Here is a 192,193-nt window from a genome sequence, read left to right as displayed (position 1 = left end):
GACCGGTGCCTTGTGCGGCATCGACATGGGCGTAGCCCACTTCCTCACCACCTCCCAGGGCGAGCACCAGCCGAACCCGAGGCACGGCAAACGCAACGCCGATGCCCTCGCCGGTGCGCAGCGCGCGCTGAGTGCGTTCCCGCGGCGCAAGCGTGAGAACCGCACCGCCAGGCACCGGCGGGCGGTGGAGAAGGTTGCCGAGCTGCACCGCAAGGTCAGGCGGCAGCGCACCGACCACGCGCACAAGACCGCGCTGGCGATGGTCCGCGCCTACGACGTGATTGCGCATGAGCAGCTTCGCATCGCGCACATGGTCCGCGTGCCCAAGCCCAAGCCCGACCCCGACAACGCGGGGGCGTTCCTGCCCAACGGTGCTGGCGCGAAGGCCGGGTTGAACAAGAGCATTCACGATGCGGCTTGGGGGGTGTTCCTGGGCATCCTCGCGCACAAGGCTGAAAGCGCCGGTCGCAAGCTGATCCCAGTGGACCCCCGCAACACTTCCCGCACCTGCCCCAAGTGTGGGCACGTGTCCGGCGAGAACCGCACCACCCAAGAGAAGTTCGAGTGCACCCGGTGCGGGCATATCGCCAACGCCGATCAGGTCGGTGCACTCAACGTTGCGATCAGGGCCGGGCTGGTCCTTCCTGCCGTGGCCTAGCCACTGACGGGAGAAGCCCTCCGGATTTATCCGGAGGGAGGAGTCACGAAGGGCAAGGCGATGACCGCGGTTGCAACTGACCAGCCGGCGCCCTCGGATGACGGCTGGAAGTGGATCGCCCTGGACGGGGCGTCGATCGCCTTCGACAGCGGCAACTCCACCAGCGGCGTCATGGACAAGTACAACAACGCCGGCGACGTCCAGCCGGGCACCTACCAGTGGCGCAGCCAGGACTTCGACTTGGCGCCGGCGCAGGCGCAGGACGGCACGCTGCTCTACGCGGAGGGCAACGGCGTCGCCTTGCGATGGAAGATGTCGGCGGCGGACTGGACTTCCACTCCCCGAAGGGGAGGCTTCCGGCACGATCGCAGCGTCACGGTTACGCAGCGCGAGGTCGGCCGGCGCGCCCCGTCTGGGGCTTCCTGGCGACCTTCCACGAGGCAGGCGGCCCGCTTCGGCGATGCTCGGGCAGACGATCAGGCTGCTCTTGTCGCCGCCGTCGGCGCCGTACACGCTGACTGAGCTGTAGGCCGTCTGGCCGAACGCCCCTGCAGACTGTGGTGGGGGCGTTTTAGCGTGGTCTCCCCGACTGGAGGAGCGAGCATGCCGGAGGAGTCGACGTCTGGCCGGCTGGGCATGGAGGCGCGGAGCGTGAAGTTCCCGGACGGCAGCCGCGGGATCATCCTCGTGAAGGCAGGGACGCCGCAGGATGAAGCTGATCTGATCGCGGCGCAGGTGTGGACGGAACTGCTGGAGTCGAGTGCTCCGGACGCGTAGTCGTGCAGCTGCCGGAGCCGTGCGAGCTGACAGGTTCGCGCCCCGTCTCGCGCGTCGCGCTGGGCCTGACCTGCCCGCGCGTCCCGTCTGGCTCGTACGGTGCGGCCTGCGGTTTCTGTCCGCAGGCTCGGCGCACGGGGGCTGTTGAGGCGGGGCCGCACCGTTTCGGTGGTGGGTAGTTCACGTGCCCGTTCTGCGAGCTGCCGCAGGGAGGGAGCCTGCTTTGGAGCACGACTGGGTGCCGCTGGAGCCAGGTCACCGCAGGCCGACTCATGAGGCGATCATGTTCACGCTGGCATGCCGTTATCAGGAGCAAGTCACACGTGTGCTCGTGCTCGGCGCCTTCCTCACTTCCTTCAGCACTGAACCAAGTGGAGGGGTGCGCATCACTGACGGAATCCAAAGAGCCCCACCAACCGTGGTGCTGGGATCCAGGGCGGCCGCCTCGACAGGCGAGGGACCGTGAGCCCCCTTTCAACGCCCTGACGTGGGAGCCGTCAATCGCCGTTTCATCGTTGTCGTCGCGAACAAGGTCAGCAGTCACGTCGCAGAGTCTGCCCAGACGCGTCGTCAGGCGTCAGGCGAGATGCCGATGTCGGTGGGACCGACGATCGGGGACCCGTCCGGTTCAGCGCCAGCCGCCGTGGCGAGGCTCCGAGTACGCGCCGAACGGTGGGTCATATGTCTGCCCGTCCTCGGTGGCCAACACGTAGTGAGGCTCGGTCCTTGAGGCGGCATCCCGCAATCGGATGACGAGGTCGCCGACGGGAACGACACGCAGCGACAGGGCCGCGGCCACGCGGGCACGTTCCTCGGCGATCTCGGGATTGTCCCTGGCCAAGTACCGTTCGAGGTGCTGGGCAGAGACCTGCATGACCTCCATGTTGCCCCCGGCGGAGAACCTGGGGCAGTCCTGCCATTGCAGCCCGATGATGATCTCCAGTGCGCCCGCCAGGTCGTCGGCGATCAGGCCGCCTTCCCCTTCGGAACTCGCGAACACCACCGGCCGGCGGCCGTCCTCTTCAGCGCACAGGAAATACGTCCCACCGGCGGACTCCCCGGCGATTGCCTCCAGGGGCGCACCCGAAGCAAGCCTCAAGCCCTCGCCGGACCGCTTCCGCCCGATGTCGAAACTGAAGGATGACCGCAGCAGCCCGTGGATGTCCGGGGTGTGCTGGATCAGGTCGAGCAGATGATCACTTGCGGTCATGGCATGGACGATAGCGAGTGCCATTGACACGCAAGGCCCAGGACGAACAGCGGGCCCGTGACCCGACCCTGGCGCGACTGCGATGGATGACGTACTCCGTATTCCGCTACGGGTGTCGGGCCGGGTGATCGAGGGGGTTCGCAGTCACGTACGGGCACGTATCCGGTATCGAGGAGTCGGCCCGGCCTGTTCGGTATCGAGGAGTCGGCCCGGCCCGGTCGACCGGCGACGGACCGGTCTGGTGCCCCAATTGGAGGGTGAGGGCGGAACCATCCGAGGCGCAAGAGGTACCTCAGCCAGGCCGCCCGGCGAGGTTCCGCGACTGCGGTTCTCCGTGGCTTCGGCGGTATTCGCCTGGGGGCATTCCGTAGCGAGCCTTGAAGGTCCGGCTGAAGGCGGCGGCATCGGAGAAACCGGCGCGGACCGCGATCGCGGCGACACTCCGGCCGGCCAGACGGGGGTCAGCAAGGTCGGCCCGGCAGCGCTCCAGCCGTTGCTCCCGGATGAATTCACCGATCGTCCTGCCGTCCTCCCGGAAGAGGTAGTGCAAGGCGCGCAGCGAGATGTGGTGGGCCGCGGCGACGGCCGTGGGGGTGAGCTCCGGCTCGCCGAGCCGGGACCGGATGAAGGACTTGATCTGGTGCAGCTGCGCCACCCGTCGTGCGGCTATGGTCTGCGGCCCGTCAGTGTCGATCAGACTCGCCAGGAACGCGGTGGTCAGGTCGACCACGGCAGATGTCAGCCGGTTGGTCTGACCGGCCTCCAGCTTCGGCCCCTGCTCGACGAGCCCACCGAGCAACTGGCTGAGCAGGGCACCGATGCCCGTGCGGGACGGCAGCGCAGTAGCCACCATCCGACGCAACGCCTGCTCCGGAACGGGCACCGCGCGCCGGGGCAGATGCAGCACGATGGACTGGGCCACGTCGTCGGTGGCGATCGATGCCCAGTACGGCTGAGAGGTGTCGTAGAGGACCAGGTCACCGGGGCTCGGATTTACCTGGTTACGGCCCTGCTCCCTCTGCATGGCCCCTTTGACGACCAGGGCCAGTACCCACAGTTCGGGGTCGGAACGCTGGATGAGGCGTCGCGAACGTATCGACTGCATAGCAGGGAACACGACGCTGGAGACACCGATCCCGTCGCCCAGCGACAACAGCGTCGCCGAGGCTGAGAAGTCCGCGACGTGCTCGGTGACGATGTCGTGCGGTGCCATGTCGCGTGCCACCAGCTCGCAGAACCAGCTGAACCGCTCGGCTGCCGGCAGGTCCCGGCTACACAGCGTCAACACCCTATAGTCACACCCCGTCTTGGCAGCCGCCCCAGACAGACGCAGGGCGCCGCTTCCACCCCACATGCATAGTCTTGCATCGCAAACGGCCTGGGGAAGCGCGTTATGCGTCAACTACAGCCGTGACGAGTCCGACGGCCGTTGCGTTCAACGCCTCCCTCCGCCCCGTACCGCTGAGGACGGACATCTGGTCGGCCACTGTGCGCACGAACCCGCGCAGCAGCACGCTGACCATCGAAGCGCTCGTCAGGCGGCACGCCACACAGGTCGACTTCGATCGCGAACACCCCCGTATGTGGTGCGCTGAACATCAACAGTTCCTGCGCTGGCCATCAATGACCTGCAGAGTCCCGGGCGGCGAGGATAAGCCCGTCGACCACACCAGACGGACCGTGGTACGGGGCGGCCACGGCCGCCGGGCGGAGCCCGGGGATTTGAGGGGGAAGTTCCCCGGGCTCCGCCTGGCCCAGACCCTGCCGGGCCACACCCGGGCCCGATACCGGCCGTTCCGGCGGTGTGCCGTCAAACATCGAGCCACCAGGGCCTTCTGGCGCTCACGGCCTTCAGCGCCTCGTGCGGCAATCGAGGCCCGCCTCGCCCGCCCGCTGGACGCCGCGGCGGACACGTGGGCCGGGCTGACGCGCGGCTACGGCTCACGAGCGGAGTGGCACGCCAAGTGCCGCCGCCTGCACGCGCTCAAGGACCGATTTTGGCAACACCGTGGTCCGTGGGAGTTGACGTGTTTGAGGCCCTCGGCACGCAGGATGGCAGGCTGTGGCGGCGTCTTCGCCTACCGGACGATGAGCTGCTGGACGTCTGGTGGCGGGCCGGTGAGCGGGTCCCACGGGGTGGCTGCGCATACGACCGTGCGCCGGGGTCAGCCTGGGGACGAGGGCCGTTAGCCCATCCGCTGTCCGCCGGCGAATCCTCCACTGCGTCGGCCTCTGCTGCAGCGACCTGCGTAAATGCTCATGCGAGAGCAGTCATTACGCCTGCCCGAGTGACACATGTGCCGATGCGTCATGTTGCGGAGCTGACGGAGTGTCGGTTGCCTCGTCGGTGGAGCACAACAGGGGCACCGCGCAGACAGGCCGGTCACTGCTCCATTGGAGGATTCCCTTGCGAAACACACACGTTGGCGCTGGTATCGGCATGGTTATCGGTGTCCTGGCTCTGCAGAGTCCGTCCGCTGTCGGCGCCGGTGACTCAGATCTCCACATCCGCCCGGGGAATGCCTCCCCGGGCTCTACGGTCACCGTCAGCACCACGGCCTGCGGCCCGGACGTCACCTACGGCAAGGGCGAGTCGGAGGCGGGAGGACCGTTCCACCTCTTCGAAGGCGACCACGAGGGCGAGCTCACCGGCGAGTTCCAGATCCCGGAGGACAGAAGTCCCGACACGGACACCGACACCGTCACCGTCAAGTGCCCGCCACGGACCAAGATCATTGACACATACCAGATCACCGGCCGCCAGCCGAACGGCGCCGTCGAAGCGGGCTTCGCAGATACCAGGGACACCGATACACCCATCGCTGTGGGCGGTGTGCTGCTCGCCGCGGCCGCCGCCGGGTGTCTGCTCAGGATGCGCCGCCGCTCACACGGCAACCGAACCTGACCGCCCACTCCCCCGCGCCTGCCCCCGGCACCGCACACACCCCCGAGGGGCCGCACGAATGAACCCCACCCGGCTGCAGGCAAGAGGCCCAACCGCGATGGAACCCGCACTCAAGACCAGCGCGCCCCTACACACCTTCGTCCGCACGGTCACGCACCTGGCACTGGCACTGGCACTGGTGACAGGTACCGTGCTGATGATCGGCGCGATGCACGACAGGCAGCCACCGCAGCCTTCGGCCGGCCAGGCCTTCTCCACCCCCTCGGCCGGCCCCACGCCCGGCCGCACCGCCGCCCAGCCGCTGCCCCCCGCACAGCCCGTCCGACTTCGCATCCCCGCCATCAACGTGAACGCCCCCATGACAAAGCTGGACCTCGACAGCGCGGGGGCGCTACGGCCCCCGCCCGCCGACAACCCCAACCTCGCCGGCTGGTACGGCCAGGGCACCGCACCAGGCTCGGCGGGCACAGCCCTCACCGCCGGGCATGTGGACCTGCCCGGCGGCAGCCCCGGCGTTTTCTACCAGCTCGGCGCCCTGGCCAAGGGCGACACGATCGAGATCAGCCGGGCAGACGGGCGCACAGCCGTATTCACCGTCGACGCCGTGGAGGTCTACGACAAGAAGAAATTCCCCAACAAAAAGGTCTACGGCAGCTCCGACCTGCCCGAACTACGGGTCATCACCTGCGGCGGCTACGTCGCGAACACCGGATACCAGGCCAATGTCGTCGTCTACGCGACGCTCACCGCAGTGAAACAGGCCGATGTTCGCCGCGCCGGTCCGGTCCCTCTGGCGCAGCACGATGCGGCAGAGGTTGTCCCGGCCGACCAGGGCCAGGCCGCGGCCGGAGTTACCGACGCCCCCTCCCCTGCTCCGGAAGGGGCGTGATCAGCGTGGCCCGGAACCGCCGTCTGATCCTGAGCTCGCCGTCCGAGTGTGGTGCCTGCTGGGCGACGGCCACCGCTACGGGGAGTGAGCAACCCGGCGACGGCCTGGACGATGTCGGTCATGTGCTCGCGGCGGTACAGATGCCCAAAGTCGGCCCCCTGACCGACGAGGAGTACCTCGCACCCGGCCATCGCCCCCGCAACGGCCTCACAGCGCCAGCAGTACCTGCGGTTTCGCTGGCGCATCCTGCCCGCCGAGGCCGAACTGCTCACCCACACCGCGCGCACGATCCTCGACGAGCACGGCATCGGCGAACCCGTCCAGTGGGCCCCTCGACTCGACGCCGCCAGTCTGCGCCGCCTCCACCTGCCGGGGCCTGATCCGGACAGCATCACCGTTGCCCGGCTCCACCAGGCCGTGCCCGTGGGCGACTTCGCCGTCGCCCAGGTCGCGCAAGATCTGAACACCACCACGGCCGACGTCATCTATCTGTTGTCCCGGCACCCGGTCGACTGGAGCCCGCCCCGGTTTCGCCGCACTCAGCACACAGCCACCCGCATCGAACAATGGCGCACCTGGTACGAGCAAGACCACCTGTCGCTCCAGGACATCGCGGACCGGGAAGGAACGAGCCTCGCCACCGTGCGCCTGGCACTGCTCAAGAACGACGTTCCGCTCCGCCCGGCCGGGTCCTGTCCGGGACGCCCGAGGAGGAGATGAGCTGGCCTGGGTCCGCTGGGTTTGCTGGGTTCAGGAGGCGATGAGGCTGATGCGCTGCAGCCAGGCGTGGATGTCGCTGTCGGCTTGGTCGGCTTCTTCGCCCTGCACTGCCAGTCCGTCGGCGAAGGTCGCGCCAGGGCAGGAAGCTGCGTAGTCGCGCGCGGTGGTGCCCAGGCCGCTCATGACGTGGGTGGTGAAAGGAACGACGGTCTTGCCGGTGAAGTCGAGCTTCTCCGTAAACGTCGTCATGATCATGGGTGCGCGGACGTTCCAGATGGGGCTGCCCAGCAGCACGGTGTCGTAGCTGTCCAGGTCAGGAAGCGAGCCCTTGATGGCGGGGCGGGCGTCGGCGTCCTGTTCGCGGACGTTGCGCTTCACGGTCGCGCCGTAGCTCTCCGGGTAGGGGGCGGTGGGCTCGATCCGGTACAGGTCGCAGTCGATGAGATCTTGGATTTTGCGGGCCATGACTTCGGTGTTGCCGACCTTCAGCGTGGTGCGATCGCCGTAGTAGTAGTTCTCGCCGGGGCGGGAGAAGTACGCGAGCAGCACCTTGCCGCGCGCTGTGCCGGTCGGCGGTGCACTGGGCGACGTCTGGCGCCCCTGGTCGGATCCCTGCTGGTCGTCGGCGGGTGTACAGCTGGTGAGGTGGGGTCCGGTCATGACGGTGATTCCTGTCAGCAACGCGGCGCGGAGGATCGTACGTCGCCGAACTGTGGTGGGGTCCTGCTGGTTCACAGATGTGCCCTTCGCGGAGGGATCTGGCAGCGGGAGGGGCGGCGAGCGACAGCTCGAGCATGGTGCTGCCGCTCGTCCCGTTGTGCGTGCGGGTTCAGGCGTCCAGGCGACGCTTGGCGAGCCAGGTGACGATCTCGGGATCATGATGGTCGAAGAACAGAGAGCTGCCGGTGTCGAGGGTGGCGATCTGGGCCAGCTGCTCGTCGGTGAGCTGGAAGTCGAAGACGTCCATGTTCTCCGCCATGCGCTCGGCGCGAACCGACTTGGGGATCGCGATGACACCGCGCTGGGTCAGCCAGCGCAGCACGACCTGCGCCACGGACTTGCCGTACTCCTTGCCGACACCGGCCAGCAGCGGGTTACTGAACAGGTCGTTCTTGCCTTCGGCGAACCCGCCCCAGGACTGGATCTGCACGCCGTGCTCCCGCATCAGGTCCTGGTAGTCGGCGCGCTGGAAGAAGGGGTGGGTCTCGATCTGATTGACCGCGGGGGTGATCTCGTTGTTGACGATCAGGTCGATCAGCCGGTCGGGGTAGAAGTTGGCGACCCCGATCGCCTTGGCGCGGCCCTCACGGTTGAGGGCTTCCATGGCGCGCCACTGGCCGTAGACGTCGCCGAAGGGCTGGTGCATCAGGTACAGGTCGAGGTAGTCCAAGCCCAGCTTGTTCAGGGACGTCTCGAAGGCACGTCGGGTGTTGGCCTCGGCGGGGGCGTCCTGCACCCACAGCTTGGTGGTGACGAACAGGTCCTCGCGCGGGATGCCGCTGGACTTGATGGCGCGGCCGACGGCTTCCTCGTTGCCGTAAGCGGCGGCGGTGTCCAGCAGGCAGTAGCCGGCGGCCAGCGCGTCGGCGACGGCGCGCTCGGTGTCTTCGGCGGGGATCTGGTAGACGCCAAAGCCGAGGAGCGGCATCTCGACGCCGTTGTTCAAGGTCACGTACTGCATGAGCGGGGTCCTTCGCGGTGTGCGGGTGACGGAAAAGGTGGGGGTTCAGGGGCGGATGAGGGCCTTGAGGACCCTGCGGTCGGCCATGGCCCTGTAGGCGTCCGGCGTCCGGGCGAGGGTGAATTCCTGGTCGAAGACGCGGCCGGGGGCGATGGCGCCGTCGAGGACGTCGGGCAGCAGTTGCTCGATGTAGGCGCGGGCGGGGCTGGCGCCGCCGGTCAGGGTGATGTTGCGCATGAACTCGGCGGGGCCGATCGGCCCCTGCTCGTACTGCGGGACGCCGAGCCGGCTGATGGTGCCGCCGTCCAGGACCGCGCCCAGGGCGGTGTCGAGGGCCTGGCGGGTGCCGACGGCCTCGATCACCTTGTCCACACCACCGGTCAGCTCGCGGATACGGGCGATGCCTTCTTCTCCACGCTCGGCGACGACGTCGGTGGCGCCGAAGTGGTGGCCCAGGTCGGTGCGCGCCTGGTGGCGGCCCGCGAGGACGATCCGCTCGGCTCCGAGTCGCTTGGCAGCGATGACCGCGCACAGGCCGACCGCGCCGTCACCGACGACGAGCACGGCGTCGCCGCGGGTGACGCCGGCGGTGACCGCGCCGTGGTGGCCGGTGGTCATCACGTCCGACAGGGCCAGCAGCGACGGCAGCAGTGCGGAGTCGGCGGCCACCGGCAGCTTCACGAGGGTGCCGTCAGCGTAGGGGACGCGGATGGCTTCGCCCTGCCCGCCGTCGACGCCGTCGAATCCGTATCGGCCGCCGTTGCGGCACGAGATGTGCAGGCCCGTGGCGCAATAGTCGCAGGTGTTGTCGCTGTAGGTGAACGGCGCCACGACCAGGTCGCCTGTCTTCAGGCCGGTTACGTCCGCACCGGTCTCTTCGACGATGCCGAGGAACTCGTGGCCCATGGGTCGGCCGGTGTCGGTCGCGGGCATCGATCGGTACGGCCACAGGTCACTGCCGCACACGCACGCGGCGAGCGTGCGCACGACAGCGTCGGTGGGATTCACGATCTCCGGATCGGGCCGGTCCTCGACGCGGACGTCTCCGGCGCCGTACAACACTGCTGCACGCATGAAAGGGGGTACTCCAAACGGGGGAACGGGGTGCCGAACCGAGCGGTGGGGGCGCAGGGTCAGCGTTCGAGCATCTGCGCCTGCGCCTCGGTGTGCGTGTCGCCGGCGGCGGGCGGCAGGCTGCTGAGCTTGTCGAGCTGCTCGCCGGTCAGCGTCACGGCATCGGCGGCCGTGTTCTCCTCGACGCGGCTGACCCGCTTGGTGCCGGGGATCGGGGCGATGTCGTCACCCTGGGCGAGCAGCCACGCCAGGGCCACCTGCGCGGGCGTGGCGCCGACGTCGGCGGCCAGGGCCTGCACCTCGTCGGCGATCGCGAGATTGCGCTGGAAGTTCTCGCCGGTGAAGCGCGGATTGTCGCGACGGAAGTCGGAGGCGTCGAACTGGTCCGTGGAGCGGATGGTGCCGGTCAGGAAGCCGCGGCCGAGCGGCGAGAACGGCACCAGGCCGATGTTCAACTCCCGCAGCACGGGCAGGACGCGCTCCTCGATCCCCCGTGTCCACAGGGAGTACTCCGACTGGACCGCGGTGACCGGCTGGACGGCGTGGGCGCGGCGGATCGTGTCCGGGCCGGCCTCCGAGAGGCCGAACGCGCGCACCTTGCCCTCGGCGATCAGCTCGGCGACGGCGCCGGCGGTCTCCTCGATCGGCGTGTTCGGATCCACCCGGTGCTGGTAGTACAAGTCGATGTAATCGGTGCCCAGCCGCTTCAGGGAGCCCTCGACGGCGGCGCGGACGTTGGCCGGTCCGGAGTCCAGATTCCAGGCCCCCTCTCCACCGTGGGCGACCAGGCCGAACTTCGTGGCCAGCACCACCTGGTCCCGGCGCCCCTTCAGCGCCCGGCCCAGCAGCTCTTCGTTGGTGTAGGGGCCGTAGATCTCAGCGGTGTCGATGAGTGTGACGCCCAGCTCCAGCGCCCGGTGCACGGCCCTGATCGACTCCGCCTCGTCGGTGCCGGAGCCGGTGTAGCCGTGGGACATGCCCATCGCACCCAGCCCGATCCGGGAAACCTCCAGGTCACGCAGATTGATGTACCGCATTTCGCCCTCTCCGGTTCGTGGTGCTGCCCGGCACCCTCCCTCTCGCCCTGCCTGGCAGGTCGTGCCTGCGGTGGCTGGGCGGGGCCGGGGTACCGGCGTCTTGCTCCTTCACCTTCGCCCGGATTGAGCCGGTGTGGCAGGGCGGGCTCTTCAGGGGTAATGACAGGGCCCCCCTCCCGCCTGCACGGCGGGTGCCCAACGGGTGAGACTGGAGTCATGGCATCCGAGAGCGCGCACAGCGAGGGCGCCGAGCTGGGCCGCTACCTGCGCGCCCGCCGCACCCAAACCAGCCCCGAACGCGTCGGCCTCACTATCGGTGCCGGCATCCGCCGCACCCCCGGCCTGCGCCGCGAGGAGCTGGCCACCCTCGCCGGCATCAGCATCGACTACTACGTGCGCCTGGAACGCGGCAAGGAGACTCGCCCCAGCCCCGCCGTCCTCGACTCGCTCGCCCGCGCTCTGCACATGGACGACCAGGAACACCAGCACCTGCGCGAGCTCGCCGCCCGCGCCGCCCGCTACGTCTCCGAACCACCGCCCGCACCCAGCCGCACCGTGCGCCCCCACCTCAAGCTGCTGCTCGAATCACTGCGCCCGAACCCGGCCTACGTCATCAGCCGCAGCATGGACATGCTCGCCTGGAACCCCGGCGGCCTCGCCCTCTACGCGGGCCTGGACGACTGGCCCGTCAAACAGCGCAACCTGGCCCGCTACCTCTTCCTGCACCCTGCAGCCCGCGACCTCTTCCCCGACTGGGACCGGCAGATCACCGCATGCGTCGCCCGTCTGCGTGCCATCGCCGGCACCGCCCCCGACGCCCCCGACCTCACCAACCTCGTCGGCGAACTCCTCCTCAAGAGCCCCGACTTCGCGGGGCTGTGGGAACGCTACGAGGTGACCGGACGCAAGCCCGCGCACAAGACGTTCCAGCACCCCCAAGTCGGGACGGTCACCCTGACCTCACAGTCATTGCACGTGGAAGGCACCCCCGGTCAGCGCATCGGCGTCTACACCGCCGAACCCGGCAGCCCGGACCACGACGCCCTGCTCCTGCTCGACATGACCGCACCGCGGCCAACAGAACGTCCCGCTCCCGCCCCGAAAGCCACCGGGCAGCAGCCGTAAGCCACCGCGGCACGCGACCTACGGCCGTTGCCCTCACAGGCCCGTGAGGGAAATGCCACGTCCCTGAGACAACGCCGCTGAGCCACGACGTGAGACAACGGCGGCCATGACGTGGGGCAGGGGAGGTTCGCGTGTCAACTCCACCGTGACAGTCAGTCTCCGTCCAGGCGGAGGCGAAGCCGCAGCGCGTCGCCATCGCCAGCGGGCGGGCGAATCGTCTGTGGCCAGAGAGAAACATCATGAGTCTTGAGACATCCAACTCGTTGTGCGAAGCGGCATTTCATGACCTCTTCCAGTGGCCGATACGGTCGGATTCATGGAGTGGAATTTTCCGACGGCCGAAAACCTCGCGGCTGCCTTGCGTTCCGGTGAAGTGACCTCGGCGGAACTGACCGACGAGGCGATCACCCGTATCGAGCGGGACGACAAGGCGATCAACGCGATCTGTGTGCCGGACTTCGGCCGGGCACGGGCCGCCGCGCGCGGTGCCGACCAGGCGCGCGCCCGCGGTGAGGACCGGCCGCTGCTCGGCATTCCGGTGACGGTCAAAGAGTCCTACAACATCGCCGGACTGCCCACGACCTGGGGCATGCCGCTGCACCGGAACTACATGCCGGCCGAGGACGCGGTGCAGGTGTCGCGGCTCAAGGCCGCGGGCGCGGTGGTGCTCGGCAAGACCAATGTGCCTTTGGGGCTGCAGGACGTGCAGAGCTTCAACGAGATCTACGGCACCACCAACAACCCGTGGGACCACCGTCGTACGTCGGGCGGATCCTCCGGCGGCTCGGCGGCGGCCCTGGCGTCCGGATTCGGCGCGCTGTCCATCGGCTCCGACCTCGCCGGCTCGTTGCGCACCCCCGCGCATTTCTGCGGCATTTACGCGCACAAGCCGACACTCGGGCTGGCGGCGAGCCGCGGCATGGTCCCGCCGCCCGGGCCGGCCCTGCCGGTCGAGCACGACCTCGCCGTCGTCGGTCCGATGGCGCGCACCGCTCGCGACCTCACGCTCCTGCTCGACGTCATGGCCGGACCGGACCCGCTGACGCTCGGTGTGGCGTACCACCTGACGCTGCCGCCCGCGCGCCACGAACGGCTCCGCGACTTCCGGGTCCTGGTCCTCGACGAGCATCCGCTCATTCCGACCGGGTCCGCCGTGCGGGCGGGCGTGGGCCGGGTGGCCGACGCGCTTGTCGACGGCGGTGCCCGCGTCGAGCGGGACAGTCCGCTGCTGCCCGATCTGACCGAAGCCGCGGTGCTCTATACGCAGTTCCTGTTTTCGGGCTCCGTTGCACGTTTTCCCGTCGAAGCGTACGAGCAGCTGCAGGCCCGCGCCGCCGGACTGAGCGCAGACGACCAGAGTCTCGATGCGGCGCGGCTGCGCGGCATGGTGTTCAGCCACCGCGACTGGATCGAGGCGAACAGCTTTCGCGAGCTCCACCGCCATGGCTGGCGGCAGTTCTTCGCCGAGTTCGACGCCGTGGTGTGTCCCATCACGCCCACTCCCGCGTTCCCGCACGACCACAACCCCGACCTGATGAAACGTCGGATCGACATCGACGGCGTCGAGTATCCGTACTTCGACCAGCTCGTCTGGGCCGGTCTGGCCACCATGCCCGGTCTACCCGCCACCGCTATACCAGCGGGCCGGTCGCCCGAGGGTCTGCCGGTGGGAGTGCAGCTCATCGGTCCGATGTTCGAGGACCGCACCCCGCTGCGGCTGGCCGAATTGCTTGAGCAGAAGATCGGCGGCCTCCAGGCACCGAAGTAGGGCGTACTACCTGGGTGTCCGTCGAGGGCGAGGTGCGGATCACGACGAGATCCTCCGAATGCGCGCAGTCGCTGCCCGGCACGCGAATGTCACCCGCCTCCCGCAACACGACAGGAGGTCGTCGCCGCAGGTCAGCGGCGTGCACTCTCATCGGTGGCCTGGCGAACCACGGGGAAGTGCAGTGGAGTTGAGACGGTCCACCGATGGCCGCCGCGACGCGTCGCGACAGCAGCCGGTGGCCGCTCTCCTCGATCGCGACGCTGTGGTGATGGGTCTTGCCTGCGTCGATGCCGGCCCAGATCGCGGCCATAGTGCCTCCGTGCGGTGCGGTGTGCAGATGCCTCCCGACGGACGACCTCGTGTCGATTCCCTACGGAGCGATCATTCGCAATTCCTAATTGGCAGCCGAGTCGTCGTGGGGCGTCGGGCGGCCAATCAGTGGAAGCCACAAGCGGCAGAAGGTTGAAAGCCACACCCGACGCCCCTGGGTGGGCCAACCATACGAACGGCTCGCCCGGTGCCGGAACAGAACGTAGGGAAGCTTGATGACCGTGAGGTTCGTGCCGTCGAAGATTGACCGCGTCAGTCAACCCAGCAGGTCGGCTACCTCAATGCCGAGCACAACCTCCGGCCGGCGGGCCCGCCCGCTGGGGCCCGCCAGATCGCCGTGCTGCGGGAGTTCATCGCACGTGTGAAGCTGGATGCTGGACTTCATTGATCGCGGAGGTCATCCGCCACCACGAGACGACAACTCGTGCTGAGCCCTGACGGGGAAGGCTCCAGCGGCCCGGGTGTGCTCCTCGGATCCGCCCCCGAACCAACAGGCCCGGTCATCGTGGCGCCCTCCCCAGAGGTGAGTCGAGGCGTGGACATCGAGCTGACGTACGGCAAAGGGCTTTTGCGTGGAATCGGCGGCGTGGAGATCGCCTATGGCCAACGGGAGTGGCTGGACAGCACACCCCGCGCCCTGGGTTCATGGACGCTGGAGTACCAGCGGTTCAGTTCAACCTTGTGCGCCGTGGGCGGCATCGAGATCACCTACCGCCGGTGGTCCAGCCTGCCGCTCGCCGTCGGTCAGTGGAGCTGTGAGCACAGCAGGTTCGGCGGCCGCCTGCTGCGCATCGGCCCTTATGAACTGAGGTACGACCGACGCGGCGGCCGTGTGTGTGCCGTCGGCCCGCTCGAGATCTCCTACGACCAACGCGGAAGCCGTCCCATACGCGTGCGACTGCATGACGAGGGCGAGTCGCTGTCCGACGACCTCCTCCTCGCGCTCTTCCTCGTGCTGTTTTGGCTCAGCAGAGCTGGGATGCGTACTACCAAGCCAAGAACTGATCAACGAAGGAACTGGCCGGCCGCGGGCCTTGCCGGCCCGAGGGCTGCATTCGCATCGCCCGCAGGAGGGTTCACTACCTCGCAACCCCGGGGCCTGGTGATCGTGGGACGTTGCCGAGCACGAGGGAGTGCACAGGTCAGTCCTACGGCGGTCAAACATCGGTGGCACGCAAGCAGCCTTCGCTGTCACGGGACACGTGGCGGGAGAGCCCAGCGCAGGAACGTCTGCTAAGCCTTGGCGTGCGCCAGGCGATAGGAGTCGGTGCCATGGGGAATCCTGTGCCCAACCGGTGATCCGGGTGGCGCACAGGGCGGCCAGGCGGGCCACGGCCTAGACCGGTCCCTCGTTCCGGGCAGGGCCTCGGCCATGTCGAGGTTGGTCATTTCTCGTCCCGTCGGGGCGTAGGCCGCGGACGGATATCCTGACAGGGTGATCGAGAATCTTCCTCCCTGTCCGAAGTGCTCATGTGAGTACACCTACGAGATGAACGCCCTCGTGGTGTGCCCGGAGTGCGGCCACGAATGGGTTCCCGCCGAGAGCGCCGCGGGCGGCGGGGATGCCGCCGGTGAGCGGGTGGTCAGGGACTCTGTCGGCAATGTGCTGCAGGACGGCGACTCCGTGGTCGTCGTCAAGGCGCTCAAGGTCAAGGGGAGCCCCTCGGGGATCAAGGCCGGTACCAAGGTGCGCGGCATCCGGCTGGTCGACGGGGTCGACGGCCATGACATCGACTGCAAGATCGACGGTTTCGGAGCGATGCAGCTCAAGTCCAGCGTGGTCAAGAAAGCCTGACCTTCGGCTGGTGGTGGGAGACCGGCTGTCTGTCACCGTTTCCGCCTCGGCTGGTCTTCCCGTTCGTGGAGGATTCTTCCGGGCGGCAGCAGGATGCTGAATTGCAAAATTTTGCAATTGGTTAGATGCTGTGTTGGCAGTGCCCGCAGGTAGCCACGGGCACAGCCTTCGCTTGCCCCGGGTGGGGCGCTGTCGGGGAAGCCGAGGGGTTGTGTCCGTTCCGCTGTACCAGGCCAAGGCCGAGTTCTTCCGGATGCTGGGGCATCCCGTACGGATACGGGTGCTGGAGCTGCTGCAGGACGGGCCGATGCCGGTACGTGATCTGCTGGCCGAGATCGAGGTGGAGCCCTCCAGCCTGTCGCAGCAGCTGGCGGTATTGCGCCGCTCGGGCATCGTCAGCTCCCAGCGCGAGGGCTCGACCGTGGTGTACGCGCTCGCCAGCGGGGACGTCGCCGACCTGATGGGGGCCGCTCGCCGGATCCTGACCGAGATGCTGGCAGGGAAGAACGAGCTGCTGGCCGAGTTGCGGGAAGCCGAGGTCGCCGCGCAATGAGAGTCTCGCTTGGCCGGGTCGGGCCCCGGCTCACCGCGCTGCTGCCCGGCCGTACGGATGTGGCGGAGATTCGCCGCGCCCCGCGCCGGGACCTGCTGGCAGGCCTCACGGTGGCGATCGTCGCGCTGCCGCTCGCGCTCGGTTTCGGCGTCTCCTCCGGCCTCGGCGCCGAGGCGGGGCTGGCGACCGCGGTCATCGCCGGCGCGCTCGCCGCGGTGTTCGGCGGTTCGAATCTTCAGGTGTCGGGGCCGACGGGCGCGATGACGGTGGTGCTGGTGCCGATCGTCGCGGAATACGGACCGTCCGGAGTGCTCACGGTCGGGCTGATGGCAGGCGTGATGCTTGTCGCGCTCGCCCTGCTGAGATCCGGGAAGTACATGCAGTACGTGCCTGCCCCGGTCGTCGAGGGCTTCACTCTCGGCATCGCCTGCGTGATCGGTCTCCAGCAGATCCCGAACGCCCTGGGGGTGCCCAAGCCCGAGGGGGACCGTGTTCTCGTGGTGACCTGGCGCGCCCTGGAGGAGTTCGCGAAGACCCCGAACTGGACCGCCGTGTCCTTCGCCGTGGCGGTCGCCGCCGTGATGCTCGTCGGCGCCCGTTGGCGGCCCATGATCCCCTTCTCCATCCTCGCGGTGATCGCGGCCACCGTGGTGGCGCAGGTCGCCGGCCTGGACGCGGCGAAGCCGATCGGGGACCTGCCGTCCGGCCTGCCCGCGCCGTCCCTCGCCTTCCTCGACCCGGGCGCGCTCGGTTCGCTGCTCGCCCCGGCCGTCGCGGTGGCGGCGCTGGCCGCTCTGGAGTCCCTGCTGTCGGCCTCGGTCGCCGACGGCATGACGGTGGGCCAGAAGCACGACCCGGACCGCGAGTTGTTCGGGCAAGGCCTGGCCAACATCGCGGCCCCGCTGTTCGGTGGGGTGCCCGCGACCGGCGCGATCGCGCGGACCGCGGTCAACGTCCGTACCGGCGCCGGGTCCCGGCTGGCGGCCCTCACCCACGCTGTGATCCTCGCGGTGATCGTGTTCGCGGCCGCGCCCCTCGTCTCCAGGATCCCGCTCGCCGCGCTCGCGGGCGTGCTGCTGGCCACCGCGATCCGCATGGTGGAGGTCGGCTCGCTGCGGGCCATGGCCAGGGCCACCCGCTCCGACGCGCTGATCCTCGTCCTCACCGCCGTCGCGACCCTCGCGCTCGACCTCGTCTACGCCGTGATCATCGGCCTGGTGGTCGCGGGTGCGCTCGCCCTGCGTGCGGTGGCCAAGCAGGCCCGGCTGGACCATGTCCCGCTTGACCGCGGTGACCACAGTGCCGAGGAGCACGCGCTGCTCGCCGAGCACATCGTGGCGTACCGCATCGACGGTCCGCTGTTCTTCGCCGGCGCCCACCGCTTCCTCCTGGAACTGGCCGAGGTCGCCGACGTGCGCGTCGTCATCCTGCGCATGTCCCGGGTCACCACCATCGACGCCACCGGCGCGCTCGTCCTGAAGGACGCGGTGGAGAAGCTCGGCCGGCGCGGCATCGTCGTCATGACGTCCGGGATACGCCCCGGCCAGCGCCAGGTCCTGGACTCGGTCGGCGCACTGGAGCTGCTGCGCCGGGAGGGACGCGAGTACGCCACCACGCCCGAGGCGATCCGGGGCGCCCGCACCTACCTGGAGTGCGCCGGTGTCATGCCGCCGCTGCCCGCCCAGACCTCCCGGCCCATCAGCGAGGAAACAGAGGAAACCGTCGGATGAGCACTGAGCCCGCATCGCTGCGCATGGTCGAGGTCTCCGGTGCCGAGGCACTGTGGCTGCTGGAGGGCAGCGCACTGGGCCGGCTGGTGTACACGCAGCGGGACCTGACCGTCATCCGGCCCGGCCGGCACACGTGGGAGTACGGGCGTCTGGTGGTGCGCACGCCCGCCCCGGCCGCCGCGGTTCCCCGGACAGCGACGTACCACGTGGACGAGGTCCGCGCGGCGACCGGCGCCGGCTGGAGCGTCACCGTCGCGGGGTCGGTCGATGTGATCACCGATCCCGACGAGGCCGCCCACTACCAGCGCACCCTCGCCGGCTGGTCCCATGGGCCCCACGACACCCTGCTGCGCCTGCACCCCCAGACCGTGAGCGGATTCCGCCTCGCCCGCGCGGAGGCGTGATGAGCACCCGGCTCGAAGCCCTGCCCTACCGACATGTGCTCACGTTGCCTGCGATGCCGTCCGCCGTCCGGATGGCCCGGGAGACCGCCGAGCAGGCCCTGGTCGAGTGGGGCATGAACCCGCGCCATCCCACCGTCGGCCCGGCCCTGCTGATCCTCAGCGAGCTGGTCACCAACAGCGTCCGGCACGCGGCGGTGCTCTCCCCGCAGGTGACCGTCATCTATGCGGCAGGCGAGGACTGTCTGGCCTTCGCTGTCCATGACCGCCACCCCTACCAGCCGCCTCTGTACGGCGCGGTCACCGGCACCGGAACGGGTGGTCTGGCCACGGTCATGGAACTCACCCTCGGCCTGGGCGGCACCGCGGTGGTCCGGGGCGACGCCGACGGCAAGGGGAAGAGCATCTGGATCACCCTCCCACTCTGACCGAACGGGCCGACCGCGCAAGGAAGTTGACGACCATGACCATCGAGTGGCGCTATACCGTCGAGCAGGACCTCGGCATCCTGTCCGTCTCCGGATACCTGGGCCCGGATGCCGTTCACCGTTTCGCTGGTGCCGTCGGCTGGGTGGTGGGACGCGGGAGCGGTCCGGTCGTCGTCGACCTGACCGAGCTGCGCAGTTGGTCGGCCGAGGGGCAACTGGCGATCATCGAGGCCGCACGGCGTCTCGGCGAAGCGGGCCGCAGCCTGGAACTGGCCGCGATCCCCGCCGACGGGTCCCTCGTCCCCGGTGGGGACTGCCCGCCCATCCCCGTGCACGCCGACCTGGCCGGCGCGCTCGCAGCGCACAGCACACGGCCCGGCGAGCCGCCGGAGGGCCGCCACGAGTGGCGGACCACAGGGTGGCCGGCCGGAGACGACGCGGGAGAGTGAGCCCGGCGGGATCAGCCTGGCGCGAAGGCGCCGTCGGGATCCCGTACGGGTACGACGGTGCTGATGTCCTCCTCCGTGGCGATGGCCACGTCCTCGGCGAAGCCCGTCGCGGTCAGCTCCCGGCCGGAGACGCTCGCGGCGACCGCGCGGGGGAGGTCGGCGGTGCCCTCGTAGGCCGCTTTCGCGGCGGCCGCCTCGGCGGACAGCTGTCCCGCGCCCTGGGCGTGCAGGTCGCAGATCAGGCCACCGGCGCCGAGCAGGTCCTCAAGCGCGGGGCGCAGGCTGCCGTCCGGCCATCGCTCGCCCGCGGCGATCACGGCTACCGGATGCTCGGGAGTTCCGTAGCCGCGGGCCGTGAGCCAGCTGCCGACCGCGGTGATGTTGCGCAGGCTGGCGGCGACCACCCGCGTACGCGGCGGTGCGGCCGCCGCGATCGCCGCACCGTTCGGGGACGGCAGCACCAGACGGGCAACGAACGGGGCGCGGCGCAGGTGGGCCGGGGAGAGGGACCAGGGACTGTCGGGCGTGACGGCGTGGCGGGCGACGGCCAGCCGCGCACCCGACTGCCGGGCGTAGACGGCGGCGGCCTTCTCCGCCGCAGTCCGCTCGGCTCTGGTGGCGGGACTGCCGGGCAGCCAGAACGGGAGGACCCGGATGCCCTGCTGGACGGCGACGCTCACCGCCGTGGTGAAGGACAGCACATCGACGATGACCAGACAGGCGGCTTCCGCAGCGAGGCGGCCCGCACCGGCAGGCCCCCACTCGAAGCGGATCCCGCTGCCGCCCTGGACGGCCCAGTCACCCATGGCCCACTCCCTGCGTGCGTGCCGTGTGCGGGTCAGCTTCGGTCGCCGTCCGACGAGGGCGCGGCTGTCCGGCCGCCGAAGGACAGTTTCAGCATGCGGGCCTCGCCGCAGCGCGGGCACTGTCCGTCCGGGCCGACGGCGGTGGGCCGGCACTTGAGGCGGCACGCGGGGCACTTGAACCAGGCGACGCCCGCGCCGTGCAGCGGAATGATTCTCACGCCAGCCTCCCTCACACCACGTATGGAGTTGCTAATCTTAGCAATTGTTGAGGTCGTCACCGCTGATTTCGGGCGGCTCAGTTCTCGTGCGCGGATTCGGCGTGGCCGCTGCCGCACGCCAGGATGGGCCGCATGTGTTTGACGAGTGGGTGGATGCCATGCGCCGAGGACCGGCCGGTACGGCCGTACTGCTCTGCCAGGGAGGGGACGGCACGATGAGCACGCCGCTGTACCAACTGAAGGCCGAGTTCTTCAAGACGCTCGGCCACCCGGCGCGCATCCGGGTCCTGGAGCTGCTGAGCGAGCGCGAGCACGCGGTGGCGGAGATGCTGCCCGAGGTGGGAATCGAACCGGCCCACCTGTCCCAGCAGCTGGCGGTGCTGCGCCGGGCGAACCTGGTGGTGACCCGCAAGGAGGGGTCCACCGTGTACTACTCGCTGACCAGCCCGCACATCGCCGAACTGCTCAGGGTCGCCCGCACCATCCTGTCCGGCGTGCTCGCCGGACAGGCCGAACTGCTCGCCGATCTGCAGGCTGCCCAGACGCAGGCGAAACCGCCGTCGTAGCGGCGGCCCTCAAACGGCGGCCGCCTCCACAGAGTTGACAGCGCTCTGAGGTACCGGGAGGCGGCCGCTTCACCCCGAGTGATGTAACTCCGGTCGCAGGTGGCCTGTTGGACACCCGCGGACAGGACCTCACCGAGCCAGGAGGGTTCATGGGCCTGCTGCGCAAGATCCGGGACACCGGCCGGGTGGCCGAGCCTGCCCCGCCCAGGCCGGAGGGCGAACAGCCGCTCGCAGCCAAGGAGTTCGGTGGCTCGGTGCAGGTGCGCTGCGTGGATGCGGGCTCCTGCAACGGCTGCGAGATCGAGATCGCCGCAGCCTTCAACCCAGTCTATGACGCCGAGCGGTACGGCGCCCGGCTGGTGGCCTCGCCCCGGCACGCGGACGTGGCGCTGGTGACCGGGCCGGTGACGCGCAACATGGCCGAGCCGTTGCGGCGCACGGTCGCCGCGATGCCCGAACCGCGCCTGGTGGTCGGGGTCGGCGACTGCGCGATCAACTGCGGGGAGTTCGCGGGCGGGTACGGCGTCGAGGGCGCCGTCTCCGACATCGTGCCGGTGGATCTGGCGGTGCCCGGGTGCCCGCCGGAGCCGGGTGACATCGTCGCGGCGCTGAGGAGAGTGACCGGACGGTGAGCCTGATTCCGGCCGCCCTCGCGACGGCCACCGCGCTGGGCGTGGCGGGCGCACCGGCCGGGCTGGTCCTGCCGCAGCGGGTGCGCGGCTGGGCAGTGGGCGTGCTGACGGCAGGTGTGGGGGTGGCCGGTGGCACGGCGGGTGTGGCTGCACTGGGAGGAAGCCGCTGGGCGGCCCGGATTCCCGGGCTGCTCCCGCTGGCCGGGACGCATCTGGCCGTGGACGCGTTGTCCGGACTGTTCATGGCGGTGGCCGGCGCCGTGGTGGCGGCGGTGGCGGTCTACGGCGTCGGCTACGTGACCGGGCACGGCCCGCACGGCCTCGGCTCGCGCGGCGCTCAGGCGGTCCTGCCGCTGTTCGCGCTGACCCTGCTGCTGGTGCCCGCGGCGGCCTCGGTGTCGACGTTCCTGCTGCTGTGGGAGCTGATGGCGCTCACCTCGCTGCTCCTCGTCCTGGCCGAGCACCGCGCCCGGCCCGCCGTACGGGAGGCGGCCGTCTGGTACGCGGTGATGACCCACCTCGGACTCGTCCTGCTCCTTGCGGGTTTGATGGTGTACGCCGCTCAGGCCGCAGGAGAGACCTTCGCCGCCCTGCGCGTCGGCACCGCGGGGATGTCGCCGACGGTGCGCGGGCTCGTCTTCGTGCTGACGGCGGTGGCGTTCACGTCCAAGGCGGGCCTGGTGCCGCTGCACGCCTGGCTGCCGCGCGCGCATCCCGAAGCGCCCAGCGCGGTCTCGGCGTTGATGAGCGCGGCCATGGTCAATCTCGGTGTCTACGGCCTCGTACGCGTCGGGTTCGATCTGCTGGGCGGGGGACCTGCCTGGTGGTGGCTGCTGGTGATGGCCATGGGCGGGCTCTCGGCGGTGTACGGGATCCTGCAGGCCGCGATGGCCTCGGACCTCAAGCGGCTGCTGGCCTACTCGACATCCGAGAACATGGGGCTCATCGTGCTCGGCGTGGGCGCGGCCGGGCTGTTCGCCCACGCCGGGAACGACGCGCTGGCCGGCCTGGCGCTGGCGGCCGCGCTGCTGCACGTGGTCAACCACGCGGCGTTCAAGGCCCTGCTGTTCGGTGCGGCGGGCTCGGTACTGCGGGCCACCGGGGTGCGGAACCTGGATCTGCTGGGCGGTCTGCGGGCCCGGATGCCGGTCACGGCCGGGCTGTTCACGGTCGGCGCGCTGGGCGCAGTGGCGCTGCCGCCCGGCAACGGGTTCATCAGCGAGTGGCTGCTGCTGCAGTCGATGATCCACGGGCTGGCCGTGCCCGGGGTGACCACGGCGATCGTGCTGCCGCTCGCGGTCGCGGTGATCGCGCTGTCGGCGGGGCTTGCGGCGGCGGTGTTCGTCAAGGCGCTCGGCGTGGGCTTCTTCGCCCGACCGCGCGGTGAACCGGCCGCGGCGGCCAAGGAGTCGCCCCCGCTGATGCTGGCCGGGATGGGGCTGCTCGTGGCCCTGTGCGCGGCGCTGGCCCTGGTGCCGGGGCTGCTGGGCGACGGCCTGGAGCGCGCGGTGGCAGCGGCCGGGTTCGCCGGGACGCGCCCGGTATCGGGCGGCGGGCTGCGGGTGCGCCTGGCCGAGGTTTCCGCCTCGCTGTCCCCGCTGTGGGTGGTCGCGGCGCTGACGGTGGCGCTGGCCGTGGTCACGGCGACGGCGAGCTGGGCTGCGCGTCGCCGACAGCGGCGTACGCAGGCGAGGCTGTGGGACTGCGGGGGCGGGGCGCCGACCCCGCGCATGGCCTATACGGCCACCTCGTTCGCCGAACCGCTGCAGCGGGTCTTCGACGACGTGCTCGCCCCTGAGCAGGACGTGGACGTCACGCCGGTGCGCGAGTCGGCATATCTGGTCGAGCGGGTGAAGTTCCGCAACCGGGTGCCCGACCGTATCGAGCACCGCTTGTACCGGCCTGTGCTCGACATCCTGGCCGCCGCCGGGCAGTCGGCGCGGCGGCTGGCGGGCGGCAGCGTGCACGCCTATCTCGGCTACGGCTTCTTCGGGTTGGTCACTCTGCTGGTCGTGCTGGTGGTGGGCTGGTGAACACGGTCGGATACACGGCAATCGTCCTCCAGGTGGGCGCGGTGGTGGCCGGCGCGCCCCTGCTGACCGGTCTGATGCGGCAGACCCGGGCCCGCCTGGAGGGCCGGGCCGGCGCCGGGGTGCTCCAGCCCTGGCGAGACGTACGCAAGCTGCTGCGCAAGGAACCGATCACCCCCATCGGCACGGGGCCCGCCTTCCGGTGGGCGCCGCCGCTGCTGGTCGCCACCTCGCTGGTGCTGGCCGTGCTGGTGCCGTTGATCTCCACGGACACGCCGGTGCGTGGGCGGGCCGATCTCATTGTGGTGGTGGCCCTGCTGGCACTGGGCACGCTGGCGCTGGCGCTCGCGGGCCTGGACACCGGCACCGCGTTCGGAGGCATGGGCGCCTCCCGGGAGATGACGATTGCCGCGCTGGTGGAGCCGACCATCCTGATGGCGGTGTTCGCGCTGTCGATACCGGCCGGGTCGACCAACCTGCCCGTCATCGTCGTGGGAGCGGCGGACCAGCCGGCCCGGCTGACCTCCCCTGCGGGACTGCTGGCGATTGCCGCGCTCGCGGTCGCGGTACTGGCCGAGAGCGGGCGGCTGCCCGTGGACAACCCCTCCACCCACCTGGAGCTGACCATGGTCCACGAGGCCATGGTGCTCGAATACGCCGGACCGGACCTGGCCCTGGTCGAGTTCGGCGCGCAGCTGCGGCTGACCGTGCTGCTGGGGCTGCTGGCCTCGCTGTTCGCCCCATGGGGGATCGCCACCGGCGCCTCGCTCACCGCCGTACTGCTCGCCCTGCTCCTGGTGGTGCTGAAAGTGGCGGCCCTGGGCATGGCACTCGCGGCGGCCGAGGTGTTCTGGGCCAAGCTGCGGCTGTTCCGCGTGCCCGAACTCCTCGCGGGATCCTTCCTGTTGGCGCTGCTCGCGGTGGCCGCTTCGTACTTCCTGGGCGGTGAGTGATGAGTGACAGCCTGTTCATCCAGCTTCTCGATCTGGCCTGCGGGGCGTTCCTGCTGGCCGCCGTGGTCGTGCTGTGGAGGCGCGAACTTGCCGCGCTCGTACGGCTCTTCGCCCTGCAGGGACTCGCCCTCGCCGCCATCGCTCTGCTGCTCGGGCTGCACGAGGACCGCTGGGACCTGATCGTGGTGGCCGCCGGGATCGGCGCACTGCGGGCCGGCCTGCTGCCGTACCTGATCCGCCGAGCTCTGGACGCACTTGTCGCCGATCGGGCCCGGGACCAGGACGGGGCACGGGCGTACACGCACAGCGAGGAGGTGCGCGAGACAGAGCCGCTGGTGAACGTGGCCGCGTCACTGCTGACCGCCGCTGCCCTCACCCTGCTCGCCTACGCCGTCGCCCGCCCCCTGGTCGAACTGGACCCCACGCCCGCCACCCGCGCGCTGCCGGTCGGTCTCGCGGTGGTCCTGATCGGTTTCTTCGTCCTGGTGACCCGGCGCCGCGCACTGGCCCAGGTGGTCGGCTTCCTGCTGCTCGACAACGGCATCACCGCGACCGCCTTCCTGGCCGCCTCCGGGGTGCCGCTGATCGTCGAACTCGGCGTCTCCTTCGACGTGCTGCTCGCCGTCCTGGTCCTGCAACTGCTCACGGTGCGGGTGCGGGAGGCGTTCGGCACCACCGACATCGACGACCTGCGGGAGCTGCACGACTGATGAACGCCGCACCGACCGCGCTCCTGCTCACCGCGCCCGTCGCCGCTCCCCTGGCCGTGGCGGCCGGGTACACCCTCACCGGACTCGTCACACGCGGAACTCCTCGTGCGGTGCTGGCGGGCAGGCAGGAGAAGGACGGTCGTCCACCGCTTGTGGCGAAAGCTGCCGCTGGCGCCTCTCGCGGAACCGCGCGAGGGGCCGCGAGTGTGACAGACAACAGGGGGGAAGCAGGAGACTCCACCGCGCCCGGTGGGCCGGTTGTCGCTCCCGAGGCGCGTGGACGCCATCCAGCCGGCTGGGCCTCACTGACTTCTCCGGCGGTGATCCTGGCCTGCGGCGCGCTCCTGGCCGCCGACGTCGGGCGCGGATCGGTGTCCGCGTTCTCCGGCCTGTTGCGCGCAGACGCGCTGACCGCCTGGATGCTGCTGGTCGTCGGCACCGTCGCGCTGATCGCCTGCGCCTCGGCGCCCGCCTACCTGGCGAGCGAGCGGGCCGCCGGGCGGGCGACGGGCCGCACGGTGTGGCGCTACCACGCCCTCGTGCACGCCTTCTTGGCCGCGATGTGCCTGGCCGTGGTGACCGCGAACCTCGGCGTGCTGTGGGTGGCGATCGAGGCGACGACCATCGTCACCGCGTTCCTGGTCGGCCACCGCTACACCCGCGCCTCGGTGGAGGCAGCCTGGAAGTACGTGGTGATCTGCTCGGCCGGGATCGCGCTGGCCTTCCTCGGCACGGTGCTGATCTATTACGCCGCCCGGCAGGCCGGCATCTCCGAGGCGTGGGCGCTGGACTGGCCGACCCTGCTCGCCCGCGCCCACCGCCTCGACCCGGCGGTCACCCGGCTCGGCATCACCCTCATCGTCCTCGGCTACGGCGCCAAGGCGGGCCTCGTTCCGCTGCACGCCTGGCTACCCGACGCCCACAGTCAGGCCCCCGCACCGGTCTCCGCGCTGATGTCCGGCGTCCTGCTGTCCGTCGCCTTCGCCGCGATCCTGCGCTACCGGGTCATCGCGGACGCCGCCCTCGGCCCGGACTTCACCCGCGTCCTGCTAGCCGGAATCGCCCTGCTCACCCTCACCCTCGCGGCCGGCCTGCTGCTGGCCCAGCGCGACTACAAGCGGATGCTCGCCTACTCCAGCATGGAGCACATGAGCCTGATCGCCCTGGCCGCGGCCATCAACAGCCCGCTCGCCCTGGCTGCCGCGCTGCTGCACATCGCTGGACACGGGCTTGCCAAGGCCACCGCATTCTGCGCCTCCGGGCAGATCCTGCACCTGCGGGGTACGACGAAGATCGGACGGGTGCGCGGGGTGCTGGCCCAATCGCCCTGGCTGGGCGCGCTGTTCGGGCTCGCGGTCGTCGCGCTGCTGGGCTTCCCGCCGTTCAGCCTCTTCGCCTCCGAACTGGGCATCGCCCGCGCCGGATTCGCCGCCGGAGCGGGACTGGGCTGGGCAACGGCCGCAGCCCTGCTGCTCGTCCTGATCGCCTTCGCCGCGCTGGCCACCCGCACCGCGCGGATGCTGCTCGGCCCCGAGGAGCCGACCGGCGAAAGCCCCTCCGCTCTGTGGCCCCTCGCCGTGGGCCTGACGGCCTGCGCCGCCCTCGGCCTTGCCGCCGGCCCGCTGGGCGGCCTGCTCACCCAGGCCGCCGCCGTCCTCGAAAGGCCCTGACTGATGCGCACACTGCACGAGGTCCACGCCGCCGAACTCCCCGAGCGTGCCGAGGCGCTGCTGCACGACGGACACCGCCTGGCGATGGTCGCCGCCCACCACGACGCGGACGCCGTACGCCTCGTGTACCTCTTCGTCTCCGGGCCGCCCGACACTCGCATCGAGCTCCACGTACGCTTCGACCCGACCCGGCCCGAGGTGCCCAGCCTGGCACATCTCTCCTTCCCCGCCGGCCGGTTCGAACGCGAGATGCACGACCTGCACGGCATCGTGCCCCTCGACCACCCGCTGCCCCGCCGCCTGGTACGGCACTTCCACTGGCCCAAGGGCTGGTACCCGATGCACCCCGACGCCGGGGAGCCGCCCGCCTTCGGCGAGCAGGAAGGGCCCTACCCGTTCCTGGAAGTCACCGGCGACGGCGTCTACGAAATCCCCGTTGGCCCCGTCCATGCCGGGCTCATCGAACCCGGCCACTTCCGCTTCTCCGTCGTCGGCGAGACCATCCTCAAACTCAAGGCCCGCCTCTGGTTCGTCCACAAGGGCATCGAGAAGCTCTTCCAAGGCCGCAGCGTCGCAGCCGGGCTCCCGCTCGCCGAACGCATCAGCGGCGACACCGCAGTCGGCCACGGCCTCGCCTACTGCCTGGCCGTCGAGGAGGCCACCGGCACGGCCGTCCCCGAACAGGCCCAGTGCGCCCGCGCCCTGCTCCTCGAACTCGAACGCCTCCACAATCACGTCGCCGACCTCGGCATGCTCTGCAATGACGTCGGCCACGGCATCCTCAACGCCCAGGCCCAGCGCGTCCGTGAACAACTCCTGCGCCTCAACAACGCGGTGACCGGACACCGACTGCTGCGCGGTGGCGTGGTCCCCGGCGGCAGCGCGCTGCGTACTCTGCCCAGCCACGCCCAGTTGGAGGCCATCGGCGAGGACATCCGTGAGATCGTGCGGCTGGCGCTCGGCCACTCCACCGTCCACGACCGCTTCACCGGCACGGCGATCCTGCGCACCCAGGCCGCCCGCGACATCGGCTGCCTGGGCTACGTCGCCCGCGCCAGCGGCCTGTCCTCGGACGCCCGGATCGCCCACCCCTTCACCCCGCACGGGCGCCCCGCACACGTTCCCGTGCACCCCAGCGGCGACGTCCTGGCCCGCTTCCTGGTCCGCGCCGAGGAAATCGACGCCTCCCTGGCGCTGATCCGGGAGCTGAGCAAGTGCGTCACCTCTGGCGCGGTTCTGGGACCTTCGCCCGCTGCTGCGGCAAGTCCTCGGAGCGGCGTGGGCATCGTCGAGGGCTGGCGGGGCACCATCACCACCCGCGTCGAGCTCGCCGCCGACGGCACCCTGACGCGGGTCAAGCCGGTCGACCCGTCCTTCTTCAACTGGCCCGCGCTGCCGGTCGCCCTGAACGACACGATCGTCCCGGACTTCCCGCTGACCAACAAGAGCTTCAATCTCTCCTACGCGGGCAACGACCTCTGACCGGTCAGGAGCCCGTCTCGCCGCTCACCAGCCGGTACCCGGTCACGATGTCCGCCCGGATCCGCACCACGTGGTCCATCTCCGTGTCGACCCAGGGCGTGAGCATCGTCAGGTATCGGGCGAGCTCGGCGGGGTCCGATACGGGGCATGCGGCGCCCGTGACGACCAGCAACTCCCCGGCCGCCAGCCGGTCCCGCTCCCGCAGCAGCGCAGGCACCCGGTTCAGCGTGGGCACCACGGCTACCAGCGCCAGCCCGGCCTGCTTCGCGGCCCGTCCGAACGCCACCGGAACGGTGGTCCCATAGAGGTCGTTCGGCCCCAATGTGAGGCCGATCAGCCATCTTCGTGGGCACCTGGACCTGACGGCTTCCTGGTTACTTGTGGGCGTGCTCGCCCAGGTAGAAGAGCAGCCACACGAATCCGGCGAACAGATGGGTGCCGAAGATGTAGAAGCCTGCCCGGATCGCGACACCCCGCTCGATCCGCCACTCCCTGTCCTTGACCTTACGTTCGCGCCGCTCGCCCGCGGGCCCGTCGGCTGCCTGGTCTGTCACCGCGTTGTCTCCCTGCTCCATGTGATCGCCACGTTGTTCTTACGACGGCATGCCGAACCGGACGAGGACGACCTTGCCGTCGTGGTCGAGAGCCGGTTCCGCACTGACGTCGCCGTCGTACTCGGCGGCCAGCTCGGCCACCAGCTGCAGTCCCGCCCCCACCGCTCCCGGTTCGAGGTCGGGCAGACGTGACCCGGCATCGGCGACGCTGACGACCAGCTGCCCCGCGCCTCCCGCGATGCCCACGTCCGCGACCGGGGACTGCGGCGCGTGCCGCAGCACATTGGTGACCAGCTCGCTGACCACCAGCAGCACCGCGTCGGCGAAGGCGGAGCCCGGCGCGACACCGACCTCAGTGAAGCGTCCGGCCACCGCCTCACGGGCCAGCCGCACCGCATCCGGCCCGACCGGCACCGAGACGACGTGGCGCCGCACCGGCGACGGCACGTACTCCATCGCTGCCGCGGGCCGACCCCGGCGCCACGGGCGGAACGCATGTCCGCGCATCACCGCGCCGACTCCGCAGCACGCAGCTCCTCCAGCAGCTCCTGACGGCCCGCCGCCAGAACCGACAGGATTCGGCGCGCCGCGGCCAGCAGCTCGGCCACGTCCCCGCCCGCCAGCTCGTACACCACGGTGGAACCGGTCCGGGTGGCGGTGACGATCCCGGAGCGGCGCAGCACCGCCAGCTGCTGCGACAGGTTCGACGGCTCGACCTCGATAGCGGCCAGCAGGTCACGCACCGGCAGCGCCCCGTCCTGCAGCAGCTCCAGCACTCTTATCCGCACCGGATGCCCGAGCATCCGGAAGAACTCCGCCTTCGCCTCATACAGCGGAACCGGCATGCCGATCACTCCTCGTCCGCCCCTGCGGCCTCGACGTCGAGCCCGTACCCGCGGGCCAGCCGCACCGCGTCGTCCAGCTCGTCCTGCGCCACCGCCACGGCATACGCGTCCTCGTCCGCCACAGCGGCCGCCAGCCCGGCCCGGGCCGCCCGCACCCGCGCCAGCAGTGCCTCGACGGCTGCGCCCACCCCGACCTCCGCACCCTGGATCATCTATTGACCAGCGCAACTAACCAATTGAAGAACTCTTCAATTGTAGGGGCCTCGAAGCGTGAACGTCGCGCCTCTCTCGCCTGAAAAGACGTCTCTCCGGCAAGAGCCTGGTCAGCTGCCCAGCACGGCGTGGTGAACTGCCCCGGCATGACCGAGGCGGCGCCCGCGCGACGACGCTTGGGACTCTCATACGTCGGCCAGCTGCGCGCAGACGCAGAACTCGCGCAGTTCGGCCCCACAGGCGCACTGGCGGGCGAAGGCGAGGACGTCGCCCCGCCGTAGCGAATCCAGGCACAGTTCGTCGGCCAGTTCCAGCGCACGCAGCGCCACCCGGCCGAGCCCGCTGACGGGCCCCGTCTCCGCCTGACGACGCAGTCGCGCGAGTTCAAGCGTGACGGCCGGATCGGTACCGGATGCCTGCAATTCGGCCAGGAGCACGGAGGTCTCCCCGACGAGGTACTGCTGCGTCAATCCGACCACCGCCCAACCGGCAAGCAGGGCAACAACACCATTCTCCGCTCCGGCCCGTCCTCCAGCCGGCCTCGGGGAAAGAGCCCGACACCCTCCGCCGTACGTGCGGGAGCCCCGGGGCACTCAAGGGAGGACACTGAAATCGAGTGATGTCGGCGCTGGTAAGGAGGTGTCGACCGTGGCGAGGACGCAGAGCTCGAAGGTGCGGCTGTGGCGGTGGCGGCGTAATCCGCTCAGGCGGCGCAGTGACGTCCTCGAAGCCTGGGTTCTGCTCGCCGCGTGCGCTCTGGCGCTGGTCGGGGGTCTCCTGGCCGGCCTGGCGACCCAGAGGGCGGTGGAGCAAGTCCTCGACCGGCAGCGGGTGGAGCGACAGGCGGTCACCGCCGTGCTCGTCGAAGACGCGAGGGACAAGCCGTCCGCGGGCGCAGCCGACGACGACCGGGTCTGGGCCACGGCCCGCTGGGCCGCACCGGACGGCTCGAAGCACACCGGCCAGACCAAGGTACGGCCCGAGACCCCGGCCGGGACCCAGGTCACGGTGTGGACGGACAAGCACGGCGCGCTCACCTCGAAACCCGTGACGCACGAGGAGGCACGGCTCCAGTCCGCCCTGGCAGGAGTGCTGACCGCAGGGATCACCGGCGGATTGGTTGCAGTCGGCGCCCATGCCTCAAGGGCGTGGCTGGATCGGCGGCGCATGGAGCAATGGGCCGCAGACTGGGCACGGACCGACACACGGTGGGGTGGAAAGACCGGCTGACGCCCGAAGCCGGAGGAGACCCGGCCATCTACCGAGACGAGGACGACCCTCTCACCCACGTCGGCGACCAGTGGTTTCACATCACGCTCTACCGGCTGAGCCAGAAGCCTGCCTCCGAGTCCGGCGAGGGCGAGCGGCGGGCACGCGTTGACGAGTTGACCAAGCAGGGACCGTCGCCCCTTTCACTGTCACGGTGGGCAGTCCACTCCCGTACGCCAGCGAGATTGTTTTTGATCTTGGACCGGACAAGCTCCTGACCGCTCTGCGCACCGCCACCACAAGGGCCTTCGAGATCGTGCGAGGTTCCCACACCACCTCGTACGACACCGGCGTTTTGCACCTGCCTGAGTCGAACGCCACGGCCGAGGTCATCCTGGAGCACTTCCACCAGATCCACCGACGCGTCCGTCCCAGTCACGCCCCGCTGTACGTCGACAGCGTGCGCCTTGTCGACATCACCGCTGACAGCGAGGCCGGGCGTGACGCCACAATCCTGACTCCGAAGCCACTTTCTGCCTGACGCGTTCCATCAGAATGGGTCGCGGAACCGGCTATGCAGGGGGGAAGCCCATGGGCAACGCATATGGCGAACAGGGAGCTCTGCAGGCGCTGCTCGGGTCCATGCGGGCCGTCTTCTTCAGCTTTGACGGGCCAGTCGCTGATCTTTTCCGTGGCAGGTCTAGCGCACATGTCGCTGACAGCATGAAGTACGCGGCGCGGGAGGTCTGGGGAACTTTGGACCCCGATGTGGAGGACTGCGACGATTTTCACGGCCTCCTCCAACGCATCGGGGACATGTTCGACCGGCCGTCCCCGGCTCCCCGCAATCGTCGGCCGCTAGAGCTGGCAGAGGCCATAGCAACGCGCTATGAATCCGACGCTGGGAGGTCAGCGAGCTTGGCACCACATTTCGTGGAACTCGCTGACGTACTGCTCGACTTGGACATGCGCCTCGCGATTGTCAGCAACGTCTCCGTCGGACCGATCTGGACGTTCCTCAAGGGGCATGCCCTGCAGTCGAAGATCGAAATCGTCGTGGGGCGCGACCCGCACGAGCCGCGCCACATGAAGCCTGACCCCTACACGGTGGACGCTGCCGTGAGGCACATGGGCCTGGCCCCTTCCTTATGCCTTTTGGTCGGCGATCAGCTCATGGATCTCGAGGGTGCCCGCTCAGCGGGCACACAGTTTCTCGGGTACACCCAGTCTCGGGAGCGCGCGGCAGAGCTGTGGCGCCTCGGTAGCGACTGGGTCGTAACGTCGCACCAGCCGCTCATCAGCGCTGCCGTGATGCTGCGAAAGATCAACTAACGTCTTCCAGATCAATCGAACGAACTCGGACACCGGCGCATCCGGCTATGAGCCATGCCGGCAATCAGCCCAGCTGGCCGACAGGCCGCAAGCTTGACAAAGCCGATTCCACAGAACGCAGGTCTGGCACACCCTGTGGCTCGAGCGCATCGACGCCAAGATCGCAGCCCTCCGGCAGCGCCAGAGGGAAGAGGAACGCGGCCGACGCAACCGCCCGCTACCGCCGGACTGGGTCGTCGAACTCGGCATCGGCGCAGGACGGCCGCCCCTCCAGACCCACGTCGGCGACTGCCACATGACCGGCAAACGGCACCGCGCAGTCAGCCGCGACGAAGCCCGCCGCCTGATCGCCACCGGCCTGATCGCCTGCAGCCACTGCCGGCTCGAAACCCGACTGGACATCCTCGACTTAGCCGTAAGAGTCCACCGCGGCACGACTCGAACACCCGTACCCTAAAGCCCGATATCCTGCTAGATGATCGATTCCAAGGCTTGGTCGACGCCCGCTGCATGTGTTCGCGCTTCCGGGGCGAGTCGATCACCCGGTCACGGGCCAGCCGATGACCTCTTCCAGTTGGAGATCGCGGAGAACAGCTTTGTCGAGCTTGACATCGGTGGCATTCGTCAGCCCGTGGGGTGGGGCACCGGTGAGGACCCGGCCGAAACGGGCGCCGGTCAGATCCGCGGCGCGCAGGTCGGCGCCAGTCAGATCGCAGCCCGCCAGAGTGACCCCCCGCATGGAGGCGCCGCTCAGATTCGCCCCGCGAAGATCGCATAGCTTGAAGTGGCAGCCGTCGAGAGTGGCTTGGCGGAGATCCGTCTCACGAAATGTGCACCGCGTGAACCACAACGGCCGCAAGCGCACCGAAGCGAGATCCGCACCGTCAAAGGACTCCCGCTGGAGAGTCGCGTGCTGACGGCGGGATGCGAGGTTCTCCTTCAGCGTTACCAGTCGGCCCATGCTGGACATCGTGCCAGCTCTTGAATGGGGCTGTCATTGCTGGACAGCTGGCACGGGCTGCTCTGACCGGTGCCGCAGGGGCCTGTATGTGCGGGAAAGGGCCCGTGGATGTGGCGAAGGAGTCCAACGTCGGTGTGTGAAGACAGAGCTGGACTCCCTCGTCACCGCACTCTATGTGAAGACCGACGACTTGCTGAAGGATTGGCCGCAGTTGGCCCCGTGGCGGCCGGCCGTGGGCATCGCGCCCCAGCTCAGCGACGCGGAACTGGTGACCTTGGCGATGATGCAGGCGATGCTCGGCTTCACCTCCGAGGCCCGCTGGCTGCGGCATGCCCGTGTTCACCTGCGGCACCTGTTCCCGTATCTGCCCAAGCAGCCCGGCTACAACAAGCGTCTGCACAAGGCCGCCGAGCTGCTTCGCCGGGTCACCCGGGTGCTGGCCACCGACACCACCGTATGGAGCGACGACGTGTGGATCGTCGACTCCACGCCGGTCGAGTGCGGACGCTCCCGCGAGACCGTCAAGCGGTCCGACCTGGCCGGATGGGCCGAGTACGGCTACTGCGCCAGCCACAGCCGCTTCTTCTGGGGCCTTCGACTGGACCTGGTGTGCACCCTTCAGGGTCTGCCGATCGCTTTCGCCCTGACCGGTGCCAAGGCCGACGAGCGCGAGACGCTGCTGGACCTGCTCGCTGCCGAACCGGAACTGGTGGCCGCCCGGCCCGGACAGACGCTGATCGGCGACAAGAACTACTTCGGCCGCGACTTCGAGCACCAGTTGGCCGAACTGGACGTCCGGCTGCTGCGACCGGCCCGCAAAGGCGAGCCGGAGCGGGCCGGGGCACCATTGTTCAAGCCGCTGCGGCAGGTCATCGAATCGGTCAACGAGAGCTTCAAGGGGCAGCTCGACCTCGAACAGCATCGCGGCCGCACGCCAGCCGGCGTCACCGCCCGCGTCATGCAGCGCATCCTCACGCTGACCGCCTCAATCTGGCACACCGACCACACTGGACAGCCAGTACTGCGATCACTGACCGCCTTCGGCCACTAACCCCTTGGAATCGATCATCTAGCCGCCGGGCGTGGGCCTGTTGCGAAAGTCCCGTAGAGGTGGCTACCCGCAGAGGTCGATTTCGACGACACTCGGCGCTCGGGTGTCGGAGGGCGTCCTGGCAGTGCCGCGCATCCCTCGTTGGGAGACGGGACGTCTCGCCGTCAGTGCCGTCGAATAAGTTCTGTCCGTTCGGCCCGACAGGCGGGCCGCCGAACTCGAGGACTCGTCGCCGTGAGCATCCACCTACACCTTCGCGCCGTCGCGGAATCCGAGATCCGGGACGACCACACCTGGCTTGCGGCGTTCATGTGGGAGGCTTGGGAGAACCACCCCGACGAGTACGCAGCGGGCATCGCCGATTCGATCGACAAGGTCTGGGACTCCGTCAATGACCTCTACGCCGCTGCCGATGTCCTCGATGCGGATGCCGACAAGCTCTGGACGCTGCCGATTTACGGCGGGCGCCCCGTGGCGCACAGCGCGGATGCCGACCCCTCCAACCCGCCCCTGATGATTCTGGAACCGCCTGGGGTGTCACAGGCCGCAGCCTTCTTGGCGACTGTCTCTTTCGACGAGCTGTGGTACGTCGCCAGTGCCAAGCTCGTCTGGTCCGGCTGGGACGAGGCGCAGGTCAGGCAGGAGTTCCTCGACCATCACAGAGACCTTCTAGGGTTCTACAGGCGGGCGGCTTCAGCAGGCCATACCGTGGTCAAAGCGGTGTGGGCTTGAGACGTGGTCGCGTGCCGGTCACAGCCATTCGTTGATGGCGGCGATCAGCAATGTCGCTTCGTAGCGGACAGCAAGTCTGTCGATCGCGAGCCTCCTCGGCGACCCGCAGCGCCCTGCACGAGCAGGCGTGTCTCAAGGGCGGAACAGCGTCGGAGCACGGTGCGGTGAGCGGCGGCGGCCGGGTCGATGACGACGTCGTGGACACCGAGATGTCAGCAAGAACACGATCTACACGTGCGTACCGGTGCTGATGGGCGGCGGCCTGGTCCCGCTGCTCGAGTACGAGCTCGCGATCCAGCCGCACTGAACGACGGACGGCTCGGACCGGCTGCGGTCAGCCGGTCCGAGCCGTCGTCGTAACTGCTACTCGTTGCGTGCCGTTTCGGGTCCCGTGATCCGCCTGAGCAGCGGCATCGTGGACGCGATGACCCCCAGCGAGGCGACGAGCCCGGCGAGCACGATCGCGTAGTACTGGATCCCCGGCGCCCGGATCGAGTACCTGAACTGTGCCTGCACGAACAGTTGGGCAGCCAGGAAGCCCATCCCAAGCGCCACCACCGCGACCACCACGAGCGGGACCGCGCTCTCCAGCAGCACCACCCGCCGAAGCACCCCGAGTTGCATGCCGGTCAGCCGCAGCAGACTGAAGGGGCGCTTGCGGTCGCGCAGGCCGCCGGCCACGCTCACTGCCAGGCTGCAGCCGGCGATGGGGAAACTGACCAGGATGACCACGTTGGCCAGTTGCTGGTATCCGGCGAGCTGCGCGCCACTTTCGGCATGGTCCTCCCGGACGGTCCACGGAACGTCCTGGTCGGGATACGTGTTCGCGAGGATGGTGCGCGCACGTTCGATCGCCGACGTCGATCCGTTGGTGGCTACGGCGATCTGCTGGACCGGGAGGCGGGCGAGCCGCTGGGTGGAGATGGCGGCGGCGGGCCATGCCGTGGGCCAGTGCTCCCAGTTGTACGTGCCGAAGAGGGTGTAGTCCTCGCTGACCGACGCCGCTTCGGCTCCGGGGGCGCATGTGCTGTAGGCCGGCATCTTCGAGAGCTCGGCGCACGAGGCCAGGCCGGCCACCGGCGGTGTCCCGACGTCTTGGGGGCCGCGCCAGGCCGGGTCCCTGGTGCCGAGCGGGTTCGTGTGGATCATCAGCACGCCTTTGACGCCCGGTACGGAATTCAGTTCGCCGAGCGCGGCCGCCGAGAGCGGGGGCACGCTTCCGACCGGCTCCCCCGGACGGTTGAATCCCTGGATGTAGTTGGCGACCAGGGCACTGGCGACCGTCGGGCTGCCCTTCGGTATGCCGCGCTCGGCGTTCAGCGAGCCGATGATCCCGACGGCCGCGCTGGTCACGCACAGGGCGAGGACCAGCCCGCTGACCGCGCGGAAGCCGGCCTTCGGGTCGTCCGCGAGCCGCCGACCCGCCACCAGCAGCGCGGGCCGGCTGGTGAGCCGGGCCAGGACGCGGGCTCCGGCCATGGTCAGCCAGGGTCCGGCGATGACGAGTCCGGTCAGGACCAGCAGGATTCCCGGGACGAAGACCCAGATCTGGCCGTTGGTGCTCCTGGGCACCCGGCCGATGGTGTACGAGAGTTCGGCGATGCCGGCGGCCAGCGGGATCATCCGGTAGACCCGCGGCGGGCGTGGCGTGACGCGCCGGGTGACCCCGAGCGGGGAGACCTGCACGCGGCGCAGGGCGATCCGGGCCGCGATCGCGGCCCCCACGGGGACGGCGATGGCGACGAGCAGGATGTCGCCGGTCCTGAGAGTGAGGTCGCTGGCAAAGTACGGCGTACGCGTGAGGTTGACCGCCGCCAGCTGCGTACGGAACAGGGAGAAGAGGCCGAAGCCGACGGCCGTGCCGATGACCGCGGCGACCGTCGATTCGACGGCCGAGAGCATTGAGATCTGCCGCGGCGTGGCGCCCACCAGGCGCATCGCGGCGAAGCGCTGCTCACGGCGGGCGGCTGCCAGCCGGGTGGCCGTGCCGATGAGGATGAGCACCGGGAAGATCAGGGCGGTGCCCGCGACGGAGAGGATGAGCTTGATGCCTCTGTCGTCGATGCCCGCCCTGACCGTGCAGTTCGTGCCGTTGCAGGCACTGGGGGTGACGGTGGTGATCGAGGTGACCCGGGTGGCGTCGTGCTGCTTCGCAAGCTGGTCGGGGCTGTGGCCGATGACGATGACCAGGGAGCCGGGGCCCGGGAGCGCCGCCCTGCCGACCGTGCCGACCTCGTGGCCGGGGTAGCGGTCGGCGAGTTCGGCGACCGGGGTGGAGTGGAGGAGCTTGCTGAGGGCCGGTGAGGCGTAGAACTCGCCTGGTCCGGGAAGGCGTGAAAGGCCCGGTGGGACTGGGGAGTTCGGGCCGGTGGCGGCGACGTCGACGCGACCGATGATCTCGCCGTCGAAGTGGTCCGCCCTGAGCAGCCACCACAGCGGGTCCGTGTCGGCCTTCGCTGCCAACTGGCTCGACGCGCTCTTGCCGGAGCCGGTGTTGAACCAGGCGTTCCGGCTGTTCTGGGTGGCGGTGGCGTTGATAGCCGCCAGGATGCTCAGCAGCAGGCCGACGCCGAGGGCGACGGCGGCCGCGATGACGGCCAGACGGGCGGCGGCCTCCCTGCCACCGCTCAGGGTGAGGCGCAGGCCGAGGCGGATCACGAGGTGAGCCGTTCGACATACAGCGACGTCACCTTGCCGTCGCGGACAATGACTTCACGGTTCGCGTACGCGGCCACACGCGGCTCGTGGGTGACGAGGATGACAGTGGTGCCCTCCTCGCGTACGGAGGCGACCAGCAGGTCCATCACGTGCTCGCCGGTCAGCGAGTCGAGCGACCCGGTCGGCTCGTCGGCGAACAACACCTTGGGCCGGGAGACCAGGGCGCGGGCCAGGGCGACACGCTGCGCCTGTCCGCCGGAGAGCTCGCCGGACCGGCGCCCCTCCAAACCGTCCAGGCCGAGCCGCCCGAACCACGACCGGGCCTCGGCCAGCGCGCTCGCCCTGCGGGACTTGGCGAGCAGCAGCGGCAGGGCGACGTTCTCCTCGGCGGTCAGCTCGGGGACGAGCTGACCGAACTGGAAGACGAAGCCGAAGCGGTCCCGGCGCAGCACGCTGCGCTCGGGCTCGCGCCGGGTGTCGATGCGGCGGCCGTCGAACCAGATCTCGCCGGAGTCGGGTACGAGGATCCCAGCCAGGCAGTGCAGCAGCGTTGACTTGCCGGAGCCGCTCGGGCCGGTGACGGCGAGGATCTCGCCTTCGGCGGCGGAGAGGTTCGCGCCCTGCAGTGCGGGCGTCTGTCCGAACGACAGGACGGCCTCCCGCGCTTCTACAAGGAAGCCTTCGTCCGAACTCATGAGCGCACCTCCGCTGTAAGGGCGGCGAGCCGCGCCACGGTCAGGTCGATCCATCGCAGATCGGCCTCCAGGTGGAACACGCCGTGGTCGGCGAGCAGCGCGTCGATCGTGCTGCCGGTCCGGCGCAGTTCGGTCAGCTCCCGCATCCGCTCCATGTGGGCGGCGCGCTGGATGTCGAGGTACACGCGGGGGTCTCGCTCCAGCAACAGCGCCAGTACGACCTTGGTGAACAGCACAGTCTGCAGGTGCGGTTCACCCTCTTCCGGCTCGGTCAGCCAGCTCTCGACCTGCGTGACCCCCAGCTCGGTGATCACGTAACGCTTGCGGTCCGGCCCCGAGCCGGACTCGGTCTCGCCGACCTCGACCTTTCCGTCACGGGCGAGGCGGCCCAGGGTCGAGTAGACCTGCCCTGGGGGCAGCTGCTTGCCTCGGCCGAAGTACGTGTCGTAGTCGCGCTTGAGGTCATAGCCGTGGCTCGACTCCCGTTCGAGGAGTCCGAGGAGTGCCAGAGGAACAGTCATACCTCAGTATCTACACTCAGTATCTAGTTGGCGTCAACGGGCGGCTTGGCCCGATACCAGGCTGGGATTACATGAAGACAGCCACGGTCGGCCAGCGGGTGCGGGCCACCTCGTGGGAGCACATGACCACGAGGGTGGGCAGGCCGTGCGATCGCCTTTGGCCGCCTACTGAACCACTCCTGACGCCCACCGGTTCGCGATGTGCCGGCCTGGGTGAGCAGCACCGGGGCGCGGTTGGACCGCTCTCCGCAGTCCGCGCTGACCACTACCGCAGCCGCGCAGGCGGTGGGCAGGCTCGCTGTACGCGGCCGGCACCGATCCTGCGGCGGCGGTCAAGTTCCTGGTGCTGATGGGCGATGCGCTCGGGATCGCACCCGCGGCGAAGCCCGGTTCTTACAACGCCGGTATCGCGGCGGGCTACTGACCGTCAGGGCCTGCGCGGTGCCGCTCGGCGGCGGCTGCTACAAGGGGGCCGCTCCGCGCTCCTGGGGGCCAACTCTCGGTTGACCGCTGGCGTTGACGAGACAGACCTTACGTCCCTTCGCCATTCACACTGATTCCTTTCCAACCTGACTGCGGCGCCTAGCGGTTGGCGGGCATTGGCTGTACGGGTCGGCAGACCCTGCCGAGGGCGCTGCGTGAGCTCCCTCCATCCCCTGCTGGCGGCCGCCCGGGGGCCGCCCGTGTGACCTGCCCAGCTCCACGGGAAGAGGAAGGCCACGGCCCTGGCCTCCTGCTCCTATCGTGAGCAGTCAGACCTACAGCGGCGTCGAGGCGGCAAGACGTGACACATCGGGAGATCGACTACACGGCGGTGTTCCGAACCCTTCCCGGGGCGGTAGCGCTGCTGACCCCGCAGCTGGTCTACGTGGACGTCAACGAGGCGTTCTTGCGTGTGCTGGGCCGCACCCGGGAGCAGGTGGTCGGCCATCACCTGGCCGACCACTTCCCCGACCCCGCCGCGAACACCCTGCAGAGTCTTGAGGCGTCACTGCACCGGGCGGCAGAAACCGGTGTGTGCGAAACCATGCCGCTGCTCCGCTACGACCTGGAGGACCCCGCCGACCCTGGGGTACGGGAAGAGCGGTACTGGAGCCTGAGCAACATCCCCATCCTGGGGCCGGACAAGCGGGTGGCGCTGCTGCTGCACCGGGTGGAGGAGGTCACCGAACTCATCCGCGCCCGCGAAGTCGCGCTGAGCCTGCAAGAGGCGATGCTGCCCGCCCCCCGGCCGGTCGGCCGCCACCCAGCAGCCGTACGCTACCGGCCCGCCGTCGACACGCTGCACGTGTGCGGCGACTGGTACGACCTGGTCGACCTGTCCGGCGACCGCATCACTGTCTCCGTCGGCGACGTCGTCGGCCACGGCCTGCCCGCGGCCAAAGTCATGGGACAACTGCGCAGCGCGCTCAGCGCGGCCTCCCGCGCCGTCGACGACCCCGCCCAGGCCCTGGAAGTCCTTGAGCTGTACGCCCGCTCCATCGGCGGTGCTGAGAACACCACAGTGGCCACGACGTTCGTCGACTGGAACACCCACACCATCACCTACAGCAGCGCAGGCCACCCCCCACCGGCCCTCCTGCAGAGGGACGGCACCGTCGACTTCCTGGACCAGGCCACCGACCCCCCACTCGGCGCCCGCCTCGAAGACGGCCCCCGGCCTCAGGCCGACGTGCGCTTCACAGACGGCGCCGTCCTCGTGCTGTACACCGACGGCCTGATCGAACGGCGTCGCGAAGACATCGACACCGGACTCATGCGGCTCGCCACATCGCTGGCCCGCCACCAGTCAGCCGACCCCGAAACCCTCGCCGACGCGCTGCTGACCGACCTGCTCCCGCCCGCCGGCCTCACCGACGACACCGCACTGGTCATCATGCGCCTATGACCCAGCCCGCCACATCCGCACCAGCACGCGCCCCGTAGTGCGGGTCTTGCCGTGCCGGTGTTGCTTGCCCGTGCGGTTGAGTCTCGACGGCACCGTGGTCGTGGCGGGGGGCCGGGGAGGTTCTTCGGGGTCGCCGCATGGGAGGGGCCGGCGGCCGCAGCGACCGGGTGCGCACTGCGCTGAGAACGGCGACGCCCAAGCCGTTGAGGCTCCCGGCACATCTTGTTTCACCATACATCTACATGCATGATGCATTTACGCCTAAGGAGGTTATGGGCCCGCAGGACGCGGCCGCGTCACCGGAGGACCTGATCACCGCCGTCGACCAGTTGGTCCGGTACGTGCGTCGCAGCGCCATCACCGGCGGGCTGAGCACGGCGGCCTCCCCCGTACTGGCCCGGATCGGACGGGCGGGTCCGCACCGGCTGACCGATCTGGCCCGGGCCGAAGGTATCTCCCAGCCGAACATGACGCAGCTCGTCACCCGCATGGAGCAAGCGGGCCTGGTGCGCCGCGCCGCCGATCGCAGCGACGGACGCGGCGTGCTGGTGGAGGCCACCGACACCGGCATGGAGGTGATCCGGCAACGGCGCGCCGCACACGCCCAGGGCCTCCAGGAGTTGGTCGGCGACATGACCGAGTCCGAACGCCAGGCGGTACGGATCGCCCTGCTCGCGCTCGCACGCATCATCCAGCACCGGCAAGTCCGTACCTGACGCCGTCCGGCCTGCGACCTCGCGCAACTTCCCCAACCCAAGCCGAAGCGCACCATCTCCCCCAACGCACCGCTCAAAGCACTGCGGCACCGCGGGCTGCTGACGATGGGCATCATGGCGCTGCTCTACAACTGGGGCTTCTTCACCATGCTGGGCTACGCCCCGTACCCCATGGAGCTGAGTGCCCATCAACTCGGCCTGGTCTTCACCGGATGGGGCCTGCTGGTCGCCGTGACCGGCTGCTGCGCCGGGCCGAGGCCGACGCCGGCGAGGGCGAGCCGGTGGCGCCCTCGCTCGCTCCGGTCGGCGGCCCGACCCCCGTCGGCGTTGCCCGGAGGGCCGCGCGGCCGTCACCGCGCGCCTGGACCGGCCCAGCGCACCGGGCCTGACCGCAACCGGCCAGATCCTCACCAGCGTCGGCAACCATGCCGCGGCCGGCACGTTGGATGCCGGCAGCTGCACCGACGCATCCGCCGCTGCCGCGCACATCCACCGCCAACAAGCCGGTCATCGGCTTGGGAGTGATCGCGGTAGCCCGAACCATGGGAGCACGCTGTTGTCGAAGCGGGTCATGGCGCAGATCCGGTCGCCGGTGAGGGTGAGGACGTAGAGACCGGTCCCGTGGCGGTTGCCGGTTGTGGCGCGCAGGTAGGCTCCGAACGCCGGTTGGCCGTTGGCTCGCGTCGGGATGAGGTCGAACCGGCGCCCCGCCCTGAAGATGCTGGCGCAGAAGCGCGCCACGACGTCGCGGCCCTGGTATTCGAAGGGCATCGGTGGCATCGACATGAAGACGTCGTCGGTCAGCAGGGCCACCAACGCATCGAGATCGGCGGACTCCCATGCGCGGACGAATTTCGCCACGATCGCATCCTCGGAGCGTGACTCGCAGACGGGCGGCGGTTCGCGGTCGTCGGTCGTGGGCCGTCGGTGCTGCAGGCCGGCGCGCGCCCGTTTGAGAGCGCTTTTGACCGACTCGACGCTCGAATCCAGCATGTCGGCCACCTCGCCGGTGTGGAATCCGAGGACGTCGCGCAGGATGAGCACGGCGAGCTGGCGTGGCGGCAGGACTTGCAAGGCGGTCACGAAGGCCAGGGAGATGGATTCGGTCTGCTCGTAGCGGGCCGCCGGGCCGAGCGGCGCGTCGATGGCACCCTCGAGGAAGGCGTCGGGGTAGGGCTCGAGCCAGACGACTTCGCCGAGCCGGGTCGGCTCGGGTGGTTCAACATTGGGCACGTCCCACTCCCTGGCCTGGCGTCGGCCGGCCGACCGGCGCGCGTTGAGGCACCGGTTGGTGGCGATCCGGTACAGCCAGGTCCGCAGCGAGGCGCGCCCCTCGAACCTTGCGAAGCCTTGCCAGGCGGCAAGCAGCGTGTCTTGCAGGGCGTCCTCGGCGTCCTGGAACGATCCGAGCATCCGGTAGCAGTGCACGTGCAGCTCCCGGCGGTACGGCTCGATCAGCTCCCGGAATGCCTCGCCATCCCCGGCGCGTGCCTGGGACATCAGGTCGCCTTTTACCACCCTCACGCCACCTTCCTCCCACACCCTGCGGCACTTCCATCGTGTATGGACACCGGCCGAAGGGCGAAAGGGGCGGTTGGCCGGCGCCACTTTCCCGGCGCCGCGGTGTCTATCTCAGTGGTAGCTGACAACGCCGACCGAGGAGAACCGAGATGGGAAAGATCATCATCAGCGAGAACGTCTCGCTCGACGGTGTCGTCCAGGATCCGACCGGCGAGGAGGGCTTCACGCGCGGCGGCTGGTTCCTCGAGATGAGTGACAAGGACCGCGAGGCGTGGGGCAAGCTCGAACTCGACGAGGCCCGGGGCGCCGAGGCCCTCCTGCTTGGCCGGCACAGCGACGAGTGGTTCGCCGCGCGGTGGCTGTCCCGCAGCGGCGAGTGGGCGGACAGGTTGAACAGCCTGCCCAAGTACGTCGTGTCCTCCACCCTCCAAGAGCCCAAGTGGAGCAACTCGACGGCATTCAAGGGCAGGGTGCTCAAGGGCGACGTGGTGGACGAGGTCTCGAAGCTGAAGCAGGAGCTGGACGGCGACATCGTCGTCTACGCCAGCATCCAGCTCGTGCACACGCTGATGGAGCACGACCTCGTCGACGAACTGCGGCTCACCGTGTTCCCGGTCGTGCTCGGAGCCGGCGGGCACCTCTTCGGCGAGATCAGCGACAAGAAACCCATGCGCCTCATCAAGGCCCACACCCTTGGTGACGGCCTCGCCTTCCTCACCTACCAGCCCGTCCGAGACGCCTAGGTCGTGTCCGCAATGTCAGGCGAGCGAGAGTCGTAAGCAGGCGATGGTGACGAGAGCCTGGTAGTGGCGGGCTCGATTGAGGTCCTCGTCACCGAGTGAGTCCAGCTCTGTAGCAGGCGGGCCGGAGCTCCTGGGTACAGATCTGGTCGATGGTGTACACGCCTTGCTTGACGAGTGTCTGCTTGATGTTGCCGGCCGTCACCGCGGTCGGAGTGAGCAGGACGGACGGGATGTTCCTGGTGGTGGGGCTGTCGATCGTCGTCGTGGCGATGTCGCGGAGATCCTCGCCGCGACCCAGAGCGACGGCCATGGCGGCGGCGGCGACGGCTTCCGTCCCGAACGGTTTGTACACCGTCATGTACTGCTCGCCCTTGACGATGCGCTGCACAGCGTCGAGGTCGGCGTCCTGGCCGGTGACGGGAGGGAGCTTCCCGACACGGGCGCTCTTGAGAGCGGAGATGACACCTGCGGCTATGGAATCGTTGGCCGCCAGGACACCGCCGATCCGGTCGGGGCCCATGGCCGCGACGGCCGCCGACATGTTGGCATGGGCTCGCTCCGTGCTCCAGTCCACGGTGTCGTACGATCTGGCGATCTTCACCTTGCCGGCGATGACGGACAAGGCGCCCCTCCTGAACCACGCCGCGTTGGCGCTGGTCGGATCGCCGTTCATCATGACGACGTTCCCACCGTTCGCCTTGTCCCCCATGGCCTTCAGGAGCGCCTCGCCCTGGAGCCTGCCGACCTGCGCACCGTCGAAACTGACATAGCCCGAGATCGGGCCTTCGGCGAGCCGGTCATAGGCGACGACCGGAACACCCGCCTTGTGCGCCTCCTGGACCGAGGAGCGGAGCGCCCTGGTGTCGGCGGCGTCGAGGATCAGAACCCTGACCCCCTTGGTGATCATGGACATCATTTGTTGCCGCTGCCGCATCGCGTCGTTCTCGGCGTTGGCGTACTCCATGGTGCAGCGGGGACACAGCTCCTTCAGCCGCTTCTCGATCAGCGGCTTGTCGGACTGCTCCCAGCGGGGAACCGCTCGGCTCGGGAGCAGCAGACCGACGGCGAAGCTGTCCGTTTCCGCCTCGCCGTCTCCTCCGCAGGCGGCCAGGGGCATCGTCATGAGCCCGGCGACGAGTGCCGCGACGACGTGGCACGTACTGGTCCTCATCGCAGACCCCCTTGCGCCATGCGAGGCCCCGAGTCCGCAGGAGTCGGCTCGCGCTGCGGCACAACGAGTTCGCTCCACACCTGCTTGCCGCCGGCCACCGGCACCGAGCCGAAGGACGACGACATGGCTTCGACCAGAAGCAGGCCGCGGCCGCCGGTCGACTCCCAGTCCACGATCACCGGCTTGGCGGGCGCACGCGGCGAGGAATCGCTCACGCAGACGCGCACCCGGTCCCCACGGAGCGTCAGGTCGAGGCGGACCGGGCCCTGGGTGTGCACCAGGGCGTTGGTGACGAGTTCGGACACGACCAGCAGCACGGCATCGGCTACTTCTTCGACTTTCCACCGCCGCACAGTGCGCGCGGTGAAACGACGCGCGTGCATGACGGCGTCGGGCAGCCGCCACACCACCCAACCGGCCCGTATCGGCCGGGTCTTCATGCCGTCGTAGCGCAGCAGCAACAGCGCCACGTCGTCCTCGCGACGGCCGACGTCGCCGAGCAGTTCGTCGGCCATCAGCCCTGGATCCGCCGGATCCGCCGCAGCAAGAGCGGTACGCGTCCGGTGCATACCCTCGTCCAGGGGCAGGTCGGCAGCCTCGACCAGGCCGTCGGTGACCAGAGCCAGCACACTGCCAGGGGCCAGTGCGACGGCGGTCATGGGGAACTCCCCCTCCGAGGAAACGCCCAGCGGGAGCCCTCCCTCGACCTGCACCTCCTCGGTAGTGCCGTCGGGATGGCGTACCAGCGGTGACAGGTGTCCGGCCCGGACGAAAAGGATGTTGCCCTCCTCCATGTCCAGTTCTGCATAGCAGCAGGTGGCGAACAGATCGGTCTCCATACCGACGAGGAGGCGGTTGGCGTGCGAGACGACCACGTCGGGCGGGTGCCCCTCCACCGCGTACGCCCTGACTGCGGTACGCATCTGGCCCATGATCGTCGCGGCTCCGGCACTGTGTCCTTGCACGTCACCGATGACCAGCGCCACCCGATCCTCGGAGAGGGCGATGACGTCGTACCAGTCGCCGCCCACCTGCAGCCCCCGCCTGGCGGGCAGATAGCGGGCGACGGCGGTCCCCCCGGGCAGCTCGGGCAGGCTCCGGGGCAGCAGACTGCGCTGCAGCATCGTCGCGAGCTCCTGTTCGGCGTCGTGCGCGTGCGCACGCTTGAGGGCCTGCCCGACCAGCGCCGCGGTGGCAGTCAGCAGGGACCGCTCCTCAGGGACGAACTCGTGCGGCTGATCCCAGCCGACCAGGCACACGCCGGCGGCCCGGCCCTTGGCAGGAAGCGGCAGGACGGCCAGGCCTCCGGTGCCGATGCCTGCGAGTCCGGGTTCGAGGGGTGAGCCGGCGGGCCACAGATCCATGCGCCCGTCCCGCAGAGCCGTCTGAACGGTGGGCAGGGCGCTGACCGGTGCGTCGGGCCACTCCGAACGCCACTCCGAACGCCACTCGGAACGCCATGTCTCCGGCCACGCGGCGGCCTGTGGCGGGTCGAGCACGGCGATCACGAGCCGGTCGTCCTGCAACTCGGCGAGCGCCACCCGGTCGGCGCCCAGCGGCTCACGCAGCGCGGTGACCACCACTCGGCCGACGTCAGGGATTGTTGCCGCCTCATCGAGTGCGGCAGTCAGCCACTGGATCCTGGAGACGTCGTCGGCCCTCCGGTGCAGGAGCGAGGCCGCCGTCACCACGCCCAGCACCTGCTCCCGCCGGTCGTCCGTGCTCTCCACCACCCGGCAACTCAGGCTCAGCCAGCGCATTTCGCCAGTGGGACAGCGGACTCGGAATTCCAGCTCCCGTCGGCCGAACGCCTGGGTGGACGGCTCCAGGACCGACATCAGCGCGGGCATGTCCTCCGGGAGGGCATGCGCGAGCAGGGTGTCCGCCTTGCCGTCGAAGTCGTGCGGCGTGATGCCGACGAGCTCGAGCAGTGTCTCGTCCACCTCGATCAGGCCGGTGTCCGGCACCAGGACGAAAGAGCCGACGCGCAGACTCTGCAACGCGGGTCCCAGCAACGACGACGGCATGGGCGGGCCGGCCCCGGCCTGCAGTACGCCCGTGACCGCGTCGGCGTACCGCTCCAGGAAGCGCCGTTGCTCAGCCTCGAAGGCGTCCGCGGAAGCGCCGACGACGAGGCAACCCAGCCGTCTGCCCTCCGTCCCGAGTGGCAGTGCACCGAGCGACGCCTCCGCCCGCAGCGGCGTCGGCCCGCCCTCGGAGAATGAAGCGAGTGCCCCGGGATCCAGCCACAGCGGCCGGCCGGTGCGCAAGGCGTGCGCCGCGGGTGACCCACCGGACAGAGGCAGACGTTCCGGAAGCCCGCACTCGGAAGAAGCGGCGCCTCCGGACTTTTCCACCAACCGCAGCACTTCGTTCCCGACGCCGACGACATAGACCGCTGCCAGCGCCGCTCCGGCGAACATCAGAGCCCGATCACTCGCGGCGGCCTCTGACCTCGTAGGCGCTGAACCGGTGTCTGCGGCCTCGGCCTCGGATGCCCGCGGATCCGAGACCCCGGCCCGGGCACGGCCGTCATGAGGCATGTCCGCAACCAACCTCCCGTCCATGCCGCAGGTGCCGACAGGTTGAGATCGGGGCACCCACTTACCAGAGTGGCATATAAGGGCCTACCGGACAGATCCACTTGATTGCCGTCGATAGCAGGCCCGGGCGCCGGTTCCCGGGATCCTCGTACCTCGGGCCGAACAGCGAGGGTGCCCTCGGCCGAACATCGCTGGCCGGAGCCGCTGCGTTCGCAGATGACCGCAGCCGGTGCCACACTGGCGACGTGGTCGTCTTGCCACGTCCGCGCGGTCCGTTCAGGCGGACGAAGGGCGTCGGCACAGTGGCCGGCTGTCGGCTGCTGGGCTTCCGGCCGACAGCACGCGTGGCATGGTGAGGAGGCCGGGTGTCGCCATGCTCAATGAGGGATCTACCGGTGCCGGACTGGTCGGGCCAAGTCCCCACCTCGCCGGGGCGGGCGACGTCGCCCCGTGGCCGCCGGAGCCGCAACTGCCCGTGAAGGCAGGGACCGGTGTTCTCCTGGATCTCCATACCGACGCGGGTATCCGGCGCTCATCGCGGCCAGTGCCGTCGCGCCGCGTACTACGTGGCCCATATGGCCCAGGCGCCCGCACACGCACCTTGACATCAGCGATGCACGCGAGCCGCTTTCCCACGCGCAGCGTGCCGACCAGACCCGACGGCAGAGCCCGGTGCGGCCCCGCTGGTCCTCCATGACCCGGCCACCAACCACCTGGCGTACACCGACGGGGCGCGGCACCCAGACCTCGTACCCGATGGAGGCCGGTCGCGGGTGACCGTGAGCGCTCCCTGGCCACGCAGGCGAACGACAAAGGAGGTCTGTCAATGAAGGCCTTCATACGGGACGCGGCCATTGCCGTGACCGCGGTCTCGACGGCCGTTGCTCTCTCGGCCTGCGGGGCGGACACCGGGAACGACCCCGACGGGGGAGACACGCCGAAGATCGGGCTGCTGCTGCCGGACGCCACCACGGCTCGTTGGGAGACACAGGACAGGCCCTTGCTCGAGAAGAAGATCAAGGAGCTGTGCGACGACTGCACGGTCGAACACGCCAATGCCAAGAGCGATGTGGCCACTCAGCAGGAGCAGATGGACTCGATGGTCACCAAGGGTGTCGAAGCCATCGTGCTCGTGGCCGTGGACGCCAGATCGCTCGGCCCCGCGGTCAGGAAAGCCCACGAAGCAGGTATCCCGGTCATCGCCTACGACCGTCTCGCCGAGGGCCCGATCTCGGGGTATGTCTCCTTCGACGGCGAGGAGGTCGGCAGGCTCCAGGGCAGGGCGCTGCTGAAGGCCATGGGCGACATGCCCGGCGCCCAGATCGTGATGATGAACGGCGATCTCAGCGACCCGAACGCGGTGTCGTTCAAGAAGGGCGCACTGTCCGTACTCAACGGGCGAGTGAAGATCGGCAAGGCGTACGACACACTCCAGTGGAGTGCGGAAGCGGCGAACAGGAACATGTCCGGCGCCATCTCCGCCCTCGGCGCCGACAACATCCACGGGGTCTATGCCGCCAACGACGGCCTCGCCGCCGGCAGCATCTCCGCGCTCAAAGCGAACAAGGTCGACCCACTGCCCCCCGTCACCGGGCAGGACGCCGAAATCGGAGCCGTGCGGCGCATCGTCGGCGGCGATCAGTACATGACCGTCTACAAACCCTTCGAACCCGAGGCTTCCGCCGGCGGCTCCATGGCCGTGGCCGCGGCCCGCGGTCAAAGCCTTGACCGGATCGCCACGGACAAGGTGACGCCCCGCAGTGGGAAGACGGTTCCGGCCGTTCTGCTCACCCCGGTGTCCGTGACTGTCGCCAATATCGAGGACACCTTGGTGAAGGACGGCATGTACACGATCCAGCAGATCTGCACTCCCCAACTCGGGGCCGCCTGCGACAAGGCCGGGCTGACCTGACAGGCGGGTTCCGACCGGGTCCGTGTCCCGGTAAGGAGATGGTTTCCGTGCTGACTCCCCCGTTGCTGGCGCTGCACGGCGTGTGCAAGCGCTTCGGTGTCGTCGAGGTCCTCACGGACATCGAGCTGGAGATTCACGCCGGCCAAGTCGTCGCTCTTCTGGGCGACAACGGGGCCGGCAAATCCACCCTGGTCAAAGTGATCTCCGGCGTCGCTCCCGCGGACAGGGGCGTCATCGAATGGGAGGGCCGGCCAGTCCACATCAGGCGCCCCCACGACGCCCGGGACCTCGGTATCGCCACCGTCTACCAGGACCTCGCGCTGTGCGGAAACCTCGACGTTGTCGGCAATCTGTTCCTCGGGCGGGAGATGCGCAGGTTCGGGTTCCTCGACGAGGTGGAGATGGAGCGTCGCACCAGGCACCTGTTGGAACGCCTGACCAGGGGCGTTCCCGATCTGCGCGGCCCCGTTGTCTCGCTGTCCAGCGGCCAGCGGCAGACCGTCGCCATCGCTCGCTCGCTTCTCGGCGACCCGCGCCTCCTCATCCTGGACGAACCGACCGCAGCGCTGGGAATCGAGCAGACCACCGAGATCCTGGACATCGTCGACCAGCTGCGTGACCGCGGCCTGGGGGTACTGCTCATCAGCCACAACATGGGCGACGTGAAAGCGCTCGCGGACCGGGCCGCTGTGCTGCGGCTCGGTCAGAACAACGGCTTCTTCGACGTGAACACCACGTCTCACGAACAGATCATCTCCTCCATCACCGGCGCGGCGGAAAACGTGCCGCGCCGGACGGTCCACCAGGAAGCGGGGTGGTGAAAGGGGTGCGCAACATGGCGGACAACACGCGGGCCGAACCGGCCACGCCCACCGCCGAGGCCCGTCAGCCGCACCTCGCGCGGACCATCGCCCGTGCCGTGAACGGCTGCGTCGCCGTCTTCCGACGCAAGATGCGCGCCGGAGAACTGGGCGTGCTCCCCGTCGTCCTGGTCCTCGCCGCGGTCTGGATCGTCTTCCAGTCCCTCAACCAAAACTTCCTCTCGCCCCGGAACCTGTCCAATCTCAGCGTGGACATCGTGGGCACGGGTCTGATCGCGGTCGGCATCGTCTTCGTGCTGCTGCTCGGTGAGCTCGACCTGTCGGTCGGATCGATCAGCGGCCTCGCGGCGGCTGTCTTCGCCGTTCTGAACGTGAACAACGGCGTGCCGGAATGGCTTGCCCTGATCCTCGCGGTGCTCACGGGTACCGCGACGGGAGCCGTCCAGGGCTTCTCGTTCTCCAGGACCCGGGTGCCGGCGTTCGTCGTCACACTGGCGGGGCTGCTCACCTGGAACGGCCTCATGCTCTACATCCTCGGGAACAGCGGCACCGTAAACCTCGACGAGAACGGGCTCGTCGCGAAGTTGACCAGCTATTACTTCACCAACGCCGCCGCTGCCTACGCAGCGGCGGCGGTCGCCACGGGCATGGTCTTCCTCGTGTCCTACCTGGGCAGACGGCGCCGCAAGGCCGTCGGCATGCCGTACCGCTCGCTCCGGGGAATCACGGTCCGCACGGGAGCGGTCGCGGTGATAACGTTCGCCACCGCGTATGTGCTCAACCAGTTCCAGGGCCTGCCGCTCGCCCTCCTGATCTTCCTCGTGGTGGTGGCCGGCCTCGACATCGTTCTCCGCCGCACGCACTACGGGCGGCAGATCTACGCACTCGGCGGCAGTGTCGAAGCGTCCCGTCGTGCCAGCCTCAGTGTGACGAGGGTGCGGACCGCGGTGCTCGCGGTCTCGGGCACCATGGCCGCGCTCGGCGGCCTGTTCCTGGCCTCGCGCATCACCTCGGTCAGCCAGAGTTCAGGCTCGGGCGTCCTGCTGCTCAATGCCATCGCGGCAGCCGTCATCGGTGGCACCAGCCTGTTCGGAGGACGCGGTACGACGTGGTCCGCGGTGCTCGGCATGCTGGTCATCCAGTCGATCGCCTCAGGCATGGCCCTCACCGACACCCCCACTGCCCTCCAGTTCGTGATCACGGGCGGGGTGCTCTTCGCCGCGGTGGTCATCGACTCACTGTCGCGACGCTCGCAGGAGGCACATGGGCGGGCCTGAGGTGACTGTAAGGCCCATCACTCAGGCCCGACATCATCACCCCACCCGCAAGCGCGCCAGCCGGATATGACGGGCCATCACGGATGAAGGCCGGACACCCTCAAAGCCAGGCCCGACGCCGGTCATCGCGTTGCGTGCGACGGCGTCCACACGCAGCCGGGCGGCCTCCGATGGCGTCCTGCCGCCGACAACAAGCCCGGGCCTGACTGGTCGATCACGCCCGCTCGAACGGCCACGACTCGGCCGTACGGCAGTACGTTGCCTCTTATGTATGCCACGCACGTTTCACGGCGCGTGAAGGCGGCCCCCGCAGCCGTCTATCAGGCGCTCATCGACCCGGACTCGGTGGCGGCATGGCGCGTGCCCGCCGGCATGACCAGCCATGTCCACGCATTCGACCCTCGCGAAGGCGGCGCGTTCCGCATTTCGCTCACCTACAACGATGCTGCCGGCTCAGGAAAGTCGGACGCCCACACGGACACCTACCGCGGCCACTTCGCACGACTCGTTCCCAACGAACTGGTGATCGAGGTGTTCGCATTCGAGACATCCGACGATGCACTGAGCGGCACGATGACGATGACCACCTCCCTCACCCAGGTGGACGACGCGACGGAGGTCGTGATCGTGCACGAGGGCATTCCCGATGATGTGCCACGTGAGGACAACGAATTGGGTACCCGGATGGCGCTGGACAACCTCGCCCGCCTGGTCGAGAGAAGCTGATTGGTCACGGGCCCCTGTCGCCCGCCACCGGCTCCGTGCGCCTGCGTACGGGCTGATGAGGATCAGTCGCCCGAGAAACCACATGTACCGGTGCGTCAGCCACGCCGGTGCCGGCCGGGCGGCCCCCCACCTCGCAGCCTGCGCACAATGCAGGCCTCGCGGCCCTGTGGGGCCCAGTCGGTGCCACTCACCTCCTGTCTTTGGTGCGGCCATGGCCAGGATCTTGTCCGCCGAGGCGTTCAGCCTGTGCGGCAGTGGCCTCAGCGCGGCGCCGGGCCTCACGAACCTGCCGGTCAGCGGCCCGTACGCGCTCGCGCGCCTGCTGCGTGGCTGTCCGGGCCCGCCGCTGCTCGCTCTCCAGTCGCTTCAGTTCATCGGCGAGTTCGCCAACCCGCTGCTGGAGGCTGCTCTCGTGTTCGTCGGCTTCGTCGGCCGCCCGGCCCGCTGTCGCCGCCTCGTCCTCGAGGACACGGAGCTCCCTTTCGGCGTCGGCCGCTGCCTGCCGGGCCACCTCGACAAGGCGGCGGCGCTCCTCGTCGGCTGCGCGGTCCCTGCGCGCCCGGGCGGCAGGACGTGGCGCGGTTGAAGGAGTGGGGGCCGCAGGGGCGCGGCGCAGGGCCGTGTCCTCCACTGCGGGGAAGCCGAGTGTCTGACTGAAAGGCTTCACCAGCCTGCCCGCGGCCCACTCCTGTGCGGCCGATGGGTCGGCGAGGACGGTATGGAGGATGCTTTGGACCTCATGCTGGACGCCGTCGCTGAGCGGATGACCGGCCTCCTTCGCCAGTTGACCGGCCTGCCGCGACAACGCGTTGATCAGCACGTGCTGCCGGCCGCTGAGCTCGCGCAGCTGCGCCCCGTCCAGGTCGCGGTGTGCCTGGCGCAGGGCTTGGCCGAGCTGGAGCAACGGCGGGATCTCGTCGGGCTTTTCACGTACCAGCAGGTTGGCCGCCCAGGCCGACGAGCTGGGGCGACGCAGTTTGCGGATCTGCTCCGCGAGGGGGCGGTCGCCGGCGCTGCGGGCCGCGGCCGCACGGGCATCACGGGCGGCGATGAAGTCTTCCGGCGGCAGCCCGTACAGCTCGTCGGCGACAGCGTCCAGGTCCACTCGTGCCCCTCTCTGCGCCATGCTGCCTTTTCAAGTTTCACACCATATTGGGCAGGTATGTCCTGGCGTCCGGCCTAGGTCGTCAGACCTGGCTCGGTGGTGCGATAGGCCTTTCCGGCGCGGATGCGCGCGCTTCGCGATGGTCTGTTCGAGGCGCTCCATGCGCTCGCGACGAGGTGCTGCGCATACCCCGTGTTCAAAGCCGGCGACTGATGGGTCGGCGGACGTGACACGCGTGGTCAGCGATGCCCGAACGGTGCAGGCTGGAGACGTGCACTCGCGGCGGCGTCTCGCCGTACTGCGGCAGCCATGGCAGTCGAGCCACGCACTGCTGGTGATTCCACTTGCGCTCATCGTGGTGATCACGGGGGTGGACCTGCTGGTTCCGGCCGATGTCCATCTCGGTCCGCTGCTGGTCATCGCGCCCGCCATCACTGCGTCGTTTGCCGGCCCCCGCCTGACCGGGTTGATCGGGACCCTGGCGGTGCTGGCCCAGGCATTCATCGGCTGGCACTTCGGTGCGCTGTTCACCCGGAATGTGCTGGTGCAGGTCCTCGCCCTGACGGTGCTGTCGTCGCTGACCGTGTTCTTCTGCGTGGTGCGCGAGCGACGCCGCAAAGAGCTGGCGCAGGTGCGCTCGGTCGCCGAGGCCGCACAGCATGTCCTGCTGTGGCCGCTGCCGGAGGAGATCGGCCCGCTGCGGGTTGCCTGCCTCTACCTCGCCGCGGAAGACGAGGCTCAGATCGGCGGTGACCTGTACGCGGCCACCCGCATCGACGGCGGGACCCGCGTGATGATCGGCGACGTACGGGGCAAGGGCCTGGACGCCATCGGAGAAGCGGCCCTCCTGCTCGGCGCCTTCCGCGAGGCCGCGCACAAGCACACCGACCTTCCCGAACTGGCCGTCGCCCTGGAACAGAGCGTCGCCCGCTATCTGGACGACTTCGAGCCGGAGGAAGAGGCCGGGGAACGGTTCGTGACTGCCTTGCTGATGGAGATCCCCGACGAGGACCCCATCACCCGGATGACCAGCTGCGGCCATCCCCCGCCGCTGCTGCTCAGCCACGGGGACGCCGTCACCATTCCCGTCCACCCCACACCCCCGCTGGGGGTCGGCCGGACAGGACCGGCGGACCACACCGTGGATGTGTTCTCCTTCGAGGCCGGAGACACCCTCCTGCTGTACACCGACGGCGTCATCGAAGCCCGCGGTCCGCGCGGCCTCTTCTACCCGCTCGCGGAACGGGCCGCCCAGTGGACCGGCCACAGCCCAGCTACTCTCCTCCACCACATCCGGCGCGATCTCCTCGCCCACGGCGGCGGACGCCTCGGCGACGACGCCGCTCTGATCGCGGTCCGCCGCACGTCGGCCGCGCACCCGAGCCCCCCTCCGCGGAAGGGGCATCCGCGCCGACGGGTTCTGCACCACTCCGAGACCGAACCGTCCTCGCACTGATCGCACTGACCGTCCGTTCGGGGACGCCCGAGATGGTCACCCGAATGAGGCGATGCCGCAGTGGTTACGGGATCTCCTGTTCGGCCCAGATGACCTTTCCTCCAGTGGTGTACCGGGCACCCCAGCGATGGGCGAGCTGGGCTACGAGAAACAGGCCACGGCCGCCTTCGTCCATGCTCCGGGCATGCCTCAGCCGAGGAGCGGTGCTGCTGCCATCGGCGACCTCACAGGTCAAACGAGAGTCCCGAAGGAGTCGCAGCCGTACGGGCGGCGAGGCGTAGCGGATCGCGTTGGTGACCAGCTCGCTCACGATGAGCTCCGTCGTCATGGCCAATTCCTCAAGGCCCCAGGCTGCCACCTGGCGAGTCGCCCGGGCTCGGACATCAGCAACGGCGGCCGGGTCCGAGGGCACATCCCACGAGGCGACATGGTCGGCCTCCAGGGCGTGCGTGCGCGCCAGGAGAAGGGCGATGTCGTCGGGTTGAGGCACGGGCACGAGCTGCTCCACGGCGGAGGCGCACAGTGATTCAAGGTTGGAGTCGGACTGGGACAGCACGTCGCCGAGACGGGACATGCCCGGGTCCATGGCGCGGTCGGCTCCCTGGACGAGGCCGTCGGTGTAGAGACCGAGCAGGCTGTTCTCGGCGAGCTCGATCTCGGTGGCTTCGAACGCGAACCCTCCCAGCCCGAGCGGAGGCCCAGCGGGAAGCTCCAGGAAGTGGACGTGCCCGTCGGGGGCGACGACGACAGGAGGCGGATGTCCGGCCCGGGCCATCGTGCAACGTCTCGTGACCGGATCGTAGACGGCGTACAGGCAGGTTGCCCCGAGGAAGGCCGTGAGAGCCTGGTTGGCCGACTCGTTGCCGGGCTCCTCATCGCTCAGCCGAAGCACGAGGTCGTCGAGGTGGGCCAGCAACTCCTCAGGGGGCATATCCATGGCGGCCAGGGTCTGAACCGCAGTGCGCAGCCGGCCCATGCTCGCGGCAGCCGTAATGCCATGGCCGACCACATCGCCGACGACAAGGCCGACACGGGCGCCGGACAGAGGGATCACGTCGAACCAGTCGCCGCCCACCCCGCCCGTCGCGTCCGCCGGCAGATAGCAGGAGGCCACCTCCAGCGCCTCTCCACCCGTCAGGGCGTGGGGCAGCAGACTGCGCTGAAGGGTGACTGCTGCCGTGTGTTCCCGGGTGTAGCGGCGGGCGTTGTCGACGCACAACGCCGCTCGCGCCACCAACTCCCGGGCCAAGAGGACATCGTCCGGCTGGAAGGAGACGGGATTGAGCGAGCGGGCGAACGTGGTGAGGCCCAGGACGGTGTTCCGCGCCCGCATCGGCACGGAGATGAGGGAGTGCAGTCCGAACTCGCGAATGCGTGCCACCCTGGCAGGCTGCTCGGCAATCCACAGGTCGTCTGCCGGGTCGAGGACCGGGATGAAGATCGGATCGCCGTTGATGAGCAGGTTCGCGTCGTGCGGCGGGGGGACGAAGTCGACCTTGGCCCCGATCGGCGCCACGGCCTCTGGGCAGCCCTCGCGCACTGAGCTCATTCCGGCCCGGCGCATCGCGGGCTTGGCGGGGGCCGGTCCGGCATCGGACAGCCACGTGCCATGCCCCTCCGTGCTCAGGACCGGCTCCAGCAGATCGACGATGACGAAGTCCGCGAAACGCGGAACGGCGAAGTCGGCCAGCTCCTGAGCCGTCCGCATCACGTCCAGAGTCCTGCCGATGTTGGTCCCGGCCTGATTGACCAGCGACAAGAGCTGGCGGGCGTTCCACCGCTCGGTGACATCCAGGACCATGTAGCAGACCCCGGTGACGGAGTTGTCGGCGTCCATCAGGGGGAAGAAGGAAGTGGAGTACGCGTGTTGGCGGTGCGGATCGGCCCAACTCCATCCCGCGTACTCGTAGTCGGTGACCGGGATTCGGGTCACCAGCACCTTACGCATCAGGCCCTCGATGGTGTCCGCCTGCAGCCCCGGCAGCAGCTCGCTCAGACGACGGCCCAACCGCTGCTCACGGGGCACACCGCCGAAGTGTTCCAAGGTGTCGTTCAGCCAGACGTAGCGCAGCTGCAGATCCACCACCGCCATGCCGACCGGCGAGCGGGTCAGGAAGCCGTCGAGGATGGACTGACCCACCGTCCATTGCTGCTTCTGCTCCCGCGCCGAGATCAGAAAACACTCGTCTCCACCGATGCGGAAGGACGCGGACACCCGCAGGTCGACTTCGATACGGCCGCCGTCGCGGCGCCGTACAGGGATGAGACCGCTCCACCCCATGCCCGCGCGGCACCGCTCCGCGATGCGGGCCGCACGCGCGGGATCTTGGGGCAACGCCAGCAGAGGCGCGACAGAGCCGCCGACGACCTCTTGGGCGGGGTAGCCGAGAAGCGCCTCAGCGCCCCTGGTCCAGCCGACCACGACACCGTCTGCGGATACCACCGCTGCCGCGTCAACGGACGCATCGAAATAATCGCGTGGTTCTGAGGAAGTGGGCCCGTCGGAACCATTGCGCACAGATGCCATCGTTTCCATCCCTTACACCAGACCATGTTCCTGCTTGACCGTCCGATGTGCACGGTCTGGGCGGACGACGGCCGAGCCGTCCGGGCGGGCCCCGGCCGACGCCTACCGTGCTTCCGGACGCACCCACGGACCCTGGGCCCTGCCCGAGGCACTCCACGTCGTCGCGCCGGCCGTCACAACGGCATGCGGACGCGCCAGGGGCGACACGCCTTCCGCGGTGGGTGCCCTGTCGGCCGAGGGCCGGATGCAGAGGTGAAAGCCCGACAGCCGGAGGGATATCTGACGTGGCTGAATCCTCCCAGGTCAACAGCCCGCCTGCCGGACCCGCACGGCGTCGGCCGCGGACGCGGCGGCGCGGACGAGCGCCGCCGTGGCCGTCGAACGGGACTGCTGCGGCCAGGCGATGACGAGGACCGCGGGCGGGGCGTCCGCGACCGGCCGGTAGACGACACCCGGGCGCGGGTAGCGGGCGGCGACCGAGGCGGGCAGCAGGGGGACGACGTCGCCCAGTGCGACGAGCATGAGCAGCTGGGCGAGGTCGCGGCCCGCACCGCGAATCTCCTCGAGATAGCGGTGCAGGTCACCAGGGCGCAGACCGAGGTCGGCCAGGACCAGGCTGTCTCGGACGGCGAGCGGGTGGGTGGCGGCAAGGGCCGCGACGCGCGGTTCGACGATCAGCGTCTCGGTGTCGAGGCCGGTGTGGTCGAAGGGCTCGTGGACCAGAGCCGCATCCGCTTCTCCCTGGCGCAGGAGTCGCGGCTGTTCGTGCCAGCCGCACAGCCGGACGGCGACGGGTACGACCGCCTGCTCGGACGCGAAGCGTGCCAGGATCGGCTCCAGCAGTCCCCCGTCCCCGTCGGCTTTGACCGCCAGGATCAGCTTCGGCTCCGGGGCGGCCGCTCGCTGGGCCCGCCGCTCGGCGGCCTGCAGCGCGTCCAACGCGATCCTCGCCTCCGCGAGGAGCACCGCTCCGGCCGGAGTCAGCGCCACGCTGTGGGTGGTCCGCTCGAAGAGGGTGACCCCTATCTGCGACTCCAACCGGCGGATCGCGCGGGACAGGGGCGGCGGGGAGATGCCCAGCCGCTCGGCGGCCCGGGCGAAGTTGAGCTCCTCGGCGACGGCGACGAAGTAGCGCAGCGGGCGGGATTCCAACGCTCTCTCCCCTCCGTTCGGTATTGCCCTGAGGGTAACAAGCGGGAGCGGATCGATCCTTCAGTTCGGGCGCGCCACGCAGCAGGCTCGACGACATCCAGTGAAGCCTCCCGCCAGGAGTTTGTTCATGATCGTCGTCACCACCCCGACCGGCCAGATCGGCCGCCAGGTCCTCGACCGTCTCCTCGACGCCCCGGACGGCAGGGCGGGGATCCGGGTGATCGCCCGCGACCCCGCTCGCCTCTCCTCGCGGGTGCGCGAACACACCGAGGTCGTACGGGGATCGCATGCCGATCCCGCCGTTCTGAAGGAGGCGTGCGCGGGCGCCGACCGACTGTTCTGGCTGGTACCCCCGACCCCGTCGGCCGACAGCGTCGAGGGCCACTTCCGCGACTTCACCGAGCCACTGCTCGAGGTGATCGGGCGCCAGGAGGTCGAGCGGGTCGTCGGCGTCTCGACCCTGGGCCGCGGAGTGGCGAGGAACGCCGGGCAGATCTCGGCTTCGCTCGCCATGGACGAGGCGATCATGGCCACGGGCGTCCACTACCGGGCGCTGTGTCCGCCGTTCCTGATGGAGAACCTGCTGGGCCAGGCCGAATCGATCCGCGACGCGGGTGTGCTCTTCCTGGCGGTGGCGGAGAACTGCGTTCTGCGCACCTGCGCCACCCGCGACATCGCCGCCACGGCGGCCCGGCTGCTGCTCGACGGCCGCTGGACCGGGCAGGACGACGTCCCGCTGGTCGGTCCCGACGACCTGTCCGCCGAGGGCATGGCGCGGGTCGTCTCCGAGGTGCTGGACCGTCCGGTGCGCCTCCAACGGACCAGCAGCGCGGACTACCAGGCGACGGCGCTGCGCTTCGGGGCGAGCGAGGCCTGGGCGCAGGGACTGGCCGACATGACGGAGGCCCTGAAGGACCAGGGTTTCTATGGTGCCGTCGCCCCGAGCACTCCCCAGTCCGCGCCCACCGGCTTCCGCCAGTGGTGCGAGGAGGTGCTCAAGCCGGCCGTCCTGGCCCAGGGCGCTTTCGGATCAGGCCGGGTCCCAGGCGCGGCACCCGACCAATGGCGGTGAGCGGGGCTTGGTGTGTGCAGCCGCCCGGCGGAGGAGGACGTCGACGCGACGGCGTCCCCTCGTTCGGGCGAAGTCCGGAAATCGGGGGTCGGCAACCGAAGACAGCGCAGGGGTAGCTGCCTGCTCGAGCGCAGCCGGGAGCTCGGGGGCGCGCGTGCCAAGCCCCGCCGTCCCGGGATGATCCGAAGAACCCGCTCTAGCCCCTGAACCCGTCCCGGTCCTGTCGGCCTTGCCGGCGCTGAGGACGGCCGCCACGCCCACCCGAGCGACGACGCGACGGCGCAGAGGGCGTGTCGGCGCTGTTGAACCCCGGTCCGGTCGGGGCGCTGAAGCCGCCGGGTACCACTGGTGTCGTCGCCGCGGCGGCGGGCGCGGACGTCTGCGCGGCCGCAGTGGGCGCCTTGCGCGTATGAGGCAGGGCGCGGCCGACGACGCGGGTATGGGTCATCAACGGTGCGCAGGCCGCGCAGACTTCCAGCAGGGTCCAGACCTGACCCACGGCCGGATCGTGGCGCAGGACCAGGACCACGCTGCCCGCGCAGTGCACCTGAGTCCCGTCGTGGGCTGCGCACTGTGCCTGCCGGCAGGCACAGGCGGCGTCCGGGTGCACGCTGGCCGCCCGAGCGTGCGCGGCGGCGTGGGCTTCGGCGAAGCGGCGCAGTGCTCCCAGGTCGCGGGAGCGGGGCGGCATGTTGCACGGGGAGGAGCACGTCACGGAGGCGGTACGGTCGCTGTGGCCGGAGACCCGGATGGTCCACATCCGTCCCGGGCGGCGTGCGGCAGGAATTTCGGGGTGCGCGAGATCCAAGATCGACAGTCCTTCGGCAAAGGGGTGGTGTGCGCGACGGCGCTCGGCACCTTACGTACCCCGCCCTCCGGTCTGTCATCTACCGGTTGCGCCGCAGGCGCGCGCGAGGAACGACTCGTAACGCGGGGTCCGGAGTTCTGTCCGGACGTCGTGATCATCCCATGACTTCGGCCCGGCGAACATGTCCGCGGAGGCCCTCCGCTCCGTTCTCGCCCAATCGTACGGGCTGTGGTCCAGTCGTACGGGCTGTGATCCCGGGTGCGGTGCCCGGCCGATCGGCGAGTCCCCCACCATGGCTTCCCGCCACTAGGGCCTCTCCGGGTGCTCGTGGCCCTGGGTGTTGGGGAACCTCACCGCGAGGGCCGCGATGTCGTCGTCGAGCCGTCCGCCGCTGTAGTCGAGCAGGTCCCGGTGAAGCCGGTCGAGCAGTTCGCGGGGTGGCGGTTCCAGGCCCTGCCGCCTCATCCACTCCGACAGCGGAAAGAAGTCGCCGGCGCGGTCCCGCGCCTCCGATACGCCGTCGGTGTAGAACAGCAGCTGGTCGCCCGGGGTGAAGGCGACGGTGTCGACGCAGTAGTGCTCACCGATGAGCGCCGCGAGGTTGAGGGGCGGCGAGGGGGTGGTGGGCTCCAGGACGCGGATCTTCCCGCGATGCGCAAGCAGTGGCGGGGGGTGCCCACAGTTGAGAATTCTGATGTGGCCGCCGCCGCGCGGGATCTCGGCGATGAGAGCGGTGGCAAAGTGCTCCGGCCGGTCCTTGGTCGGAAACACAGCACTGTGGCGGGCGATGCTGGCCTCGAGACGATGGATGATTCCCCTCAGGTCGGGCTCGTCGTACGCGGCCTCCCTGAAGCAGTTGATCACTGCCGAGGCCGCCCCCACCGCGGACAGACCCTTGCCCCGAACGTCGCCGATGAGTAGCCGGACCCCGTACCGCGTGTCGGCGGCTTCATAGAAGTCGCCGCCGATCCGGGCCTGCTCCTGGGCCGCCAGATACAGCGACTCCATCTCGACGTTCTCGATACGGCGCGGCAGCGGGCGCAGTAGCACCTTCTGGGCTGCGTCGGCGACGAGCCGGACCTGGAGGAGTATCTCCTCCCGCTGGAGTCGGACATGGCTCGCGTATGCCGCCGCCAACGTGACCGCGATGATCGCAGCCGCCGTGTACTGCGTCCCCAGGTCGGTGTAGAAGAAGCTGAGGCTGATCATGACGAGCAGGCAGAACGTCCCCAGCAGAATCGTGGGGAGGACGGGCCACATCGCGGCGGCAAGTGCGGGTGCGGCGGGCAGTAGGCGGCTGACGGCGATCTCCCTCGGTGTGGAGAACGCCAGGCCGGTGAGGACGACGGTCAGGATCACCGGTGCCAGCTGGGCAACTCCCCATTGGCCGAGGTAGAGGGGACGACGGTGCCGCAGCCGTCCAGACATGATCACAAAATGCATCATATCGGTCAAAGTGTGCATTGGGCTCTGGCGGATCAGGCACTTCATGCGCGAGGATCGACCGATCGAACCGCGGATGCCCGGTCCGCTCGATCGAGAGATACAGCAGCGCGACGAAAACCGCCGGGTCGAAGAGGTCGCGCAACGCGGGCCCGAGCAGGCCCCCGAGGCCGAGCCGGATGGGGATCCCTCCCCGGAGGGGCCATGGCCACCCGGGATCACCAGTGCTAGAAAGGTCACATGGCGAACCGTTTCGCCGGTTTTCGACGCATCTCACTCCGGCCACTGGTCAGCAAGAGCCCGCGCAGCGTAGCCGGGCAGGTGCTGGTCTTCCAGGTGGCCCTGGTAGTGCTGCTCGTGGCCTGTGGCGTCATCGCCCTCGCCCTGCAGTCGAAACGGGACACCACCGCCGAGGCCGTGCGCCGCTCCATAGCCGTAGCGCAGACCTTCGCGCACTCTCCCGGTGTCCTGGTGGCACTGCAGAGCCCTGAGCCGAGCAAGATTCTCCAGCCGCTGACCGAGGCAGGGCGCAAGGCCGCCGGTGTCGACTTCATCGTGGTCATGGACACCAAGGGCATCCGCTACACCCACCCCCTCCCGGACCGGATCGGGAAGCGGTTCGTGGGCAACATCGGGCCGTCGCTGGCTGGGAAGGTCTACACGGAAAGTGTCCACGGCCCGCTCGGCCACGAGGTACAGGCCACCGTCCCCATCGAGAACATGCGCGGCAAGGTGGTGGGCCTCGTCTCGGCCGGACTGAAGGTCAAGAACGTGACCCAGCAGGCGTGGCGGCAACTACCGATCATCCTCGGCGCCGGCGCCGGGGCGCTCACGCTGGCCACCGCAGGCACGGCACTGGTCACCAGGCGACTACGGCGACAGACCCACAGCCTGGCCCCGGACGAGATGACCCGCATGTACGACCACCACGACGCGGTGCTGCACTCCGTGCGCGAAGGGGTGCTCATCGTCGCCGACGACGGGCGGCTGTTGCTGGCGAACGACGAGGCGCGACGGCTGCTGGAGCTGCCCCCGGACGTCGACGGACGGCGCGTGTCGGAGCTGTCGAGTCTCGACCCCGAGACGGTGGCGCTGCTCGAATCCGGCCGCGAGGCCACTGACGAGGTGCACTTCGCGGGAGAGCGGCTGCTGGCGGTCAACCAGCGACCCATGGAACGCGACGGAGGTCCCAGGGGAACGGTGGTGACACTGCGCGACTCCACCGAGCTGCAGGCGTTGACCGGCAGGGCGGAGATCGCACGGGAGCGGCTCAAGCTGCTGTACGACGCCGGACTCGCCATCGGCACCACGCTGGACGTGCTGCGCACCGCCGACGAGCTGGCGCGGGTCCCCGTCCCCCGCTTCGCCGACTTCGTCACCGTGGACCTGGCCGACACCGTGCTGCACGGCGAGGAACCGGGTCGCACGGCGACGGGCATCCGACGCACCGCCGTGTGCGGCATCCGGAACGACCATCCGCTCTACGAAAAGGGCCGGCTCATCGACTTTCTGCCGTCCACGCCCCAGGCGCGCGGCTACGGCACCGGCAGCTCCGAGTTGGTGACCGACCTGTCGACCGCCACCGGCTGGCACGCGCAGGACCCGGAGCGCACCAAGAAGATCATTGACTACGGCATCCATTCCCTCATCGCCGCCCCGATCCAAGCCCGCGGCGTCGTGCTGGGCATGGCCAACTTCTGGCGCTGCAAGGAGCACGAGCCCTTCGACGAGGAGGAGCTGTCGCTGGCGGAGGAACTGGTGGCCCGTGCGGCGGTCAGCATTGACAACGCCCGCCGCTACACCCGCGAACACGCCATGGCGGTCACCCTCCAGCGCAGCCTGCTCCCGCGGGCCCTGCCCGAGCAGAGCGCCGTCGACGTCGGCTACCGCTACCTCCCCGCGCAGTCGGGCGTGAGCGGCGACTGGTTCGATGTGATTCCCCTGCCGGGCAGCCGGGTGGCGCTGGTCGTCGGCGATGTGGTCGGCCACGGCCTCCACGCGGCCGCCACGATGGGGCGGCTGCGGACCGCGGTGCACAACTTCTCCACCCTCGATCTGCCGCCCGACGAGCTGCTGAGCCATTTGGACGACCTGGTCGGCCGCATCGACCAGGACGAGGCGGGTACCGAGAGTGCCGCGGGAATACTGGGCGCCACCTGCCTGTATGCGATCTACGACCCCGTGACGCGCCGCTGCGTCATGGCGCGCGCGGGGCACCTGGCACCCGCGCTCGTCCAACCCGACGGAACCGTCACCTTCCCGGACCTGCCGACCGGGCCTCCCCTCGGCCTCGGCGGCATGCCGTTCCAGACCGCCGAGCTGGACGTCGCCGAAGGCGCCCAGCTCGTCCTCTACACCGACGGCCTCATCGAGGACCGCAGGCGCGACCTGGACGTGGGGATGGAAATGCTGCGCACTGCACTGGCGGGCCACCCCAACCGGCCGCCCGAGGAAAGTTGCCAGGCCGTCCTGGACGAGCTGCTGCCCGGTCGTCCCAAGGACGACGTCGCCCTGCTCATCGCCCGCACCCGGGGGCTGCCGCCCGACCGGATCGCCGACTGGGACGTACCGCTCGACCCGGCCGCCGTCGCGGGGATGCGCGACGCCGTGTCCCACAAGCTCGACGAGTGGGGCCTGTCCGAACTCGGCTTCAGCATGGAACTCGTCCTGAGCGAGCTCATCACCAACGCCATCCGCTACGGCTCCGAGCCGATCCACGTACGGCTGATCTACGACCGTACGCTGATCTGCGAGGTGGCCGACGGCACCAGCACCTCCCCGCACCTGCGCTACGCCGCGACGATGGACGAGGGAGGCCGGGGCCTGTTTCTGGTGTCGCAGATAACCGAGCGTTGGGGCACCCGGTACACGCCCCAGGGCAAGGTGATCTGGGCCGAGCAGGCGCTGCCGGCCGCCGATAAGGGGCCCACCCTGTCGCTGGCCGATGCGGAGGCGCTCTTCCCGGACGAGGGGGCAGCCGGCCCGGGAACCCCGACGTGACGACGGCTCGGCCCAGGACAATGCCGTTGCTCTTGGCTCCGTTTCCCTCGGCGCCGGCGGGTCGTCGAGAACTTCGTGGCGGGGTCTGACTGAGTGAGCGCTTCACGATGCGGCTAGGTCGCGGTCTCGCTGGTAGGCGGCCAGGAGGAAGAGCCAGATCTCGCTGACGGACGGGAAGCAGGCGACAGCGTGCCTGAGCCGCTTGAGCGGGACCTCGCCGGCGACCCCCGAGCCCGCAGATACTCCAGCGGGCGATCGTCCTCGCGGGGATCGCGGCATCGAGATGCCGACGCACGGAATCCACAGCTAAATGGATGAAGGCCGCAGAGGCCGTCAGGAGTTCGCGGCATCCGCCACGCACTTCTCGGAGCGAGGATCAACTCTGCAGGGAAAGGTCGGTTCTCACATGGATCAGCGCAGGCTGCGAGACCTCCAGGTGTCAGCCATCGGCCTCGGCTGCATGGGGATGTCCGCCTTCTACGGCACGACCGACGAGGACGAGGGCATCAGGACCATCCGGCACGCCCTCGATCTGGGCATCGACTTCCTCGGCACCGCGCAGGTCTACGGGCCACTCACGAACGAGACACTCGTCGGCCGCGCCATCAAGGGACACCGCGACCAGTACGTGATCGCCACGAAGTTCAACTACCGGATGGACGACGCTGTTGCGGGTGACATGAGCACGATCGGGCGCCAGGACGGCTCCGCCGAGCACGTGCGCAGCTCGATTCACGGCTCGCTCAAGCGGCTGGGAACCGACTATGTGGACCTCTACTACCAGCATCGCGTCGACCCCGACGTGCCGATCGAGGAGACCGTCGGCGCCATGGCGGAGCTGGTCGCCGAGGGCAAGGTACGTCACATCGGTCTGAGCGAGGCCGGGCCGGAGACCATCCGCCGTGCGAACGCTGTTCATCCGATCACGGCGGTACAGACCGAGTACTCCCTGTGGACGCGTGACCCGGAGGCGGAGGTCCTGCCCACCTGCCGAGAACTCGGAATCGGGTTCGTCCCCTATTCGCCGCTGGGCCGCGGCTTCCTTGCGGGCCGGTTCTCCTCCCCCGACGAGCTCGACGAGGACGACTTTCGCCGCAGCGGCCCCCGCTTCACCGGCGACAACCTGAAGGCGAACCTCAGGCTCGCGGAGAAGGTAAAGGAAATCGCCGCGGAGAGGGACGTGACGGCGGCGCAGCTGGCGATCGCCTGGGTGCTCGCGCAAGGCGATGACGTGGTCCCGATCCCGGGCACCAAGCGCCGTACCTATCTCGATCAGAATGCCGGCGCTGTGGCCGTCGAGCTGTCGAAGACGGATCTCGCACGCATCGAGGCCGAACTCCCCGCACCGACCGGGGAGCGCTACGACGAGGCCGGCATGAAGAGCGTGAACCTCTGACACGCGCCCAACCGGACCCGGCAGCGGCCCACACGGAAGCCGTTCGATAGAGGCCCTCAATCGAGCGATAAGGAAGGGGGCTTGGACAGGCGTTCATCGCCGAGGTCAGGATGCTGGACATGATCCCCGCCTTCGCGGACGACGAGCCGCCGTGGGCCGGAAGCGGGGGCGTTTCCGAGGAGTTCGCATGCTGATTCCGTGCGCCCCGCAGGTGTGCACACCGACCGGCAGTCCAGAGATCGCGCCTCCCCTCCGCCTGACGCGGACGCACGCGGTTGGGCGGCCGGGCGGCTCTGCCGCTCTCGGCCTCCCGTCCGGACAGGAATGCCGCGTTCATGGCATGTGACGCGCCCGGGATGCCCGGAACCGTGGATGCCCCGGCGCGCCCGACGAAGCGGCCTGCGATGCGCTGGCGGAAGCCCGACGAACCGCGGCTGCCCCGGCGCACGGTCGCGTCGGCCGCCATCACCACGTCGGTCGGACTCGCCGCGTTGGTGGCCATGGGAGCGCTCGCGCACCAATCGGTGCTCATACCGCCACTCGCGGCCACCATGGCGATCGTCACCGCCACTCCGGACTCACCTCTCGCGCAGCCCCGCCATGTCATCGGCGGCCACATGCTGTCCTGCCTCGTCTGCTTCGCGGTGCTCGCCCTCGGCTGGCACGGCCCTTGGGCCGCTGCCGTGGCCTGCGGCATCGCCTGCGGACTTGTGCTCGTCCTCAAGGCGGCCCATCCGCCGGCCATGGCGACTGCCGTCATGATCATGCTCACCAGTCCGCCTGCCGATCGTTTCGTACCCCTGCTGGCCGCCGGTGCGGTGCTGCTCGTCGTGGTGCAAATGGTCTCCGCCCGTCTGCAGCGAGGGGTGTACCCCACCTCCTGGTGGTGAGCCGACAGGGCCGCGAACCGGCCAGGAGATGACGGGTGCGCCTCTGAGGCACCCCTATCGGGGTCCCGTCCATCGTGATCAGCTTCGTCTACGGGTTGGCGAATCCCCGTACAGGCGCTGCCTTCCGGTTTCCTCCGGCTCTGCTGCTGTTCCTGCCCATGTGGTTCCCGCTCTTCGGGAACTGCGCCGAAATGTTGGTCATCCCCGCGGCTGGTCAGCTCGTTTTCACGCGCTGCACTCGATGCGGGTGCGCTGTGGGGCGGCCGGCCCCGCCTCCGTCGAGTGGCAGTCTGCGCCGAGGCCCTCGCCGCCGCGATCACCGAGCACCTGTTGGCGAATGTCGGACGCAGGGAGCTTCGGCACCCGGCGCCCCAAGACGCGCAGGACGCCGCCGGCGTCGTCGTCGGCGTGACGACGACGAGGAACACGGTGGGGAGGGCCGACCCGGTCCTCGCGCGGTGCGAGGACCGGTCCCGCCATCGTCTCCCCGGGTGTCAGCCCTGGCGGGGTCTCCCCGGGTGTCAGCCCTGGCGGGCCTTGAACCGCGGGTTCTTCTTGTTGACGACGAAGACCACGCCCCGCCGACGGACCACCTGCGCCCCGGGCTTGGACTTCAACGAAGCCAAGGACTTGCGCACCTTCATAGCTCTGCTCTCCTCCTGCCGGACACCGGCCCGCGCTCAGCACCGGGCCGCGGCCGCGCGACCGTAGCGACGCTCGAAGCGCTGCGCGCGGCCGGCACTGACCACGACCCGCCACACCCCGGTGCAGAACGGCGGCTCGCCCGCGAGATCTCGACATCGTCGATCAGCGGGTAGCTGTTGCCGTACTCCCACGCGATCGTCCTGGCCGCCCGGTGACCCCGGGCTCGGTTCAGCGTTCCTCCCGGAATGCGACGTGCTCGCCGACCACCGGGTCGTACTTGCGCAACACAAGCCGGTCGGGGTCGTTCAGACGGTTCTTGCGCGTCACGTAGGTGACGCCGGTCCCAGCCGTCGACCTCAGCCTGACGACGGGACGCGCACTGCTGCGTGCCATGAGGTTCTCCTTCCGCCCACACCACGCGATATTGACTCGCGCATGTCAGCTACGTGCGTTGTAACAGCGGACCTGGTCACCGCATTCCCGTCTCCCGCCCTGCCGGGACGACCCGGCGGGTTCGTCTTTCGCCGTGTTGTACGGGCGGACGACGTTGTGCGGTCGGATGGCCGCTCCGGCGACGCTGTGCGGGCGACGACAGCAGGCAGAGGTCCGGCGTGCGCGGCGGCGTCAGGTGTGGGCCGGAGTGCGGAGTGACCTTCGCCGGGCGCTCAGTGCCACCAGCGTGGCGAGCCCGGCCGCCAGTGCCCCGGCGAACATGGCGGCCCGGTCGCCGACTGCCGGGGAGGTGTGGCCGCTTCGATCAACCGCGTCGGCCACCGCCGGAAGCAGCGCGGCGCCCAGCGCGGGCCCAACTGCCGGACTCTGTTTCGGTTGAGGGGTTGAAGAACAGGCTCAGCCTGCGGTTCGCGCTTCGCGGTTGCGGCCACACGGCGACCCGCCGCCTCTCGGGGCGATGGGCAGTCACGGTCCCCCAGGATCAGGAAGGTGTGAGCGGAAGGGTGTCCGTATAGGCGTTCACCGGTGGCGAGATCCGCTTGGTGGCGCGGACGTCGAGGGCCGGGGCCGCCGACTTCGTGCCGAGCGTGCCCGAGGGGTGCCAGGTTCCCGTGACGGAGACCCAGGTGTCGTGGGGCAGTGCGGGGCCGCCGTACATCCGGATCCTGATCGACTGCGAGTCCGCGGCGCAGCAGTTGAAGATGATCCGGGTCAAATACCAGCCGCCGCCCTGCCGCGCCGGCGTGACGAAACCCGTCATCCGCAGGCTGCGGCCCTCGATGCTCCGCTCCCGGTCCTGTTGCACCCGCTGGGTGAAGTCCGTGAGGGTGATGGGCAGCGGCGAGGTCGCCGGGAGCCGGTCGAACCGGCTCTGCTGCTTGACGGCCTTCTCGTTGGCCCGGGAAGCCGTGTACGCGCCGAGTGCGGGAGGCGCGTAGAAGAGCAGGCTGAGGGCGGGAAGGAACAGCAGCCAGGCGATCCGCGGCGTGGTCGAGTGATCGTGGTGACCACCATGACCCTGACCGCCGACACGGTCGTGGTCGTGGTCATGGCCGTGATCGTGGGCGCCTTCACCGCCGTCGTACGCGGGCTCGCGCGCGTCCGCCCGTCCGTCGAGGGCCGCCGCCAGCAGGCCCAGTACGAGGAGCAGTGCGCCGGAGGCGATGAGCGCCGGGCGCAGTCCCGCCTTCACGTAGCGCAGGTACAGGTCCGAGAACAGGGAGACGTGCAGGAGGCCGAGCCCGCAGAGGACCAGGAGCAGTACTTGTACGCGGTGTCTCACAGCAGGGCTCCTCCGATCAGCACGCTGCACGCAACCGCCACGACGACGGTCGCGGTGGAGAAGCGGAGGGCGAACGCCCGGCCGAAGGTGCCCGCCTGAAGGGCGATCAGTTTCAGGTCGACCATGGGGCCGACCACCAGGAAGGCCAGCCGCGCGGTCGGCGAGAACCCGGCGAGCGACGCGGCGACGAAGGCGTCGGCCTCGGAGCAGACCGCGAGAACGATCGCCAGCCCGGCCAGGAACAGCACGGAGAGCCACGGTGAGCCGGAAAACGTGTCGAGGACGGAGCGCGGCACGGTGACGTTGAAGGTGGCCGCCGCGGCCGCGCCGAGGACGAGATAGCCGCCCGCGTGCAGGAAGTCGTGCTGAAAGCCGAGGCGGAACTCGTTCCAGCGGCTGTGCCCCGGGTGATGACCGGTGTGGCGGGCCGCGGGCCGCAGCCACTCCTCGCGCCCCAGCCAGAGCCACAGCCAGCCCATCACGGCGGCCGTGACGAGCGAGGCGAGCAGCCGGGCGGCCACCATGGCGGGGCTGCCGGGGAAGGCGACGGCGGTGGCGGTCAGGACGACCGGGTTGATGGCGGGGGCGGAGAGCAGGAACGCGAAGGCCGCGGCCGGGGTGACGCCCCGTCGGATCAGGCTGTTCGCCACCGGCACCGACGCGCACTCGCAGCCCGGGAGGACGACACCGGCGGCGCTGGCGACCGGGACGGCGAGTGCGGGGCGACTGGGCAGGGCCCTGCTGAACACAGAGGCCGGCACGAAGGCGTTGATCGCGCCGGACAGCGCGGTGCCGAGCAGCAGAAACGGCAGCGCCTGGACCGTGATGGCGAGGCACACCGTCCGCCAGGCCCCGAAGGCCGGGGCGCCCAGCCACCCGGAGCGGGCGAGCTCGGCCGCCGCGGACGTGCAGCCCCAGCCGACCGCCACTCCCAGCCCGATGACGAGGAGACGGCGGCGGGGGACGCGGGTGCGCGATGCGCGGCTGGGGCCGCCGGGGAGAACGGCCGTGCGCGTCGCCCCCACCGACTCGTCCGTCTGATGCATCACCACTCCGCCCCGCAGACATTCCCACCGAATACAACGCGGACCGTACTAGCAGGACTTGGGTCAAGTCGGTAACCACGCCTGGTATGTCGCGGTGGCGGCCGGGGTGGGGACGCCCGGCCGAGACCGCGAGACGGGTCTCCGGTTCGCGGACGATCCGGGCTCGCCGGCCACGCAGCCAACCATCTCCCGCGGGCGCGGAGACCAGGCAACGCCGGGGCACGCGCGGGGTGTTGGGACCGCAACCCGCTACTCCCGCCAGTTCGGGTCCGTCACTTCACCATTCCCGCCGCCTCGAACCCGGACCGAGAACCCGCGACACAACGCAACGACGTTACGCGCGGGAAACCTTGACGATCGCTATGCCGGATGCCACGATTCCGGCGCCGCCATGTTTACGTAAACATCACCCTGAACCGAGCCCAGGCCAAGCTTCGCCGAAGAGTGTTTACGTAAACATGATGTCGAGGTCGGTGAAGCAGAGAGGACTTGACCTCAGAACAACCTGCCTGGCAGGAGGCCTCCGCCAGGTAGGGCCGGAGGCGCGGGCGCCAGGACCGCACCCCGTACTCCCCCGCGCCAAGCAGACCGGTACACCACCGGTCATCGCCGGGCCCACCCACGGCGAGCCGGCACCACCCGTCCGGCCCGGCACACCTTCCGACGGCCGCTCAGCCACGCGCAGGCTCCGCCATGCACTGAGTCGCCATCTCTTGAAAGGGCAAGTCGATGCGCAAAATCCCCGCCAGAACCCGCTTCACCCCGCGGCTGCGTGCCGCCTTCGTGGCGATCCTGATCGCGGGCACCAGCGGCACCACCATCGCGGGCGGCCCCGCCCACGCCGCACCGAGCGGAGACACGACCCGGTTCAAGGGAGTCAACTGGGCCGATCCCCGCGACAACTTCGCCGACGACCCCGTCGTGCTGTCCGGCCTGTCCACCTCCGACAGCTACGCCCAGACCTACGCCAAGGCGAGCCGGGTGATCTCAGCATTCCGCGCGAACCTGGGCGCCAACACCGTACGACTGCCCATCAACCCGTACACCGTCGACGGGGCCTACTGGAAGTCCTATCGCGGGGTGATCGACGCAGCGTCGGCCCGGGGCTTCAAGGTCATCGTCTCCTACTGGGAGGGCACGGGCTCGCGCAAGGACGGCTTCATCGACGACCCTGCCACCTACTGGCCCATGTGGAACACCGTGGTCAACGCGTACAAGGACGACCCGCGGGTCTACTTCGAGCCGATGAACGAGCCCCACGGATACACCGACGCCGAGTGGGCCGACATCGCCGCGCAGTGGCTGGCCACCTACCCCTCGGTGCCCCGCAACCGGGTGTTCGTCAGCGGCGCCGGCTACAACGACCACGTCACCTCCGTCTGCGCCGACCCGCGCCTGAAGGGCACCTACCTGTCGCTGCACCACTACGGTTTCTGGAAGGACTACGCCACCTACGACCAGTGGGTGGCCGACCTCGAGGAGCGCATCGGTGACTGCGCCAACCGGACCGTCGCCGACGAGTTCGGCGCCCCGATGACCACCGGCCTCGACTACAACAAGCCGGCTCCCTCCGACAACTACATCAACTACGTTCAGGCCGTCACCGACACCTTCCGCCGGCTCAGGATGGGGTCCGTCTACTGGCCCGGGCTGCGTACCGACGACACCTACTCGCTGCAGACCCTGACAGGCGATCCCGCCCGGCCGTGGCTTGCCACCACGAACCAGTCCGGCGCCGACAGGCTCGCCTGGGGCTGGGGACGCGGCAAGCCGGTCCGACCCTGACCAGGTCTTCGGCGTAACCGCCGACCGGCAACCAATTGAGGCTCCGCCCCGGCAATCGGGGCGGAGGTGGTGCCGTCGCCTCCGGTACTCGTTCGAGGAAGCGGCCGGCGTCGACATCCGCGTCCGGATGCTACGGAACGGTCCAGGCGTAACCCTTGCGGCAGAAGACGCGAGAACTGTGCGAATCGGCGGGTGGTGTCCCGGCCTGCGGCCTGACTCGCGCGAAAACGGACCATGGTGTCTTGGCTTGGATCTGTCGGCTGTGAGGCTGGGGCAGTGCTTGCTGTCACCGGACCGACGAGGTGTGTCCCGATCCGCCGTCGCGGGTTTCCGGCGACACGGCGGACTGCGGCGCAATGCGCCGCCCTTGTAGCCGGCGCTCAGGGGGTCGGGATGCCACCCGGCCGGGCCGGCCGCCCCAGCCGGACCGGGACGCCCGGCGAGTACAGGACGCTGACCGGTTCGCCCAGCGGCGTGGGCAGGCCTGCGGCCGCGAGCAGGTTCTCGTCGCAGGCGAGCAGCTCGGCGCGGTGCAGCGGCCAGCGTGGATGCTCGTTCGGCAGATATCCCGTGTCGCCGAAGAACGTGTTGTGCATGCCCCAGCGGGCGGTCAGGAAGTGCTCCAACTCGGTGGGCTCCGCTACCGGTTCGCCCCGCCGGAGGACGATACGGCTGTGCGCGCCGCGCGGCCCGGGCCAGCGCCGTGAGCTGGTGTAGGTGATGACGTCGTCGTCGGCGTGGACAGCCATACGGGACCACACGTACGGAAGCCGGAAGCCGGCCCGTCCCATCAGTACGGGAACGAGCCGGGCGGCGTCCATCGACCGGAAGACCACACCGCGCCGGCCATGCGCGTCCACCGAGTACAGGCGCACGTTCGTCTCCGGGAACGTGCCCAGATACGGCACCCCCGGTGACCCGAGCCAGCCGACCCGGTGCATACGGAAAGCGACCAGGCCGACGTAGGTGATCCCATCGAGTACGTCGGGGACGGTTCGGTCCGGCAACAGTCCGGCGATATCGGCCGGGTCGACAGGCCAGTGGACGAAGGCGAGATCGAGCCACTGCTGAGTGAGCAGCGGCCGCCGCAAGGCCAGGGGGGCGTCCGGGGTGACGGGCTCGGGTATCCGCGCGGTGGTCGACACCACGCCAGCATCCCAGACGGCCGCCCGCCGACCGCAGCCCGGGAGCTGAACCTCATGGGGGGCGGCGCCGGTCCGCGACGTTCACGAGGACCAGGGCGTGGGGGCGCTGAGCGCCCGTTCGGCTGACGTACGGTTTGCCGAGAGCGAGCCATGGTCGAAGGGGCGGGGATGGCGGATTTTCAGGGCGAGTTGGTGCGTGCGCTGCCCGGCACGTTGAGGGAGCACGCGGCTCGACTGGGAGACAAGACCGCCTATCGGGACGCCCGTCGCGCCGTCACCTACCGGGAGTTGGAGGAACGTACCGGGCGGTTGGCGGGGCACCTGGCACGGCTTGGGGTCCGGCGCGGCGACCGCGTCGCGATCCATCTGGGCAATCGGGTGGAGCTGGTGGAGGGCTGTCTCGGCGTGCTGCGGGCCGGCGCGATCGGCGTGCTGCTCAACCCCGCCGCGTCGGACGAGGAGTTGGCGTACTTTCTCGACGACAGCGGCGCGGTCCTGGTCGTCACCGAGGAGCCGTTGCTGCCGCAGGTGGCCCGACTGGCGGCCGGGCGGCCCGGGGTGCGGACGGTCGTCGTCGGCCCGGGCTCCCCGCCGGCCGATGCCCCCGCCGACGTCCTCGTCTTCGAGGAGCTGGCCGGGACGGATCCGGGCCGGACGCCCCGCGATGACCTCGGCCTCGACGATCCCGCCTGGCTCCTCTACACCTCGGGCACCACCGGGGAGAGCAAGGGCGTGGTCTCCACGCAGCGCTCCGCCCTGTGGTCGGTGGCGGCGGCCTACGTACCGGCGTACGGGCTGCGGGAGCGGGACCGGCTGCTCTGGCCGCTGCCGATGTTCCACTGCTACGCCCATTCGCTGTGCCTGCTGGGAGTGGTTTCGGTCGGTGCCAGTGCCCACCTGCTCGACCGGGGCGCGAGCGTCGCTCAAGCTCTCGCCGGGCAGCCGTTCACCATGCTCGCCGGAGTACCCGCCACCTACCGCCTGCTGCTCGACTCGCTGCGGGAGACCGGCGATCCGGTGCCCGAATCCCTGCGGGTGTGCGTCACCGCCGGCGCGCCCTGTCCTCCTGAGCTGCGGGCGGAGGTCGAGGATGTGCTGGCCGCTCCCCTCCTCGACGGCTACGGCTCCACCGAGACCTGCGGGAAGATCGCGGTCAACCGGATCGACGGGCCCCGGGACGACGTCTCCAGCGGCCCGCCGCTGCCCGGGCTCGCGGTGCGGCTGGCCGATCCGTCCACCCGTGCCGAGGTCGGCGACGGGGAGGAGGGGGAGATCTGGGTTCGCGGCCCCGGTCTGATGGCCGGCTATCACAACCGTCCCGACGCCACCGCCCAGGCCTTCACGGACGGCTGGTACCGCACCGGGGACCTCGGCCGGCGGATGGCGCACGGTCATCTCCAAGTCACCGGCCGCGTCAAGGAATTGATCATCCGCGGTGGTGAGAACATCAACCCGTCCGAGGTGGAGCGGGTGCTGCTCGCCTGCCCCGGTGTCAGCGACGCCGCCGTCGTCGGCCGCCCGCACGACGTCCTCGGCGAGGTGCCGGTCGCCTTCGTCGTCCCCGGACCGCACGGGATCGACACGGCGCGCGTGCTCGCCGACTGCCGGGCGCGGCTGTCCGGGTTCAAGGTGCCGGACGAGATCTACGAGACCGTGTCCGTCCCCCGTACCCCCTCGGGCAAGATTGTCCGGCCCGCGCTCGCCGAGGAATTGGCCGCGCGGCTGGCCGGGCAGCGGGCGAGCGCCGCGGCCGCGCTGCGCGAGCGACTGGCGGCGGTCTCCGACGCAGTGCTGGACCTGGTGCTCGAAGAGACCGCGCGGACGGCCGGGATGCCTGCGCGCGCGGTCGATCCCGACCGGCCCTTCACCGAGCTCGGGCTCACCTCGCTCGGTGGTGTGCTGCTGCGCGACCGGCTGGGCGCGGCGACCGGTCTCGACCTGCCCGCGACACTCGTCTTCGACCACCCCACGCCCGCCGCCGCGGCGGCATGGGTGCGTGACGCGCTGCGGGGCGACAGCCGGCCACAGCCCGCGCGTGCGTCCGGCGATGGACGGCGTACGGAGCCCGGGGAGCCGATCGCCATCGTCGCCATGGCCTGCCGCTACCCCGGCGGCGTCGAGTCCCCGGAGGACCTCTGGCGGCTGCTGGCGGACGGCACCGACGCGACCTCCGAGTTCCCCGCCGACCGCGGTTGGGACGTGGCCGAGTTGTACGACCCCGATCCGGACCGGCCGGGAACCTCCGTCACCCGCAGGGGCGGCTTCCTGCACCGGGCGGCGGACTTCGACGCGGCCTTCTTCGGCATGTCGCCCCGCGAGGCGATGGCCACCGATCCACAGCAGCGGCTTCTTTTGGAGACCGGCTGGGAGCTGGTGGAGCGGGCGGGCCTCGACCCGTCGGGGCTGCGGGGCAGCGACACCGGTGTCTTCGTGGGCGTGATGCACGCCGACTACGCGGGCCGCCTGCTGCACCGGGCCGGGCACGAGCTGGAGGCCCATCTCGCGCTGGGTTCGGCGGGCAGCGTGGCCTCCGGCCGGATCGCGTACACCCTGGGTCTGCGCGGGCCCGCCGTGACGGTGGACACCGCGTGTTCGTCGTCGCTGGTCGCCCTGCACGCCGCCGCGCGGTCGCTGCGCGACGGCGAGAGCTCGCTGGCCGTCGCGGGCGGGGTGACCGTCATGGCCACGCCCGCGCCGTTCATCGCGTTCAGCAGGCTGCGCGGGCTGGCTCCGGACGGCCGGTGCAAACCCTTCTCCGCGGCGGCCGACGGCACCGCCTGGGGCGAGGGCGTCGGCCTGGTCCTGCTGGAGCGGCTGTCCGACGCACGGCGCAACGGACATCCGGTGCTCGCGGTGCTGCGCGGCTCCGCCGTCAACTCCGACGGTGCCTCCAACGGGCTGACCGCGCCCAACGGGCCGGCGCAGCAGCGGGTGATCCAGGCGGCACTCGTGGATGCGGGGCTGTCACCTGCCGATGTCGACGTCGTGGAGGCGCACGGCACGGGCACCGCGCTCGGCGACCCGATCGAGGCGCAGGCGCTGCTGGCCGCGTACGGGCCGGGCCGGCTGGCCGAACGCCCGCTGTGGCTGGGCTCGTTGAAGTCCAACCTCGGACACACCCAGGCCGCGGCCGGTGTCGCCGGCGTGATCAAGACCGTACTGGCGATGCAGCACGGTCGGCTCCCCCGCACGCTGCACGCCGGCGAGCTGTCGCCCCGGGTGGACTGGTCGTCGAACGCCGTGCGGTTGTTGACCCAGGAGGAGGAGTGGCGGCCCGTGCCCGGGCGGCAGCGTCGGGCAGGCGTGTCGGCGTTCGGGATCGGCGGGACCAACGCGCACGTGATCCTGGAAGAGGCCGAGGAAGGCGCGGTCGAACCGCGCCGTCGCCGCGCGGCGGCCCCGCCGTTGCTGCTTTCCGGCGCGAGCAGCGCCGCCCTGCGGGCGCAGGCCGCGCGGACCGCGGCCGCACTGCGTGAGCGGCCCGAACTCGACCCGCTGGACGTGGCGTTCACCCACGCCACCGCCCGGGCTGTGCTCCCCCACCGGGCCGCCGTCACCGCCGACGACCGCCAGGGGCTGCTGAGCGCCCTGGACACTCTGGCGGCATCGGCCGCGCCGCACGCGGTGCAGTCGGCCGGTCGACCGGCCCTGCTGTTCACCGGTCAGGGTGCCCAACGGCCGGGTATGGGACGGGAGTTGTACGAGGCATTCCCGGTCTTCTCGGCCGCCGTCGACGCCTTGTGCGAACGCTTCGACGCGCGTCTGGAACGTCCGTTGCGCTCGGTGCTCTGGGGAGCCGACGAGAACGCGCTGCTGGATCGTACGGACTTCGCCCAGGCAGCCCTGTTCGTCTTCGAGGTGGCCCTGTTCCGGTTGCTGGAGTCCTGGGGCGTGCGGCCGGACTTCCTGGCCGGGCACTCCGTCGGTGAGCTGGCGGCGGCCCACGCCGCGGGCGTCCTGTCCGAGCGGGACGCCGTCGAACTGGTCGCGGCCCGGGGCCGGTTGATGCACCGGCTGCCGGAGGGCGGCGCCATGGTGGCACTGGACGCCACCGAGGCGGAGGTGAGCGGCGAGTTGGCCGAGGGGGTCGCGATCGCGGCCGTGAACGGTCCGCGGGCGGTCGTCATTTCCGGCCGGGAGGGGCCCGTGCTCGCGCTCGCGGAGCGGTTCGCCGTACGGGGACGCCGCAGCGCCCGGCTGCGGGTCAGCCACGCCTTCCACTCCCCGCTGATGGAGCCGGTACTCGCCGAATTCGGACGTGTCGCGGCCGGGTTGGCGTACGACGAACCCCGCATCCCTGTGGTGTCGGGACTGACCGGGCGCCCGGCCACCGGGGACGAACTGCGGTCGGCCGAGTACTGGGTACGGCACGCCCGCGAGGCCGTACGGTTCGGGGACGCCGTGCAGTGGCTGGCGCGCGAGGGGCGGGTGACGGCGTTCGCGGAGATCGGCCCGGACGCGCAGCTCACGGCCCAGGCCATGACGGGTCTGGCCGAGGCCGGTGAGCAGCCGCTGTTCACGGCCATCGCCCGCCGGAGCGCCACCGGACCCGAACACCGCACGCTGTTCACCGCGCTGGGTCAACTCCACGTCCACGGTGTGCCGGTGGACTGGCATCGGGTGTACGCGGACAGCGGCGCCCGGCGGGTCGATCTGCCGACGTACCCCTTCCAGCGGCAGCGCTACTGGCTGCCCGCCGGCACCGCCGACCCCGTGACCGCTTCCGGCCACCCGCTGCTGACGGAGACGGTCACCGTGCCGGGCACGGAGCGCCTGCTGTGCAGTGGCCGGCTGTCCTACGCCGCCCAGCCCTGGCTGCGCGACCATGTGGTGGGCGGTCATGCCCTCGTGCCCGGCGCCGCGTTCGCCGATCTGGTGCTGCACGCGGGCGACGCGTGCGGTCTCGACGTACTGGAGGATCTCGCCCTCCTGGCCCCGCTGCCCCTGCTCGCCACCGAAGGGGAGCGGATCCAACTCCAGGTGGCCGTGGGAGAACCGGACGGTACCGGGCGCCGCGCGGCGGACGTGTACTCCCGGCCCGAGCAGTCCGGCGCGCTCGGCGCCTGGACCCACCACGCGACGGGGAGGCTCGGACCGGCCGTCCCGGGCGACCGGGACCGCGCGGCCTCGCTCGCCGCGTGGCCGCCGCCGGGCGCCACACCCGTGGATATCACCGGCGCCTACGACCGGCTGGCCGCCACCGGTCACGTGTATGGGCCGGCGTTCCGGGGCGTCACCGCCCTCTGGCGGCGGGGCGAGGAACTGTTCGCCGAGGTCGGCCCGGTGCCCGGCACGGACACCCGGCGGCACGCCCTCCATCCGGCGCTGCTCGACGCCGCCCTGCACGCCGGACTGCTCGCCGAGCCGCCCGCCGGCCCGGCACGGCTGCCGTTCGCGTGGCGAGGCATGACGCTGTACGCCACGGGGGCAGCCGCGCTGCGCGCACGTATCACGACGACCGGCCCGGACACCGTTGCCCTGGACCTCGCCACCCCGACGGGCGCGCCGGTGGCCCGGCTGGAGTCGCTGACCACGCGTCCGGTCCCGCACGTGGGTGCCGGCCCGGCCGGGGAGCTGTACCGACTGCGCTGGAGTGGTGTTCCGGCCGTCGGCGACGTGCCCGCCCTGGCGGTGACGGAACCCGACGACCTGGGCGTGGCCGCGGTGCTCGCGACTGCGGACTCCGGTGCGGCGGCCGGAGTGTCCTTGCCTGCGTGCGTCCCCGAGACGGTCGTGGCGTCGTTGTCGGCCCCCTCGGCCGAGGACGCCGACCCGGCGGCTGCCGCCCACGTACTGGCCGTACGAGCCCTGGAGCTGTTGCGGACGCGACTCGCCGGTTCCGGCCGGCTGGTCGTGGTGACGCGCGGTGCCGCCTCCGCGACGCCCGACCTGCCCGCCGCCACAATCTGGGGGCTGCTGCGCTCCGCACAGGCGGAGTACCCCGGGCGCCTCACCCTCGTGGACGTGGACGGCCGACCCGAGTCGCTCCGGCTGGTGCCTGCCGCCGTCGCCACGGGTGAGCCCCAACTTTCCATCCGTGCAGGTCTGTTGAGCGTCCCCCGGCTGGTGCCCGCTCCCGGGTCGGTGGCCGCCGGCTCGCTCGGCCGGGGAACCGTCCTGATCACCGGCGGCACCGGGTCCCTGGGCGCGCTGCTGGCCCGGCATCTGATCGCCCGTCACGGGGTCCGGCGTCTCGTGCTCGCCGGTCGGCGTGGGCCGCTGGCACCCGGCGCGCAAGCGTTGCGGGCCGAGCTGGAGCGAGCGGGGGCACAGGTGGACCTGGTGGCCTGCGACACCGCCGAGCGGAGCCAACTGGCCTCCGTCATCAAGGAGTTCGGGCCCGACCTCAGCGCGGTGGTGCACACGGCCGGCGTCCTGGACGACGGCGTACTGGAGGCGATGACGCCCGAACGGCTGGCGGCGGTGCTGCGACCGAAGGCCCACGCCGCCTGGCATCTGCACGAGTTGACGAAGGAACTGCCCCTGTCGCACTTCGTGCTGTTCTCGTCGGCCGCCGGCCTGCTCGGCAACCCCGGCCAGGCCAACTACGCGGCGGCGAACTCCTTCCTGGACGCGCTCGCCCACCACCGCGCCGCCCTCGGGCTGCCCGCGCTGTCACTGGCCTGGGGGCCGTGGGCGGACGGGGAAGGGATGGCGGCCCGCACCGGCCGAGTCCACGGTGGCGCGGTGCGCGCTGTCTCCCCCGAGCACGGTCTGGCACTCTTCGACGCCGCGCTGGGCAGCCGCGAGCCGGTCCTCGCGCCGCTGCCGCTGGACCGCTCGCCGGGGGCACTGGCCGCCGGGTCACCGGTGCCGCCGCCGTTGCGTGGGCTGCTGCGTCCGGCCCGGCCGACGGCCTCGCCCGGGGCGGCGGCCGGGGGCGACGAGCCGGATGCCACCGCCGGGGCCTGGCGGGACCGGCTGGCGTCGCTGCCGGTGCCCGAGCGGGCGCCCGCCTTGCTGGAGCTGATCCGCGCCGAGGTCGCCGCGGTCCTCGGCCACACCGACGCGAGCGCCGTCGACCGGGGCTTTCCCGAGCTGGGCCTCGACTCACTGATGAGCGTGCTGCTGCGCAACCGGCTGAGCCTGTTGGCCGGCATACCGCTGGCGGCCACCGTCGCGTACGACTGGCCGAGCGCGGAGGAGCTCGCGGATTACGTGTACGGGGAGTTGAGCGGGGAGTTGTCGGAAGCGGCGGCTGCCGCGCCGGGGGAAGGTGATCGGGATCGGGCGCGCACGCATCCCGCGCGGACCGTCCTGGCCACTCTGGCGGAGACCGTCCACACCACTCCGGCGGAGACCGTCCTGCTCGCTCAAGCCGAGACGGTCCTGCCCACGCAAGCGCAGACCGTCCCGCCCGCTGAACCGCAGACCGTCCTGCCCGCTCAGACGCAGACGGCCCCGTCAACGTCGGGCCCGACCGCCAGTCCGGCGTCCTCGGCGAGCGTCGCGTCCACTCAGGCGGGGAGTGTTGCGTCCGCCCCCGCGCAAACCAACGGTCCGGAGTCCTCGAGGAACGTCCCGTCCACTCCGGCACCGACCGACCCGTCCACTCCGACCCGGACCGCCGGTGCAGCATCCTCGCCGAGCATCCCGTCCACACCGGCACCAACCGACCCGTCCACCCCCGCCCGGGCCGCCAGTCCAGCGTCCTCGGCGAACGCCCCGTCCACTCCCCCGCATGCCGCCCAGCCTGCTCCGGTGCCGGCTCTCTCGCCGGGCCCGCCAAGTCCGCGCGGCCTCCGCGCCGGCCAGTCCCTGCCGGCCCTGTACCGGCGGGTCTGCGAGACGGGCGACGTCGTCTCGGCGATGCACTTGCTGGTGACCGCGTCGCTCGGCGCGCCCTCCTTCGGCCGTGACGACAGCGACCGGCACGCAGTGTCACCGGTGCGGCTGGCCACGGGCGCGCGCGGCCCGGCGCTCGTCTGCGTGCCGGGCTTCGCCACGAATCTCGGCCGGCCCTGGCACGCGGGGCTCGCCCCCTGCTTCCAAGGGGAGCGGGACGTCTTCGAGCTGCGGCACCCCGGGGTCGACCACGGGGACGCCGTGGCGCGGGATCTGGAGACGCTGACCGAGCTGCATGCCACGACGGTGCGGCGGCACCTCGGCGACCGTCCGTACGTCGTCGTGGGCCACTCCATGGGTGGTTCGGCCGCGCACGCGGTGGCCACGCGCCTGGCGGCCGAGGGCGCTCCCCCGGCCGGGCTCGTCCTGGTGGACGCCTACCGCATCACCCCGGACCGGGAGGCCGAGCCGTCGCTGCTGGCCCTGCCCGCCCGGATCCCGCTGGCGGTGGGTGAGCGGTTCGACACGGCGGTGGACGACATGACGCTGCTGTCGCTGGGCGCGTACACCCGGATGTTCCGCGGCTGGCAGCCGGAACCGACCGAGGTTCCCACCCTGCTGGTGCGCGCCACGCAGCCGCTGCCGCACATGCCGGAGGATTGGTCGTCGTGGTCGTCCTGGCCCGGACCCCACGACACGGTGGAGGTACCCGGCAGTCATCTGAGCGTGCTCGAGGCACACGCCCCGACGACGGGCGAGGCGATCCGCGAGTGGATCGAAGCGCTCGGCCGCCCGGAGGCCGGCTGACGGCGGCCGACGCACGGCAGGCACGCGCACGGCAGGCACGCGTACGGCAGGCACGCGTACGGCAGGCACATGCACGGCAGGCACGCGCACCGCGGGCAAGTCGCCTGACGACGGATACGCGATTCCGCCTGCCGTTCCCCCCTCGCCCCCCACCACCCCGGCCACGCCATCGCGTAATGCCGGGGAGCGGTGCCCCGGGTACCCGGGGCAAAATGGGAGACGTGGGCGTCCGGCGTGTGTCAGTGGACCGCCTCGTGGAGCAGTCGTCGGGCCGCGGGCTGGTGACGATCCCGCTCGCGCTGATCGTAGTGATCACCGTGGTGGACATCCACTCCCCGACCACTGTCCATCTCGGGCCGTTGCTGGTCATCGCCCCCGCGCTCACTGCCTCCTTCGCCGGGCCGTGGCTGACCGCTGCGGTGGGGGCTCTGGCGGTGGCTGCCCAGGTATTCATCGCGGTGCTCCACGGCGGGCTGACGACGACCAACCACATCGCCCAGATCATCGCTCTGTGTGTGCTCTCGTCACTGGTGGTTTTCGTCTGCCATGTGCAGGAGCGGCGTGCTCGGGAGCTGAGCCGCGCGCGATCGGTCGCCGAGACGGCGCAGCGGGTTCTGCTGCGGCCGCCACCCCGCCGGATCGGGCCGTTGCGCGTGGCCTGGCTGTATCTGGCCGCCGAGGACGAAACCCAGATCGGAGGCGACCTCTTCGCGGTCGCCCGCGCCGAAGATGACTCCACCCGGGTGATCATCGGGGACGTCCGCGGCAAGGGCCTGGCCTCCATCGGTGAGGCATCGGTCCTGCTGGGCGCGTTCCGAGAAGGCGCCTATCGGTACGCCACGTTGCCCGAGCTCACGGCGGCGCTGGAGGTGAGCGTGTGCCGCGATCTGGAGGACGTGGCCGATACCAAGAACGACCCCGGGGAACACTTCATCACCGCGCTCGTACTCGACATCCCCGACGACGACGGCTCACAAATCGAGTTGATCAACTGCGGCCATCCGCCGCCCCTGCTACTGCACGATCACGAGGTCACGGCCCTGCAGGCCCGCCACCCCGTGCCCCCGCTGGGCATGTGCGCACTGCCGGCCTCAAGCCACCGCCCGGACTCGTTCGCCTTCGAGACCGGCGACATCCTGCTGCTGTACACCGATGGCGTCATCGAAGCCCGCTCACCGGCAGGTGCCTTCTACCCTCTCGCCGAGCGGGTCGCGTCCTTCTCCACCTCCGGGCCCGACACGCTGCTGCACCACATCCACGACGACCTGCTCGCCCACGTCGGCGACCGACCCGCCGACGACGCCGCCCTCCTGATCATCGAACGCACCGCCTCCCACCACCTCCACCGGCCGCACTTCACCCGTCCCGTCGACGGCCACCACCGGGCCCCCAGAAGCCCCTCCCAGCCCACGGAACGCTGATCCCCCGACCCACAGAACGCGCAGATCGGATGACGACCTTCGACCCGGCTGCACGACCGTGGCTCTATTCGACCGTGGCCCAGTCGAGCGTGCGCTCCACCGCCTTCTTCCAGGCCGCGTAGCCCTCCGCACGCTGGTCCTCCGACCACTGGGGCTCCCAGCGCTTGGACTCCTGCCAGTGGGTGCGCAGTTCGTCGGTGTCCTGCCAGAAGCCGGTGGCCAGGCCCGCCGCGTAGGCGGCGCCGAGCGCGGTGGTCTCGGCCACGACCGGGCGGCTGACGGGAACGCCGAGGACGTCGGCCTGGATCTGCATGCACAGGTCGTTGGCGGTCACGCCACCGTCGACCTTGAGCACGTCGAGATGGACTCCGGAGTCCTGTTCCATGGCCTCGACGACGTCGCGGCTCTGGTAGCAGATGGCTTCCAGGGTCGCCCGGGCCAGGTGGCCGCTGTCGTTGTACCGGGCGAGGCCGACGATCGCGCCGCGGGCGTCGGAGCGCCAGTACGGGGCGAACAGGCCCGAGAACGCGGGGACGAAGTACACGCCGCCGTTGTCCTCGACGGTGCGGGCCAGGGTCTCACTGTCGGCCGCATTCTTGATGATCTTCATCTGGTCGCGCAGCCACTGCACCGCGGACCCGGTGACCGCGATGGAGCCCTCCAGGGCGTAGATCGCCGGGCTGTCGCCGAACTGGTAGGCCACGGTGGTGAGCAGGCCGTGCTGCGAACGGACCAGCTCGGTGCCGGTGTTGAGCACCAGGAAGTTGCCGGTGCCGTAAGTGTTCTTGGCTTCGCCGGGCGCGTAGCAGACCTGTCCGACGGTGGCCGCCTGCTGGTCGCCGAGCACCCCGGCGATGGGGATGGCGGCCTGCAGTGGCCGGGTGGTGCGCGTCACCCCGTACGCCTCCGGGTGGGACGAGGGGTTGATGGTGGGCAGCATCTGCCGTGGGATGTTGAAGAAGCCCAGCAACTCGTCGTCCCAGTCAAGGGTTTCCAGGTCCATCAGCATGGTGCGGCTGGCGTTGGTCACATCGGTGGCGTGGATACCGCCGTGGGGGCCGCCGGTCAGGTTCCACAGGACCCAGCAGTCCGTGTTGCCGAAGAGGGCGTGTCCCTGCTCCGCCGCCTCGCGGACGCCGTCGACGTTCTCCAGGATCCACTGGATCTTGCCGCCGGAGAAGTACGTCGCCGGCGGCAGCCCCGCCTTGCGGCGGATGACGTCGCCCTGGCCCGAGCGTTCCAGGGCCGCGGCGATGGAGTCGGTGCGCGTGTCCTGCCAGACGATGGCGTTGTAGTAGGGACGGCCGTTGCGAGGATCCCAGACAACGGTGGTCTCACGCTGATTGGTGATGCCGATCGCCGCCAGGTCCTGCGGCGACAGGTTCCCGTGCCGCAGAGCGTTCTGCATCACGGAGTTGGTGCGCTCCCAGATCTCCACCGGGTCGTGCTCGACCCATCCGGAGCGCGGCAGGATCTGGGCATGCTCAAGCTGGTGCTTCGCCACCTCGTTGCCGGCGTGGTCGAAGATCATGAAACGAGAGCTGGTGGTCCCTTGGTCCACCGCGCCCACGAAGTCCGCCATGGCGTGTTGCCTCTCTGGTGGGTGTCAGCCCTCGGGGGGCGGGACACGTCCGGGGGGCTCAGGCTCTGCCGTGGGCAGGAACCGGCCGATGAAGGCCTTGTACACGCCGGCGCCGAGCACACCACCGATCAGCGGACCGACGATCGGCACCCAGTAGTAGAGGTTCCCGTACTGATCTCGCCATGCTCCGCCGTACCCCGTGATGAAACTGGCCAGCCGGGGACCGAAGTCACGTGCCGGGTTGATCGCGTAGCCCGCGAGGGTGCCCCATGCCATGCCGATCCCCACGACGACCAGACCGATGATGAACGGGGCCAAGTTGGCGCCGGGTGGCGTGTTGAGCAGGTCCGTGATCGCCAGGATCAGCAGCAGCAGAATGGCCGTGCCGATGACCTGGTCACGAAACGCGCCCCACTCGTGGACCGGCAGGTTCGTATTGCCGTTGGCAGGGAGCGTCGAGAACACGAACTGCGTCTTGAGGGTGTGTCCGGGGTCCGCCTTCGCCAGCGCCTCGGTGTAGTTCCAGCGCACGATGAGAGCCGCCACGAAGGCGCCGGCCGTCTGGGCCAGCACGTAGGGCACCACCTTGCGCCACGGGAACCCCTTGAACGTGGCCAGGGCGACGGTCACCGCGGGATTGAGATGCGCACCGCTCAGCCGTGCGGCGACGTAGACGCCCATGGTGACACCGATGCCCCACGCCCAGGCGATGCTGTCGTGGTTACCGAGGCCACCGGGCGGTGTTGTGAGCGCTCCACCGGCGACCACTTGGGCCACCACGCCGACACCGAAGAGGATGAGAATCATGGTGCCGAGGAATTCGGCTGACACCTCGCCGATGATCCCCAGCCTTTTGAGTCGCTCAGCCATGGAAGCCCGCTTTCCCGCCGGCTCAGGACCGGCCGTTGAGTGCCCGAGTCCTCCAGACATCAGGATAGGACGATCTAGAAATAACCGCATGAGAAGCGAAATATCACCCTTTAGGGCAGTTGTGGCCAATGGTCCGGAGGCGGACATCCGCCCACCCATGGGTGTGTGTTGCGCCGCGACGGCGGCGTTCCCCGACTGCCCGACCCGGTAACGCGGCGGGCGTCAGACATCGGTGGGCAGGCCACTCACTTCCGCGATGCCGCGCAGCTCCTCGTCCTGGCGGTGCCGTTCACCGATGAAATCGGCGATCTCCTGGCACCGGGCGGGATCGGCCGCGGTGCCCGAATCCGTGACGACCCTGACGGGCCCGGTCTCCTCGGTCTCGATTTCGACGATCTGGTTGTCCAGGCGCCCCGTGACGGCGACCGCGACGACGAGGGACGCCTCGTCGCGTACCTCCTGCGAGACGCTGTCCGCCTCCGCGCCTTCCAGGCTCAGCTCGATCGGCCCCGCGCGCTGCTCCTGGATCGCTTTGAGTACGGGGTCGACCATGCGGCGCAGCAACGCGAAGTCCGCGGGGGCCATACGGAGGCGGAGCAGGTCGAGGTACAGGTCCACGGGCCGGCCTTCCGGCGAAAGCTCTGATTCGCTCATGGGATTCGACTTCCCCGATGTGGGCGACGTGATCGCATCTGTGTCCAGAATGATGGGATTCCTCGCCCGCCGCCGCTCAGGGATCCCGGTAGGACCACGGGGGCGGACGCTGGAGGCTCAAGGGGACGGACCCCCGGCCCGGTCATCCATGGACATGGAACAAATCCGCCATGGACTACAAATCTGCCATGGACTATGGGACAAAGCCTCCCATAGTCACCCGAGAGCGGAGGTCCGTGATCTCTGCTGACCTCGACTCCAGGCCTGTGAGCCGCACTGACCATACTGGGACACGCACGTCGCCGCCCTCAGATGCAAAGTGACCCATGTCGAAGTCCCGCACAGTCCACACCACGGCCCCCGAAACCCTCTGGCTGGCCGGCGGCCGCCACGCCGGGCCCGCCCCGCAAGAGGCCCTGCGGGAGAACCTGCGCAAGCTCAAGGCCGACGAGACGATCCACGACTTCCTGGAGACGGAGAACTCCACAGAAGCCGACGGCCACGTCTTCGAGGCCCGGTGGCTCGTCGACGATGCCGTCACGGTGCGGGCCCGGCTCGCCACCGATGGGCGCGACCGCGTGGACGCAGAGCGGCGCTGGACTCTGGCAGCCGAGGCGGAGCGGCCCTGGAACCCCGCGTGGCCCTCCCCCGCGACCATGTTCTGGCCCGAGAAGAGCGAGATTCCCTGGGACCACGACATCGTCGCCGGCCTCCGTCTTCAGGACATCAACCCGCTGCCGAAGGACGACAAGGCCCTCCGGCGGCTGCTCAAGGACGCCGCGCTGCACAGCTGGAGCATCAACGTCGTCGTCCACGAGGCGATGACTCCCGACCAGTGTGGCCGCCTGCCGCTGGCGCGCCTGTTGCCGCCCGCGCTGCGGCACCGCGTCGTGGAACACCGCGCCGCACCTGAGCAACTCCAGGCCGTCAACTGGGCGCTGTACGACCTGGGCGTCCGGGTGCCCCGGGGCGGCGCCGTGATTCTGCCCGGCACTCCTGCCCGACCGGGGTACGAGGAGCAGGACTTCACCGTGCGCAGCGTGTTCCTCGACGGCTCGGAGCCGAGGGAACTCCTGGACAAGGTCGAACGCTACGCCGCGCTGCCCTGGCCGCTGCCGGAAGCAGCGGAAGAAGCCTTCACCGCTCTCCGGCAGAACTGGCATCTGCTGACCCTCGAGGAAGAACTCGCCCACGCACGCGCGCTCGTGAGTGCCTACGCCGAAGCGCTCGACGCCATGACCCAGTCGCGCGACCGGTATCGCGAGGCGGCCGACCTCGCCCACGCCGCGTTGGCCGAGATCAAGGAATTCCAGGGTACGGATTCCCCCGCACGCGAAGAGTCCCGTCAGCACGACGGGCACTCACCGCACCCGCTGACGAAGACGTTCCAGCGGGTCGCGGACAGCCTCAGACCACGGTCCAAGTAATCCCGAGGCACGGCTGGTTCAGCGCCTGACACTCCGTCAGGACAGGAACGGGCGGATCTCCACCCGCCTGCGAAGATGATCCCGCGTCGGGCCGGGCGGCAGGTGGTGCAAAAGCCCGTTGAGATGGGCCGTCGGGGTCTTGTGCCGTGTGAGCTCGACGATGTCCTCGTTGGCCAGGTCGCGCCATTGTCCAGCGAGAGCGCCGGCTTGAACGGGTGGCCACCCCCGACGGTCTTCGCGAGGCAGGTCGGCGCGGTCGCCACCCACGTCCGCGGGCCGGCCCCGGAACACGGGCATGATGCTGCCGGACCGGCCCCGCCCGGGTTCGGGCGGGGCCGGCCATGGGACTCGGGTCGTCCTCGGGGCTATCCGGAGGCCGTCCCGTGGGCTGCCCTGGACGGTGCCGGAGCGTAGCCGGTGGGGCGGGTCGTGAAGACTCCCCGGCCCTGAGTCCGGCTGCGCAACCGCGTGGCGTAGCCGAACAGTTCAGCCAGTGGCACGGTGGCCGTGATCACCGCCGCGCCCGCTCGCGTGAGCGAGCCCGAGATCCGGCCGTGCCGTGCCGCCAGATCGCCGAGCACTGCGCCCACGGCGTCGTCGGGCACCGTGACGGTGACCTCGACAACCGGTTCCAGGAGCTCCATCGCGCCAGCGCGCAGCGCCGCGCGGAGCCCGAGTCGGCCGGCCGTGCGGAACGCCATCTCCGAGGAGTCCTTCGGATGGGTCGCCCCATCGGTCAGCGTGACGCGCAGCCCGGTCACCGGGTGACCGCCGAGCGGTCCCTCGGCGAGCGCGTCCCGGCAACCGGCCTCCACCGCGCGGACGTACTCCTGCGGCACCCGGCCACCGACGACGCTCGAGCGGAACTCGAAGCCCGTCGCGCTCCCCTCGACACCGCTCGGGTCGGCCTCCAGCGGCTCCACATCGAGGACGACATGGGCGAACTGACCGGCGCCCCCGTCCTGCTTGACGTGCCGGTACACCAGCCCCGACACCCCTCGCGTCACCGTCTCCCGGTAGGCCACCCGCGGCCGACCGACGGCGACCTCCAGCCCCTGGGCGCGCCGGATCTTCTCGACCGCCACCTCCAAGTGCAGCTCGCCCATCCCCGACAGCACCGTCTGACCGGTCTCGGGATCCGTCCGGACCGTCAGCGAAGGATCCTCCTCTCGCAGACGTGCCAATGCCGACACCAGACGGTCGGTATCGATGCTCCTGCGGGCCTCGACGGCCACGGAGACGACCGGATCGGCGACGACCGGTGGTTCGAGCAGCAAGGGAGCCTCGGGTGCGCACAGGGTCGCCCCGGCACGGGCGGACTTCGGGCCGACCAGCGCGACGATGTCACCGGCCACCGCCCGGTCCAGCTCCGCGTACCGGTCGGCCTGGACCCGCAGAATCCGGCTGATGCGCTCCGTGCGCCGCGCGCCCACGTCCAACACCGCCTCTCCCTTGTCGATCGTTCCCGAGTACACCCGCACGTACGTCAGCCGCCCGGTAGCGGTCGCGTTCACCTTGAACACCAGCCCCGCGAACGGTGCCTCCGAGTCGGCGAGCCGTTCCTGCGCCGCGCCGCTCCCGGTGCCGCGTACGGCCGGCACGTCGAGCGGCGAGGGCAGGTAGGCCACGACAGCCTCCAGCAGCGGCTCGATCCCGCGGTTGCGGTAGGCCGAGCCACACAGCACCACCACGCCCTCACCGGTACGGGTCAGGTCGCGCAGCGCGGAGACCAGCGTCGCCGCGGAGACCGTCGACCGGGCGCAGAACTCCTCCAGTGCGACCGGGTGGAGTTCCGCCACCGCCTCCTCCAGCAGCCTGCGCCGCCGGTGCGCTTCTTCTTGCAGGGCTTCCGGCACCGGGCCCTCCTCGACCGTGTCGCTGCCGTCCGCCCAGACCGACGACCGCATACGCAGCAGATCCACCACCCCGGTGAAGCCGTCTTCGGTGCCGATCGGCAACTGGACGACCAGTGGGGCCGGATGGAGCCGCTCCCGAATCGACTCGACCGCGGTGTCGAGGTCGGCACCGGCGCGGTCCAGCTTGTTGACGAAGGCGATCCTCGGCACGCCGTGCCGGTCGGCCCGACGCCACACCGACTCGCTCTGCGGCTCGACGCCGGCCACGGCGTCGAACACCGCGATCGCACCGTCGAGGACTCGCAACGAGCGCTCCACCTCGTCGGAGAAGTCGACATGGCCCGGCGTGTCGATCAGGTTGATCCGATGGCCGTCCCAGGCGCAGCTCACGGCCGCGGCGAAGATGGTGATTCCACGATCGCGCTCCTGGGGGTCGAAGTCTGTGACGGTGGTGCCGTCGTGGACCTCACCACGCTTGTGGGTGGTCCCGGTGAGGTACAGGATCCGCTCGGTGACGGTGGTCTTGCCGGCGTCGACGTGGGCGAGGATGCCCAGGTTGCGGACGGCGGTCGGCGGACTGGTGAGGTGACGGTGCAGGTCGGTACGCACGGCCCATGGCCTTTCGGGTGATACGGAACGGGCAGCGCAATTCCGGGACGAAAAGCCTGTGTTCAGGCTGCGGTGAGACCTCTTGGGCGGCGCACGGCATCGCGAGGCGCGCATACGGCCGACGCGATACCGAGCAGGCAGAGGTCAGGAGTTCGTCACGGGCGTCCGGTTCCGGCCGCGCAGCCGGCACCGGGCGTACGAAGACACGAGGATCACCTCGTAGCGCGACGGGGGAACGACGACAGCGGTGCGGTCACGCACGGCCCGGCTCCCCTCACTCGTCATGGCGCGCGCCGCTATGTCGTTGCGGCGCGCGGTTCGTGGCGAGTGTAGGGAATCCCGCGCGGGCGCCGCATCGGATTTTCCACCCGGAGGCCGGCTGCCGCGTCGTACCTCCTTGCCGCCGCGGGCGCCCGCCGGCAAGCAGTGACCCCGCGGCAGTTGAAGCGGCGATACGCGTGTGACGTCAGGCAACCCCTCGGGCCCGGCTGCCGTCCTCGTGGGACGGGGAGTGCTCCGGGATGTCTCCGGGGCGCACGGGGAGCATGCCGACCGAAGGAGAAGAACCTTGATCCGAGTCCGGCGAATAGGTATCGCCGCCGCTGCGTTATTCGCGGTGGTCGCGGGATCGCCAGGATTGGCCCATGCCCAGCCGGTGCCAGCAGGAGCGGCACCGTCCGCGCCGGTCGCGGATTCCGGCGGAGAGCTTCCGGCGGGCTGGCAGATCACCGGAGAGGGGGCGGCGAGACAACTGGTCTGGCGTTCGGACGATCCGGTGCCCGTGACTGACTCCGGCGTCGAGTTCTACGCCGGCGACCGTTTCCTGGGCCGGCCGGCCGGCGGGCACGACGGCCGTACGTTCCGGCTCGCGCTGCGCGGCGCACGGCTCGGGGAGTTGTCCGGCCTTCGGGCCGTGACCGGTCAACGCCGTCTGGACGCGGCAGCAGCCGACAAGGACCGGCCCAGCCGACGACCGGGGGTCACGGCCCAGCCGCCAACCCCGCTGCCGGCCAACGCGGTTGACCCCGGAACACCGGGTTCGTATCGGACGGTCACCGGCGAGTACACGCTCAACTCGGTGCGGCTGCCCGGGTTTTCCGCACCCGTGGAGATGCGCGCGGTCGTGGTCGCGCCCACCGACGCCCCGGGGCACCGCCCGCTCGCACTGTTCCTGCACGGCCGTCACGCCACCTGCTTCACGGGCCACGGCGATGACGTGACAGGCGAGTGGCCCTGCCCCACGGGTTCGAAGCCGATCCCCAGTCACCGGGGCTATCTGCGCGACCAGAAACTGCTGGCCTCGCAGGGATATGTGACCGTGTCCATCTCCGCCAACGGCATCAACGGTCAGGACTACGCCGCGGAGGACGGCGGCGCACAGGCTCGATCGTCGCTGGTGCGGCAGCACTTGGCCCGCTGGGCGGACTGGGCGGCGCACCCGTCCTCGGCGCCCCGGATCGTACGGACCTCGGCTCCGGCCGATCTGTCGCGCGTCCTGCTCGTCGGCCACTCGCGGGGCGGCGAAGGCGTGAACCGGGCCGCCATGGACAGCCTGTACTCCCCTCCGGCCGACCAGGACGGCTACCGGGGTCCGGTGCGCTGGCACATCCGCGGCACCGTCCTCATCGGCCCGACCATCTTCGGGCAGAACCCGACCCCCGACGTACCGTCGGTGACGATCCTGCCCGGCTGCGACGGCGACGTGTCCGATCTGCAGGGCGAGATGTACGTGGACGGCACGCGCGGTGTGAGCCGCGGCGCCGCCCTGCACAGCGCGGTGTACGTGGTCGGTGCCAACCACAACTTCTTCAACAGCGAGTGGACTCCGGGACAGGCCCAGGCGCCGGCCGAGGACGACTTCTGGGCCGGGGACCAGCCGGACCGGGTGTGCTCGCCGGGCACTGCGACCAGACTGACGGCCCATCAGCAGCAGGCCGCCGGTGCCACGTACATCGCCGCCGCGGCGCGGCTGTTCGTCGCGGGCGACGACCGGGTGCGTCCGCTGCTGGACGGCTCGAACCGGCGCGCGCCCTCGGCCGACCCCGCCCGGGTGCTCACCCATGCGGTCGGCGCACGCCGGACGCCGGCGTTCCTGCCGGACGGCTCCGTCGCGGTGGACGGCGGCCGGCTGTGCGCGGAGGTGGACACCGACGCGGCCGCGGCCTGCCTGAGCTCCGACGCGCGAGGCACCTCGCCGCACTTCGCCCAGTGGGAGACCTCGAAGGAGCCGGGCCGGCGCGCCGTCGCGCTGCGCTGGACGGCTCCCGGCTCCGCGGTGCGCGTACGGCCGACGCGGGCCGTCTCCGTCGACGGCGCCGAGGCTCTGGCGCTGCGCGTGATCGTGCCGCCGAACAGCAAGGACACCCGGCTCGACGTGACCCTCGCCGACGCTTCCGGCCGCCGGGCCACCCTGGGGCGCGTCCACCTGGACGGTCTGCCCGGAACCGAGCGCACCGCCTCCTTCTGGGGGCAGGAGGTCCGCGTCCCGCTGGCCGCCGCCGCCCGCGCCGGACTCGACCTGCACCGCGTGACGGCCCTGGAGCTGACCCCGCACAGCCGGTCCGGACAGGCCTGGCTGATGGACGCCTGGGCCTGGCGCCCCGGCATGGCGACGGTCCGGCCCGCCGTGCTGCCCCGCGTCGACATCGGCCGGCTGACGGTCAAGGAGGGCGACTCCGGAGTCCGCACCTACCACGTGCCGGTGCGGGTCTCCGGGCACGGCAGCGGCACCGTCCGCCTGTTCGTCGCCGATCCGGCGTCGGACGAGGCCACGGCGCGTGAGGTGACGGTGCGGCCCGGGAATCAGAGCGTCGACGTACCGGTCCAGGTGCGGGGCAATACCCGTTTCGGATACGACGTCTCGCACGACGTCTTCGTGAAGGCGGTCCACGGCGCGGTGGTCGGCGCCCATCGCGGCGGCGTCACCGTGCGAAACGACGACCCGATGCCCACCATCAAGGTGACGCCGGTCGCCGACCAGGTCACCGAGGGCCGGAATCTGAGCTGGCGGGTGTCCCTCTCCGCGGTGGCCGACACGGACATCCAGGCCTCTTTCAGCGTCCTGCCGGTCACGGGCGGCGCCGAACTGTCCACCACGGATGTCGACCCCCAGTGGCTGCTGGAGAACTCCGGTGAGTCGCCGCAGCCGTCGCGGCCACTGTCCGCGGTGCAAGGACTCTCCCTCTACGCCACCGTCCCCGCCGGCCGGTCGAGCGCCGAGGTGATCATCCCCACCGTCGCGGACGCCCTGACCGAGCCGGAGGAGGCGGTGCGCCTTCAGGAGATCGTCTACGACGACTCCGGTGAACCGCACGACGGGCCGGTGCTCACCGGAAAGGTGCGCGACGCTTCGTAGGTCCGCCTCACCCTGTGCCGACCGGGCCCCGCGTGAAGGGCCCGGTCGGCGTCTTTCCGGATGGTCCACTGTGAGCCGGAGCCCGTTCCCGCGGCCGGTCGATGCGCTTCCGGACGCCGCGCGCCCCACGGGCGGTCCAGGCCGAAAATGCCGACGCCGAGGTGCTCCGGATGGCCGTGCCGGTTGCCGCGCCCCGCGGACGGGCGCACCGTGAAACAAAGACGAATCGGTCCTGGACGGGCCGCGTTCCCTGGCGTCGTCGAGAGGATGGCGATTCTGATGGCCAAGAGCAACCCGAAGGTGCAGCAGATCAGGGGCAAGATGAAGGAGACCCTCGGCAAGGCCATAGGCGACACGTCCATGCAGCGGGCCGGCCGCGGGGAGCAGCTGCGTGCCAAGGCACACAAGATGACCGACAAGGCCGCCGCCGAGCTCCGCAAGCGGACCGGGCACTGACCGCGGGCGCACGGCCGGCCCGGCGCGCCTGCTGAGGCCGGCGCCCGACGCGCCACGCCCAGCACCAAGCCCTGACCTCGGTGGCGTGGGCGATCACCTCGCCGCGGAAGGTGCGCGACGCGGTGGGCGCGTCCGCCGGCCGGCGGGCGAGCAGCTCCGCCCGGGGCAGGCCACGGCCGCTCTTCGCTGGGGCGCCCTGCCCTGCTCCGTCAGCGCCGGCACGCGGCGGTTGCGGCCGCTCTCCCGGCGCACCTGCGACAGCAGTCCCGCCTCCAGCAGACGGTCGCAGTGCGCGTACACCTGCGCATGCGGCACCGACTAAAACGGCGCCACCGTACGAGCCGCCTCCGCCTTCACGTCGTACGCGGTGGCCTCACCCAACTTGTCGATGACGCCGAGCACGAGAAACGAGGAGGTGGCCGACCGAACATCAGCCATGCGGCGACGGTCTCGCCACCGGATCGCACCGCCGTACGGTCGCCGCCCGGCCGCCGGAAGGCTGTCCCGGTGCGACGCCGGGTGATCGCCTGCGACAATTCAATCAGCGCTGGTGTTCGGCAGAACGTGCCGCGGACGACGGAGGAGCCTGTGCCACTGCCCTCGAACCCCTTGCGGAAGCTGGGATTCCTGACCATTGGGCTGTTCGACCAGGACAACCCCGGCCGTGGCCACGAATCGACACTCGAGATCATCGAGTTGGGTGAACGGCTGGGGTTCGACAGCGCGTGGGTGCGCCACCGTCATCTCCAGTACGGCATCTCGTCCCCGGTCGCCGTCCTGGCGGCGGCCTCCCAGCGCACCAGCCGTATCGAACTGGGCACCGCGGTCATACCGGTCGGCTGGGAGAACCCGCTGCGGCTCGCCGAAGACCTGGCCACCGTCGACGTCCTGTCCTCGGGCCGCCTCAATCCGGGTGTCAGCGTCGGCCCACCGATGCACTACGAGCAGGTCAAACACGCCCTGTATCCCGACACCGCCGACGCCGAGGACTTCGGCTACGACCGCGTGGAACGGCTGCTGGACTTCGTACGCGGCAAAGCCGCCACCGACTTCAGCGGGATCGAGGGCTTCGAGGTGTTCTCCGACCGCGTCCAGCCGCACTCCCCCGGTCTGGGCCGCCGCATGTGGTACGGCGGCGGAAGCCTGCGGTCGGCGCAGTGGGCCGGGGAGCACGGCATGAACTTCTTGACCAGCAGCGTCGTGAAGGCGGAGGAGTCCGAGGACTTCGCCGAGGTCCAGCTCTCCCATGTACGGACCTTCCGCGCCCACCATCCCGACGGCGATCGCGCCCGCGTTTCCCAGGGGCTCGTCGTGATCCCCACGGACAGTGCCTCGCCCGGGCAACGGGCGAAGTACGAGGACTACGCCCGCAAGCGGCTCCCGCGGACCGCTACGCCGCAGGGGCCGGCGCGCATGATGTTCGCGCCCGATCTCGTCGGAACCTCGGACCGGATCGCCGAACAGCTCTACTCCCACGTGGCGTTCCGGGAGATCGACGAGGTCGCGTTCGCCCTTCCCTTCACCTTCGACCACGCCGACTACGTCCAGATCCTCACCGACATCGCCACCCGGCTCGGCCCGGCACTCGGCTGGCGACCGGCTGCCTGAACGCTGCTGTCGCTCAAGGCCGCCGGCGGGGCGCTTCATCGTCGGGCGTGTGCGGGCTCGCGAAATGGAACGGGACCGAGAGATGGGCGGCCAGAGCTCTGCCCGTCCTTTCGGCCGCGACCGCTGACGGGTGGAGCGGGCCTGGGTCCTCGTCACCCAAGTACCGGACGGCCGCGCTCCGGTAGATGGTCGCCAGCGGTTGTTCCGCCGCGGGATCGGCGGTGACGGCCACGAGGTCCACGAACCAGTCGTGAACGGTGTCGCCGTCCCAAACGGTCTCGATCGCCACGACGCGGCCGGCGGCGTCGGCCGCACGGGCGGCCAGGGAGTCCACGTCGAGGGGGCCGTCGGGGGTGCGGGCGATCCTGTCGCCGTGGTGGAGGTATCGGTCGTGGACGACGAGTTGGGCGTCGTTGAGCCCCAGACCGCGGGAGCGGCCGGCTTCGAAGACGACGCGGACCGCTTGAAATCGGGCGTCCTGGAGGACGTAACGGTCGACCCGTTCCCGGACGCGGGCCGGCAGCAGTTCCCACCACTCGCCCGTGGTGATGTCAGTCATCCTCCGTGCCCTGTCTCGTTTCGCCGTGCGGCGGTGTGATGTGGCGTCGGCTGTGAAAGGTGCGCCGCAGGTCGTCGATCCAGGCGTCCGGGGTTTCCCATGGGATGAAGTGGCCGCCGCTGTCGTGGGCGGTGAGGTTGACGTGGTTGTACCAGTCGGCGCGGTCACTGGCGAGCCAGTTCTGCAGTCGCTGTTCGGTGGTGGTGACGCCGGGTGGGTTCTCGTAGCCGACGAAAGTGATGCCGGTGGGTGCCTCGACGACCGGGCGGCGGTCGTGGGAGGGAGTCCAGGGATAGCGGTTGGCGTTGGCGTAGTAGCGCATCGAGGTTCCGATGGCGTTGTTCACCCAGAAGATCATCGCGTGGGTGAGGAGGTCGTCCTTGGAGAAGACGTTCTCCACATCGCCGTGATCGTCGCTCCAGCTCGCCCAGCGTTCCAGGATCCAGGCGAGCAGCCCGACCGGTGAGTCGGAGAGCCCGTGGGCGAGGGTGCTCGGGGCGAGGACGTGGGCGGCCAGATGGACCGCGAAGCGCCGCTCGAAGGCCACCAGTTGCCGGCGTACGGGCTCGGGCAGGCCTTCGGGAATCGGTCGCCCGCCGCTGAGGTCCCAGGCCCGGTCGCCGTTGAAGAAGGTGAGCTTCAGTCCGGAACCGATGTGGATGCCGTGCAGTTCGTCGGCGTACTTGTGGCCGAGTTGGCCGGTGACGAGGGCGCCGACGTCGCATCCGCCGGCGGCGTATTTCTGATGGCCGAGCGTGCTGGTCATCAGGGTGTGCCAGAGGTCGGCGACCTTCCAGAAGTTCATGTCGGGGTGGTCCGGCAGCGGGGTGGAGAAGCCGAAGCCGGGCAGGGACGGGACGATGACGTCGAAGGCGTCGGCCGGGTCGCCGCCGAACGCGGCGGGGTCGGCGAGCGGGTCGACGACCTTGGACCAGTGCCAGAACGTCCAGGGCCAGCCGTGCGTGAGGATGAGCGGCGTGGGGTCGGGGCCGACGCCCGGCCTGCGCATGAAGTGGACCGGAACGCCTTGGACGTTCACCTTGTAGTGCTCGTAGGTGTTGATCGCGGCTTCGGCCTTGCGCCAGTCGTAGTGATGGAGCCAGTGGTCGGCGAGCTCCTGGAGGTAGCGACGGCTGACGCCGTAGGACCAGTCCTCGTTGCCCGCGTCGTCGGCCCACCTCGTGAGCCGCAGCCGCGTCTTGAGGTCGTCGAGGACGGCGTCGGGCACGTGGATGGGCACGGGCTCCAGCGGGAAACGCGCTGTGGCTGCCATGAGGATTCCTTCCGGGTCGGGAGAAGGCCGCGCTGCCGGTCAGCGCTCGGTGTCCATGAGCGCGGCCATTCGTGCCAGCGCGGGCAGCGCGGCGCCGATGGCGCGCCGTTCCTCGGGGGTCAGGGCTTCGAGCAGCTGCGAGAACCGGCGGACGCGGTCCTGCCAGCGGGTGCGGACGACCTGGGCACCGGCCGGGGTCACCTGCACGAGTACCGCGCGGCCGTCTTCGGGATCCGGGCGCCGCTCCACCAGCCCATCGCGTTCCAGTCGGCTGACGAGCTGGGTGATGGCGGGCTGCGTGATCTGCTCGCTCGCCTTCAGCGTGGTCAGGCGCATGCGACAGCGGCGGCCACATTCCCGGCCCCTCCTGTGCCCCGCGGCGTGGTGGTCAGTCCCTGAGACGATCGATTTGGCGGATCTTGTTGGTCGCGTCCAGGGCGGCGACCTTGTAGGACTCAGCGAGCGTCGGGTAGTTGAACACCGCGTCGACCAGGTAGTCGACCGTGCCCCCGCAGCCCATGACGGACTGGCCGATGTGGATGAGTTCGGTCGCACCGGTGCCGAAGCAGTGGACGCCGAGCAGCTTGCGGTCCTCAGGGGAGACCAGCAGCTTGAGCATGCCGTGCGAGTCGCCGATGATCTGCCCCCTGGCCAGTTCGCGATAGCGGGAGATGCCGACCTCGAACGGCACACAGTCTTCGGTGAGCTGGTCCTCGGTCCGCCCGATGAAGCTGATCTCGGGGATGGTGTAGATGCCGATCGGCTGCAGGTCGTGCATCCGGTTCACCGGCTCGCCGCAGGCGTGGTACGCCGCCGTACGACCCTGCTCCATCGACGTCGCCGCCAGTGCGGGGAAACCGATGACGTCGCCGACGGCGTAGATGTGCGGCACCTCGGTGCGGAAGTGCTCGTCGACCGTGATGCGGCCACGCCGGTCGGCGGACAGGCCCGCCTTGTCCAGGTCGAGTTCGTCGGTGAGACCCTGTCGGCCCGCCGAGTACATCACGGCGTCCGCGGGGATCTTCTTGCCGCTCTCCAGGACGGTGAGGGTGCCTCGGGGATGTCGCTCGACCGCGGCGACGGTCTCTCCGAACCGGAAGGTGACGGCCAGATCCCGCAGGTGGTACTTCAGCGACTCGATCACTTCGACGTCACAGAAGTCGAGCATCCCGGGGCGCTTCTCGACCACCGTGATCTTGCTGCCGAGGGCGGCGAACATGGAGGCGTACTCCATGCCGATCACACCGGCCCCGACGATGACCATGGAGCGCGGCACCTGCTCCAGGTTCAGTACGTTGTCCGAGTCCATGATCGTCCGCCCGTCGAACTCGACGGTCGCGGGCCTGGCCGGCCGGGTGCCGGTGGCGATGACGATGTGCTCGGCGCTCAACTGCCGTTCATCGCCGTTCACTTCGCGCAGGGCGATCGTGTGATCGTCCACGAAGCGGCCGGTGCCCGCGAAGAGGGAGACGTGATTGCGTGACAGCTGGCTGCGGATGACATCGACCTCGCGGCTGACCACGTGCTCGGTGCGCGCGGTCAGATCGGCGACGGTGATGTCCTCCTTGAGGCGGTAACTCTGGCCGTACAGATCCCGTTGGCTGAGACCCGTGAGATACAGGACCGCCTCACGCAGGGTCTTTGAAGGGATGGTCCCGGTATGGATGGAGACCCCGCCGACCATGTCGGGGCGGTCGATGACGGCGACCCGACGGCCGAGCTTGGCCGCGGCGATGGCGGCCTTCTGGCCGCCCGGGCCGGATCCGATGACGAGCATGTCGAAGTCGGGCACCTCCGGAGTCTGTCAGCCCGAGGCCTTCCCTCGAAAGGGTGAACCAGGGATCTTTCGCGATGCGTGGAAGCGGCTCCCGTTCCAAGACGTCGCCGCAGGGGGCTCGTCGAGCGGAATCGATCGAGCCGCGGTGCCTGACCCGGGTCGCCTGGCGTACGGAGTGGCAGTGGCATCATCGGGTGGGCGCGGCCTGTCGAACGGGCTCGTGGATGGGAGCGGCGTGTCGAACGTCGAACGCGGTCGTCCCTTCGACGCGAACTCGACGACACCCAAGGCGCGTTCGCCGACCGCCGTCGGACGTCCCGGAGGCTTTGATGCAGATCGCTTCGTTGCCGTACGTCGATGAGCACGCGACGGTCATCGCGGCGGGGACCGACGATGTCTGGCACAGCCTGGGCGAAACGCTGGATCGATCCTTCTCGCGCCCTGGTGCCATCGGCTACGCGAGGCTGGTCGGTGCCACCGACTGCGTGGCGTCCGGTCCGAGACCCCTTGCCGAGGGCTCCACGATTCCCGGTTTTCGGGTGGCGGCCGCGGTCCCGGGACGAGAGCTGGTCCTCAAGGGGAGCCATCGTTTCTCGTCCTACGCCCTGATCTTCCGCCTCGAACAGGTCGGTCCGGGCCGATCGCGGTTGCGGGCGGAGACCCGGGCCGCCTTTCCCGGCCTGGCCGGCGGCCTCTATCGACGGCTCGTGATCGGGACCGGCGGGCATGTGGTGGGCGTGCGGCGCCTGCTCAAAGCGGTTCGCCGGCTGTCCGAGTGATGCCCGGGCGACGGCGGCGGGCCTCAAGCCCTCTGCTTCACAGGGCAGTTGGGGCCCCCGTCCGGTGTCGCGGACATCATCAGCCGACGGATCTCCGCCCGCCGGAGGACCGAATTCGCCGACGAGCCGGCGCCGCCGTGAGCCCCGCTGATCCGGCCGGGCCGCCTGGCGAAAGCAACAGTTCGTGAAACGGAATCCGAGCGGTGGGCCAGCTGCCCGGGAATCGTGTACGGCCGTCGCCGGTGTGGGCTACATTCGGGAATCCTCGACACCGGCGGCTCTGGGTGCAGCCACGTTGAGGAGAATTCCGGAGCGGCGAATGCACCAGTCCGAACTTTCTCCACCGGCTACCGCACTGATGCAGGGGGGACTCGCCGACAGTCTTTTCGACGCCGCCCGCCACACACCCGACCTTCCGCAGATCGCGCGCCGCCCCGACGCCTCCACCATGGCTTGGACGCAGGTGACCGCCGCCGAGCTGTGGGAGGAGGTGGTCGATCTGGCGCGCGGGCTGGTCACGTCCGGCATCCGCCCCGGTGACCGGGTGGCCATCATGGCGCGTACGCGCTACGAGTGGACCGTGCTCTGCTATGCGCTCTGGTCGGTGGGCGCCGAGATCGTTCCGATCTATCCGACCTCCGCGCACGAGCAGGTCGCGTGGATTCTGAAGGACGCGCACTGCGTCGCCGTGGTCGTCGAGGACGAACAGGGCGTCATGACGGTCGGCTCCGCGTGCGCCGCGCTCCCGTTCCTGCGCCACGTCTGGCAGTTGGACACCGGAGCGCTGGCGCGCCTCGTCGAGCGGGGCCGGGCGATTCCGGCGACGACGGTCGACTCACTCCGCCGGATCGTGCTGCCCGACTCGACCGCGGTCATCGCCTACACGTCCGGCACGACGGGATCGCCCCGGGGCTGCGCCCTGACGCATCGCAGCCTGGCGAGCCCCTGCGACACGCTGCTCGCAGGCTGGAGACACATGGCGGCTCCGCCGGGAGAACAGCCGGCCATCCTCGCGTTTCTCCCTTTCTCCCACGTGTACGGCCTGATGATCCAGGGGCTCTGTCTGCGGGGCGGCATCCTGATGGGACACGAACCCGACCTGCGTGACGAGGCGCTCTCGGCGGCCATGTTGTCCTTCCGGCCGACCTACCTGTACGCCGTTCCCTTCGTCTTCGAGAAGATCTACAAGACCTTCCTGCGAACGGCCCAGCAGACGGGCCGTGGCGCGCTGTTCGAGCGCGCCGTCCGCACCGCGCAGGATTTCGCCCTGGCCGAAGAACGTCATCGGCTGGGCAGAGGCTCGGGTCCCGGCTTCGATCTGCGGCTGCAGCACTCCCTGTACGAGAAGACGGTGTACAAGAAGCTGCGTGGCGCGCTGGGCGGAAGGGTGTGCGGCGCCGTGTCGGGCGGCTCGCCGCTGAATCGTGAACTCGCCCTCTTCTACGCCGGAATCGGGATCCCCGTGCACGACGGCTACGGACTGACGGAGACCAGCGGAGGTATTACCGCGCAGCCTGTGGGACGCGAGAAGTTCGGAACGGTCGGACGCGCGCTGCCGGGTACGGACATTCATGTGGCCGACGACGGGGAGATTTTCGTGTCGGGGCCCTCGGTGTTCCAGGGATACATCAATGACGCACCGGCCACTCAGGCGTCGTTCCTGGACGGCTGGCTGGCCACGGGCGACATCGGGCGGCTGGACTCCGAGGGATATCTGACCATCACCGGCCGCAAGAAGGACATCATCATCACGAGCGGCGGAAAGAGCGTGGCTCCCGCGGCTCTTGAGGAGCGTCTGCGTGTCCACCCGCTCATCCACCAAGCCGTGGTGGTGGGTGACGACCGCCCGTGCGTAGGGGCCCTCATCACTCTGGATCCCGAATTCGTCGCGCACTGGCGCGCGGCCCGGGCCAAGGGTGAAACCCCGGTCCGGGACGCGCGCGAGGAGAACGAATTGCGGGAGGAAGTAAGACGCGCGGTCGCCGCGGCCAACAGCACCGTGTCCCGTTCGGAATCCATCCGGGTGTTCCGGGTGCTCCCGGAGCTCTTCGATCTGGCCAATGGACTGCTGACGCCCTCGATGAAGCTGCGCCGGGACGCCATCGTCCGGCGGTTCGCCGCCGAGATCGAGGCGATGTATCAGACGTCGTCGCGGGTCCCGCGGGAGCACTCGACCAGTGAGCCCTCGATCTGGGAGGACTCGGACAACGTATTCCGGTGAATCGGTCGCGTGCCGCCACGGCGCGGGACGTACGTGCCTCCCAGGAGGGCCCTCAGAGGTGTGACGCGGCTCCTGGCTTCCGGCTGCTTGGGAGTGGTGTTCATGCCTACACCTTGCGCCGAGGGAGCCGGGGCAACCAGATCCCTCCTGTGAGCAGGACCGCTGGTCCTGGTACCGGCGCCACCACGGACGGCGGGAATACGCCGGTCTCGGGTCAGTCGGCCTCGACGGCACGAGAGACGGGAGCCGTCGTGCAGGGTAGCCGCAGCGTGAAGACCGAGCCGACACCGGGTTCGCTGGTCACCGTGACGGTTCCGCCGTGGGCGGCGACCAGTTGGCGGACGATGGGCAGGCCCAGGCCGCTGCCGCCGGTGCGCCGGCTGCGGGACTTCTCGGCCCGCCAGAACCGGTCGAAGACGCTGGGCAGGTCGTCCGGGGCGATACCGGTACCGGTGTCGGCCACCTCGAAGACCACCTGAGCGTCCCGGCCGCGGACGGACAGGGTGATCGTGCCGTCGGCCGGGGTGTGGCGTATCGCGTTGGACACCAGGTTGCCGAGCGCCTGCCGCATCCGTACCGGGTCCGCGTCGAGCCACGGCGTGCCGTCCGCCGACGTGAGCAGGCGGATGCCCGCCGCCTCCGCCCCGACGCGGTGTGCCGCGGCGACCTGTTCGAGCAGTTCGTCGGCGCGGACCTCCTCGCGGTGCAGCCTGAGAGCGCCCGCGTCGGCGGCCGCGAGGTCCTGGAGGTCGTCGATGACACGCTGGAGGACGACCGCCTCCTCGTGCAGGGAGGCGAGCAGTTCCGGGTCGGGGTCGACGATGCCGTCGCGGGCCACTTCCAGCCAGCCGCGGATGTTGGTGAGCGGCGTGCGCAGTTCATGGGCGATATCGCTGACCATCGCCTTGCGCTGCGCCTCCATCCGTTCGCGGCGCTCCGTCAGCTCGTTGAACGCCACGGCCAGGATGCCGGTCTCGTCCTGCGTGGTGACGGGAACGCGGACGTGCTGCTCCAACGGTTGCTGGGCGGCCTGCGTCAGCGCGCGCAGCGGGCGTACGAGCCGGGTGGCGACCAGCGCGGTCACGGCCACGGTGAGGGCGAGGACGAGACCGGCAACGCCCACGACCTTGGCCTTGTTGGCCGTCGACATGTCGAAGCGCGGGACGGCGCTGTCCCCCGTGCCCAGGAACAGCTCGGTGGCAGGGGCGACATATGGGGCGAGCTGTTCCCGGCGTGCGCTGTCGACGCATGCGTTCGTCGTCGCGGTCGTGGCGCCCCGCTCATCGCTCGGCGTCTTTCCCAGCAGGAACCGGGGCTTCATGGTCATGGCCGTGATGTCGACCGTGACGCCCGTACGCGAGGCGAGATGTATGTCATGACGGATCAGGCACGCGTCGACGCGGTCGGTCAGTGCCGCCAGGGCCTTCTCCTCCGTCGCGGTGGCGGAATAGAGCCGCCCGTCCGCGCACTCCAGCGGCACATCGCCCGACTCGGTGCTCCCGTCCGCGTTCGTGAGGACGGAACGGCCGCTGGGCATCTGCGTGATGCCCATGTCGATTCCGTTGCGCGCGAAGCACTTCTGGCGCACCACGGCCAGCTTGGCCACCCTCAGGCGCTCGGTGGCCGTCAGCCGGTAGGGGCCCACCGCACGCGGATCGATGCCGCTGAGCTGCGCTCCGGGCTCCGTGAAGGTGTCGGTGTGCAGCGGGTCGACCGTGGCGGCAGCCCGCGGCGGCAACGCGGACTTCCGGGCCGCGGAGTCCACGATCGTCGTGCGGTCGGGGGTCGTCAGCGCGATGCGCCGGCCGGTCCTGTCCGACAGCGTGCGTACGGTCCTCCCGACGCCGGACCAGTCGGGATGGGTGGCCGCGTATCCACTGAGCTGCCGGAGGATGTCCATGTCGTCGGCGAGCACTTGGCCCTGCTCCTCCTGGATGGCCCGAGTCGTGGTCTGCACGGCGAGCCATGCGGTCGCCGCCACGGAACACAGGGCGATGAGCACGGAGGTGATCAGCAGCCGTACCAGGAGGCGCTTGCGCAAGGGGATGCGGCGGCTCACGCCCGGTCCCCCCTGAGCTTGTATCCCACGCCGAAGACCGTCAGCAGGCGGACCGGTCTGCGGGGGTCCGCCTCGATCTTCTTGCGCAGGTTCATGATGTGCACGTCGATGGCCCGCTCGGTCGACGCCCGGTCGGTCCCCCGGGTCCGGTGCAGCAACTGCCGACGGGAGAACACCCGTTCGGGCTCGGCGACCATGGCGAGCAGGATCTCGTACTCCGCGGGCGTGCACTCCACGGGCGAGCCCTCGCATCTCACCTCGTGCCGGGCCGGGTCCACCGCGATTCCGGCGGCTCGGACGACCGGATCGTCGCGCTGTTCGGAGACAGGGCGTCCGCTGCGCCGCAGGACGGTGCGGATGCGGGCCATCAGCTCGCGCGGGCTGTATGGCTTGGTCATGTAGTCGTCCGCGCCGAGCTCCAGGCCGAGCAGTATGTCGTCCTCGGTGGAGCGGGCGGTCAGCATGAGAACGGGTATGTCGTCGCTCTGCCGCAGTGCCCGGCACACGCCGAAGCCGTCGACGACGGGGAGCATCAGGTCCAGGACGACCAGGTCCGGCCGGTGGCGGCGGGCCTCGTCGAGCGCGGCCCCGCCGTCGTGGACCACGGTGGCGGTGTGTCCCTCCTTCAGCAGTGAGCGGCGTATCAGCTCCGCCTGCTTCTCGTCGTCCTCCGCGACCAGCACATATGCGCACACGCGGCCGATGCTAAGCGCCCAGGGCCGGGAGGAGTGCGGGTGAGAGGGGCTTGCCACACCCTGACACCTTCCTCACATCCGCCTGCGACGCTTGCGGTCATCACCGCTGTGCTCCGGGCCGTGCACGCGCGCATCACCCCTGTGGGTCGCCCCTTCCCCCGCGCATCACCGACGCGCGCCCGCCCCCGCCCGTCGACGTCCGCGCACCCACCACCAAAGGGCCACTGAACACACCGCCGCGAACGCGCACCACGTCGAGACGAACTCCAGCTCCCACAGCGCCCAGCAGATCAGCGCCCCCACGGCGACCAGCACACCGAGCAGCAGCAGTCCGCGATCGCCGGAGAGCAACAGCGCGCCGACGGTGGCCAGGAGATAGCCCGCCACGAGCCATTCCGCGTGGGACAGGTCGACGACGTAACCCATGGTGTGGCCGCGGATCTCGGCCGTGACGGGATGTGCGACGAGGGCATACGCGAGTGCCGTCGCGGTCGCGAGGCCGGCCACCAGAGGGAGCGCCAACCGGCGCCGGGCGTGCCGCGGCGTCGCGCACACCACGCCCACCGGTACCCACACCGCCAGCAGCGGAAGGGCGATCACGGCCCAGGCGACCGTCGCGGGGCCACTGCCGCCATTCGAGTCCCAGACCACCGACTCGACGATCTGGTGGGCTCCGAGCAGCAACGGCAGTGCGGCCAGCGGGAGATCCCCCACTCTGCGCACCTGTGCCACACAGGCCACCCCGACAGCGGCGATACCGGCACCGGCTGCCAGATCGGCCGCAGCACTCCAGCACATCGCGCCACCATGGGTCCGCCGTCACGAGATCCCGCCTTACGGTGCACAACGCTACGGCGCCGGGATGCGATGCCCGTCGTGGACACGAAAGCCTCCCGGACGCCGTTCATCATGTTCCCCACGCGCAACGGGTCACGCGGACAAGTAGTCCTCCAGGGAGCCGAGTTGCCTGCGTGCGGCCGAGCGCAGCCGGCTCAGCGGGAGGCCGAACGCGGCTTCCCCGGCGCCCGGGTTGCGTCGCCCGCACGCCCTCGCAGCAGTCCGCGCACGCGTGAGCCACCCACACGCCCTCCCAGCAGTCCGCGCGAGCGTGCGCTGTCGCGCCACCGCGGCAGGCCGAGCCCCTTGTCGCCCGTCGACAGCACGGCCCGCAGTCGCCGCTCGTCGATCTGCAGACCTGGCCCGTCCACCGGCGCGTCCGCCGTCGCGGCTCCCCCGGCCCGCGCGTACTCGCGCAGCCCGTTCACCGAGTTGTGGTTGTCCAGCGACATCACCAGTCTGCTGCCGCGCGCGAACGGATAGGACTCGCCGACCAGGCGCAGGGCGCCCGTCGCGTTGGGCGTGAAGATCACGGCGTACTCGGCGGGGTCGGCGCTGAAGTGCCGCAGGACGGCGCGGCGGGCCTCGGCGAGCAGGCGTCCCGAGGCGCGGGAGGCCGGGCTCTCGGAGTGCGGGTTGCCGAATAATCCGCCGGTGATCCGCTCGGCGCTCCCCGTGACGAGCGAGCGTGGGGTCAGTCCGGAGCCCGTGTGGTCGAGGTAGGTGTGCCCTCCCTCGTCGAGGTAGCGGAACTCGCGCGCCCGCAACTCGGCGAAGCCGCCCGCCCCGACCGTGCCGGAGGTGTCTCCGGCATCGCCTATGTGCCTCGTGGTCTGTGTCTTTCCCATCGTTCCCCCTCCACCCGGCCGGTCCCGCCCCATACTCGGTGGACCGGCTGCCGACTGGCCCTCATCATCCGCACGTACGGTCCGAGCGACAGGGCTTCCCAAGAATCGCTGAAGCCTCAACAAAGCCCTGTCTCGGGCAGGCCCCTGCCCTGTGCCGCGGCGCCGATGAGTGATTGGGTGGGCCCGGCCACGCCAATCGAACCGCAGGAGAGCGTCACAGCCATGAGCAGCCCCTACACGTACGAGTACAAGGTCGTCACCTTCCGGGAGTCGCTGATCGGCGATGCGCTGGACAGCGACAAGCTGGAGAAGGTCCTGAACAAGCACGCCGAGGACGGGTGGGCGCTGAAGGCGATCACCTCCGCCGACGTCAAGGGCCGCATAGGTCCCGGCGCGGTCGAGGGGCTGCTGCTGACGCTGGAGCGGCCGCGCCGATAGCCCACGTGTGGTGCGCGGTACGCCGAGGCGAGGGATGCTGGAGCTGATGGGACAGCGGATCCGCAGGTGCTACTGATGCCGTCGGAGGCCTTCCGGCCCGGGAGGCCTCTTACGGCTGGGCTGGTCGCGGGGGCCTGCCGAAGGCCTGGCACCCGCCCCCGACCGCTGCCGGCCAGTGACAGGACGGTACGGCAATGAAGAGCGACGGAACGCTTCGCAGCGAGGTCGTCACCAGTCACTCGGTGTTCGGCGCACCGTGCTGGGTCAGTCTGTCCACACGCGATCTGCAGGCTGCGGAGGCCTTCTACCACGCCGTGCTGGGCTGGACCTGGCACTCTGGCCGCAAGATGGGCGACCAGTACCGGATCGCGCGCGTGAACGGAGTTCCCGTCGCTGGCGTCGCCGAGGTGGACTTCGTCGCGAAGACGGCCGTCGCGTGGACTCCCTACTTCGCCGTGGCCAGCGCGGACGAGACAGTGGCCCGCAGCCAGGAACGCGGCGGTACGACCGCGGTGGGGCCGATCTCGTTCCCGCCGGGGCGGGCGGCACTGCTGGCCGACCGGGACGGAGCGGTCTTCGGTATCTGGGAGGGCGAACTCGTGGCCGGCTGGGAGACGTGGCGGCGCGCGGCACCGGCCTTCATCCGGCTGCACACCCGCGACGCCTTCGACGCCGCCTTGTTCTACGGAGAGGTCCTGGGCTGGGCGTCCTCGGAGGCCGGATGCTGCGAAGTCGACTACGAGGAGAACGAGGTCGTGCTGCGCAGCCGGGGGGACATCGTGGCCCGGATCCACTCGGGCGCGGTGGAGGCGGCGCCCGATCCCACCATCAGGCCGCACTGGCAGATTCACTTCGCGGTCTCCGACGTGGAGGCCTGCGCCCGGGCCGCGCGGGCGAACGGTGGCACGGCTCATCAACAGGGGGTCGGCTCGACGGAGGCGGTCCTCAGTGACCCCGACGGGGCGCACTTCACCGTGACCTCCAAGATCGGCGCGTAGTTCAGACTTCGACCGTCGGCGCCCTGCGCCTCCTCGTGGTCGGCACGCGGGCGTCGCGGCGCGCCGACCGGGGGCGCGCCCTGCTGACCGCAGTCGGGGTGCGGGGCACCCTTCCTGGTCGGCGGCGCGCCGACCGTCGAACCGCCGGCGGCGCCGGCGTGGCCCGTGCACACGCCGCCGGACGAAGTCGCCTCGCCCACGACGCGACGGATTCCGCGGATCGGGCTCCAATAGAGGGTGACGGGATACAACCGGTACGACAGGCGCCGCCGAACCCCGCGGTCCCCCGGCGGCGCGATGGAGGTCCGCGATGCCCACTGCTCTCCGGCTCCTGCCCGCCCTCTCCCCCGAACATCGCGAACGGCTGATGAGCGTGGCCCGCGAGGTCTCGTTCCCCGCGGACGGAAGGATCTTCGAGGCAGGAGGGATCGCGGACCGTTTCTGGGTGATCCGCTCCGGCACCGTGTCGCTGTACCAGCAGGTCATCGCGAACAGACGAATCTCCGTCGCGACGCTGGGGCCCGGTGATCTGCTCGGCTGGTCATGGCTGTTCAGGCCCCACACCTGGGACTTCGGCGCCGAGGCCTTCAGCCCCGTACGGGCCTACGAGTTCGACGCCGCTCAGGTGCGGACCCTCTTCGACGCGGATCCGACGCTGGAGCTGTCCCTGACCCGGACGATCGGCGCCATTCTGGCCCACCGGCTCGAAACGACACGGGCGGCGCTGATCGAGCACTACGCACGCCACGGCGGAAGCGCGTGAGGGCAGGCCCCCTCGGGCATGCGCTCGCGCAAGCCCGGCTGGGATAGGAATCTCCTATGGACGACACTCTGGATGCCCTGGATTCCTTCGAACTTCTGCCCGGCGCGGCCGACTCGCCCGTGATCCTGCATGTCCCGCACTCCTCGCGGCGGATGCCCGCGCCGGTGCGCGAGGGCATCCTCCTCGACGACGCGGCGTTGGAGAGCGAGTTGGACCACGTCACGGACGCGCACACCGCGGAACTCGCCGCGGCCGTGGCCGGGGAGGCCGGGGTCACGCCGTGGCGGTTCGTCAACCGGCTGTCCCGGCTGGTGGTCGATCCCGAGCGGTTCCCCGACGAACGGGAGGAGATGCTGGCCGTGGGGATGGGCGCGGTCTACACGCGGACCACGCACCGGGCGCTGCTCCGGCCCACGAAGGCCGACCCGCAGCCGCTGATCGACCGTTACTTCCACCCGTACGCACGGGCGATGACGGCGGCGGTCGCCGACCGGCTGGCCGCGGCCGGGCGGGCCGTGATCGTCGACGTCCACTCGTATCCGACGGCTCGGCTGCCGTACGAGTTGCACGGCGACGGGCCGCGGCCGCCGATCTGTGTGGGGACCGATTCCTTTCACACGCCGCCCGAGCTGGTCGCCCTCGTGGAGAAGGCGTTCGCGGGCGCGGCGGGTGTGGGGATCGACAGCCCGTTCTCCGGGGCGTACGTCCCGCTGCGGTACTACGAGAGGGAACCGCGGGTGAGCGCTCTGATGGTGGAGATCCGGCGGGACACATACATGACCGAACCGGGAGGTCCGGCGGGCCCGGGTTTCTCGCGCCTGGTCTCGGCGCTGACGGCTCTGGTCGATGCCGTGCATTGCTAGCCGGGCAACGCGGACACCCCTAGGATCCGGATAAGCAAACGCTTAGCCATGGGTTCAGGGAGGCACGGGATCATGCCGGTCGTCGACGCGTGGATGCAGCACCCCACACTCCGCCACTCCAACCACGAGATGTTCGAGTCGCTGCGCCGCTGGACGGGCATGGAACTGCTGGAGGAACCCCTGCCGGTCAAGGCCACGGTGGCCGCACTGGCGGCCGCCGACGTGCAGATCGGTCTTTCCGCGGCCTGGTACGGGCCGCAGGGGCCGCTCATCAGCAACGACGAGGTCGCCGAGTTCGTCGACCGGTCCGAAGGACGGCTGCGCGGCGTCGCCGGTGTCGATCTGGCCAAGCCGGTCGCGGCCGTGCGGGAGCTGCGGCGGGCCGTCGAGGAGCTGGGCTTCGTGGCGCTGCGGATCGTGCCGTGGCTGTGGCAGCTGCCGCCCACCGACCGGCTCTACTACCCGCTGTACGCCGCCTGCGTCGAACTCGGTGTCCCCTTCTGCACCCAGGTCGGGCACACCGGACCGCTGCGCCCGTCGGAGACCGGCCGGCCCATCCCGTACATCGACCAGGTCGCGCTCGACTTCCCCGAACTGACCATCGTCTGCGGGCACATCGGCTATCCGTGGACCACCGAGATGATCGCCGTGGCCGACAAGCACGCGAACGTCTTCATCGACACCAGCGCCTACACCGCGCGCCGCTACCCGCCCGAGCTGGTGGAGTATCTGCGCGGCAGGGGACGGCGGAAGGTTCTCTTCGGCACCAACTACCCCATGATCACGCCGACTCAGGCGCTGGAACACCTCGCCGACCTGCGCCTGGACGAGGAGACCACCGAGTTGTTCCTGTCGGGCAACGCCCGCCGCGTCTTCCGCCTCCGGGATCATTCGTAGATGCTGGAGCCGGATGTCGGTCGACCCCGAGGTCCGGACAGCGTTCGACCCTGAGGTGAGGGCAGCCCAGCCATGGCATTGCAGATCAGCGCCACCAATCCGGAGCACCCCGCGCTCCTGCTCGAACTGCCCTGGCAGCTGCCCCTGGAGGAGTGGCCCGAGCACCACCTGGTGCCGCTGCCGCGCGGCATCTCGCGGCATGTGGTGCGCTACGCGCGCGCCGGAGACGAGGTGGTGGCCGTCAAGGAGCTCGCCGAGCGGCCCGCCGTGCGCGAGTACGAGCTGCTGCGCAGCCTGGACCGGCTCGGCATCCCCGCGGTCGATCCACTCGCCGTGGTGACGGGGCGCACCGACGCGGAGGGCGCGCCGCTGGAGCCCGTACTGATCACCCGGCACCTGGGCGGCTCGATGCCGTACCGCTCGATGTTCGAGACGACGATGCGGCCGGCCACCATGCACCGGCTGATGGACGCGCTGGCCGTGCTTTTGGTGCGGCTGCATCTGGCGGGGTTCGCGTGGGGCGACTGCTCCCTGTCCAACACGCTGTTCCGACGTGACGCCGGGGCGTACGCGGCGTACCTGGTGGACGCCGAGACCGGGGATCTCCACCCCCAACTCAGCAACGGACAGCGCGAGTACGACCTCGATCTCGCGCGGGTCAACATCAGCGGCGAGCTGCTGGACCTGGAGGCGGCCGGGGCCCTGCATCCCTCGGTGGACCCGATCGAGTTCGGCACGGAGATCTGCGCGCGCTACCGGGGGCTGTGGGAGGAGCTGACCCGTACCTCCGTGTATCCGGCGGGCAAGTACCACTACATCGACCGCCGCATACGCCGTCTCAACGACCTCGGTTTCGACGTCGCCGAGATGCAGATAGCGCACTCGCCGGGCGGCGACACCGTCACCTTCGTGCCCAAGGTCGTCGACGCGGGCCACCATCAGCGCCAGCTGCTGCGGCTGACGGGGCTCGACACCGAGGAGAACCAGGCGCGCCGGCTCCTGAACGACCTGGAGAGCTGGATGGCCACCCAGGACGACTACGCGCCCGGCGACCCCCTCGCCGCCCGCCCCGAGGTATTGGCCCACCGCTGGGTGCGGGACGTGTTCCGGCCGACCGTCCGCGCCGTGCCGCCCGACCTGCGCGGCTCCATGGACCCGGCCGAGCTGTACCACGAGCTCCTCGAACACCGTTGGTTCCTGTCCGAGCACGCACAGCACGACATCGGTCTGGACACGGCCGTCGAGGACTACGTCGCGAACATCCTCCCCAAGGTCCGCGACGCACTGCCGCCACGGGCGGACGCCCCCGTGCCGCCCGCGTGAGTACCCGGTTCCTGAGCAAAGGTGACCGATCGTACATACGATTGATGCCTGTACCGGCCGAACGGCTCGCCACGGCGTCCGCGCGGCCGGGACGACACTGACCGGCTCGGGGTGGGAGACACATGGCACAGGCCGCCAATCCGGCGCGGACCGTCATTCTGACCGTCGATGACGATCCCGGGGTGTCGCGCGCCGTCGCCCGCGACCTGAGGCGCCGCTACGGCGAGGCGCACCGGATCGTGCGCGCCGAGTCCGGGGACGCCGCACTGGACGCGCTGCGGGAGCTCAAGCTGCGCGGCGACCAGGTGGCGGTGATCCTCGCCGACTACCGGATGCCTCAGATGAACGGCATCGAGTTCCTCGAGCAGGCGCTCGACGTGTATCCGGGCGCGCGGCGAGTGCTGCTCACCGCCTACGCCGACACGAACGCGGCGATCGACGCGATCAATGTGATCGATCTGGATCACTACCTGCTCAAGCCGTGGGACCCGCCGGAGGAGAAGCTCTATCCGGTCGTGGACGATCTGCTGGACGCGTGGCGGGCCAGCGACTACCGGCCCGTGGCGACCTGCAAGGTGGTCGGGCACCGGTGGTCGGCGCGCACCTCGGGCGTACGGGAGTTCCTGGCCCGTAACCAGGTGCCCTACCGCTGGTACTCGTCCGACACCCCGGAGGGTCAGCGGCTGCTGTCGGCCGCCGGGCAGGACGGGGAGCGGCTGCCGCTCGTGATCACACCGGACGGTACGCCGCTGGTGGAGCCCGAGGATCCGGATCTGGCGACCCATGTGGGGCTGGCCACGACGCCGACGGAGGAGTTCTACGACCTCGTCGTCATCGGCGGCGGTCCGGCGGGGCTCGGAGCGGCCGTGTACGGCGCGTCCGAGGGGCTGCGGACCGTGCTCGTGGAGCGGTCGGCGACCGGTGGACAGGCGGGACAGAGCTCGCGGATCGAGAACTACCTCGGCTTCCCCGACGGCGTGTCCGGGGCGCAGCTCACCGACCGTGCGCGACGGCAGGCCTCGAAGTTCGGCGCCGAGATCCTCACGGCGCGCGAGGTGACCGGGCTCGAGGTCACCGGGGCGTCGCGCACCATCCGCTTCTCCGACGGCTCCGCGATCTCCGCGCACGCGGTGATCCTGGCGACCGGCGTGTCCTACCGGCAACTGGCGGCTCCGGGGCTCGACGACCTCACCGGGTGCGGGGTCTTCTACGGTTCCGCGCTGACCGAGGCGGCCGCCTGCCAGGGCCACGACGTGTACATCGTGGGCGGGGCGAACTCGGCCGGGCAGGCCGCCATGTACCTGGCGCGGGGCGCGAAGTCCGTGACCATCCTCGTCCGCGGCTCCTCGCTGTCCGCGTCGATGTCGCACTACCTGATCCGGCAGATCGACGACGCGCCCAACATCACGGTGCGCACCGGCACGGTCGTCGAGGCCGCGCACGGCTCGGACCATCTGGAGCAGCTCACCCTGCGCGATGTGGCGAGCGGGCACACCGAACTCGTCGACGCGCAGTGGATGTTCGTGTTCATCGGTGCGGCGCCGCTCACCGACTGGCTGGAGGGGACCGTGCTGAGGGACGCGCGCGGATTCATCATGGCGGGCCCGGACATGACGCCCGACGGGCAGCCGCCCGCGGGCTGGGAGCTGGACCGGCCGCCGTACCACCTGGAGACCAACGTGCCCGGCGTGTTCGTGGCCGGGGACGCGCGCGCCGAGTCCGCGAAACGGGTCGCGTCCGCGGTCGGAGAGGGAGCCATGGCCGTCATGCTCGTCCACCGTTATCTGGAGCAGTCATGAGCGGGCAGCCGGTGCCGTGCAGCCCGGCGGAGCTCAGCACGCTGTTCCTGTTCGAGAAGCTGGACGCCGACCAGCTCGACCGGCTCTGCCGGGAAGGCCGGGTGGAACTGTTCGAGCCCGGCTATGTGTACCAGGAGGGCGAGCCCGCCACCTGCTTCTTCGTGCTCCTCGAAGGCACGATCGTGATGTCGCGCCGGGTCGGCGGCGACGACGTGGAGATCAGCCGCACCTCCCAGCGCGGGGTGTACGCGGGGGCGATGCAGGCCTATCTGGCCGGACTTGCCGAGGCCGGCTACAAGGGCTCCGCACGGGTCACCGAGCCGTCGCGGTTCTTCGTGCTGCCCGCGGAGACGTTCTCCGCGATCCTGCGGGAGTGGTTCCCCATGGCCGTCCATCTGCTGGAGGGGCTGTTCTTCGGCAGTCAGAACACCCAGCGGGCGATCGGCCAGCGCGAGCGGCTGCTCGCACTCGGCTCGCTGTCGGCCGGGCTGACGCACGAGCTCAACAACCCCGCCGCGGCGGCGGTTCGGGCCACGTCCGCGCTGCGGGAGCGGGTCGCCAAGATGCGGCAGAAGCTCGGCGCGATCGCGCACGGCCCGTACCAGCGCGAGACGCTCGAAACGCTCGTCGAGATCCAGGAGCGCACCGCCGAGCAGGTCGCCAAGGCGACGCCGCTCAGCCCGCTCGAAGCCTCCGACCGGGAGGACGCCCTCGCCGACTGGCTCGACGACCACGACATCGCGGGCGGCTGGCAGCTGGCACCGACGTTCGTGCAGGCGGGGCTCGACACGGACTGGCTGGACCAGGTCGCGGCAGCCGTGGACGAGGAGACGCTCCAAGGCGCGGTCCACTGGCTGAACTACACCGTGGAGACCGAGCTCCTCATGAACGAGATCGAGGACTCCACATCCCGTATCTCGCACCTCGTGGGCGCGGCCAAGCAGTACTCACAGCTCGACCGCGCGCCCTACCAGGTCGCCGATGTGCACGAACTGCTGGACAGCACACTGATGATGCTCTCGGGGAAGATGGGCTCGGGCATCAAAGTCGTCAAGGAGTACGACCGTACGCTGCCGCGGGTCCCCGCCTATCCGGGCGAGTTGAACCAGGTGTGGACCAACCTGATCGACAACGCCGTCTCGGCGATGGACGGCGAGGGAACCCTGACGGTGCGTACCGCGCTCGACAGGGACCAGTTGCTCGTCGAGTTCGGTGACACCGGACCCGGGGTGCCCGCGGAGATCCGCGACCGCATCTTCGACCCGTTCTTCACCACCAAGCCGGTGGGTGAGGGCACCGGGCTCGGCCTGGACATCTCCTGGCGGATCGTCGCCAACAAGCACCACGGAAGCATCCATGTGGAGTCCGCGCCCGGCGACACCCGTTTCCAGGTACGTCTTCCCCTGACCGCCACGGACACCTCCGAGGAGCCGTCATGAGCACACCCACCGGGATCGACCCCGCCGTTCCGCCGAGCGGCACCGGCTGCTCCGAGTGCGACGCCGTCGGCGGATGGTGGTTCCATCTGCGGCGCTGCGCCCAGTGCGGTCACATCGGCTGCTGCGACGACTCTCCCGCGAAGCACGCCACCGCGCACGCGCAGAGCACCGGGCATCCCATCATCCAAAGCTTCGAACCCGGCGAGAACTGGTTCTGGAACTACGAGACCTCCGAGCTGTATGAGTCGGGGCCCGACCTTGCTCCCCCGGTCAACCACCCAGCCGACCAGCCCACACCCGGACCCGCCGGCCGGGTCCCCGCGAACTGGGCCGAGACACTGCGCTGACGGCAACTACACGTCCGAGCGGTGCTGCACACGGTCTCTCACTTCGCCGCGTCCGCAGGGGGAAAGTTGGCTGTCTTGATCGGTGTCCCGGAGATCCATGCCGTGGCGGAACGGATCTCGGCACATGTCGTGCGGACGCCCACAGTGACGAGCCCGGGGCTGTCATCGCTGCTGGAGGTGCCGGTCACGGTGAAGCTGGAACTGCTGCAGCGCACCGGGTCGTTCAAGGCACGTGGCGCCACGGCGCGGCTGCTCGCGCTGAGCGAGGCCGAGCGTGCGGCGGGTGTGGTGGCGGTGAGCGGCGGCAACCACGGGAACGCGCTCGCCGTGATGGCCGCCGCGCTCGATGTGAAGGCGACCGTGGTGATGCCGCGGTCGGCGTCGCCGCGTGCCGCCGAGATCGTGGAATCGGCCGGCGTCGCACTGCGGCTGACCGATGACATGGACGGCGCGTTCGCGCTCATGGCGCGGTTGCAGGCCGAGGGGCTGACGCTCGTCCACCCGTTCGACGATCCCCTCGTGATCGCCGGTCAGGGCACCGTCGGCCTGGAGTTCGCCGAGGACGCCGGCGAACTGACCGATGTACTCGTCAGTATCGGCGGCGGTGGGCTGATCTCGGGTGTCGCCGCGGCACTGCGCGCGCTGCGGCCCGGGGTGCGGATCTGGCGTGTGGAGACGGAAGGCGCACAGGCCATGTCCCAGGCGCTGGCTGCGGGCGGTCCGGTGCCGGTGCCGCTGTCCTCGATCGTGACCACGCTCAGCGCGCCTGCCGTTTCGCAACTGACGTACGACCATGTGTCCGCCCTGGTCGACGATGTGCTCGTGGTACCGGACCGCGAGGCGGTGCGGGGCACCCTCGACCTCGCCGACCACGCCAAGGTGTGGGCCGAGCCGGCCGCGGGCTGTCTGCTGCCCGCGGCCCGGCGGGTGCTGGAGCGCGTCGGCGACGGGGCCCGGCTGGGGCTGGTGCTGTGCGGGGGCAACGCGACCACCGGGGACGTCATGACCTGGGCGGAGCGTTTCGATCTGCGCTGAGCGTTTCGACGCGTGTGGCGCGTTTCGACGTATGTGGCGCGTTTCAGGCCGTGCTGACCATGAGCCGGGCTCTCAGCGCAGCGACCTGCCGTACATCTCACCGAGCGGTTCGGCGAGCAGTTCGACGCGGGCACCGTCCGGGTCCCGGAAGTACATCGACGTGCCGCTCTCCTGCACGTACTCGACTCCGGCGGCATCCAGCCGTTCGCGCAAGCGCTGCCAGGTGATGGGGTCGACCGAGATGGCGAGGTGGTGCAGTCCGCCGAGGACCTCCGCGTACGGGCTGAGGTCCAGGCCGGGGAAGTCGAAGCAGGCCAGGAGGTTGCCGTTGCCGAGGTCGAAGAAGAAGTGGGTGGAGCCCTTGTAGTCGCGGTTCTCGATCATCTCTGTGAGGGGGAACCCCAGGACGTCCTGGTAGAACCGCACGGTCCGCTGCACGTCCGAGGAGAACAGCGCGACATGGTGCACCCCGCGGGCAGAGCTCGTCGGCCTCTCCTCGGTCAGATACACGTCCCGGATCCGCTGACGCTCCGCCTCGATCGCTGCCAGGTCCACGGGATCCATGGGGAGCTCCTCGGGTAGGGAAGCAGTCACTCTTGGTACTGAATTCAACCACTTTGTGGCCACTGTAGACCTCCCCTGATCCCAGTTCAGGTCATTGGGCGAGGTGCGCCCGCACTCGGATGCCGTGCGCGATCCCCATCACGCCGAGCACCGCGAGCCGGACTGCGGCGACCAGCGTCAGCGCGGCGATGGAGTGGAAGGGCGACACGATCAGCACGATCCCGCCGAGGGAGGTGAGGATACCGAGCACGGCCTGCCGGCCGCGGGTCGGCAGATCCTCCGCGGAGATCGCCGCCGCCGAGATCATGAATCCGTGGATCAGCCGGCCGAAGCCGATCGAGTGGCACCGGGCCAGGCCAGGGCGAGTACGCCCAGGGCGAGCGTGATCTCGTCGCCGGGCCGCCACGTGACCTCGTCGCTGGTCTCGTCCGGAGCGATGTGCGGCCGTCCGGATGCGGGTCGCGCCGCTCAGGACGATGCTGGATACATGTCCGGACGGGCTCCTTTGGTAGTACATCCCTCCCTTGGTACCGGCGGCCGCCAGGTGACCGCGCGGGGCGAGAACCTCGGTGTGGCGTTCTCGGACGAGGATCTGATCGAGTTCCTCGGCCGGGCGGGTCTGCCCGACGCGGAAGACCTCTTGGACGATCCCGCATGGGTGAAGTGGCGTGGGGGCCAGGCTCACTTCTACGGGGCCGCATAGTAGGCGGACGTCGCCCGGAAACGGCACCGGTCGGCGGTTCACGCCGAGCCCGGTGGCGGTGCATCGCGCCTCCGATCCGGGTGGTGCCTTGCGACGACGTATGCCCCTCGGGGTGCCGGCTTCGACCGCGGCGGCGCGGATGCCGGCTTCGACCGCGGCGGTGCGGATGCTGCTCTCCGTCTGTCGGACCGCCCCGGGCACCCGCGGCGCGACGACGGCCGCGGCAGCCGCCGCGGATTCGACGGCGACCGCGACCGCCGACGACGTGGCTCGGCAGGTGGACATGGGCGGTGGCCGGAAGATCGATCTGCACCGCGCTGACCTCGGGGCATGTGCCCGGCCTCTACGTACTGGTGGGCCACTCCTTCGGCGGGATGATCACACGGCTGTCCCCGGCCTCACGATCAACGCGATCAGGGTCGTCGTGGGCCGAACCGAGCACGGGTGAGCCGGTTCCGCCGTTGCTCCGAATGGGGGGCGCGGTCACCCGACCCGGTGGGTGACGGCAAGGACGCGTACCACAGGCGTGTACGCGAGCGTTGCTCCGACATGGACAGCACTCAGACAACACTGCGCCGCGTTCCGACCCGCGCGCGCGTCGGCAGCCCGCATGCCAAACTGACCAACGACCACCGGAGCAATCCGCCGATCTACGCTCAGCTCGTCGCGGAGTGGCGGGACGAGGGCCGCGTGGTTCCCGAGCGTCGCGATGTGCGCGAGGTGCTCTGGGCCTCCTTCGCCGCACCGGCTCCGGAGGCGGACGAAGCCGAACCCGTGCCCGCGGTTCCCGTACCCCGCGGTCTCCCCGGCTGGGTGAGGGTCACTCCTCGCTGAGGGGTGCCAGAATGGCGAGCGTTCCGTTGGCCTGACGCAGCGCCAGCTCCAGGGAGAGGGCGGTATGCAGGGCACCGGTCCCGTCGGGCGGGATGATCCACTCCAGGGGTCCCGCGGACCGGTACGGCGGCGGTACGGCGACCCAGGAGCCCTTGCCGAGGTGGCGGAGCCCGGACCCCACCCAGCGGCTGGCGGGATCGGGCGGTAGGAAGAAGCCGACACGGCGGGCCGCGGAGTCCACCAGCGTGGGACCCGGCACCTGAAGCGGGTCGGACCAAAGTATGTCCAGCGCGAGCAGCCCCAGTTGTTCGGGAACGCTCAGCACGTCCCAGAAGCGCCCGGCCTCCAGGAGCACGCCGCCGCTGCCCTGGTCCCACTCCCGTTTGCACGCCCGGGGATCCGTGGCGGCTGCGGCGAGCCACTCCACACTTTGCATCCACATCACGTTCGTCATGGCCCACTCCGGGGATAGTCCGCTCCGCTCGGCGCGCACGGAGAAAGACGCAGCCAGCGGGGCCGGCGACTGCCCATCAGCCCCTCGGCATATGCATGTTGGTAGATATTTCTACGTGGCGGAAGGGGTGGCGTGGCCTGGCGTTTTCCGTCGGCCGGTTACGGCAGGTGCGCCGGTGCATGAAGTTTGTGCAGGGGGCCGCCGTGCAGCGGGAAGGTGTGCCACCGTGCCGTGAACGTGCGGTCCGGGAGCGAACATTTCACCGTCATGCGGTGCGGGGTCTCCAGGAACAGCACGTCGACGCGCAGGGTCTCCGGGTCGGTCCATCCCCCACTCACGGCCGTGGGGATAGGGCCGGAGTCGACGGTCCAGCCGGTGGTACCCAGCAGCAGGTCGATGCGTCGGTCGCCCTCGGCCAGCGACACGCGCCAGCCCTTGTCCCCCGCCGCGACCGCGACTCCCGTCAGCGTCGGCTGATCCGCGCAGGCACCGCCCGCCGGGACGAATTCGGCGCCCGCCCAGGCATCGCTGCGCGCAGCAGGCTCGGGACGCGCCTCGACCGGCGGCAGGGCGAGGCGCGTGAGACGGCTGCGCAGTGTGTCGTCCTCCTCGCCCGGAAGCGGGGCGGTGCCGAACGCGGGCAGCAGGTGGCGCCACACCAGGTTCAGCAGGTCCTGCATCTGCTCGGTCGCCGCGGTTGTCGCGATCACCGCGTCGTACTCGGGCAGGACGAGACAGAACTGTCCGTACGCTCCGTCGCCGCGGTACCCGTGCCGGGACCTCCAGAACTGGAATCCGTACCCCTGCTGCCAGTCCGACAGCGCCCCCTCGGCCGTACCGTCCGCGGTGGAGATGTGCGCGCGAGTGGCCTCCGCGATCCACCCGGACGGGAGCAGCCGCCGGCCCTCCCAGACACCGTCTTGCAGATACAGCTGGCCGAGCCGGGCGATCGCGTCGGTCGCGGCGTGCAGGCCGCTGAACCCGAGGTCGCGGCCGGGCGGGCCCTGCCGCCAGGCGGCCTCCCCGATGCCCAGGGGGTCGAACAGCCGGGGCCGCAGATACGCTGTCAACGACTGGCCGGTCACGCGCTGGACGATCGCGGCGAGCGTGTACGTGGCGGACTGGTTGTACGCGAACACGGTGCCGGGGTCGCGGTCCGGCGGCATCAGCAGGAAGCCGCGTACGGTCTCCTTCCGGTCGAGCCGGAAGGCCTCGGCGTAGGTCTCGGCGAGGTGACCGCTCGCCATCGACGCGACATGCCGTACGAGCATGGCGCGGCTGCGCGGGTCCGTGATGTCGGCATCGAACTCGGGGAAGTACGAGATCACGGGGTCGTCGAGGCGCAACAGCCCTTCCGCGACGGCGAATCCCGCGGCCGTGGACGTGAAGCTCTTGCTCAGCGAGTAGAGCAGTTGACGGCGCTCGGGTGTGTACGGCGCCCACCAGCCGGAGGCCACGACGTGACCGTGGCGCAGGATCATCAGACTGTGCGGTTCGATGTCCGGGGCGGCCTCGACGGCATCGATGAACGCGTGAATGCCCGACGCGTCGACACCCTGCTCGCCGGGCGTGCTGACAGGCAGGGGACGAGCACTCATACGGGTGGCCTCCAGGCGGCTCGGGGCAGTGGCTGCGGCGCGGCAGATGCACACTGTGTAGATGCGTACGCCATCTTTCCCGTGCGGGCGCCCGCGTGTCCATGCGTTGCGCGTGGGCTTGGAGTGGTTGTGTACGCGGCGCGAGAACGGGCTATTCACACTTTATGGTGCACATCGGATACACGATGGCGAGGGAGCAGACCGGTCCACGTGGCCTCGTCGACCATGTCGTGCGGGCCGAGGAGGTCGGCTTCGACTTCTCGGTGACGGCGGACCACTGGGGGCCATGTCAACCATCGCGGGACCCGCTCCGATGTGGAGTCGGCCAAGCTGTGGGACGTGCCGGAGCCGTACGCCCCTTCGCGGAGGCGATCTGCAGCGAGATCGCGCCGGCGCAGACCGGCGGCGACACCCACGGCGACTTCCTGGACTGGCCGGCGAAGACGCTGCTGCCCGAGCCGCGTGCCGCCTTCGCGTGAGGCGCCGCCCGCCGAACCGGGCCTCGGGCCCCGCTGGGGCATCAACACGTGGGCGGATGCCCGGCGTTGACGGGTCACCGTCATAATGATCCAGTGATTTCCCCCTCCCCCACATCCGTACAGCGCGTCCCCGTCGTCATCGTCGGCGCGGGACCGGCCGGTCTCACCCTCGGCAACATCCTGCGCGCCGCGTCCGTCGACTGCGTGGTCCTGGAGAACGAGAGCCGGGAGTTCATCGAACAGCGGCCCCGGGCGGGCTTCATCGAGGAATGGGCGGTGCGCGCCCTGCGCCAACGGGGGCTGGCCGACCGGCTCGTGGAGCGGGCCCAGCCGCACAGCGAGTGCGAGTTCCGAATCGACGGCGAACGTCACCGGTTCCGTTACGCCGAGCTGACCGGGGACCGCCACTTCGTCTATCCACAGCCTCTGTTGGTGACCGACCTGGTGCGCGAGTACGCCGATGTGCGCGGCGGCGACATCCGGTTCGGCGTACAGGATGTTGCCCTGCACGCCATCGACGGCGACCGGCCCTCGGTCCTGTACACGGACCCGGTCACGGGCGAGCGCCGGCGCATCGAGTGCGAGATCATCGCGGGCTGCGACGGCGCGCGCGGAGTGACCCGCACCTACGTGCCGCCTGAGCGCGGCTCCCTGGCCCGCAACGACTACGGGGTGGGCTGGCTGGCGCTGCTCGCCGAGGCACCGCCGTCCTCCGACTGTGTCGTCTTCGGTGTGAACTCACGCGGATTCGCCGCCCACATGGCCCGGAGCCCCCAGGTCACCCGCTACTACCTGGAGGTGAGGCCCGGCGACGATCCGGAGAACTGGCCGCACGACAGGGTGTGGTCCGAGCTCCGCGCCCGGCTGTCGGTGACAGGTGCCCCACCGCTCACCGAGGGACGGCTCATCGAGAAGCGGGTACTCGACATGCACAGCTATGTCGTGGAGCCGATGACGTACGGACGGCTGTTCCTGGCGGGAGACTCCGCCCATCTCGTGGCGCCGATCGCGGCGAAGGGCATGAACCTGGCGCTGTACGACGCGCTGCTCCTGGCGGACGCGCTCGTCGCCTACTTCGGGACGGGCGACGGCAGCGGGCTGCACGACTACTCGGCGGCCTGTCTGCGGCGCGTATGGGAGTACCAGGAATTCTCGCAGTGGTTCGCGGAGTTGCTGCATGGGCCGTCGTCGGGCGATCCCTTCCGGGCGGGTTCCGCGGGTGCGCGGCTGCGCAGGCTGCTGGGCTCGCCCGCCGCGGCGGCCGCGTTCGCGGACTCCTACATCGGAAAGGACCCCGTGCGGTGAGCCGTCACGCGCCGCCGGCCTGAACCTTTCGCACGCGTGGGCGACCGTCAGGGAGTTGAGGAAAAACAGGCCTCGGGAACCGTCCGCGTTGAACACCCGACGACACACCCTCCGTACTTCCGGGAAAGGTGAGAGCCCGGTGCGCAGCGAGGGATGACATGGTCAAGGTGCAAGACCCCACGGGCGAGTTGGTCGCCGGAAGATACCGACTGCTCGAAGTCGCCCACCGGGAAGAGGGCCGCGTCGGCTGGCACGGCCAGGACGTCGACTTCGAGCGGCCGGTCGCCTTGACCTGGTCGCGGCTCCCGGAGCATCGGCGCGAGGAGGCGGAGCACCGTACCGCCGCGCGGATCCTGCGCGAGTCCGAGCGCCTGGGGCTGGTCTGTCCCGGCCGGGTGGCCACGGTCGTCGACGTGATCGAGGAACACGACTTCGTGTGGACGGTCACGGAGCCGTCCCCGGGCGTCCCGCTGACCGAACTCCTCGGGCGCGGCCCGGTGAACTACATCCGCGCGGCCCGCGTCGGGCTCGGCCTCCTCGACGTCCTCGCGGCCGCCCATAACGCGGGGGTGACACACGGCGATCTGAGCCCCGGTCAGGTGCGCGTGCACGAGAGGGGCGCCATCACGGTGAGCGGTTTCGGGCTCATGGGGTCCACCGTCTCGCCACGCGTCACCGCGCCGTCGTACGCCTCCCCGGAGCAGGCCCGTGGCGAGGGCACCGGACCGGCGGCGGACCTGTGGGCGCTGGGCGCGATGATGTACGCGATGGTCGAGGGCCGACCCCCCATCCGCGACCGCGGACGGCTCGACGCCACACTGCGCGCCGTGGACCGGCTGCCCATCCGGGCCCCGCTGAGCGCGGGACCGCTCGCACCGGCCATTCAGGGTCTCCTGCGCAGGGATCGCTTGGAGCGGGTACCCGAGCCGGTCGTACGCGAGGCCCTGACGCGCATCCTCAAGGAGGACCGCGACGAAGCGACGGCCACGGCGCCCCCGCCGCTCTTCCGGGATCCGGACACCGTCGCCCGGCGCGCGGGACGACTCCAGGGCGGACTGCCGGTCAGCCGGCCGGTCCTACTGGGCGGGGCGCTGGCCATCACCGTCGTCTGCTTCGCCGTGCTCACCGCGGCGGGCGGCCTGCCCGACGGGGACACCTCCGCATCCGGCGCGGCTCCTTCACGGACCGCCGTGGGCAGCCCCTCCGCCGCCCCCGGCACGCTCCCCGAGCGGACACCATCGGCGTCCCCCACGCCTTCCCCCTCCGTCACCGTCGGCGAGAAGGCGCCGTCCGGCTTCTCCCGCTATCAGGCACCCGAGGGCTTCTCCATCGACCTCCCCAAGGGCTGGCAACGCCTCCGGACGACGAGCTCAGCCGACCAGTCCTACCGTGTCACCTTCGGCGCGAGCGGTGACCCGCGCACGCTTGCCGTCACCTACAGCACGCGGCTGGGCCCGGATCCCGTGGCCGTCTGGAGCACGCTGGAGCCGTCCCTGCGCGCCGATTCCACCGGCTACGAGCGGGTGGGCGACATCCGTGCCGTGGACTATCGCGGCCGCAAGGGTGCCGACATGGAGTGGTACTCCGTGACCGACGGGGTCCGCGAGCGCACGTTCGGCCGGGGTTTCCTCATCGGCGATCACCGGGGCTTCTCACTGCGCTGGACGACCCCGGCGGACGACTGGGACAGCACCGCGAACCGGAAGGCGCTGGACGTGTTCCTCCAGTCCTTTCAGCCGGGTTCGAAGTGATCCCGAATACGCTCAGGTCGGCGGCTTCGGCGTGATCCCCGATCCACCCACCCCCTTCAGCCGGCCTCAAGTGATCCCGAGTCGCAGCAGCCGTCCCTGCGCATGAGCCGCCCGACCTCGAGCCAGTCGTCGCGCCTCGCCGCGCGCCGCGACGACGGCTCGAACGCTGCGACCAGGTCAGCCGTCTCGTAGGGTGTCCCTCCCCTGAGCACCGACACTGTGCGTACGAGGGTGTCGAAGTCCGTGAACGGATCGCCGTCCACCACGGTCAGATCGGCGAGCTTCCCCGGCTCCACCGTGCCCAGGTCACGGTCGACTCCGAACAGACGGGCCGGCAGCACGGTCACGGTGCGCAGGGCCCCGGCCGGGGACAGTCCGCCGCGGTGCAGCGCGCGCAGGCCTAGATGCAGGGAGAGACCGACGGGGACGAGCGGCTGGTCCGTGCCGAGGGCGACGAGACCGCCCGCGGCCAGCACACGCCGGTAGATGTCGGTCTCCCCGCGCAGCGTGGCCAGTTGGGCCGCCGTCGGCGGCAGGCCCGCCGACTGCCGTACCAGCGCGGAGTCCCAGGGCGGCATCACGACGGCGACACGAGGATCGTCGGCGAGAGCGGGATCGGCGCCGAGCAGCGGGGCGGAGGTGAACGGGGTGGCGATCAGGGCGAAGTTGACGCCCCGGGCGCTGTAGATCTCCACCACGTCGTCGTAGGCGCGCCCGGCCGCGGTGATCGCGTGCCCGAACTCGGCTCGCTGTGTGGCCTGCAGATGGGTCGTCAGATCCTGCCCCACCTGGACGCCCGGCGACAGGAGGTGGCTTCCCGAGCGGACCCCCAGCCGCTCGTGCGCGAACCGTGCCGCCTCCTCCATCACCCAACTCGGTGCCCGGACATAGGTTTTGACGAAGTCCCAGTCCAGCGCGGCCCCTCGTTCGAGCGAGCGTCGCAGCCCGTCCCTGGTGCGGTGGGCCCGCCCCATGCTGTACGCGACGCGGGAGCCGTCGAGGAGTTCGCCGCTCGTCAGCAGCCGGGGTCCGGCGAGCCGACCGCTCGCCACCGCCTCGCGAATGCGGGCCTGTTCGTACGCGAAGCCGCCGAGGGACACGGCGGTGGTAATCCCGTAGGTCAGCTGGCCGACGGTCTGGCGTCCGCCGTAGGTGCTCTGCCACGGGTGGGTGTGCGTGTCCCACAGCCCCGGGACGACGGTGCGGTTCGAGGCGTCGATCCGCCGCAGCGCGCCGCTGCGGGTGGCCCGGTGCGGTTCGACGGAGGCGATGCGCCCACCGCGCACGACGATGTCGACGTCGTCGTGCACCGTCTCACCCGTGCCGTCCCACAGCCGTCCGGCGTGCACCACGGTGTCGGCGGGGACCGGCCCCCGCCGGTCCAGCGGGACGCGCATCGTGCGGGCGTGACGTCCGTCGACGCCGATCAGTCTGAGGCGGCCGCCCGACAGATACAGCAACGTCCTGGAGTCCGCGGACCAGGAAGGGTGATCGGCCGGTTCGGTGGTGAGAGGGCGCGGTTCGCCCTGTGGTGTGCCGTCGGGGGCGACGGGCAGCAGGCACAGGGCGGATTCGACGACGACCGCCATCCAGCGCCCGTCGGGCGACCAGACCGGCCCGGAGTCGTAGCGGTCGGCGAGGGAGACATGGGGTGCGACGGCGTGCAGCCGGTCGGCCCCGGTTGTGGTGTCGACGATCCGGATGACGTTGTAGCCCTCGCGGAAGCGCAGGTTCAGACGGTTGCGGTCGCACAGCGCGAGGTGGCGGCCGTCGGGCGACCAGCTCGTGCGGCCCGGCAGCCCGCCCCCGCCGAGCGGCGTCACCAGCACGCGCTCCTCGCCCGTGCCCAGGTCACGTACGACGAGACGCCCCGTCATGTCGAGGCAGGCGAGCCGCTCGCCGTCCGGCGACAGCGCCGGATGCACGCGTCCGCCCGTCGCGAGCGCGGTCTCCGCACCGGTGGCGAGATCCCGCCGGTACACACCGAGCAGTCCGTCGCGGTCGTCGGCGTACACGAGGGACCGTCCGTCCCGCGCCCAGGCCGGTGCGAGGAGGTAGCGAGTGGCCGGGGACTGCCGGAGCCGCTCGGGCGGACGACCGCCCGAAGTGTCGGCCAGCCACAGCGAGTTGAGGGCGGCGAAGGCGATGCGCCGGCCGTCGGGGGACAGTGCGGGCAGGTGGATGCCCCGTACCGGGCGCACGCGCGCGTCGCCGAGGTCGTACTCCTTGACCTGGTACCGCGGTCGCTCCACGGGCAGCACGCCCTCGAAGGGGATCGGCTCCGCCTCCCCCGGCTTGTCGGGGCGTACGAGGGTGAAGTGGCCGTCCACGGTCAGCAGCAGCTCTCCCGCCGCGGTCCAGCGCGGGGGTACGGGCGCGATGTCCCCGGTCACGGTGACGGCCTTGCCGTCGACGACGAGGGTGCAGGAGCCGTTGGGCGATGCCGTGGTCCGCAGATGGGCAAGGCGGCGGCCGTCCGGGGCGAGAGCCGGCGTCATGACCTGCGCGATCTCGGTCTCGGTGTGTTCGACGCCGACTGGGCCCGCGCCGTCGGCCGGTACGGCGGCGACGGTGCGGGCGTCCACGCCGAGCCCGAAGGGTGTGGTGACCGCCTTGGCCCGCACGAACAGGATGCGCTTCCCGTCCGGCGACCAGGTCGGGTCGAAGTCCTCCCAGGGGCCGTCCTGGAGGGGGCCCTCCTGCCCGGCGAGCCCGGTGACGCGGGTGAGTTCGCCGCTGTGGAGGTCCAGGACGTGGATGCGGTACGGGCTGCCCTGCACCGGGTCGCCGCCGCGCTCGGAGGAGAAGGCGATCCGGGTGCCGTCGGGCGACCAGGCCGGGCCTCGGTCGTCCCAGGGTCCGTCGGTGCGCCGGCGCAGGTCCGATCCGTCGGGGCGCAGGGTCCACACGTGGAAGCCGCCGCCCCGGTACGCGCAGAACGCGATGAGCTTGCCGTCCGGCGAGTAAGCGGGCCGGTTCGGTTCCAGGTCGGCCGGAGTCAGGGGCACGGCACGGCCGCCGGTGCGCGGGAGCGACCACAGGACGTTCTGCGCCTCGGCGACCAACCGGTCGCCCGCGGGTGACAGTGTCGCCGAGCCGTTGGTGGCCTGGGTGAAGGAGAGCGAGAGACCGGCGCGGGTCCGGGCCGTCGCCGGGGCCGCACCGAGGGCGGTGGCGGCCCCGGCGACACCTGCTGCGGCGAGCAGTTGACGGCGGGAGAGGGAAAGGGCGGTACTGCTCCGGTCACGTTCCATGACAGAGCACGCTTACGCATCTCAAAGCCCGTGAGCAACAACGCCATTCGCGCCAAACGGGTACGGCCGCCTGCTGGTCCCGAGTCCGTGGTGGAGGAGTGTCAGTGCCCCTCGGGGATACGCTGCGCGGGTCTTCGCTGCGACAGCCACTCGGCGACCGCGTCGGCGATGGGCTGTCCGGTCTCCAGCTCGATGAAGCCGAACTGGCCTCCCTGGTTGCCCTCCAGGAACCACCAGACGCCGTCCTCGTCCTCGGCGAAGTCGAAGGCGGCGTACGCGAGTCCGGTGAAGGCGAGGTACTCGTGGACCGAGCGGGCGATGCGGCCGGGCACGGCGGTGGCCTCCCATGCGTGTCCGGTGTCTCCGAACCGCCCGTCGACCTGTCCGGGCACGGCGGCCTTCCTGGCGGCGAACATACGGGTGCCGATGCTGGTCAGCCGGATGTCGGCGCGCTTGGGGATGTACTGCTGCAAGAGCGCGGGGCCGGCCGCGACGCCGGAGAAGTCCGCGTCGGGTCCGATGAGCGTGGTCGGCAGGGCCACCGGCGGCTCGCCGGGAGGGGGCCCCGAGGCCGACTTCACCACCACGTCCCGGTACTCCTCGACGAACTCCTGGGCCACGCGCGGAGCGGTCGTGATGATGGTGGGCGGCACCGCGAAGCCGCTGGTGTGGGCGACCCGCAGCTGCCAGGGCTTGTGCCGGGCCTGCTCGGCGCGGCGTGGATGGTTCATCCAGCGGGTCGAGGCGGAGTAGAGCATGCCGAACAGGGCCTGCCGGGTCTCGGCGGTGAGCCAGGGCGAGGGCTCGGCGGCGTGGGCGGCCGGCTCGCCCGGCCGGCGCACCCACACGGATCGCAGGCCACCCATGCTGAGCACATGGCCGTTGACCGACAGATAGCCGTCGAAGTCACCGTGGGCGTAGTCGGCGGACAGCACCGCTTTGCCCGGCAGGTCGGCGGGGTCGAGGCGCACCATGGGCACGCCCCGCTCGTGCAGTTGGGCCACCACCATGTCGGCGGTGACGTCCTGCTCGGCCGTGAGAATGAGGACCGTCATGCGCGCGGGCGGCCGTCAGTCGTCGAAGTGCGTCTGGGAGCCGGCCGTGGACGTCGTAGTACCGGTGGCCATCAGGAGCGCGCGGTCGCTGACGGCCGGCCGGCCGTCGGGCAGCACGTTCAACTGCAGTGCCACATCGAAGTGGTACGGGGTTACTGCGGCCGACTGCCCTGTGGGCGTGGCGTAGTTGAGGGTGAACGGTCGCATGAAAAATCCTCCCCGGTTTCACGATGCTCTACGTCCACCCGTACGTGTCATGGCCGTAAGGAATTCATCACTTTCCGCCACATCGGGGTGAAGGTCATCACATCGCGTCGTTTCAAGCTTGCCTGTAGCCGTATTGCTCGTGTGTCTGCTTTGTCCCGGCCAAAAGCTTCGGCCAATGCTTCATCCTCAGTGACCTCAACGCCGCACCATCCCGGGAGAGTTCCCGGTGACTTCGACTTGCTCTCCTCGCTGAAGCAGCGAGATTCCCTCCGCGTTGACGGACGCGGGCTCGGCGGCCATGGTTGCGAAACGGCCGGCCCGGTACAGGCCATGGAGTGACGCGGCACACGCCACGCCCAGGACGAGCAGCGCGAGCCACGGCAGTGCGGACATGCCGGCCGCCTGGGCAGCGTCGAGGGCCGCTCCGGTGAGCAGGTTGCCCAGTGTGATGCCGATGCCGCAGATGGTGTTGTAGAGCCCGTAGTGGGTGGCGACGAGGCGGTCACCGGAGAGGCGGACGATCGTGTCCATCTCGAAGGGGTACGCGATCATCGTGCCCAACGCGAGGAGCAGTGCCGCCAGTGTCGGCAGCAGGGCGGCGAGCAGCCGGCGCCCGACCTGTGAGTCGGGCGCGGGCACGACCGTGCCCGCGAGCAGCGGTGCGAAGGCGAGTCCCATGCTCAACAGCCCCCAGGCCAGAGCCTGACCGGGCGCCAGCCGTGCCTTGCACCACTCGGTCACCCGAGTCTGTCCGAAGATGGTGGCCAGTCCCGACGCGGCGAAGAGCAGCGCGACGGCCGCCGTCCCGAACTCCCCTTCGCCGCCCAGGCGTCGCGCCTCCAGCGGCAGCGCGAGATAGACCTGGAAGGACAGGACGTAGGAGCCGATCATGGCCGTGGCGAAGAGGAGGAACGCGCGGTTGCTCACGACGGCTCGCCACTGCACCAGCACGCTCTCACGGCCTCCGGCCTCGGCGTCCAGGGCAGGGTCCGCTGTGCGGGCGGGGAGGGCGCGCATCTGCACGGTGCTCAGCAACGCGAAGACCGCTGCCGAGACCAGGCAGGTGAACCGGAAGTCGAAGCCGGTCAGCACCATCCCGACCAGCGGGCCGAGCAGAATGCCCGCCTGGTAGAAGACGTTGAAGAGGGCGAAGGCCTCGACGCGGCGCTCACCCGCGTCGGCGGCGAGGTAGGCGCGTACAGCCGGATTGAACAGAGCCCCCGCGAAGCCGGTGGCCGCCGAGGCGGCAAGCAGCGCCGGGACCGAGTCGACCAGCCCGAGCGCGGCGAAGCCGACCGTACGCAGCAGGCATCCGGCGACGATCAGGGGTTTGTAGCCGAACCGGTCGGCGAGCGTACCGCCGACGAGGAACATGCCTTGCTGGCTGAAGTTCCGTACGCCCAGGACGAGTCCGACCAGCCAGCCGGCCAGACCGAGAGTGCCGGACAGGTGCTGGGCGAGATACGGCATCAGCATGTAGAAGCCGAGGTTGATGGTGAACTGGTTCGCCAGGAGCAGTTGGACGCTCCGGTCGTACGAGCGGACCTGCGCGAGCGTCGTCTTCACTTCCCGCCGCCTTTCGCGCCGACCGTCTCCGCCGTCGGGGAGAGCGGGTCGAGGACCGCGGTGCAGCGCGTCCAGCGGGTGGCTTCCTTCTCGTCCGGGTGGCCCACGACCTCGGGTTCGGGCGCCGGAGACACGTTCAACAGCCTGTGCTCGGCGCAGAATCGGTCGTCGTAGATGGTCTCCAGATAGCGCTGGGGCCCGTCCGGGAAGACCGCCACGACGCGGGTGTTCCGAGGCGTCGTACGGACGAGCCAGCCGGCCACCAGCGCGACCGCGCCGACGCTCCAGCCGCCGGTGGCGTAGTGCGAGGCGGCCAGCCGCCTGCACGCCCAGACCGATTCGGCCGGGGCCACCCAATGCACCTCGGTGAAGTCCCCGTACGCGACATTGCGCGGATAGATGCTCGATCCGAGTCCTCGCATGAGTCGGGGCCGGTCGGGCTGACCGAAGATGGTCGAGCCGATGGTGTCGACGCCCACCAGGCGCATCCCCGGGCAGAGCCTGCGCAGCGCGCGCGAGATGCCCGCGGAGTGGCCTCCCGTACCGACACTGCAGACGAGTACGTCGATGTGGCCCAGCTGCGAGGCGAGTTCGAGGGCCAGCGGGGTGTACGCGGCGACGTTGTCGGGGTTGTTGTACTGATCCGGGGACCACGCTCCCCGATGCTCCGTCAGCAGCTCGGCGACCCGGTCACGGCGAGCCTGCTGCCAGCCGCCCGTGGGGTGCGGCCGCGACACCACGTCGACGGTGGCGCCGTAGGCGACGAGGAGCCTGGTCATCGAGGGTTCGAGGCCCGGGTCCGTGACGAGCGTGACGGGGTGCCCGTACACCATTCCGGCCAGGGCGAGGCCGAGGCCCAGTGTGCCGCTGGTCGACTCGATGATCGGGCGGCCCGGCCGCAACTCGCCGCGGGCACGGGCCCGTTCGACCATGTGCAGTGCGGGGCGGTCCTTGATGCCACCGGGGTTGAAGCCCTCCAGTTTCGCCCAGAAGCCGCTGTCGGACGCGGTGAAGGGCTGGGACACGTGCAGGACGGGGGTGTTGCCGACAAGGCCAGGGAGGCTGGAGCCGGCGCGGGTGAAGTCACTCGTGGTCAGGGAGTGCATGTAAGTCGCTCTCGATCGGTGGGGACGGACAGCGTGCAGGGCGGTGGTGAACGAGTCGTCGACCATCCGCGCGCCGTGCCGGCGAGCGCGATGCGCACGAGGGCAGACGCCATGAACCGGCCGCCCCAGGCAGCGCCGGACACGGCCTTGAGCCGAGTCGGTGCATCCGAGGGAACGTCGACCGATTCGAGAAGCGCTGACCTAGATACGAAGAACCGCGGAGTCCGCAGCGTGCGCTATCGGGGCCACGGCGTCCCGCGCCGAGACGAGACGGGCCCGCACCGGGCGGAGCATCTCGTTGTCGTGGCTCGCCGAGTGCAGCGGAGACAGGCAGGGCACCCCTGCATCGGGGCTCTGGGGAGGCTGCCCGAGCGCGCAGTCCTCGCCGGCGTGCTGGTGTCCGTGGCCGTCTCGGTGCCCCGTCGACTGCTGACCCTCCGACGGTGCGGACATTGCACTCGCAATGCCCTTGCTCTCAGTGGCCGCCTCAAAATGAACGCCGGATACCGACACGCCTTCGCCCACAGAAAGGTGACTCACCGTGGCCTCGGGGCTGACGGCGTGCGCGTACAGCAGCCCGAAAAGCAGCAGGCCCAGTCCCAGGACACGCCACGGAGCCGCTGATGAGCGACTCCGTGGCATGCCGTAGAACGACCAGGCGGTGATCACGCGGTGATCCTAACTCCGCGCCGGAAGCCCTGGCATTTCGAACGACGAAAGCACCGCGTGAACAAGTCACCTGCCGACAGCGCCGCCACCCGATCGGCCCAACCGCGCGCAGCGGCCGCGCACTTCGCCTCACGCAAACGGTTGGACCGGCCGTTACGCACGTGGACCCCGGCGACGTGGTCGGCGGACCCCCGAGCGCGGCTTTGATGTCCGTGTACACCAGCTTCTGCAACCCGTAGCGGTCCCGCGTTCCCGACTCATACGCGACCCGGGAGACATGGTCGGCGGCCCGGTTGCAGGCGCGCAGGGTCGCCTCCAGCGCTGCCGCCTGCTCCGGCGACGGCAACAGCTTCACCTGCACGACCAGGTTCATGGCCCCCAACCTAGGCAGCTACGTCGCACACGCGGACGGGCTTCGCACAGACACACTCAGGGGCACGACCCCATCGCACATGCGTGCGCATTTCTCGGCTCCGCCGGGCAGCGATGCGGGCACTCCGTGCCCGACCACGAAGCGGTGACACTCCGCGTCACCGGCTCGGGATGCGATTCCTCCCCGGCGTGAACGCCGGGGCATCCTCGCAAGAATCAGGTGAACTCCTTGCTGTGCCGAAGGGTGTGCGGGGATCTGCGTTCAGGGCGTGAGCAACTGGTCCTGCTCCGTCGGGGGTGTGCCGCCGTGCCAGGGCAGGGCCTTACCGAAGCGGACCAACTCGCCGTAGAGGACGGCATCGACGTGCTCGGCGAACACCAGGTCAAGGACGGCGCGGGCGGCCCGGGAGGGTGGCTGGGCCTGGCTGTAGTCGCTGAACCACGGCCGGGACGTGGCCGTGTCGACCATGCCGGGGCACACGGAGGCGACCAGCGTGTTGGTCGCGAGGTCGCGCTCGCGGCGTTCGGCTGCGACCGCGCGCACGGCGGCGACCTGGGCGACCTTCGAGGGCACATTCAGCCAGCGCGGCCAGCCCGCCTCTTCCGCGGTCTCGTTGTGGATGGCGCCGCGCCAGGACTCGACGGCGTACTCGACCTGGTCGAGGCTCGCGCCGTCGAAGAGGTGGTGCAGCTTCGGGTCGAGATGGCCGAGCGTGCCCAGGCTGCTGGCCACGACGATCAGGCGGCCGCCGGGGCGCAGGACGGGGCCGAACGCGCGCAGGATCGCATGGGTGGCGGTATTGGAGACGTCGATGAACTCGTCGGCCCGCTCGGATTGCGATTCCTCGGGCAGCAGCCGGGCGACGGCGTTGGAGATCACCACGTCGACCCCGCCGTGCCGTGCCCGGAGTTCGTCGGCGAGTCGGGCGATGGCGTCGGTGTCGGTCACGTCCAGGACCCGGCCCTGTACTTGGCTGCGGGTGCCCGGCGCCTGTGCCACCTCGCGGGCGGCGTCCGCGACCCGCTGCTGGCTGCGGCCGGTGAGCAGTACCAGGTCGTCCGGGCCCATGCGGGCCGCCAGCCCTTCGGCGAGGGCGCGGCCGAGCCCCTGGTTGGCGCCCGTCACGAGGGCGATACGAGAAGCGTTCATGCATGCCACGCTAGAAACCACGGTGCCATGAGTCCAACGACATTGAGGCACGGCTAGTATGCGCAATCGTCATGGACTTCACCGATGTGTCACTGACCGCGCTGCGCGTCTTCCGCGCGGTGGCCGAGCAGGGAACCTTCACGGCGGCCGCGACATCGCTGGGCTATACCCAGTCGGCGGTGTCCCGGCAGATCGCCTCGATCGAGCGGGCGGCGGCTGCGGAACTGCTGGAGCGCCGGCGCGACGGCGTGCGGCTGACCGCGGCCGGCCGCGTCGTACTGCGCCGCGCGAAGGTCGTGCTCGACGAGATCGACGCCACCGCGCGCGAGCTGTCCGGCCTGCCCGGGCAGGCCGGAACCGTCCGCCTGGGCTGGTTCCCCAGCGCCGGAGCCGTCCTGCTGCCCAGAGCCCTGGCCACGCTGCGCCGCACGGACCCCGCCATCCAGGTCGTCAGCCGGGAAGGGAGTACCCCGGCGCTGGTACGCGCACTGCGGGCCGGCAGTCTGGACCTGGCCCTGCTGGCGTCGGCACCTCCGTTCCGCCCACCGGACACCGAATCGCCCCCGTTGGCACTGCGGACGCTCACCGAACGCGCGCTGTGCCTTGCGGTGCCCTCGGCCCACCCTCTCGCCCGCGGCGACTTCATCGACGTGGCCGACCTGCGTGGGCAGCGCTGGATCGCCGGTTCCCCCTCCGGAGAAGACGGGCTGATGGGGGTGTGGCCGGGCCTGGACGAGCGGCCCGAGATCGCCCACACCGCCCGTGACTGGCTGGCCAAGCTCCAGCTCGTGGCCGCCGGCTGCGGATTGACCACCGTGCCTGCCGCGCTCGCTCCCGCCGCCCCACCGGGCGTACGCATCCTGCCGGTCCGCGGCGGGCCCCAGGAGCAGCGGCGCCTGCTTCTGGCCCGCCTCCCCCACGCACCCACCGAACCGGTCACCCGGGTGGCAGCCGCCCTGCGTGCCGCGGCCCTCGACGCCGACACAGGGGCCTGACCCCGGTTGGAGGAGGTCCGGCCTGCCGTGGTCGAGGACTGGCTGAGCGCGCGGCCGGCGTGCGGGGAGCATGCCGAGGTGATCGGCGAACTACGCGCGCTGGTCGTGGAACAGCCGCTGAGAGAACGGCTGTGGGCGCTGCTCATGTTCGCGCTGCACCGGACCGGGCGCCGGGCCGACGCCCTCGGCGCCTGCGACCAGGCACGGGCACGGCTCGTCGACGAGCTGGGCCTGGACCCGGGACGGGAACTGTCGGCACTGCACCAGCGGATCCTCAGCGGCGACCCGGCTCTCACCGCCGGACCGTTCGGAGTGGCCGGGTGGGAGTCGGTCGCGGGATCGACGTCGTTGGTGGGGGGATCGACGCCGCTGCTGACGCAGTCCCGGGACGGACGCAACACCGCGCCGCCAGCAGGAGTTGGCGGCTCGGGCCCGTGAAGTTTCGATCAATTCGAGCACGTTGCCTTCGGGATCGGTGACGTGCACGTACGTTGCGGCTCTTCGCGCGGCGGCTCCTCGGTGGTGAGCGGCGTCGGCGGCCTCGCGAGAACCCACCGTTCTCGCGAGGCCGCCGGGCGTCACCGCGGCAGTTGGGCCGGGTCGGTGCCCCACTGGGTGTTGGGCTGTTCGGCGAGCTCGAAGGTGAGGGTGCCGCCCTTCGTGGTCAGGTCGCCGTCCGTCCAGGAGCGTTGCGTGGCACGGCCGTTGACTCGTACGGCGTCGATGTACGGATGAGTGGCATCCGCGTCGGGCGCGTTGAGCGTGATGCCGGTCCCGCCCGGACGGTCGACGACCGCCCTCGGGAAGAGCGGGGCACCCAGCAGCATGGAGGCACTGCCAGGGGTTTGGGGATACAGGCCCAGCGCGGAAAAGACGTACCAGGCGGACATGGTGCCGAGGTCGTCGTTGCCCGGCAGGCCCGAAGGCCCGGTGCCGTACACGGTGTTGAGGATCTGACGCACCGTCGCCTGGGTCTTCCAGGGCTGACCGAGAGCGTTGTAGAGCCAGGGCGCGTGGATGCCGGGTTCGTTGGTCGGGTCATAGCGGAGCGGGTCACCGCCGCGGACCGACCAGGACCCGTCCGTCGTGTGGAAGAAGCCGTCGAGGCGGGCGGCGGCCTTCTCCCGACCGCCCATCGCGGCGGCCAGGCCCTGCACGTCCTGGGGAACCATCCAGGTGTACGTGGCGCTGGTGCCCTGCGCGAAACCGCGGTCGCTTCCCGGGCTGAAGGGGGTCACCCAGGAGCCGTCGAGGTTGCGGGCCTGGATGTAGCCGGCGCCCGCCGTGGCGTCGGGGTTGAAGACGTTGCGCCAATAGGCGGCGCGCTCGGAGAAGACAGCGGCTTCCCGGTCCCGGCCGAGCAGCTTCGCCCACTTCGCCAGCGCGGAGTCGGCGACGGCGTCCTCGAGGGTCTCGGCGGCGCCGCCCCAGCAGTGGCAGACGTCCTGGGCGGCGTAGTGCGAGCTCAAGTACTGGGCCAGATTGGGGCGTTGGCCCACGCACTGGCCGGGACAGCCCGCGTCCGAGAGTTCGTCGGGGTGGGGGACGGTGGCCTGGTGCACGAGCGAGTCGAAGGCCCCCTCGTAGTCGAAGTTGCGGACTCCCATGGCGTAGAACGTGGCCAGTGTCGCGGCCGAGGGGTCGCCCGTCATCACATGGGTGGCGCCGCTGATGTGCACCCAGCGGTCCCAGACCCCGCCGTTCTGACGTGCGAAGTTGTAGAGGGACTGGGCGAAGTCGCCCGCGATCCTCGGCTTCAGCAGGGCGAGGAGCTGTATCTGGGCGCGGTACTGGTCCCAGCCCGAGAAGTTGCTGTACTGCGCCCGCTGCCCGCGGGCCAGACGGTGCACCGCGCCGTCCATGCCGTAGTAGCGGCCGTCCCTGTCGCTGATCAGGTTGGGCTGCATGAGGGAGTGGTAGAGCGCCGTGTAGAAGGTGGTGCGCTGGGCGGCGCCGCCGCCGTCTACGCGGACGGTGCCCAGTTCGCGGTCCCAGGCACGCGCACCGGCGTCGGCCACCTCCGCGACACTCGCGTGCGGTGCGATCTCCCCGCGCAGGTTCGCCTCGGCCCCGTCGAGACTGACGTACGAGATGCCGATGCGCATGTGGACATCGTTGTCAGAGCTCGTGTCGAAGCCGACGTATCCGCCGGAGCCCCGGCCCGCGCGGTCCGCACCGGTCGCGTAGCCCTCCCCACCGGAGGCGGAGGTCGAGCCCGCGGAGAGCGTGCCGTCCTTCCAGGTGCCCACGGAGGAGAAGGCACGGTCGAAGGATGCGCTGAAGTACAGCTTGTAGTAGCTCTTGCGGTTGTTCGTCCCACCGTTGGCGCGGCGCCCGCAGAAGGCGCCGGTGAGCACCCAGCCGGTCACCTTGCGGTGCGCTGTGTCGATGTCGACGTGCGCGTCCTCGCTGCCGTTGAGGGAGTTGGAGACGCGGAAGAGCAGGTTGGCTGGTCGGTCGCTCGGGAAGCTGAAATCGGCGACGCCCGCCCGCTTGCTCACCGCCAGGTCCGCGGCGGCGCCGGACCTGAGGCCGAGCGTGTAGCGCCCGGGTACGGCCTTCTCCTCGGCATGCGTGAAGTCGGCGGCGTAGACCGCGTCCTTGGTGTCCGCCGAGGGTGAGGACGTCATGTCGCCGACGTACGGCATGATCGGTACGTCGCCGGCGGCGCCCGGGTTGCAGCCGGCGCCGTTGACGTGGGTGAGGCTCAGACCACGGATGCGGGTCGTGTCGTACTGGTAGCCGTTGGCGGCGCCCGTGCTGGTCTGGTCACCTGTAGTGCTGGTCGGGGACCAGGCGATCATCCCGTAGGGGAGGGTGGCGCCGGGGTAGGTGTTGCCGCCGTTCGCCGATCCGATGAGGGGGTCCACGAGGGAGGCCGGCCGGACCACGGCGCGGGGAGCCGAGCCGGCCGGGAACGGGACGCTCACGGCGAGCGCCGTGGTCACGACCACGACGGCGGATCTGCTGCCGAACCGTCTTGCTGTGCGCAGCCATTGGGGGCGCATGGAGGTGTCACCTTCCGACGGACGAGGGTAATCGGACGAGTCGGGCCGGGCTGTGCCGGCGACTGCCTCGGACCCCGGCCCGGGCGCGAGGATAGAAGGCGGTCAGGAGGGCGGGAAGTGTCGTACGCGTCCGGAGGGTGACGGGGTGGTGAAGCGTGCGGGTCGCTCAAGTCGCCTTTACCGACCGCGCGTTGGGGTGTTGCCTGCGCGCGGCGCACGGAATGCGGAGCACGATCGCCGATGCGCGGATTCGCCGATCGCGGAAAGCGGCGCACCGAACGCGGAACGCCCCGGGGGGGGGCGGCGCACTGCGGGGCCTCCGCCGCCCCGCAGCGGCCGAAGGCGGGCGCCCGTACGTGGCCGCTCGCCGGGGTCAGTCGGTCTCGTCGCGGTAGGCGGCCATCTGGTCGACCAGGCTCTGCGGGGCGTCCGGACTGAAGCAGATGTCGAGATTGGCCGCGGACCCGATGGCCGCCTCCTCGGCGCGCGGGAAGAGCGCCTCCTCGTAGGCGGTCAGGGCCTTTTCGATGTCGTCGGGGTGGGTGGCGATCGCGGTCGCGAGTTCGGCGCCGTCGAGCATGGCGAGGTTGGCGCCCTCGCCCGCGAACGGGGACATCAGGTGGGCGGCGTCGCCGAGCAGGGTGACGCCGGGGGTGCGGTCCCACCGGTGGTCGACGGGCAGCGCGTGGATCGGACGGGGGACGAGCGCGCCGTCCGCGTCGGCGATGAGGGACCGCAGCCGCTCGTCCCAGCCGTCGAAGTACTCCAGGAGGCTCGTCTTGGCCGCTTCGGCGGCGGAGAAGTCGATGGCACCGGAGGTGGACCAGTCGGCCGGCGTCCTCAGGGCGACGTAGACGTGCAGCGAGCCGTCGGGATTGCGGTGGCCGAGGAAGCCCTTCTCGTCGGCCAGCGCGAACAGCATGCCCCCGCCGACTACGGCGGCGCTGTCCGGGTGCCGGGTGTCGGCGTCGAGGAGGCGCACGACGACGAAGGAGATACCCGAGTAGAGAGGGGTGGCGTCCGAGACCAGGGGCCGCACCTTCGACCAGGCGCCGTCGGCCCCGATCAGCAGATCGGCGGTGAACGTCTCCCCGCCGGCGAGCGTCACCTCGTGGCGACCGTCGTCGAGTGTCCGTGTGCCGGTGACCTTGGCGCCCCAGCGGACCGTGCCCTCGGGCAGCGAGCCGAGCAGGATGCCGCGAAGGGCGCCCCTGGTGACCTCGGGGCGCTCACCGGCCTCGCCGTCGTCCTCCATCCGGACGGTGGCGTCCTTGCCGAGGATGCGCATGGCCTCGCCGCCGGCGTGGACGATCGCGCGGAACTCCTCGTAGAGTCCGGCGGCCCGCAGTGCGGCCTGACCGGAGTCCTCGTGCATGTCCAGCATCCCGCCCTGCGTGCGGGCGGTCGGTGAGGCGTCGAGGTCGAAGACGGCGGCGGCGATGCCGTTCAGGTGCAGTACGCGTGCGAGCGTGAGGCCGCCGAGACCGGCGCCGATCACGGCTATGGGGTGGTGGTGAGAGGTCGACATGGCAGGTTCTCCAGGTGAGTTGATATCGGTCGACGGTCGAGGACCGTGGGCACTGATGCCGGTCGGGTGTGCATGACCATCACGGCGTGTCGCGTGTGTCGGGCGTCTCCGGCCTGTCCGGTCTGGGCGTGTGCAGGACGCCGTTGATCAGGACGTGGAGACCCCAGCCCAGGCGCGCCCCGCCGGGGCCGGAGAGCAGCTCGGTGCCGAGCGCGGCGATGTGTGGGTGCCGGTCCTCGCAAGCGCCGCGCAGTGCCGCCGCGAGCGCCGCCCATTCGCCCTCCGCGTCCGCGGGGTCCTGCTCCCCCGCGGCGTGCTCGGCCGCCTCCCACGCGGCGTGCTCGGCCGCGGTCGCGGTGCCGAACTGCAGCAGCAGGTCGATCGCCCATGCCGCCCGCTCGTCGGGTATGCCGCCCTCGCTCAGCAGGGACAGCAACGCTTCGACCAGGTCCAGGTAGCGCTCTTCGCAGGGGCGCGCCACCAGCGCCGAGCGGGCGAGGCCCGGGTGCTCGAACAGGACGTCCGTGTAGGAGGTGAGCACCCGCACGAGACGGTCACGCCAGTCGCCACTCGCCCGGGCCGGACTCAGGTCCACGGCACCGAGCCGTTCGTCGAGCACCGCCGCGTGCAGCTCGGCGGTGTTGCGCACGTAGACGTAGAGCGAGGCCGGACCGGTGTCGAGCTGCTGCGCCAAGCGACGCATGGTGACGCGTTGGAGGCCTTCGGCCCGCATGAGCGCCACCGCTGTCTCGACGATGCCGTCCCTGGTCAGGGCCGGTTTCGCCGGGCGTTCGCGACGGCTGGGGCGAGGAATGGAAGGTACTGTCACTCCTCAAAGATAACGAACATGTTCGTCACGAACAAGTACGGCGCGAGCGTGTTCGTCGCATCCCGTACAGGGGCCTGAGTGAGTAGCCGTACTCATGTCCTGGCTCCCGCGCTCCAGCACGATGGGGCCACCTGGACCAAGGAGCCCACTCATGCCCGAGCCCGTCCTCGCCTCGCTCACCCATCAGTCGGTGCCCGAGGGGCGCATACCGCGGCGGACGTTGCCGACCGTGCTCGTCGTAGTCGTCGTCGCGGGCATGGCACTCTCCGCCTGGCACCCGCACGACCCGACGACGTGGCTGCTGGAGACCGTCTGGGTGCTGGTCGGGCTGCCGTTGGTCGTCCTGACCCGGCGGCGGTTCCCGCTCACGAATCTGCTGTGCTGTCTGCTCGCGGCGCACGCACTGGTGCTCGCCGTGGGCGGCCACTACACGTACGCGCAGGTGCCGTTGGGCGACTGGGTGCGGGACGGGCTCGGACTCGACCGCAATCCCTACGACAGGTTCGGGCATCTCATGCAGGGCTTCGTGCCCGCCGTCCTGGTGCGGGAACTGCTCAGCCGCACCTCACCGCTGCGCGGCAGTCGCTGGCTGGCGCCGCTGACCGTGTGCGCCTGTCTCGCGTTCAGCGCGGTCTTCGAGATGTTCGAGTGGGCGGCCGCGGTGATCGGAGGAAACGCGGCCGATGACTTCCTGGCCACCCAGGGCGATGTGTGGGACACCCAGTGGGACATGTTCTGCGCGCTGGTCGGGGCCACCGTGTCGGTGCTGCTGCTGAGCCGCCTGCACGACCGGCAGCTCAACGCTCTCACGGCCTCGGGCAGGCGGTAGCGACAGACCGGGCGGCCACGCCATCGGCGCGACCGCCCGTACCCACGTACGTCGCCGGCTCCTACCAGCGGCTCTCCACCTGCTCCTTGATCCGCCGCTCGTACAGATCCTCGATCGCGTCCAGCGTCTTCTGCGACAGCTCCGGCAGCTTCGCGGCCGCCGCGTTGGCGCGGGCCTGCTCGGGTGAGCGGGCGCCCGGGATCACCGAGGTCACACCGGGCTGCTGAATGATCCAGCGCAACGCCAGCTGGGCCGGGGTGTACCCCTCCGGGGCGAGTGCGGAGAACTCGGCCGCCGCCTCCACACCCGTGGCGAAGTCGACGCCGGAGAAGGTCTCGCCCTGGTCGAAGGACTCACCGTGGCGGTTGTACGTGCGGTGGTCGTTCGCCGCGAAGACCGTGTCCTTGGTGTACTTGCCGGAGAGCAGGCCGGAGGCCAGCGGTACGCGGGCGATGATGCCGACGCCCGCCTCCTGGGCCGCCGGGAGCACCTGCCGCAGGGGCTTCATGCGGAAGGCGTTGAGGATGATCTGGACGCTCGCCACGTTCGGGCGGGCGATCGCCGTCAGTGCCTCGTCGCACGTTTCGACGCTGACCCCGTACGCGGCGATCCGCTCTTCCTCGACCAGGGTGTCGAGGGCGTCGTACACCTCGCCGGAGGAGTAGACGGGCGTCGGCGGGCAGTGCAGCTGCACCAGGTCGAGGCGGTCGACGCCGAGATTGCGCCGGGAGCGGTCGTTCCAGGCGCGGAAGTTGTCGAGGACGTAGTTCTCCGGGATCTGCTCGACGCGGCGGCCCATCTTGGTCGCGACCAGCACATGCAGGTCCGGCCTGCCGCTCAGGAAGGCGGCGATGGTCTCCTCGCTCCGCCCGTCGCCGTACACGTCGGCCGTGTCGAAGAAGGTCACCCCCGACTCGGCCGCCGTCTCCAGCACGGCCAGGGCGTCCCGATCACTCACATCACCCCAGTCGGCACCCAACTGCCAGGTACCGAGACCGATCACCGAAGCATGCTGACCCGACCTGCCGAATGCGCGCTCGTCCATGCCGTCAGTCTGACACTTCGCCGCCCCCGCGCAGGACTCCACCCACCCCGTTGCGACTATGCGTCCGCAAAGAACCTCCTGTGGGGGTTTGTCACTCGTGCGAGTGAAGCGCTTCGACGACTGGTTGATTCGTGTCAACTGCCACCTGGCGTGCAGCGCATGACCGACCGTTCAAGAAGTGAAGGGCGACCTGCCTGGTCGCGCCGGGGGTTTCTGCTGAGTGGTGCCGCGCTCGTCGCCGGGCCGCCGCTCGCGGTTCGAGGGAGTGCCTCGGCGGCCGATCTGCCCGGGTTCCCCGCAGGCGCCGACGTCTACCGTTCGGCCTACCGCACCGGCCGACGGCGAGAGCCGGCTGCCGGGGCACACTAATCCGGGGGCCGTCCAAGAACACACTGCTCTACATCAGGCCCACCACTGGACGTGACCGCCAACGGCTACGCCGTGCTCACCTCACGGGCCGAAGTGCAGCGTGTCGTCTCGGAGTTCACCACCTTCCACCGAAAGCGGCTGGCCGCCTACGCCGCGCGCGAGTGCTACCCCGTCAACGGTCAGGTCGAGATCCGCGTGACCGGCCTCGACGACCCGTCCGACATCGAGTCGTCCGGCGCCCGTGCCCCACGGCTGTCCGCGCTGCGGCCGCGAGCCGACCACCCCGAATGGGACACGGCCGTCTGGCTGGACGTTCTCACGCTGCCGGGCACTCCCGACGCGCAGGCGTTCTACCGGGAGTTGGAGCGCTTCCTGCTCAAGACATTCGACGGCGGGTACGCCCTCACGCGCGTCGAGTGGCCCAAGGGCTGGGCCTATACGGACCAGGCGGCCTGGCCGATCCGGAGGTCCTCGGCGGCGCCGTGCCCGCCTCGTTCGACGGCGGCGAAGGAGCGGACTGGGACGCGACGGCCGCCGTACTGAACCGGCTCGACCCGCACCGAGTCTTCGACAACGCCCTTCTGAAGCAGCTGCTCCCCTGATTCCGGGCGGCGTCCGCAGGGGGCGCCAAGGCGGCCTTCCCGTCCACCGCATCACCGAGCCGGGGTTCTGCACCGACAGAGCCTCGGCTCTTCGGCGTCGCTACTGGGCCTCCGCGCGTTCAACTCCTTGTGAAGTCAGGCCAATTCACGGACTAGTTTGCTTCATCTCTTGACGACTTTGGTGCAGACCTTTAGGTTCCCGATCACCACGGCTCCATGAATGCACTCGTTGTTCATGAACGTGAACACTCCCCCACCATCAGCCTCCAGTGAAAGGCTGTGATCCCCTCTGATGTCCAGACAATCCCTCGCGCGCACCACCGCGTTGCGCGGCACGCTCACCACCGCCGTGCTGGCTCTCTCCGCCAGTGCCCTGAGCGTCGCGCCCGCCTCCGCCGCCACCGGCACGATCACCGGTCTCGCGGGCAAGTGCCTCGACGTGGCGGGCGCGAACTCCGCGAACGGCACGGCCGTACAGCTCTACGACTGCAATGGAACCGCCGCCCAGCAGTGGACCGTCGGCTCGGACGGGACGATACGGGCCCTCGGCAAGTGCCTTGACGTCACCGGCAATTCGACCGCGAACGGGGCCCGGCTCCAGCTGTGGGACTGCACGGGCGGCGCGAACCAGAAGTGGACGGTCTCCTCGGCGCGCGACATCGTCAATCCGCAGGCCGACAAGTGCGCCGACGTCACGGGCAACACCTCGGCGAACGGCACCCCGATACAGATCTGGAGCTGCACCGGCGGCGCGAACCAGAAGTGGACCGCGCCCGCCGCCGACGGGGGCACGACGCCGTCCGCGCCGATGGCCGTCGCCCCGTACATCTACAACGGATGGGGCAGCCCGCCGAACCCCGCCACCGTCATGAACGCCACCGGCGTCAAGTGGTTCACGCTGGCCTTCGTGCTCAGCAACGGCTACTGCAACCCGCAGTGGGACGGCAGCCGCGCGCTGACCGGTGGCGTCGACCAGCAGACCGTCAACACCGTGCGGGCGAACGGCGGTGACGTCATCCCCTCGTTCGGCGGCTACAGCGGCAACAAGCTGGAGAGTTCCTGCTCCAGCGCCGGGGAGCTGGCGGCCGCGTACCAGAAGGTCATCAACGCCTACGGGCTCAAGGCGATCGACATCGACATCGAGGCCGACGCGTACAGCAACACGACGGTCCAGCAGCGCACGGTGGACGCGCTCAAGACCATCAAGGCGAACAACCCGGGCATCAAGGTGTACGTCACCATCGGCACTGGGCAGTCCGGCCCCGACACGGGCCTCATCAACCGGGCCGCGGCGTCCGGGCTCACCGTGGACAGCTGGACGATCATGCCGTTCGACTTCGGCGGCGCCGGCCAGAACATGGGGACGCTCACCCAGCGGGCCGCGGAAGGCCTGAAGACGGCCCTCAAGAACGCGTACGGCTACAGCGACGACCAGGCCTACCGGGACATGGGCATCTCCTCCATGAACGGGATCACCGACCAGAACGAGACGGTCACCGTCGCCGACTTCCAGACCATCCTCGGCTATGCGCAGCAGCACCACCTGGCACGGCTGACCTTCTGGTCCGTCAACCGTGACCGGCCGTGCACGAGCGGCGTCGCCGACAGCTGCTCCGGAGTGAGTCAGCAGGACTGGGACTACACGCGCGTCTTCGCGAAGTACACCGGCTGACCTTCCCCACCCCCACCAGCGCAGGAGAGCCCCCGTGTCCAGATTCACAAGACAGTCCGGCCGTCACCGGATACCGAAAGTGCTGACCGTGTTCGCTCTGCTGGCGACAACGGTGTCGGCCGTGGCGATCGCCTCGCAGGACAAGGCGGCCGCGCAGGCGGCCGCGCTGCCCACCGATTGGGCCACTGTCGTCAACGCGGGCAGCGGCAAGTGTGTCGACGCGCGCGCTGCCGCCACGGCGAACGGCACCGCGGTCCAGCAGTACGCGTGCAACAGCAGCCAGGCCCAGCAGTGGCGGTTCGCGGCCACGTCCGGCGGATACTCCCAGGTCGGCAATCACGCCGACGCCACCAAGGTGTGGGACGTCACCGATGTCTCCACGGCGAACAACGCCCTGGTGCAGTTGTGGGCGTACGGCGGCGGCAACAACCAGCAGTGGCAGGCCGTGGCCGAGTCCAGTGGCGCGTACCACTTCGTGAACCGCAACAGCGGCAAGTGCCTCGACGTGCCGAGCGCGTCCACCTCGGACAGCGTGCAGCTCCAGCAGTACACCTGCAACGGCACGGCGGCCCAGTCCTTCTACGTCAATCCGGTCGACGCGACGCCGCCGCCCGGGACTCCGGACCTCGGACCGAACGTCACCGTCTTCGACCCGTCCACCCCGGCCGCCACGATCCAGAGCAGCCTCGATTCGGCCTTCTCCCAGCAGGAGACCAACCAGTTCGGCACTGCCCGAAAGGCCTTCCTCTTCAAGCCGGGTACGTACGACGCCAACGCCAACGTCGGCTTCTACACACAGGTCGCGGGCCTCGGCCTGTCCCCGGACGACGTCAACATCCGCGGCTCCGTGCACGCAGAGGCCGACTGGTTCCAGGGCAACGCCACCCAGAACTTCTGGCGGTCGGCCGAGAACCTGTCGGTGACGCCGGCCACCGGTTCCGACCGCTGGGCGGTGTCGCAGGCCGCGCCCTACCGGCGGATGCACCTGAAGGGCAACCTCGCGCTGGACGACGGCGGTTGGTCCAGTGGCGGCTACATGGCCGACACGAAGGTCGACGGGCAGGTCAACTCCGGTTCGCAGCAGCAGTGGCTGTCGCGGAACACCGAATGGGGCAGCTGGACCGGCTCCAACTGGAACATGGTCTTCGTCGGCTCCAAGAACGCTCCCGCGAACAGCTTCCCGAGCCCGCCGTACACCACGGTCGACCAGGCGCCGGTCACGCGTGAGAAGCCCTTCCTGTACGTCGACTCGGCGGGTGCCTGGAAGGTGTTCGTGCCCTCCGTGCGCACCAACACCAGCGGCACCACGTGGAGTTCCGCCACCCCCGCGGGCACGTCGCTGCCCATCGCCGACTTCTTCATCGTCAAGCCGGGCGCCACGGCCGCGCAGATGAACGACGCGCTCGCCCAGGGCAAGAACCTGCTGGTGACCCCGGGGGTCTACCACCTCGACCAGACGCTGAAGGTGACCAGGGCCGACACCGTCGTCCTGGGCCTGGGTCTCGCCACGCTCATCCCCGACAACGGAATCACCGCGATGTCCGTCGCCGACGTGAACGGCGTCCAGCTCGCCGGTCTGCTGATCGACGCCGGCACCACCAACTCCTCGCAGCTCATGGAGATGGGGCCGAGCGGCTCCGCCGCCGACCACAGCGCCGACCCCAGCTCGCTGCACGATGTGTTCTTCCGCGTCGGCGGCGCCGGCGTCGGCAAGGCCACGACGAGCCTGACGATCAACAGCGACGACGTCATCGGCGACCATCTGTGGCTGTGGCGCGCCGACCACGGCAGTGGCGTCGGCTGGACCAGCAACACCGCCGACACCGGACTCGTGGTGAACGGCGACGACGTCACGATGTACGGCCTGTTCGTCGAGCACTACCAGAAGTACCAGACCATCTGGAACGGCAACGGCGGCCGCACGTTCTTCTACCAGAACGAGATGCCGTACGACCCGCCCAACCAGTCGTCCTGGATGAACGGTTCGACGCAGGGCTACGCCGCGTACAAGGTCGCGAACTCCGTGACGAGTCATCAGGTGTACGGGTTCGGCAGCTACTGCTACTTCAACGTCAACTCCAGTGTCGCCGCCGAGCACGCCATCGAGGCGCCCAACAACGCGAACGTGAAGTTCAAGGACATGGTGACGGTCTCGCTGGGCGGCACCGGCACGATCCGGCACGTCATCAACGACAGGGGCGGCCCGTCCAACACCTCCACCAACGTCGCCAACCTCGTGAGCTACCCGTGACCCGCACAGAGAGGATCGGTCAACCGATGCACACGATCAGATCCCGTCCGGCGCGCGCGGCCCTGCGGGTTCTCCTCCTGCTGGCGACGCTGCTGGGCCTCGCGGCACCGCCCGCCGCCCAGGCGAGTACGGCGGCGACACCGTTCAAGGTGCTGGCGCTCTACAACGGCACGTGGGACGCGGCGCACATCGACTTCGTCAAGGAGGCGAACGACTGGTTCCCCAAGCAGGCCGCGGCGAACGGCTTCACCTACACGGCCAGCAACAACTGGGACCTGCTCGGCAACGGCGGCGTCAACGCGTATCAAGTCGTGCTGTTCCTCGACGACTTGCCGCAGACGTCGGCCCAGCGGACAGGCTTCGAGACATACATGCGCAACGGGGGTGCCTGGATGGGCTTCCATGTCTCGGCCTTCACGACCAACGCGGCAGCCTGGCCTTGGTACCACAACCAGTTCCTCGGCAGCGGCAACTTCCAGACGAACACCTGGGGTCCGACGACGTCGGTGCTGAAGGTCGAGGACCGTACGCACCCGTCCACCAAGAACCTGGCGGCCACCTTCACCTCGTCGGTCAGCGAGTGGTACAGCTGGTCCAACGACCTGCGGCAGAACCCGGACATCAAGATCCTGGCCTCCGTCGACCCCAGCAGTTTCCCGCTGGGCACCGATCCCAACCAGAGCTGGTACAGCGGCTACTACCCGATTCTGTGGACCAACACGAAGTACAAGATGCTGTACGCGAACTTCGGTCACAACGCGATGGACTACTCGACCAACACGCGTCTGTCGTCGACGTTCGCGAGTGAGACACAGAACCGGTTCGTGCTGGACGGGCTGAAGTGGCTGGGCGGGGCAGACACCACCACCCCGCCGGCGGACTCGATCTCCGAGACCGCCTGGTACTCGCTGACGAATGCCGGCAACGGCACCTGTGTGGACGCCCGTTCGGCCGCCACGGTGAACGGGACGCCGATCCAGCAGTACGCCTGCAACGGCACTCAGGCACAGCAGTTCCAGTTCCGCACGACCGACAGCGGCTACCGCCGAGTCGGTATCCGCGGCAACCCGCAGCAGGTCATCGACGTGACGGACGTCTCGACGGCCGACAACGCGCCGCTTCAGCTGTGGAGTTACGGGGGCGGGCAGAACCAGCAGTGGCTCCCGGTCAAGGAGAGCACCGGGCGCTACCACTTCACGGCCCGGCACAGCGGCAAGTGTCTGACCGCGGCGAGCGCCTCGACGAACAGCGTGCAGCTCACCCAGCGCACGTGCGACGACTCCGCGGCACAGAGCTTCACGCTCACCGCACAGCCCTGACCGATCGGCGCGAGGGTGCCCCCGCCGCATTCCAGCGACGGGGGTACCGGTCTGTCGTCGTCAGTGGCGTGCCAGGCGGGCGAGTTCGGTGCCGGCAAGCAGGAAGGCACCGACGCCGAAGTTCGCGGTGCTGTCGTAGGTGACGGGCTGGCTGGACTCGGGACGGTCGCCGACGTTCTGGACGTAGCCCAGGAAGCCGTCGGGGTGCACGGCGGTGGTGACGAGGCCGTTCCAGGCCCGGGCCGCCACCGGGAGGTAGGTGGGCCCGTCGACCAGGCCTCCGCAGATCGCGTACGACGTGCCGTAGAGGAAGAAGGACGTGCCGCTGGTCTCGGGGCCCGGCAGGTGCGCGGCGTCGGCGAGATTGACGTTCCAGAAGCCGTCGCCGCGCTGTACGCCGGCCACGGCCCTCACCAGGCGGGTCAGGGTGTCGCGGTATTCGGCGGTGTGCCGTTCCCCTGGGGGCAGGGCCTTGAGAGTCTTGACGTGTCCGCCGGTCACCCATCCGTTGCCGCGCGACCATACGACCGGCTTTCCGGCGGGAGATGCGATCCCTCCGGGCAGGAAACGCTTGTCGCGGTACCACAGGCCCGTGGCGGGGTCGTACAGGCCGGGGCCGCCCTCGACGCGCTTGGTGTGGTGGTAGAGGGCGTACAGCTTCTCCCAGTACTGAGGGTCCTTGCGCAAGGCGCCCATGCGGGCGAAGGGCGGCATGGCCATGTGGAGGGCGTCGTCCCACCACCAGTCGTCGTTCTTGTCGGGCTGGTCCTCGTAGACCATGCGGTGCAGGGACGTTTCGATCGCGGTGAGTTTCCGCTCCTCGGGTTCTCTCTCGTAGAGATCGAGGTAGGCCTGCCCCGCATTGTGGTTGTCGGCGTGGCGGGTGGTCACACCGCCGTTGAGGCCGTACGCGTGCTTCTCGGCCCAGCCGCGGGCGTAGGCGAGGTAGCGGGCGCTGCCCGTCAGGCGTTGCAGGGCGAGCAGCCCGCTGAAGAAGGTGGCGTTGGCCCAGCCGTTGTCACCCGGGTCCGTGTGGGCGCCGATCCACTGGTCGGCCACGCGGCGCAGGACAGCGGTGATCTCGGCCCTCGGCGGCAGCCCGGGCGAGGCGGCGCGCGGGGCGGCGTGTGCGGTGCCCGTCGAAGCGGGCAGGAGGGATGCGGAGGCCGTGAGCGCTGCCGCGCCGGAGAGCAGGCGTCGTCTATGCATGTGAACAACTCCTACGGATGGGGACTCCCATCCTCAACTCCCGCCTCACACGCTGTCCATGGCGCGTCGACAACTTGTCGCGAACGAGCGGGAGTTCAGGTCGGCGGACCTCGTTCATGCTGGAGATTCGTGGGTCCCGGGCTTTCATGTACCGGGATCCCGCACTCTCACACCCTCCGCCACCGCGCCGTCGCGCAGGAGAACGCCCGGAACAGGAAGAGCCCCGCGGCTCCCGCCGTGCACACGATCCACTGCCCTGCCGGCCACTCCAGCGCCAGGGCCGTCACATCCCGGGACTGCCGGTCGCTGGAGCCCGTGCCGCCCGCGCCCGTGGCGCAGGACAGCGACTCCTGTCGGCAGTGCGCTGTGTCATCCACGCGTTCGTCGGCCTCCGCGCAGTACTGCCGTCGCGCGCGGCCCCCGAAGGGCCGCCACAGCGCCATACCGACGAGTCCGGCGCCCCGGGCCCACAGCAGGACGGCCGCGAAGGGCTTCGTGGAGATCTCTTCGAGCGCGCCGTTCCGGTCCGCCTGGCGTCCGCCGCCGCCGAAGGCGATCCGCAGCGCCAGTGCGCCCACCAGGAGGTAGATCCCGCCTCGTGCGACCAGTCTCGCCCTGGCCGCGCCCTCCCGTACCGATCCCGTCGCCGCCCGACGGGCCCGGAGACGACAGCTCCGGGTCACCGCGTCGGCGTTCACACGGCGGAGTGGTGCACCGGGACCGCTTCCAGCCGCAGCTGGACCTGAACCTCCTGGTCTCCTGCGTCTGCACCCAGCTCGGACACGGTGAAGGCCTCACGCAGGGTCTCCCGCACGCGCTGCACCGCGTGGGGGGTGCCCTGCACTTCCGCCGTCACCGGTCCCGACAGCCGGCCTGTTGGTACGGCCGCGTCCTCGGGCGCGTCCTGCGTGTCGAAAGTGCCGGTCCACACCGTCGGGTGGTGGCCCTCGGCCTCTCGGATCTCATCCTCGGCACACCGGTCCGAGGCGAAGCGACTGCACAGTACGGCGAACAGGTGCCCGGCGTCGGCCGCCGAGCAGTCGCTGAGCACCACCTGGACCTGCGATCCGGGCAGCGGATGCGCGCTCATGGAAATCCTCTCCCCTCTCGCACGGGGATCTCGCCTTCGATCAGGCGAGTCCTTGCGTTCTCGCGGGTACCCCGCAGGCGCGAGTGAAACGGCCGCGCGCGCAGGCCACATGTGGTGAGACACCCCCAGGTCAACACGGTCAGTGAGCTATGTTGAGTGCTTGTGGGACATGAAGGAGGCGCACCGGTGCCATCGTCGCAGCAGGCACGCGCACAGGCATCCGCGATCACCTCGGGCAAGAAGGCCCCGGAGGCGAGCGTGGCTCCCACGTCCCAGCTCAGGGAACTGTTCGACGGACCGAGGCTCTCCCCGGGACAGCGGCGCATCGCGCAGTACCTGATCGAGCACATCACCGAGGCGGCGTTCCTGTCGATCACGGATCTCGCCGAGCGCGTGGGCGTCAGCCAGCCCTCGGTCACCCGTTTCGCGGCGGCGGTCGGCTTCAGCGGTTACCCCGCGCTACGGGAGAAGCTCCAGTCGATCGCGCTCAGCATCCTCGGCAGCACGCCGGGCACGCCCGCGGAGACCACGAGCAACGAGCTGCAGGCAGCGGTGGACGCCGAGATCGAGAACCTGGAGAACCTGCGGAGGGACTTCGCCGATCCGGACGAGGTGATCCGTGTCGGCCGGGCGCTGTCGAAGTCGACGCCGCTGACGGTGCTGGGACTGCGGATCTCCGTGTCGCTGGCCGAGTACTTCGCCTACGCCGCGCGGCGCATCCACCCGGACGTACGGCTGGTGACCCGGGGCGGCAGCGTCGCCTACGACTCGCTCCTCCAGTCGCGTGAGGCGGGCGGCACCTGGGTGCTGGCCTTCGGGATGCCGCGGCACGCCCAGGAGACGCTCACGGCCCTGCGGGTCGCGCGCAACGCCGGGCTCCGGGTGGCCCTGATCACCGACCTGGGGCTCGGACCGCTGGCGGACGAGGCGGACGTCACCTTCACCATCGGCACCGGGTCGCGCCTCGTCTTCGACTCCTACGCCGCGCCCGTCGTGATGTCGGCCGCGCTGCTGCAGGCCATGACCGACGCCGACCCGGAGCGGACACAGGCCCGCCTGGAGGAGTACGAGCAGGTCGCCGAGCAGCACCAGTTCTTCCTCAAGGACTGAGACCTTCCTCGTCGAGCTCCCGATCGACCTCCGTCACGCTCTCGATCGACCCGCTCTTTCGATCGACCTTCGTCGCGCTCTCGATCACCCCTTGCAGAAACCCCTTTCCCGTACCGCCTGTCACCACGGCATCACGGGATCATTCACCTCAAATCACGCATGAAAGTTTTCATGTTCTTGCGTATCCGGCGGTATATATAAATACTTCTCGCGGATCGCGACCTGGAGGCCTCCGGGTCGCGTCCGACGACCACCCGGGACCGTCCGCTCCTACCCGCATCGGGTCCCGGGTGTTCAACGGGCCCCGCCTGCGCGAGTGCCCGTGGTGGCGGCCCCGGCCATCCCCTAGACCGGGGCCGCCCCATCCCCCCCCACAACCCTTCCCGCCGACGTAACCCGGAAGCGATGAACATGGCCCTGACATACTCACCGATCACCTCGGACTGGCCGTGCCAGGTCAAGACCCCCGGCAGCTTCGACTGGGAGCGATCGGCGGTCAAATGGCTGCGCGAGCTGGTGCCGAGCCGCTACGCGAGCTACCCCGTCCTGCTCAAGCACCCCGTGCTCCTCGCCCGCCACGCCCAGATCCAGGTCCAGCACGAGATACGGGTCGCCCGCACCGCCCTGCAGACCGCGCGGGCCGAGCTGCCCGCCCTCGGACTGCACGAAGGGGTCATCGAGCACACCATCAAGCTGTACGCCGCCGAGCTCATGCAGCTCCAGCACATCGCCCGCAGCATTCGCGCGGTGACCCACGCTCTGACGGACAGCACCGTCGCGCGAAACTGAGGTCCCGGTGCCTGTGTGATGGTTCCGGGCAGGACCGTCACCGAGGAGTCGCCGTGGACACGCACAAGCCGCCGCAGGTTGTCGAAGGTGGAGCGGAGGGAGCCGGGGGATCCGCACCGGCGCGCACACTCGACGTACGGTGGATTCACGGGTCGCTGTCGGCCAAGCACAACACCGATCCCGACATCCAGGTCCACGCGTACGACGCGCACACGGTGATCCTTCGGCAGAACATGGCGATCGACTACGAAGCGCCCTTCATGTTCCTGCTGTTCGGTGAGGAACGGGCTGTTCTGATCGACACCGGCGCCACCGTGTCCGCCGAGTACTTCCCGCTGCGTCGTGTGGTCGACGAGGTGATGAAGACCTGGTTGACCGCACATCCCCGGGACGGCTACGAGCTCTTGGTGCTGCACACGCATCCGCACGGCGACCACATCGCAGGGGACGGTCAGTTCACCGACCGTCCCGGCACCCGAGTCGTGGACGCGGCCCTGGACAGCGCCTGGGAGTTCTTCGGCTTTCGCGACGATCCCGAGGGCGTCGCCCGGGTCGACCTGGGTGGCCGCGTCCTCGAATGCCTGGCGACGCCGGGGCATCACGAGGCGGCGGTGACGTTCTTCGACCCCTGGACCGGGTTCCTGCTCACCGGCGACACGGTCTATCCCGGCCGCCTGTACGTGGAGGACTGGCCGGCGTTCACCCGCACGGTCGACCGCCTGATCGACTTCTGTGCCACCCTGCCGGTCACCCACGTCCTCGGCTGCCACATCGAGATGACCCGGCAGCAGGGCCAGGACTATCCGGTGCGCACCACGTATCAGCCCGACGAGCCGCCGCTGCAGATGACGACGGATCAGCTGCGTGACATCGGAGCGGCAATCGAGACCGTCGGCGACCGGCCGGGACGTCATGTGTTCGACGACTTCGTGATCTGCCGTCGTGACACCCCGGACGGGGATTAGGAACGCGGATGCACCGCGAATGGCCCAAGCCGGCGCGATAGGAAACGGCGTGGGCGGGAAGACGGAGAGCGAACAGCCCGACGAGCGGACTGGACGGTCTCGTGAATTCCACAGCGTGGACGTTGATCTTCGTCGTCGCGATGCTGGGTGCCGCCGCGCTCGCGGTGGCGATCGCGCTCCTGGTCCGGCTCGTCCGCGCCCGCCGCGACCTGCGGCGGGCCGGACTGCCGTCCGGGCCGCGCTGGGTCTTCTGGGGCGCCGTCCTCTACCTCGTGCTCCCGGCCGACCTGCTGCCCGACCCCGTCTACCTCGACGACATCGGCGTGCTGCTGCTGGCCCTGCGGTCGCTACGCGCCCTGCCGAAGGAACCGCTGCCCACGGTGCGCGGGAACCCGCGTGCGCCGACAGGACGTTGACGTCTGTACCGAGCACCACGTCGACGGGCGGCACCATGAGCGAGCTGGTTCCCGGGGCCAATATGCCCCTGCCGGGCGGCATCCTGACTCTCAGGGTGCCGGGCCCCTTCGACGTGTCCGCGCTCATCACCGACGACAGCGGGAAGGTGCGCGGCGATGGCGACTTCGTGTTCTACAACCAGCCGACCGCGCCCGGCACCCGCCTCCAGGGCGAGCGCCTGACCATCGATCCCCTGGGGCTGCGGCCCGGAGCAAGCCGCGTCACCGTGGTCGTCAGCCCCGCCGACCCCGCGACGCCGCTGGGCCACCTGCCCGCGCCCACCCTGCACGTCATCGCACCGGACGGTCGTCCCGTCGCCCACTTCACCCCGCCACGGCCACAGCGGGAGACACTGCTGCTGCTCGCCGAGCTGTACCGGCGCGGCACCGCCTGGAGGCTCCGCGCGCTGGGCCAGGGATACGCGGACGGACTGGCGGGCATCGCCCGGGACTTCGGGGTCGATGTCACCGAGGGCGACGCGACACCGGGCACCACGCCGGGGGGCACGCCAGGTGCGAGGCCGGGAGCCGCGCGACGAGCGGCGCCGGGTGGACTGCCGGACGCGGCGCCAGTTGGACTGCCCGGCACGGACGGTTTCCTCGGCCTGGTGAACTCCGCCCGCGCCGCGGCCGGTTCCCCGCCCGTGTCCCTCGACGCGCGGCTGGCGGCCGCCGCACGGGCCCACGCCTCCGCCATGGCCGCTCGCGGACTGCTCAGCTCCGAGACTTCCGACGGCATCTCCGTCTACCAAAGGGTCACCTCGGCCGGGTACCCCTATCTCACCGTCGGTGAGCACCTGGTCTCCGGCCCGCGCACTCCGGGCGAGTTCGTGGAGTACTGCCTCTCCGCAGAGCAGTCCCGGCGCACGCTGTGCGACCCGGCGTTCCGTCAGGTGGGTCTGGCGTACATGGCCGACGGCCGCTCCGGCGACATGTACTGGACGGCGCTGTGGGCACGGCCCTTCAGTCCCGCGGAGCTCTCCCGGACAGCGAATGAGGTCATCACGCTCACCAACGCCGAACGGGCCGCGGCCGGCCTGCCGCCCCTGTCCGGCGACCACCTGCTCACCATCGCGGCCCAGGAGCACAGCGCCGACATGGTGGCCCGCGCCTTCTACTCCCACACCTCCCCCGACGGCAGCCAACCCTGGGACCGGGCCGCCGCCGCGGGCAGCACCCGCCGCACCATCGGCGAGAACATCGCCTGCGGCCAGCGCTCCCCCGCCGAGGTCGTGCGCGGCTGGATGAACAGCCCCGGCCATCGCGCCAACATCCTGAAGCCCGGCTTCACCCACATAGGCATCGGCCTCGCCGGAGGCGGCAAGGCGGGCACGTACTGGACGCAGCTCTTCGGCGGCTGACGCACGCACCCGTGCGGCCCCGCAACTGCCTTTCCGCCAAATCACCGATGCGAATTCACCGATTCTGATGCATCCCCGGGCAATGCAACCCACGCGGCCTTCCAGCGCGTAGAGATGGTGCCGACGCCCGCATCCGCGGCGCGGCTCGTGCCGGAATCACACCGGCAGAAGGAAATCGGGAGAGAAATCAGATGGTCTCAGGAACGGTGGGCACGGGTACGGCGCTCGGCGCGGTTCTGGTGTCCCTCCTGGCAGCCCCCGCGCAGGCCGCGGCACCCGCGGCCACCGGCGGCGCCGACACCGAACGGAGCGCGCCGGCCGGGGCGTTGGCGGCGCCCGACGACGCCGGGCTGCGCAAGGTGCTGCGCACGGCGCTGACCCAGGGAGCCCCTGGCGCGATGGCGCGGATCGACGACAACGGCACAGTGCACCGGCTGACCGAGGGAGTCGCCAACCGGGCCACCGGACAGGCCATCAGCACCAACGACCGGTTCCGCGTCGGCAGCGTCACCAAGACCTTCTCCGCCGTGGTGCTGCTCCAACTGGTCGACGAGGGCAAGCTGCAGCTCGACCGCTCGGTCAACAGCTATCTCCCCGGGCTGCTGCCCGACAACGGGATCACCGTGCGCCATGTCCTGAGCCACCGCAGCGGCCTGTACGACTACACCAACGACATGTTCGCCCAGACGGTCCCCGGCTTCGAGTCCGTCCGCAACAAGGTGTTCGGCTACCGGGACCTGGTGAAGCTCTCCTTGAAAAAGCCGCGCACCAATGCGCCGGGCGCGGCCTATGCGTACTCGAACACCAATTTCGTCGTCGCGGGCATGCTCATCGAGAAGCTCACAGGCCACTGCGTGGCCACGGAATACCAGAACCGCATCTTCAAGCCCCTCAAGCTCTCCGAAACCTTCTACGTCCACCCCGGTACCGCGATCCCGGGTCGCCACGCCAACGGCTACCTCACCCCCGACGCGGCCGGTGCCGCCCTGGTGGACGCGACCGAGCAGACGGTCTCCTGGGCACAGAGCGCGGGCGCGATCATTTCCACCGCGTACGACCTGGACACCTTCTACTCCGCCCTGATCCGCGGGAAGCTCATGTCCGCCGCCCAGCTGACGCAGATGCGCAAGTGGACGACGGTCAACAGCACCACGAGCTACGGCCTCGGGCTGCGCCGCCGTGACCTGTCGTGCGGCGTATCCGTGTACGGGCACACGGGCACCGTGCAGGGCTACTACACGTACGCCTTCACCTCGAAGGACGGCAAGCGCAGCCTCACCGCGCTGGCGAACACCTCCAACAACACCGCTGTGCTGAACACCATGTACGACACCCTGGAATCCGCGTTCTGCGGCAAGCCGGCGACCAAGGCCGCCCCGCGCAGTGCCGCCCCGCGCAGTGCCGCGCCCGCGGAGCGGAACGAGGACATCGCACCCGGCGTCGCCCGCTACTGACCGCTCGCGCCGCGCCTCACCCCTGACGGTTCGGCCGCCGGTGCGGCGGCTGGTCGGGCGCGGGGCGCAGCCTCGGCGCCGGGATGGGAAGGCCCCGGGGCTTGTCACCGTCGACGGTGACGGACTCGCGGTAGTGGCGGATCTCCAGGGGCTCGCCGGTCACCAGGGTGTACGTGGCGACGCCCGGCTCGATCTCCACGCGCAGACGGCGGCCGAGGAGTTCCAGGGAGAAGGCGAGCCGACTGAACCGCTCCGGCAGCCGGGGCGCGAACTCCAGGGTGTCGCCGTGGTGGCGCATGCCCCCGAACCCGGCGACCAGGGCCATCCAGGTCCCGGCGAGCGAGGCGATGTGCAGGCCGTCGCGGGTGTTGTGCTCCAGGTCCTCCAGATCCATCAGCGCGGCCTCCACCAAGTAGTCGTAGGCGAGGCCCGGATGCCCGGCCTCGACCGCGATCACAGCCTGGCAGCAGGCCGACAGGGAGGAGTCCCGGACGGTGAGGGGCTCGTAGTAGGCGAAGTTGCGGGCCTTGTGCTCCTCGTCGAAGAAGGGGCTGCACTTGTACATCGCGAGCACCAGGTCGGCCTGCTTGACGACCTGTTTGCGGTAGATGTCGAAGTAGGGGAAGTGCAGCATCAGCGGGTACTGGTCGGGCCGGGTGGCGGCGAAGTCCCAGCGCTGGTAACGGGTGAACCCGGCGTTCTGTTCGTGGACGCGGAGTTCGTCGTTGTAGGGGATGTGCATGGCGTCGGCGGCGTCGCGCCAGGCCGCGCTCTCCTCGGCATCGACGCCGAGCTCCGCAGCTCGCCGAGGGTGGCGCCCGACGACGTCCGCGGCGGCCAGGAGGTTCGTACGGGCCATGAGGTTGGTGTACGTGTTGTCGTCGGCGACGGCACTGTATTCGTCGGGTCCTGTCACCCCGTCGATGTGAAACTTCCCCTGGTGGTCGTGGTGGCCGAGCGAGCGCCACAGGCGTGCCGTCTCGACCAGCAGCTCGACCCCGGTGTCGCGTTCGAAGCGCACGTCGCCGGTGACGGCGGTGTAGCGGACCACGGCGTCGGCGATGTCGGCGTTCACATGAAAGGCGGCCGTGCCGGCGGGCCAGTACGCCGAGCCCTCCGAGCCCTCGATGGTCCGCCAGGGGAACGCGGCGCCCCGCAGGCCGAGTTGGGCCGCCCGCTCGCGTGCGGCGGGCAGGGTGTTCTGGCGCCAGCGCAGTGCCTCGGCGACGGCGCCGGGCGAGGTGTAGGTGAGCAGCGGCAGCACGAAGGTCTCGGTGTCCCAGAAGGCGTGGCCGTCGTATCCGGAACCGGTGAGCCCCTTGGCGGGTATCGCGCGCTGTTCGGCGCGGGCACCGGCCTGCAGGACGTGGAAGAGGGCGAAGCGGACAGCCTGCTGGATCTCCTCGTCGCCCTCCACCTCGACATCGGCGCGCGCCCAGAAGCCGTCGAGATAGGCCCGCTGTTCGTCGACGAGCGCCTGCCAGCCGCCGTGCTCGGCCGCCGCGAGCGCCGCGTCGACCTGATCGCGTACGGCCGGCAGTGACCGGGTGCTCGACCAGCCGTACGAGACGACCTTCTCCAGACGCAGCTTCTGGCCGGGTGCCAGGACGGAGGTGACGGTGAGCCGGGCGACGTCGTCGCCGCTCTCGCTGCTCGTGGCGGTCGGCTCGGGCCCGTTGACGACATGGTCCGCGGCCGCGGCGACCCGCAGTCCGCTGCGCCGGGTGCGATGCACGAGCCGCAGCCGCAGGCCCGCCGCGAAGCGCTCCTCCGCCTCCAGTGGCGCCTGCAGGGCGATCGCGGCGCGCGGATCACCGTTGCGGCCGGGCAACTGCTCGTTGGCCACGAGCTCCGACTGGACGACCACGCGGACCCGGGCGTCAACGGCCTCCACCTCGTATGCGACGGCGGCGATCGCCCGCTGGGTGAAGGACACCAGCCGGGTGGAGCGCACCCGGACCGTGGAGCCGGCCGGTGAGGTCCACTCGCAGGTCCGGGTGAGCAGGCCGGTGCGCAGGTCGAGTACGCGTTCGTGGGAGCGCAGCCGTCCGTAGCGCAGATCGAACGGCTCGTCGTCGACCAGCAGACGGATGATCTTGCCGTTGGTGACGTTGATGACCGTCTGGCCGGACTCCGGGTAGCCGTATCCCGCCTCGGCGTAGGGCAGCGGGTGCACCTCGTGGACGCCGTTCAGATAGGAGCCCGGAAGGCCGTGGGGTTCGCCCTCGTCGAGATTTCCGCGCCAGCCGACATGTCCGTTGGAGAGGGCGAACACGGACTCGCTCTGCGGCAGGAGGTCGAGGTGGAGGTCGTTCTCTCGCAGGGTCCAGGGCTCGACGCCGTACGACGTGTGGGTGATCACGCCCGCTCCCCCAGTTCCGCCAGATCCCGTACGACGACGTCGGCGCCGTGTGCGCGCAGGGCGGCGCCCTGTCCGACCCGGTCGACTCCGACGACGTACCCGAAGTGGCCGGAGCGGCCCGCGTCCATGCCGGCCAGCGCGTCCTCGAAGACGGCGGCTTCCCGGGCCTCGACGCCGAGGTCCCGTGCGGCGGCCAGGAAGGTGTCCGGGTGCGGCTTGCCCGGCAGCTTCCGCTCGGCGGCGACGACGCCGTCGATGCGTACGTCGAAGAGGGACTCGGCGCCGACCGAGCGCAGGATGTCACGGCAGTTGGTGCTGGACGAGACGACCGCGGTCCGCAGCCCGCTCGCGCGCACCGCCTCGACGTATCGCAGCGTGCCGTCGTACGCCTCGACGCCGTCGCTGCGGATCAGCTCCAGCAGCAGGTCGTTCTTGCGGTTGCCCAGGCCCTGTACGGTCGCGCGGTCCGGTGGGTCGTCGGGCGCCCCCTCGGGCAGTTCTATGCCGCGGGAGGCGAGGAAGGTGCGGACGCCGTCGGCGCGGGGGCGTCCGTCCACGTACTCGTCGTAGTCGGCGGTGTCGTCGAAGGGACGGAATCCGTCGCCGTCGCGCTGCCGCAGAAAGTCGTCGAACGTCCGCTTCCAGGCCGCCGCGTGGACGACGGCGGTCTTGGTGATGACCCCGTCGAGGTCGAAGAGGCAGGCCAGGATTTCTTTCGGAAGACCGAGCTCTGTCATACGACGAGTGTGCCCCGGGGACCCGCGGCCAGTGGGTGGCGAACGACACACCGCATCGCGGCGGATCAGTCGTGCGGGTACGAATGGTGCTCGTGGGCGACCCGCCAACGCCCTTGTTCCTTGCGCAGTCCGAGCGTGAGCCGCAGGCGAAGGTCGGGTTGTTCGGCGAACTCCTTCGCGGTTCCGCAGCGCAGCAGGGCGTGCGCGTACGCCACGTCAGCGCCCGCGGTGACGTCGAGGGACTCGATCTCGAACGACGCGCCCTGCGCCTGCCACTCGAAGAACGGCGGCCAGGTATCGCGGTACGCGTTGATGCCGCGAACCCCTTCGTAGGGCGGCGGCACGTCGTACATCACGATGTCGTCCGTGTGGTCCACCAGCACACCGTCGAGGTCGCGCTGGTGAACGGCGGCGGCCCAGCGCTCGATGAGGGTGCGGATCTGCTCCTGGTCATTGTTGTTCACGGTCCATGCATGCCCCATCCCGTCCGGGACTTCTCAACCGCTGCTCGGCACGGATACTGAGACAATGGAATTCACCGTCTTCATGACCCTGCCCGGCCTGGTCATCCTGCTGACGCTGGTGGCCTTCGCCGATCAGCTGCTGCTCCGGGCGGGGCGGGCGGGCCTGCTGATGCGGGACGACCCGGAGGACGGGGCGCCGCCGATCCGGACGCCGGTCGATCTGGACGGCGGGACCGCGGTCGTGCGGATGCCGCGGGCCGGTCGGTAGGAGCGGCGCCGGTGGATGCGGAACAGGAAGTCGGGGAGACCGGGGCGCACGTGACCTTCGACGATCTCCTGAAGCGCGCGGCATCGCTCGTGCGTCCCGGGCGGCGCGCCCTCCTCGGTATCGCCGGCAGCCCCGGTGCGGGCAAGACGACGCTCGCCGAGCGTCTGGTCAGTCGGCTGAACGGTGCCGGTCCTGCCTGGGTCGCTCAGGTGCCGATGGACGGGTTCCATCTCGCGGACGTCGAGTTGGACCGCCTGGGCCGCCGCGACCGCAAGGGCGCTCCCGACACGTTCGACGCGGCGGGGTACGCGGCGCTGCTGCGCCGGCTGCGCGAGGACGAGGACGACCTCGTCTACGCGCCCGGCTTCGAGCGGATCCTGGAACAACCGATCGCGGGTGCCGTCCCCGTGCCCCGCACCGCCCGCCTCGTCGTCACCGAGGGCAACTACCTGCTCCTTCGGGATGCCGCCTGGGCTCGCGCCCGTGCGCAGCTCGACGAGGTCTGGTTCTGCGAGCTCGACGAGGCCGAACGCGTGCGGCGTCTGGTCGCCCGGCACGAGGAGTTCGGCAAGGACCACGACACGGCGGTGGCGTGGGTGCTCGGCACCGACCAGCGCAACGCCGACCTGGTCGCCGCGTCACGGGAGCGCGCCGACCTGGTCGTCGATGCGGCGGTCAGCGAGGGTGGAGCTCCAGTTCGGGTTCCCCTCGCGGATCGCCCGCAGGATCGCCGATCCGTGCGGTGAACGTCTCGGTGCGGATGGTCAGTTCCGCCGAGGCGCGCTCGAAGGCGGGGGTGAAGGTGCCGCCGGGGCCATAACGCACCGCGAAGACGTGCAGGTCCTCGGGAGCGCCGGGAGCCGGGTCCGCTTCGAGGGCCGTGGAGGCGACGAGGTGCCGCCAGCCGTCGTCCGGGTTGCCGTAGCCGCGCGGGTCGGCCGCCAGAGCGAAGGCCGCCAGCTCCTGGGTCGTCTCCGAGCGGGCGTCGAAGTGGTCGGCGCCCTCCGCCGGCGGGTGCGTCAGCCTCAGGGCACCCGCGGACGTCATGTCGGACTCCGCGGTTCGGCGCACCCGGTCGCCGTCGTCCTTGGCGTACGGCAGCCCGGCGAGCAGGTAGGGGGTTCCCTCCAGCCGTTCCACGGCGACCGTCACCCACAGGCTCGTGCCGTCCGTGACGTACAGGGACCGGACGTGGCGCAGAACGTGGTCGCGGCCGACGACCGGCTTGGTGACCAGCTTGGCCGTCAGCGCGTCGGTACGGAGGTCGCGTACGCGGACCTCGCCCATGGGGCGGCACAGCAGGAAGCCGTCGACGACCGGGCCGAACCCGTGCTGGCGGTTGACCGCAGCGGGCAGGTAGTACGTGCCCGCCGCCTCCACCAGCGACGGGGTCATCCGGTCGTCGAAGGCCACCGAAACCGCGCCCGCGCGGAGTTGATGGCGCAGGGGTTCCTTCGAGGGCGGGCGGTGCCAGCGCGTGGTGTCCTGGATCTGCCAGACCAGCATGAAGGCGAAGTGGCCGTCGATGCCGCCGTCCCGTTGGACCGCGTGCCGGCCCCAGCGGGTGTCTGCCCGGTAGCGGCCGAGGTCGGCCCCGATGCGGTGGCCGAAGTAGCGCAGACCGAGCACGGACTCGAAGCCGGAGTGCTGTTCGCTGTAGCGGGGGCCGCCGTTGTCGTAGCCTCCGACGGTCAGGCGCGCGTCGATGTAGCGAGCGAGGGCGTCACCGTCCTCGGCGAAGATCTCCTCGCCGCTGATCCGGTGGGCCTGAGCGAGGAAGGACAGGGAGATCGGGCCGTAGTTGTTGTCGTACGCTCCGCCGTGCTCCGGGGGCAGGAGCGCGCCCCGGTCGCGCACCCGGCGGGCGCGGATCTCGTCGACGTACAGGCTCATCGCCCGTGCGCGGACCGGCTCCCCTACCGGCGACGGGAGATGCCGGGCGAGCATGAGGCCGCCGACGACGCACCCGATCGCCTGGTTTCCCGCCTCCTGCGGGTTGAAGAAGGTCACCTCGGTCAGCCATCGCCAGTAGCCGTGGGCCACCTCGACGAGTTCCTGGCGCAGTTCGTCGTGGACGATGCCGTCCGCCGTGTCGAGGACGTTGACCGCCTGGAGCAGTGCCCACACGGTGCTCGGCCAGTCGCCGACGGGGTGGGCGCCCGCTTCCAGAACGTAACGGGCGTACGGTTCACCGGAGTTGCGGCGCCGCAGGTTCGGATAGCCGGGGTTGTCCTCGGTGAAGACCCGCTCGCGCAGATGGAACTTCAGGCTGCGGAGCACGGCCTCGGGCAGGCGGGGATCCTGGGTGCGCTGCCAGGCGAGCGCCAGCAGCGCGGTGATGCCGAGTGAGGTGTCGCCGATGTCGTCGAGGGCGGCGGGGTGTTCGAGACTGCCTTCGGGGGTGAGGCGGGCCAGCGCCTCCTCGGCGACGGCGGTGAGGACGGCGTCGTACGCGGCCGGATCGTCCGGGAGGTCGTGCAGCGGGCCGCGCTGGTGGGGAAGATGCACCGGATGTCAGCCCTTCATGCCGGAGGTCGCCAGGCCCTCCACCAGTCTCTTCTGGAAGATGAGGAAGCAGATGAGCGTGGGCAGGAGGGCGAGTGTCGACATGGCGAACATCGCGCCGTACGACGAGCCGCTGGTCTTGTCCAGGAACAGGGTGAGGCCGAGCGGCACGGTGAAACGGGCGTTCTGCTGGAGGTAGACGAGCTGGCTGAAGAAGTCGTCGTAGGTCCAGATGAAGGTGAAGATCGTGGTGGTGACCAGTGCCGGGCGCATAAGCGGCAGGATGATCTTCAGGTAGATCTGCAGCGGGTTGGCGCCGTCCATCATGGCGGCCTGGTCGAGTTCGCGCGGAATGGAGCGGATGAACTGGACCATCAGGAAGATGAAGAAGGCGTCCACCGCGAGGAACTTCGGCACGATCAGCGGCAGGAAGGTGTTGATCCAGTTCAGGTTGTAGAACAGCGTGTACTGCGGGATCAGCGTGGCCTGCATGGGCAGCATCAGCGTGCCGAGCATCAGGCCGAACCAGATCTTCTTGCCGCGGAACTCGAAGCGCGCGAAGGCGTAGGCGGCGAGCGAGCAGGAGATCACGTTTCCGATCACCGCGCCGATCGTGACGATCAGCGAGTTGGTGATGTAGAGCGAGAAGGAGTTGCCCGAACCCTTCCAGCCCTCGGAGTAGTTCTGCGGGTGCAGCTTGTTCGGGATCAGACCGGGGTGGGTGAAGATCTCGGTGTCGGGCTTGAGCGAACTGCTCAGCATCCACAGCAGCGGGTACAGCATGACCAGCGCCACTCCGACGAGCAGCGTGTGGATCAGGATGCGGCGGGGGCCCTTGAGGGCGCGCAGCCGCTTCAGCGGCGACGCGGCCGCAGTGATGGCGGACATGGGGTACGTACTCTCCTCACCGACGCTCAGTCGTCGTAGTGGACCCAGTAGCGGCTGGCGATGAAGTTGACCGCCGTGAAGCCGGCGATGACCAGGAACAGCACCCAGGCCAGCGCCGAGGCGTACCCCATCTGCAGGTCGGTGAAGCCCTTCTTGTACAGGTAGAGCGAGTACAGCATGGTCGAATTGAGCGGTCCGCCGGTGCCGTTGCTGATCACATAGGCGGGAGTGAAGCTCTTGAACGCGTCGATGATCTGCAGGACCACATTGAAGAAGACGATAGGAGTGAGCAGCGGCAGCGTGATCCTGAAGAACCGGGTCACGGCTCCCGCGCCGTCGATCGCCGCCGCCTCGTAGACGTCCTTGGGCAGTTGCTTCAGTCCGGCGAGGAAGATGACCATCGGCGTGCCGAACTGCCAGACGGCCAGCAGGACCAGGGTGTAGATCGAGGTGTCGGGGCTGGAGATCCAGTCCTGGCCCTTGATGCCGAACCAGCCGAGGAAATCGTTGAACAGGCCGTCGCCGCCGAAGATCTGCCGCCACATGATGGCGATGGCCACCGCGCCGCCGAGCAGCGACGGCAGGTAGAAGGCGGCGCGGTAGACGCCGATGCCGCGCAACGGACGGTTGAGCAGCATCGCCACGGCGAGCGCGAGGGCCAGTTTCAGCGGTACCGAGACCACCACGTAGACGAGCGTGGCGTGCACCGAGTCCCAGAAGTTCGGGTCGTCGGTGAACATCCGCCGGTAGTTGTCCGCGCCGACCCACTTGGCGGGAGACAGCAGGTCGAAGTCGGTGAAGGACAGGTAGAGCGAGTCGAGCATCGGGTAGATCGTCAGACCGAACAGGCCGACGAACCAGGGGGCCAGGAAGAGATACGGCCACCAGCCTCCACCGCGCCGTCGGGCGGCGCGGCGGCGCAGACGTTCACGCTCGCGCTGGTCGGACGGGGTCGGGGGAACCGTAGGCTCCTTGACGACCTCGCCGGTCTCGGTGGTGGTCATGCTCATCTCCCTGGCCCTCTCCCGGTCCTTGCGTGTACCGCGCCCGGCCGCGGCCTTCGCCGCGGCCGCCGCGACCTCTACTGCGACAGGATCGACTGCGCCTGGTCGAAGAAATCGCCGAGCTGCGCCTTGATCGTCTTCTTGCCGAAGGCGATGGCGAGGTTGGACTGGAACAGCAGGTCCCAGATCTGGTCGGCGCCCTTGGGCGGGGCGGCGGGGGCGGGCAGCGCGTCGGTCGCCTTGCCGACCCGCTTGGAGATGTAGTCGGCCACGTCCATGGACTTCTTGTCGGTGTCCGACAGGTCCGGGGAGACGATGGAGCGGGCCTTCTCGGTGGGCGGGATGCCGCGCAGCAGCTGCATGTCCTTGATCGCCGTCTTGTCCTGCGCGAAGAAGCTCATGATCTTCACCGAGTCGGCGATGTGCTTGCTCGCCTTGGTGGCGCTGAGGAGGACGCCGCCATTGACGAAGTTGCCCTCACGGGCTCCCGACCACTGGCCCTGCGGAGTGGGCAGGAAGTCCAGGGTCGCGTCCGTGATCGCGCCGCCGGCGCCGTAGACGCCGGAGTCGAAGGTGAGCAGCGTCTTGCCGATCACGACGCCGTTCTTGGTGAGGTCGTTATGGGCGGCCGAGGTGACGGCGGCACCCGGGGACGCCTTGTCCTTGCGCATCTCGGCCCAGTACTCCCACCACTCCTGGAGGGTGTCCGAGGTGAAGCCGAGCTTGGTGCCGTCGGTGGAGAAGAAGGGCTGGCCCTTCTCGCGGGCGAAGACCTCGAACGCCTGGAGGGTGCCGCCACCGCCGTCGTCGACGCCGAACATCTTGCCGCCGCTGGCCTTGTTGACCTTGACGGCGAACGCCTTGAGGTCGGCCCAGGTCCACTCGCGGTCCGGCTCATCCAGGCCGAGCTTCTTGATGCCGGAGACATTGGCGGTGAGGACGTTGACGCCGATGCCGGAGGGCACGCCGTACAGCTTGCCGTCGACCGTGCCGGCCGCGAGCAGTGTCTTGGAGAAGCCGGTCAGGTCCAGCGACTTGCCGACGTACTCGTCGAGCGGGGCGATGACTCCCTTGCGGGCGTACTGGGCGACCAGCGCGGTGTCCATCTGGAGCAGGTCGGGGGCGCTGCCGCCGGCGACTTGGGTGTTGAACTTGTCGAAGTAGCCGTCGTAGCCGGAGTAGCGCTCCTCGAGCTTGATCTTCGAGTTGCTCTTCTGGAAGGTGGCGAGCGCCTTCTTGTAGGCGTTGTGACGGTCATCGCTGCCCCACCACGTCATGGTCAGCTTGTCGCTGGTGGTGCCTGCGCCGGTGCCCCCGGCGCAGGCGCTCAGCGAACCGCCGATCGCGGCCGCGGCAGCCATGCCGCTCGCCGTGCGGAACAGGGTCCTGCGCGAGATCTGGTGACCCACCGGGTCCTCCTTGATGTGCGTGACGGATTCCCCGGCCGGTCGATGCGGCACGGGTCTGTTCTGTCTCGGAGTGCGCCTCCGGCGGCACGGCCTCGCCCAGCCGCACCGCCCTCACGGGTGGGGCTCCCGGCCACCGTGGGCCCACCGCACGAGCACGCCCTCGTGCGGCTGCCGTACCTCGCGTACGGACGGGACGCTCACCCCAAGTCGGCGACCCGGCCGACTTAGAAAGCGCTTGTCCGGACATTGGCAGACCGAGCCGGAAGCCGTCAATCCTTCACCCACGAGCCACCGGTCACGGTTTGGATTCCCCGGGCGACCGCGAGCCGGGCGGCGCCCACGACGGTACCGGCGTCCCCGACCGTGCTGCTGACCACCTCGGTGGGCCAGCTCAGCCGCGCCAGTTCGGCCCGCACACCCGGCAGGAGCTGCGGGTCCGCACCGGTGCTGCCGCCCAGCACGATGAGCCCCGGGTCCAGCACGGCGGCCACGGCGGCGGCGAGCCGCCCCACGTCGGCGGCATGACGGCCGACCATGGCACGGGCCGTGGCCCGGCCCTCCCCGGCGAGGGCGAAGAGCTGCTCGGCGGTGCCGGGGAACGGGCCGTCGGCGTCCCGCCAGGCCTCAGCGGCACGGCGCAGCAGCGAGCGCGAGCCGATGCGCTCCTCCAGCGCCTCGCGCCGCGGTTCGCGACCCTCGTCCCACGGGTAGGGCAGCCGGGCCACCTCTCCCGCGGCGCCGTTCGCCCCGCGCAGCACCTGGCCGCCGATGACGATGCCGAGGCCGATGCCCACGCCGATGCGCAGATAGCCGAAAGTCTGACGGCCGCGGGCGGCACCCTCGTGCAGCTCCGCGAGCGCGGCGCAGTTGACGTTGTTCTCGAGGTGGACGGGAACACCCGGCGGCAGCGCGACGGCCATGGCATCGAAGACGGGCCCGGCCTTGGCGGTCGCGGGGCGCATACCGGTGCCGTCCTGGTCCTGTGCGGTGACGTCGCCGACGGCGACGACGATGGCGCGCAGTGGGCCGTCGGCGGGCAACCCGGCGAGCGCCGTGCGTACGGCCTCGGCGGCGTGCGCCCGGGAGCTGGTGCCCTGGGCGAGCAGGGTGCCGTCCAGGGCACAGCCGCGCACCTGGGTGCGGGCGGGACCGAGGTCGACGGCGAGTACGGCCCCGGCGGCCGGCCCGAGTCCGTAGATGGCGGCAGAACGGCCGGTGCCGCCCGAGACGGTACCGGAGCGGGCGGCGAGCTCGGCCGCCTCGAGCTCGGCCATCGCGGCGGAGACGGTCGGCTTGGAAAGGCCCGCACCAGCCGCCAGCTCGGGACGGGTGGCGGTGCCCACCGCAGCCAGTACGGCGAAGACCGCGCCCGCGCTCTCACTCAGCCGCCCCATGCCTTCGCCCAGGTCGTATGCCACAGCTCTCCCACACATCGTCGGACCCCGCCAAACCTCTTGACGCACTCTACTTCGTTAGTTAATTTCCTAACGAACTTCGCGGTACTCGCCTGCCGTGGCCCGTCAGAGGCCCGTCCCGGGGCTTCCCGAATGCTTCAACTCCGGTTTGTCCAGACACGGTTCGCCCGCCGTTCGCATGTCGGTCCAGCGACGAAAGAGGTTCCGTGCAGGACTTCACGCCCCTCGTGGTCGGTATCGACGTGGGCGGCACCAAGACCCATCTCCGTGCCCGCGCGGGACAGCGTTCCGTCGCGGATCACGTCCGTACGAGCAGTGGATGGCGGCCGCACGACCCGGCCGTCGCCGCCGCGTGGCTGACCGCACTGGTCGGTGACGCGCTGCCACCCGGCACACGTCCGTCCGCCGTCGCCGTGGGCGGGCATGCCTGCGAGACGCCCCGCCAGTGCGAGGAGATCCGTGTCGCGCTCCGGGAGCTGCTCGATGTGCCCGCGCTCGTCGTGGGTGACGCCGAACTCCTGGTGCCCGCCGCGGGGCTGGACAAGGGCGTCGGTCTGGTCGCCGGTACGGGTTCGGTGGCGGTGGGCCGGCTCGCCGACGGCAGCCCCGTTCAGGTCGGCGGCTGGGGTGCGGTGCTCGGCGACGAGGGCGGTTCGGCCGGCCTCGTCCGCGAGGCGGCGCGGGCCGCGTGGGCCGCGCACGATCGCGGCGAGGACCCGGACGCGCTGGCTCTGGGACTCATCGCCGCGTTCGAGGTGAGCGAAGTGCCCGCGCTCGGCGCGGCGTTGGAGAGCGCCACGGACGTGTCCGCCGAGTGGGGGCGGCACGCACGAGTGGTGTTCGCGGCCGCCGAGGCGGGCTCGGCGCTTGCCCGCCGGGTGATCGCCGAGGGCGGACGATCGCTCGCCGCGCTCGCCGCGCGGCTCGCCGAACGCGGAGTCGCCGTCGACGACGTCGTGGTCGCGGGCAGCACCGCTCTCGCCCAACCCGCCCTGTACGACGCCTTCGTGGCGTCGCTGGCCGAAGCCGTTCCGGGCGCGCGGCCGAGGCCTTTGCGGGTGCCACCCGTCGAGGGGGCGGTGGCGCTGGCCCGTTCACTCGTATGACATGCCTCGGACGCCGAGCCCTACCCGGCCCGACATGACTCGGCCGTAGATCTTCGCTCGTACGCCACGCCCTCACCACGGGACACCTGCGACTGACACGTCTCACGTGTTCCCCGACGTCCGGTCCATCGAACGACCTCCCACCGGCCGAACGGCCGGAGAACTCGAGAGAGGCACATCCATGCCGTCACCAGCCGGGCACCGCGCCACCTCGTCGGCCGGTCAGCTCACCGTCAACAGGCGGGGGTTCCTCAGAACCTCGCTGGGCGCGTCGGCCGGTCTGCTGGCCGCTCCGACCGTCGTCACCTGGCTCGCCGCCGCGGACGCGAAGGCCGCCACGTCTCCCGCCGCGTTCGTCGACGACTACACGACCAACGTCCTGACCAATCTGACGCCCGAGACCAACGCGGTGGTCCGGATCCTCGGCGGCATGGCCGAGGTGTGGAAGACAGGTGGCGCCTGGAACTCCGGCACGCCGCTGCTGCCCGAGGTGCTGCGCGCCAACATGCGCTACTGCGCCCGGATCACCGCCGCCCGCACCGACGCGCAGGCGAAGGAAGCGTTCATCTACGACCGCCAGCACCAGAGTTACGCGATGATCGCGGGCCTGGGTCCACTGGCCGACCTGTACAAGTCGGGTGCCCAGGCGGTCACGTCGATCACCAGCGCGCCGGACGGCACCCCCGCCGGGAAAATCAACGACGCGGTGCCCGCCGACGCTCCGGCCGGTTCCGCGCTCGGCGCGGGCTCGCACACCTCTGCGCTCGGCAAGGTGGCCGAGCTGGTCGACACGGTGCGTGGCCAGTTCGCCTCGGGCAACCCCGCCAAGTACGCCTACCAGTACCCCCGTCCATGGCGCATGAACGAGGACAGCGAAGTCGTCGACACGGGCAAGGCCGACGCGCTCGGCTTCCCCGTCTACGACTCCGACGTGATCGTCGCCCCTCAACTGCTGTGGCAGCGCGGCACGACGCCGACCGACGACGGCGGCTTCCCCAGCGGGCACACCAACGCCTTCCACCTGGCGGCCCTGGCGTACGCGTACGCCGTGCCGGAGCGCTTCCAGGAGCTGGTGGCCCGTGCCTTCGAGCTCAGCCACACCCGCATCATGGCGGGCATGCACTCCCCCGTCGACGTCATGGGCGGCCGGATCATGGCCACGGCCCTGGCCGCCGCCACGCTCGCCGATCCGCAGTACGCGGACCTCAAGGCCGCGGCGCGCGCCCAGGCCGCCGCGTACTTCCAGCAGCGGACCGGTACGACGGCGGACACGCTGTACGCCTACGCGCACACGGCCGGCGTCAACTCCGACCCGTACGCAGACCGGGCCGCCAACGCCCACGCGCTCAGGCCGCGTCTGACGTACGTGCTGACCCGGCACGGCCGCTCCGAGGACATGACCGTGCCCAAGGGAGCCGAGGTCCTGCTGGAGACACGCCTCCCCTACCTCGACGCCGCACAGCGCCGCGAGGTGCTCCGCACGACCGCCCTCCCCTCCGGGTACGTGCTGCTCGACGGCTTCGAGCAGTGGGGGCGCCTCGACCTCTTCGCCGCCGCCGACGGGTACGGCGCGTTCGACTGCGACGTGACCGTCACCCTGAACGCGGCCGACGGCGGCTTCGGAGCGGCCGACTCCTGGCGCAACGACATCTCCGGCCGCGGTGGCCTGGTCAAGCGCGGCAGCGGCTCGCTGACCCTGACGGGAGCCAACTGTCACACAGGCGGCACGGTGCTGGAGGAAGGCCTGCTGACCGCCGGTTCCTCGGGTGCTCTCGGGCACGGTGACGTCCGGGTGGAGGGCGGCACGCTGCGGGTGGCTCCGTCGACGACCGCCCGTGTACGCGGCGCCTATGCGCAGGCATCCGGCGCGACCTTGGAGGTGACGCTGCGCGAGGGCCGCACCCCCGCGCTGTCGGTGGACCGACGGGTGCTGCTGGACCGGGAGACCACGCTCTCACTGCGGCTGGACACCGAACGTCCGCCGGCCGTCGGGACCACGATTCCGGTGATCCGCACGTCGACGCTGCGGGGCCGGTTCGGACGGATCGACGCGCGGGCTGACGGGTACCGGGCGGTGCCGGTGTACACGGCCGAGGGGTTGTCCGTACGGCTGACCAAGCACTGATCCTCGTACCCGAGTGTGTGAAGGGCCGATGTGTGAAGGGCCGACGGCCGACACCGTCGGCCCCCGCGCATGTCCTGCGACAGGTCGGTGTCCGATTCCCGCCGGACGGAGTGCCGGACAAGCGGCAAAATTACTGATGGGAGCGATCCCGGCACCGCTTGAAGCACTCCTGAGAGGACCCTTCCGATGACGGTCTGCACGACCATCGACAGCCCCCTGGGCGAGCTGTTGCTCGTGGGCGAGGAGTCGGCCACCGCGAGGGGCGGCACGGCACTGGCCTCGCTGTCCATGCCCGGCCAGAAGCGCGGGGCCGTCGTCCAGGACGACTGGGTCGAGGACGCGGACGCGTTCGCCGAGATCGCCTCCCAGCTGCGCTCCTACTTCGACGGCACGCTGACCCACTTCGACATCGAGTACGTCATGCGCGGCAGCGACTTCCAGCAGCGCGTGTGGAAGGCCCTGGAGACGGTCCCGTACGGGACGACGGTCAGCTACGGCGAGATCGCCGCGCGGATCGGCGCGTCGCGGGCCGCGGTGCGTGCCGTGGGTACGGCGATCGGCGCGAACCCGTTGCTGGTCGTGCGCCCCTGCCACCGGGTGATCGGCGCGAGCGGTGCGCTCACCGGCTATGCCGCGGGCCTGGAGCGCAAGCGGCAGCTTCTGGATCTGGAGAGCGTGGGTTCGTGAGGGTTCGGCTCCTGAGCAGAAGTGATCTTCAGGGAGCCTCACCCAGGTCGTGCTCGCCATGTCCTCTTCAGTGGCGTTGGCGCACGGCGGATTTGACGACGTGGCGCGGGGCGTCGGCGTACAAGTCCGGGCGCAGCACGGCCAGGACGGCTGCCGCGACAGCCGCCGTGAGCAGCCAGGGCTCCTGGCAACCGCCCGCGGGGCCCCTCACCGCACGCGCTCGGCGAGCTTGGTGGCCCTGCCGAGCAACCATTCCAGCGGACCCCGCCGGAAGGAGCGCGACCACAGCGTCGCGAACACGGTCACGGCCACGATGAAGCCGAGCAGGACGTGCAGCGGCGAGCCGGGCAGTTCCTCGATGCCGAGAACGCGGATGCCGATGATGTGGAAGACGTACGCGGAAAGGGACATGGCGCCGACGGCGACGACCGGGCGGGCGAGCCCGCGGAAGCGCGGGAAGGCGTCGGTTGCGGCGAGGCAGGCGGTCAGGACGACGATGGCCACCCCCGTGTTGGCCATGACGGAGAGCGTCGTCTCGCTGTGCGGGGATGCCGCCAGCAGCCAGGCGGGGGTGTCACCTGTCGGGTAGCCCGCGGTGTCGGACCACCAGGCGGACATGCCCGATCCGCCGTCGCCCCCACCGGAGGCACTGATGGCCGAGGCGGCACCGGGGACGAGGTGCAGGGCGAGCCAGGAGCCGCCGTATCCGAGCACGGCCAGAACGCCGCCCATGACCGCGAGGCGGATGCGCACGGCCGTGGACGCCAGGTCGAGCCGGGCCACGGCCATGCCCGCGATGACGAAGGGGATCCAGGCCAGTGCCGGGTAACCGCCGGTGAAGAGCAGCGAGACGATGCCGTCGGCGTCGGCGGGCCAGGCCCAGATACCACCCGGACCGCCGCCGGCACTGCCCGAGTCGAGGGCGCGCTGCACCACGTACAGAATCTGCGGGAGGATCAGCACGCTGCTCGCGGCGATGATCGCCAGCGGGCGGGCGCCGAGCCGGTACAGCGGCAGCACCAGGAGGAAGTACAGGCCGTAGAAGGCGAGGATCACGTCGACGGGGGTTCCGCTCAGGGTGAGCGCGGTGCCCAGGACCAGCAGGATGACGGCCCTGATCACCACCTTGGCGACTGCCTGGCGACCCGCCCGGCCCGTCTTCGGCGTCCTCCGACCCGTGATCAGAATGATCGAGAACCCGGCCAGGAATGCGAAGAGCGCGGAGGAGCGGCCGTGCGCGACCTCCATGAGGAAGCCGTCCGCGCCGCCCTCGGAGGGGTCGGGGCCGACATGGGCCGCGTACATCCCGAAGACGGCGATTCCGCGGGCGAGATCGACGCCGATGAGGCGTCCGAGCGAGGAGCGGTCGCTCGTGGACGCCTCGGGTGCGGTCCGGGCAGCGAGTTCCGCACCCGCGTTCTGTGTCATGTCTTCAGGCTGGAGGGAACGCCGATCGGCGGGTATCCGGCAGGCGTCCGGTCCCTACCCGCCGGGTGGCGGGTACGGACCCCGGTGGCCGGGGGCCGCATCCGCGGCTGCCCACTCGATGCCTTCGGGCGGCGAGCGCCCGAGCCGCCTCGTGGAGTGCGGCTCCCAGTGGCGGGCTCCCCCATTTGGTGCATTCATGGATGGAAACGCCGGTTCCAGCAGGCGATGCAGCGAGCTCATGCCATCCGGCGGAGATGCGTGACAGCAGCCGATCGAGAGCTGAGGTAACTCTCCTGGACTTCGTCAAGGGATAGCCCACGACGTCATGCCGGGTGTCGACGCGGCGGCCTGCGGCGTCGACACCGACAGGCACCGGGCACCCTTGTCCGCAGCCGGACCTCGCGTGCCGTGTCGTCGTACCGCGTGAGCGCGGCGGCCATTACAGCTCAAAGCCGGTTCCCCCTCCCCCGGACGACTGGAACCGTCCCCCCAGGTGGCTGGAGTGTCCGGTCGGCGCGCTCGGTGAGGCGGGGCTCGTTCTAGGGTCAGGGCTACGACATCCATGTGCGGCCCCAGACGTACGCACGACGAACGACGAGGCGGCGGAACGCGCGTGATCCGGGTAGTGGTGGTGGACGACGAGGCCCTGGTGCGCTCCGGATTCGAGCTCATTCTGAGCGCGGCCGACGACATCGAGGTCGTCGCGACCACGGCGGGCGGGGAGGCGGTGGACGCGGTGCTGCGGGAGCGGCCGGACGTCGTGCTGCTGGACATCCGGATGCCGGACGTCGACGGGCTGACCGTGCTGCGCAGGCTTCGGGCGGTGCCGGACGCCCCGGTGGTGGCGATGCTGACGACGTTCGACGCGGACGAGTACATCCTCACCGCGCTGCGCTCCGGCGCCGCGGGGTTCCTGCTCAAGGACACCGAGCCCGACCAACTCGCCCAGCTCGTCCGCACGTTGGCCGCGGGCGGTGTCGTGATGTCGCCGAAGGCGTCCCGTGCCGTCTGGCAGAGCCACCCCGGAGCCGCCGACGTCGACGATGCGGAGGCCGCCCGCGTCGGACGGCTCACCGAACGCGAACGCGAGGTGCTGGTGCTGATCGCGGACGGACTGTCCAACGCCGACATCGGTACGCGCATCCACCTCAGCGCGGGCACCGTCAAGGACCATGTCAGCGCGATCCTCACCAAACTGCGGGTGGGCAGCCGGGTTCAGGCGGCGCTGCTCGCCCAGCGGGCCGGTCTGCTCGACGAGCGGAACCGGGCGGAGTCCGGGCGATGACCACGGGCAGGGGGTTGTGGCCGCGCGGGACGGGCAGAGGGGGCCGGGCACGTGCAGCGGGCCAGGAGTTCTCGACGCAGGCCACGGGCGACGAGTCCCGGGCGCGCGCGACGAGCAAGGAGGTGCGGGGGCGCGTGACCGGCGGGGGCTTCTGGGCGCGCATGCCGGCTTGGGTCGTCGACGGCGGGCTCGTCCTTCTCGCGGCGGTGGACGCCTGGCTGAATCTGTTGGACGCGACCCGTCTCGCGGTGGCGCCGGCCGCGGTGGCCTGCGCGGCGCTCGCCTTCCGCCGGCGCTTCCCGCTCGTCGTCTTCCTGCTCACGCTCCCCGCCTGCGTGATGGTGGACATCGTGGTCGCCCCGCTCGCCGCGCTGTTCACCCTGGCCGAGCGGTCGCGTGATCGTCGCCTCCTCGTCGGCTGCGCCGTCCTGTTCGCCCTCGCCTCCGCCACGCCATGGCCGCCGGACGACCTCTCCTCGCACGACCGCACTTGGACCCTGATCTACTTCGTCTACACCCTGGGCACCGCCGCCGCCCCCGTTCTGCTGGGCCAACTCGTACAGGCGCGCGGGGATCTGTCCCACCGGCTCGTGGAGATCGAGGAGGCGCGGGAGCAGGAAAGGCTGCTGCACTCCCAGGCGGTGCTGGCCCGTGAACGCGCCCAGCTCGCCCGTGAGATGCACGACGTCGTCTCGCATCAGGTCAGCCTGATCGCCGTACAGGCCGGGGCCCTGCAAGTGGCGTCCAAGGATCCGGACTTCCGGGAGGGCGCCCGCACCATCCGCTCGCTGAGCGTCGACACCCTCGACGAACTGCGCCACATGGTCACGCTGTTGCGCGCCTCGGGCGGCCGCGCCACCGAGCTCACCCCGCAGCCCACACTCGCCGATCTCCGCAAACTCGTCTCGACGAGCGGCATCGAGACGGCACTGACCGGCGAACTCCCCCCCGACATCCCCACCCCCGCCCAGCGCGCCATCTACCGCACCGTGCAGGAAGCCCTCACCAACGTACGCAAACACGCGCCCGGCGCCACCGCGACCGTCCTGCTCGGCAACGACGGCGACCACTTCGGCGTGACCGTCACCAACACCTCCCCGACGCGGCCGTCCCTGCCGCTGCCCGGCTCGTACCAGGGACTGATCGGTCTCCGGGAGCGCGCCGAACTCCTCAACGGCACCTTCGAGTCGGGGCCGACCGCCGAAGGCGGCTACCGGGTCACGCTCCGCATTCCGGCCCACTCGGACTGAGCGACAAGGCGGCCCGCAATCCGCGGCGACCTTCGTGGCTCCTGGCCGTGATCGACGGTGAGTGCTACGGCGATGTCACACTCCGGCCCTCTGCGGCCCTCTTGGTTGGGGATGCCGACACGCACGGGAGGCCCGTATGAAGGCGAAGGTCCAGTCCGCGATCGGGCTGTCCGCCGGGACGATCGAGTACACGGACACCGGCGGCGACGGCCCCGTGCTGGTGCTGCTGCACGGTCTGATGATGGATGCCTCGCTGTGGGACGGGCCGGTCGCAGACCTGTCCGCCGACCATCGATGCGTGGTGCCGACGCTCCCTCTCGGTGCTCATCGCCGGGCGATGCGCACCGACGCCGATCTTTCGCTGCCCGGGGTGGCCCGGCTGGTCGTCGAGTTCCTCGACCGCCTCGATCTGCGGGATGTCGTCCTCGTCGGCAATGACACCGGTGGGGCGCTCGTGCAACTGCTGATGTGCGACGGCGGGGCTCGGGTGGGAGGGGCCATCCTCGTCTCGTGCGACGCGTTCGACAACTTCCCGCCCGGGCTGACGGGCAGGACGCTCGTTCTCTCCGGCAAGCTTCCGCCCCGGCTGTTCGGGCTGTTCATGCGGCAGATGCGGCTGAGGATGCTCCGACGACTCCCGATCGCCTTCGGCCGGCTGACCCGACGAGGGGACGCGGCGACCGCGCGCTGGATCGGGCCCGTGCTGCGGCAGCCCGAGATCCGCCGCGACACCGTCCGCGTTCTGCGCGCCGTGCGGGCCGACCCCGGTCTCCTGCTGGTCACGGCCGAACGGCTGCCCGGCTTCGAACGGCCGGCCCTCGTCGTCTGGGCCGGCGAAGACCGCGTGATGCCGCCCGAGCACGGCCGACGCCTCGCCGAACTCCTTCCGCACGGCCGACTGGCCGAGGTCGCGGACAGCTACACCCTCATTCCCCTGGACCAGCCGACGGAGCTCGCCCGGCTGATCCGGGAGTTCACCCGCGCACCGCACACGAACTGACCATCCCGCCCGCGGCATCCGGCCGTTGTCCGCCGGATCACCTCGCCGCCTGGAGGAGCACCACTACCGTGCGGCCATGCCGGCTCAGATCGCTTCACAGCGACGCGGTTGCACGCTGTTTCACGACAGGGCCCCTACACATCGCTGCCGTCTCACGACGTGGTACGGGATTCGAGGGCGGCGCGGGTGTCGTTGCCGTAGACGCCGGCCTCGTCGCCCCGGATGCCGTACCAGAGCTGGAAGCGGGCCACTGCGGCGGTGAGCGTGGCGTCGTAGGTGCCGCTGGCGATGCCGTTGTCGTACACGTTCGGGATATGGAGGAGCCGCTCCTGGAGTTCGGTCACTTCGGGGCCCGTGTCTCCCTCCCGGAGGGTGCCCGCGCCGTCCGGGTCGGCGGACCGGGACGGCACCTGGGCGGCGGGCGTCGTCGAGGGCTGCGCCCCGGTCCGGGGTGCCTCGTCCTGCTCGTCGCTCGGCAGCAGCAGCGCGAGGGCGAAGCCGACCAGTGCCGCCGCAGTCACGGCGACGGCGATCGCGGCGCGCCGCAGGCCGGCACCGCGACCGAATCCGTGCCCGCCCCCGTACCGCCTCCCGGGTGCGGAGGAGCGCCCTCCTGTGCCCGCGACGTAGTCCGCCCCCGCCAGGACCGGCGGCAGCTCTTGAGTCTCGTACTCCTCGACCCCGTATTCCTCGGCCGCATATTCCTCCGGTGGCGGCAGCAGCCTTGTCGCGGTCGAGGGGACCGCCACCGACTCGTACCCCTCCTCGGAGTCGGCTCCCCCGTCGTCCTCGCGCACCTGCCTCAGCAGCTCCGCCAGCGCCTCCGAGCGGCGGCGGCGCTGGACATGGGTGGGTTCGAGCGCCGGGCGCCTCTCCGGCTGCCCGGGCTCGGGCGGCATCGACACACTGATCTCCTTCCGTGCGCGCGGTCTCCCGCCATCCCCGTTGAGTGATACGAGGGTGTGAGCCCGGCGGTTCAGCAGAACGCCACACCTCAACAAACGATCGATATGTTCAATTCGGTAAGAATTGTTGAGCGTTTGAACGTCGGCGTGCTAGAAACCGCCGTCATGACGACTCGTTGGTCACGCCGTGGCTTCCTGGCCGCAAGCAGCGGCACCGCGCTCACGCTCGGCGTGCACACCACCGCCGATGCCACTCCCCTCACCTCCACCGCCATCACCGAGAGCACCGAGACCTCCGAGGCCGCGGACGAGTTCGCGACCCTCCGCGCGAAGTGGCGCACCCTGATACTCGGCGAGGGATTCAGCCCCACCGCCGAACCCTTCAAGACCCGGCTCACCGAACTGGGCACCACCGCAAGCCAGTTGCGGTCCACGATGGCGCCGACGTCCGGCTCACTGTGGCCGGACCTGGTGTACGCCGACCCAGAACCCGACACCGACCAGGAGTCGTACGGCTACTCGGGCAACCTGAACACCAGCTACACAAGGCTCAACACGCTCGCCCAGGCCTACTCCCAACAAGGCACCGGGCTGACCGGCGACACCGGCCTCCGGGACGACATCCTGACCGGCCTCGATCACCTCTACTCCGAGGTCTACAACGAGAACCAGGCCCGCTACGGCAACTGGTACAGCTGGCAGATCGGCGCACCCCAGGCCCTGCTGGACGTCTGCGTCCTCATGTACGACCAGCTGTCGGCCACGCGAATCGCCAACTATCTCGCCGCGGTCGACCACTTCGTGCCGGACTCGGTGGTCTCCAGCTACAGCGGGACGAGCACGGGCGCCAACAGGGTCGATCTGTGCCGGGTGTTGGCGCTGCGCGGGGTCGTCGGTGCGAGCTCCGCGAAGATCGCCCTTGCCCGCGACTCGCTCTCTCCCGTCTTTCCGTACGTGAGCAGCGGAGACGGGCTGTACACCGACGGCTCGTTCATCCAGCACACCACCGTCCCCTACACCGGTTCATACGGTTCGGTGATGCTGGGCGGGCTCGGGATGCTCTTCGCGCTGCTCGCCGGGTCCACGTGGGCGGTCACCGATTCCAACCGGCAGATCGTCTTCGACGCGGTGGAGAAAGCCTGGGCGCCTTTCCTCTACAACGGTCTCGTCATGGACGGCGTGTCCGGGCGGGCCATCAGCCGGGGCCTGTCCGCGTCCGACGCCAAGCAGATCCAGCAGGACGACCATCTGCGCGGTCATCCGATCCTCGCGTCGATCGTGCTGCTCGGGCAGGGCGCGAGCAGCACGGAGAACGCCCGCTGGCGCGGCCTGGTGAAAGGCTGGATGCAGCGCGACTACTACAGCCCGCCGATGAGCAACCCTTCGCTGGGCCTCACAAGTCTGGCCCGGCTCAAGGGAGTTCAGGACGACACCGCGATCGCCGCGATCGCCGAGCCGACCGGCCACCGCCTGTTCACCAACATGTCCCGGGCCACCCACCGCCGGCCCGGCTGGGCCGCGTCGATCAGCATGGCGGACCGGCGGATCACGTACTACGAGACGGGCAACGGCGAGAACCTGCACGGCTGGCACACCGGTTCCGGGATGCTCTACTGGTGGGGCGACACGTTCTGCAACGGCCAGTACAGCGACGCCTTCTGGCCCACCGTCGACCCGTACCGGCTGCCCGGGATCACCGCCTCCCGCACGGTACTCGCGGACGCGGCGGGCGGTGACTGGGGCGCCTCCCTGCCGGACGTCAACTGGGTCGGGGGTGCCACCGACGGGCAGCGGGCCGCGATCGGCCAGTACCTCAAGGGCCTGCAGAGCACGCTGCTGGCGAAGAAGTCGTGGTTCTGTCTGGACGACTCGATCGTGTGTCTCGGCGCGGGGATCAAGTGCACGGACGGTACGACCGTGGAGTCGACGGTCGAGAACCGCAACCTCGGGCCCAGCGGCACCACCACCTTCACCGTGGACGGCACGGCGAAGCCCACCACGTACCCCTGGTCCGAAACGCTCACCGACGCGACGTGGGCGCACATCGGCGGCCACGGCGGCTACGTCTTCCCGGGCGGCGCGACCGTGAAGGCACTGCGCGCGGCGCGTGACGGCAAGTGGAGCGACATCAACAAGGGGGGCGCCACGACCGTCCTGAACCGCAAATACCTGACGATGTACGTCGATCACGGCACCGACCCGACGAACGCCGCGTACACCTATCTGCTCATGCCGGGCGCGACCGTCGCCCAGACGCAGACCCGCGCCGCCGCGACGAGCTGGCTGACGATCCTCGCCAACACGGACAACCAGCAGGGCGTCAGCGTGCCGTCGCTCGGTTTCACCGGGGTCAACTTCTGGTTCGGCGGCACGGTCGGCGATCTCACGGCGAGCAATCCGTGCTGCGTGATGATCACCGAGAAGAGCGACGGCACCGCGGTCATCTGCGTGAGCGACCCGATGCGCATGCAGACGAGCCTGACGCTCACCTGGAACAAGGCGGTCTCCTCGGTGACCTCCAAGCCGTCCACCGTCACCTCGGCGACCACCGGTTCCTCCCTGAAGCTCACCTTCGGCGACCTCAGCACCACCGCCGGCGTCACCCAGAAGATCACCGTCAAGCTCGGCTGAACCAAGGGTCGACGGGCCGGACCTGCCCCCTCGAAGAGATTTACGCCCGCGTCTCCGTGCCCCACTGCTCCGGCCCGACGCCGCGCCAGTCGATCAGTGGGGACACCGCCACGGTCACCGGGTCAATGTCCAAGCCCGCGCGCCTCAGGAATTCGGACAGGTCCTCCAGGCTGTGGGCCAGCCCGAGACTCTCACCGTTGACGCGAACCCGGCGGCCACCCGCCGGTGCAGGCGGAGACACGACCACAGGATGCAGTTCGGGCATGCTTCCAGCCTCACTCGTGCGATTCGGGCTTGCACGCGGGGTGCGCATGCGGGACCACCAGGCCTCTCCGGGCCCGGAGCCCCCTCAGGTCGTCAGGGAAGTGGTAGCGCGCCATGACAGTAATTCAATCACGTGTTCGATTCATGGTGCCAACAGGAGGCACAGCCGACACCGGCACAACCACCGCTCGCCTTGTGATTGCCGAAGGGTCACGGCCCGGACCGCGTCGACATGTGGGAGGGGCAGCGCGGCGCCGCGCCCGCCGGCGCCACCGCGTCGGACTCCCCTGTCAAGGGTGGAGGCTGCGGTGCCACGGAGAGCACCTGAAGGTCAAGGCCCGCCCGGTCCACCAGCGCGAAACGGCGGTCCAGATCGGCCTCGGTCGCGTCGGCGCCGATCCCGCGCTGGGTGCCGGTATCGGCCTTCCCCAGTCGTTCGAGGCGGTCCAGGTACCCCGTGGTCCACAGGTGTGCGTGCACATCTATACGCAGACGAGTCACCCTTCGATGAAACTCCCCCCGCGGTGCGGGCCAGTCAGCGGCCCGACCGGTGACGGCGTAAGGGGGCACAGCCCGCGACGCGGCCTCACCAGCGCAGTCGTGCGAACGCGCGGCATGAGTGCAGGGGCAACGAGCGAGCCCCAATCTGCACGTTCTCGCGGGTCGGTCACGGGCATGTCCGGCACGCGCGGCTCGGCCATCGGGTGCGCGAAGAGGTATCGACGCAGGTGTGGTCAGGCGTCGGGTGGATCAGCCGCTGTCCAAGGCCTAGCGTCGGAAGAAAGGAGTCCTCCACATCCGCTCGCAGGGAGGGTGATCATGGACATCAAAGGTTCGGTAGCCCTTGTCACGGGAGCCAACCGTGGCATCGGGCTCGCCTTCGCCCAGGCACTGCTCGCTCACGGCGCGGCCAGGGTCTACGCCGGTGTCCGGGAGCCGGAGGCCGTCCAGAACCCCGGGCTCATGCCGTTGCGACTGGACGTCACCGACGAGGAGCAGGTCGCCGCGGCCGCACGTGCCGCCGACGATGTGAGCATCGTCATCAACAACGCCGGAGTCGCCGGTGGCCCGTCCCTCCTCGAGGGGTCATTCGACGGTGCCAGGCGCGAGATGGAGGTCAACTACTTCGGCACCTGGGCTGTCTCGCGTGCGTTCGCGCCCGTATTGGCCGCCCATGGTGGCGGAGCGCTGGTCAACATGCTGTCCGTGGCGTCGTGGGTGGCCAACAGGCGGCTTCCGAGCTACGCGGCCTCCAAGTCCGCTCAGTGGTCGCTGACGAACGCCTTCCGACTGGCGCTGCGGGAGCAGGGCACGCTGGTGGTCGGCGTGCATGCCGGCTATGTCGACACCGACTTGGCGGCGCATATCGACTCCCCGAAGATCCTTGCGGCCGACGTGGCCGAGCAGACGATGACCGCGCTGCTCAATGACGAACCCGAAGTGCTGGTCGACGAGGCCACCCGCCACGTACGCGCCGCGCTCTCGGGCGAACTGGAGGCGCTGTACGCCAATCGGTGACCGCCCCGACCTGCCGTTGTTCTGACCGCCGTCCTCGCCGGGACGCGCTCGAGGGCTGCTCAGCTCAGCTCACGGCACAGTGGAAATTTGACTTCTCCTCCTCGTAAATGAGGGGGATTCTCACGGCTCTCGCTGTGAGGTTTTCTGCTTCGTCGCCGACTGCCCGCCCGGAGTACTCCGTTGAGGTCTTACACCGGCTCCACAGACAGCAACCGCCAGCCCGGCGGCCTTGAGGTTGATGGCCGCGTTCACGTCCCGGTCATGGGTCGTCCCGCAGCCCTCGCACATCCAGGTGCAGACGTTCAACGGCATCCTCGCTCGCAGGGTGCCGCGGGTGGAGCACAGCTTGGAGGAGGGGAACCAGCGGTCGACGGCGACCAGGTCGCGTGCGCCCCCTACGCGGGGCCCGCACCGCCCATCAGCCGACGATGACGACCGGCGGCTGAGCGTGCGGGTCTCCGGGCGTCCCCTCCGACGCCCGGAGACCCGCGGTCCCGATGGCCGCGAACGGACGGCCATCGAGTGTCCAGTGCGGGTCGGTGTCACACCCCAGTGACCCGAACACCTGGGCGGCGACGTCGACATGGCGTACCAGCGGAGGTGCCGAACGCAGGCCGGGACCGGCGGCGATCAGCCAGGCGGTGCGTTCCTGCGGGGAGCGGCCGCCGTGGCCGCCCGTGTCGACATGGCCGTGGTCGGTGACGACCAGGACCGTCCACCGCTCGCTGTCGTACGCGGGCCGGGAGCGTACGACGTCCAGCAGGCGGCCGACGCGTGCGTCGGCGCGCGCCACCGCGACCTCGTAGGCGTCGCCGCAGCCGAGGAAGTGCGCGGTCTCGTCGGGAGCGCCGAGGTAGACGAAGGACGCGTCCATGTCGTCGGCGGCGAGGACGCGTACCGCCTCCTCGGTGATCTGTTCGTCGCACCTCTCCCAGGCCTCGGGGGTGTCCTCGGCCGGGGAGACGTACACGGTTCTGGACGGGGCACGGAAGAGAGGGCCGCCGTCGCGGACCTGCATCAGCGGCTGCCAGCCCGCCGCGACGAAGGTGCGGCGTCCGTTCTGCCGGGCGAGGCGGGTGGCGAAGTCGGGGAAGACGTCGAGGCGGTGGCCGGTGAAGTCGTTGCTCCACACGCCGTGCTTGTGGACGCCCACTCCCGTGACGATCGTCGCCCAGCAGGGGCCCGACATGGTGGGTGTACGGTCGTCGACCTCGATCGGCGCGAGGAAGCCGTCGGCCGCGAGGACGTCCAGGTGCGGGGTGGGCAGGCGGCGCAGCGTGTCGAGGCGTACGCCGTCGATGCCGACGACCAGGACGCGGTGGACGACGTCGGGCATGGATGATCCCTTCGGTGAGGCGGTCACGGACCGGCTGCTCCGTGCGCGGTCACAGGGCGCGCAGGACCAGGTGGAGCGTGGTCGGCCGGGCATGCAGGGTGTGTTCCGGCAGGGTGCCCGGGCCGCAGGAGGCGGTGCCGATGCCGTGGTGGGCAGCGTCGAGTTGGACGTACACCTTGTCCCCGGGGGTGAGGTCGGTGGTGTGCCGGGCCACGTCGAGCTGCTCGCTGGTCCAGCGGCGCACCGTGAGGTCGAAACCGCCTGTCGCCTCAAGGCCGCCGGCGTCGCCGGTCAGCCGGGCCCAGCGCACCTCGCGGCGATTGCCGTTCTCCTGGGGGCGGACATATGGGGTCTGCATCGCGTCGACGCTGCGGCGGAAGCGGCCCAGGCGCGCTGCGGCGGTCGTGTCGCGGTAGGCCTCGCCCGGGCCCCTGCCGTACCAGTCGACGGTGTCGATCCAGCCGGGCAGCGCGAGCCGCAGCCCGATCCGGGGGACAGGCAGCGGCCAGTCTCCGACCGGGTCGACGGTGAGGTCCAGGTGGAGCGCGTCCGCGTCGGCGCGCCAGCGGTACGTCGCGGTCATCGACGAGCCGCTGCCGGCGGGGCCAACCCTGGTGACGACCGTCAGGCCCTCCTCGCCCGGGTCGACAGCGAGGACCTTGGTGGTGAGCCGGTGCAGTCCGAAGGCCCGCCAGCGGTCGGCGAGACGCGGGCCGAGGATGTCGTTGTCGGTGGGCGCCCGCCACAAGTCCAGCCCGGGCCCGTCGAGGGGGAGGTCCCCCAGGCGGTGCAGCGTGCCGGTGGCGGGGTCGAAGTGGGCCGCGCCGAGTTCGAGCCGGTCGGCGGTGCGCCGCGCGCTCGCGCGATGTCCGCTGTCGTACGGCTGCGGCGGCTCGCCGGTCACGGCCTGGCCCCATGCGATCTCGTGACCGGCCCTGGCCCATGCCTCGTCGTGGGCGAGTTCCGCGACCACCGTCAGAACTCGCTCGACCTCCCCGGTACGGCGCAGTTCGGGCCAAGGCAGGACGGTGCGCTTGCCTGCCGCCAGTACCGGCACGTCCAGGGCGCCCTTGGCGCGGGGCTCGCCGTCGTCCTCGGCCTGCCATCGGAAACGCAGATGAGAGGTGTCACGGAAGTCGTGGCCGTTGCGGATCTCGATGACCCGGGCTTCCGCGTCGAGGGCGATCCGCACGGGCTCGATGACCTTCTTGTACTCGGCCAGGCCGGGCGAGGGTTTGCGGTCGGGGAAGACGAGGCCGTCGGCGACGAAATTGCCGTCGTGGACGGTCTCGCCGAAGTCGCCGCCGTACGCGAAGAACTGCCGTCCGTCGGCGGCGCGTCGCGCGATGCCGTGGTCGATCCACTCCCACACGAAGCCGCCCTGGAGCCGTGGATACGCCTCGAACAGCCGCTGGTACTCGGTCAGTCCGCCGGGGCCGTTGCCCATGGCGTGGGCGTACTCACAGAGGATGAAGGGGAGTTGGCGTCGGTGCCCGTCCAGCGCAGGGTCGTCGGTGGTGGGTTCCTCACCTCGGCCGATCAGCTCGGTCTCGGCGTGGTCGGCGTACATGCGGCTGTAGACGTCCACGTATCCGCTGTCCGGGTCGCCCTCGTAGTGGATCGGGCGGGAGGCGTCGCGGTCGCGGGTCCAGGCGGCCATCGCGGCGAGGTTCTCGCCGGTGCCGCTCTCGTTGCCGAGGGACCACATGATGACGCTGGGATGGTTCTTGTCGCGCTCGACGACGCGGCGCATCCGGTCCAGGCAGGCCTCGCGCCAGCGGTCGTCGGCGCTGGGGTTGCCGCGCCAGTCGACCTGCTCGAAGCCATGCGTCTCCAGGTCGCACTCGTCGACGACCCACAGCCCGTACTCGTCGCACAGGGCGAGGAATTCGCTGCTGGGCGGGTAGTGGCTGGTGCGTACGGCGTTGATGTTGTGCCGCTTCATCAGCAGGACGTCACGCAGCATCGTGTCGTCCGAAAGGGTGCGTCCGGTCTCCGGGTCCCATTCGTGACGGTTGACGCCGCGCAGCAGCAGAGGGCGGCCGTTGACCTTCAGCAGTCCGTCCTCGACCGCGACCGTGCGGAAGCCGATGCGTACGTGGACACGCTCGCCGTCCGTCGTCAACTCGCCCAGGTACAGGTGCGGTTGCTCCGCGCTCCACGGGACGACGCTGTCGAACGTGTGCGGTCCGGCCGGTTCGGCGTCGGTGAGACCGAGCGCGGGCACGCTGAGCCGGGCCGCGCCGCTCGTCTCGACGCGCAGGGTGCCCGTGCCCGTGGTGTGGTCGTAGTCGGCGTGCACGAAGAAGTCGTCGAGGCTGTCGGCCGGCCTGGACAGGAGGCGTACCGAGCGGAAGATGCCGGACAGCCACCACATGTCCTGGTCCTCCAGGTAGCTGCCCGCTGACCATTGGTGGACGCGTACGGCGAGGATGTTGCGGCCGGGACGCAGCGCGTCGGTGGCGTCGAATTCCGTCGGGACCCGGCTGCCCTTGCCGTCACCGAGGCGTACGCCGTTGAGCCACACCGCGAAGCAGGAGTCGACGCCGTCGAAGCGGAGCATGCTCCGGCCCGAGGGCCAGTCGCCGGGGAGGCCGAACTCCCGGCGGTACTCCCCGGTCGGGTTGTCGTCGGGTACACGGGGCGGGTCGATGGGGAACGGGTAGGTGACGTTGGTGTACGCGGGCGCGCCGACGCCGTGCAGCTGCCAGCAGGACGGGACGGGCAGCCGGTCCCAGTGGGTGTCGTCGAAGGTGGGCGCCTCGAATCCTGGAGTGAGATCGGCGAGTCCGGCGGCGGCCCGGAAGCGCCAGGGGCCGTCGAGTTCGAGGCGCGGGGCGTCGGAGTCGAAGCAGGCGCGGGGTGCGCGGCGGCCGTGACCCGGTGAGCGGTCCTCGACGTAGTCGGTGTCCAAGTCAGCCATGCGGGGCTCCTGTTCAGGCCGAGCAGGTCAGCTCGTCGGGACCGACTGCGTACGTGAACGGGAGTCCTTGCGCGTAGCGCGCCACCTCGTCCACGGCCCAGTGGGTCATACGGCCGAGTTCGTTGCCGAGGGAGCCGGCGATGTGCGGGGTGAGCAGGACGTTGGGGAGCGTGTAGAGCGGCGATGCGGCGGGAGGTACATCTGGTTCGGTCACATCGAGTACAGCGTGAATGCGCCCGGAAACGAGACGCTCGGTCAGCGCGTCGGTGTCGACGAGCGAACCGCGCGCCGTATTGATGAGCGTCGCGCCGTCTTGCAGGAGCGCGAGCCGGCGCGCGTCGAACATATGGCGCGTCTCGGGGAGCTGGGGTGCGTGGATGGACACCACATGGCTGCGCCGGACGAGTTCGTCGAGGCCGACGAGTTCCACCCCGAGGGCTCGTGCGTCGCCCCGGCTCAGGTAGGGGTCGTGGAGGAGAACGTGGAGGTCGAGCGGGCGAAGCAGCTCGACGACGCGGCGTCCGATGCGGGAGGCGCCGACGATGCCGACGGTGCGGTCGTAGTTGCCGTAGCCGGTGAAGTACGGCAGCAGCGCGGGCTGTTCGCGTGACTGCGCGTAGGCGCGCGCGATGTCGAGGACCCGCTTGTTCGCGAACAGGATGGCGGCGAGCGTGAACTCGGCGACGGGGAGGGCATTGGCGGCGGCCGCGGAGGAGACGGTGATGCCGCGCTGCCACACGGAAGCGGTGACGTGGTGCTTGATGGAACCGGCCGCGTGGACGACGGCCCTCAGCCGCGGCATCCGACGCAGCGCGTCCTCGGTCAGCGGCGGCGCGCCCCAGTGCGTGAACAGGACCTCCACGGCGGCCAGTTCGACGTCGTCGGCCGCGGCGAAGTCGGTGATGTGCGCTGAGGTGTCCACACAGGCGACGGAGCGGAGCCGGTCGAGTGCGCCTTCGGCCAGCAGCGAGCGGTGGATCTCCGGTCCCATGGCGAGGGCGGTCCGCGGGCGCTGCGCCGCGGCCGTTCGGTCCGAGCTGTTCAGGAGGGTGTCTTCCGGTGCGAGCATGGTCACTTCACCGCGCCGGCGGTCAGGCCCGAGCGCCAGAAACGCTGGAGACAGGCGAAGGCGACGATCAGCGGGACGACGGCGACGAGCGAGCCGGTGATGACGAGCGAGTAGTACTCGGGCTGCTGCTGCGTGACGCTGTTCCACATGAACAGACCGAGATTGACCGGGTAGAGCTTCTCGTCGTTCAGCATCACGAGGGCGCCGAAGAAGTTGTTCCAGCTGGCGGTGAACGAGAACAGGAAGATGGTCATGAAGCCGGGTGCGAGCATCGGCAGTGCGATCCCGGCGAAGGTGCGCAGCTCGCCGGCGCCGTCGACACGGGCGGCCTCCAGGACCTCGTTCGGCACGTAGCCCTCGGAGAAGACGCGGGCGAGGTAGACGCCGAAGGGGTTGACCAGGGCGGGGAGCAGCAGGGCCCAGTAGGTGTTGACGATCCCGACCTTGGTGGCGAGCAGATACATCGGCAGCTGGATCACCGTGGTGGGGACCAGGACTCCGCCGAGCACCGCGCCGAACAACTTCTCCCTGCCCTTGAAGTCGTACTTGTCGAAGGCGTAGCCGGTGGCGATGCACAGGAACGTCGAGGCGGCCGAGCCGACGACCGAGTACAGGATGCTGTTGCCGAACCAGCGCAGATAGATGCCGTCGTTGAAGGTGAAGACGTGACGCAGGTTGGCGAAGAGGTTGAAGTCGCCGAGGGCGAAGCCGGAGGTGGAGAACAGGTCGCGGTCGTTCTTGGTGGCGGCGAAGAGCAGCCAGCTGACCGGCATCAGGGTGTAGAAGGCGGCGACGATCAGCAGCCCGTTGACGACGCCCTTGGAGAGCAGGGCGTTGGGTGAGGTCCGGCGGCCCCTGGTCCGGGTGGCCTTGTGCTCGGCCGGTGCCTTGGCCGGGCTCGTGGTGTGGGTGAGGGTGCTCATGACGCCGCCTTCCACCGGTTGCCGAGCCGGGTGACGATGTAGGAGAGGAGGACGCCGAGCAGGGCGAGCAGCAGGGACGCGGCGGCGGCGAGGCCGTAGTCGTGCTGGACGAAGCCGGCCTTCCAGATGAACAGGGTCGGCGACCACTCGGTGTCGATGGAGGGCGCTCCGCGCTGGTTGAGCAGCTTGGGCTCGGTGAAGATCTGGATGGCGCCGACACAGGTGAACAGAACGGTCATGACGACCGCGGAGGCGATCAGCGGCACCTTGATCTGCAGGGCGGTGCGGATGGCGCCCGCGCCATCCACGACGGCCGCTTCGATCATTTCGCGCGGAACTGCCTGCAGGGCGGCGTAGAAGATGACCATGTTGTAGCCGATCCACTGCCAGGCGCAGAGGTTGACCATGGATGAGAGCACATGATCGTTGCTGTAGAAGTTCCATGAGCCGCCGAGGGCGCCGATCCAGTCGAGCACGGGGCTCAGGCCCGGGGTGTACAGGTAGATCCAGATGACCGAAGCGATCAGTCCCGGGATCGCGTGCGGCAGGAACAGTGCGAGCTGGAAGAACCGCTTGGCCCGGGCCATCGCGGTGTCGACCAGCAGCGCGAGGAGGAGTGAGCCGCCGATCATCACCGGGATGTACAGCGCGCAATAGAGGGCGATGTGGACGAAGGAGTCCCGCAATCCCGCGTCGGACAGGGCCTTGGTGTAGTTGCCGAATCCGGAGAACACCCGCTCGGTGCCGCCGAAGCCGAGCCCCGAGGAGTGTTCCTGGAAGAGGCTCATCCAGACGGCGTAGCCGATGGGCGCGACCATGACCGCGGCGAACAGGACGAAGAACGGGGTGATCAAGAGGGCGGCGGCCCGGCGTTGACCGCGCCGGAGCTTCGAAGTGCCCGGGGGCTTCGTCGGGGGGTGGGCCCGGGCCTTCACGGCGGGGGCGAGAGGTGCTGCCACGGTGGCTCCTTGGCGGGCTGGACGCTTCGGGTGGGCGATCGGTGACGGACGTGCCAGGGCGACGGGAACAACCCCGGGGTGACAGGAGTGCCGGGGCCACGGGAACGACCTCGGGGTGACGGGGCCATTCGCGGCCCGTGTCCGAGTCGCACTCGGACACGGGCCGCGAATGGCCGGACGAACGGCCGGACCCGTCAGGTCACTTGGCGAGCTTCAGCCCGCGCTCCGTGATCCCCGCCTCGGCCTTCTGCTGGCCGGCGTCGACGCCGGCCGCGAAGCCGGACTTGGCCGTCGCGTCCTGGACCGCGGTGTAGACGTCCATCTGGTTCGGGCCCCACGTCCAGCCCGGGACGATCGTGTCGACCTGAGCGGAGGCGAGCTGATAGAGGTCCTGGCCGTTCAGGTACGAGGTGTCGAACTTGGCCGCTGCGACCTCGCGCATCTCCGGGTTGGCCGGCAGGGCGCTGCTGGGCGACTCCAGGTCGGCGAGCCGGGCCTCGACGCCGGCCTTGTTCGTGGTGAGCCACTTGATGAACTCGGTCGCGGCCTCGGCGTGGTTGCTGCCCTTGAGTACGCCGTAGGAGGTGCCGCCGTAGTTGCCGCCGGCCGCGGTGCCCCAGTTCGGTATGGGGGCGGCGGCCCACTTGCCCTTGAGGTTGGGCATGGCGGTCTTCATGCCGCCCGCGGACCAGGAGGCGCCGAGGAAGGACAGGGTCTTGCCGGAGGTGCGGGCCTGGGTCTCCTCGGGGCCGTACGCGGTGAAGGACTGCACCAGGCCGTCCTTCATCAGGCGGTCCCAGTAGGCGGCGACCTTCTTGGTCGGCGCGTCGTTCACGCCGGGCTTCCAGGCGTCGCCCTCGGTGGCGAACCACTTGCCGCCGGCCTGCCAGGACAGTGCGGCCAGCAGCGCCGGGTCGGACTTCGGCATGGAGGCCAGCCGGACGTTCTTGTCCTTCTTCTTGACCTTCGCGGCGGCGGTCTTGAACTCGTCCCAGGTCTTGGGGACTTCGATGCCGTACTTCTTGAACAGGTCGGTGCGGTAGTAGTACAGCTGCGGCGCGACGTCGTAGGGGACGGTCCAGGTCCTGCCGCCGAAGGTGACGAGGCTCTGAACGGACGCGGGGAACTTCGACTTGACCGTTTCACCGGCGTACTTGGTCAGATCGATCAGGTTTCCCTGGCTCGCGAACTCCGGGACCATCTGGTACTCGATGGTCGCCACGTCGGGCGCGTTGCCCGCCTTCACCGCGTTGGAGAGCTTGCTGTAGCCCTCGGTTGAGCTGGGGATCTCGGTGAACTTGACCTTGATGTCCTTGTGCGTCCTGTTGAACGCCTCGACCGTCGACTTGGCCCCGAGGGTCCAGGTCCAGTAGTTGATGGTGACCGGCTTGCCGTCCGACTTGCTGTCGGTGGAGCCACCGTCGCCGCCGCATGCGGTGGCGAGCATGCCCAGGGCGGCGATGGTGGTGGCGGCGGCTGTGCGGAACGAACGTGAAGTGCGCGACATGGCACGGCTCCTACGAGACCTCGTACGGGAAGAGGCGGATGCAGGACATCTTTTGCGCGCACACGATCAGAGTCAAGAGCGTTCGACCAAGACAATCAAAACGATCGCTCAACGCTCATTTTCGAGCGCTTCGCCACCGCAGGACGAACGGATCTTCAACTCGGGGAGAAGCTCGAGATGTTGACGGGGTGCCGGGCGCTGTCCGCTCGCGCGTTCCGCGAGCCGCTGGAGCAGCAGTTTCGCGGCCAGCTCCCCCACCGAGCGCTTGGGCGGGGCGATGGCCGTCAGGGGGACGTCCGAGAGGCCGGCCACCTCGTCGTCGTACGCGATCAGCGCGAGGTCTTCCGGCACTCGGACGCCTCGCGCCTGGAGCTTGGGCACCAGCACGATCGCGTCCTCGTCGCTGTGCACGAGCGCCGCTGTCACTCCGCGCTTCTCCACTGCCTCGACGAGGTAGTCGAGGCTGGCCTCGTAGTCCCCGTGCTCACGCACCGACGGTGCGCCGGAATCGACGTCCAGGCCCAGGGACTGCACTGCCGCCAGGTAGCCCGCCGAGATCTGTGCGGCGTGCGGGCCCTCCTGGAGCACCGCGGTGATCCGGCGGTGCCCCAGGGAGGCGAAGTGGCCCACGGCCACGGCCGCTCCGTGCGCCCGGTCCGTGCGCACCCGGTCGAGGCCGGCCGCGGGGTTCCCGGCCGGCGCCGAGCGCTCGACCAGGACGGTCGGCACCGCACAGTCGAGGAGCCACTTCTCCTGGCCCCCCATGGGTACACCGCCGAACCAGCTGGGCGCGACGAGCAGGCCCTCCGCACCGCCCGCGATCAGGTGTTCCGCCTGCACGGCATCCTCGGAGTCGACGTAGCCGGTCATTCCGAGGACCAGGCGGCCGCCCTGGGCCCCGATGGCCTCGCGAGCCCCGCGGACGATGTCCCCGAAGATGTTGTTGGTGGTCGGCACGATCATTCCGATCACGGCGCCCTCGGCGGACTCCTGCCGGGGCTGCGCCT

General features: G+C 70.1%; 166 protein-coding genes and 7 pseudogenes (1 of these 173 running past the window's edge). 89 read left to right on the top strand and 84 right to left on the bottom strand.

The features are described from left to right. From ACZ4RZ_RS20750 to ACZ4RZ_RS20740, 3 genes are all read left to right on the top strand, one after another. The coding region (locus ACZ4RZ_RS20750; protein WP_467746452.1) for an RNA-guided endonuclease InsQ/TnpB family protein at positions 1-658 on the top strand (658 nt) is incomplete at its 5' end. A gap of 60 nt (positions 659-718) precedes the next feature. Further along, positions 719-1,180 carry a hypothetical protein gene (locus ACZ4RZ_RS20745; RefSeq protein WP_467746450.1) on the top strand — a complete coding sequence of 154 codons (462 nt, stop codon included), beginning with the start codon at positions 719-721 and terminating at the stop codon, positions 1,178-1,180. A gap of 81 nt (positions 1,181-1,261) precedes the next feature. Further along, a complete protein-coding gene (locus tag ACZ4RZ_RS20740; RefSeq protein WP_467746448.1) occupies positions 1,262-1,435 on the top strand; it encodes a hypothetical protein in 174 nt (57 codons plus the stop codon). Positions 1,436-2,063: 628 nt separating this feature from the next. On the opposite strand, the gene ACZ4RZ_RS20735 is transcribed toward ACZ4RZ_RS20740, so the two are convergent. Further along, positions 2,064-2,645: a hypothetical protein gene (locus tag ACZ4RZ_RS20735; RefSeq protein ID WP_467746446.1), complete on the bottom strand. Its 582-nt coding sequence runs from the start codon at positions 2,643-2,645 to the stop codon at positions 2,064-2,066. Positions 2,646-2,937: 292 nt separating this feature from the next. Further along, positions 2,938-3,930, bottom strand: coding sequence for a helix-turn-helix domain-containing protein (locus ACZ4RZ_RS20730; RefSeq protein WP_467746445.1), 993 nt, complete (start codon positions 3,928-3,930; stop codon positions 2,938-2,940). Positions 3,931-5,085: 1,155 nt separating this feature from the next. Here ACZ4RZ_RS20730 and ACZ4RZ_RS20725 point away from each other — a divergent pair. Continuing rightward, positions 5,086-5,550, top strand: coding sequence for a sortase (locus tag ACZ4RZ_RS20725; protein ID WP_467746443.1), 465 nt, complete (start codon positions 5,086-5,088; stop codon positions 5,548-5,550). Between the two features lie 58 nt (positions 5,551-5,608). After that, positions 5,609-6,238 (top strand): annotated as a pseudogene (locus tag ACZ4RZ_RS20720) (class F sortase); the annotation flags it as partial. A 69-nt stretch (positions 6,239-6,307) separates the two neighbouring features. On the opposite strand, the pseudogene ACZ4RZ_RS20715 reads toward ACZ4RZ_RS20720, so the two are convergent. Both ACZ4RZ_RS20715 and ACZ4RZ_RS20710 read right to left on the bottom strand, forming a co-directional pair. Beyond that, positions 6,308-6,397 (bottom strand): annotated as a pseudogene (locus tag ACZ4RZ_RS20715) (kinase); the annotation flags it as partial. 249 nt (positions 6,398-6,646) lie between these two features. After that, positions 6,647-6,895: a hypothetical protein gene (locus ACZ4RZ_RS20710; RefSeq protein WP_467746441.1), complete on the bottom strand. Its 249-nt coding sequence runs from the start codon at positions 6,893-6,895 to the stop codon at positions 6,647-6,649. Between ACZ4RZ_RS20710 and ACZ4RZ_RS20705 the strand changes: the two genes are divergently transcribed. Further along, complete coding sequence (locus ACZ4RZ_RS20705; RefSeq protein ID WP_467746439.1) at positions 6,863-7,159, top strand: hypothetical protein; 297 nt, start codon at positions 6,863-6,865, stop codon at positions 7,157-7,159. The genes ACZ4RZ_RS20710 and ACZ4RZ_RS20705 overlap by 33 nt on opposite strands. A 30-nt stretch (positions 7,160-7,189) precedes the next feature. Here ACZ4RZ_RS20705 and ACZ4RZ_RS20700 read toward each other — a convergent pair whose 3' ends face one another. From ACZ4RZ_RS20700 to ACZ4RZ_RS20685, 4 genes are all read right to left on the bottom strand, one after another. Then, positions 7,190-7,819: a flavodoxin gene (locus tag ACZ4RZ_RS20700; protein WP_467746438.1), complete on the bottom strand. Its 630-nt coding sequence runs from the start codon at positions 7,817-7,819 to the stop codon at positions 7,190-7,192. Between the two features lie 169 nt (positions 7,820-7,988). Further along, positions 7,989-8,840 carry an aldo/keto reductase gene (locus tag ACZ4RZ_RS20695; RefSeq protein ID WP_467746436.1) on the bottom strand — a complete coding sequence of 284 codons (852 nt, stop codon included), beginning with the start codon at positions 8,838-8,840 and terminating at the stop codon, positions 7,989-7,991. Between the two features lie 45 nt (positions 8,841-8,885). Then, the gene (locus ACZ4RZ_RS20690; RefSeq protein ID WP_467746434.1) at positions 8,886-9,914 is read right to left on the bottom strand and encodes a zinc-binding dehydrogenase; all 1,029 of its coding nucleotides are present in this window, start codon (positions 9,912-9,914) and stop codon (positions 8,886-8,888) included. 59 nt (positions 9,915-9,973) lie between these two features. After that, complete coding sequence (locus ACZ4RZ_RS20685) at positions 9,974-10,951, bottom strand: aldo/keto reductase (RefSeq protein WP_467746433.1); 978 nt, start codon at positions 10,949-10,951, stop codon at positions 9,974-9,976. A gap of 216 nt (positions 10,952-11,167) precedes the next feature. Between ACZ4RZ_RS20685 and ACZ4RZ_RS20680 the strand changes: the two genes are divergently transcribed. The 8 genes from ACZ4RZ_RS20680 to ACZ4RZ_RS20645 all read left to right on the top strand — a co-directional run bounded on the left by ACZ4RZ_RS20680 (position 11,168) and on the right by ACZ4RZ_RS20645 (position 19,530). Further along, positions 11,168-12,076, top strand: a complete 909-nt coding sequence (locus ACZ4RZ_RS20680; RefSeq protein ID WP_467746432.1) for a helix-turn-helix transcriptional regulator — start codon at positions 11,168-11,170, stop codon at positions 12,074-12,076. A gap of 316 nt (positions 12,077-12,392) precedes the next feature. Beyond that, positions 12,393-13,844, top strand: a complete 1,452-nt coding sequence (locus ACZ4RZ_RS20675; RefSeq protein ID WP_467746430.1) for an amidase — start codon at positions 12,393-12,395, stop codon at positions 13,842-13,844. A gap of 1,765 nt (positions 13,845-15,609) precedes the next feature. Continuing rightward, positions 15,610-15,969, top strand: coding sequence for a zinc ribbon domain-containing protein YjdM (locus ACZ4RZ_RS20670; protein ID WP_467746428.1), 360 nt, complete (start codon positions 15,610-15,612; stop codon positions 15,967-15,969). A gap of 211 nt (positions 15,970-16,180) precedes the next feature. Next, positions 16,181-16,522: an ArsR/SmtB family transcription factor gene (locus ACZ4RZ_RS20665; protein ID WP_467746426.1), complete on the top strand. Its 342-nt coding sequence runs from the start codon at positions 16,181-16,183 to the stop codon at positions 16,520-16,522. Next, positions 16,519-18,252: a SulP family inorganic anion transporter gene (locus tag ACZ4RZ_RS20660; RefSeq protein WP_467746424.1), complete on the top strand. Its 1,734-nt coding sequence runs from the start codon at positions 16,519-16,521 to the stop codon at positions 18,250-18,252. Before ACZ4RZ_RS20665 ends, ACZ4RZ_RS20660 begins: the two co-directional genes overlap by 4 nt. After that, positions 18,249-18,656, top strand: coding sequence for a pyridoxamine 5'-phosphate oxidase family protein (locus ACZ4RZ_RS20655; protein WP_467746422.1), 408 nt, complete (start codon positions 18,249-18,251; stop codon positions 18,654-18,656). Before ACZ4RZ_RS20660 ends, ACZ4RZ_RS20655 begins: the two co-directional genes overlap by 4 nt. Beyond that, positions 18,656-19,081, top strand: coding sequence for an ATP-binding protein (locus tag ACZ4RZ_RS20650; protein WP_467746420.1), 426 nt, complete (start codon positions 18,656-18,658; stop codon positions 19,079-19,081). Before ACZ4RZ_RS20655 ends, ACZ4RZ_RS20650 begins: the two co-directional genes overlap by 1 nt. A 35-nt stretch (positions 19,082-19,116) precedes the next feature. Further along, the gene (locus ACZ4RZ_RS20645; RefSeq protein ID WP_467746418.1) at positions 19,117-19,530 is read left to right on the top strand and encodes an STAS domain-containing protein; all 414 of its coding nucleotides are present in this window, start codon (positions 19,117-19,119) and stop codon (positions 19,528-19,530) included. Between the two features lie 11 nt (positions 19,531-19,541). Here ACZ4RZ_RS20645 and ACZ4RZ_RS20640 read toward each other — a convergent pair whose 3' ends face one another. Continuing rightward, positions 19,542-20,336 carry a 2-phosphosulfolactate phosphatase gene (locus ACZ4RZ_RS20640; protein ID WP_467746416.1) on the bottom strand — a complete coding sequence of 265 codons (795 nt, stop codon included), beginning with the start codon at positions 20,334-20,336 and terminating at the stop codon, positions 19,542-19,544. A 32-nt stretch (positions 20,337-20,368) separates the two neighbouring features. Further along, positions 20,369-20,554, bottom strand: a complete 186-nt coding sequence (locus tag ACZ4RZ_RS20635; RefSeq protein WP_467746414.1) for a hypothetical protein — start codon at positions 20,552-20,554, stop codon at positions 20,369-20,371. A gap of 215 nt (positions 20,555-20,769) precedes the next feature. Here ACZ4RZ_RS20635 and ACZ4RZ_RS20630 point away from each other — a divergent pair, with 215 nt between their 5' ends. The 7 genes from ACZ4RZ_RS20630 (at position 20,770) to ACZ4RZ_RS20600 (ending at position 28,597) form a co-directional block, all read left to right on the top strand. Next, positions 20,770-21,120 carry an ArsR/SmtB family transcription factor gene (locus ACZ4RZ_RS20630; RefSeq protein ID WP_336542276.1) on the top strand — a complete coding sequence of 117 codons (351 nt, stop codon included), beginning with the start codon at positions 20,770-20,772 and terminating at the stop codon, positions 21,118-21,120. Between the two features lie 107 nt (positions 21,121-21,227). After that, on the top strand, positions 21,228-21,752 hold the full coding sequence (locus ACZ4RZ_RS20625; protein WP_467746412.1) for an NADH-quinone oxidoreductase subunit B family protein: 525 nt from the start codon (positions 21,228-21,230) through the stop codon (positions 21,750-21,752). Continuing rightward, the gene (locus ACZ4RZ_RS20620) at positions 21,749-23,785 is read left to right on the top strand and encodes a proton-conducting transporter transmembrane domain-containing protein (RefSeq protein ID WP_467746410.1); all 2,037 of its coding nucleotides are present in this window, start codon (positions 21,749-21,751) and stop codon (positions 23,783-23,785) included. The genes ACZ4RZ_RS20625 and ACZ4RZ_RS20620 overlap by 4 nt, the downstream gene beginning before the upstream one ends. After that, a complete protein-coding gene (locus ACZ4RZ_RS20615) occupies positions 23,782-24,735 on the top strand; it encodes a respiratory chain complex I subunit 1 family protein (RefSeq protein WP_467746408.1) in 954 nt (317 codons plus the stop codon). Before ACZ4RZ_RS20620 ends, ACZ4RZ_RS20615 begins: the two co-directional genes overlap by 4 nt. Beyond that, entirely contained in the window at positions 24,735-25,445 is a 711-nt protein-coding gene (locus ACZ4RZ_RS20610) for a hypothetical protein (RefSeq protein WP_467746406.1), read from the top strand. The genes ACZ4RZ_RS20615 and ACZ4RZ_RS20610 overlap by 1 nt, the downstream gene beginning before the upstream one ends. A gap of 206 nt (positions 25,446-25,651) precedes the next feature. Continuing rightward, positions 25,652-27,115, top strand: a complete 1,464-nt coding sequence (locus ACZ4RZ_RS20605; protein WP_467746404.1) for a proton-conducting transporter transmembrane domain-containing protein — start codon at positions 25,652-25,654, stop codon at positions 27,113-27,115. 3 nt (positions 27,116-27,118) lie between these two features. Next, entirely contained in the window at positions 27,119-28,597 is a 1,479-nt protein-coding gene (locus tag ACZ4RZ_RS20600) for a hydrogenase large subunit (RefSeq protein WP_467746402.1), read from the top strand. A gap of 4 nt (positions 28,598-28,601) precedes the next feature. Here the strand turns inward: ACZ4RZ_RS20600 and ACZ4RZ_RS20595 are convergent, their stop codons facing one another. From ACZ4RZ_RS20595 to ACZ4RZ_RS20570, 6 genes are all read right to left on the bottom strand, one after another. Beyond that, positions 28,602-28,883: a hypothetical protein gene (locus tag ACZ4RZ_RS20595; protein ID WP_467746400.1), complete on the bottom strand. Its 282-nt coding sequence runs from the start codon at positions 28,881-28,883 to the stop codon at positions 28,602-28,604. 88 nt (positions 28,884-28,971) lie between these two features. Next, positions 28,972-29,151 (bottom strand): DUF6126 family protein, encoded by a 180-nt coding sequence (locus ACZ4RZ_RS20590; protein WP_467746398.1) that lies wholly within the window; start codon positions 29,149-29,151, stop codon positions 28,972-28,974. 39 nt (positions 29,152-29,190) lie between these two features. Further along, positions 29,191-29,658 (bottom strand): ATP-binding protein, encoded by a 468-nt coding sequence (locus tag ACZ4RZ_RS20585; RefSeq protein ID WP_467746396.1) that lies wholly within the window; start codon positions 29,656-29,658, stop codon positions 29,191-29,193. Continuing rightward, positions 29,658-29,996, bottom strand: a complete 339-nt coding sequence (locus ACZ4RZ_RS20580; protein ID WP_467746394.1) for an ArsR/SmtB family transcription factor — start codon at positions 29,994-29,996, stop codon at positions 29,658-29,660. Before ACZ4RZ_RS20580 ends, ACZ4RZ_RS20585 begins: the two co-directional genes overlap by 1 nt. 5 nt (positions 29,997-30,001) lie before the next feature. After that, entirely contained in the window at positions 30,002-30,208 is a 207-nt protein-coding gene (locus ACZ4RZ_RS20575) for a hypothetical protein (protein ID WP_467746392.1), read from the bottom strand. A gap of 186 nt (positions 30,209-30,394) precedes the next feature. Beyond that, complete coding sequence (locus tag ACZ4RZ_RS20570) at positions 30,395-30,679, bottom strand: hypothetical protein (RefSeq protein WP_467746390.1); 285 nt, start codon at positions 30,677-30,679, stop codon at positions 30,395-30,397. Positions 30,680-30,857: 178 nt separating this feature from the next. Between ACZ4RZ_RS20570 and ACZ4RZ_RS20565 the strand changes: the two genes are divergently transcribed. From ACZ4RZ_RS20565 to ACZ4RZ_RS20550, 4 genes are all read left to right on the top strand, one after another. After that, positions 30,858-31,439: an Rv1733c family protein gene (locus tag ACZ4RZ_RS20565; protein WP_467746388.1), complete on the top strand. Its 582-nt coding sequence runs from the start codon at positions 30,858-30,860 to the stop codon at positions 31,437-31,439. Between the two features lie 193 nt (positions 31,440-31,632). After that, entirely contained in the window at positions 31,633-31,959 is a 327-nt protein-coding gene (locus tag ACZ4RZ_RS20560; RefSeq protein WP_467746386.1) for a hypothetical protein, read from the top strand. 50 nt (positions 31,960-32,009) lie between these two features. Continuing rightward, positions 32,010-32,750 (top strand): HAD family hydrolase, encoded by a 741-nt coding sequence (locus ACZ4RZ_RS20555; RefSeq protein ID WP_467746384.1) that lies wholly within the window; start codon positions 32,010-32,012, stop codon positions 32,748-32,750. Positions 32,751-32,883: 133 nt separating this feature from the next. Continuing rightward, on the top strand, positions 32,884-33,207 hold the full coding sequence (locus ACZ4RZ_RS20550; RefSeq protein ID WP_467746488.1) for a DUF6233 domain-containing protein: 324 nt from the start codon (positions 32,884-32,886) through the stop codon (positions 33,205-33,207). Positions 33,208-33,288: 81 nt separating this feature from the next. Here ACZ4RZ_RS20550 and ACZ4RZ_RS20545 read toward each other — a convergent pair whose 3' ends face one another. After that, the gene (locus tag ACZ4RZ_RS20545) at positions 33,289-33,720 is read right to left on the bottom strand and encodes a pentapeptide repeat-containing protein (protein ID WP_467746382.1); all 432 of its coding nucleotides are present in this window, start codon (positions 33,718-33,720) and stop codon (positions 33,289-33,291) included. A 127-nt stretch (positions 33,721-33,847) separates the two neighbouring features. On the opposite strand from ACZ4RZ_RS20545, the gene ACZ4RZ_RS20540 reads away from it, so the two are divergent. Together ACZ4RZ_RS20540 and ACZ4RZ_RS20535 are read left to right on the top strand one after the other, a co-directional pair. After that, the gene (locus ACZ4RZ_RS20540; RefSeq protein WP_467746380.1) at positions 33,848-34,762 is read left to right on the top strand and encodes an IS982 family transposase; all 915 of its coding nucleotides are present in this window, start codon (positions 33,848-33,850) and stop codon (positions 34,760-34,762) included. A gap of 234 nt (positions 34,763-34,996) precedes the next feature. After that, entirely contained in the window at positions 34,997-35,494 is a 498-nt protein-coding gene (locus ACZ4RZ_RS20535; protein WP_467746379.1) for a DUF1877 family protein, read from the top strand. Between the two features lie 363 nt (positions 35,495-35,857). Here the strand turns inward: ACZ4RZ_RS20535 and ACZ4RZ_RS20530 are convergent, their stop codons facing one another. The 3 genes from ACZ4RZ_RS20530 to ACZ4RZ_RS20520 are packed head-to-tail and all read right to left on the bottom strand — an operon-like array spanning position 35,858 to position 39,368. Continuing rightward, positions 35,858-38,152 (bottom strand): FtsX-like permease family protein, encoded by a 2,295-nt coding sequence (locus tag ACZ4RZ_RS20530; RefSeq protein WP_467746378.1) that lies wholly within the window; start codon positions 38,150-38,152, stop codon positions 35,858-35,860. Next, positions 38,149-38,847, bottom strand: coding sequence for an ABC transporter ATP-binding protein (locus ACZ4RZ_RS20525; RefSeq protein WP_467746376.1), 699 nt, complete (start codon positions 38,845-38,847; stop codon positions 38,149-38,151). Before ACZ4RZ_RS20525 ends, ACZ4RZ_RS20530 begins: the two co-directional genes overlap by 4 nt. Further along, positions 38,844-39,368, bottom strand: a complete 525-nt coding sequence (locus ACZ4RZ_RS20520; protein ID WP_467746375.1) for a PadR family transcriptional regulator — start codon at positions 39,366-39,368, stop codon at positions 38,844-38,846. The genes ACZ4RZ_RS20525 and ACZ4RZ_RS20520 overlap by 4 nt, the downstream gene beginning before the upstream one ends. 784 nt (positions 39,369-40,152) lie before the next feature. On the opposite strand from ACZ4RZ_RS20520, the gene ACZ4RZ_RS20515 reads away from it, so the two are divergent. The 4 genes and pseudogenes from ACZ4RZ_RS20515 (at position 40,153) to ACZ4RZ_RS20500 (ending at position 42,361) form a co-directional block, all read left to right on the top strand. Beyond that, complete coding sequence (locus ACZ4RZ_RS20515; protein WP_467746373.1) at positions 40,153-41,256, top strand: PP2C family protein-serine/threonine phosphatase; 1,104 nt, start codon at positions 40,153-40,155, stop codon at positions 41,254-41,256. 272 nt (positions 41,257-41,528) lie between these two features. After that, complete coding sequence (locus ACZ4RZ_RS20510) at positions 41,529-41,972, top strand: MarR family winged helix-turn-helix transcriptional regulator (RefSeq protein ID WP_467746372.1); 444 nt, start codon at positions 41,529-41,531, stop codon at positions 41,970-41,972. A gap of 36 nt (positions 41,973-42,008) precedes the next feature. Continuing rightward, positions 42,009-42,230, top strand: a pseudogene (locus tag ACZ4RZ_RS20505) (MFS transporter); the annotation flags it as partial. After that, entirely contained in the window at positions 42,185-42,361 is a 177-nt protein-coding gene (locus ACZ4RZ_RS20500; protein ID WP_467746370.1) for a hypothetical protein, read from the top strand. The pseudogene ACZ4RZ_RS20505 and the gene ACZ4RZ_RS20500, both read left to right, overlap by 46 nt. A gap of 118 nt (positions 42,362-42,479) precedes the next feature. Here the strand turns inward: ACZ4RZ_RS20500 and ACZ4RZ_RS20495 are convergent, their stop codons facing one another. Continuing rightward, the gene (locus ACZ4RZ_RS20495) at positions 42,480-43,472 is read right to left on the bottom strand and encodes a sigma-70 family RNA polymerase sigma factor (protein ID WP_467746368.1); all 993 of its coding nucleotides are present in this window, start codon (positions 43,470-43,472) and stop codon (positions 42,480-42,482) included. A gap of 170 nt (positions 43,473-43,642) precedes the next feature. Here ACZ4RZ_RS20495 and ACZ4RZ_RS20490 point away from each other — a divergent pair, with 170 nt between their 5' ends. Further along, positions 43,643-44,236, top strand: a complete 594-nt coding sequence (locus tag ACZ4RZ_RS20490) for a dihydrofolate reductase family protein (RefSeq protein ID WP_467746367.1) — start codon at positions 43,643-43,645, stop codon at positions 44,234-44,236. Positions 44,237-44,324: 88 nt separating this feature from the next. On the opposite strand, the gene ACZ4RZ_RS20485 is transcribed toward ACZ4RZ_RS20490, so the two are convergent. Together ACZ4RZ_RS20485 and ACZ4RZ_RS20480 are read right to left on the bottom strand one after the other, a co-directional pair. Next, a complete protein-coding gene (locus tag ACZ4RZ_RS20485; protein ID WP_467746365.1) occupies positions 44,325-45,407 on the bottom strand; it encodes a sugar ABC transporter substrate-binding protein in 1,083 nt (360 codons plus the stop codon). Next, positions 45,404-47,950 (bottom strand): SpoIIE family protein phosphatase, encoded by a 2,547-nt coding sequence (locus ACZ4RZ_RS20480; protein ID WP_467746363.1) that lies wholly within the window; start codon positions 47,948-47,950, stop codon positions 45,404-45,406. The genes ACZ4RZ_RS20485 and ACZ4RZ_RS20480 overlap by 4 nt, the downstream gene beginning before the upstream one ends. Before the next feature lie 826 nt (positions 47,951-48,776). Here ACZ4RZ_RS20480 and ACZ4RZ_RS20475 point away from each other — a divergent pair. From ACZ4RZ_RS20475 to ACZ4RZ_RS20460, 4 genes are all read left to right on the top strand, one after another. Next, positions 48,777-49,862 carry a sugar ABC transporter substrate-binding protein gene (locus ACZ4RZ_RS20475; protein ID WP_467746361.1) on the top strand — a complete coding sequence of 362 codons (1,086 nt, stop codon included), beginning with the start codon at positions 48,777-48,779 and terminating at the stop codon, positions 49,860-49,862. Positions 49,863-49,900: 38 nt separating this feature from the next. Beyond that, positions 49,901-50,683 (top strand): ATP-binding cassette domain-containing protein, encoded by a 783-nt coding sequence (locus ACZ4RZ_RS20470; RefSeq protein WP_467746360.1) that lies wholly within the window; start codon positions 49,901-49,903, stop codon positions 50,681-50,683. A gap of 14 nt (positions 50,684-50,697) precedes the next feature. After that, complete coding sequence (locus ACZ4RZ_RS20465) at positions 50,698-51,960, top strand: sugar ABC transporter permease (RefSeq protein WP_467746358.1); 1,263 nt, start codon at positions 50,698-50,700, stop codon at positions 51,958-51,960. Positions 51,961-52,227: 267 nt separating this feature from the next. Beyond that, on the top strand, positions 52,228-52,686 hold the full coding sequence (locus tag ACZ4RZ_RS20460; RefSeq protein ID WP_467746356.1) for an SRPBCC domain-containing protein: 459 nt from the start codon (positions 52,228-52,230) through the stop codon (positions 52,684-52,686). 187 nt (positions 52,687-52,873) lie between these two features. Here ACZ4RZ_RS20460 and ACZ4RZ_RS20455 read toward each other — a convergent pair whose 3' ends face one another. Further along, positions 52,874-53,791: a hypothetical protein gene (locus tag ACZ4RZ_RS20455; RefSeq protein WP_467746354.1), complete on the bottom strand. Its 918-nt coding sequence runs from the start codon at positions 53,789-53,791 to the stop codon at positions 52,874-52,876. Positions 53,792-54,062: 271 nt separating this feature from the next. On the opposite strand from ACZ4RZ_RS20455, the gene ACZ4RZ_RS20450 reads away from it, so the two are divergent. Next, positions 54,063-55,247 carry a PP2C family protein-serine/threonine phosphatase gene (locus tag ACZ4RZ_RS20450; protein WP_467746352.1) on the top strand — a complete coding sequence of 395 codons (1,185 nt, stop codon included), beginning with the start codon at positions 54,063-54,065 and terminating at the stop codon, positions 55,245-55,247. A gap of 64 nt (positions 55,248-55,311) precedes the next feature. Here ACZ4RZ_RS20450 and ACZ4RZ_RS20445 read toward each other — a convergent pair whose 3' ends face one another. Beyond that, positions 55,312-57,774, bottom strand: a complete 2,463-nt coding sequence (locus ACZ4RZ_RS20445) for a SpoIIE family protein phosphatase (protein WP_467746351.1) — start codon at positions 57,772-57,774, stop codon at positions 55,312-55,314. A 303-nt stretch (positions 57,775-58,077) separates the two neighbouring features. Then, the gene (locus tag ACZ4RZ_RS20440; protein WP_467746349.1) at positions 58,078-58,926 is read right to left on the bottom strand and encodes a LysR family transcriptional regulator; all 849 of its coding nucleotides are present in this window, start codon (positions 58,924-58,926) and stop codon (positions 58,078-58,080) included. Between the two features lie 127 nt (positions 58,927-59,053). Between ACZ4RZ_RS20440 and ACZ4RZ_RS20435 the strand changes: the two genes are divergently transcribed. Next, positions 59,054-59,998, top strand: a complete 945-nt coding sequence (locus ACZ4RZ_RS20435) for an NAD(P)H-binding protein (RefSeq protein WP_467746348.1) — start codon at positions 59,054-59,056, stop codon at positions 59,996-59,998. 196 nt (positions 59,999-60,194) lie between these two features. On the opposite strand, the gene ACZ4RZ_RS20430 is transcribed toward ACZ4RZ_RS20435, so the two are convergent. After that, positions 60,195-60,806, bottom strand: a complete 612-nt coding sequence (locus ACZ4RZ_RS20430; protein ID WP_467746346.1) for a hypothetical protein — start codon at positions 60,804-60,806, stop codon at positions 60,195-60,197. Between the two features lie 306 nt (positions 60,807-61,112). After that, entirely contained in the window at positions 61,113-62,240 is a 1,128-nt protein-coding gene (locus ACZ4RZ_RS20425; protein WP_467746344.1) for a PP2C family protein-serine/threonine phosphatase, read from the bottom strand. 249 nt (positions 62,241-62,489) lie between these two features. Here ACZ4RZ_RS20425 and ACZ4RZ_RS20420 point away from each other — a divergent pair, with 249 nt between their 5' ends. From ACZ4RZ_RS20420 to ACZ4RZ_RS20410, 3 genes are all read left to right on the top strand, one after another. Beyond that, complete coding sequence (locus ACZ4RZ_RS20420) at positions 62,490-65,249, top strand: SpoIIE family protein phosphatase (RefSeq protein ID WP_467746343.1); 2,760 nt, start codon at positions 62,490-62,492, stop codon at positions 65,247-65,249. 406 nt (positions 65,250-65,655) lie between these two features. Next, positions 65,656-66,645 carry an aldo/keto reductase gene (locus ACZ4RZ_RS20415; RefSeq protein WP_467746341.1) on the top strand — a complete coding sequence of 330 codons (990 nt, stop codon included), beginning with the start codon at positions 65,656-65,658 and terminating at the stop codon, positions 66,643-66,645. A gap of 335 nt (positions 66,646-66,980) precedes the next feature. Then, positions 66,981-67,535 (top strand): HPP family protein, encoded by a 555-nt coding sequence (locus ACZ4RZ_RS20410; protein ID WP_467746339.1) that lies wholly within the window; start codon positions 66,981-66,983, stop codon positions 67,533-67,535. 225 nt (positions 67,536-67,760) lie between these two features. Here ACZ4RZ_RS20410 and ACZ4RZ_RS20405 read toward each other — a convergent pair whose 3' ends face one another. From ACZ4RZ_RS20405 to ACZ4RZ_RS20380, 6 genes and pseudogenes are all read right to left on the bottom strand, one after another. After that, entirely contained in the window at positions 67,761-68,015 is a 255-nt protein-coding gene (locus ACZ4RZ_RS20405) for a hypothetical protein (RefSeq protein WP_467746337.1), read from the bottom strand. Positions 68,016-68,056: 41 nt separating this feature from the next. Next, positions 68,057-68,179, bottom strand: a complete 123-nt coding sequence (ykgO, locus tag ACZ4RZ_RS20400; RefSeq protein ID WP_189186548.1) for a type B 50S ribosomal protein L36 — start codon at positions 68,177-68,179, stop codon at positions 68,057-68,059. Positions 68,180-68,215: 36 nt separating this feature from the next. Then, a pseudogene (locus ACZ4RZ_RS20395) lies at positions 68,216-68,382 on the bottom strand (50S ribosomal protein L31); the annotation flags it as partial. A gap of 26 nt (positions 68,383-68,408) precedes the next feature. Then, positions 68,409-68,573 (bottom strand): 50S ribosomal protein L33, encoded by a 165-nt coding sequence (gene rpmG, locus ACZ4RZ_RS20390; RefSeq protein ID WP_467746335.1) that lies wholly within the window; start codon positions 68,571-68,573, stop codon positions 68,409-68,411. Positions 68,574-69,114: 541 nt separating this feature from the next. Further along, positions 69,115-69,915 (bottom strand): TIGR03943 family putative permease subunit, encoded by an 801-nt coding sequence (locus tag ACZ4RZ_RS20385; protein WP_467746334.1) that lies wholly within the window; start codon positions 69,913-69,915, stop codon positions 69,115-69,117. Beyond that, positions 69,912-70,961 carry a permease gene (locus ACZ4RZ_RS20380; protein ID WP_467746333.1) on the bottom strand — a complete coding sequence of 350 codons (1,050 nt, stop codon included), beginning with the start codon at positions 70,959-70,961 and terminating at the stop codon, positions 69,912-69,914. The genes ACZ4RZ_RS20385 and ACZ4RZ_RS20380 overlap by 4 nt, the downstream gene beginning before the upstream one ends. Before the next feature lie 729 nt (positions 70,962-71,690). On the opposite strand from ACZ4RZ_RS20380, the gene ACZ4RZ_RS20375 reads away from it, so the two are divergent. Then, complete coding sequence (locus ACZ4RZ_RS20375; protein WP_467746331.1) at positions 71,691-72,746, top strand: glycoside hydrolase family 5 protein; 1,056 nt, start codon at positions 71,691-71,693, stop codon at positions 72,744-72,746. Positions 72,747-73,126: 380 nt separating this feature from the next. On the opposite strand, the gene ACZ4RZ_RS20370 is transcribed toward ACZ4RZ_RS20375, so the two are convergent. Beyond that, the gene (locus ACZ4RZ_RS20370; protein ID WP_467746330.1) at positions 73,127-73,891 is read right to left on the bottom strand and encodes a YqjF family protein; all 765 of its coding nucleotides are present in this window, start codon (positions 73,889-73,891) and stop codon (positions 73,127-73,129) included. 168 nt (positions 73,892-74,059) lie between these two features. Between ACZ4RZ_RS20370 and ACZ4RZ_RS20365 the strand changes: the two genes are divergently transcribed. Both ACZ4RZ_RS20365 and ACZ4RZ_RS20360 read left to right on the top strand, forming a co-directional pair. Next, a complete protein-coding gene (locus ACZ4RZ_RS20365) occupies positions 74,060-82,483 on the top strand; it encodes an alpha/beta fold hydrolase (RefSeq protein WP_467746328.1) in 8,424 nt (2,807 codons plus the stop codon). A 212-nt stretch (positions 82,484-82,695) separates the two neighbouring features. Beyond that, positions 82,696-83,904 carry a PP2C family protein-serine/threonine phosphatase gene (locus tag ACZ4RZ_RS20360; RefSeq protein ID WP_467746326.1) on the top strand — a complete coding sequence of 403 codons (1,209 nt, stop codon included), beginning with the start codon at positions 82,696-82,698 and terminating at the stop codon, positions 83,902-83,904. A gap of 64 nt (positions 83,905-83,968) precedes the next feature. On the opposite strand, the gene glpK is transcribed toward ACZ4RZ_RS20360, so the two are convergent. From glpK to ACZ4RZ_RS20345, 3 genes are all read right to left on the bottom strand, one after another. Then, complete coding sequence (gene glpK / locus ACZ4RZ_RS20355; protein ID WP_467746325.1) at positions 83,969-85,486, bottom strand: glycerol kinase GlpK; 1,518 nt, start codon at positions 85,484-85,486, stop codon at positions 83,969-83,971. A 24-nt stretch (positions 85,487-85,510) separates the two neighbouring features. Beyond that, on the bottom strand, positions 85,511-86,356 hold the full coding sequence (locus tag ACZ4RZ_RS20350) for an MIP/aquaporin family protein (protein ID WP_467746323.1): 846 nt from the start codon (positions 86,354-86,356) through the stop codon (positions 85,511-85,513). 222 nt (positions 86,357-86,578) lie between these two features. Next, entirely contained in the window at positions 86,579-87,010 is a 432-nt protein-coding gene (locus tag ACZ4RZ_RS20345; RefSeq protein WP_467746321.1) for a hypothetical protein, read from the bottom strand. Between the two features lie 326 nt (positions 87,011-87,336). Between ACZ4RZ_RS20345 and ACZ4RZ_RS20340 the strand changes: the two genes are divergently transcribed. Further along, positions 87,337-88,437 carry a hypothetical protein gene (locus ACZ4RZ_RS20340; protein WP_467746319.1) on the top strand — a complete coding sequence of 367 codons (1,101 nt, stop codon included), beginning with the start codon at positions 87,337-87,339 and terminating at the stop codon, positions 88,435-88,437. A gap of 365 nt (positions 88,438-88,802) precedes the next feature. On the opposite strand, the gene fusA is transcribed toward ACZ4RZ_RS20340, so the two are convergent. Continuing rightward, complete coding sequence (gene fusA, locus ACZ4RZ_RS20335) at positions 88,803-90,902, bottom strand: elongation factor G (RefSeq protein WP_467746317.1); 2,100 nt, start codon at positions 90,900-90,902, stop codon at positions 88,803-88,805. A 568-nt stretch (positions 90,903-91,470) separates the two neighbouring features. Here fusA and ACZ4RZ_RS20330 point away from each other — a divergent pair. The 3 genes from ACZ4RZ_RS20330 (at position 91,471) to ACZ4RZ_RS20320 (ending at position 96,321) form a co-directional block, all read left to right on the top strand. Then, a complete protein-coding gene (locus tag ACZ4RZ_RS20330; RefSeq protein ID WP_467746316.1) occupies positions 91,471-94,257 on the top strand; it encodes an alpha/beta hydrolase family protein in 2,787 nt (928 codons plus the stop codon). 279 nt (positions 94,258-94,536) lie between these two features. Next, entirely contained in the window at positions 94,537-94,713 is a 177-nt protein-coding gene (locus ACZ4RZ_RS20325) for a CsbD family protein (protein WP_467746315.1), read from the top strand. A gap of 588 nt (positions 94,714-95,301) precedes the next feature. Next, a complete protein-coding gene (locus ACZ4RZ_RS20320; RefSeq protein ID WP_467746314.1) occupies positions 95,302-96,321 on the top strand; it encodes an LLM class flavin-dependent oxidoreductase in 1,020 nt (339 codons plus the stop codon). Positions 96,322-96,334: 13 nt separating this feature from the next. On the opposite strand, the gene ACZ4RZ_RS20315 is transcribed toward ACZ4RZ_RS20320, so the two are convergent. The 4 genes from ACZ4RZ_RS20315 to sthA are packed head-to-tail and all read right to left on the bottom strand — an operon-like array spanning position 96,335 to position 99,945. Continuing rightward, the gene (locus ACZ4RZ_RS20315; protein ID WP_467746312.1) at positions 96,335-96,880 is read right to left on the bottom strand and encodes a hypothetical protein; all 546 of its coding nucleotides are present in this window, start codon (positions 96,878-96,880) and stop codon (positions 96,335-96,337) included. Then, complete coding sequence (locus ACZ4RZ_RS20310) at positions 96,873-98,153, bottom strand: epoxide hydrolase family protein (RefSeq protein WP_467746311.1); 1,281 nt, start codon at positions 98,151-98,153, stop codon at positions 96,873-96,875. The genes ACZ4RZ_RS20315 and ACZ4RZ_RS20310 overlap by 8 nt, the downstream gene beginning before the upstream one ends. A 39-nt stretch (positions 98,154-98,192) precedes the next feature. Then, positions 98,193-98,489, bottom strand: coding sequence for a MarR family winged helix-turn-helix transcriptional regulator (locus ACZ4RZ_RS20305; RefSeq protein ID WP_467746309.1), 297 nt, complete (start codon positions 98,487-98,489; stop codon positions 98,193-98,195). 52 nt (positions 98,490-98,541) lie between these two features. Next, on the bottom strand, positions 98,542-99,945 hold the full coding sequence (gene sthA / locus ACZ4RZ_RS20300; protein WP_467746308.1) for a Si-specific NAD(P)(+) transhydrogenase: 1,404 nt from the start codon (positions 99,943-99,945) through the stop codon (positions 98,542-98,544). Positions 99,946-100,259: 314 nt separating this feature from the next. Between sthA and ACZ4RZ_RS20295 the strand changes: the two genes are divergently transcribed. After that, positions 100,260-100,709: a hypothetical protein gene (locus ACZ4RZ_RS20295; RefSeq protein WP_467746306.1), complete on the top strand. Its 450-nt coding sequence runs from the start codon at positions 100,260-100,262 to the stop codon at positions 100,707-100,709. 319 nt (positions 100,710-101,028) lie between these two features. Further along, complete coding sequence (locus ACZ4RZ_RS20290) at positions 101,029-102,930, top strand: AMP-dependent synthetase/ligase (RefSeq protein ID WP_467746305.1); 1,902 nt, start codon at positions 101,029-101,031, stop codon at positions 102,928-102,930. Positions 102,931-103,144: 214 nt separating this feature from the next. Here ACZ4RZ_RS20290 and ACZ4RZ_RS20285 read toward each other — a convergent pair whose 3' ends face one another. The 4 genes from ACZ4RZ_RS20285 to ACZ4RZ_RS20270 form a co-directional block, all read right to left on the bottom strand. Continuing rightward, entirely contained in the window at positions 103,145-104,989 is a 1,845-nt protein-coding gene (locus ACZ4RZ_RS20285) for a sensor histidine kinase (protein WP_467746303.1), read from the bottom strand. Next, complete coding sequence (locus tag ACZ4RZ_RS20280) at positions 104,986-105,684, bottom strand: response regulator transcription factor (protein WP_467746301.1); 699 nt, start codon at positions 105,682-105,684, stop codon at positions 104,986-104,988. The genes ACZ4RZ_RS20285 and ACZ4RZ_RS20280 overlap by 4 nt, the downstream gene beginning before the upstream one ends. Before the next feature lie 165 nt (positions 105,685-105,849). After that, positions 105,850-106,482, bottom strand: a complete 633-nt coding sequence (locus ACZ4RZ_RS20275) for a DUF6629 family protein (protein ID WP_467746300.1) — start codon at positions 106,480-106,482, stop codon at positions 105,850-105,852. A 194-nt stretch (positions 106,483-106,676) separates the two neighbouring features. Beyond that, complete coding sequence (locus ACZ4RZ_RS20270; RefSeq protein ID WP_467746298.1) at positions 106,677-107,369, bottom strand: aminotransferase class V-fold PLP-dependent enzyme; 693 nt, start codon at positions 107,367-107,369, stop codon at positions 106,677-106,679. A 222-nt stretch (positions 107,370-107,591) separates the two neighbouring features. Between ACZ4RZ_RS20270 and ACZ4RZ_RS20265 the strand changes: the two genes are divergently transcribed. From ACZ4RZ_RS20265 to ACZ4RZ_RS20220, 10 genes are all read left to right on the top strand, one after another. Then, complete coding sequence (locus ACZ4RZ_RS20265) at positions 107,592-107,807, top strand: DUF4177 domain-containing protein (RefSeq protein ID WP_189189814.1); 216 nt, start codon at positions 107,592-107,594, stop codon at positions 107,805-107,807. A gap of 194 nt (positions 107,808-108,001) precedes the next feature. After that, positions 108,002-108,805, top strand: a complete 804-nt coding sequence (locus ACZ4RZ_RS20260; protein ID WP_467746297.1) for a VOC family protein — start codon at positions 108,002-108,004, stop codon at positions 108,803-108,805. Between the two features lie 310 nt (positions 108,806-109,115). Then, positions 109,116-109,568 carry a cyclic nucleotide-binding domain-containing protein gene (locus tag ACZ4RZ_RS20255; RefSeq protein ID WP_467746295.1) on the top strand — a complete coding sequence of 151 codons (453 nt, stop codon included), beginning with the start codon at positions 109,116-109,118 and terminating at the stop codon, positions 109,566-109,568. Between the two features lie 56 nt (positions 109,569-109,624). Continuing rightward, positions 109,625-110,431 carry an N-formylglutamate amidohydrolase gene (locus ACZ4RZ_RS20250; RefSeq protein ID WP_467746294.1) on the top strand — a complete coding sequence of 269 codons (807 nt, stop codon included), beginning with the start codon at positions 109,625-109,627 and terminating at the stop codon, positions 110,429-110,431. A gap of 72 nt (positions 110,432-110,503) precedes the next feature. Beyond that, positions 110,504-111,328, top strand: a complete 825-nt coding sequence (locus ACZ4RZ_RS20245) for an amidohydrolase family protein (RefSeq protein ID WP_467746293.1) — start codon at positions 110,504-110,506, stop codon at positions 111,326-111,328. Positions 111,329-111,400: 72 nt separating this feature from the next. After that, positions 111,401-112,651, top strand: a complete 1,251-nt coding sequence (locus ACZ4RZ_RS20240; protein ID WP_467746291.1) for a DUF4032 domain-containing protein — start codon at positions 111,401-111,403, stop codon at positions 112,649-112,651. Between the two features lie 122 nt (positions 112,652-112,773). After that, on the top strand, positions 112,774-114,450 hold the full coding sequence (locus tag ACZ4RZ_RS20235) for an NAD(P)/FAD-dependent oxidoreductase (protein WP_467746289.1): 1,677 nt from the start codon (positions 112,774-112,776) through the stop codon (positions 114,448-114,450). Continuing rightward, entirely contained in the window at positions 114,447-115,889 is a 1,443-nt protein-coding gene (locus ACZ4RZ_RS20230) for an ATP-binding protein (protein WP_467746287.1), read from the top strand. The genes ACZ4RZ_RS20235 and ACZ4RZ_RS20230 overlap by 4 nt, the downstream gene beginning before the upstream one ends. Then, on the top strand, positions 115,886-116,236 hold the full coding sequence (locus ACZ4RZ_RS20225; protein WP_467746285.1) for a UBP-type zinc finger domain-containing protein: 351 nt from the start codon (positions 115,886-115,888) through the stop codon (positions 116,234-116,236). Before ACZ4RZ_RS20230 ends, ACZ4RZ_RS20225 begins: the two co-directional genes overlap by 4 nt. A gap of 75 nt (positions 116,237-116,311) precedes the next feature. Continuing rightward, complete coding sequence (locus ACZ4RZ_RS20220) at positions 116,312-117,271, top strand: threonine/serine dehydratase (protein ID WP_467746487.1); 960 nt, start codon at positions 116,312-116,314, stop codon at positions 117,269-117,271. A gap of 72 nt (positions 117,272-117,343) precedes the next feature. Here the strand turns inward: ACZ4RZ_RS20220 and ACZ4RZ_RS20215 are convergent, their stop codons facing one another. Both ACZ4RZ_RS20215 and ACZ4RZ_RS20210 read right to left on the bottom strand, forming a co-directional pair. Continuing rightward, entirely contained in the window at positions 117,344-117,835 is a 492-nt protein-coding gene (locus ACZ4RZ_RS20215; RefSeq protein ID WP_467746283.1) for a VOC family protein, read from the bottom strand. A gap of 91 nt (positions 117,836-117,926) precedes the next feature. Continuing rightward, positions 117,927-118,142: a DUF308 domain-containing protein gene (locus ACZ4RZ_RS20210; RefSeq protein WP_467746282.1), complete on the bottom strand. Its 216-nt coding sequence runs from the start codon at positions 118,140-118,142 to the stop codon at positions 117,927-117,929. A gap of 180 nt (positions 118,143-118,322) precedes the next feature. Here ACZ4RZ_RS20210 and ACZ4RZ_RS20205 point away from each other — a divergent pair, with 180 nt between their 5' ends. Both ACZ4RZ_RS20205 and ACZ4RZ_RS20200 read left to right on the top strand, forming a co-directional pair. Then, positions 118,323-118,538, top strand: a complete 216-nt coding sequence (locus ACZ4RZ_RS20205; protein ID WP_467746281.1) for a hypothetical protein — start codon at positions 118,323-118,325, stop codon at positions 118,536-118,538. A gap of 549 nt (positions 118,539-119,087) precedes the next feature. Beyond that, complete coding sequence (locus ACZ4RZ_RS20200; protein WP_467746280.1) at positions 119,088-119,372, top strand: hypothetical protein; 285 nt, start codon at positions 119,088-119,090, stop codon at positions 119,370-119,372. On the opposite strand, the gene ACZ4RZ_RS20195 is transcribed toward ACZ4RZ_RS20200, so the two are convergent. Next, complete coding sequence (locus ACZ4RZ_RS20195) at positions 119,359-119,826, bottom strand: hypothetical protein (protein ID WP_467746279.1); 468 nt, start codon at positions 119,824-119,826, stop codon at positions 119,359-119,361. The genes ACZ4RZ_RS20200 and ACZ4RZ_RS20195 overlap by 14 nt on opposite strands. A gap of 158 nt (positions 119,827-119,984) precedes the next feature. Further along, positions 119,985-121,424 carry a serine hydrolase domain-containing protein gene (locus ACZ4RZ_RS20190; protein ID WP_467746278.1) on the bottom strand — a complete coding sequence of 480 codons (1,440 nt, stop codon included), beginning with the start codon at positions 121,422-121,424 and terminating at the stop codon, positions 119,985-119,987. Between the two features lie 164 nt (positions 121,425-121,588). Here ACZ4RZ_RS20190 and ACZ4RZ_RS20185 point away from each other — a divergent pair. The 4 genes and pseudogenes from ACZ4RZ_RS20185 to ACZ4RZ_RS20170 form a co-directional block, all read left to right on the top strand. Beyond that, positions 121,589-121,711 (top strand): annotated as a pseudogene (locus ACZ4RZ_RS20185) (LLM class F420-dependent oxidoreductase); the annotation flags it as partial. Positions 121,712-121,756: 45 nt separating this feature from the next. Next, on the top strand, positions 121,757-121,903 hold the full coding sequence (locus tag ACZ4RZ_RS20180) for a hypothetical protein (protein WP_467746492.1): 147 nt from the start codon (positions 121,757-121,759) through the stop codon (positions 121,901-121,903). 93 nt (positions 121,904-121,996) lie between these two features. Next, positions 121,997-123,208: a 4-hydroxybenzoate 3-monooxygenase gene (locus ACZ4RZ_RS20175; protein WP_467746277.1), complete on the top strand. Its 1,212-nt coding sequence runs from the start codon at positions 121,997-121,999 to the stop codon at positions 123,206-123,208. 158 nt (positions 123,209-123,366) lie between these two features. Further along, on the top strand, positions 123,367-124,959 hold the full coding sequence (locus ACZ4RZ_RS20170) for a protein kinase domain-containing protein (RefSeq protein WP_467746275.1): 1,593 nt from the start codon (positions 123,367-123,369) through the stop codon (positions 124,957-124,959). Positions 124,960-125,015: 56 nt separating this feature from the next. On the opposite strand, the gene ACZ4RZ_RS20165 is transcribed toward ACZ4RZ_RS20170, so the two are convergent. From ACZ4RZ_RS20165 to ACZ4RZ_RS20140, 6 genes are all read right to left on the bottom strand, one after another. Next, complete coding sequence (locus tag ACZ4RZ_RS20165) at positions 125,016-128,213, bottom strand: amidohydrolase family protein (RefSeq protein WP_467746273.1); 3,198 nt, start codon at positions 128,211-128,213, stop codon at positions 125,016-125,018. A 101-nt stretch (positions 128,214-128,314) separates the two neighbouring features. After that, the gene (tgmB, locus tag ACZ4RZ_RS20160; RefSeq protein WP_467746272.1) at positions 128,315-129,268 is read right to left on the bottom strand and encodes an ATP-grasp ribosomal peptide maturase; all 954 of its coding nucleotides are present in this window, start codon (positions 129,266-129,268) and stop codon (positions 128,315-128,317) included. 15 nt (positions 129,269-129,283) lie between these two features. Beyond that, positions 129,284-129,475 carry a putative ATP-grasp-modified RiPP gene (gene tgmA / locus ACZ4RZ_RS20155; RefSeq protein WP_467746271.1) on the bottom strand — a complete coding sequence of 64 codons (192 nt, stop codon included), beginning with the start codon at positions 129,473-129,475 and terminating at the stop codon, positions 129,284-129,286. A 195-nt stretch (positions 129,476-129,670) separates the two neighbouring features. After that, complete coding sequence (locus ACZ4RZ_RS20150) at positions 129,671-131,041, bottom strand: MFS transporter (protein WP_467746270.1); 1,371 nt, start codon at positions 131,039-131,041, stop codon at positions 129,671-129,673. Beyond that, on the bottom strand, positions 131,038-132,147 hold the full coding sequence (locus tag ACZ4RZ_RS20145) for a PLP-dependent cysteine synthase family protein (protein WP_467746268.1): 1,110 nt from the start codon (positions 132,145-132,147) through the stop codon (positions 131,038-131,040). Before ACZ4RZ_RS20145 ends, ACZ4RZ_RS20150 begins: the two co-directional genes overlap by 4 nt. Positions 132,148-133,450: 1,303 nt before the next feature. Then, positions 133,451-134,338 carry an SDR family NAD(P)-dependent oxidoreductase gene (locus ACZ4RZ_RS20140; protein WP_467746267.1) on the bottom strand — a complete coding sequence of 296 codons (888 nt, stop codon included), beginning with the start codon at positions 134,336-134,338 and terminating at the stop codon, positions 133,451-133,453. A 71-nt stretch (positions 134,339-134,409) separates the two neighbouring features. On the opposite strand from ACZ4RZ_RS20140, the gene ACZ4RZ_RS20135 reads away from it, so the two are divergent. Together ACZ4RZ_RS20135 and ACZ4RZ_RS20130 are read left to right on the top strand one after the other, a co-directional pair. Next, positions 134,410-135,333, top strand: coding sequence for a LysR family transcriptional regulator (locus ACZ4RZ_RS20135; RefSeq protein ID WP_467746265.1), 924 nt, complete (start codon positions 134,410-134,412; stop codon positions 135,331-135,333). Between the two features lie 27 nt (positions 135,334-135,360). Next, complete coding sequence (locus ACZ4RZ_RS20130; protein WP_467746264.1) at positions 135,361-135,771, top strand: AfsR/SARP family transcriptional regulator; 411 nt, start codon at positions 135,361-135,363, stop codon at positions 135,769-135,771. Positions 135,772-135,911: 140 nt separating this feature from the next. Here the strand turns inward: ACZ4RZ_RS20130 and ACZ4RZ_RS20125 are convergent, their stop codons facing one another. The 3 genes from ACZ4RZ_RS20125 to ACZ4RZ_RS20115 all read right to left on the bottom strand — a co-directional run bounded on the left by ACZ4RZ_RS20125 (position 135,912) and on the right by ACZ4RZ_RS20115 (position 140,698). After that, complete coding sequence (locus ACZ4RZ_RS20125) at positions 135,912-138,341, bottom strand: GH92 family glycosyl hydrolase (RefSeq protein WP_467746262.1); 2,430 nt, start codon at positions 138,339-138,341, stop codon at positions 135,912-135,914. A gap of 373 nt (positions 138,342-138,714) precedes the next feature. Then, the gene (locus ACZ4RZ_RS20120) at positions 138,715-139,869 is read right to left on the bottom strand and encodes an FAD-dependent oxidoreductase (RefSeq protein ID WP_467746260.1); all 1,155 of its coding nucleotides are present in this window, start codon (positions 139,867-139,869) and stop codon (positions 138,715-138,717) included. A gap of 79 nt (positions 139,870-139,948) precedes the next feature. Continuing rightward, complete coding sequence (locus ACZ4RZ_RS20115) at positions 139,949-140,698, bottom strand: TetR/AcrR family transcriptional regulator (protein ID WP_467746259.1); 750 nt, start codon at positions 140,696-140,698, stop codon at positions 139,949-139,951. A gap of 151 nt (positions 140,699-140,849) precedes the next feature. On the opposite strand from ACZ4RZ_RS20115, the gene ACZ4RZ_RS20110 reads away from it, so the two are divergent. Beyond that, on the top strand, positions 140,850-141,527 hold the full coding sequence (locus ACZ4RZ_RS20110) for a DUF2238 domain-containing protein (protein WP_467746257.1): 678 nt from the start codon (positions 140,850-140,852) through the stop codon (positions 141,525-141,527). 61 nt (positions 141,528-141,588) lie between these two features. On the opposite strand, the gene ACZ4RZ_RS20105 is transcribed toward ACZ4RZ_RS20110, so the two are convergent. Then, positions 141,589-142,572, bottom strand: a complete 984-nt coding sequence (locus tag ACZ4RZ_RS20105) for an aldo/keto reductase (RefSeq protein WP_467746255.1) — start codon at positions 142,570-142,572, stop codon at positions 141,589-141,591. Positions 142,573-142,940: 368 nt separating this feature from the next. On the opposite strand from ACZ4RZ_RS20105, the pseudogene ACZ4RZ_RS20100 reads away from it, so the two are divergent. The 4 genes and pseudogenes from ACZ4RZ_RS20100 to ACZ4RZ_RS20085 form a co-directional block, all read left to right on the top strand. Further along, a pseudogene (locus tag ACZ4RZ_RS20100) lies at positions 142,941-143,543 on the top strand (cholesterol oxidase substrate-binding domain-containing protein); the annotation flags it as partial. A gap of 292 nt (positions 143,544-143,835) precedes the next feature. After that, positions 143,836-145,215: a ricin-type beta-trefoil lectin domain protein gene (locus tag ACZ4RZ_RS20095; RefSeq protein WP_467746253.1), complete on the top strand. Its 1,380-nt coding sequence runs from the start codon at positions 143,836-143,838 to the stop codon at positions 145,213-145,215. Positions 145,216-145,303: 88 nt separating this feature from the next. Next, positions 145,304-147,466, top strand: a complete 2,163-nt coding sequence (locus tag ACZ4RZ_RS20090) for an RICIN domain-containing protein (protein ID WP_467746252.1) — start codon at positions 145,304-145,306, stop codon at positions 147,464-147,466. A gap of 26 nt (positions 147,467-147,492) precedes the next feature. Further along, entirely contained in the window at positions 147,493-148,785 is a 1,293-nt protein-coding gene (locus tag ACZ4RZ_RS20085; protein WP_467746250.1) for a ThuA domain-containing protein, read from the top strand. Between the two features lie 60 nt (positions 148,786-148,845). Here ACZ4RZ_RS20085 and ACZ4RZ_RS20080 read toward each other — a convergent pair whose 3' ends face one another. From ACZ4RZ_RS20080 to ACZ4RZ_RS20070, 3 genes are all read right to left on the bottom strand, one after another. Beyond that, on the bottom strand, positions 148,846-149,994 hold the full coding sequence (locus tag ACZ4RZ_RS20080) for a glycoside hydrolase family 88 protein (protein WP_467746248.1): 1,149 nt from the start codon (positions 149,992-149,994) through the stop codon (positions 148,846-148,848). A gap of 167 nt (positions 149,995-150,161) precedes the next feature. Further along, positions 150,162-150,692: a DUF1206 domain-containing protein gene (locus ACZ4RZ_RS20075; RefSeq protein WP_467746246.1), complete on the bottom strand. Its 531-nt coding sequence runs from the start codon at positions 150,690-150,692 to the stop codon at positions 150,162-150,164. Next, on the bottom strand, positions 150,689-151,084 hold the full coding sequence (locus ACZ4RZ_RS20070; RefSeq protein WP_467746245.1) for a hypothetical protein: 396 nt from the start codon (positions 151,082-151,084) through the stop codon (positions 150,689-150,691). Before ACZ4RZ_RS20070 ends, ACZ4RZ_RS20075 begins: the two co-directional genes overlap by 4 nt. Before the next feature lie 186 nt (positions 151,085-151,270). On the opposite strand from ACZ4RZ_RS20070, the gene ACZ4RZ_RS20065 reads away from it, so the two are divergent. The 6 genes from ACZ4RZ_RS20065 (at position 151,271) to ACZ4RZ_RS20040 (ending at position 157,218) form a co-directional block, all read left to right on the top strand. Next, the gene (locus ACZ4RZ_RS20065) at positions 151,271-152,194 is read left to right on the top strand and encodes a MurR/RpiR family transcriptional regulator (protein WP_467746244.1); all 924 of its coding nucleotides are present in this window, start codon (positions 151,271-151,273) and stop codon (positions 152,192-152,194) included. Between the two features lie 411 nt (positions 152,195-152,605). Beyond that, positions 152,606-152,983, top strand: a complete 378-nt coding sequence (locus tag ACZ4RZ_RS20060; protein ID WP_467746486.1) for a hypothetical protein — start codon at positions 152,606-152,608, stop codon at positions 152,981-152,983. Positions 152,984-153,036: 53 nt separating this feature from the next. Further along, a complete protein-coding gene (locus ACZ4RZ_RS20055) occupies positions 153,037-153,948 on the top strand; it encodes an MBL fold metallo-hydrolase (protein WP_467746242.1) in 912 nt (303 codons plus the stop codon). 140 nt (positions 153,949-154,088) lie between these two features. Continuing rightward, a complete protein-coding gene (locus ACZ4RZ_RS20050) occupies positions 154,089-154,364 on the top strand; it encodes a DUF1232 domain-containing protein (RefSeq protein WP_467746484.1) in 276 nt (91 codons plus the stop codon). 35 nt (positions 154,365-154,399) lie between these two features. Further along, complete coding sequence (locus tag ACZ4RZ_RS20045; protein WP_467746240.1) at positions 154,400-155,764, top strand: CAP domain-containing protein; 1,365 nt, start codon at positions 154,400-154,402, stop codon at positions 155,762-155,764. 191 nt (positions 155,765-155,955) lie between these two features. Beyond that, positions 155,956-157,218 carry a serine hydrolase domain-containing protein gene (locus tag ACZ4RZ_RS20040; protein WP_467746238.1) on the top strand — a complete coding sequence of 421 codons (1,263 nt, stop codon included), beginning with the start codon at positions 155,956-155,958 and terminating at the stop codon, positions 157,216-157,218. Positions 157,219-157,234: 16 nt separating this feature from the next. On the opposite strand, the gene ACZ4RZ_RS20035 is transcribed toward ACZ4RZ_RS20040, so the two are convergent. The 3 genes from ACZ4RZ_RS20035 to ACZ4RZ_RS20025 all read right to left on the bottom strand — a co-directional run bounded on the left by ACZ4RZ_RS20035 (position 157,235) and on the right by ACZ4RZ_RS20025 (position 160,781). After that, positions 157,235-159,580 carry a glycoside hydrolase family 65 protein gene (locus tag ACZ4RZ_RS20035; protein WP_467746236.1) on the bottom strand — a complete coding sequence of 782 codons (2,346 nt, stop codon included), beginning with the start codon at positions 159,578-159,580 and terminating at the stop codon, positions 157,235-157,237. Beyond that, complete coding sequence (locus ACZ4RZ_RS20030) at positions 159,577-160,317, bottom strand: HAD family hydrolase (RefSeq protein ID WP_467746235.1); 741 nt, start codon at positions 160,315-160,317, stop codon at positions 159,577-159,579. The genes ACZ4RZ_RS20035 and ACZ4RZ_RS20030 overlap by 4 nt, the downstream gene beginning before the upstream one ends. Before the next feature lie 65 nt (positions 160,318-160,382). Beyond that, complete coding sequence (locus tag ACZ4RZ_RS20025; protein ID WP_467746233.1) at positions 160,383-160,781, bottom strand: YybH family protein; 399 nt, start codon at positions 160,779-160,781, stop codon at positions 160,383-160,385. A gap of 64 nt (positions 160,782-160,845) precedes the next feature. On the opposite strand from ACZ4RZ_RS20025, the gene ACZ4RZ_RS20020 reads away from it, so the two are divergent. Both ACZ4RZ_RS20020 and ACZ4RZ_RS20015 read left to right on the top strand, forming a co-directional pair. Further along, positions 160,846-161,049: a DUF6191 domain-containing protein gene (locus ACZ4RZ_RS20020; RefSeq protein ID WP_467746232.1), complete on the top strand. Its 204-nt coding sequence runs from the start codon at positions 160,846-160,848 to the stop codon at positions 161,047-161,049. A 50-nt stretch (positions 161,050-161,099) separates the two neighbouring features. Continuing rightward, on the top strand, positions 161,100-161,795 hold the full coding sequence (locus tag ACZ4RZ_RS20015; RefSeq protein WP_467746483.1) for a nucleoside/nucleotide kinase family protein: 696 nt from the start codon (positions 161,100-161,102) through the stop codon (positions 161,793-161,795). Here ACZ4RZ_RS20015 and ACZ4RZ_RS20010 read toward each other — a convergent pair. The 5 genes from ACZ4RZ_RS20010 to ACZ4RZ_RS19990 form a co-directional block, all read right to left on the bottom strand. Continuing rightward, the gene (locus ACZ4RZ_RS20010) at positions 161,725-163,557 is read right to left on the bottom strand and encodes a hypothetical protein (protein WP_467746230.1); all 1,833 of its coding nucleotides are present in this window, start codon (positions 163,555-163,557) and stop codon (positions 161,725-161,727) included. The genes ACZ4RZ_RS20015 and ACZ4RZ_RS20010 overlap by 71 nt on opposite strands. A gap of 6 nt (positions 163,558-163,563) precedes the next feature. After that, positions 163,564-164,442, bottom strand: a complete 879-nt coding sequence (locus tag ACZ4RZ_RS20005; RefSeq protein ID WP_467746229.1) for a carbohydrate ABC transporter permease — start codon at positions 164,440-164,442, stop codon at positions 163,564-163,566. Positions 164,443-164,468: 26 nt separating this feature from the next. Continuing rightward, on the bottom strand, positions 164,469-165,446 hold the full coding sequence (locus ACZ4RZ_RS20000; protein WP_467746227.1) for a carbohydrate ABC transporter permease: 978 nt from the start codon (positions 165,444-165,446) through the stop codon (positions 164,469-164,471). Between the two features lie 77 nt (positions 165,447-165,523). Further along, positions 165,524-166,855: an ABC transporter substrate-binding protein gene (locus ACZ4RZ_RS19995; protein ID WP_467746225.1), complete on the bottom strand. Its 1,332-nt coding sequence runs from the start codon at positions 166,853-166,855 to the stop codon at positions 165,524-165,526. 269 nt (positions 166,856-167,124) lie between these two features. Continuing rightward, positions 167,125-168,249, bottom strand: coding sequence for an ROK family protein (locus tag ACZ4RZ_RS19990; protein ID WP_467746481.1), 1,125 nt, complete (start codon positions 168,247-168,249; stop codon positions 167,125-167,127). A 227-nt stretch (positions 168,250-168,476) separates the two neighbouring features. On the opposite strand from ACZ4RZ_RS19990, the gene ACZ4RZ_RS19985 reads away from it, so the two are divergent. The 3 genes from ACZ4RZ_RS19985 to ACZ4RZ_RS19975 all read left to right on the top strand — a co-directional run bounded on the left by ACZ4RZ_RS19985 (position 168,477) and on the right by ACZ4RZ_RS19975 (position 172,188). Next, complete coding sequence (locus tag ACZ4RZ_RS19985; RefSeq protein WP_467746223.1) at positions 168,477-169,376, top strand: BadF/BadG/BcrA/BcrD ATPase family protein; 900 nt, start codon at positions 168,477-168,479, stop codon at positions 169,374-169,376. Positions 169,377-169,557: 181 nt separating this feature from the next. Further along, positions 169,558-171,501: a phosphatase PAP2 family protein gene (locus ACZ4RZ_RS19980; RefSeq protein WP_467746221.1), complete on the top strand. Its 1,944-nt coding sequence runs from the start codon at positions 169,558-169,560 to the stop codon at positions 171,499-171,501. A 186-nt stretch (positions 171,502-171,687) separates the two neighbouring features. Next, entirely contained in the window at positions 171,688-172,188 is a 501-nt protein-coding gene (locus ACZ4RZ_RS19975; protein WP_467746219.1) for a methylated-DNA--[protein]-cysteine S-methyltransferase, read from the top strand. Positions 172,189-172,395: 207 nt separating this feature from the next. Here ACZ4RZ_RS19975 and ACZ4RZ_RS19970 read toward each other — a convergent pair whose 3' ends face one another. Next, the gene (locus ACZ4RZ_RS19970) at positions 172,396-173,616 is read right to left on the bottom strand and encodes a DUF418 domain-containing protein (protein ID WP_467746218.1); all 1,221 of its coding nucleotides are present in this window, start codon (positions 173,614-173,616) and stop codon (positions 172,396-172,398) included. A gap of 613 nt (positions 173,617-174,229) precedes the next feature. Between ACZ4RZ_RS19970 and ACZ4RZ_RS19965 the strand changes: the two genes are divergently transcribed. From ACZ4RZ_RS19965 to ACZ4RZ_RS19955, 3 genes are all read left to right on the top strand, one after another. Next, positions 174,230-174,901, top strand: a complete 672-nt coding sequence (locus ACZ4RZ_RS19965) for a response regulator (RefSeq protein ID WP_467746216.1) — start codon at positions 174,230-174,232, stop codon at positions 174,899-174,901. A gap of 161 nt (positions 174,902-175,062) precedes the next feature. Beyond that, the gene (locus tag ACZ4RZ_RS19960; RefSeq protein ID WP_467746480.1) at positions 175,063-176,151 is read left to right on the top strand and encodes a sensor histidine kinase; all 1,089 of its coding nucleotides are present in this window, start codon (positions 175,063-175,065) and stop codon (positions 176,149-176,151) included. 136 nt (positions 176,152-176,287) lie between these two features. After that, positions 176,288-177,151, top strand: a complete 864-nt coding sequence (locus ACZ4RZ_RS19955; protein WP_467746214.1) for an alpha/beta fold hydrolase — start codon at positions 176,288-176,290, stop codon at positions 177,149-177,151. A 152-nt stretch (positions 177,152-177,303) separates the two neighbouring features. Here the strand turns inward: ACZ4RZ_RS19955 and ACZ4RZ_RS19950 are convergent, their stop codons facing one another. Further along, positions 177,304-178,056, bottom strand: a complete 753-nt coding sequence (locus tag ACZ4RZ_RS19950; RefSeq protein ID WP_467746212.1) for a peptidoglycan-binding domain-containing protein — start codon at positions 178,054-178,056, stop codon at positions 177,304-177,306. 165 nt (positions 178,057-178,221) lie between these two features. On the opposite strand from ACZ4RZ_RS19950, the gene ACZ4RZ_RS19945 reads away from it, so the two are divergent. Beyond that, positions 178,222-180,687 (top strand): polysaccharide lyase 8 family protein, encoded by a 2,466-nt coding sequence (locus ACZ4RZ_RS19945; RefSeq protein ID WP_467746211.1) that lies wholly within the window; start codon positions 178,222-178,224, stop codon positions 180,685-180,687. A 40-nt stretch (positions 180,688-180,727) separates the two neighbouring features. On the opposite strand, the gene ACZ4RZ_RS19940 is transcribed toward ACZ4RZ_RS19945, so the two are convergent. After that, the gene (locus ACZ4RZ_RS19940) at positions 180,728-180,952 is read right to left on the bottom strand and encodes a hypothetical protein (RefSeq protein ID WP_467746210.1); all 225 of its coding nucleotides are present in this window, start codon (positions 180,950-180,952) and stop codon (positions 180,728-180,730) included. Positions 180,953-181,161: 209 nt separating this feature from the next. Next, the gene (locus ACZ4RZ_RS19935) at positions 181,162-181,452 is read right to left on the bottom strand and encodes a hypothetical protein (protein WP_467746208.1); all 291 of its coding nucleotides are present in this window, start codon (positions 181,450-181,452) and stop codon (positions 181,162-181,164) included. A 318-nt stretch (positions 181,453-181,770) separates the two neighbouring features. On the opposite strand from ACZ4RZ_RS19935, the gene ACZ4RZ_RS19930 reads away from it, so the two are divergent. Beyond that, positions 181,771-182,469, top strand: coding sequence for an SDR family oxidoreductase (locus ACZ4RZ_RS19930; RefSeq protein WP_467746207.1), 699 nt, complete (start codon positions 181,771-181,773; stop codon positions 182,467-182,469). A gap of 120 nt (positions 182,470-182,589) precedes the next feature. Here the strand turns inward: ACZ4RZ_RS19930 and ACZ4RZ_RS19925 are convergent. The 8 genes and pseudogenes from ACZ4RZ_RS19925 to ACZ4RZ_RS19890 all read right to left on the bottom strand — a co-directional run. Further along, positions 182,590-182,856, bottom strand: a pseudogene (locus ACZ4RZ_RS19925) (zinc ribbon domain-containing protein); the annotation flags it as partial. Between the two features lie 31 nt (positions 182,857-182,887). Further along, positions 182,888-183,805 carry an alkaline phosphatase family protein gene (locus ACZ4RZ_RS19920; protein ID WP_467746206.1) on the bottom strand — a complete coding sequence of 306 codons (918 nt, stop codon included), beginning with the start codon at positions 183,803-183,805 and terminating at the stop codon, positions 182,888-182,890. Positions 183,806-183,854: 49 nt separating this feature from the next. After that, entirely contained in the window at positions 183,855-186,728 is a 2,874-nt protein-coding gene (locus ACZ4RZ_RS19915; protein WP_467746204.1) for a glycoside hydrolase family 2 TIM barrel-domain containing protein, read from the bottom strand. Positions 186,729-186,741: 13 nt separating this feature from the next. Next, positions 186,742-187,797, bottom strand: a complete 1,056-nt coding sequence (locus tag ACZ4RZ_RS19910; RefSeq protein WP_467746202.1) for a hydroxyacid dehydrogenase — start codon at positions 187,795-187,797, stop codon at positions 186,742-186,744. A gap of 2 nt (positions 187,798-187,799) precedes the next feature. Further along, positions 187,800-188,720, bottom strand: a complete 921-nt coding sequence (locus ACZ4RZ_RS19905; protein WP_467746200.1) for a carbohydrate ABC transporter permease — start codon at positions 188,718-188,720, stop codon at positions 187,800-187,802. Beyond that, the gene (locus ACZ4RZ_RS19900) at positions 188,717-189,679 is read right to left on the bottom strand and encodes a carbohydrate ABC transporter permease (RefSeq protein WP_467746198.1); all 963 of its coding nucleotides are present in this window, start codon (positions 189,677-189,679) and stop codon (positions 188,717-188,719) included. Before ACZ4RZ_RS19900 ends, ACZ4RZ_RS19905 begins: the two co-directional genes overlap by 4 nt. 199 nt (positions 189,680-189,878) lie before the next feature. Continuing rightward, the gene (locus ACZ4RZ_RS19895) at positions 189,879-191,186 is read right to left on the bottom strand and encodes an ABC transporter substrate-binding protein (RefSeq protein ID WP_467746197.1); all 1,308 of its coding nucleotides are present in this window, start codon (positions 191,184-191,186) and stop codon (positions 189,879-189,881) included. A gap of 108 nt (positions 191,187-191,294) precedes the next feature. After that, on the bottom strand, positions 191,295-192,193 hold the 3' portion of the coding sequence (locus ACZ4RZ_RS19890; RefSeq protein WP_467746195.1) for a substrate-binding domain-containing protein. Its footprint extends 199 nt past the window's final position; the window shows 899 of its 1,098 coding nt (coding positions 200-1,098); its start codon lies off the right edge, out of view — the gene reads right to left on this strand; its stop codon occupies positions 191,295-191,297.

The sequence above is a fragment of the Streptomyces sp. NPDC027189 genome, from assembly GCF_055566975.1.
This window is presented reverse-complemented; position numbering and strand designations above follow the sequence as displayed.

Coding starts and splice junctions, on each gene's coding strand:
- ACZ4RZ_RS20235 (WP_467746289.1), top strand. CDS start 112,774: ATGGCACAGGCCGCCAATCCGGCGCGGACCGTCATTCTGACCGTCGAT.
- ACZ4RZ_RS20170 (WP_467746275.1), top strand. CDS start 123,367: ATGGTCAAGGTGCAAGACCCCACGGGCGAGTTGGTCGCCGGAAGATAC.
- ACZ4RZ_RS20645 (WP_467746418.1), top strand. CDS start 19,117: ATGACCATCGAGTGGCGCTATACCGTCGAGCAGGACCTCGGCATCCTG.
- ACZ4RZ_RS19905 (WP_467746200.1), bottom strand. CDS start 188,720: ATGAGCACCCTCACCCACACCACGAGCCCGGCCAAGGCACCGGCCGAG.
- ACZ4RZ_RS20290 (WP_467746305.1), top strand. CDS start 101,029: ATGCACCAGTCCGAACTTTCTCCACCGGCTACCGCACTGATGCAGGGG.
- ACZ4RZ_RS20700 (WP_467746438.1), bottom strand. CDS start 7,819: ATGACCGGACCCCACCTCACCAGCTGTACACCCGCCGACGACCAGCAG.
- ACZ4RZ_RS20135 (WP_467746265.1), top strand. CDS start 134,410: ATGGACTTCACCGATGTGTCACTGACCGCGCTGCGCGTCTTCCGCGCG.
- ACZ4RZ_RS20350 (WP_467746323.1), bottom strand. CDS start 86,356: ATGGCTGAGCGACTCAAAAGGCTGGGGATCATCGGCGAGGTGTCAGCC.
- ACZ4RZ_RS20050 (WP_467746484.1), top strand. CDS start 154,089: ATGCTGGGTGCCGCCGCGCTCGCGGTGGCGATCGCGCTCCTGGTCCGG.
- ACZ4RZ_RS20200 (WP_467746280.1), top strand. CDS start 119,088: ATGGACAGCACTCAGACAACACTGCGCCGCGTTCCGACCCGCGCGCGC.
- ACZ4RZ_RS20205 (WP_467746281.1), top strand. CDS start 118,323: ATGTCCGGACGGGCTCCTTTGGTAGTACATCCCTCCCTTGGTACCGGC.
- ACZ4RZ_RS20110 (WP_467746257.1), top strand. CDS start 140,850: ATGCCCGAGCCCGTCCTCGCCTCGCTCACCCATCAGTCGGTGCCCGAG.
- ACZ4RZ_RS20475 (WP_467746361.1), top strand. CDS start 48,777: ATGAAGGCCTTCATACGGGACGCGGCCATTGCCGTGACCGCGGTCTCG.
- ACZ4RZ_RS20740 (WP_467746448.1), top strand. CDS start 1,262: ATGCCGGAGGAGTCGACGTCTGGCCGGCTGGGCATGGAGGCGCGGAGC.
- ACZ4RZ_RS20095 (WP_467746253.1), top strand. CDS start 143,836: ATGTCCAGACAATCCCTCGCGCGCACCACCGCGTTGCGCGGCACGCTC.
- ACZ4RZ_RS20365 (WP_467746328.1), top strand. CDS start 74,060: ATGGCGGATTTTCAGGGCGAGTTGGTGCGTGCGCTGCCCGGCACGTTG.
- ACZ4RZ_RS20345 (WP_467746321.1), bottom strand. CDS start 87,010: ATGAGCGAATCAGAGCTTTCGCCGGAAGGCCGGCCCGTGGACCTGTAC.
- ACZ4RZ_RS19945 (WP_467746211.1), top strand. CDS start 178,222: ATGACGACTCGTTGGTCACGCCGTGGCTTCCTGGCCGCAAGCAGCGGC.
- ACZ4RZ_RS20140 (WP_467746267.1), bottom strand. CDS start 134,338: ATGAACGCTTCTCGTATCGCCCTCGTGACGGGCGCCAACCAGGGGCTC.
- ACZ4RZ_RS20325 (WP_467746315.1), top strand. CDS start 94,537: ATGGCCAAGAGCAACCCGAAGGTGCAGCAGATCAGGGGCAAGATGAAG.
- ACZ4RZ_RS20305 (WP_467746309.1), bottom strand. CDS start 98,489: ATGCGCCTGACCACGCTGAAGGCGAGCGAGCAGATCACGCAGCCCGCC.
- ACZ4RZ_RS20735 (WP_467746446.1), bottom strand. CDS start 2,645: ATGACCGCAAGTGATCATCTGCTCGACCTGATCCAGCACACCCCGGAC.
- ACZ4RZ_RS20580 (WP_467746394.1), bottom strand. CDS start 29,996: ATGCCGGTTCCGCTGTATGAGGCGAAGGCGGAGTTCTTCCGGATGCTC.
- ACZ4RZ_RS20275 (WP_467746300.1), bottom strand. CDS start 106,482: ATGTGCTGGAGTGCTGCGGCCGATCTGGCAGCCGGTGCCGGTATCGCC.
- ACZ4RZ_RS20315 (WP_467746312.1), bottom strand. CDS start 96,880: ATGACTGACATCACCACGGGCGAGTGGTGGGAACTGCTGCCGGCCCGC.
- ACZ4RZ_RS19895 (WP_467746197.1), bottom strand. CDS start 191,186: ATGTCGCGCACTTCACGTTCGTTCCGCACAGCCGCCGCCACCACCATC.
- ACZ4RZ_RS20650 (WP_467746420.1), top strand. CDS start 18,656: ATGAGCACCCGGCTCGAAGCCCTGCCCTACCGACATGTGCTCACGTTG.
- ACZ4RZ_RS20420 (WP_467746343.1), top strand. CDS start 62,490: ATGGCGAACCGTTTCGCCGGTTTTCGACGCATCTCACTCCGGCCACTG.
- ACZ4RZ_RS20640 (WP_467746416.1), bottom strand. CDS start 20,336: ATGGGTGACTGGGCCGTCCAGGGCGGCAGCGGGATCCGCTTCGAGTGG.
- ACZ4RZ_RS20215 (WP_467746283.1), bottom strand. CDS start 117,835: ATGGATCCCGTGGACCTGGCAGCGATCGAGGCGGAGCGTCAGCGGATC.
- ACZ4RZ_RS20655 (WP_467746422.1), top strand. CDS start 18,249: ATGAGCACTGAGCCCGCATCGCTGCGCATGGTCGAGGTCTCCGGTGCC.
- ACZ4RZ_RS20610 (WP_467746406.1), top strand. CDS start 24,735: ATGAGTGACAGCCTGTTCATCCAGCTTCTCGATCTGGCCTGCGGGGCG.
- ACZ4RZ_RS20690 (WP_467746434.1), bottom strand. CDS start 9,914: ATGCGTGCAGCAGTGTTGTACGGCGCCGGAGACGTCCGCGTCGAGGAC.
- ACZ4RZ_RS20060 (WP_467746486.1), top strand. CDS start 152,606: ATGGCCCTGACATACTCACCGATCACCTCGGACTGGCCGTGCCAGGTC.
- ACZ4RZ_RS20255 (WP_467746295.1), top strand. CDS start 109,116: ATGCCCACTGCTCTCCGGCTCCTGCCCGCCCTCTCCCCCGAACATCGC.
- ACZ4RZ_RS20210 (WP_467746282.1), bottom strand. CDS start 118,142: ATGATCTCGGCGGCGGCGATCTCCGCGGAGGATCTGCCGACCCGCGGC.
- ACZ4RZ_RS20435 (WP_467746348.1), top strand. CDS start 59,054: ATGATCGTCGTCACCACCCCGACCGGCCAGATCGGCCGCCAGGTCCTC.
- ACZ4RZ_RS20105 (WP_467746255.1), bottom strand. CDS start 142,572: ATGGACGAGCGCGCATTCGGCAGGTCGGGTCAGCATGCTTCGGTGATC.
- ACZ4RZ_RS20225 (WP_467746285.1), top strand. CDS start 115,886: ATGAGCACACCCACCGGGATCGACCCCGCCGTTCCGCCGAGCGGCACC.
- ACZ4RZ_RS20080 (WP_467746248.1), bottom strand. CDS start 149,994: ATGCATAGACGACGCCTGCTCTCCGGCGCGGCAGCGCTCACGGCCTCC.
- ACZ4RZ_RS20745 (WP_467746450.1), top strand. CDS start 719: ATGACCGCGGTTGCAACTGACCAGCCGGCGCCCTCGGATGACGGCTGG.
- ACZ4RZ_RS20555 (WP_467746384.1), top strand. CDS start 32,010: ATGGGCAACGCATATGGCGAACAGGGAGCTCTGCAGGCGCTGCTCGGG.
- ACZ4RZ_RS20445 (WP_467746351.1), bottom strand. CDS start 57,774: ATGGCATCTGTGCGCAATGGTTCCGACGGGCCCACTTCCTCAGAACCA.
- ACZ4RZ_RS19910 (WP_467746202.1), bottom strand. CDS start 187,797: ATGCTCGCACCGGAAGACACCCTCCTGAACAGCTCGGACCGAACGGCC.
- ACZ4RZ_RS20520 (WP_467746375.1), bottom strand. CDS start 39,368: ATGACTGTTCCTCTGGCACTCCTCGGACTCCTCGAACGGGAGTCGAGC.
- ACZ4RZ_RS20005 (WP_467746229.1), bottom strand. CDS start 164,442: ATGTCCGCCATCACTGCGGCCGCGTCGCCGCTGAAGCGGCTGCGCGCC.
- ACZ4RZ_RS20310 (WP_467746311.1), bottom strand. CDS start 98,153: ATGGCAGCCACAGCGCGTTTCCCGCTGGAGCCCGTGCCCATCCACGTG.
- ACZ4RZ_RS20295 (WP_467746306.1), top strand. CDS start 100,260: ATGCAGATCGCTTCGTTGCCGTACGTCGATGAGCACGCGACGGTCATC.
- ACZ4RZ_RS19930 (WP_467746207.1), top strand. CDS start 181,771: ATGGACATCAAAGGTTCGGTAGCCCTTGTCACGGGAGCCAACCGTGGC.
- ACZ4RZ_RS19955 (WP_467746214.1), top strand. CDS start 176,288: ATGAAGGCGAAGGTCCAGTCCGCGATCGGGCTGTCCGCCGGGACGATC.
- ACZ4RZ_RS20485 (WP_467746365.1), bottom strand. CDS start 45,407: ATGAGGACCAGTACGTGCCACGTCGTCGCGGCACTCGTCGCCGGGCTC.
- ACZ4RZ_RS20375 (WP_467746331.1), top strand. CDS start 71,691: ATGCGCAAAATCCCCGCCAGAACCCGCTTCACCCCGCGGCTGCGTGCC.
- ACZ4RZ_RS20265 (WP_189189814.1), top strand. CDS start 107,592: ATGAGCAGCCCCTACACGTACGAGTACAAGGTCGTCACCTTCCGGGAG.
- ACZ4RZ_RS20020 (WP_467746232.1), top strand. CDS start 160,846: ATGGAATTCACCGTCTTCATGACCCTGCCCGGCCTGGTCATCCTGCTG.
- ACZ4RZ_RS20240 (WP_467746291.1), top strand. CDS start 111,401: ATGGCATTGCAGATCAGCGCCACCAATCCGGAGCACCCCGCGCTCCTG.
- ACZ4RZ_RS20125 (WP_467746262.1), bottom strand. CDS start 138,341: ATGCGCCCCCAATGGCTGCGCACAGCAAGACGGTTCGGCAGCAGATCC.
- ACZ4RZ_RS20415 (WP_467746341.1), top strand. CDS start 65,656: ATGGATCAGCGCAGGCTGCGAGACCTCCAGGTGTCAGCCATCGGCCTC.
- ACZ4RZ_RS20490 (WP_467746367.1), top strand. CDS start 43,643: ATGGGAAAGATCATCATCAGCGAGAACGTCTCGCTCGACGGTGTCGTC.
- ACZ4RZ_RS20585 (WP_467746396.1), bottom strand. CDS start 29,658: ATGCGCGGACATGCGTTCCGCCCGTGGCGCCGGGGTCGGCCCGCGGCA.
- ACZ4RZ_RS20190 (WP_467746278.1), bottom strand. CDS start 121,424: ATGAGTGCTCGTCCCCTGCCTGTCAGCACGCCCGGCGAGCAGGGTGTC.
- ACZ4RZ_RS20465 (WP_467746358.1), top strand. CDS start 50,698: ATGGCGGACAACACGCGGGCCGAACCGGCCACGCCCACCGCCGAGGCC.
- ACZ4RZ_RS20510 (WP_467746372.1), top strand. CDS start 41,529: ATGGGCCCGCAGGACGCGGCCGCGTCACCGGAGGACCTGATCACCGCC.
- ACZ4RZ_RS20600 (WP_467746402.1), top strand. CDS start 27,119: ATGCGCACACTGCACGAGGTCCACGCCGCCGAACTCCCCGAGCGTGCC.
- ACZ4RZ_RS20500 (WP_467746370.1), top strand. CDS start 42,185: ATGGGGCCTGCTGGTCGCCGTGACCGGCTGCTGCGCCGGGCCGAGGCC.
- tgmB (WP_467746272.1), bottom strand. CDS start 129,268: ATGACGGTCCTCATTCTCACGGCCGAGCAGGACGTCACCGCCGACATG.
- ACZ4RZ_RS20575 (WP_467746392.1), bottom strand. CDS start 30,208: ATGATCCAGGGTGCGGAGGTCGGGGTGGGCGCAGCCGTCGAGGCACTG.
- ACZ4RZ_RS20260 (WP_467746297.1), top strand. CDS start 108,002: ATGAAGAGCGACGGAACGCTTCGCAGCGAGGTCGTCACCAGTCACTCG.
- ACZ4RZ_RS20680 (WP_467746432.1), top strand. CDS start 11,168: ATGGCATCCGAGAGCGCGCACAGCGAGGGCGCCGAGCTGGGCCGCTAC.
- ACZ4RZ_RS19975 (WP_467746219.1), top strand. CDS start 171,688: ATGACGGTCTGCACGACCATCGACAGCCCCCTGGGCGAGCTGTTGCTC.
- ACZ4RZ_RS20460 (WP_467746356.1), top strand. CDS start 52,228: ATGTATGCCACGCACGTTTCACGGCGCGTGAAGGCGGCCCCCGCAGCC.
- ACZ4RZ_RS20725 (WP_467746443.1), top strand. CDS start 5,086: ATGGTTATCGGTGTCCTGGCTCTGCAGAGTCCGTCCGCTGTCGGCGCC.
- ACZ4RZ_RS20660 (WP_467746424.1), top strand. CDS start 16,519: ATGAGAGTCTCGCTTGGCCGGGTCGGGCCCCGGCTCACCGCGCTGCTG.
- ACZ4RZ_RS20145 (WP_467746268.1), bottom strand. CDS start 132,147: ATGCACTCCCTGACCACGAGTGACTTCACCCGCGCCGGCTCCAGCCTC.
- ACZ4RZ_RS20340 (WP_467746319.1), top strand. CDS start 87,337: ATGTCGAAGTCCCGCACAGTCCACACCACGGCCCCCGAAACCCTCTGG.
- ACZ4RZ_RS20030 (WP_467746235.1), bottom strand. CDS start 160,317: ATGACAGAGCTCGGTCTTCCGAAAGAAATCCTGGCCTGCCTCTTCGAC.
- glpK (WP_467746325.1), bottom strand. CDS start 85,486: ATGGCGGACTTCGTGGGCGCGGTGGACCAAGGGACCACCAGCTCTCGT.
- ACZ4RZ_RS20405 (WP_467746337.1), bottom strand. CDS start 68,015: ATGGCGGGACCGGTCCTCGCACCGCGCGAGGACCGGGTCGGCCCTCCC.
- ACZ4RZ_RS19990 (WP_467746481.1), bottom strand. CDS start 168,249: ATGGGGCGGCTGAGTGAGAGCGCGGGCGCGGTCTTCGCCGTACTGGCT.
- ACZ4RZ_RS20525 (WP_467746376.1), bottom strand. CDS start 38,847: ATGAGTTCGGACGAAGGCTTCCTTGTAGAAGCGCGGGAGGCCGTCCTG.
- ACZ4RZ_RS19920 (WP_467746206.1), bottom strand. CDS start 183,805: ATGCCCGACGTCGTCCACCGCGTCCTGGTCGTCGGCATCGACGGCGTA.
- tgmA (WP_467746271.1), bottom strand. CDS start 129,475: ATGCGACCGTTCACCCTCAACTACGCCACGCCCACAGGGCAGTCGGCC.
- ACZ4RZ_RS20230 (WP_467746287.1), top strand. CDS start 114,447: ATGAGCGGGCAGCCGGTGCCGTGCAGCCCGGCGGAGCTCAGCACGCTG.
- ACZ4RZ_RS20250 (WP_467746294.1), top strand. CDS start 109,625: ATGGACGACACTCTGGATGCCCTGGATTCCTTCGAACTTCTGCCCGGC.
- ACZ4RZ_RS20675 (WP_467746430.1), top strand. CDS start 12,393: ATGGAGTGGAATTTTCCGACGGCCGAAAACCTCGCGGCTGCCTTGCGT.
- ACZ4RZ_RS19940 (WP_467746210.1), bottom strand. CDS start 180,952: ATGCCCGAACTGCATCCTGTGGTCGTGTCTCCGCCTGCACCGGCGGGT.
- ACZ4RZ_RS20480 (WP_467746363.1), bottom strand. CDS start 47,950: ATGCCTCATGACGGCCGTGCCCGGGCCGGGGTCTCGGATCCGCGGGCA.
- ACZ4RZ_RS20045 (WP_467746240.1), top strand. CDS start 154,400: ATGAGCGAGCTGGTTCCCGGGGCCAATATGCCCCTGCCGGGCGGCATC.
- ACZ4RZ_RS20410 (WP_467746339.1), top strand. CDS start 66,981: ATGGCATGTGACGCGCCCGGGATGCCCGGAACCGTGGATGCCCCGGCG.
- ACZ4RZ_RS20165 (WP_467746273.1), bottom strand. CDS start 128,213: ATGGAACGTGACCGGAGCAGTACCGCCCTTTCCCTCTCCCGCCGTCAA.
- ACZ4RZ_RS19960 (WP_467746480.1), top strand. CDS start 175,063: ATGCCGGCTTGGGTCGTCGACGGCGGGCTCGTCCTTCTCGCGGCGGTG.
- ykgO (WP_189186548.1), bottom strand. CDS start 68,179: ATGAAGGTGCGCAAGTCCTTGGCTTCGTTGAAGTCCAAGCCCGGGGCG.
- ACZ4RZ_RS20070 (WP_467746245.1), bottom strand. CDS start 151,084: ATGAGCGCGCATCCGCTGCCCGGATCGCAGGTCCAGGTGGTGCTCAGC.
- ACZ4RZ_RS20040 (WP_467746238.1), top strand. CDS start 155,956: ATGGTCTCAGGAACGGTGGGCACGGGTACGGCGCTCGGCGCGGTTCTG.
- ACZ4RZ_RS20630 (WP_336542276.1), top strand. CDS start 20,770: ATGAGCACGCCGCTGTACCAACTGAAGGCCGAGTTCTTCAAGACGCTC.
- ACZ4RZ_RS20545 (WP_467746382.1), bottom strand. CDS start 33,720: ATGTCCAGCATGGGCCGACTGGTAACGCTGAAGGAGAACCTCGCATCC.
- ACZ4RZ_RS20360 (WP_467746326.1), top strand. CDS start 82,696: ATGGGAGACGTGGGCGTCCGGCGTGTGTCAGTGGACCGCCTCGTGGAG.
- ACZ4RZ_RS19915 (WP_467746204.1), bottom strand. CDS start 186,728: ATGGCTGACTTGGACACCGACTACGTCGAGGACCGCTCACCGGGTCAC.
- ACZ4RZ_RS20245 (WP_467746293.1), top strand. CDS start 110,504: ATGCCGGTCGTCGACGCGTGGATGCAGCACCCCACACTCCGCCACTCC.
- ACZ4RZ_RS20495 (WP_467746368.1), bottom strand. CDS start 43,472: ATGTCCCAGGCACGCGCCGGGGATGGCGAGGCATTCCGGGAGCTGATC.
- rpmG (WP_467746335.1), bottom strand. CDS start 68,573: ATGGCACGCAGCAGTGCGCGTCCCGTCGTCAGGCTGAGGTCGACGGCT.
- ACZ4RZ_RS20695 (WP_467746436.1), bottom strand. CDS start 8,840: ATGCAGTACGTGACCTTGAACAACGGCGTCGAGATGCCGCTCCTCGGC.
- ACZ4RZ_RS20120 (WP_467746260.1), bottom strand. CDS start 139,869: ATGTCGACCTCTCACCACCACCCCATAGCCGTGATCGGCGCCGGTCTC.
- ACZ4RZ_RS20195 (WP_467746279.1), bottom strand. CDS start 119,826: ATGACGAACGTGATGTGGATGCAAAGTGTGGAGTGGCTCGCCGCAGCC.
- ACZ4RZ_RS20470 (WP_467746360.1), top strand. CDS start 49,901: ATGGTTTCCGTGCTGACTCCCCCGTTGCTGGCGCTGCACGGCGTGTGC.
- ACZ4RZ_RS20270 (WP_467746298.1), bottom strand. CDS start 107,369: ATGGGAAAGACACAGACCACGAGGCACATAGGCGATGCCGGAGACACC.
- ACZ4RZ_RS20685 (WP_467746433.1), bottom strand. CDS start 10,951: ATGCGGTACATCAATCTGCGTGACCTGGAGGTTTCCCGGATCGGGCTG.
- ACZ4RZ_RS20000 (WP_467746227.1), bottom strand. CDS start 165,446: ATGACCACCACCGAGACCGGCGAGGTCGTCAAGGAGCCTACGGTTCCC.
- ACZ4RZ_RS20085 (WP_467746250.1), top strand. CDS start 147,493: ATGCACACGATCAGATCCCGTCCGGCGCGCGCGGCCCTGCGGGTTCTC.
- ACZ4RZ_RS19970 (WP_467746218.1), bottom strand. CDS start 173,616: ATGACACAGAACGCGGGTGCGGAACTCGCTGCCCGGACCGCACCCGAG.
- ACZ4RZ_RS19980 (WP_467746221.1), top strand. CDS start 169,558: ATGCCGTCACCAGCCGGGCACCGCGCCACCTCGTCGGCCGGTCAGCTC.
- ACZ4RZ_RS20380 (WP_467746333.1), bottom strand. CDS start 70,961: ATGCATCAGACGGACGAGTCGGTGGGGGCGACGCGCACGGCCGTTCTC.